207 protein-coding genes, 1 tRNA gene, 3 pseudogenes and 1 riboswitch (2 of these 212 running past the window's edge) are annotated in these 224,816 nt (G+C 67.7%); of the genes and pseudogenes, 107 read left to right on the top strand and 104 right to left on the bottom strand.

Going from position 1 to position 224,816, the window contains the following annotated elements; genetic code table 11:
- From QFZ47_RS13750 to QFZ47_RS13635, 24 genes and pseudogenes are all read right to left on the bottom strand, one after another.
- Positions 1-1,581: the 5' portion of a type VI secretion system Vgr family protein gene (locus tag QFZ47_RS13750; RefSeq protein ID WP_307656159.1), read on the bottom strand. It extends 747 nt beyond the left edge of the window; the window shows 1,581 of its 2,328 coding nt (coding positions 1-1,581); its start codon is at positions 1,579-1,581; its stop codon lies beyond the left edge, outside the window.
- Between the two features lie 30 nt (positions 1,582-1,611).
- A complete protein-coding gene (locus tag QFZ47_RS13745; RefSeq protein ID WP_307656158.1) occupies positions 1,612-3,948 on the bottom strand; it encodes a type VI secretion system Vgr family protein in 2,337 nt (778 codons plus the stop codon).
- 29 nt (positions 3,949-3,977) lie between these two features.
- Entirely contained in the window at positions 3,978-6,707 is a 2,730-nt protein-coding gene (gene tssH / locus QFZ47_RS13740) for a type VI secretion system ATPase TssH (RefSeq protein WP_307656157.1), read from the bottom strand.
- Positions 6,704-7,849 carry a type VI secretion system baseplate subunit TssG gene (gene tssG, locus QFZ47_RS13735; RefSeq protein ID WP_307656156.1) on the bottom strand — a complete coding sequence of 382 codons (1,146 nt, stop codon included), beginning with the start codon at positions 7,847-7,849 and terminating at the stop codon, positions 6,704-6,706. Before tssG ends, tssH begins: the two co-directional genes overlap by 4 nt.
- A 126-nt stretch (positions 7,850-7,975) precedes the next feature.
- Positions 7,976-9,847 (bottom strand): type VI secretion system baseplate subunit TssF, encoded by a 1,872-nt coding sequence (tssF, locus tag QFZ47_RS13730; RefSeq protein ID WP_307656155.1) that lies wholly within the window; start codon positions 9,845-9,847, stop codon positions 7,976-7,978.
- A 79-nt stretch (positions 9,848-9,926) separates the two neighbouring features.
- Positions 9,927-10,454 (bottom strand): type VI secretion system baseplate subunit TssE, encoded by a 528-nt coding sequence (gene tssE, locus QFZ47_RS13725; RefSeq protein ID WP_307658937.1) that lies wholly within the window; start codon positions 10,452-10,454, stop codon positions 9,927-9,929.
- A gap of 29 nt (positions 10,455-10,483) precedes the next feature.
- A complete protein-coding gene (locus tag QFZ47_RS13720; RefSeq protein WP_307656154.1) occupies positions 10,484-11,350 on the bottom strand; it encodes a type VI secretion system accessory protein TagJ in 867 nt (288 codons plus the stop codon).
- A 107-nt stretch (positions 11,351-11,457) separates the two neighbouring features.
- Entirely contained in the window at positions 11,458-11,940 is a 483-nt protein-coding gene (locus tag QFZ47_RS13715; RefSeq protein ID WP_215245743.1) for an Hcp family type VI secretion system effector, read from the bottom strand.
- Between the two features lie 49 nt (positions 11,941-11,989).
- Positions 11,990-13,498: a type VI secretion system contractile sheath large subunit gene (gene tssC / locus QFZ47_RS13710; RefSeq protein WP_307656153.1), complete on the bottom strand. Its 1,509-nt coding sequence runs from the start codon at positions 13,496-13,498 to the stop codon at positions 11,990-11,992.
- A gap of 18 nt (positions 13,499-13,516) precedes the next feature.
- Positions 13,517-14,089: a type VI secretion system contractile sheath small subunit gene (tssB, locus tag QFZ47_RS13705; RefSeq protein ID WP_307656152.1), complete on the bottom strand. Its 573-nt coding sequence runs from the start codon at positions 14,087-14,089 to the stop codon at positions 13,517-13,519.
- Positions 14,090-14,168: 79 nt separating this feature from the next.
- Entirely contained in the window at positions 14,169-15,260 is a 1,092-nt protein-coding gene (gene tssA, locus QFZ47_RS13700) for a type VI secretion system protein TssA (RefSeq protein WP_307658936.1), read from the bottom strand.
- A 131-nt stretch (positions 15,261-15,391) separates the two neighbouring features.
- Positions 15,392-16,579 (bottom strand): fumarylacetoacetate hydrolase family protein, encoded by a 1,188-nt coding sequence (locus QFZ47_RS13695; protein ID WP_307656151.1) that lies wholly within the window; start codon positions 16,577-16,579, stop codon positions 15,392-15,394.
- 112 nt (positions 16,580-16,691) lie between these two features.
- Positions 16,692-20,483, bottom strand: a complete 3,792-nt coding sequence (locus QFZ47_RS13690; protein ID WP_307656150.1) for a molybdopterin cofactor-binding domain-containing protein — start codon at positions 20,481-20,483, stop codon at positions 16,692-16,694.
- A gap of 133 nt (positions 20,484-20,616) precedes the next feature.
- A complete protein-coding gene (locus tag QFZ47_RS13685; protein ID WP_307656149.1) occupies positions 20,617-21,120 on the bottom strand; it encodes a (2Fe-2S)-binding protein in 504 nt (167 codons plus the stop codon).
- Positions 21,098-22,258 carry an ABC transporter substrate-binding protein gene (locus tag QFZ47_RS13680; RefSeq protein ID WP_307656148.1) on the bottom strand — a complete coding sequence of 387 codons (1,161 nt, stop codon included), beginning with the start codon at positions 22,256-22,258 and terminating at the stop codon, positions 21,098-21,100. The genes QFZ47_RS13685 and QFZ47_RS13680 overlap by 23 nt, the downstream gene beginning before the upstream one ends.
- A 61-nt stretch (positions 22,259-22,319) precedes the next feature.
- A complete protein-coding gene (pncA, locus tag QFZ47_RS13675) occupies positions 22,320-23,045 on the bottom strand; it encodes a bifunctional nicotinamidase/pyrazinamidase (protein ID WP_307656147.1) in 726 nt (241 codons plus the stop codon).
- A gap of 34 nt (positions 23,046-23,079) precedes the next feature.
- Entirely contained in the window at positions 23,080-23,814 is a 735-nt protein-coding gene (locus QFZ47_RS13670; RefSeq protein ID WP_307656146.1) for an ABC transporter ATP-binding protein, read from the bottom strand.
- The gene (locus QFZ47_RS13665; protein ID WP_124961368.1) at positions 23,811-24,614 is read right to left on the bottom strand and encodes an ABC transporter ATP-binding protein; all 804 of its coding nucleotides are present in this window, start codon (positions 24,612-24,614) and stop codon (positions 23,811-23,813) included. Before QFZ47_RS13665 ends, QFZ47_RS13670 begins: the two co-directional genes overlap by 4 nt.
- A gap of 674 nt (positions 24,615-25,288) precedes the next feature.
- Positions 25,289-27,218 (bottom strand): annotated as a pseudogene (locus tag QFZ47_RS13660) (ABC transporter permease).
- A 28-nt stretch (positions 27,219-27,246) separates the two neighbouring features.
- A complete protein-coding gene (locus QFZ47_RS13655; RefSeq protein ID WP_012745347.1) occupies positions 27,247-28,452 on the bottom strand; it encodes an ABC transporter substrate-binding protein in 1,206 nt (401 codons plus the stop codon).
- 67 nt (positions 28,453-28,519) lie between these two features.
- On the bottom strand, positions 28,520-29,104 hold the full coding sequence (locus QFZ47_RS13650) for an amino acid synthesis family protein (protein WP_307656145.1): 585 nt from the start codon (positions 29,102-29,104) through the stop codon (positions 28,520-28,522).
- A 37-nt stretch (positions 29,105-29,141) separates the two neighbouring features.
- Positions 29,142-29,783 (bottom strand): amino acid synthesis family protein, encoded by a 642-nt coding sequence (locus QFZ47_RS13645; RefSeq protein WP_307656144.1) that lies wholly within the window; start codon positions 29,781-29,783, stop codon positions 29,142-29,144.
- Between the two features lie 22 nt (positions 29,784-29,805).
- The gene (locus QFZ47_RS13640; RefSeq protein ID WP_307656143.1) at positions 29,806-30,708 is read right to left on the bottom strand and encodes a UPF0280 family protein; all 903 of its coding nucleotides are present in this window, start codon (positions 30,706-30,708) and stop codon (positions 29,806-29,808) included.
- Positions 30,709-30,711: 3 nt separating this feature from the next.
- Entirely contained in the window at positions 30,712-32,328 is a 1,617-nt protein-coding gene (locus tag QFZ47_RS13635) for a 6-hydroxynicotinate reductase (protein WP_307656142.1), read from the bottom strand.
- A 314-nt stretch (positions 32,329-32,642) separates the two neighbouring features.
- Here QFZ47_RS13635 and QFZ47_RS13630 point away from each other — a divergent pair, with 314 nt between their 5' ends.
- The 3 genes from QFZ47_RS13630 to QFZ47_RS13620 are packed head-to-tail and all read left to right on the top strand — an operon-like array spanning position 32,643 to position 35,434.
- Entirely contained in the window at positions 32,643-33,416 is a 774-nt protein-coding gene (locus tag QFZ47_RS13630; protein ID WP_307656141.1) for a ferredoxin--NADP reductase, read from the top strand.
- A gap of 19 nt (positions 33,417-33,435) precedes the next feature.
- Complete coding sequence (locus QFZ47_RS13625) at positions 33,436-34,230, top strand: TetR/AcrR family transcriptional regulator (protein ID WP_307656140.1); 795 nt, start codon at positions 33,436-33,438, stop codon at positions 34,228-34,230.
- A gap of 4 nt (positions 34,231-34,234) precedes the next feature.
- Positions 34,235-35,434, top strand: a complete 1,200-nt coding sequence (locus QFZ47_RS13620) for an amidohydrolase family protein (RefSeq protein ID WP_307656139.1) — start codon at positions 34,235-34,237, stop codon at positions 35,432-35,434.
- Between the two features lie 85 nt (positions 35,435-35,519).
- Here the strand turns inward: QFZ47_RS13620 and QFZ47_RS13615 are convergent, their stop codons facing one another.
- The 5 genes from QFZ47_RS13615 to QFZ47_RS13595 form a co-directional block, all read right to left on the bottom strand.
- A complete protein-coding gene (locus QFZ47_RS13615) occupies positions 35,520-35,909 on the bottom strand; it encodes a GtrA family protein (RefSeq protein WP_307656138.1) in 390 nt (129 codons plus the stop codon).
- A complete protein-coding gene (locus tag QFZ47_RS13610; RefSeq protein WP_307656137.1) occupies positions 35,906-36,883 on the bottom strand; it encodes a glycosyltransferase family 2 protein in 978 nt (325 codons plus the stop codon). The genes QFZ47_RS13615 and QFZ47_RS13610 overlap by 4 nt, the downstream gene beginning before the upstream one ends.
- Positions 36,880-38,685 (bottom strand): ArnT family glycosyltransferase, encoded by a 1,806-nt coding sequence (locus QFZ47_RS13605; RefSeq protein WP_307656136.1) that lies wholly within the window; start codon positions 38,683-38,685, stop codon positions 36,880-36,882. The genes QFZ47_RS13610 and QFZ47_RS13605 overlap by 4 nt, the downstream gene beginning before the upstream one ends.
- A gap of 52 nt (positions 38,686-38,737) precedes the next feature.
- Positions 38,738-41,452 (bottom strand): methionine synthase, encoded by a 2,715-nt coding sequence (metH, locus tag QFZ47_RS13600; RefSeq protein WP_307658935.1) that lies wholly within the window; start codon positions 41,450-41,452, stop codon positions 38,738-38,740.
- Between the two features lie 59 nt (positions 41,453-41,511).
- A riboswitch (S-adenosyl-L-homocysteine riboswitch) is annotated at positions 41,512-41,616 on the bottom strand.
- A 48-nt stretch (positions 41,617-41,664) separates the two neighbouring features.
- A complete protein-coding gene (locus QFZ47_RS13595) occupies positions 41,665-42,123 on the bottom strand; it encodes a PACE efflux transporter (RefSeq protein ID WP_307656135.1) in 459 nt (152 codons plus the stop codon).
- A gap of 89 nt (positions 42,124-42,212) precedes the next feature.
- Between QFZ47_RS13595 and QFZ47_RS13590 the strand changes: the two genes are divergently transcribed.
- Complete coding sequence (locus tag QFZ47_RS13590; protein ID WP_307656134.1) at positions 42,213-43,139, top strand: LysR family transcriptional regulator; 927 nt, start codon at positions 42,213-42,215, stop codon at positions 43,137-43,139.
- A gap of 26 nt (positions 43,140-43,165) precedes the next feature.
- On the opposite strand, the gene QFZ47_RS13585 is transcribed toward QFZ47_RS13590, so the two are convergent.
- The 17 genes from QFZ47_RS13585 to QFZ47_RS13505 form a co-directional block, all read right to left on the bottom strand.
- Positions 43,166-43,942: an SH3 domain-containing protein gene (locus QFZ47_RS13585; protein WP_307656133.1), complete on the bottom strand. Its 777-nt coding sequence runs from the start codon at positions 43,940-43,942 to the stop codon at positions 43,166-43,168.
- A gap of 75 nt (positions 43,943-44,017) precedes the next feature.
- Positions 44,018-45,067 (bottom strand): homocysteine S-methyltransferase family protein, encoded by a 1,050-nt coding sequence (locus tag QFZ47_RS13580; RefSeq protein WP_307656132.1) that lies wholly within the window; start codon positions 45,065-45,067, stop codon positions 44,018-44,020.
- Between the two features lie 48 nt (positions 45,068-45,115).
- A complete protein-coding gene (gene hutG / locus QFZ47_RS13575) occupies positions 45,116-45,931 on the bottom strand; it encodes an N-formylglutamate deformylase (RefSeq protein WP_307656131.1) in 816 nt (271 codons plus the stop codon).
- Between the two features lie 5 nt (positions 45,932-45,936).
- Complete coding sequence (locus QFZ47_RS13570; protein ID WP_307656130.1) at positions 45,937-47,322, bottom strand: formimidoylglutamate deiminase; 1,386 nt, start codon at positions 47,320-47,322, stop codon at positions 45,937-45,939.
- Positions 47,319-48,569: an imidazolonepropionase gene (hutI, locus tag QFZ47_RS13565; RefSeq protein WP_307656129.1), complete on the bottom strand. Its 1,251-nt coding sequence runs from the start codon at positions 48,567-48,569 to the stop codon at positions 47,319-47,321. The genes QFZ47_RS13570 and hutI overlap by 4 nt, the downstream gene beginning before the upstream one ends.
- Positions 48,570-48,592: 23 nt before the next feature.
- A complete protein-coding gene (locus QFZ47_RS13560; protein ID WP_307656128.1) occupies positions 48,593-49,168 on the bottom strand; it encodes a HutD/Ves family protein in 576 nt (191 codons plus the stop codon).
- Positions 49,169-49,313: 145 nt separating this feature from the next.
- Positions 49,314-49,982 carry an amino acid ABC transporter permease gene (locus QFZ47_RS13555; RefSeq protein ID WP_307656127.1) on the bottom strand — a complete coding sequence of 223 codons (669 nt, stop codon included), beginning with the start codon at positions 49,980-49,982 and terminating at the stop codon, positions 49,314-49,316.
- Positions 49,983-49,989: 7 nt separating this feature from the next.
- Positions 49,990-50,742 (bottom strand): transporter substrate-binding domain-containing protein, encoded by a 753-nt coding sequence (locus QFZ47_RS13550; protein WP_307656126.1) that lies wholly within the window; start codon positions 50,740-50,742, stop codon positions 49,990-49,992.
- Between the two features lie 91 nt (positions 50,743-50,833).
- Positions 50,834-51,805 (bottom strand): Bug family tripartite tricarboxylate transporter substrate binding protein, encoded by a 972-nt coding sequence (locus tag QFZ47_RS13545; protein ID WP_307656125.1) that lies wholly within the window; start codon positions 51,803-51,805, stop codon positions 50,834-50,836.
- Complete coding sequence (locus tag QFZ47_RS13540; RefSeq protein ID WP_307656124.1) at positions 51,805-52,611, bottom strand: phosphate/phosphite/phosphonate ABC transporter substrate-binding protein; 807 nt, start codon at positions 52,609-52,611, stop codon at positions 51,805-51,807. The genes QFZ47_RS13545 and QFZ47_RS13540 overlap by 1 nt, the downstream gene beginning before the upstream one ends.
- Before the next feature lie 22 nt (positions 52,612-52,633).
- A complete protein-coding gene (locus tag QFZ47_RS13535) occupies positions 52,634-53,656 on the bottom strand; it encodes an ornithine cyclodeaminase family protein (RefSeq protein ID WP_307656123.1) in 1,023 nt (340 codons plus the stop codon).
- A 4-nt stretch (positions 53,657-53,660) separates the two neighbouring features.
- Positions 53,661-55,394 carry a urocanate hydratase gene (gene hutU, locus QFZ47_RS13530; RefSeq protein ID WP_307656122.1) on the bottom strand — a complete coding sequence of 578 codons (1,734 nt, stop codon included), beginning with the start codon at positions 55,392-55,394 and terminating at the stop codon, positions 53,661-53,663.
- A 30-nt stretch (positions 55,395-55,424) separates the two neighbouring features.
- On the bottom strand, positions 55,425-56,981 hold the full coding sequence (gene hutH / locus QFZ47_RS13525) for a histidine ammonia-lyase (protein ID WP_307656121.1): 1,557 nt from the start codon (positions 56,979-56,981) through the stop codon (positions 55,425-55,427).
- A gap of 59 nt (positions 56,982-57,040) precedes the next feature.
- Positions 57,041-57,778 (bottom strand): histidine utilization transcriptional repressor HutC, encoded by a 738-nt coding sequence (hutC, locus tag QFZ47_RS13520; protein ID WP_307656120.1) that lies wholly within the window; start codon positions 57,776-57,778, stop codon positions 57,041-57,043.
- Positions 57,779-58,132: 354 nt separating this feature from the next.
- Complete coding sequence (locus QFZ47_RS13515) at positions 58,133-58,915, bottom strand: ABC transporter ATP-binding protein (RefSeq protein WP_307656119.1); 783 nt, start codon at positions 58,913-58,915, stop codon at positions 58,133-58,135.
- Entirely contained in the window at positions 58,915-59,793 is an 879-nt protein-coding gene (locus QFZ47_RS13510; protein WP_307656118.1) for an ABC transporter permease, read from the bottom strand. The genes QFZ47_RS13515 and QFZ47_RS13510 overlap by 1 nt, the downstream gene beginning before the upstream one ends.
- Entirely contained in the window at positions 59,774-60,742 is a 969-nt protein-coding gene (locus QFZ47_RS13505) for an ABC transporter substrate-binding protein (protein WP_307656117.1), read from the bottom strand. Before QFZ47_RS13505 ends, QFZ47_RS13510 begins: the two co-directional genes overlap by 20 nt.
- 293 nt (positions 60,743-61,035) lie before the next feature.
- On the opposite strand from QFZ47_RS13505, the gene recQ reads away from it, so the two are divergent.
- Entirely contained in the window at positions 61,036-62,940 is a 1,905-nt protein-coding gene (gene recQ / locus QFZ47_RS13500) for a DNA helicase RecQ (RefSeq protein WP_307656116.1), read from the top strand.
- An 18-nt stretch (positions 62,941-62,958) separates the two neighbouring features.
- Here recQ and QFZ47_RS13495 read toward each other — a convergent pair whose 3' ends face one another.
- From QFZ47_RS13495 to QFZ47_RS13485, 3 genes are all read right to left on the bottom strand, one after another.
- Positions 62,959-64,152, bottom strand: coding sequence for a nucleoside hydrolase (locus QFZ47_RS13495; RefSeq protein ID WP_307656115.1), 1,194 nt, complete (start codon positions 64,150-64,152; stop codon positions 62,959-62,961).
- A gap of 143 nt (positions 64,153-64,295) precedes the next feature.
- Positions 64,296-65,930, bottom strand: a complete 1,635-nt coding sequence (locus QFZ47_RS13490) for a S41 family peptidase (RefSeq protein ID WP_307656114.1) — start codon at positions 65,928-65,930, stop codon at positions 64,296-64,298.
- A gap of 82 nt (positions 65,931-66,012) precedes the next feature.
- The gene (locus QFZ47_RS13485; RefSeq protein ID WP_307656113.1) at positions 66,013-68,340 is read right to left on the bottom strand and encodes an ATP-binding protein; all 2,328 of its coding nucleotides are present in this window, start codon (positions 68,338-68,340) and stop codon (positions 66,013-66,015) included.
- A 116-nt stretch (positions 68,341-68,456) separates the two neighbouring features.
- Here QFZ47_RS13485 and QFZ47_RS13480 point away from each other — a divergent pair, with 116 nt between their 5' ends.
- The 3 genes from QFZ47_RS13480 (at position 68,457) to QFZ47_RS13470 (ending at position 71,917) form a co-directional block, all read left to right on the top strand.
- On the top strand, positions 68,457-69,662 hold the full coding sequence (locus tag QFZ47_RS13480) for a threonine ammonia-lyase (RefSeq protein WP_307656112.1): 1,206 nt from the start codon (positions 68,457-68,459) through the stop codon (positions 69,660-69,662).
- Positions 69,663-69,753: 91 nt separating this feature from the next.
- Positions 69,754-69,906 carry a hypothetical protein gene (locus QFZ47_RS13475; RefSeq protein ID WP_307656111.1) on the top strand — a complete coding sequence of 51 codons (153 nt, stop codon included), beginning with the start codon at positions 69,754-69,756 and terminating at the stop codon, positions 69,904-69,906.
- Between the two features lie 148 nt (positions 69,907-70,054).
- A complete protein-coding gene (locus QFZ47_RS13470) occupies positions 70,055-71,917 on the top strand; it encodes a phosphoenolpyruvate carboxykinase (GTP) (RefSeq protein ID WP_307656110.1) in 1,863 nt (620 codons plus the stop codon).
- Positions 71,918-72,016: 99 nt separating this feature from the next.
- Here the strand turns inward: QFZ47_RS13470 and QFZ47_RS13465 are convergent, their stop codons facing one another.
- A complete protein-coding gene (locus QFZ47_RS13465) occupies positions 72,017-72,565 on the bottom strand; it encodes a hypothetical protein (protein WP_307656109.1) in 549 nt (182 codons plus the stop codon).
- Positions 72,566-72,672: 107 nt separating this feature from the next.
- Between QFZ47_RS13465 and QFZ47_RS13460 the strand changes: the two genes are divergently transcribed.
- Complete coding sequence (locus tag QFZ47_RS13460) at positions 72,673-73,653, top strand: LysR family transcriptional regulator (protein WP_307656108.1); 981 nt, start codon at positions 72,673-72,675, stop codon at positions 73,651-73,653.
- Between the two features lie 9 nt (positions 73,654-73,662).
- Here the strand turns inward: QFZ47_RS13460 and QFZ47_RS13455 are convergent, their stop codons facing one another.
- Positions 73,663-73,836 carry a hypothetical protein gene (locus QFZ47_RS13455; RefSeq protein ID WP_307656107.1) on the bottom strand — a complete coding sequence of 58 codons (174 nt, stop codon included), beginning with the start codon at positions 73,834-73,836 and terminating at the stop codon, positions 73,663-73,665.
- Between the two features lie 125 nt (positions 73,837-73,961).
- Here QFZ47_RS13455 and QFZ47_RS13450 point away from each other — a divergent pair, with 125 nt between their 5' ends.
- Positions 73,962-74,768 (top strand): metallophosphoesterase, encoded by an 807-nt coding sequence (locus QFZ47_RS13450; protein WP_307656106.1) that lies wholly within the window; start codon positions 73,962-73,964, stop codon positions 74,766-74,768.
- A 7-nt stretch (positions 74,769-74,775) separates the two neighbouring features.
- On the opposite strand, the gene QFZ47_RS13445 is transcribed toward QFZ47_RS13450, so the two are convergent.
- Positions 74,776-76,359: a phospholipase D family protein gene (locus tag QFZ47_RS13445; RefSeq protein WP_307656105.1), complete on the bottom strand. Its 1,584-nt coding sequence runs from the start codon at positions 76,357-76,359 to the stop codon at positions 74,776-74,778.
- A gap of 74 nt (positions 76,360-76,433) precedes the next feature.
- On the opposite strand from QFZ47_RS13445, the gene QFZ47_RS13440 reads away from it, so the two are divergent.
- Complete coding sequence (locus QFZ47_RS13440; RefSeq protein WP_307656104.1) at positions 76,434-77,663, top strand: spore maturation protein; 1,230 nt, start codon at positions 76,434-76,436, stop codon at positions 77,661-77,663.
- Here the strand turns inward: QFZ47_RS13440 and QFZ47_RS13435 are convergent.
- Positions 77,645-79,666: an alkyl/aryl-sulfatase gene (locus QFZ47_RS13435; RefSeq protein WP_307656103.1), complete on the bottom strand. Its 2,022-nt coding sequence runs from the start codon at positions 79,664-79,666 to the stop codon at positions 77,645-77,647. The genes QFZ47_RS13440 and QFZ47_RS13435 overlap by 19 nt on opposite strands.
- 109 nt (positions 79,667-79,775) lie before the next feature.
- On the opposite strand from QFZ47_RS13435, the gene QFZ47_RS13430 reads away from it, so the two are divergent.
- The 3 genes from QFZ47_RS13430 to QFZ47_RS13420 are packed head-to-tail and all read left to right on the top strand — an operon-like array spanning position 79,776 to position 81,744.
- Positions 79,776-80,687, top strand: coding sequence for a LysR family transcriptional regulator (locus tag QFZ47_RS13430; protein ID WP_307656102.1), 912 nt, complete (start codon positions 79,776-79,778; stop codon positions 80,685-80,687).
- A gap of 41 nt (positions 80,688-80,728) precedes the next feature.
- The gene (locus QFZ47_RS13425) at positions 80,729-81,238 is read left to right on the top strand and encodes a flavin reductase family protein (protein WP_307656101.1); all 510 of its coding nucleotides are present in this window, start codon (positions 80,729-80,731) and stop codon (positions 81,236-81,238) included.
- Entirely contained in the window at positions 81,235-81,744 is a 510-nt protein-coding gene (locus QFZ47_RS13420) for a BON domain-containing protein (RefSeq protein WP_307656100.1), read from the top strand. The genes QFZ47_RS13425 and QFZ47_RS13420 overlap by 4 nt, the downstream gene beginning before the upstream one ends.
- Positions 81,745-81,802: 58 nt before the next feature.
- Here QFZ47_RS13420 and QFZ47_RS13415 read toward each other — a convergent pair whose 3' ends face one another.
- A complete protein-coding gene (locus tag QFZ47_RS13415; protein ID WP_307656099.1) occupies positions 81,803-82,141 on the bottom strand; it encodes a DMT family transporter in 339 nt (112 codons plus the stop codon).
- A gap of 194 nt (positions 82,142-82,335) precedes the next feature.
- Between QFZ47_RS13415 and QFZ47_RS13410 the strand changes: the two genes are divergently transcribed.
- The 4 genes from QFZ47_RS13410 (at position 82,336) to QFZ47_RS13395 (ending at position 85,930) form a co-directional block, all read left to right on the top strand.
- Positions 82,336-83,235 carry a DMT family transporter gene (locus QFZ47_RS13410; RefSeq protein WP_307656098.1) on the top strand — a complete coding sequence of 300 codons (900 nt, stop codon included), beginning with the start codon at positions 82,336-82,338 and terminating at the stop codon, positions 83,233-83,235.
- On the top strand, positions 83,232-84,170 hold the full coding sequence (locus tag QFZ47_RS13405; protein WP_307656097.1) for a glutaminase: 939 nt from the start codon (positions 83,232-83,234) through the stop codon (positions 84,168-84,170). The genes QFZ47_RS13410 and QFZ47_RS13405 overlap by 4 nt, the downstream gene beginning before the upstream one ends.
- 60 nt (positions 84,171-84,230) lie before the next feature.
- Entirely contained in the window at positions 84,231-84,731 is a 501-nt protein-coding gene (locus tag QFZ47_RS13400) for a hypothetical protein (RefSeq protein ID WP_307656096.1), read from the top strand.
- A gap of 164 nt (positions 84,732-84,895) precedes the next feature.
- Positions 84,896-85,930 (top strand): aliphatic amidase, encoded by a 1,035-nt coding sequence (locus tag QFZ47_RS13395; protein WP_307656095.1) that lies wholly within the window; start codon positions 84,896-84,898, stop codon positions 85,928-85,930.
- 2 nt (positions 85,931-85,932) lie between these two features.
- Here the strand turns inward: QFZ47_RS13395 and QFZ47_RS13390 are convergent, their stop codons facing one another.
- On the bottom strand, positions 85,933-86,823 hold the full coding sequence (locus QFZ47_RS13390; RefSeq protein WP_307656094.1) for a LysR family transcriptional regulator: 891 nt from the start codon (positions 86,821-86,823) through the stop codon (positions 85,933-85,935).
- Between the two features lie 90 nt (positions 86,824-86,913).
- On the opposite strand from QFZ47_RS13390, the gene QFZ47_RS13385 reads away from it, so the two are divergent.
- Together QFZ47_RS13385 and QFZ47_RS13380 are read left to right on the top strand one after the other, a co-directional pair.
- On the top strand, positions 86,914-87,108 hold the full coding sequence (locus tag QFZ47_RS13385) for a YjiS-like domain-containing protein (protein WP_307656093.1): 195 nt from the start codon (positions 86,914-86,916) through the stop codon (positions 87,106-87,108).
- Between the two features lie 58 nt (positions 87,109-87,166).
- A complete protein-coding gene (locus tag QFZ47_RS13380) occupies positions 87,167-88,846 on the top strand; it encodes a hypothetical protein (RefSeq protein ID WP_307656092.1) in 1,680 nt (559 codons plus the stop codon).
- 16 nt (positions 88,847-88,862) lie between these two features.
- Here the strand turns inward: QFZ47_RS13380 and QFZ47_RS13375 are convergent, their stop codons facing one another.
- Positions 88,863-89,894, bottom strand: a complete 1,032-nt coding sequence (locus QFZ47_RS13375; protein ID WP_307656091.1) for a LacI family DNA-binding transcriptional regulator — start codon at positions 89,892-89,894, stop codon at positions 88,863-88,865.
- Positions 89,895-90,033: 139 nt separating this feature from the next.
- Between QFZ47_RS13375 and QFZ47_RS13370 the strand changes: the two genes are divergently transcribed.
- The 7 genes from QFZ47_RS13370 to QFZ47_RS13340 all read left to right on the top strand — a co-directional run bounded on the left by QFZ47_RS13370 (position 90,034) and on the right by QFZ47_RS13340 (position 97,061).
- Positions 90,034-90,900, top strand: coding sequence for a dioxygenase family protein (locus QFZ47_RS13370; protein ID WP_307656090.1), 867 nt, complete (start codon positions 90,034-90,036; stop codon positions 90,898-90,900).
- 17 nt (positions 90,901-90,917) lie between these two features.
- Entirely contained in the window at positions 90,918-91,682 is a 765-nt protein-coding gene (locus tag QFZ47_RS13365; RefSeq protein WP_307656089.1) for an SDR family NAD(P)-dependent oxidoreductase, read from the top strand.
- Positions 91,679-92,569 carry a beta-keto acid cleavage family enzyme gene (locus tag QFZ47_RS13360; protein ID WP_307656088.1) on the top strand — a complete coding sequence of 297 codons (891 nt, stop codon included), beginning with the start codon at positions 91,679-91,681 and terminating at the stop codon, positions 92,567-92,569. The genes QFZ47_RS13365 and QFZ47_RS13360 overlap by 4 nt, the downstream gene beginning before the upstream one ends.
- Positions 92,570-92,946: 377 nt before the next feature.
- Positions 92,947-93,954 (top strand): quinone oxidoreductase family protein, encoded by a 1,008-nt coding sequence (locus QFZ47_RS13355; RefSeq protein WP_307656087.1) that lies wholly within the window; start codon positions 92,947-92,949, stop codon positions 93,952-93,954.
- 25 nt (positions 93,955-93,979) lie between these two features.
- The gene (locus QFZ47_RS13350; RefSeq protein ID WP_307656086.1) at positions 93,980-94,339 is read left to right on the top strand and encodes a cupin domain-containing protein; all 360 of its coding nucleotides are present in this window, start codon (positions 93,980-93,982) and stop codon (positions 94,337-94,339) included.
- Positions 94,340-94,392: 53 nt separating this feature from the next.
- A complete protein-coding gene (locus QFZ47_RS13345) occupies positions 94,393-95,385 on the top strand; it encodes a tripartite tricarboxylate transporter substrate binding protein (protein ID WP_307656085.1) in 993 nt (330 codons plus the stop codon).
- Between the two features lie 2 nt (positions 95,386-95,387).
- Positions 95,388-97,061 carry an amidohydrolase gene (locus QFZ47_RS13340; protein ID WP_307656084.1) on the top strand — a complete coding sequence of 558 codons (1,674 nt, stop codon included), beginning with the start codon at positions 95,388-95,390 and terminating at the stop codon, positions 97,059-97,061.
- Here QFZ47_RS13340 and QFZ47_RS13335 read toward each other — a convergent pair.
- A complete protein-coding gene (locus QFZ47_RS13335; protein ID WP_307656082.1) occupies positions 97,007-97,636 on the bottom strand; it encodes a uracil-DNA glycosylase family protein in 630 nt (209 codons plus the stop codon). The genes QFZ47_RS13340 and QFZ47_RS13335 overlap by 55 nt on opposite strands.
- Positions 97,637-97,652: 16 nt before the next feature.
- Positions 97,653-98,483 (bottom strand): isocitrate lyase/PEP mutase family protein, encoded by an 831-nt coding sequence (locus QFZ47_RS13330; RefSeq protein WP_307656081.1) that lies wholly within the window; start codon positions 98,481-98,483, stop codon positions 97,653-97,655.
- A gap of 99 nt (positions 98,484-98,582) precedes the next feature.
- On the opposite strand from QFZ47_RS13330, the gene QFZ47_RS13325 reads away from it, so the two are divergent.
- Positions 98,583-99,041 carry a hypothetical protein gene (locus QFZ47_RS13325; RefSeq protein WP_307656080.1) on the top strand — a complete coding sequence of 153 codons (459 nt, stop codon included), beginning with the start codon at positions 98,583-98,585 and terminating at the stop codon, positions 99,039-99,041.
- On the opposite strand, the gene QFZ47_RS13320 is transcribed toward QFZ47_RS13325, so the two are convergent.
- From QFZ47_RS13320 to QFZ47_RS13310, 3 genes are read right to left on the bottom strand one after another with little or no spacing between them, the layout of a single operon-like run.
- Positions 99,038-99,475 carry a VOC family protein gene (locus tag QFZ47_RS13320; RefSeq protein ID WP_307656079.1) on the bottom strand — a complete coding sequence of 146 codons (438 nt, stop codon included), beginning with the start codon at positions 99,473-99,475 and terminating at the stop codon, positions 99,038-99,040. The genes QFZ47_RS13325 and QFZ47_RS13320 overlap by 4 nt on opposite strands.
- A 23-nt stretch (positions 99,476-99,498) precedes the next feature.
- A complete protein-coding gene (locus tag QFZ47_RS13315; RefSeq protein ID WP_307656078.1) occupies positions 99,499-100,734 on the bottom strand; it encodes a CaiB/BaiF CoA transferase family protein in 1,236 nt (411 codons plus the stop codon).
- 5 nt (positions 100,735-100,739) lie between these two features.
- Positions 100,740-101,939, bottom strand: coding sequence for an acyl-CoA dehydrogenase (locus QFZ47_RS13310; protein WP_124464046.1), 1,200 nt, complete (start codon positions 101,937-101,939; stop codon positions 100,740-100,742).
- Between the two features lie 186 nt (positions 101,940-102,125).
- Between QFZ47_RS13310 and QFZ47_RS13305 the strand changes: the two genes are divergently transcribed.
- Positions 102,126-103,046, top strand: coding sequence for a LysR substrate-binding domain-containing protein (locus QFZ47_RS13305; protein WP_307656077.1), 921 nt, complete (start codon positions 102,126-102,128; stop codon positions 103,044-103,046).
- Positions 103,047-103,071: 25 nt separating this feature from the next.
- Positions 103,072-103,476, top strand: a complete 405-nt coding sequence (locus QFZ47_RS13300) for a phage holin family protein (RefSeq protein WP_307656076.1) — start codon at positions 103,072-103,074, stop codon at positions 103,474-103,476.
- Between the two features lie 29 nt (positions 103,477-103,505).
- On the opposite strand, the gene QFZ47_RS13295 is transcribed toward QFZ47_RS13300, so the two are convergent.
- Complete coding sequence (locus QFZ47_RS13295; RefSeq protein ID WP_307656075.1) at positions 103,506-104,231, bottom strand: maleate cis-trans isomerase family protein; 726 nt, start codon at positions 104,229-104,231, stop codon at positions 103,506-103,508.
- 136 nt (positions 104,232-104,367) lie between these two features.
- Between QFZ47_RS13295 and QFZ47_RS13290 the strand changes: the two genes are divergently transcribed.
- The 9 genes from QFZ47_RS13290 (at position 104,368) to QFZ47_RS13250 (ending at position 114,635) form a co-directional block, all read left to right on the top strand.
- Positions 104,368-105,201 (top strand): IclR family transcriptional regulator, encoded by an 834-nt coding sequence (locus QFZ47_RS13290; protein ID WP_307656074.1) that lies wholly within the window; start codon positions 104,368-104,370, stop codon positions 105,199-105,201.
- 175 nt (positions 105,202-105,376) lie between these two features.
- A complete protein-coding gene (locus QFZ47_RS13285; RefSeq protein ID WP_307656073.1) occupies positions 105,377-106,453 on the top strand; it encodes a TRAP transporter substrate-binding protein in 1,077 nt (358 codons plus the stop codon).
- 105 nt (positions 106,454-106,558) lie between these two features.
- Positions 106,559-107,137: a TRAP transporter small permease subunit gene (locus tag QFZ47_RS13280; RefSeq protein WP_307656072.1), complete on the top strand. Its 579-nt coding sequence runs from the start codon at positions 106,559-106,561 to the stop codon at positions 107,135-107,137.
- Positions 107,134-108,426, top strand: coding sequence for a TRAP transporter large permease (locus tag QFZ47_RS13275; protein WP_307656071.1), 1,293 nt, complete (start codon positions 107,134-107,136; stop codon positions 108,424-108,426). Before QFZ47_RS13280 ends, QFZ47_RS13275 begins: the two co-directional genes overlap by 4 nt.
- Before the next feature lie 43 nt (positions 108,427-108,469).
- Entirely contained in the window at positions 108,470-109,510 is a 1,041-nt protein-coding gene (locus QFZ47_RS13270; RefSeq protein ID WP_307656070.1) for a TRAP transporter substrate-binding protein, read from the top strand.
- Positions 109,511-109,517: 7 nt separating this feature from the next.
- A complete protein-coding gene (locus QFZ47_RS13265) occupies positions 109,518-110,906 on the top strand; it encodes an amidase (RefSeq protein ID WP_307656069.1) in 1,389 nt (462 codons plus the stop codon).
- Complete coding sequence (locus QFZ47_RS13260; RefSeq protein WP_307656068.1) at positions 110,903-111,679, top strand: 2-keto-4-pentenoate hydratase; 777 nt, start codon at positions 110,903-110,905, stop codon at positions 111,677-111,679. Before QFZ47_RS13265 ends, QFZ47_RS13260 begins: the two co-directional genes overlap by 4 nt.
- An 84-nt stretch (positions 111,680-111,763) precedes the next feature.
- Positions 111,764-112,492 (top strand): 2OG-Fe(II) oxygenase, encoded by a 729-nt coding sequence (locus QFZ47_RS13255; protein WP_307656067.1) that lies wholly within the window; start codon positions 111,764-111,766, stop codon positions 112,490-112,492.
- A 190-nt stretch (positions 112,493-112,682) separates the two neighbouring features.
- Complete coding sequence (locus QFZ47_RS13250) at positions 112,683-114,635, top strand: adenylate/guanylate cyclase domain-containing protein (RefSeq protein ID WP_307656066.1); 1,953 nt, start codon at positions 112,683-112,685, stop codon at positions 114,633-114,635.
- Here the strand turns inward: QFZ47_RS13250 and QFZ47_RS13245 are convergent.
- The gene (locus QFZ47_RS13245; RefSeq protein WP_307656065.1) at positions 114,614-116,650 is read right to left on the bottom strand and encodes an acetoacetate--CoA ligase; all 2,037 of its coding nucleotides are present in this window, start codon (positions 116,648-116,650) and stop codon (positions 114,614-114,616) included. The two genes, QFZ47_RS13250 and QFZ47_RS13245, sit on opposite strands and share 22 nt — an antisense overlap.
- Positions 116,651-116,749: 99 nt before the next feature.
- Here QFZ47_RS13245 and QFZ47_RS13240 point away from each other — a divergent pair, with 99 nt between their 5' ends.
- Genes QFZ47_RS13240 through fahA form a run of 7 tightly spaced genes read left to right on the top strand, consistent with a single transcriptional unit; the run spans position 116,750 to position 122,960 of the window.
- Positions 116,750-117,478, top strand: a complete 729-nt coding sequence (locus tag QFZ47_RS13240) for a TetR/AcrR family transcriptional regulator (protein WP_307656064.1) — start codon at positions 116,750-116,752, stop codon at positions 117,476-117,478.
- On the top strand, positions 117,475-118,419 hold the full coding sequence (locus QFZ47_RS13235; RefSeq protein WP_307656063.1) for an ABC transporter substrate-binding protein: 945 nt from the start codon (positions 117,475-117,477) through the stop codon (positions 118,417-118,419). The genes QFZ47_RS13240 and QFZ47_RS13235 overlap by 4 nt, the downstream gene beginning before the upstream one ends.
- Entirely contained in the window at positions 118,416-119,198 is a 783-nt protein-coding gene (locus tag QFZ47_RS13230) for an ABC transporter ATP-binding protein (RefSeq protein ID WP_307656062.1), read from the top strand. The genes QFZ47_RS13235 and QFZ47_RS13230 overlap by 4 nt, the downstream gene beginning before the upstream one ends.
- Complete coding sequence (locus QFZ47_RS13225) at positions 119,191-119,961, top strand: ABC transporter permease (protein WP_307656061.1); 771 nt, start codon at positions 119,191-119,193, stop codon at positions 119,959-119,961. The genes QFZ47_RS13230 and QFZ47_RS13225 overlap by 8 nt, the downstream gene beginning before the upstream one ends.
- Positions 119,958-120,764 carry an ABC transporter permease gene (locus QFZ47_RS13220; protein ID WP_307656060.1) on the top strand — a complete coding sequence of 269 codons (807 nt, stop codon included), beginning with the start codon at positions 119,958-119,960 and terminating at the stop codon, positions 120,762-120,764. The genes QFZ47_RS13225 and QFZ47_RS13220 overlap by 4 nt, the downstream gene beginning before the upstream one ends.
- Positions 120,765-120,811: 47 nt before the next feature.
- Positions 120,812-121,618, top strand: a complete 807-nt coding sequence (locus QFZ47_RS13215) for a cyclase family protein (protein ID WP_307656059.1) — start codon at positions 120,812-120,814, stop codon at positions 121,616-121,618.
- A gap of 19 nt (positions 121,619-121,637) precedes the next feature.
- Positions 121,638-122,960 (top strand): fumarylacetoacetase, encoded by a 1,323-nt coding sequence (gene fahA / locus QFZ47_RS13210; RefSeq protein WP_307656058.1) that lies wholly within the window; start codon positions 121,638-121,640, stop codon positions 122,958-122,960.
- A 57-nt stretch (positions 122,961-123,017) separates the two neighbouring features.
- Here the strand turns inward: fahA and QFZ47_RS13205 are convergent.
- The 3 genes from QFZ47_RS13205 to QFZ47_RS13195 form a co-directional block, all read right to left on the bottom strand.
- Positions 123,018-123,093 (bottom strand) — tRNA-Gly (locus QFZ47_RS13205).
- 109 nt (positions 123,094-123,202) lie between these two features.
- The gene (locus QFZ47_RS13200) at positions 123,203-124,114 is read right to left on the bottom strand and encodes an NAD(P)/FAD-dependent oxidoreductase (RefSeq protein ID WP_307656057.1); all 912 of its coding nucleotides are present in this window, start codon (positions 124,112-124,114) and stop codon (positions 123,203-123,205) included.
- Complete coding sequence (locus tag QFZ47_RS13195) at positions 124,104-124,565, bottom strand: RrF2 family transcriptional regulator (RefSeq protein WP_307656056.1); 462 nt, start codon at positions 124,563-124,565, stop codon at positions 124,104-124,106. The genes QFZ47_RS13200 and QFZ47_RS13195 overlap by 11 nt, the downstream gene beginning before the upstream one ends.
- 286 nt (positions 124,566-124,851) lie before the next feature.
- On the opposite strand from QFZ47_RS13195, the gene QFZ47_RS13190 reads away from it, so the two are divergent.
- Positions 124,852-125,391: an adhesin gene (locus QFZ47_RS13190; protein ID WP_307656055.1), complete on the top strand. Its 540-nt coding sequence runs from the start codon at positions 124,852-124,854 to the stop codon at positions 125,389-125,391.
- Between the two features lie 56 nt (positions 125,392-125,447).
- Here QFZ47_RS13190 and QFZ47_RS13185 read toward each other — a convergent pair whose 3' ends face one another.
- The 5 genes from QFZ47_RS13185 to QFZ47_RS13165 all read right to left on the bottom strand — a co-directional run bounded on the left by QFZ47_RS13185 (position 125,448) and on the right by QFZ47_RS13165 (position 131,799).
- The gene (locus QFZ47_RS13185; protein WP_307656054.1) at positions 125,448-125,888 is read right to left on the bottom strand and encodes a MaoC family dehydratase; all 441 of its coding nucleotides are present in this window, start codon (positions 125,886-125,888) and stop codon (positions 125,448-125,450) included.
- 10 nt (positions 125,889-125,898) lie between these two features.
- On the bottom strand, positions 125,899-127,188 hold the full coding sequence (gene boxA / locus QFZ47_RS13180; RefSeq protein WP_307656053.1) for a benzoyl-CoA 2,3-epoxidase subunit BoxA: 1,290 nt from the start codon (positions 127,186-127,188) through the stop codon (positions 125,899-125,901).
- Between the two features lie 123 nt (positions 127,189-127,311).
- Positions 127,312-128,739, bottom strand: coding sequence for a benzoyl-CoA 2,3-epoxidase subunit BoxB (gene boxB / locus QFZ47_RS13175; RefSeq protein ID WP_307656052.1), 1,428 nt, complete (start codon positions 128,737-128,739; stop codon positions 127,312-127,314).
- A 37-nt stretch (positions 128,740-128,776) separates the two neighbouring features.
- A complete protein-coding gene (boxC, locus tag QFZ47_RS13170) occupies positions 128,777-130,453 on the bottom strand; it encodes a 2,3-epoxybenzoyl-CoA dihydrolase (protein ID WP_307656051.1) in 1,677 nt (558 codons plus the stop codon).
- Between the two features lie 392 nt (positions 130,454-130,845).
- Positions 130,846-131,799, bottom strand: a complete 954-nt coding sequence (locus tag QFZ47_RS13165) for a helix-turn-helix transcriptional regulator (protein ID WP_307656050.1) — start codon at positions 131,797-131,799, stop codon at positions 130,846-130,848.
- Positions 131,800-132,000: 201 nt separating this feature from the next.
- Between QFZ47_RS13165 and QFZ47_RS13160 the strand changes: the two genes are divergently transcribed.
- The 9 genes from QFZ47_RS13160 (at position 132,001) to QFZ47_RS13120 (ending at position 141,384) form a co-directional block, all read left to right on the top strand.
- Positions 132,001-132,474 carry a 4-hydroxylaminobenzoate lyase gene (locus QFZ47_RS13160; RefSeq protein WP_307656049.1) on the top strand — a complete coding sequence of 158 codons (474 nt, stop codon included), beginning with the start codon at positions 132,001-132,003 and terminating at the stop codon, positions 132,472-132,474.
- Positions 132,471-134,021, top strand: a complete 1,551-nt coding sequence (locus tag QFZ47_RS13155) for a 3,4-dehydroadipyl-CoA semialdehyde dehydrogenase (protein ID WP_307656048.1) — start codon at positions 132,471-132,473, stop codon at positions 134,019-134,021. The genes QFZ47_RS13160 and QFZ47_RS13155 overlap by 4 nt, the downstream gene beginning before the upstream one ends.
- Positions 134,022-134,056: 35 nt before the next feature.
- Entirely contained in the window at positions 134,057-135,604 is a 1,548-nt protein-coding gene (locus QFZ47_RS13150; protein WP_307656047.1) for a benzoate-CoA ligase family protein, read from the top strand.
- Positions 135,605-135,740: 136 nt separating this feature from the next.
- Complete coding sequence (locus tag QFZ47_RS13145; protein WP_307656046.1) at positions 135,741-136,547, top strand: alpha/beta fold hydrolase; 807 nt, start codon at positions 135,741-135,743, stop codon at positions 136,545-136,547.
- Entirely contained in the window at positions 136,544-137,716 is a 1,173-nt protein-coding gene (locus QFZ47_RS13140; RefSeq protein ID WP_307656045.1) for an ABC transporter substrate-binding protein, read from the top strand. Before QFZ47_RS13145 ends, QFZ47_RS13140 begins: the two co-directional genes overlap by 4 nt.
- Positions 137,717-137,874: 158 nt before the next feature.
- The gene (locus QFZ47_RS13135; protein WP_307656044.1) at positions 137,875-138,747 is read left to right on the top strand and encodes a branched-chain amino acid ABC transporter permease; all 873 of its coding nucleotides are present in this window, start codon (positions 137,875-137,877) and stop codon (positions 138,745-138,747) included.
- A complete protein-coding gene (locus tag QFZ47_RS13130) occupies positions 138,744-139,718 on the top strand; it encodes a branched-chain amino acid ABC transporter permease (protein ID WP_307656043.1) in 975 nt (324 codons plus the stop codon). The genes QFZ47_RS13135 and QFZ47_RS13130 overlap by 4 nt, the downstream gene beginning before the upstream one ends.
- Positions 139,719-139,848: 130 nt before the next feature.
- Positions 139,849-140,595, top strand: a complete 747-nt coding sequence (locus QFZ47_RS13125) for an ABC transporter ATP-binding protein (protein WP_307656042.1) — start codon at positions 139,849-139,851, stop codon at positions 140,593-140,595.
- Between the two features lie 87 nt (positions 140,596-140,682).
- Positions 140,683-141,384, top strand: a complete 702-nt coding sequence (locus QFZ47_RS13120; RefSeq protein ID WP_307656041.1) for an ABC transporter ATP-binding protein — start codon at positions 140,683-140,685, stop codon at positions 141,382-141,384.
- A 13-nt stretch (positions 141,385-141,397) separates the two neighbouring features.
- Here the strand turns inward: QFZ47_RS13120 and QFZ47_RS13115 are convergent, their stop codons facing one another.
- Complete coding sequence (locus QFZ47_RS13115) at positions 141,398-142,105, bottom strand: Crp/Fnr family transcriptional regulator (RefSeq protein ID WP_307656040.1); 708 nt, start codon at positions 142,103-142,105, stop codon at positions 141,398-141,400.
- Positions 142,106-142,237: 132 nt separating this feature from the next.
- Between QFZ47_RS13115 and QFZ47_RS13110 the strand changes: the two genes are divergently transcribed.
- Genes QFZ47_RS13110 through QFZ47_RS13095 form a run of 4 tightly spaced genes read left to right on the top strand, consistent with a single transcriptional unit; the run spans position 142,238 to position 146,972 of the window.
- Positions 142,238-143,161, top strand: a complete 924-nt coding sequence (locus tag QFZ47_RS13110) for a beta-keto acid cleavage family enzyme (RefSeq protein ID WP_307656039.1) — start codon at positions 142,238-142,240, stop codon at positions 143,159-143,161.
- 23 nt (positions 143,162-143,184) lie between these two features.
- The gene (locus tag QFZ47_RS13105; protein WP_307656038.1) at positions 143,185-144,177 is read left to right on the top strand and encodes a Bug family tripartite tricarboxylate transporter substrate binding protein; all 993 of its coding nucleotides are present in this window, start codon (positions 143,185-143,187) and stop codon (positions 144,175-144,177) included.
- A 10-nt stretch (positions 144,178-144,187) separates the two neighbouring features.
- The gene (locus QFZ47_RS13100) at positions 144,188-145,138 is read left to right on the top strand and encodes a 3-hydroxyacyl-CoA dehydrogenase NAD-binding domain-containing protein (RefSeq protein WP_307656037.1); all 951 of its coding nucleotides are present in this window, start codon (positions 144,188-144,190) and stop codon (positions 145,136-145,138) included.
- A gap of 16 nt (positions 145,139-145,154) precedes the next feature.
- The gene (locus tag QFZ47_RS13095) at positions 145,155-146,972 is read left to right on the top strand and encodes a feruloyl-CoA synthase (protein WP_307656036.1); all 1,818 of its coding nucleotides are present in this window, start codon (positions 145,155-145,157) and stop codon (positions 146,970-146,972) included.
- A 24-nt stretch (positions 146,973-146,996) separates the two neighbouring features.
- Here QFZ47_RS13095 and QFZ47_RS13090 read toward each other — a convergent pair whose 3' ends face one another.
- Positions 146,997-147,914, bottom strand: a complete 918-nt coding sequence (locus QFZ47_RS13090; RefSeq protein ID WP_307656035.1) for a LysR family transcriptional regulator — start codon at positions 147,912-147,914, stop codon at positions 146,997-146,999.
- Positions 147,915-148,054: 140 nt separating this feature from the next.
- Between QFZ47_RS13090 and QFZ47_RS13085 the strand changes: the two genes are divergently transcribed.
- From QFZ47_RS13085 to QFZ47_RS13075, 3 genes are read left to right on the top strand one after another with little or no spacing between them, the layout of a single operon-like run.
- Complete coding sequence (locus tag QFZ47_RS13085; RefSeq protein ID WP_307656034.1) at positions 148,055-149,422, top strand: MFS transporter; 1,368 nt, start codon at positions 148,055-148,057, stop codon at positions 149,420-149,422.
- A 26-nt stretch (positions 149,423-149,448) separates the two neighbouring features.
- Positions 149,449-149,943: a GAF domain-containing protein gene (locus QFZ47_RS13080; RefSeq protein WP_307656033.1), complete on the top strand. Its 495-nt coding sequence runs from the start codon at positions 149,449-149,451 to the stop codon at positions 149,941-149,943.
- Positions 149,940-151,187 carry a metal-dependent hydrolase family protein gene (locus QFZ47_RS13075; RefSeq protein WP_307656032.1) on the top strand — a complete coding sequence of 416 codons (1,248 nt, stop codon included), beginning with the start codon at positions 149,940-149,942 and terminating at the stop codon, positions 151,185-151,187. The genes QFZ47_RS13080 and QFZ47_RS13075 overlap by 4 nt, the downstream gene beginning before the upstream one ends.
- Before the next feature lie 25 nt (positions 151,188-151,212).
- Here QFZ47_RS13075 and QFZ47_RS13070 read toward each other — a convergent pair whose 3' ends face one another.
- Positions 151,213-152,547: an AsmA family protein gene (locus QFZ47_RS13070; RefSeq protein WP_307656031.1), complete on the bottom strand. Its 1,335-nt coding sequence runs from the start codon at positions 152,545-152,547 to the stop codon at positions 151,213-151,215.
- Between the two features lie 83 nt (positions 152,548-152,630).
- Here QFZ47_RS13070 and QFZ47_RS13065 point away from each other — a divergent pair, with 83 nt between their 5' ends.
- From QFZ47_RS13065 to minE, 5 genes are all read left to right on the top strand, one after another.
- Positions 152,631-153,053: a hotdog fold thioesterase gene (locus QFZ47_RS13065; protein ID WP_307656030.1), complete on the top strand. Its 423-nt coding sequence runs from the start codon at positions 152,631-152,633 to the stop codon at positions 153,051-153,053.
- An 88-nt stretch (positions 153,054-153,141) separates the two neighbouring features.
- On the top strand, positions 153,142-154,428 hold the full coding sequence (locus QFZ47_RS13060) for a solute carrier family 23 protein (protein WP_307656029.1): 1,287 nt from the start codon (positions 153,142-153,144) through the stop codon (positions 154,426-154,428).
- A gap of 121 nt (positions 154,429-154,549) precedes the next feature.
- Positions 154,550-155,323, top strand: coding sequence for a septum site-determining protein MinC (gene minC, locus QFZ47_RS13055; protein ID WP_307656028.1), 774 nt, complete (start codon positions 154,550-154,552; stop codon positions 155,321-155,323).
- Between the two features lie 55 nt (positions 155,324-155,378).
- Positions 155,379-156,194: a septum site-determining protein MinD gene (gene minD, locus QFZ47_RS13050; protein WP_055807861.1), complete on the top strand. Its 816-nt coding sequence runs from the start codon at positions 155,379-155,381 to the stop codon at positions 156,192-156,194.
- 3 nt (positions 156,195-156,197) lie between these two features.
- Positions 156,198-156,476 carry a cell division topological specificity factor MinE gene (gene minE / locus QFZ47_RS13045; RefSeq protein ID WP_307656027.1) on the top strand — a complete coding sequence of 93 codons (279 nt, stop codon included), beginning with the start codon at positions 156,198-156,200 and terminating at the stop codon, positions 156,474-156,476.
- A 52-nt stretch (positions 156,477-156,528) separates the two neighbouring features.
- Here the strand turns inward: minE and QFZ47_RS13040 are convergent, their stop codons facing one another.
- Both QFZ47_RS13040 and QFZ47_RS13035 read right to left on the bottom strand, forming a co-directional pair.
- Positions 156,529-157,446: an alpha/beta fold hydrolase gene (locus tag QFZ47_RS13040; protein ID WP_307656026.1), complete on the bottom strand. Its 918-nt coding sequence runs from the start codon at positions 157,444-157,446 to the stop codon at positions 156,529-156,531.
- A 207-nt stretch (positions 157,447-157,653) separates the two neighbouring features.
- Positions 157,654-158,256, bottom strand: coding sequence for a TetR/AcrR family transcriptional regulator (locus tag QFZ47_RS13035; protein WP_307656025.1), 603 nt, complete (start codon positions 158,254-158,256; stop codon positions 157,654-157,656).
- Between the two features lie 182 nt (positions 158,257-158,438).
- Between QFZ47_RS13035 and QFZ47_RS13030 the strand changes: the two genes are divergently transcribed.
- Positions 158,439-159,383, top strand: coding sequence for a CysB family HTH-type transcriptional regulator (locus tag QFZ47_RS13030; protein WP_307656024.1), 945 nt, complete (start codon positions 158,439-158,441; stop codon positions 159,381-159,383).
- 114 nt (positions 159,384-159,497) lie between these two features.
- Positions 159,498-159,767, top strand: coding sequence for a hypothetical protein (locus QFZ47_RS13025; RefSeq protein WP_307656023.1), 270 nt, complete (start codon positions 159,498-159,500; stop codon positions 159,765-159,767).
- Positions 159,768-159,860: 93 nt separating this feature from the next.
- Here QFZ47_RS13025 and QFZ47_RS13020 read toward each other — a convergent pair whose 3' ends face one another.
- Positions 159,861-160,301, bottom strand: coding sequence for an RcnB family protein (locus tag QFZ47_RS13020; RefSeq protein ID WP_307656022.1), 441 nt, complete (start codon positions 160,299-160,301; stop codon positions 159,861-159,863).
- Positions 160,302-160,435: 134 nt separating this feature from the next.
- Between QFZ47_RS13020 and QFZ47_RS13015 the strand changes: the two genes are divergently transcribed.
- Both QFZ47_RS13015 and QFZ47_RS13010 read left to right on the top strand, forming a co-directional pair.
- The gene (locus QFZ47_RS13015) at positions 160,436-160,663 is read left to right on the top strand and encodes a hypothetical protein (RefSeq protein WP_307656021.1); all 228 of its coding nucleotides are present in this window, start codon (positions 160,436-160,438) and stop codon (positions 160,661-160,663) included.
- 55 nt (positions 160,664-160,718) lie between these two features.
- Entirely contained in the window at positions 160,719-161,357 is a 639-nt protein-coding gene (locus QFZ47_RS13010) for a GDSL-type esterase/lipase family protein (RefSeq protein ID WP_307656020.1), read from the top strand.
- Between the two features lie 9 nt (positions 161,358-161,366).
- On the opposite strand, the gene QFZ47_RS13005 is transcribed toward QFZ47_RS13010, so the two are convergent.
- The 4 genes from QFZ47_RS13005 to QFZ47_RS12990 form a co-directional block, all read right to left on the bottom strand.
- The gene (locus tag QFZ47_RS13005) at positions 161,367-161,885 is read right to left on the bottom strand and encodes a class IV adenylate cyclase (RefSeq protein ID WP_307656019.1); all 519 of its coding nucleotides are present in this window, start codon (positions 161,883-161,885) and stop codon (positions 161,367-161,369) included.
- Positions 161,886-162,252: 367 nt separating this feature from the next.
- Complete coding sequence (locus tag QFZ47_RS13000) at positions 162,253-162,618, bottom strand: hypothetical protein (protein WP_307656018.1); 366 nt, start codon at positions 162,616-162,618, stop codon at positions 162,253-162,255.
- Positions 162,615-163,223, bottom strand: coding sequence for a cob(I)yrinic acid a,c-diamide adenosyltransferase (locus QFZ47_RS12995; RefSeq protein ID WP_307656017.1), 609 nt, complete (start codon positions 163,221-163,223; stop codon positions 162,615-162,617). Before QFZ47_RS12995 ends, QFZ47_RS13000 begins: the two co-directional genes overlap by 4 nt.
- A 13-nt stretch (positions 163,224-163,236) precedes the next feature.
- A complete protein-coding gene (locus QFZ47_RS12990) occupies positions 163,237-163,743 on the bottom strand; it encodes a DinB family protein (protein ID WP_307656016.1) in 507 nt (168 codons plus the stop codon).
- Between the two features lie 87 nt (positions 163,744-163,830).
- Between QFZ47_RS12990 and QFZ47_RS12985 the strand changes: the two genes are divergently transcribed.
- Positions 163,831-165,255 (top strand): FAD-binding oxidoreductase, encoded by a 1,425-nt coding sequence (locus QFZ47_RS12985; RefSeq protein ID WP_307656015.1) that lies wholly within the window; start codon positions 163,831-163,833, stop codon positions 165,253-165,255.
- 80 nt (positions 165,256-165,335) lie between these two features.
- Here QFZ47_RS12985 and QFZ47_RS12980 read toward each other — a convergent pair whose 3' ends face one another.
- The 8 genes from QFZ47_RS12980 to QFZ47_RS12945 all read right to left on the bottom strand — a co-directional run bounded on the left by QFZ47_RS12980 (position 165,336) and on the right by QFZ47_RS12945 (position 172,712).
- Positions 165,336-166,235, bottom strand: coding sequence for a CsgG/HfaB family protein (locus QFZ47_RS12980; protein ID WP_307656014.1), 900 nt, complete (start codon positions 166,233-166,235; stop codon positions 165,336-165,338).
- A gap of 114 nt (positions 166,236-166,349) precedes the next feature.
- Positions 166,350-167,297, bottom strand: a complete 948-nt coding sequence (locus QFZ47_RS12975) for a ParB/RepB/Spo0J family partition protein (protein WP_307656013.1) — start codon at positions 167,295-167,297, stop codon at positions 166,350-166,352.
- Entirely contained in the window at positions 167,297-167,842 is a 546-nt protein-coding gene (locus tag QFZ47_RS12970) for an RBBP9/YdeN family alpha/beta hydrolase (RefSeq protein ID WP_307656012.1), read from the bottom strand. The genes QFZ47_RS12975 and QFZ47_RS12970 overlap by 1 nt, the downstream gene beginning before the upstream one ends.
- Positions 167,843-167,881: 39 nt before the next feature.
- The gene (locus QFZ47_RS12965; protein ID WP_307656011.1) at positions 167,882-168,793 is read right to left on the bottom strand and encodes a ParA family protein; all 912 of its coding nucleotides are present in this window, start codon (positions 168,791-168,793) and stop codon (positions 167,882-167,884) included.
- A gap of 7 nt (positions 168,794-168,800) precedes the next feature.
- Complete coding sequence (locus QFZ47_RS12960) at positions 168,801-169,415, bottom strand: LysE family transporter (protein ID WP_307656010.1); 615 nt, start codon at positions 169,413-169,415, stop codon at positions 168,801-168,803.
- A 115-nt stretch (positions 169,416-169,530) separates the two neighbouring features.
- Complete coding sequence (gene rsmG, locus QFZ47_RS12955; RefSeq protein ID WP_307656009.1) at positions 169,531-170,172, bottom strand: 16S rRNA (guanine(527)-N(7))-methyltransferase RsmG; 642 nt, start codon at positions 170,170-170,172, stop codon at positions 169,531-169,533.
- A 64-nt stretch (positions 170,173-170,236) separates the two neighbouring features.
- Entirely contained in the window at positions 170,237-172,195 is a 1,959-nt protein-coding gene (gene mnmG / locus QFZ47_RS12950; RefSeq protein WP_307656008.1) for a tRNA uridine-5-carboxymethylaminomethyl(34) synthesis enzyme MnmG, read from the bottom strand.
- A 331-nt stretch (positions 172,196-172,526) separates the two neighbouring features.
- The gene (locus QFZ47_RS12945; RefSeq protein ID WP_307656007.1) at positions 172,527-172,712 is read right to left on the bottom strand and encodes a DUF1328 family protein; all 186 of its coding nucleotides are present in this window, start codon (positions 172,710-172,712) and stop codon (positions 172,527-172,529) included.
- A 190-nt stretch (positions 172,713-172,902) separates the two neighbouring features.
- On the opposite strand from QFZ47_RS12945, the gene gstA reads away from it, so the two are divergent.
- The 4 genes from gstA to QFZ47_RS12925 all read left to right on the top strand — a co-directional run bounded on the left by gstA (position 172,903) and on the right by QFZ47_RS12925 (position 175,374).
- On the top strand, positions 172,903-173,511 hold the full coding sequence (gstA, locus tag QFZ47_RS12940) for a glutathione transferase GstA (RefSeq protein ID WP_307656006.1): 609 nt from the start codon (positions 172,903-172,905) through the stop codon (positions 173,509-173,511).
- Positions 173,512-173,656: 145 nt separating this feature from the next.
- A complete protein-coding gene (locus QFZ47_RS12935) occupies positions 173,657-174,760 on the top strand; it encodes an alkene reductase (protein ID WP_307656005.1) in 1,104 nt (367 codons plus the stop codon).
- 66 nt (positions 174,761-174,826) lie between these two features.
- Positions 174,827-175,057 (top strand): RidA family protein, encoded by a 231-nt coding sequence (locus QFZ47_RS12930; RefSeq protein WP_307656004.1) that lies wholly within the window; start codon positions 174,827-174,829, stop codon positions 175,055-175,057.
- Positions 175,054-175,374, top strand: a complete 321-nt coding sequence (locus QFZ47_RS12925; protein ID WP_307656003.1) for a hypothetical protein — start codon at positions 175,054-175,056, stop codon at positions 175,372-175,374. Before QFZ47_RS12930 ends, QFZ47_RS12925 begins: the two co-directional genes overlap by 4 nt.
- 13 nt (positions 175,375-175,387) lie before the next feature.
- On the opposite strand, the gene QFZ47_RS12920 is transcribed toward QFZ47_RS12925, so the two are convergent.
- The gene (locus QFZ47_RS12920; RefSeq protein ID WP_307656002.1) at positions 175,388-176,839 is read right to left on the bottom strand and encodes a sensor histidine kinase; all 1,452 of its coding nucleotides are present in this window, start codon (positions 176,837-176,839) and stop codon (positions 175,388-175,390) included.
- Complete coding sequence (locus QFZ47_RS12915) at positions 176,836-177,525, bottom strand: response regulator transcription factor (RefSeq protein ID WP_307656001.1); 690 nt, start codon at positions 177,523-177,525, stop codon at positions 176,836-176,838. The genes QFZ47_RS12920 and QFZ47_RS12915 overlap by 4 nt, the downstream gene beginning before the upstream one ends.
- Before the next feature lie 142 nt (positions 177,526-177,667).
- Between QFZ47_RS12915 and QFZ47_RS12910 the strand changes: the two genes are divergently transcribed.
- The 4 genes from QFZ47_RS12910 to QFZ47_RS12895 all read left to right on the top strand — a co-directional run bounded on the left by QFZ47_RS12910 (position 177,668) and on the right by QFZ47_RS12895 (position 180,652).
- Positions 177,668-178,546, top strand: a complete 879-nt coding sequence (locus QFZ47_RS12910) for an alpha/beta hydrolase (protein WP_307656000.1) — start codon at positions 177,668-177,670, stop codon at positions 178,544-178,546.
- Between the two features lie 20 nt (positions 178,547-178,566).
- On the top strand, positions 178,567-178,872 hold the full coding sequence (locus tag QFZ47_RS12905; RefSeq protein ID WP_307655999.1) for an acyl carrier protein: 306 nt from the start codon (positions 178,567-178,569) through the stop codon (positions 178,870-178,872).
- The gene (locus tag QFZ47_RS12900; protein ID WP_307655998.1) at positions 178,869-180,107 is read left to right on the top strand and encodes a beta-ketoacyl-[acyl-carrier-protein] synthase family protein; all 1,239 of its coding nucleotides are present in this window, start codon (positions 178,869-178,871) and stop codon (positions 180,105-180,107) included. The genes QFZ47_RS12905 and QFZ47_RS12900 overlap by 4 nt, the downstream gene beginning before the upstream one ends.
- 62 nt (positions 180,108-180,169) lie before the next feature.
- A complete protein-coding gene (locus tag QFZ47_RS12895; RefSeq protein ID WP_307655997.1) occupies positions 180,170-180,652 on the top strand; it encodes a GNAT family N-acetyltransferase in 483 nt (160 codons plus the stop codon).
- Positions 180,653-180,668: 16 nt separating this feature from the next.
- Here QFZ47_RS12895 and QFZ47_RS12890 read toward each other — a convergent pair whose 3' ends face one another.
- Complete coding sequence (locus QFZ47_RS12890; protein ID WP_307655996.1) at positions 180,669-182,879, bottom strand: heavy metal translocating P-type ATPase; 2,211 nt, start codon at positions 182,877-182,879, stop codon at positions 180,669-180,671.
- Positions 182,880-183,115: 236 nt separating this feature from the next.
- Between QFZ47_RS12890 and QFZ47_RS12885 the strand changes: the two genes are divergently transcribed.
- Both QFZ47_RS12885 and cueR read left to right on the top strand, forming a co-directional pair.
- Positions 183,116-183,310: a heavy-metal-associated domain-containing protein gene (locus QFZ47_RS12885; protein WP_307655995.1), complete on the top strand. Its 195-nt coding sequence runs from the start codon at positions 183,116-183,118 to the stop codon at positions 183,308-183,310.
- A complete protein-coding gene (gene cueR, locus QFZ47_RS12880; RefSeq protein WP_307655994.1) occupies positions 183,307-183,711 on the top strand; it encodes a Cu(I)-responsive transcriptional regulator in 405 nt (134 codons plus the stop codon). The genes QFZ47_RS12885 and cueR overlap by 4 nt, the downstream gene beginning before the upstream one ends.
- 132 nt (positions 183,712-183,843) lie before the next feature.
- On the opposite strand, the gene QFZ47_RS12875 is transcribed toward cueR, so the two are convergent.
- Complete coding sequence (locus tag QFZ47_RS12875; RefSeq protein ID WP_307655993.1) at positions 183,844-184,791, bottom strand: YcjF family protein; 948 nt, start codon at positions 184,789-184,791, stop codon at positions 183,844-183,846.
- A gap of 567 nt (positions 184,792-185,358) precedes the next feature.
- On the opposite strand from QFZ47_RS12875, the gene creB reads away from it, so the two are divergent.
- Together creB and creC are read left to right on the top strand one after the other, a co-directional pair.
- Complete coding sequence (gene creB / locus QFZ47_RS12870; protein WP_307655992.1) at positions 185,359-186,144, top strand: two-component system response regulator CreB; 786 nt, start codon at positions 185,359-185,361, stop codon at positions 186,142-186,144.
- Positions 186,141-187,580, top strand: coding sequence for a two-component system sensor histidine kinase CreC (creC, locus tag QFZ47_RS12865; RefSeq protein ID WP_307655991.1), 1,440 nt, complete (start codon positions 186,141-186,143; stop codon positions 187,578-187,580). Before creB ends, creC begins: the two co-directional genes overlap by 4 nt.
- A gap of 9 nt (positions 187,581-187,589) precedes the next feature.
- On the opposite strand, the gene QFZ47_RS12860 is transcribed toward creC, so the two are convergent.
- The 3 genes from QFZ47_RS12860 to creD form a co-directional block, all read right to left on the bottom strand.
- Positions 187,590-188,195, bottom strand: a complete 606-nt coding sequence (locus tag QFZ47_RS12860; RefSeq protein WP_307655990.1) for a hypothetical protein — start codon at positions 188,193-188,195, stop codon at positions 187,590-187,592.
- 82 nt (positions 188,196-188,277) lie between these two features.
- Positions 188,278-190,683, bottom strand: coding sequence for a penicillin-binding protein 1A (locus QFZ47_RS12855; protein WP_307655989.1), 2,406 nt, complete (start codon positions 190,681-190,683; stop codon positions 188,278-188,280).
- 48 nt (positions 190,684-190,731) lie between these two features.
- Positions 190,732-192,213, bottom strand: a complete 1,482-nt coding sequence (gene creD / locus QFZ47_RS12850; RefSeq protein ID WP_307655988.1) for a cell envelope integrity protein CreD — start codon at positions 192,211-192,213, stop codon at positions 190,732-190,734.
- A 209-nt stretch (positions 192,214-192,422) separates the two neighbouring features.
- Between creD and QFZ47_RS12845 the strand changes: the two genes are divergently transcribed.
- The 8 genes from QFZ47_RS12845 to QFZ47_RS12810 all read left to right on the top strand — a co-directional run bounded on the left by QFZ47_RS12845 (position 192,423) and on the right by QFZ47_RS12810 (position 200,888).
- Positions 192,423-194,492: a VIT and vWA domain-containing protein gene (locus QFZ47_RS12845; protein ID WP_307655987.1), complete on the top strand. Its 2,070-nt coding sequence runs from the start codon at positions 192,423-192,425 to the stop codon at positions 194,490-194,492.
- A gap of 18 nt (positions 194,493-194,510) precedes the next feature.
- Positions 194,511-195,440, top strand: a complete 930-nt coding sequence (gene xrtQa / locus QFZ47_RS12840; protein ID WP_307655986.1) for an exosortase Q — start codon at positions 194,511-194,513, stop codon at positions 195,438-195,440.
- Positions 195,421-195,990 (top strand): exosortase Q subunit 2, encoded by a 570-nt coding sequence (xrtQb, locus tag QFZ47_RS12835; RefSeq protein ID WP_307655985.1) that lies wholly within the window; start codon positions 195,421-195,423, stop codon positions 195,988-195,990. Before xrtQa ends, xrtQb begins: the two co-directional genes overlap by 20 nt.
- A gap of 10 nt (positions 195,991-196,000) precedes the next feature.
- Entirely contained in the window at positions 196,001-197,275 is a 1,275-nt protein-coding gene (locus tag QFZ47_RS12830) for a biosynthetic peptidoglycan transglycosylase (RefSeq protein WP_307655984.1), read from the top strand.
- Entirely contained in the window at positions 197,272-198,024 is a 753-nt protein-coding gene (locus QFZ47_RS12825) for a GNAT family N-acetyltransferase (RefSeq protein ID WP_307655983.1), read from the top strand. The genes QFZ47_RS12830 and QFZ47_RS12825 overlap by 4 nt, the downstream gene beginning before the upstream one ends.
- Positions 198,025-198,103: 79 nt before the next feature.
- The gene (locus QFZ47_RS12820; protein WP_307655982.1) at positions 198,104-199,003 is read left to right on the top strand and encodes a pirin family protein; all 900 of its coding nucleotides are present in this window, start codon (positions 198,104-198,106) and stop codon (positions 199,001-199,003) included.
- 74 nt (positions 199,004-199,077) lie between these two features.
- A complete protein-coding gene (locus tag QFZ47_RS12815) occupies positions 199,078-200,169 on the top strand; it encodes a flavodoxin family protein (protein ID WP_307655981.1) in 1,092 nt (363 codons plus the stop codon).
- A 152-nt stretch (positions 200,170-200,321) separates the two neighbouring features.
- Positions 200,322-200,888 (top strand): Spy/CpxP family protein refolding chaperone, encoded by a 567-nt coding sequence (locus QFZ47_RS12810; RefSeq protein ID WP_307655980.1) that lies wholly within the window; start codon positions 200,322-200,324, stop codon positions 200,886-200,888.
- An 82-nt stretch (positions 200,889-200,970) separates the two neighbouring features.
- Here QFZ47_RS12810 and QFZ47_RS12805 read toward each other — a convergent pair whose 3' ends face one another.
- Positions 200,971-201,399, bottom strand: coding sequence for a serine/threonine protein kinase (locus QFZ47_RS12805; RefSeq protein WP_307655979.1), 429 nt, complete (start codon positions 201,397-201,399; stop codon positions 200,971-200,973).
- A 213-nt stretch (positions 201,400-201,612) separates the two neighbouring features.
- Between QFZ47_RS12805 and QFZ47_RS12800 the strand changes: the two genes are divergently transcribed.
- The 3 genes from QFZ47_RS12800 to QFZ47_RS12790 all read left to right on the top strand — a co-directional run bounded on the left by QFZ47_RS12800 (position 201,613) and on the right by QFZ47_RS12790 (position 204,732).
- The gene (locus QFZ47_RS12800; protein WP_307655978.1) at positions 201,613-202,398 is read left to right on the top strand and encodes an endonuclease/exonuclease/phosphatase family protein; all 786 of its coding nucleotides are present in this window, start codon (positions 201,613-201,615) and stop codon (positions 202,396-202,398) included.
- Positions 202,399-202,430: 32 nt separating this feature from the next.
- Entirely contained in the window at positions 202,431-203,699 is a 1,269-nt protein-coding gene (gene clsB, locus QFZ47_RS12795; protein ID WP_307655977.1) for a cardiolipin synthase ClsB, read from the top strand.
- Positions 203,700-203,760: 61 nt separating this feature from the next.
- Positions 203,761-204,732 carry a lysylphosphatidylglycerol synthase domain-containing protein gene (locus QFZ47_RS12790; protein WP_307655976.1) on the top strand — a complete coding sequence of 324 codons (972 nt, stop codon included), beginning with the start codon at positions 203,761-203,763 and terminating at the stop codon, positions 204,730-204,732.
- Here QFZ47_RS12790 and QFZ47_RS12785 read toward each other — a convergent pair.
- Positions 204,729-205,304 (bottom strand): acyloxyacyl hydrolase, encoded by a 576-nt coding sequence (locus tag QFZ47_RS12785; RefSeq protein ID WP_307655975.1) that lies wholly within the window; start codon positions 205,302-205,304, stop codon positions 204,729-204,731. The two genes, QFZ47_RS12790 and QFZ47_RS12785, sit on opposite strands and share 4 nt — an antisense overlap.
- A 202-nt stretch (positions 205,305-205,506) precedes the next feature.
- Between QFZ47_RS12785 and QFZ47_RS12780 the strand changes: the two genes are divergently transcribed.
- Positions 205,507-206,004, top strand: a complete 498-nt coding sequence (locus tag QFZ47_RS12780; protein WP_307655974.1) for a polyhydroxyalkanoate granule-associated phasin — start codon at positions 205,507-205,509, stop codon at positions 206,002-206,004.
- A 13-nt stretch (positions 206,005-206,017) separates the two neighbouring features.
- Here QFZ47_RS12780 and QFZ47_RS12775 read toward each other — a convergent pair whose 3' ends face one another.
- The 3 genes from QFZ47_RS12775 to QFZ47_RS12765 all read right to left on the bottom strand — a co-directional run bounded on the left by QFZ47_RS12775 (position 206,018) and on the right by QFZ47_RS12765 (position 208,541).
- On the bottom strand, positions 206,018-207,265 hold the full coding sequence (locus QFZ47_RS12775; RefSeq protein WP_307655973.1) for a metallophosphoesterase: 1,248 nt from the start codon (positions 207,263-207,265) through the stop codon (positions 206,018-206,020).
- A 133-nt stretch (positions 207,266-207,398) separates the two neighbouring features.
- On the bottom strand, positions 207,399-207,887 hold the full coding sequence (locus QFZ47_RS12770; RefSeq protein ID WP_307655972.1) for a hypothetical protein: 489 nt from the start codon (positions 207,885-207,887) through the stop codon (positions 207,399-207,401).
- A 141-nt stretch (positions 207,888-208,028) separates the two neighbouring features.
- On the bottom strand, positions 208,029-208,541 hold the full coding sequence (locus QFZ47_RS12765) for a hypothetical protein (RefSeq protein ID WP_307655971.1): 513 nt from the start codon (positions 208,539-208,541) through the stop codon (positions 208,029-208,031).
- A 298-nt stretch (positions 208,542-208,839) separates the two neighbouring features.
- On the opposite strand from QFZ47_RS12765, the gene QFZ47_RS12760 reads away from it, so the two are divergent.
- The 5 genes and pseudogenes from QFZ47_RS12760 to QFZ47_RS12740 all read left to right on the top strand — a co-directional run bounded on the left by QFZ47_RS12760 (position 208,840) and on the right by QFZ47_RS12740 (position 215,458).
- The gene (locus QFZ47_RS12760) at positions 208,840-209,118 is read left to right on the top strand and encodes a hypothetical protein (protein WP_307655970.1); all 279 of its coding nucleotides are present in this window, start codon (positions 208,840-208,842) and stop codon (positions 209,116-209,118) included.
- A gap of 81 nt (positions 209,119-209,199) precedes the next feature.
- A complete protein-coding gene (locus tag QFZ47_RS12755; RefSeq protein WP_307655969.1) occupies positions 209,200-209,871 on the top strand; it encodes a hypothetical protein in 672 nt (223 codons plus the stop codon).
- Between the two features lie 986 nt (positions 209,872-210,857).
- Positions 210,858-210,941, top strand: a pseudogene (locus QFZ47_RS28890) (ESPR domain-containing protein); the annotation flags it as partial.
- 138 nt (positions 210,942-211,079) lie between these two features.
- Positions 211,080-214,835 (top strand): autotransporter outer membrane beta-barrel domain-containing protein, encoded by a 3,756-nt coding sequence (locus QFZ47_RS12745; RefSeq protein ID WP_307655967.1) that lies wholly within the window; start codon positions 211,080-211,082, stop codon positions 214,833-214,835.
- A 38-nt stretch (positions 214,836-214,873) separates the two neighbouring features.
- Positions 214,874-215,458, top strand: a complete 585-nt coding sequence (locus QFZ47_RS12740; protein ID WP_307655966.1) for an OmpA family protein — start codon at positions 214,874-214,876, stop codon at positions 215,456-215,458.
- 154 nt (positions 215,459-215,612) lie between these two features.
- Here QFZ47_RS12740 and gyrB read toward each other — a convergent pair.
- From gyrB to dnaA, 3 genes and pseudogenes are all read right to left on the bottom strand, one after another.
- A pseudogene (gyrB, locus tag QFZ47_RS12735) lies at positions 215,613-218,238 on the bottom strand (DNA topoisomerase (ATP-hydrolyzing) subunit B).
- Positions 218,239-218,372: 134 nt separating this feature from the next.
- A complete protein-coding gene (gene dnaN / locus QFZ47_RS12730) occupies positions 218,373-219,479 on the bottom strand; it encodes a DNA polymerase III subunit beta (protein ID WP_124960362.1) in 1,107 nt (368 codons plus the stop codon).
- 87 nt (positions 219,480-219,566) lie between these two features.
- Positions 219,567-220,946, bottom strand: a complete 1,380-nt coding sequence (gene dnaA, locus QFZ47_RS12725) for a chromosomal replication initiator protein DnaA (RefSeq protein ID WP_124459781.1) — start codon at positions 220,944-220,946, stop codon at positions 219,567-219,569.
- 287 nt (positions 220,947-221,233) lie between these two features.
- Between dnaA and rpmH the strand changes: the two genes are divergently transcribed.
- The 5 genes from rpmH to mnmE form a co-directional block, all read left to right on the top strand.
- Positions 221,234-221,368, top strand: a complete 135-nt coding sequence (gene rpmH, locus QFZ47_RS12720; protein ID WP_007834827.1) for a 50S ribosomal protein L34 — start codon at positions 221,234-221,236, stop codon at positions 221,366-221,368.
- 101 nt (positions 221,369-221,469) lie between these two features.
- Positions 221,470-221,880, top strand: a complete 411-nt coding sequence (locus QFZ47_RS12715) for a ribonuclease P protein component (protein WP_307655965.1) — start codon at positions 221,470-221,472, stop codon at positions 221,878-221,880.
- On the top strand, positions 221,877-222,164 hold the full coding sequence (gene yidD / locus QFZ47_RS12710) for a membrane protein insertion efficiency factor YidD (RefSeq protein WP_307655964.1): 288 nt from the start codon (positions 221,877-221,879) through the stop codon (positions 222,162-222,164). The genes QFZ47_RS12715 and yidD overlap by 4 nt, the downstream gene beginning before the upstream one ends.
- Positions 222,161-223,849 (top strand): membrane protein insertase YidC, encoded by a 1,689-nt coding sequence (gene yidC, locus QFZ47_RS12705; RefSeq protein WP_307655963.1) that lies wholly within the window; start codon positions 222,161-222,163, stop codon positions 223,847-223,849. Before yidD ends, yidC begins: the two co-directional genes overlap by 4 nt.
- 74 nt (positions 223,850-223,923) lie before the next feature.
- Positions 223,924-224,816: the 5' portion of a tRNA uridine-5-carboxymethylaminomethyl(34) synthesis GTPase MnmE gene (gene mnmE / locus QFZ47_RS12700; protein ID WP_307655962.1), read on the top strand. Its footprint extends 526 nt past the window's final position; 893 of the gene's 1,419 nt are visible here — the first part of the coding sequence; the start codon lies at positions 223,924-223,926; its stop codon lies off the right edge, out of view.

Below are 224,816 nucleotides of genomic sequence, written 5' to 3'. Positions count from 1 at the left end.
CGACTCGTGACCCTTGATCAGCGTGGTGCGCGTCCTGTTCGTCGTGTGCGTCTCGTCGCCCTCCACCTCCACGTCGAGGTTGCGCTGCGCGTGCACCAATATCTGCTCGGCCCCCATCCTGTCCTCGAACACGAAGGCATTGGCCGTGGCCTCCGAGCCGCCCTTGGATGACCGCGTGACGATCCCGCTCTTGGTCGCCTCGCCCGGCAAGGCAAACGGCGGCATCTGGTCGGCGTTGTACACGCGCCCCACGATCACCGGCCGGTCGGGCCTGCCGCCGATGAAGTCGACGATCACCTCCTGCCCGATGCGCGGCGTGAACACGCCTCCGAAGCGCTCTCCCGCCCAGATCTGCGACACCCGCACGAAGCGCGAGCTGTTCTCGTTGCGCTGGCCGTAGCGGTCCCAGTGGAACTGCACCTTCACGCGGCCGTACTGGTCGGTCCAGATCTCCTCGCCCTCAGGACCGACAACCGTCGCCGTCTGCGGGCCGCTGGTGCGCGGCGGGGGCGTGTGGCGCGGCGCCCTGAAGGCCAGCGCGGTGGGCTGCACCACGAAGTCGAAGTTGTATTCGCCGTCCTCCGCGCCCGTCGCATAGCCGCCTTCGCGCAGCGAATACGACACGGCCACGGCCAGGTACTCCTGGTTGTCGTCCGAGCGCGGCGAGTTGCGCATGGTGAACTTGTAGCCCGGCGCCATGCCGCGCACGGTCGCCTGGCCCGCGCTTCGCTGCGCCAGGGCCTGTGCCTCTTCCAGCCGCACGCGCGCGTAGTGCTCGCCGTCACCGGCAGCGGGGTAGTCACCCAGCCACTCGTACATCTCGTAGCTGGCGTTGTCGCCGCCCAGCGGCTGGCTGCGCACGTTCATCAGGTCACCCTTGGGCGTGGTGAAGTTGAAGTCGTCCACGGTGTAGCGGCCCGAGCGAAGCTCTTCGCTGGGCTGCCAGTCGCGGATGACTTCCATGTCTTGGCTGATGTCGCGGTCGGCCGCGAAGTAGTCGATGGTCTCGTAGCCGGGTATCGGATCGTGCGCGCCGATGTCGTCGGCCAGCACCAGCGTGTGCTGGTTCTGCTCGTGCTTGAAGTAGTAGTAGATGCCTTCGAGCTCCATCAGGCGGCTCACGAAGGCGAAGTCGCTCTCGTTGTACTGCACGCAGTATTCCCAGCACCGGTAGGTGCCGCCGAGCTGCTTCTCGAAGGCAAAGCCGTAGTCGCCGAACACTTCTTCCAGGATCTCGACGACGGTCTTGTCCTGGAAGATCTTGTTGTCGCTCGAGCGCGTGAGGTACCACAGCCACGGCCGTACGGTGGCCCGGTACACGGTGTGGCGCGAGGTGCCGCCTTCGCGGCCCGCCATCGAGAAGCGAACCACCTGGCCATTGAGGAAACGCGGCTCTCCCGCTGTCTGGATCTCCAGCGACAGCGGCTTGCCCAGCACCGACTTCAGATCGATCGATGCGCTCGCGCTCAGCAGGTCGACTTCGAACTCGAACGGCTGAGACAAGCCCTCCGTTCCGTTCATCGAGCGGAACATCAACCGGTCGTCGCCCAGCGGTGTGTGCGCCTTTACGACTCTGTGCATGAAGCAAGTCTCCTATTGTTTTTTTCTGACTCAAGGGGCTCTGAGGAAGAACGCGCCTCTCGCCTCCTTGACCTTGAACTTCAGGAGCTTCGAGACCACGATTCCCAGATCGCCTATTGCCACATTTTTTTTGACCCGATTCTCGTTGTCGTTCAGCAGCGCGAGATTGATGAACACGCCGTTGATCGAGGTGAAGGTCGATGCGGTCAGCATCACCTTCAAGCCGTAGAAATCGAAGGCGAGCGGCGTCCAGGCGGTTGCCTTGGCCCAGGTCGCGGCGAAATTGGTCCAGCGCCAGTGGCCGTGGTCTTCGGTGTTGACTGTCTGCTTCGGCGTGTTGTAGACGACCGCCTTTGCGGTGAGCGTGTAGCTGCTGGTGTTGAGCGTGTAATTGGTGGCGTTGTGGTCGATGGTCGGCGCATGCACTGTCTTCGGCCCTGCGACGAAAGTGGTGTCGGGGCCGAGCACCAGCTTGGTATCGATCGCGTTGATGATCTCGATGCGCCCACCGCCGACGATGCGGATGTCGGCGCCGCTCACCAGGCGCACCACACTGCCGTTCACGGTCAGCGTGACGTTGCCGTTGACGGTTTCATCGATGCCCCCGTTGACGAAGCGCGTCTCGCCGCCGCTGATCGTCTCGATCGCCCCGCCCGTGATCGTGCGCTCCTCGCCCTCCGTCACCGTCTCCGTCGCACCGCCCGTCACCGTGCGCTCCTCGCCGCCATCGATGGTCTCCACCGCCCCGCCCGTGATGTGCCGCTCTTCCCCCGTCTCGTAGGTGGCCGACTCGTGACCCTTGATCAGCGTGGTGCGCGTCCTGTTCGTCGTGTGCGTCTCGTCGCCCTCCACCTCCACGTCGAGGTTGCGCTGCGCATGCACCAATATCTGCTCGGCGCCCATCCTGTCCTCGAACACGAAGGCATTGGCCGTGGCCTCCGAGCCGCCCTTGGATGACCGCGTGACGATCCCGCTCTTGGTCGCCTCGCCCGGCAAGGCAAACGGCGGCATCTGGTCGGCGTTGTACACGCGCCCCACGATCACCGGCCGGTCGGGCCTGCCGCCGATGAAGTCGACGATCACCTCCTGCCCGATGCGCGGCGTGAACACGCCTCCGAAGCGCTCTCCCGCCCAGATCTGCGACACCCGCACAAAGCGCGAGCTGTTCTCGTTGCGCTGGCCGTACCGGTCCCAGTGGAACTGCACCTTCACGCGGCCGTACTGGTCGGTCCAGATTTCCTCGCCCTCGGGGCCGACAACCGTCGCCGTCTGCGGGCCGCTGGTGCGCGGCGGGGGCGTGTGGCGCGGCGCCCTGAAGGCCAGCGCGGTGGGCTGCACCACGAAGTCGAAGTTGTATTCGCCGTCCTCCGCGCCCGTCGCATAGCCGCCTTCGCGCAGCGAATACGACACGGCCACGGCCAGGTACTCCTGGTTGTCGTCCGAGCGCGGCGAGTTGCGCATGGTGAACTTGTAGCCCGGCGCCATGCCGCGCACGGTCGCCTGGCCCGCGCTTCGCTGCGCCAGGGCCTGTGCCTCTTCCAGCCGCACGCGCGCGTAGTGCTCGCCGTCACCGGCAGCGGGGTAGTCACCCAGCCACTCGTACATCTCGTAGCTGGCGTTGTCGCCGCCCAGCGGCTGGCTGCGCACGTTCATCAGGTCACCCTTGGGCGTGGTGAAGTTGAAGTCGTCCACGGTGTAGCGGCCCGAGCGAAGCTCTTCGCTGGGCTGCCAGTCGCGGATGACTTCCATGTCTTGGCTGATGTCGCGGTCGGCCGCGAAGTAGTCGATGGTCTCGTAGCCGGGTATCGGATCGTGCGCGCCGATGTCGTCGGCCAGCACCAGCGTGTGCTGGTTCTGCTCGTGCTTGAAGTAGTAGTAGATGCCTTCGAGCTCCATCAGGCGGCTCACGAAGGCGAAGTCGCTCTCGTTGTACTGCACGCAGTATTCCCAGCACCGGTAGGTGCCGCCGAGCTGCTTCTCGAAGGCAAAGCCGTAGTCGCCGAACACTTCTTCCAGGATCTCGACGACGGTCTTGTCCTGGAAGATCTTGTTGTCGCTCGAGCGCGTGAGGTACCACAGCCACGGCCGTACGGTGGCCCGGTACACGGTGTGGCGCGAGGTGCCGCCTTCGCGGCCCGCCATCGAGAAGCGAACCACCTGGCCATTGAGGAAACGCGGCTCACCCGCTGTCTGGATCTCCAGCGACAGCGGCTTGCCCAGTACCGACTTCAGATCGATCGATGCGCTCGCGCTCAGCAGGTCGACTTCGAACTCGAACAGCTGCGACAGACCCTCCGTTCCGCTCATCGAGCGGAACATCAGCTGCGCATCACCCAGCGGTGTGTGCGCCTTTACGACTCTCGCCATGCAGTTTGTCTCCTTGCATTCTTGTCTTCTTACGCTTCGGAAAATTCGTACTGGAAGTCGTCGCCCGCTGCGGACAGCCGCACGCCGGCGAGCTTGCGCGCGCTGACCGTGGCACCGATGACTTCTTCGCTCAAGCGCGGAAGGATGGTGTGCGTGAGGATCGCATCGATCATCCGTCCACCCGACTCGATGGCCGTGCACCGGCGCGCCACCAGTTCGACAGCGCTGTCGTCGTAGTCCAGCGCAATGCCGTGGTTCGCATCGAGGCGGGCGGCAATGCGGTCGAGCTGGAGGCGAATGATGCGATGCAATGCGTCGGCTTGCAACGGGTAATAAGGCACTACAACCAGCCGGCCCAGCAGCGCCGGCGCGAACACCTTGAGCAGCGGTTCGCGCAATGCGGCCGCCAAGGGCTCGGGGTCGGGGCGCAGGGTCGGGTCTTCGCACAGCTGCATGACCAGGTCGGTGCCGACGTTGGAGGTCATGATGATCACGGTGTTGCGGAAGTCGATGTGGCGGCCCTCGCCGTCTTCCATCCAGCCCTTGTCGAACACCTGGAAGAAGATCTCGTGCACGTCGGGGTGGGCCTTCTCGATCTCGTCGAGCAGCACCACGCTGTAGGGACGCCGGCGCACGGCCTCGGTCAGCACGCCGCCTTCGCCATAGCCCACGTAGCCCGGCGGCGCGCCCTTGAGCGTGGAGACGGTGTGCGACTCCTGGAACTCGCTCATGTTGATGGTGACGAGGTTCTGCTCGCCGCCGTACAACGCTTCGGACAGCGCGAGCGCGGTCTCGGTCTTGCCCACGCCCGAAGGGCCGCAGAGCAGAAACACGCCCACCGGCTTGTTCGGATTGTCGAGCCGCGCACGCGCGGTGCGGATGCGCCGCGAGATGGTCTCCAGCGCATCGGGCTGGGCCACCACGCGGGCCGAGAGAATTTCGCCGAGGCGCAGCACCGACTGCGCATCGTCGCGCACCATGCGGCCGATCGGAATGCCGGTCCAGTCGGCCACCACGGTGGCAATGGCCTGCGCGTCGACGGCGGCCAGGATGAGCGGGGATTCGCCCTGCAGCTGCACCAGCCTGTCCTGCGCCTGGTCGAGTTCGGCGCGGATCTCTTCGGGTGTTCTCTCGGGTTCGGGCGGGGCGGCCTCGGCGTCCACCGGAGCTTCTTCATCCGGCGCGTCGCCCTGCTCTTGCGCCTCGGCCTGCACGGGCACCGCCGCGGGCGACAGCAGCTTGCGCAGCGCCACGATGCGCTCGACGAGCACGCTTTCTTCCACGCGACGCTGCTCGAGCAGGCCGAGCTCGGCCCGCGCCGCGGCCACGTGTGCCGCAATGTCCTCCACGCGCTGGTGCTCGCCGACGCCGATTGCCGCCTCGCGCCCCGCAATGCCCGACTCGATGCCCAGCACCTCGATGCGGCGCTGCAGGTCTTCGATCGCGGCGGGCAGCGCATGCTGGCTCAGGGCCACGCGCGCGCAGGCCGTGTCGAGCAGGCTCACGGCCTTGTCGGGCAGCTGGCGCGCGGGAATGTAGCGGTGCGACAGGCTCACGGCCGCTTCGAGCGCGGCATCGAGAATGAGCACGCCGTGGTGCTTCTCCAGCTCGGCCGAAATGCCGCGCAGCATGATCACGGCCTTGGACTCGCTGGGCTCGTGCACCTGGATGGTCTGGAAGCGCCGCGTGAGCGCCGGGTCCTTCTCGATGTACTTCTTGTACTCGGACCACGTGGTAGCGCCGATGGTGCGCAGCCGTCCGCGCGCGAGCGCCGGCTTCAGCAGGTTGGCCGCATCGCCGGTGCCGGCCGTGCCGCCCGCGCCAACCAGTGTGTGCACCTCGTCGACGAACAGCACGATGGGCCTGGGACTGTTCTCGACTTCGTCGATCACCTGGCGCAGCCGCTGCTCGAACTCGCCCTTCACGCCCGCGCCGGCCTGCAGCAGTGTGGGGTCGAGCACCCACAGCGACACGTCCTTGAGCGACGGCGGCACGTCGCCCGCCGCGAGCCGCGAGGCCAGCCCCTCGACCACCGCCGTCTTGCCCACGCCGGCTTCGCCCGTGAGCAGCGGATTGTTCTGCCGCCGGCGCATGAGGATGTCGATGATCTGGCGGATCTCGTCGTCGCGGCCGTAGACCGGATCGAGCTCGCCCGCGCGCGCCTTGGCCGTCAGGTCGCTCGCGTACTTGGCGAGCGCCGAGCCGCCCGCGGCAGCGCCGTCTCCTTGGTGGGAAGCCGCTGCGGAGGCAGGCCCTGGCGCGGCCGCAGCGTCGAAGTCGTCCTCGGGCGAGCCTTCGGTCCATGCGGGAAGCTGAGCGATGAGAACATCGGGCACGATCTTGTCGAACTCGCGCGAGATGCCCGAGAGCACCTGCCGCAGTCCCGGCGTCTTGACGATGCCCGCGAGCAGGTAGGCGCCGCGGATCGAGCCGGCCTCGAAGCGCAGGCTCGCATAGACCCAGGCGCGCTCGACGGCGTTGTCGACGTGCTCCGAAATGTCGCTGATCGACGTGGCGCCGTGCGGCAGGCGGTCGAGCGCGCGCACCAGGTCCTGCTCGACCGCATCGAGGTTGAGGCCCGCGCGCTTGACGATGCGCAGCAGGTCGCTGTCCTGCAGTTGCAGTATCTGGTGCAGCCAGTGCACCAGCTCCACGTAGGCATTGCCGCGCAGCTTGGCGAACGCGGTGGCGGTCTCCAATGCCTTGTAGAGCATCGGATTCAGCTTGGAGAAAAGGGAGACGCGGCGGATATCGGTCATAAGGCCAGGGAAGAAGCTTCGGCCGCCACGGAAGCAGCCGATGCGGAACGGGAATACAGGGCTTCGGGCTGGAACAGCATGTCGCCGGCGTCGGTGGGCGCGAGGCGCGTGCCGAGCCAGCTGCCCCAGCCCAGGCGCTGGTCGCCGCCCAGCTGCATGCCGAGGGCTTCCTGCTTCCTGAGCACGAGCCGCAGCTCCCAGGCAAACTCGATGCCCACGTACTGGCGCACCCAGTCGACCACCTGCTGCAGGCGCTTGCTGCCCGGCAGGAAGTCGCGGAACTCGCTTTGCGACAGGGGTCCGAGTTCAAGCCTGAACTTGCCCTGCGCATCGCGCACCGCCAAACCGATGGTGGCGCCGGCGCCCAGTTTCTGGTTGCGCCCGGAGCTTCCGATGCGGCTCAGCTCCCGCTCGTCGAGCATCACCCAGTCGCTCACGAACTCCTCGATGCGCACCGGCACATCGAAGTACAGCCGGAGGATCTGAATCAGGCCCTCGGGGTTGCGCGTCTGGCGCACGAGGTGCCCGGCCATGAAGGTGCGCGCATGGTCGGCGATGCGGTCGCGTTCCTTGAGCCCCGGCTGCCCCATGTTCATGAGGCTCGCCACGTAGTCGACGAAGCGGTGGCCGTCCGGGCGGTCCAGGCTGTTGACCGACTGCGCATCGGCCCAGGCCCGGTAGAACAGCAGGATGAGCCGGTGATGGAACAGGTCGGCGAAGGCGCTGAGCGTGTTGTCGCTGTGGTGGCGCTTGCGTTCGCGCGCGTACTCGGTCAGGTGCAGCGGCAGCGGCCCGTTGGGGCCGAACAGGCCGAAGCCGTAGATCGAGATGCGCGGCGGGCCGTCGCCGTCGACATCGACGCCAGAGACGTTCGACGGCGCAAAGGCCATCGAAGGCTCCTGGCCCAGCCGCAACGGCTCGTCGAGCGGGCGCGGCGCCCGGCCCAGCAGCGGATGGCTGCCCTGCGCATCGAGGCGGCGCAGCAGCATGAACAGGTCGTGCTCGAAAGGCTGGTCGACCAGGCCGGCCCACAGGACCGGATCGGCTTCGGGCGTGCCGCGACGCGTGCGTGCCGCGGCATGCTCGGGCGCGATCGGCGGCGCCTGCTGCGAATCGTCGGCGAGATCGGCTGTTGTGCTCATAGGGCAACCTCCGCGCTACGCGCTGCGGTGCGAGCCCCCTTCGGAGCGGCCGGGCGGGGGCTCATCAGGCAACCTCCGCGCTACGCGCTGCGGTATTCGCCTTGGGAACGGCCCGGCGGCTCATGCTCATACCGCGGGCCGCCGTCCGATGCGCGGTGTCCAGCGCGCGATCTCGCCGCGCTGCAGGCTGGAGAGCGCGAACTCGGTGAACGCATTGAGCGACACGTGCCGGCTGAAGAACTGTTCCAGCACGGCGCCGAAAAGATAAGGGCTCGCGCCCGAGAAGGCCACTTCGTCGATCTTCAGCGCAATTTCCACCCCGCGTCCGAAGACGATCGGCCCCGGCTCGGGCAGGCGGCGGAACACCGGCGCCAGCGCCATCGAGCGCACGCCCTGGATCTGGCGGCGCACCGCGGGGTCGGCCAGGTTGCCGTAAAGGTCGAGCATCTCGCGCAGTGCGGCCGCGCCCTGCGCGGCGTCGATGTCGGTCAGGCTCAGGTAGTTGAGGCCCAGATGGCTGATCAGGCGCCAGGTCAGCGCGCCTTCCGCCAGCGCGGGATAGGGCCGCGACGGCCCGCGCACGATGCGGATGCCGCGCACCGGCGCCGACACGCGCAGCGAGAAGTCCGACTCCAGCCCGGTCGGCAGCAGCAGCGGCAGGTCGCGGTTGGTGCACAGCGCGTCGATCGTGATGTGCCGCAGGCTGTGCGGAAAGGGCGCGTCGTGCTGGTCGACGAGCGACACGTACACCTCGCTGCCGGTGTAGCTGGTGCGCGTGCCTTGCGCGCGTGCGCGGTCGGACACCAGGCGCGGCTCGCGGCGCAGCGAGAAGTACGCACCGAAGTCGCCGTCGTCGGCGGCGAACGAGCCCAGGAAGGGCCTGAACTCGCGCTCTTCCGAGCCGCTCGCCATGTGGCCCGTGACGCGTTCCACCGTGAATATCTCGAAGTCGCGCGGACGCGTGCGGTCGATCACCGCATGGTGTTCGTGCTGTCCGGGCCCGACCGGAATGCGGTCGCTGCGCCGCGGCACCAGGTTGATGATGGGCGTGCAGAACAGCGAGAAGTGCCTGGCGTCGACCAGCCGCTCCAGGTCGGCATCGGCACGGTCGAGCAGGATCACGATTTCCATCGTGGTACCGCCAATGGCCGCGGCCGCCGCGCGCAGGTTCTTCACGCTGAAGAACAGGTAGCGGTCGGGAAAAGCGAAGTACTCGTGCAGCAGCCGGTAGCCCTGGAACGAGCGCGCGTCGTAGGGCAGCAGCGCCTGCTCGGGGTCGAAGCCCTCGTGGCGAATGGCTTCGTCGCCAAGCGGAACGATCCGTGCCTTGCCGCCCGCGCCGCCCCGGCATACCGCGCCGACGCTGTGGTGCACCGCCAGCTCGAGCACGCGCAGCGCGTGCAGCTCCGCGCCCGAGAGAAAGAACTCGAGCCGGTCGATCGGCAACTCGGCGAAGGTGGTGCCGCCCACCGCTTCGAGCTTGATGGTGATCGCGCTCTTCGCGCGCTGGGCGACCGCGGGCATCGCATGCGCGATTTCCGCCGGCACGGGGCCGATGCCCGCATCCGCGACCCTGATGGGCCACAGCGTGACCTCATGGCCGGTGCGGAATTCGCAGGCCGTCTGCTCGCCCTTGATCATGCGCCCGCGCATGATCGTGTGGCGCGGCAGTTCGTAGCCGGCCTTCAGCGAGCCCTCGTTGAGGTTGCCGTCGATCTGCACCACGGCCATGGCGGGCAGCGGCGCGAGGAAGTTGGGGTACACCACCTCGAGCAGCCGTTGCGAGAAGCGCGGAAACTCCGCATCCATCTTGAGCTGGATGCGCGCCGTGAGAAAGCTGAAGCCCTCGAGCAGGCGCTCCACGTAGGGATCGCTGACCTCGATGCCGCGCATGCCCAGCCGCCCGGCGATCTTCGGATAGCGCTGCGCGAACTCGGCACCGAGCTCGTGCATGTAGGTGAGTTCGCGGTTGTAGTAGTCCAGCAGCCGTGCGTCCATCAGCGGGGCCCGCCTTCTTCTTGTTCCCTCTCCCTGTGGGAGAGGGAGCCATGCGGGGAAAGCACTTCGCGCATCGGCATCAGAGCCCTCCCGTCGGCCGCAGGACCATGTGGCCGCTCTCGAGGTCGAGCTCGGAGCGCAGGATGAATTCGATCGGGTAGGGCACCGACCACAGCGTGCCGCGGATCTCGAGCGCGAGCAGGTTGTGGTGCTCGAGGTCGGTGGCATCGGTGACACAGCGCACGTCGATGCTGTCCTTCATGATGCGCGGCTCGAAGTCGATGATCGCGGCGCGGATGGCGGCCTCGACGTCGGCGAAGTCGACTTCCGACATGCGCCCGCCGGCCCAGCCGCGCACGCCGTAGTTCACGACCGAGCGCCGCGCGCGTGGCATGGCGTTGATGGTGTGGTCCGCGCCGAAATTGGTGGTGTTGAGCAGCCACTGCAGATCGCGCAGCACCGAATCGCGCAGCAGCTTGCCGCTCATGAGGAACGCACCCGCGCGCTCCTGGCGGCTTTGCGGCTGCTTGTCGGTCAGGCGGTCGAGCAGCACCGGCTGCAGGCGGTCGCGTGCAACGCTTTCTTGCTGGTCGCCATCGGACTCCAGGGCCGAACGGCTGGCTGGCAGGACGGAACTCACTGCGCGGCACTCTCTGCAGGCGCGAACTCGACCAGGCGGATGTCAAGCAGCGAATGGTCGCCGGCTTCGCTGATCAGCGTGCGCTGGCCCACGCCGGCGTACTGCTCTTCGCCGGCCAGCGGCAGCCAGTCGGTACGGCGGCCCAGGGTTGTTTCGTCGTCCAGCGCATCGAGCGCGCCGGGATAGCGCACCGGCACCAGGCCGTTGAGCCCGCGCCCGTCGTGCAGCACGATCTCGGCCGGCGCCCAGAGCAGGTCGACCAGGTGCTGCGGACGGGAGAACTGGAGGCGCCGCACCGCCGGCAGCGGCAGCCACGCATAGCCCGAAGGCGTGAGGAGTTCGAGCACGGCGCCAATGCGCACGTCGCCATCGCAAAGCCAAGCGAACTCGCTGGTTTCCACGGGCTCGCCGTCGATGGCCTGCACGGTGCGCGCGTCCGAACGGTCGACGCAGCTCAGCGTGCCCTGCAGCGCGGGCGCATCCTGCCGCGCGGCTTCGCGCAGTTCGGCCGCTTCCGCGGCCTGCTCGAACGGCAGCGCCGCGGCGGCCATCAGCGCCGCGACCCAGTCGGCCTCGCCGGCAATGACGGCCGGCGCACGGCCGCCGTTCCAGAATTCGGTTCGATGCCGCTCGGCGGCCAGCGCCATTGCGCAGGTGGCGCTGGCGGGAGCGAAGGAAGGATCGATCTTCGCGGCCAGCTTGAGCTGGTCTTCAGCCCGCTGCCACTCGCCCCGCAGCGCAAGAAAGTGGCACAGGGCAAGCCGCAGGCCGGCATTCTGTGGACTCGCGCGAATCTGCCGCTGTACCCATTCGGTGTGTTCGGCCACGGAGCGCTCGCCCAGCACTGCAAACCCATCGCCCATGAAACTTCCTCATTGACTCGCGCACGGCCCGAGGGCCGTCGCCATATATCTGCAGGCGACCGGCCCGCGGCATGCGCGGGCCGGTCGGAAACAAGCAAAAGGGGAAATCAGGATTCCCGGTTTTCCTTGATGTTCCAGGCCAGCACGGTTTCGGCGCCCTTGCCGCCCTTGTCGGTCTGCTCCCAGTACTGCTGCTTCACCTTGGCCGCCTGGAATGCGAACTGCACCAGCACCGCATCGCCGCTCTGCTCGGCCGTGTACTGCACCGAGGTGACCAGCACTTCCTCCAGCGTGACGCGCGTGTATTCGATCTGCGAGCCACCCGCCTTGCACAGCGACACTTCGACCTTGCTCAGGTGCTTGCCGCTCGCGCAGTTCTTCATCACCGACGGCGCCGCCTTGTCGATGCGCGCGAGCACCTGCAGGTCGTTGAAGCTCGCCTTGCCCACACCGCCCCCGCCGCCGCTGACCATGTTTCCAGGCTGCGTTGCTCCCCATGCGAACGACTTGATATCCGTCCAGTCCTTGTGGTTCGAGTCCTTGGATTCGCCGTTCGCGCCCTCGACGCGCATGAACATGTCTACTGCCATGATTAACCCCCAAAGTTATATATATGCCCGATTGCGGGACACCGTTGAACTAGCTGCTGTCCTTCTTGTTGGATGGCAGCTTCGAAACCAGCCGCAATGACACCGTCAGCCCTTCGAGCTGATAGTGCGGCCGGAGAAAAAACTTGGCGGCGTAGTAGCCAGGGTTGTCCTCGATGGCTTCCACCTGGACTTCGGCCGCCGCCAGCGGCTTCATTGCCTTCGTGTCCTGCGACGACGTGCCGGGGCTGCCGTCCACGTAGTTCATGATCCAGTCGTTGAGCCAGCGCTCCATGTCCTCGCGCTCGCGGAACGAACCGATCTTGTCGCGCACGATGCACTTGAGGTAGTGCGCGAAGCGGCAGCATGCGAACAGGTAGGGCAGGCGCGCCGCCAGGTTGGCATTGGCCGTGGCGTCCGCGTCGTGGTACTCGGCCGGCAGCTGCAGCGACTGCGCGCCGATGAAGGCCGCAAAGTCGGAGTTCTTGCGGTGCACCAGCGGCATGAAGCCGTTCTTGGCGAGCTCGGCCTCGCGCCGGTCGCTGATGGCGATTTCGGTGGGGCACTTCATGTCCACGCCGCCATCGTCCGTCGGGAAGGTGTGGGTAGGCAGGTTCTCGACCGCACCGCCCGACTCCACGCCGCGGATGGACGTGCACCAGCCGTACTGCTTGAACGAGCGATTGATGTTCACACCCATCGCATAGGCCGAGTTGGCCCAGGTGTAGCGGTTGTGCAGGGCCGAATCGGTTTCTTCCTCGAACTCGAACTCGTCGACCGGATTGGTGCGCGCGCCATAGGGCAGGCGCGCCAGGAAGCGCGGCATGGCCAGGCCGATGTAGCGCGCATCTTCCGACTCGCGCAGCGAACGCCATGCGGTGTGCTCGGTGTTCTGGAAGATCTTGGTCAGGTCGCGCGGGTTCGACAGTTCCTGCCACGAGTCCATCTGCATCACCGTGGGCGATGCGCCGGCAATGAAGGGGCAGTGCGCGGCCGCGGCGATCTTGGCCATTTCTCCCAACATCTCGACATCGGGCGGGCTGTGGTCGAAATGGAAGTCGCCGATCAGCGCGCCGAAGGGCTCGCCGCCGAACTGGCCGTACTCGTGCTCGTAGATCTTCTTGAACAGCGGGCTCTGGTCCCAGCCGATGCCCTTGTGGCGCTTGAGCGAGCGCGCCACTTCGCGCTTGGAGGCGCACATCACGCGGATCTTGAGCTGCTCGTCGGTCTCGGTGTTGTTGACCAGGTAGTGCAGGCCGCGCCATGCGCCTTCGAGCTGCTGGAAGTCTTCGTGATGCAGGATCTGGTTGATCTGCTCGGAGAGCTTGCGGTCGATCTCGGTGATGATCGCCTGCACGGTGCGGTAGGCGTCGTTCGAGATGGTGACGGTGCTTTCGAGCGCCTGCACCGCCAGCGTCTTGACGGCACTCTGCACCGCCTCGCGCGCCTGGTCGGTCTTGGGCTTGAACTCGCGCTGCAGCAGGTCGGAGAACTCGTTGGGCTCGAGCGCTTCGATGGTGGCGGACTGTCCGCGCGCTGTCTGTTTGGGTGCGGTGCTCATGATGGAGATCCTGTCGGCTTACTCGGAAGGGGTGGTGCCGGGGGCGCCCGACTTTTCGTTCGCTGCTTCCACCGCCTTGGCCACGGCGGGATTGGGCGCGGATGCCAGCGACTTGAGCAGCTCCGGGTTCTGCAGCGCCTGCGCAATCAGTTGCTCGGCGCCGTTCTTGCCATCCATGTAGGACAGCAGGTTGGAAAGCTCGGTGCGTGCTTCCAGCAAGTGCTGCAGCGCGCCCACCTGGCGGGCAATGCGCGCGGGCGAGAAGTCGTCCATGCTGTCGAAGGTGATGTCGACATTCATCTGCCCATCGCCTGTGAGGGTGTTGGGCACCTGGAAGGCCACGCGCGGCTTGATGGCCTTCATGCGGTCGTCGAAGTTGTCGATGTCCACCGCCATGAAGTCGCGCTCCGCGAGGTCGGGCATCGGGTCGACCTGCTTGCCCGCGAGATCGGCGATCACGCCCATCACGAAGGGCAGCTGGATCTTGCGTTCGCTGCCGTAGATCTCGACGTCGTACTCGATCTGCACGCGCGGCGCGCGGTTGCGCGCGATGAACTTCTGACCACTGTTTCTGACACGGTTGTCTGCCATAAGCTTCCTCTTGAATCTCAATGCGTATTCGTATGGGTCGAGCCCCGCGGGCCTGTTTCCGGGTTCTTGCGCCGGCCGTTCATTCCGCTGCCGACCCGCCGCTCAGCGAGCGGCCGGCCAGGCTTTCCATCTTCTGCAGGCCCTCGGGCATGAGCTCTTCGATGATCTGGAAAAAGTTGAGGTCCAGCAGCCTTTGCGCTCTGCGGATGAGCATGGGTGCCGGATGGCTGGGCTCCGTACGTTCCATGTACTGGCACGCCTTTTCCAACAGGACCTGCACATCATCACGATTCGATATTTCAATATCTTGAATGCTTGCCGCGCGTGGGCCGGAGGCGCCGTTTGCCACGCCCTCGGCGCCCTGCGCGGAAGGGGCGGCCTGCGCCGATCCATTCCCTTGCGCGGCTGCCTGCAGTGCTTCGGCCGGCGCCGGCTGGGCCTGCTCGGGCAGCAGCTGGACCACGGTTCGAAGCGAGCGCTCGAGCCGGGAAAAATCAGGCGCCCAGCTTTGCCCCAAGGCCCGCTCCGAAGTCTCTCGAATGCGCCGCAGCAGTTCCAGCGCCGCATGCAATGCCATCACCGCAGGCGCCGCCTTCTCCTGCGCGCGGCGCGCCACCTCCCGCAGCCGGCCGATGCCGCCCGGGTAGTCGATCTGGTCGGCCTTGCTCGAGTCGAGCAGGGCCTCGACCTGCCGCAGGCTCATCGACGCGCCGGCATCCTCGAGCAGACGCGCATCGCGCACGCTGCGCCCGAGTCCCTCGGCTTCGGCCAATGCAGCCAGCGCATTCATGCGCGGCAGCGGGTCTTCGAAATCGCCATCGACAACGCGCGGATGCACGTCGTTCCAGAACTTTTGCAGGATGCCGTCCACCACGCGCAAGCCATCGACGTAGCCCGGCAATCCTCGGCTCTCGGTCCATGCCAGCGTCAGCAGAACCAGCACGCGCACGTCGAGCGTGCGTTGGCACAGCTGCTTGGCAATGCGCTCGACACGGGCCCAGTCGGGCGGCTCGGCCGGTATGATGGTCGAGCCGAACTGCTGCTCCCGCTTTCCGGTTGCAGCTTGCTGCAACGCCATGAAATCAGGGTCGTATTCGAGGTCTTCACCGCACGGAAGCGGGCCTTCAACAGGCGACTGCAGTAGTTCGATCTCGCTCGGCGGCAACCCCATCTCCCGTGTTAACCATTTCAAGACCGGCAATCTTGAGGGGAACGCGAGGCGCGGTCAACAGCAACAGATTGCTACGTGCAGCCTATGAATCACAAAGGAGTACAACTCCTTTTAAACCGTAGAAGGAACGCTTACAGCAGTCCGCGCGCAGCCAGATTCCGCATCAGCGCACTTAACCCGAAAGTCCACCGCGGCGCCTGGTCCGAATGGACCACGCGGTTCACGAGGGCGCCGAGTTCCGGCGCGGCGATGCGCACGCGATCGCCGACGACGTGGGTGAATCCTTGCCCAGGACCATGACGGTCTTGTGTCGGTGCGAACATGGTGCCCAAGAACAACATGAAGCCATCAGGATAGTCGTGGTGCGCGCCGACGGCCTGCGAGACGAGGTCGAGCGGATCGCGGCTGATCTTCGCGAGCGAGCTCGAGCCTTCGAGCGTGAAGCCTTCAGGGCCCGTGACTTCGAGCGCCACCGTGATGCGGCGCACGTCGTCGATGCCGAAGTGCGCATCGAACAGGCGGATGAAAGGGCCGATCGCGCAGGAGGCGTTGTTGTCCTTGGCCTTGCCGAGCAGCAGCGCGCTGCGGCCCTCGAAGTCGCGCAGGTTGACGTCGTTGCCGAGCGCGGCGCCCAGCGTTTCGCCGCGGCTGTTGACCGCGAGCACGACCTCGGGCTCGGGGTTGTTCCACACCGATGCGGCATGGATGCCCACGTCGGCGCCCGTGCCCACGGCCGAGAGCACCGGCGCCTTGGTGAAGATCTCCGCATCGGGCCCGATGCCGACCTCGAGGTACTGCGACCACGCGCCCTGTGAGATCAGCACTTCCTTGACCTTCGCGGCCTCGGCCGAGCCCGGCACGATGCCCGCGAGGTTGTCGCCGAGCACGCCGCTGAGTGCGGCGCGCGTGGCCTCGGCGCGCGATGCATCGCCGCGTGCCTGCTCTTCGATCACGCGCTCGAGCAGGCTTTCGACGAAGGTCACGCCGCTGGCCTTGATGGCCTGCAGGTCGCAAGGTGCGAGCAGCCAGGGCTTGGCTTCGTCGCGCGCGCTGGCGTCGCTGTTGGCGATGGCCTCGGCCAGCGAGGCGATGCGCGGAGCCTGGCCGGCGCGCAGTGCGCGCTGCACCGCATCGCAGGGCGGCTCCTTCGCCTCGAGCAGGTCGCTCATCGTGGGCGCGAGCCGCGAGAGATCGTGCAGCCCGTCCCCTTGCACGGCCACGAGTACGGGGCCCACGCCGGGCTGCCAGATGCGGCCGACGAGCGTGGCGCGCTCGGCGTCGCGGGGAAGGCTGGCGGCGGTGGAAAGATTCAGGGGCATGTTGTCTCCGGAGGCACTTCGGCACTTGGTTGGGGTTCTTGAACCGGACATTCTGAATGAATGTGTTCCCTGCCGCAGCGCAAGCGGAAAGCAGGACGACGCGGAACGCTGCCTACTCGGCGCCGTGGCCGCGCGCGGCGCGCACGCGTGCCACTTCGGCCGGCAGGTTCTTCCAGGCCGGCTCCTGCGGTGCGAAGCGCGCGCGCATGTAGCCCGCGAGCTCGGCGATCTGCCGGTCGTCGAGCGCGTCGCGGAAGGCCGGCATGAAGCCGATGTCGCGGCTCGCAGGCTCGCGCACGCCGTCGAGGATGGTGCGCAGCAGATTGTCGGGCCGCGCGCTCGTGAGATTGCCGTTGAGCGCGAGCGGCGTGTTCACGCCAAGCAGCGTGGGGCCGTCGCCGTCGTGGTGGCACGACGCGCAGGCGCTGTCGAACATGCGCTGCGCGGGACCGAGCAACCGGCCCTGCGTGCGTGCCGCGTTGTCGACCACCTGCTGCGCCACGGCCTGCGGATCGGCCGCGGGCGCCGGATTGAACGAGGCGAGGTAGGTGGCCATCGCGCGCACGTCGGCATCGGGCACCTGCGCGAGTTCGCGCACCACCTCGGCCATCGGGCCGCCCGCCATGCCATGGCGCTGCGTGTGGCCCTGGCGCAGGTACCGATAGAGCTCGTCGGCATCCCATGGCACCGCGGCTTTCGAGCGCTGCGTGAGAGCGGGAGCCTCCCAGCCATCGACCATCGCGCCCGAGAGGAAAGCGCTGCCGCCCTGCTCCGCACCGAGCGCGTTGCGCGGCGTGTGGCAGGCGCCGCAATGGCCCAGGCCGTTGACGAGGTAGGCGCCGCGGTTCCATTCCGCGCTTTGCGCGGCGACGGGCTGCAGCGGCGCAGGGTCATGGAAGAGCGCGTTCCAACCGGCCATGAGCGGCCGCATGCTGAACGGAAACTTCAGTTCGGCCTTCGGCGTCTCGGCGCGCACCGCGGGCATCGACATGAAGTACGCATAGAGCGCCTGCAGGTCGTCGTCGCTGGTCTTGGCGAATGCGGTGTACGGAAAGGCCGGGTACAGATGGTGGCCGTCGCGCGAGACGCCTTCGCGCATCGCGCGCTGGAACGCGCTGAACGACCAGCGGCCCAGGCCGGTGTCGGCATCGGGCGTGAGGTTGGTGGTGTAGAGCGTGCCGAAGGGCGTCTGCATCGCGCGGCCGCCGGCGTTGGGTGCGCCGCCCGGTGCGGTGTGGCACACGGCGCAGTCGCCGAGCGCGGCGAGCACGCGGCCGCGCTCGATGGTGGCCTCGCTGTACACCGGGGCGCTGAGCGAAACCGGGGCGATGGCGGAGCGCCAGCCGAGCAGGCCGGCGATGAGGCCGATGCCGCCGATGAAGAGGGCGGCGCCGGTGGCCATGAGGCCCTTTCGCGCTGGCCACGGCGCATCGGTCGTGCTCCTTCCCCTCCCGGGGGAAGGTTGGGATGGGGGCACGGCAGCGTCACCATTCAAGCGCCGCTCGCCCCCACCCCCGCCCTCCCCCGGAAGGGGAGGGAGCAAACCCCGGTTCAACGCCGCCAGCACTTTCTCCGGCGTGAACGGCGGCTCGCGAAACCGCACCCCTGTCGCATCGAAGATCGCATTCGCAATCGCCGCCGTTCCCGGCACCGACGACGACTCGCCCGCGCCCAGCGACGGTTCGCCGGGCCGCGGCATGTGCATGACCTCGATCACCGGCACGTCGCGGAAGTTGATGATCGGGTAGCTGCCCCATTCGCGGCTCGCGACCACGCCCGAGGGCAGCACGCCGGGCAGCAGCTGCGCACCAGCCGTTGCGGCAGCGCCCTGCTGCGGCGCGAACTGCACCTCTTCCATGAGCGCGCGGCTCGTGGTCTGGATCACGTTGCCGTGCACCTGGTGCTCGACGCCCGCGGGGTTGACCAGCAGCCCCGCGTCGTGCCCCACCACCACGCGGCGCACGTGCACCTCGCCGGTCCTGCGGTTGACCTCGACGTCGGCCACCCATGCGGCCCATGCGGCACCGAAGCCGGGCCACTTGCTGTGGATGTAGCGCGCATAGGCAAAGCCCTGGCCGAAGAGGATGTCGCCGCCCTTGCCCAGTCCGCCGTCGGCATCCTCCTGCGGCCCGGTGCGCATGCGCCAGCCGGCCTTCTGCGCGGTGGCCTGCACCAGCTCGACGGCGCGCGGATCGTCCAGGTGGCGCAGGCGGAACTGCACCGGGTCGACGCCGGCCGCGGTGGCCAGTTCGTCGATGTACGACTCGTGCGCGAAGGAGCTCGGCAGCGCCGACACGCCGCGCAGCCACGAGGCGCGCACGATCGGCGCCATGTCGTTGACCTTCACGCGCAGGTTGTCGACGCTGTAGGGCGGACGCGCCGTGCGGTCGCCCATCTCGAAGGCCTGTGCGACCGGCTCGATGGTGCGCGTGAGCAGCAGCGCGAGCGTGGGGGCGCCGTTCGATGGATATGAAGTTTCGAAGTCGTAGGCGGCGATGCGGCCGTCGGCCATCAGGCCGCCATCCACTTCCATGAGCTGCGCGGCACCCTTGGGCTCCCAGGCATGCTCCTGTTCGCGCGTGAGCTGCACGCGCACCGGCGCGCCCACGGCGCGCGCGAGCAGCGCCGCATCGGCCGCCACGTCGTCGGCGCCGTTGCGGCCGTAGCAGCCCGCGGCTTCCATGCGGATGACGTCGACCTGCACGTCGTCCACGTCCATGAGCTTGGCGAGATCGGCGCGCAGCACATGCGGGTTCTGCGAGCCGGTCCACACGCGGAGAGTGATGCCCCCACGCTTCCCCACTGCGTGTGGGTCGCTGCCGCCGTCCGGCTGCCACTCTGCCAGCGCGCACGACGGCCCGATGGACGCGTGCATCTGGTAGGGCCACACGTAGGTGCGATGCATCGGCTGCGCGGCCGCGGCGATCGCGCCATCGACATCGCCTTCATCGACCAGCAGGCGCTGCATCGACGGGTTGTCGCGCAGGGCCTGCGCGAGGTCCGATAGGTCGGGCATGCCGGGCCAGGGCTTCCAGCTGACGCGCAGTTCGCGCAGCGCCTGCTCGGCGTGCTCTTCGCGCTCGGCCACGATGCCGACGAAGTCGCGGATCACGACCACCGCGCGAATGCCGGGAATGTGCGCAATCGACGATTCGTCCACCGACTCGAGCGTGTTGCCGATGAAGTCGCCGTGGTCCGCACCCGCATACGGCGGGCGCACCACGCGGCCGTGCAGCATGCCGGGCACGCGCATGTCGTGCACGAACACCAGGTCGCCCGCGAGCTTGGCGGGAATGTCGACGCGGGCCTGGCGCGTGCCGACGATGCGGTAGTCGGCCGGGTCCTTGGGCTCTGCGGCGGGATCGAGCCGCAGCACGGTGCGCTGTCCCGCCATCAAGTCGGCGTAGCTGATGCGGCGGTCCGGCGCCTCGGCCACGCGCACGACGCCGTTGCGCACCTGCAGCGCGTCGGCGGCCACGCCGAGCCGCTCGGCCGCGCGCGCGAGGAGCCATGCGCGCGCCTGTGCCGCAGCCAGGCGCAGCGGCTGCGCATGGATCTGGATCGAGGCGCTCGCGATGGTCGCGCCCTGGTTGGGCGCGCGCGCGGTGTCGCCGAGCATCATGCGCACGCAAGGCATGCCAAGGTCGAGTTCCTCGGCCACGATCTGCGCGAGCGCGGTCTGGATGCCGGTGCCGAGGTCGACGTGGCCGTTGAGCGCCGAGGCGCTGCCGTCGTCCCACACGGCGAGCAGGATCTCGTCGCCTTCGATCGGATTGCCCGCCACGGCCGCGGGCTGGCCATTGGTGGGCGCCAGCGCGGGCGGCGTCTCGCGCACGACCAGCAGCACGCCGTCGGCTGAGAGAAAGTCTGCGCGGGTCCGCGGCAGATCGGCGCGACGCGTCATGGTTCTTGCTCCCTCTCCCTCTGGGAGAGGGTTGGGGTGAGGGCAGGCGGCGGTGGCAAAGGCCGTGCTTGTGCAAGGGCCGATGCCCTCACCCTGGCCCTCTCCCGGAGGGAGAGGGGACAAGACGGACCGTTCATGAGTTCACCGCCTCGCGCATGCGCAACGCCGCCCGCTGCACCGCATCCAGTATTTCAATATGCGTCCCGCACCGGCACAGGTTGCCCGAGAGTTCGCTGCGGATGCGCGCCTCGCTCGCCTGCGGATCGCGCGCGAGCAGCGCCGCGGCCTGCATGACCATGCCGTTCAGGCAGTAGCCGCACTGCGCGGCCTGCGCGTCTTCGAATGCCGCTTGCACCGGATGCCAGCGATCATGCGAGCCCAGCCCTTCGAGCGTGGTGATGGCGCGGCCCGCCACGCCATGCGCGGGAATCACGCAGGCACGCGCCGCCACGCCGTCGACATGCACCGTGCAGGCCCCGCACTGGCCCAGGCCGCAGCCATATTTGGGCCCGTTCAGGCCGAGGTCGTTGCGCAGCAGGTGCAGCAGCGTGGCCTCGCGCGGCACGCCCGCGATCGAACAGGCCCTGCCGTTGACCTGCAGGTGCAGCAGCGGCTCAGCGCCGCAACTGGCCGTCACGGGTGTACATCTCCAGGTCCACGAAGGTCGAGCCGTTGTGGTTCTTCGCGCTGTACTCGACCGGGAATTCGCCGAAGCGCGTATTGCCGATGCTTTCGAGCCCGGCGATGAAGCTGTCGCGCGTGGGCGTCTTGCCCGCGCGGCGCAAGCCTTCGACCATCACGCGCGATGCGATGTAGCCCTCGAGCGTGGTGTAGCTGTCGATCTTCTCGCCGAACTCGGCGCGGTCGCGCTGGTAGTCGGCCACGATGGGCACGCGCAACGCCTCCGGCGGCGGCACGATGCTGGCGGTGACCAGCCCCGCAAGCTTGCCCTCGAGGCGCTTGGCCGAACCCGCCGCATCGGTGATGCCGACCGACAGCGTGTAGAGCGGGGCAGCCCCGCCGTTCGCACGGTAGTCGCGGATGAAGACCTCGGCCATGCGGCCCGCCATGATCATCACGACTGCACCGGGCTTGGCCTCGGCCAGGCTGGCGACCACCTGCTTCGCGTCTTCGGCGGCAATCGCGAGCGGCAGCGTCTTCACGACCTGCACCTTGTAGTCGGCAGCCAGCTGCTCGCAGGTGGCGAGGTTCGATTTGCCGAAGGCGCTGTCCTGGTAGACCACCGCGATCGACGAGAGGCTGATGGTCGAGAGATGGCTGATGATCTTGCGCAGCTCGAGGTCGTAGCCCGCGCGCACGTGGAACAGCAGGCGGTTGACCTTGGTGCGGAACGAGCTGGTGCCCACCAGCGGCGCGAACATGGGCACGCCCGCCTTCTCGGCCAGCGGCATCGCGGCCGCGAGGTTGCCCGTGGCGACGAAGCCCGCAAGCGCGAAGACCTTGTCCTCGTCGATCAGCTTCGCGGTATTGGCGGCCGTCTTCGCAGGATCGTAGGCATCGTCGTAGGTGACGAGTTCGAGCTTGCGGCCGTTCACGCCGCCCGACTTGTTGACCCGGTCGAAGTACAGCTTGATGCCCGCGCGGTAGTCGATGCCGAAGTCCTTGGCCGGCCCGCTGAACACGGCCGATTGGCCGATGCGGATGAGGCCGTCGGTCACGCCGTTGTCCGCGCGCGCGGAACGAAGAAGGCCGGGGCCCAGTGCCAGGGCTGCGCCGCCCGCCACGAGGGCGCGCCTTGAAATCGGAATCGTCATGCGTTGTCGAGCTCGTTGTTGTCGTTGTTGCCGGGCGGGGGTGAATGCGGCGCGGGTTTGCTCAGGCCGCCTGGATATCGGCCGACTGGATGCGCTTGACGCCCTTGGAAGCCATCTGCTTCCATGCGGCGGCGAGCGAGCCGTTCAGGTCGATGCCGCGCGTTGCGTCCTCGATCACGTAGGCGTCGAAGCCCGCCTTGCGCGCATCCATCGCCGTCCAAGCCACGCAGAAGTCGGTGGCCAGGCCCGTGACGAACACGGTCTTGATGCCGCGCGCCTTCAGGTAGCCGGCCAGGCCCGTGGCCGTCTTGTGGTCGGCTTCCTCGAAGGCCGAGTAGCTGTCCATCTCCTTGTGGAAGCCCTTGCGGATGATGAGCTGCGCGGTCGGCACCTTCAGGTCCTTGCCGAGTGCGGAATCTTCGGTGCCCTGCACGCAGTGGTCGGGCCACAGCACCTGCGTGCCGTAGCTGAGCTTGGTCGTCTCGAAGGGCTTCTTGCCCGAATAGGTGCTTGCGAAGGACGCATGGCCCGCGGTGTGCCAGTCCTGCGTGACGACGATGTTCTCGAACGCCGGCGCCAGGGCATTGATGACCGGGATCACCTCGTTGCCGCCCTTTACCGCGAGCGTGCCGCCGTCGAGAAAACAGTTCTGCACGTCGACCACGATCAGCGCGGCCTTGCTGCCGGGCTTGATCTTGCCGGCCGCGAAGGCACGGAGGCCGAAGCTGCCGAGGCCGCTCATGAGCCCGAGGGCGCCGGCGGACTTCAGGACGATTCTGCGATGCATGGTGTGGACTCCGGTGGGGTGGTTGGAAAAAGAATCAGACGCTGAGATAGGCCCGGCGCACCTCTTCGTTGGCCGCGAGCTCTGCCATGGTGGCGTGGTAGCGGATCTGGCCCTTCTCGAGCACATAGGCGCGGTCGGACACCAGTTCGGCGAAGTGCATGTTCTGCTCCGACAGCAGGATGCTCACGCCCTGCGCCTTGAGTTCCAGGATCATGTTGGCCATCTGCTCGACGATCACCGGCGCCACGCCCTCGGAGGGCTCGTCGAGCAGCACCAGGTAAGGGTTGCCCATGAGCGTGCGCGCCACGGTGAGCATCTGCTGCTCGCCGCCGCTCATGCGGCCGCCCGGGCGGTCGGGCATTTCGCCCAGGTTGGGAAAGAGCTTGAACAGCCGCTCGGGCGTCCACAGCGGCGCCTCGCTGCCGTCGCTCCAGCGCCGCCCGGCCTGCTTGCCAACCTCGAGGTTCTCCATCACCGTGAGGTCGGTGAACACGCGGCGGTCTTCGGGCACGAAGCCGAGGCCGAGCTTCGCCGCGTGATGAGGCTCGCTCTTCGAGATGTCGTGGCCGAGGAAGCTGACGTTGCCCTTGCGCTTGGCGAGCATGCCGATCAGCGCCTTGAGCGTGGTCGACTTGCCGGCGCCATTGCGGCCCATGAGCGCGACGACCTCGCCGCGCCGCACTTCAAGATCGACGTCGTACAGGATCTGTGCGGCGCCGTACCAGGCGCACAGCGAGTTTGCCTTCAACAATGTTTCGTGCGTGCTCATCCGATGGCTCCCACTGCCGCGTTCACTTCGGCGGCTTTCTCCGCAATCTTCTCGAATGTCTTGCCGCTGCCGAAGTACACCTCCTGCACCTTCGGATGGTCGCGGATCTCGAGCGGCTTGCCCTGCGCGATCAGGCGGCCGCGGGCCAGCACGATCATGCGGTCGGCGTACGCGAACACCACGTCCATGCTGTGCTCGGTGAACAGCACGGCCAGGCCGCGCTGGACCACCAGCTCCTTGGTCAGCGCCATGAGCGAGTTGCGCTCCTTCGGCGCCATGCCGGCGGTGGGCTCGTCCATCAGCAGCAGCTTGGGCGCATTGGCCATCGCGATCGCAAGCTCCACGCGCTTGACGTCGCCGTAGGCCAGCTCGCTGCAGGGCCGGTCGGCCTGCGCCTTCATGCCGACCTGGTCGAGCAGCGCGAGCGCCTCGTCGCGCTTGTGGTCCGCCGCGCGGCGCCACATCGAGAACAGCTTGCCGTCGTGCGAGAGCATGGCCATCTGCACGTTCTCGGCGACGGTGAGCGATGCAAAGGTTTCGGCGATCTGGAAGGTGCGGCCCACGCCCTTGCGCCAGATCTCTCGCGGCTTCTGGCCCACGAGCTCATGCCCGTCGAACACGATCGAACCCTGGTCGGCCTTGAGCTGGCCGTTCACCATGTTGAAGGTGGTGGACTTGCCAGCGCCGTTCGGGCCGATGAGGGCCAGCAGCTCGCCGGCCTTGAGCTCGAAGCTGATGCCGTCGACGGCTTTGACGCCGCCGAAGGATTTGCCCAGGTTGTCTACTTTGAGGAGGGTCATTTGGCTTTACTCCCTCTCTCTGTGGGAGAGGGTTCGTGGCTTTTTGTTGCTGCCGGGCGGTTGCTTCCCGAGGCCGGGTCTCGCCCCGGCGGGCGACCTACTTTTCTTTGCTTCGCCAAAGAAACGTAGGCAAAAGAAAGGCGACCCCACTGTCTGCGACCCCTTCGCTGCGCTACGGGGCAACCTGCGGTGCTCGCGTTTCGCGGGGTCCGCAGAACTCGCTTCGCTCAAACAGCTGCGGCCCTGATCCGCGAAACGCTCCGCTCCTCGGCGCATACAGAGGGGATTGGATACCGAACGGGCCTTTGCTTCGCTCGGCCACCAAGCCACCGCGGCGCTGCGCGCCGCGGTGGTTGAGATTGGCTGCTGGCTGTTGGAGTTGGGGCCGAGCGAAGCGAAGGCTGCCCGCTCCCACCCCTTCTGTATGCGCCGAGGAGCGCAGATGGAGGCGGGATCAGGGCCGCAGCTGTTTGAGCGAAGCGAGTTCTGCGGACCCCCGCCGGAATCGAGCACCGCAGGTTGCCCGCAGCGAAGCGGAGGGACGCAGACAGTAGGGTCGCCTTTTCTTTGCTTACTTTCTTTTGGCGAAGCAAAAGAAAGTAAGTCCGCCGCCGGGCGGATATCCCGGCCTCGGAAAAAAAGAAAACCTCTGAACGATGAAAGACAACCGCCCCTCACGTCCGCGTCTCCTTCAAAGCAGCAACATCTACTTCCGAACGGCGCCGCCCCCGCAGCAAGCGATCGCTCAACTGCTTCGCAAACCCAGCAATCCCCTGCGGAAACAGCAGCACCAACAGCAGGATGATCGCCCCCAGCGTAGCCCGCCAATAGTCCGTATTGCGCGCCACCGTGTCATGCAGCCAGCTGAAAGTGACAGCCCCCACCACCGGCCCCGCCAACGTCTGAATACCGCCAAGCAGCACCATCACCAGCCCATCCACCGACTTGTCCACGCTCAGGCTCTCAGGCGAAATGCTGCCCTTCGAAAACGCATAGAGCGACCCGGCCAGCCCGGCCGCCGCCCCCGCGATGACAAAAGCGGTCCATTGCATGCGCTTGACGTCGATGCCGATCGCATCGGCCCGCAGTACCGAATCGCGCCCCGCGCGCAGCGCATAGCCGAACGGCGAGAACAGCACGCGGCGCAGCATCAGGATGCCCGCGGCCACCAGCACCAGCGTGAGCCAGTAGTAAGTGCGCTTGTCCGACAGCCACTCCGAAGGCCAGACGCCGGTGAGCCCGTTGCTGCCGCCGGTGAACGAATCCCACTGGTAGACCACGGCCCAGGTGATCTGCGCGAACGCCAGCGTGAGCATCGCCAGGTACACGCCCGAAAGCCGCACCGCGAACCAGCCGTAGACGAAAGCGCCGATGGCGGCGACCAGCGGCGCGACGATGAGCGCGAGCTCCATCGGCATGCCGCTAGTGCGCACCAGCAGCGCGGCGCCGTAAGCACCCAGGCCGAAGTAGGCCGCATGGCCGAACGAGTGCATGCCGGCAGGGCCCATGATGAAGTGCAGGCTGGCCGCGAACAGCGCCGCAATCAGCAGGTCGATCATCAGCACCGTGGTGTAGGGCGAGTCGGCGGTGAGCAGCGGCATCGCCATGAGCGCCAGGCCGAGCGCGGCGACGAGCCACAGGTAGCCCTTGCTTGCGCGCCGCAGCGGCTCTTCCTGCATGCCCACGTAGCGGCTGGGCGCCTGCGGGCGGCCGAGCAGGCCCCAGGGGCGCCACACCAGCACGATGGCCATCACGATGAAGTCGACCACCAGCGTGAGCTTGGAGAACGACACGCTGTAGCCGAAGATCTCGACCACGCCGAGCCAGATGCAGACCGCCTTGATTTCGGACAGCAGCAGCGCCGCCACGTACGCGCCGGGAATCGAGCCCATGCCGCCCACCACCACCACCACGAAGGCCGCGCCAATGGTGTTGAGGTCCATTGCGAGCGTGGCCGGCTCGCGCGGCAGCTGCAGCGCGCCGCCCAGCGCCGCGAGCGTGGCGCCGAGCGCGAACACGGCCGTGAACAGCCAGGCCTGGTTCACGCCCAGCGCGCTGACCATCTCGCGGTCTTGCGTGGCGGCGCGCACCAGCGTGCCCCAGCGCGTGCGCGTGAGCAGCAGCCACATGAGGCCGAGCACCACGGGGCCGACGACGATCAGGAACAGGTCGTAGGTCGGAAACTGCCGGCCCAGGATGTCGACCGAGCCCGACAGGCCCGGCGCGCGCGGGCCGAGCAATTCGTCCGGCCCCCAGACATAGAGCACCGCATCCTTGATGACGAGCACCAGCGCAAAGGTGGCCAGCAGCTGGAACAGCTCGGGCGACTTGTAGATGCGGCGCAGCAGCACCATCTCGATCAGCGCGCCGATCACGCCCCACCGCAAGCGCGGCAATCAGCACCGCCGGCCAGAAGCCGAGCGTGCCGAGCTTGTCCACCAATGTGTAGGCAAGGTAGATGCCCACCATGAAGAAGGAGCCATGCGCAAAATTGACGATGCGCGTGACGCCGAAGATCAACGAAAGGCCGGCCCCCACGAGGAACAGCGACGAAGCCGACGACAGCCCGGTGAGGAACTGAAGCAGCAGGGACGAGAGGCTCATGGGTGCAAGCGTTCCGGAAAGAGAAAGGTCAGTCCGCGGCGCGGGACTTCTTGACGTCGGCGGCGCTCGGCTGGAACTTGGCGCCGTCGAAATACGTGTAGTCGACCATCACGCCCTTGCCGTTCTCGTTCTTGGTCTTGCCGACGAAGGCGCCCATCGTGGATTGATGGTCTTCGGCGCGGTAGCTGATCTTGCCGAACGGCGTGTCGACCTGCAGGCCCTTGAAGGCGGCCACGAGCTTCGGCGTCTCGGTGCTCTTGGCCTTGTCGATGCCGGCCGCCACCGACTTGATCATGCTGTAGCCCACCACCGAACCGAGGCGCGGGTAGTCCTTGTACTTGGCGTGGTACGCGAGGAAGAAGGCCTTGTGCTCGGGCGTCTGGATGCCGTACCAGGGATAGCCGGTCACGATCCAGCCGTTGGGCGTTTCGTCCTTGAGCGGGTCGAGGTACTCGGGCTCGCCGGTCAAGACGCTCACCACCGTGCGGTCCTTGAACAGGCCACGGGTATTGCCTTCGCGCACGAACTTGGAAAGGTCGGCGCCGAACAGCACGTTGAAGACCGCATCGGGCTTGGCATCGGCCAGCGCCTGCACCACGGCACCCGCATCGACCTTGCCGAGCGGCGGCGCCTGTTCGGCAACGAACTCGACATCGGGCTGCGCGGCCTTCAGCAGCGTCTTGAACGCAGCCACGGCCGACTGGCCGTATTCGTAGTTGGGGTACACGACGGCCCAGCGCTTCTTCTTGAGCTTGGCCGCTTCGGGCACCAGCATCGCGGCCTGCATGTAGGTGCCGGGGCGCAGGCGGAAGGTGTATTCGTTGCCGCCCTGCCAGGTCATCTTGTCGGTCAGCGGCTCGCCGGCCAGGAAGAAGATTTTCTTCTGCTTGGCGAAGTCGGCCACGGCCAGGCCGGTGTTCGACAGGAAGGTGCCGGTGAGCACGTCGATCTTCTCGCGCGCGACCAGCTCCTCGGCCACGCGCACCGCATCGCCGGGGTTGGCGTTGTCGTCGCGCGTGATGAGCTCCACCTTGCGGCCGTTGACGCCGCCCTTGGCGTTGATCTCTTCCACGGCCAGTTCCATGCCCTTCTTGTAGGGCTCGAGGAAGGCGGGCTGGGCCTTGTAGCTGTTGACCTCGCCGATCTTGATCACGCCCTGGGCATGGGCAGGAACGAGGGCGGTGGCCAGCGTGGCAACGGCTGCGGCGCTGAAGACGTGACGCAATGGGTTCATGGGGAAACTCCTGGGGATCGAAAGAGAGAGAAAAATAGAAACGACGTGGAAATGGAGACGCGTGGCTTCAGCGCAGCCCGTCTTCACCCTTGATTTCGCTGGCCTGCAGCCCGCCGATGCGCGGCAGCGGCCGGCCGCTGTCGGTGACGGCAACGGCCACCACGATCTCGTTGGCGCGCGGCGCGTCGGACACGCGGGCCTCGATGGCGTCGAAGTGGCTGCGCACGAAGGCCGCATCCTTGTGGCCGAGCGGCACGTCGATGGCTGTGCCGAGCGTGCCGCGCTTCTTGGCCGAGGGCACGAGCGCCGCGCCCTTTTCCACGGCCACGCGCAGCGGCGCGCCGAGCTTGGGATGCAGGATGGCGGCCGCATGCTCGAGCTCGCCGTTCTCGCCGACGATCGCGGCCTTGCCGTAGCTCTGCGCCTGGCCGGGCTCGATGCCGAGCGCCTTCACGGCCTTCTGGCCCAGCAGCGCGCCGAGCTCTTCGCCGATGGCGATCAGCTCGTCGAGGTTCTCGCTGTAGCGCCCCGCGTAGGGGTTCTCGATCACCGCGATGGCCACGGCGCGGCGCGTGGGCGGCGCGATGTCCTGGCCCATTTCCTTGCGGGTTTCGTCGACCTGGATGACGAGCTTGCGGATATTGGAAGTCATGTCTTGTGTTCCTTCTTCGTGTCTCTTGTTCATCAGGTCAGCGCAGGCCGTCCCATTTGCTGATGTCCTTGGCGAGCAGGCCGCCCACGCGTGCATGCACGCGGTAGCCGGTGCTCATTGCAAGGATGAAGACGATCTCGTCGGCCGCCGGCGCGCCGGGCACGCGCACCTCGATGGCATCGAACTGGCCGCGCACATAGCTGGCGTTGATGTTGGTGAGCGGCACGTCGAGCGCAGCGCCGGGCGGGCCGACCTTCTTGGTCGAGGGCACGATGGAGAGCGCGTTGCCGGGCTGGCCGGTTTTTTCTTCGGCCTTGCCCGCGGTGTAGGCCGCGCGGTCGCCCTTCCAGCCGAGCAGCTCGCGCATGGCGTAGCCGCCGGGCACGTGCCAGAGCGCGCCGTGCTCGAGCTCGCCGGCGGCGCCCACGATGGCGCCCTTGCCGTAGGTGGCGATCTGCTCGAGCGGCACGTCCATGGCGGCGTGCAGCCGGTGCGCCATGTCGACGCCCACGGGATCGAGCAGCGCCATCATCGGCAGGATGTCGGGCTCGTAGCGGCCCGCGAACGGATTGGTCAGCACCGCGCCGATGGCGCCGCGCACCAGCGGCGTTGCGGCGCGCGGCCCGAACTCGTGGTGGATGTGCTCGACATGGGTGAAGACGCGGCGTATATCGATCATGAAAAAAGAACCTTGCTTTTCGTTAAGCAAATACTGAACCAACTGCTTTCGGCACCCCTGTTTGCAGCGGCTTCGAGCATAAGGGCTCAACAAGGCGAAACTGCCCCTGGCAAACGAGCAGAGCAGCCCAGACAAGCCCCCCTTTTTGCAGCACCTTCGCGCACACGGCGCCGGTATCGAGCGCGCTTTGCACCTGCGCGGGCGCCAGCGGCGGCACATCGACGGTGACGAGGGTGTCGCCCAGGTCGCTATCGTCCTTGCATTCGCTGGCGGGGCGCCGCCCGATGGCGGCATCGTCCACGTCGACGGCATTGGCAATCACGGTGGCGGCGGCATCGGCCTGTGCCGCGGTGGCGGCCAGAACGGTCACGCTGTCGGCAATGCCCAGCGAGAAGCTGCGTCCGCGCCAGCCGCTGGTGGCCACGCCGCGCACCGGCTGCCCGGCGCTGATCTCGAACTGGCCGTCGGTGGTGAGCACACTGGTGTCGCGCCAGTCGAAGCGCGCGAGGTCGGCAAACACGCCCACGCGCGCCGACTGGCCCGGCGCGAGGTGCAGCGCGATGTCGCCGCCGTTGTTGATCCAGGCGCGCTCGATGCCGGGGCGGTCGTAGAACGCGATCAGCTCCTGCGCCACCGAGCCGGCCACGGCCGCCATCGGCGTGATGAACATCGGCGAGAACGCGGCGCAGGCGTCCCACATGCGCTGCCCGACAACGCCGCGCGGGCGCATCCTGTCGATCACGGGCAGGCGCAGCAGCGGCAGCTCGCGCACCAGCTCGTCGAGCACATGGCCGAAGCGCGCCCACGCGGCATCGTGGGCGGCGGCGACGGCGTACGGATCGCCGTGCGCCTCGGCCACGATGTCGATCGGGCCGTGGTTGAAGTGCCAGCGGTTCTTGTCGAGTGCGCTGCGTTGGGCAGTCATGGCTCAGCCCAGCATGGGGGTGTGGCCGAGCGGCCACGGGTTCGCATCGTCCATGACGAGCCACTGGCGCGCCAGCGGTGCGCCGTCTTCCTGCCACGCGCCGCGCGCGAGCGCCTGCTCGAGCGGGAAGATGTGCTCCATGTGGCCGCCGAGCGCTTCGTAGTCGGCCTGCCGCATGCTGAACTCGATGGGCGCCACGATGGCCGGCGTGGGCACCGTGCCAAAGCTGTTGTCGGGCATGCGCATGACGTCGGCCATCACGGTGATGCCGCCACCGGGCCACACATAGGCCGGCGCGCCGCCGCAGGTCACGTTGACCAGCGCGCGCTTGATGGCGCGCGTCAGCAGCACAGGGTTTTCGGTGACGCCGGCGCGCAGGGACCCGCCCGCACCACCGAGGAACAGCACGGTGCACAGCGATGGTTCGCAGTTCTCGCCGATGCGCTCGACGATGCGGCGCACTTCGGGCGGCATCGGCTGTTCGACCGGCTTGAGCGCCTCGTCGAGCACGTACCACTGCGCATGCTCGCCGGTGGTCGATGTCATCAACAGGCGCAGGCCCGGCCGCGCCACGCCCTCTTCCCAGCCCTCGATGATCGAGAGCGGATCGGCAATGTCGGTGCCGCCCCAGCCGTTGCCCGGGTTCGCCACCTGGAAGTAGCGCCCCGGCGTGGACTTGCGTCCCAGCATCTGGATGCCCGAAGGCGCCATGTCGAGGCAGCGCCCGGCCTGGTGCTCGGTGAGCACGCCGGTGATGTGGTCGTCCACCACCACCACCTCGTCGGCCACGCCCGCGAACTGGCGCGCGAAGATGCCCACGGCCGCCGAGCCGCAGCCCACGCGCATGCGCTGCTCTTCGACCCCGTTGACGATGGGCGCCCTGCCCGCCTGGATGACGAGCGTGGAGCCGCCGTCGATGGTGCACTCGACGGCCTTCTTGTTGCCCAGGAGCTGCATCAGCTCGGCCGTCATGCGGCCTTCCTTCTTGCTGCCACCGGTGAGGTGGTGCACGCCGCCCAGGGACAGCATCTGCGAGCCGTACTCGGCCGTGGTGACATGGCCCACGACCTCGCCGCGGTAGCGCACGTTGGCCTGCTCGGAGCCGAGGAAGCGGTCGGTGTCGATCTTCACCTTGAAGCTGCAATAGCTGAAGATGCCTTCGGTGACGACGGTGACCATGTCGACGCCCTGGGCCTTGGAAGCCACGATGAAGGGCGCGGGCTTGTAGTCGGGGTAGGTGGTGGACGAGCCCACGCCAGTCACGAAGACTTCGTCGGCGTGCAGCAGGTCGCCGTTCCAGTCGGGCGCGCCTCCTTCCACCTTGTCGGCGGCGGGGCGGTCGAAGGGGACCAGCGTGGGCGCCTCGCTCGCGATCTCGCGGCGCAGCAGCACGACGGGGTCGACGCGCACCAGCACGCCTTCCCTGTTCGCATAGCGGTCGCAGGCGCCGGTGCGGCCGTCGGAGATCTGGCACAGCACCGGGCAGGCGTTGCACTCGACCTTGGCCGTGCTCATCTTCTCGTTGCGCGGCGGGGCCTTGCCGAATCCGCCGGCGCCGGCTTCGGCGACCACCGGCATGTCCATGCCGGGGAGGCCATCTGTCTTGGTGTGTTCTGTCATCGGGGCGATCTCGTGGGCGTGTGTGTGGGGCAATACCGTTCGGCGGGGGTTGCAACAAACGTGCCGTCTGCCCGCTTGTGCGCCGCCTTCCGTTTGTGTAGCATTCCCTACACTTTCATGTTGCGTTCACTACATTCACGGTCAATGTAGCAAACGGGCCCGATGCTTGCAATGGTGTTTTCTCGCGGTGTTCATCGGGGTTTTTCCGACCAACGACAATGGAGGGTTCGCAGCCGGCCACGGCACGCACGCCCCACAAGCGTGCACCTCGGCCCCGCCACCTTCCACTGTTTCAACCAACTCTTGAGTTCCGTATGAGTGCTTTCAGCGAAGAACGCGTCCTGAGCGTCCACCACTGGACCGACCGCCTGTTCACCTTCACCACCACGCGCGACCCGGCGCTGCGCTTCTCGAACGGTCATTTCACGATGATCGGCCTGAAGGTCAACAACAAGCCCCTGCTGCGCGCCTACAGCATCGTGAGCCCGAACTACGAGGAGCATCTCGAGTTCCTGAGCATCAAGGTGGAAGAGGGCCCGCTGACCTCGAAGCTGCAGCACATCCAGGTGGGCGACACCGTTATCGTGGGGCGCAAGCCCACCGGCACGCTGCTGATCGACTACACGCTGCCGGGCAAGCGCCTGTACCTGTTCGGCACGGGCACGGGCCTCGCACCGTTCATGAGCATCATCCGCGACCCGGACACCTACGAGAAGTTCGAGCAGGTCATCCTGGTGCACGGCGTGCGCCAGGTCGACGAGCTGGCCTACCACGACCTTGTGATCGACCACCTGCCCAAGCACGAGTTCCTGGGCGAGATGGTGGCCAAGCAGCTGCTCTACTACCCAACGGTCACGCGCGAGGAGTTCCGCAATCAGGGCCGCATCACCGACCTGATCGAGAGCAACAAGCTCACCGACGACCTCGACCTGCCCGCGATCAACCCGGTGGAAGACCGCGTGATGCTGTGCGGCAGCCCGGGCCTCCTGGTGGACCTGAAGCACATCCTGGAGAAGCGCGGCTTCAAGGAAGGCAATACCTCGACACCCGGCGACTTCGTGGTCGAACGCGCCTTCGCTGAAAAATAGGCGGGACGCCGCGCGCACGATGGCCGACAGCCGCACCGCCACCAAGCCCAAGCCCCAGCGCCGCACCGGCGTGCGCGAGGCCGCGGCGCAGGCCACGCGCGACAGCATCCTGAAGTCGGCGACCAAGGTGTTCGCCAGGTACGGCTACGACGGCGGCAGCGTGGAGAAAATCTCCAAGGCCGCCAAGTCGTACGACCGGATGATCTACTACTACTTCGGCAGCAAGGAAGGCCTGTTCATCGCGGTGCTCGAAGGCATCTACAAGCGCATGGACGATGCCGAGGCCGCCATTGCGCTCGACGCGAGCCGGCCCGTGGAGGCGCTCACCGAAGTCATCCGCTTCGTGCTGGGCTACTACCGCAAGAACCCCGAGTTCGTGACGCTGCTGAACACCGAGAACCTGCACAAGGGCCGGCACATTTCGAAGTCGCTGCGGGCGCGCGAATACTCGTCGCGGGCGGTGGCGATCATTGCCGAGATCCTCGCCAGCGGCGCGGCCCAGGGCCTGTTCCGCAAGGGCCTGATCGCGCGCGACATCTACCTGCTGATCGCGTCCACCGGCTATTTCTACACCTCCAACCGGCACACGCTCACGGCCTTCCTCGGCGAACCGCTGGAGTCGCCCGAGGCGATCACGCACTGGGAAGACTTCGTGATCGAGACCGTGCTGCGCACCGTGCGTGCGGACGAAGCGCAGGACAACAACAACATCCCACCCCACGACGAGGTAAAAATGACCCCCATCGCTCACGTTCGTTCGCGGCCCCCCAAGGGGGCGCAAGCCTCCCTTGGGGCGGCCCGGCGGGAGGCTTGACTCCATGGCAGAAATCGCAGCCGGCGCAAAGTCGGGCAAGGTCGTCATCAAGAACATAGGGCTCTTGCTCTCGGGCGACATCGACAAGCCCATCCTGGACGCCGACACCATCGTGGTGAACGACGGCCTGATCGCCCAGGTCGGCAAGGAAAAGGACTGCGACCTCGAAGGCGCGCAGACCGTCATCGACGCGAAGAAGACCTGTGTGGCGCCGGGCCTGATCGACAGCCACGTGCATCCGGTGTTCGGCGACTGGACGCCGCGCCAGGGCCAGATCGGCTGGATCGACTCCACCATGCACGGCGGCGTGACCACCATGATTTCCGCGGGCGAGGTGCACCTGCCGGGCCGGCCCAAGGACATCGTCGGATTGAAGGCCCTGGCCATCACCGCGCAGCGCGCCTTCGACAACTTCCGCCCCGGCGGCGTGAAGGTGCTGGCCGGCGCGCCGGTGATCGAGAAGGGCATGGTCGAGAGCGACTTCAAGGAACTCGCCGACGCGGGCGTGGGCCTGCTCGGCGAAGTGGGCCTGGGCTCGGTCAAAGCCGGCTACGAGGCCAAGGAGATGGTCGCCTGGGCGCGCAAGTACGGCATCCAGAGCACCATCCACACAGGCGGGCCGTCGATCCCGGGCTCGGGCCTGATCGACAAGGACGTGGTGCTGGAGGCCGACGCCGACATCATCGGCCACATCAACGGCGGCCACACCTCGCTGCCCGAGGCGCATGTGTGCGAGCTGTGCGAGAAGAGTTCGCGCGCGATCGAGATCGTGCACAACGGCAACGAGCGCGTCGCCATCGCGGCGGCCAAGGCGGCACTCGAACTCAAGTGCCCGCACCGCGTGATCCTCGGCACCGACGGGCCCGCGGGCTCGGGCGTGCAGCCGCTGGGCATCCTGCGCATGGTGGCGATGCTGTCGTCCATTGCGAACATTCCGGCCGAGCTGGTGTTCTGCTTTGCCACGGGCAACACGGCGAAGATCCGCAAGCTCAACTGCGGGCTGATCGAAGTGGGCCGCGACGCCGACTTCGTCTTCATGGACCGTGCACAGCATTCGCCGGCACCGGGCCTGCTCGAGAGCGTGCAGCTCGGCGACATCCCGGGCGTGGGCATGGTGGTGATCGACGGCATCGTGCGCTGCGGCCGCAGCCGCAACACGCCGCCGGCCACCGAGATTCCGGTCGTGGTGTCGAGCGCGCACTGAGCGATATCCCTCTTGTCCCCTCTCCCCCTGGGAGAGGGCCAGGGTGAGGGCAGCGGCGCAGATGCAACGCCGGACTCCTCTGCGTCTACCGCGCCTTGAACACCAGGTAGCGCGCCGACAGGAAGTTCACGGCCAGTCCCGCGCAGCTGCCCAGCGCCACGCCGGCCGCGGGCGCCCAGGCACCCGAAGCCCAGTGCAGCACGAGCACATAGGCGCCGTAGTTGACGACGGCGCCGCCCAGCATGGTGACCAGATAGCCGAGGTACTCGCGCAGCACGGAGGCATTGGCGTCTCGGGCTTTGAAGGTGTAGCGCCGGTTCAATGCCCAGGTGGCCGTTGCGGCCGCCAGGAAGGACAGCACCCGCGCGCCGTACCAGCCCAGCAGCGGCGCCACCAGGTACAGCACGGCCACGTCGACCACGAAGCCGATCGCGCCCACCACGGCGAACGACAGGAACTGCCGGCCGAGCTTCATCGCGCGGCGGCGCCGTGGCGCACGCCGGGAATCGCCAGGTAGCGCAGGCGCTTGGCCTCGCGGCGGCCGAGCCTGATGGCGTGCATCACGACGCCGCACACCATCGACAGCATGGCGGCCAGCATGGCGCCCGTCGCCAGCACCGCCGTGGGCAGCCGGGGCACCAGGCCGGTGTGCAGGTAGGTGATGAGCAGCGGAATGACCAGCACGATCGCGCCCACCGCCAGCAACGCCGCAAGGATCGAGAAGAACTGCAGCGGCCGCTCGCTGATGAACAGCTTGCAGATGGTCTTCAGGATGCGCCAGCCGTCGCGGTAGGTCGAGAGCTTGCTGTGCGAGCCCTCGGGCCGCGTGCTGTAGACAGTGTCGAGCTCGGCATGGGGCATGCGCAGTTCGAGCGCATGCACCGTGAGCTCGGTCTCGATCTCGAAGCCCTGCGAGAGTGCCGGAAACGACTTGGCATAGCGGCGCGAGAACACGCGGTAGCCCGAGAGCATGTCGGTCAGGCCGCCGCCGAAGAGCTGCGCCACGGCCCCGGTGAGCAGCCGGTTGCCGAAGCGGTGGCCGGCGCGGTAGGTGAGCGCGCTCTGCCCGTCGTCGACGCGGCAGCCGACCACCATGTCGAGGTTGCCCGCCACCAGCGCATCCACCAGCCGCGGTGCGCTGGCCACGTCGTAGGTGGCGTCTCCGTCGACCGTCACGTACACGTCGGCCTCGACGTCGGCGAACATGCGCCGCACCACATTGCCCTTGCCGGGTGCGGCCACGTGCGTCACCAGGGCACCGCTGGCGCGCGCGATGGCGGCCGTGTCGTCGGTCGAGTTGTTGTCGAAGACGTGGATCTCGGCCTCGGGTAGCGCCGCGCGGAATTGCGCGACCACCTGCGCGATCGACAGCGCCTCGTTGTAGCAGGGGATCACCGCCGCGATGCGTAGCGGGGCGCGGGCTGCGGCGGATGGGTTGTCGTCGGTCATGGTGCGGTCGAAAGAATGCGGTAGACCCGGCCGCCGTCTTTTTCGTACAGCAGGGCGAAATGCTCGTCGAAGCCGGGCCGGGTGGCCAGCGTGGGCACCATCGACGCCGGCATGACGATGGCCGTGAATCCCTTGGCGGCCAGCTTGCGCGCCATGTCGCCCGGAAGCAGCAGCAGGAAATCGCGGTAGCGCCAGGGGCCGAGCGTGTCGCCCCAGATCGGATTGGGGCCGTAGTAGATCGCCTCGTTGAGCGCGATCTGGTAGACGCGCCCGTTGGCATGCTGGCGCAGGTAGTCCATGGCGGCATAGCCAGGCACATGCTGGCGCAGGAAGGCTTCGCGGGTTTCGGGCGTGGGCGAGATCATCGCGACCTTGACAGCGGTCTGTCGCAGCGACACCGCGGCCAGCGCGGCCACGAGCAGCACGACGATCCAGTCGCCGGCAAGGCCCAGGCGGCCGGCAGGTGCCGCGGCCACCGGCGCGGCCACGGCCCCGGCCGGCCCGCCCCTGGCCCCGAACGCGCGGCGCAGGCCCGCGGCCATCCCGCCGAACAGCACCTGCCAGCCGATGGCCGCCATCAGCGCGAGCAGCGGAAACGAGGCCGTGAGGTAGCGCGGATAGCGCGAGGTCAGAAGCCACACGGCCACGGAATAGAAGCAGAACCAGCCCGCGGCGCGCAGCGCGGCCGAGCGCTTCCACAGCAGGCTGAACGGCGCCAGGAACACGGCCCAGATCAGCGCGTTGGGGCGCGCCGCATGGTCGCGCACGTCGGCCACCTGCTGCACATAGTCGGCCGGGATCCAGTCGGTGAAACCGAACACGCGCGCACCAATCGGGTTGAACGGATCGCCGGTCATGACCGCGTTGCGTGCATACCAGTAGATGCACGGAATCAAGAAGCAAAGCAGCGCCAGCGCCCACGCCTTGGGCCGGCGCTCGTGCCAGACAACGAACAGCGCCACCAGCGGCAGGAAGGTGAGGGCCTGGTATTTCGAACCCGCGGCCACGCCCAGGCAGAACGCCGCCAGACCGAGCCAGCGCGTGCCGCCCTGCACCGGCTGCGATTCGCGCCACCACCACAGCGCCACGCAGGCGCTCAGCACGAAGAGCGCCACGCCCATGTCGATCAGCGCATTCGAATAGTCGCCGATGCCGACCCAGATGGCCGCGCCGATGCAGGCCGTGAGCCGGTTCGCGTGCTGGATGCCGAGGCGATAGACCATCACCGCCGAAAGCGCGCCGGCCAGCGCATTGAGAAAGTGCGGCAGCACGTCGTCGCCCACTTGCAGCGCGGCGGCATAGAGCAGGTTGTAGTTGTACGGGAACCAGGGGTAGCGCAGCCACTCGTGGATGCCCAGGGAGCCCTGTTGCGCCACCTGCCGGGCATAGGGCAGGTGGTACATCAGTTCGTCGAAGGCGGCGGGCGGCGCGAGCGGCGCGACCAGCGCCGGCAGCGCCACCAAGGCCAGCGCGATGGCGGCGATTCTTTCGGCGCGGGTCCACGGTGCACGGGGGGCGCGAAGCGCCCGCAGCTCGCGCCACCAGGGCCGCAGCTGCAGCGCGGCCGCCAGCACGCCGGCGGCGATCAGCGCCACGGTGGCTTCTTTCTTGAACGCGCCGAAGATCGCCAAGGCCTGGAAGGCGCAGATGAACAGGCCCACGCCCAGGGCCGCGGCCATGGCCGCTTCGAGCCAGGCGTCCCGGCGCGGCGGCGGCGCGAGGCGCGCCAGCAGCGCGCGCCCGAAACCCCAGCAGCCAAGGACAAAGACCGCCAGTGCCGCGTAGTGCGCGGCTGCAAACATCAGCTTCTGAATAACAACTCCCGGTGCCGGTCGGCCGTGCCGGCCGGCAGGTTCAAAGGTTCGGCGCCAGCAGGCGCTCGAGGTCGGATTCGCTCTCCTTGCGCCGCGCCGCCTGGTCCTGCAATTGGTCGCGCCCGATCTTGCCGACATTGAAGTACGTCGACTCGGGATGGCTCAGGTAGAAGCCGCTCACGCTGGCGGCGGGCATCATAGCGAGGCTTTCGGTCAGCGTCATGCCAATGTCCGCGCAACCCAGAAGGTCGAACATCGGGCGCTTCACGCTGTGGTCGGGGCAGGCCGGGTAGCCGGGCGCGGGGCGGATGCCGTGGTATTTCTCGGCGATCATGTCCTCGTTGCTGAGGCCCTCGTCGGGCGCATAGCCCCAGAGGTCGGTGCGCGCGCGGTGGTGCAGCGATTCGGCAAAGGCCTCGGCCAAGCGGTCGGCCAGGGCCTTGAGCATGATGGCGGAGTAGTCGTCGAGGTCGTCGATGAAGTATTTCTCCTTCTTCTCGACACCCAGGCCCGCCGTCACCGCGAACACGCCCACGTAGTCTTTCAGGCCGCTGTCCTTCGGCGCGACGAAGTCGGCCAGGCAGCGGCTCGGGCGCATCACGCCCTCGATCACCTGCTTCTCGGTCTGCTGGCGCATGCCGTACCAGGTGAGCGCGACTTCGCTGCGCGTCTCGTCGGTGTAGAGCTCGATGTCGTCGTCGTTCACGGTGTTGGCGGGCCAGAAGCCCACCACGCCGCTCGCGCTGAGCCAGCGGCCCTCGATCAGGCGCTTGAGCATGCGCTGGCCGTCGGCATACACGCGCACGGCCTCGGTGCCGACGATCTCGTCCTTCAGGATGGCGGGGAACGGACCGGCCAGGTCCCAGGTCTGGAAGAACGGGCCCCAGTCGATGTACTTGGCGAGCTCGGTCAGGTCGAAGTTCTTGAACAGGCGCCGGCCGATGAACTTGGGCACGGGCGGCGTGTAGCCGGACCAGTCGAGCGGCGTCTTGTTGGCGCGCGCCTTGGCCAGCGGCCACATCGGCACCTGCTTCTTGTTGGCATGCTGCGTGCGCACCTTCTCGTAGTCGGCGTTGATCTCGTCGATGTACGCGGTGGCCTGGTCGGACAGCAGGCTCTGCGCCACGCTCACGCTGCGCGAGGCATCGGGCACGTAGACCACCGGCCCTTCGTAGTGCGGCGCAATCTTGACGGCGGTGTGCACGCGGCTGGTGGTTGCGCCGCCGATCAGAAGCGGAATCTTCTTGATGCGGAAGTGGTCGTCCTTCTGCATCTCGCCGGCCACGTACTGCATTTCTTCCAGGCTCGGCGTGATGAGGCCCGAGAGGCCCACGATGTCCGCGCCCTCGACCTTCGCCCTGGCCAGGATCTCGTGGCACGGGACCATCACGCCCATGTTCACCACTTCGAAGTTGTTGCACTGGAGCACGACGGTGACGATGTTCTTGCCGATGTCGTGCACGTCGCCCTTCACGGTGGCGATGATGATCTTGCCCTTGGTGCGCACGTCGCGGCCCGCGGCCTCGTCCTGGCGCTTTTCTTCCTCGATGTAGGGAATGAGGTGGGCCACGGCCGACTTCATCACGCGCGCCGACTTCACCACCTGCGGCAGGAACATCTTGCCCTGGCCGAACAGGTCGCCCACGATGTTCATGCCGTCCATCAGCGGCCCTTCGATCACGTGCAGCGGACGGCCGCCCTTGGCGAGGATCTGCTGGTAGGCCTCTTCGGTGTCTTCGACGATGAAGTCGGTGATGCCGTGCACCATCGCGTGCGAGAGGCGCTGGTTGACGTGCACGGGGTGCTCCGGCGTGCCGCGCCATTCGAGCTTCTTGCTGTCGTCCTTGGCGCCGCTCTTGGCGGTTTCGGCCACTTCGACGAGGCGCTCGCCCGCGTCGGGCCGCCGGTTGAGCACCACGTCTTCCACGCGCTCGCGCAGCGTCGGCTCCAGGTCGTCGTACACGCCCACCATGCCGGCGTTGACGATGCCCATGTCCATGCCGGCCTGGATCGCGTGGTACAGGAACACGGTGTGGATGGCTTCGCGCACCGGGTCGTTGCCGCGGAAGCTGAAGCTCACGTTGCTCACGCCGCCCGACACCTTGGCGCCCGGCAGGTTCTCTTTGATCCAGCGCACGGCGTTGATGAAGTCGACCGCGTAGTTGTCATGCTCCTCGATGCCGGTGGCAATCGCGAAGATGTTGGGGTCGAAGATGATGTCCTCGGGCGGAAAGCCCACCTCGTCCACCAGGATGCGGTAGGCGCGTTCGCAGATCTCGATCTTGCGCTGGTAGGTGTCGGCCTGGCCCTTCTCGTCGAAGGCCATCACCACCGCGGCGGCGCCGTAGCGCCTCACGAGCTTGGCCTCGTGCTTGAACTTGTCGACCCCCTCCTTCATCGAGATGGAGTTGACGATGCCCTTGCCCTGGATGCAGCGCAGGCCGGCCTCGATCACTTCCCACTTCGAGCTGTCGACCATCACCGGCACGCGCGCGATGTCGGGCTCGCTCGCAATCAGGTTCAGGAAGCGGACCATCGCAGCCTTGCTGTCGAGCATGGCCTCGTCCATGTTGATGTCGATCACCTGCGCGCCGTTCTCGACCTGCTGGCGCGCCACGGCCAGGGCCTCTTCGAACTGGCCGTTCAGGATCATCCGCGCGAAGGCCTTGGAGCCGGTGACGTTGGTGCGCTCGCCGATGTTGACGAACAGCGACCCGGCGTCGATGGCCACCGGCTCGAGGCCGGACAGCTTCATCGGGGGGACGGAGGGCGTGGGAACATCGCTCATGGGGGCTCACCTGTGCAGGAAAAAACGTCAGGTGAGCGTCGTTTGCGGCTGCGCCCCGGCCGGCGGGGCGCCTTCCAAGCCTGACGGCGGGCCTCTTGATGCGGGCCGCCGCTGCAACGCTCCTTGGAAGGGAGCGCAATTTTACCGGCTGCGGCAAGGGCCGCGGCCGCGAAGGGCGTTCAGGCCCCCTGCCCGGCCGCCGCGGCGGTGGCCCTGGCGGGCGCGGCCGACGCCGGCAGCCCGAACACCCGGTCGAATCCCCAGTTGAAGACGAAGGTGTAGACCAGGAAGAACACCACCAGGCCCAGGTCCATCACCAGCGCCTGCCAGAGCGTCACGCCCAGGCCCCAGGCGAACAGCGGCACCAGCACCGCGATCAGCCCGCCCTCGAAGCCGACGGCATGCGCCATGCGCCGGCGCAGGCTGCGCCCGCGCACCGCCTGGCGCGACTCCCAGCGCTCGAACAGGGCATTGAAGACCAGGTTCCAGATCACCGCGATGACCGAGGCGGCCACCGCCAGCACGCCCGAGTGGCCGAGCCCGGCGTCCGTCATCAGCGCCAGGCCGGTACTGGCGGCCACGATGGCGATCCCTTCGTAAAGGGTGATGTAGACGACGCGGCGCTGGAATCCCTGCATGACTTTTCCTCTGGCAATGAAGGCAATGGCTGGACTTTATGTGCTTGCTGCTGATATAAAAAGTCAACTTATTTCAGTTTTATTGATAGATGAGCTTCTCGAGCGACAACGTCGAAGTCTTCCTGGCCGTGATCGACCACGGCTCCTTTTCGGCCGCGGCGCGCGCGCTGCGCAAGGTGCCCTCGGCCGTCAGCATGGCCATTGCCAACCTCGAGGCCGAGCTGGCCCTGCCGCTGTTCGACCGCAGCGGCCGCGAGCCGCAGCCGACCGCCGCCGCCCGCTCGCTGGAGCCGCAGGCGCGCCTCCTGGCGGCCCAGCTGAAGCAGCTGCAGGTGCAGGCCCTGGCGCTCACGCAGGGCCTCGAAAACCGCCTCACGCTGGCCATTGCGCCCGAACTGCTGGCCGCGCCCTGGAGCGGGCCGCTGGCCGCACTGGCCGAGGAATATCCGCTGCTGCAGGTCGAAGTGCTGGCCGCGCCGCAGGCCGACGCGCTGGCGCTGCTGCACAGCGGCCGCGCGCAGCTGGCGCTGGTGTTCGAGCGCCCGAGCCTCGACGGGCGGGAAGGCTTTCAGGAAGTCGGCAGCGACACCATGGTGGCCGTGATGGCGCCCGGCCACCCGGTGCTGCTGGCGGCCGGCGGCGAGCGGCTGCGCGAAGAGCACCTCACGAACACCCGGCAGATCGTCGTGGCAGGGCGCGACCTGGCCACCAGCGATCCGCGCTTCGTGTTCGCGCGCCACGTCTGGCGCACCGACAACGCGCTGGCCGCGCTGAGCCTGATCACGGCCGGTCTCGGCTGGGGCTGGCTGCCGCGCAACTTCGCCAAGCCGCACGTCGCCGCGGGCGCGCTGGTCGAGATTCCGTTCGAGAACCTCAGCAACGGGCTCGACCTGTGGGTCGACGTGGTGTGGTCGCGCGAGCGGCCGCTGGGGCTGGGGGCGCAGCGCTTCGTGGCGCTGATTGCGCGCGACCGGCAGGCCGCGGCGGGTATTTCTGCGGCGGATGCGCGGGGCTGATCAGGGACCGGACCTGTTGGCAGACCCTAATCGCGGTGGCCGTGCCCGCCGCCCTTGCCGCCGCCTCCCCCATGGCCGCCACCCTTGCCGCCGCCTTCACCGCCGCCGGGCCGGCCGCCGCCCTGATGCGCTTTCGGTGTGCCGGGCAAGGGCCCGGGCCGGAAAGCCGGCTGGGGCCGCGGCGGCTTGAAGCCGGGGTCCGCCGGCGGGCGGAAGCCCGGGCCCGGCTGCGGTGGGCGGACGCCCAGCCCCGGCTGTGGACGGTGGCCCGGCCCGGGGTGCGGACGCACGCCGGGCACCGGCGCGGGCTTGAAACCCGGGCCCGGCCAGGGCTTGGGCTGCCAGGCCGGCCGCACCGGCGGCGGGGGACGCCAGCCGGGCATCGGCGGCGGCGGTGGCCGGCTGCCCCACCAGCGACGCTCGCCGTACCAGGGCCGGTCGCGGTAGTAGTCGGCCCAGTAGCTGCCGATCACGAAGCTCACGATGGGTACGCCGATCACCGCCGCGTAGGTGGCCAGCGGCACGCGCTGCTCCTGGTAGGCGTAGTCGAGGCTCCTGGCCCAGACCCAGCCGCGCCCGCCGTCGGGCAGCACCACGTCGCACCAGCTGTAGCCGCCGGTGCAGCCGATCACGTCGAGCGGCTGGCCCGGCCCGAGCCGCGCCACCAGCGGATAGTCGCCCGAGGGCCCGGCCCGCAGGTTGACCGCGCCGCGCGTGAAGGCCTGCTGCGCCGCGGCCGCCAGCGGAAAGAACAGGGCCATGGCGCCGATGCCGATCGAGCGCATCGAGAGTTTGTTGTTCATGATCAGGCTTCCTTTGCGCCGCCAGCCTAGGCGGCGGCCCGGATGCCGTCAATCAGCCGAGGGCGCAAGCGCCAGTCACGCGGCTTCGCGGTAGAAGCCGGCGTTGTTGTTCAATAGCCGGCCTGCGATCGGCGCCACGGCACGGCCGATGGCCGCGATGTGGTCCGGCGTGGTGCCGCAGCAGCCGCCCACGATGTTGACCAGCCCCTCGGCCGCGAACTCGTGCAGCAGCCGCGAGGTGACGTCGGGCGTCTCGTCGAAGCCGGTCTCGCTCATCGGGTTGGGCAGGCCGGCGTTCGGATAGCAGCTGATGAAGGTGTCGCCCGCCACCTTGGCCAGTTCCTGGATGTAGGGGCGCATCAGCGCCGCGCCGAGCGCGCAGTTGAGCCCCACGGCCAGCGGCTGCGCATGGCGCACGCTGTGCCAGAACGCGGTCACGGTCTGGCCGCTGAGGATGCGGCCCGAGGCGTCGGTCACGGTGCCGCTGATGATCAGCGGCAGGCGCTGGCCGCTGTTGTCGAAATACTCGTCGACCGCGAACAGCGCGGCCTTGGCGTTGAGCGTGTCGAAGATGGTCTCGACCAGGATCACGTCCGAACCGCCCTCGACCAGTGCCTCGACCTGCTCGTAGTAGGCCGCGCGCAGCTGCTCGAAGTCGACGTTGCGCGCGCCGGGATCGTTCACGTCGGGGCTGATGCTCGCGGTCTTGGGCGTCGGGCCCAGGGCGCCGGCCACGAAGCGCGGCTTGTCCGGGGTGTTGAACTTGTCGCAGGCCGCGCGCGCGAGCTTGGCCGATTCGAGGTTCATCTCGCGCGCGAGGTGCGCCATCCTGTAGTCCTCCTGCGCGATGGTGGTCGCGCCGAAGGTGTTGGTCTCGATCAGGTCGGCGCCGGCCGCGAGGTAGCCCTCGTGGATGTCGCGGATCACGTCGGGCCGCGTCAGCGAGAGCAGCTCGTTGTTGCCCTTCACGTCGCGCTCGAAGTCCTTGAAGCGCTCGCCCCGGTACTGTTCTTCGGTGAGCTTGAAGCGCTGGATCATCGTGCCCATTGCGCCATCGAGGATGGCGATGCGCTTTTCGAGGATGCCGGCCAAGGCCTGGCCGCGGGTATAGACGAGGGGCTTCATAACTTCCGATTGTAGGAAGCGAGACTGTCCCTGGCCGCCGTCGGTGCTTTAGCGGCTTTCGACGAACGCCAGCACCGCCTCGATCATGCGCCGCACATGCGGCTGCACGCCGGCCGCCACGTCGGGCAGGTAGTCGAAGGGCAGCTTCTCCTGCATGTAGCTCGATTGCGTCATCTCCAGCTGCACCGCGTGCACGCCGGCGGCGGGGTTGCCGTACTGGCGCGTGATGTAGCCGCCCGTGAAGCGGCCGTTGAGCACGCCGGTGTAGCCGGTGGCCGATTCGGCGATGCCCAGCAGCGTGGCGGCCAGCGCCGGGTCGCAGCTCGTGCCCTTGCTGGTGCCCAGGTTCAGGTCGGGCAGCTTGCCCTCGAAGAAGCGCGGCAGCACCGAGCGGATCGAGTGCGCGTCCCACAGCGCGATGGTGCCGTGCGCGGCCTTCAGGCGGTCGAGCTCGGCCTGCAGCTGCTGGTGATAGGGCTGCCAGATGGCATCGCGGCGCGCGGCGATTTCATCGTCGTCCGGCAGGTCGGCGGCGGAGGCGTAGACCGGCGTGTCGTCGAAGGTGTCGACCGGGCACAGGCCGGTGACGCTCTGGCCCGGATAGAGGCTGGCGCCATCCGGCGGACGGTTCAGGTCGACCACATAGCGCGAATGCGTGGCAACGAGCACCGAGGCGCCGAGCGCATCGGCGAAGTCGTAGAGCCGCTCGAGGTGCCAGTCGGTGTCGGGCACCTGGCGCGCCTCGTCGGTCAGGCGGACGGCGAGCGCGGGCGGCACATGGGTGCCGACATGCGGCATGGAGATCAGCAAGGGACGCGTGCCCTGGCGAAAGCGGAAGGCGGGTTCGGTGGTGGTGAAGCTCATGGGGCTCAATTTTCCAGAAGAAGAAGCTGGCTGCGCGCCGCGACGAATGCGGCGGCGGCCTCGTCGTGCAGGGCATGGCGGCCGGCCGCGACGCGCGGCTGGCCCGACACCCAGACGGTGTCGATGGCCGAGGTGCGGTGGCTCGCAAAGACATGCGACGACAGCATGTCGGGCGCTGGCAGGCCTTGCAGCGCGATGTGTGCGGCATCGAGCACGACGAAGTCGGCCTGCTGTCCCACGGCCAGGCCGCCGATGGGCCGGCCCGAGGCCTGCGCGCCGCCGCGCACCGCATCGAGCGTGAGCGCGGTGGCCACGTGCGGCTGCGCCGCACTCGCGCCGACGTTGCGCTGCCGCCAGGCCAGGCGCTGGCTGTATTCGAGCATCAGCAGTTCTTCCGCGGCATTGACCGTGGCATGGCTGTCGGAGCCCAGGCCCCAGGCGCCGCCATGGTGGCGCCATGCGGAAAAGTCGAAGATGCCGTCGCCGAGGTTGGCCTCGGTGGTCGGACACAGGCCGGCCACTGCGCCGCTCTTCGCGCCGCGCTCGTATTCGGCCGCATCCATGTGCGTGGCATGCACCAGGCACCAGCGCGCATCGACCGGCGCATGGTCGAGCAGCCACGCCACCGGACGCTGGCCGCTCCAGGCCACGCAGTCGTCAACTTCCTTGGTCTGCTCGGCGATGTGGATGTGGATGGGCGCGCTCGGGTCGATGGCATCGAGGCCAGCCACGGCTTCGCGCAGCGCATCGGGCGGCACGGCGCGCAGCGAATGCGGCGCAAGCCCGAGCCGCGCGCCTTGCGCGTCGCAGGCGGGCTTCAGCGTGTCGAGCAGGCGCAGCATCGAATCGGTCGAGCGGATGAAGCGGCGCTGCCCTTCGTTGGGCGGCAGGCCGCCGAAGCCGCTGGCCTGGTAGAGCACGGGCAGCAGCGTGAAGCCGATGCCCGTCTTCTTCGCGGCGCGCAGCAATGCGAGGCTCAGCGTCGCATCGTCGGCATAGGGGCGGCCATCGGCATCGTGGTGCACGTACTGGAACTCGCACACACTGGTGTAGCCCGCTTCGAGCATCTCGGCATAGAGCCAGGTCGCGATGGCCTCCATGTGCTGCGGCCCGAGGCGCGCGGCGAAGCGGTACATCAGCGTGCGCCAGCTCCAGAAGCTGTCCTGCTGCTGGGCGCGGTATTCGGTGAGCCCCGCGAAGGCGCGCTGGAAGGCGTGCGAATGCAGGTTGGGCATGCCGGGGATCACGGGGCCGTTCGCCACCGGCGCGCCCGCTGTCCGCTGGGCGGCGGACTGCACCTGCGTGAGTTGGCCGGCATCGTTCCACGACAGCAGCACGTTCTTCGCCCATCCGCCGGGCAGCAGCGCATCGGCCGCGAACAGCGCGTTCATCGGGCAGCCTCCACGGCGATGCGGCCTTGCCGCACGACGCTGCGCACCGGACGCTGGCCGAACCAGTAGGCGAGCTCGGCCGCATCGCGCAGGTTCCAGAGCACGAAGTTGGCGGGCATGCCTTCGGCGATCACACCGTGCGTTTTTTGCAGGCCCAGCGCGCGCGCCGCATGCACGGTGACGCCGGCCAGCGCCTCGGGCACGGTCAGGCGGAACAGCGTGCAGGCCATGTTCATCATCAACAGCAGGCTCAGCGCAGGCGAGGTGCCGGGGTTGTGGTCGGTCGACACGGCCATCGGCACGCCGGCGGTGCGCAGCGCCTCGATGGGCGGCAGCTGCGTGTCGCGCAGCGTGTAGTAGGCGCCGGGCAGCAGCACCGCCACGCTGCCCGACCGGTGCATCGCCTCGATGCCTTCGGCCGACAAGTGCTCGACGTGGTCGCACGACAGCGCGCCGTAGCGCGCGGCGAGCGCGGCGCCGCCCATGTCGGAGAGCTGCTCGGCATGCAGCTTGACCGGCAGGCCCAGCGCCTTCGCGGCCTGGAACACCTGCTCGGTTTCCGCAAGCGAAAAGGCGATGCGTTCGCAGAACACGTCCACCGCATCGACCAGCCCTTCGGCCGCGAGCGCGGGCAGCATCTCGTTGCAGACGAGATCGATGTAGTCGCCGCTGCGGCCCGCATATTCGGGCGGCAGCGCGTGCGCGCCGAGGAAGGTGGTGCGCACCGTGACGCCGTAGGCCTCGCCCAGGCGCCGTGCCACGCGCAGCTGCTTGCGTTCGTGCTCGAGCGCAAGGCCGTAGCCCGACTTGATCTCGATGGCGCAGACGCCGTCGGCCAGCAGCTGTTCGAGCCGCGGCGCGGCCTGCGCGAAGAGCGCTTCTTCATCGGCCTCGCGCGTGGCGCGCACCGACGCGACGATGCCGCCGCCGGCCTTCGCCACTTCTTCGTAGCTGGCGCCCGCGAGCCGCATCGCGAATTCGTTGGCGCGCTGGCCGCCGTAGACCAGGTGCGTGTGGCAATCGACGAGGCCGGGCGTGACGAGCGCGCCGCCGCCATCGTGCGGCGGCAGGCCTGCGAATCCGGCCGGCAGGGCGCTGCGTGCGCCGGCCCAGCGGACAGTGCCGTCGGTCACCGCGATCGCGGCTTCGGTATCGGCGTCCAGGGCGGCGCCGGGCGCGGCACCGGGCGCCAGGCGCAGGCCGGTCCAGAGGCCGTCGGCTGACGGGAACGAGCTTGGGTATTTCATGTCTTGTCTCGTGTTTGCACAGCTTACGCCGGCACGATGCGAACCGCAGCGAGCCGCGCGCCTTCGCCCTCGGGCTCGGCCTGCCATGCCTGCGCGCTGTCGGTCCAGTACAGCCCATCGCCTTCGCGGCAGGGCTCGCAGTTCAGGCGCCATGCACCGCGGAGCGCGAGCAGCACACCGTGCGGCGCGGCCTCGCTGGTCGATGCGTGGTCCAGCACCCGCACATCGGCGCGCCACTGTCCATGGCGCGTCATGATGTTGAAGTCGTTCGATGCTGCGCCGCCGAGCAGCGCGCAGTCGATCGCATCGTCGCCGCTGAACGCGAACGGCCGGTGCGGCACGTCGAGCCGGTGCTCGATGCGTCCGTCGTGCGTGAACAGCCGCACGCCGTCGCCTTCGAGCAGCATGATGCTGCGGTCCACGCCAGCGAACACCGAGAACGGCCCGGCCGCCGCGATCGTCGCGATGCTTGCGCGCCAGCCGAAGCTGTCGAGCCCCGCGCCCTGCGGCCAGCTGACGATTTCCTGCGTGGTGCCGCCGCCGTTCTTCCATGGCATGGCCGGGAGAGAACTGCGAGAGAAGCGCTGTACGTTGTTCATGACCGGTCCTCTTGCTCCTTCCCCTTCCGGGGGAAGGCCGGGATGGGGGCCGCGCCCAACGAGCGCCGCGCAAAGGGTGAGGCCGTCGTGCCCCCACCCCAGCCCTCCCCCGGGAAGGAAGGGAGAAATGCGAATGCAGCGCCACTCATCGGATCAACCCGCCTTGCCGCAGCTTCTGCTCGAAGTGCCGGAGAACCAGCGTCATCGTGCCCGTGAGCACGAAGTACACGAACGCGATGGCCAGGTAGACCTCCAGCGAGCGGTATGACACGCTGATGATCTTCTGCCCCTCGTGCATCACGTCGTGAATCGTCAGCAGCGACACCAGCGCCGAGTTCTTGATGAGCGCGATGAACTCGTTGCCCAGCGGCGGGATCATGCGCACCACCGCCTGCGGCAGCACGATCTCGCGCATCGCCGTGCCGGGTGTCATGCCCAGCGACTGCGCCGCCATCGTCTGACCCTTGTCGATCGACTGGATCGCGCCGCGCACGATCTCCGACACGTACGCACCCGAGTACACGCCCAGCCCCAGCACGCCGCACAAAAAGGCCGGCAGCAGGATGCCGAAGTGCGGCAAACCGAAGAACAGGATGAACAGCTGCACCAGCAGCGGCGTGCCGCGGATGGCCGCGACGTACGCCGTGCAAACGCCGTAGAGCCAGCGCCGCTTCGGGTTGAGCCGGCCGATGCCCACCAGCAGGCCCAGCACGCAGCCGAGCGCCAACGCGCAGGCGGTGATCTCCACCGTGACCAGCGCGCCGCGCAGCAGGTCGGGCCAGCCCTGCCAGACCGGCGAGAAGTCGAAATCCATAGTCCGCTTACTTGGCGTTGGCGCTGAACCATTTCTTCACGATCTGTTCGTAGGTGCCGTCGGCCTTGAGCTTCTCGATCGCACCGTTCACGGCCTTGGTGAGCTCGGGCGTGTCCTTGCGGATGGCCATGCCGTATTCCTCGGTGGTGATCTGCTCGGGCAGCACCTTGAGGCCGCCTCGCGTGCGCACATACTGGTAGGCCGCGGGCTTGCCGGTCACCGCGGCGTCGGCGCGGCCGATGTCCACGAGGTTGAACATCTCCTGGTTCTTCTCGACTTCCATCAGCTGCACCTGCGGGAATTTCTCCTTGGTATAGGCCACCGACTTGGTGCCCACCTGCACGCTGACCTTCTTGCCGTTGATGTCGGCCGGCGTCTTGATGGCCGTGTTGCCGTCCTTCACCATCACCACGAGGCCGCCCGCGTAGTAGGGCATGGTGAAGTCGACGACCTTCTTGCGCTCGTCGGTGATGTAGATGGCCGACACGGCCATGTCGAAGCGCTTGGAGATCAGGCCTGGCACGAGGCCCTTGAAGTCGATGTCGATCCATTCGATCTTGCGGCCCAGCGTCTTGCCGATGGCCTCGACCAGTTCCACATCGAAGCCCGTGCGCTTGCCGTTCTCCACGTATTCCATCGGCGGAAAGGTGGCGTCGGTGGCCACGCGCAGCGGCTCGCCCTGCGCTTGCGCGGTGGTGACGAAGCCGAAGAAGGCGAGGCTGGAGAGTGCGGCGGCAACGAGGGTGCGGCGGGTGTTCATGTGAAGGCTTCCGTGGGTTTGAAAAATGAAAGAAAAAAAGTGCAGCGACGGCTATTGCAGCGCGCGAGATGCGCGCCGCGGTGACCTCGGCTCACTCCGGCTTGATGTTCCTTTTTCGGATCACGGCCGACCAGCGCGCGCTTTCGCTCTGGATGTTCGCGGCGATGTCCTGCGGCTTGCCGGTGCCGGGCTCGAGGCCCAGGCCCGCGAACTTCTCCTTCATCTCGGGCTTGGCCAGCACGCGCGCCGTTTCCGCGTTGAGGCGGTCGACGATGGCCTTCGGCGTGCCGGCCGGCGCCATCAGCGCATACCAGGAGATGGCTTCGAAACCGGGCAGGCCCTGTTCGGCAACGGTGGGCAGTTCCGGCATCGCGGCCGAGCGCTTGAGGCTCGCGAGGCCGATCGCCCGCAGCTTGCCGCTCTTGACGAAAGGCAGCACGGCCGAGAGCGAGCCGAACATCATCGTGACCTGCCCGCCCACCACATCGTTGAGCGCCGGGCCGATGCCCTTGTACGGCACGTGGATCAGCTGCACGTCGCCGTCGAGCGCCATCAGTTCGCCGGCCAGGTGCGCCTGGCTGCCGGCGCCGGGCGAGGCGAAGCTCAGCGTGCCGGGCTTCTGCCTGGCGAGCGCGAGCAGTTCCTTCACCGAGCTGGCCGGCACGGATGCATGGACGACCAGCACGTTCTCGACCACCGCGAGCATGGCGACCGGCTGCAGCTCCGACACCTTGTAGGGCAGCGACGGAAAGAGGCTCGGGTTCACCGCGACATTGCCGACCGGCACGATGCCGAGCGTGTAGCCGTCGGGCGCGGCCTTGGCGATCTGCGCCACGCCGATGTTGCCCGCGGCGCCGACCTTGTTGTCGATGATGAAGGGCTGGCCCAGCGTGTCGACCAGCTCCTGGCCGAGGATGCGGGCCACCGCATCGGCCGGACCGCCGGGCGCGAACGGCACGACGACGTGGATGGGTTTCTCGGGATAGGCCTGCGCATGCGCGGGCCATGGCGCGGCGCAAAGCAACAGGGGCAACAGGACGGCCGCACGGCGGTTGATCGACATCAGAGTTCCTCGAAAGGGGGAATGGAACGAAGGGAGATCGCCGCAAGAACGTCGTAGTCCGCAGGATCGGGCGAGACGAAACCTGCAAGCAACAACCGTTCCGTCACGGCCGCGAGTTCGGGCGCGCGGGTGGCTTCCTGCAATGCGCTGCGAATGCGCGCGAGCTCGCCGGGCGTGAGCGGCGCCGTCGCGACGAGCGGCGGGATCGGCATGGCCTCGGTGCTGTCGACGATGCGCACCTTCTGCGCGAGCGCCGGCTCGTTGCGCCGCAGCAGGTCGTGGTAGTAGCTGTCGAGCGGGCCCACGTCGATGCGGCCTTCGACGAGGGCCTCGATCACGCCGCGCGCATGGATGAGGCCGCCGACGGCACCGCGGTAAAGACGCGTGCCGCGCGCCGCGCGATACGGTGCGAGATGGTTGCGCAACGCCACGCCGCCCGACATCGAGTCGGCCAGCGTGTAGCCCACGATGCCGCCGAAGGTGTCCGCCAGCGTTTCGAAGGCCGAGCCGGTGCGCACCACGATGTCGGTGAAGTACACCGGCCGGCCGCCATAGCGCGCGGGCGAAGGCAGCGGCGCGGCCACCAGCGTGGGGCGCGGCGCGCGCTGCGAGAACGGCAGGCCGCACATCATCGCGAGCCCGAGATCGTCGCGCGCCCACAGCGCCGAGAGCGGCGCGGGCGCGTCGTAGTCGATCACGTCCCACGCGAGGCCCGCGCGCGCCAGCGCCCACGCGAGAAGCTGCTTCCAGTTGGCGCGCACCGAGGCGGTGGCCGAGTACATGCGCGCGTTGGCGACGGGTGTCATCGCAGTGGCTCGGATGCGCCGGTCAACGGAAGCGCAGTTGCTGGCCGAGCCCCATCTTCTTCGCCTTCGCGAGCATCGCCGCGCCAAGCGCGATGTCCGACAGCGAGAGGCCGCGATGCCAGAACAGGTTGGTCTCTTCGTCGCTCTCGCGCCCGGGCTTCAGGCCCGCGACGATCTGTCCGAGCTCGGCGTGCAGCGTCTTTTCCGACAGCCGGCCGCTGTCGACGTGCGCGCGCAGTGCACCGAAGGGGCCGGCCTTGGCCTGGCCCCAGTCGTCCATCACCATCTTGTCCATGATGTCGGTCAGCGACAGCTCGACCGCGCTCATGGTGCCGTACGGAATGACGCAGGCGCCCTTCTTGATCCACTCGGTCTTGAGCACCGGCTCCGGCTTCTCGAGGCGCGAGGCCTCGACCACGATGTCGGCGCCGCGCACGCACGATTCCCAGTCCTCGGTCACGACGATCTTCTTGCCGAGGTCGCGCTCCAGCCTGGCGGCGAAGGCGTTGCGGCTCTCGGGCCGGCGCGAGTGCACGCGGATCTCGTCGAAGTCGAAGATCGAGTCGAGCAGGCGCACGTTCCAGTACGAGGTGCCGCGCGCGCCGATGTGGCCGAGGATCTTCGAATTCTTGCGTGCGAGATGCTTGGCGCCGATGGCCGTGATCGCGCCGGTGCGCATGTCGGTGATGTCGGAGGCATCGACGATGGCCACCGGTACGCCGGTCTTCGGATCGAACAGGTTCAGCAGCGCGAGTTCGGACGGCAGGCCGACCTGGTAGTTGCGATAGAAGTCGCCCACCACCTTCACGCCGGCCACGCCGAGCGGACGGATGTAGCCGCGCAGCACGTTGAAGTGGCCCGGGTAGTCCTTCTCGGGCACCAGGTGCATGCGCGGCTCGATGGTGGTCTCGCCGCGGCCCTGGGCAAGCAGGCCCTCTTCGACGGCCGCGACGATCTCGGCATCGGTCATCGCGAGCGCCTGCACGTCGAGGTGGTTCAGGTAGTGCAGGTAGATGGGTTCGGATTTCGTTTCGGCGGCAGACATCGCATCAGCCTTTCTTGATCATCGGCAGATTGAGGCCCTGCTTCTTGGCGGTGGCCACGGCAATGTCGTAGCCCGCATCCGCATGGCGCATCACGCCGGTGGCCGGGTCGTTCCAGAGCACGCGTTCGATGCGCTTGGCCGCGGCGTCGGTGCCGTCGCACACGATCACCACGCCCGAGTGCTGCGAGTAGCCCATGCCGACGCCGCCGCCGTGGTGCAGGCTGACCCAGGTGGCGCCGCCGGCGGTGTTGAGCAGCGCGTTGAGCAGCGGCCAGTCGGAGACGGCATCGGTGCCGTCCTTCATGCTTTCGGTTTCGCGATTCGGACTGGCGACCGAGCCGGTGTCGAGGTGGTCGCGGCCGATGACGATGGGCGCCTTGAGTTCGCCGCTCTTCACCATCTCGTTGAAGGCCAGGCCCGCGATGTGGCGCTCGCCGAGGCCAAGCCAGCAGATGCGCGCGGGCAGCCCTTGGAACTCTATGCGCTCGCGCGCCATGTCGAGCCAGCGATGCGTGTGGGTGTTCTCGGGGAACAGCTCCTTGATCTTGGCATCGGTCTTGTAGATGTCTTCCGGGTCGCCCGAAAGCGCGACCCAGCGGAACGGGCCCTTGCCTTCGCAGAACAGCGGGCGGATGTACGCCGGCACGAAGCCCGGGAAGTCGAAGGCGTTCTGCACGCCTTCGTCGAACGCGACCTGGCGGATGTTGTTGCCGTAGTCGACCGTGGGAATGCCCATGGCCTGGAAGTCGAGCATGGCCTGCACGTGCACGGCGCAGGACTTTGCGGCGGCTTTCTTGAGCGCATCGTGTTGCGAGGCGTCCTTCATCGCGGCCTGCCATTGCGGCACGGTCCAGCCCGAAGGCAGGTAGCCGTTGATGAGGTCGTGCGCGGAGGTCTGGTCGGTCACGAGGTCGGGCTTGATGCCGCCGGCCTTCGCGCGCTTCACGAGCTCGGGCAGGATGTCGGCCGCATTGCCGAGCAGCGCGATCGACACGGCCTCCTTCGCATCGCAATGCTTCTGGATGAGTTCGAGCGCATGGTCGATGTCGCGCGCCTGCTTGTCGACGTAGCGCGTGCGCAGGCGGAAGTCGATGCTGGTCTGCTGGCACTCGATGTTGAGCGACACCGCGCCCGCGAGCGTGGCCGCGAGCGGCTGCGCACCGCCCATGCCGCCCAGGCCGGCCGTGAGGATCCACTTGCCCGCGAGGCTGTTGTCGTAGTGCTGGCGGCCGGCTTCGACAAAGGTCTCGAAGGTGCCCTGCACGATGCCCTGGCTGCCGATGTAGATCCAGCTGCCAGCCGTCATCTGGCCGTACATGAAGAGGCCCTGGCGGTCAAGCTCGTTGAAGTGCTCCCAATTGGCCCACTTGGGCACGAGGTTCGAATTGGCAAGCAGAACGCGCGGTGCGTTCTCGTGCGTCTTGAACACGCCGACCGGCTTGCCCGACTGGATGAGCAGCGTCTCGTCGTCGTTCAGCTCCTTCAGCGACGCGAGGATCTGGTCATAGCAGGCCCAGTTGCGCGCCGCGCGGCCGATGCCGCCGTACACCACGAGGTCTTGCGGACGCTCGGCCACCTCGGCGTCGAGGTTGTTCTGCAGCATGCGGAACGGCGCTTCGGTGAGCCAGCTCTTGCAGTTGAGCGTGCTGCCGCGCGGGGCGCGGATCACGCGCGTCGGATCGTGGCGCGGGTCGGTGGCATCGGGCGTCTGAAGGGCGAATTTTTCGGGAGCGTTCATGGCGGGTTCTCCTAATCGGTAGAGCGGTTCTTACGACGAGTGACTGGGCAGGATGTTCAGTAGCGCGGCCGGCAGCTCGGCCTTCAGCGCCCACTGGCGCATGGCTTCGATGTCGGGCGCGAGGTAGCGGTCGCGTTCGAGGAAGGCGACCTTCTGGCGGATGGCGGCGAACTCCGCCTCCACCAGCGGCGAGCTCTTGAGCCCGCGTTTGAGTTCGATGCCTTGCGCAGCGGCCATCGCCTCGATGCCGACGACGACCGCCGTGTTGTTGACCATGTCGCCGAGCCGGCGCGCCGCGAAGGTGGCCATCGAGACGTGGTCTTCCTGGTTGGCCGAGGTCGGCAGGCTGTCGACGCTCGCGGGATGCGCGAGCGACTTGTTCTCCGACGCCAGCGCGGCGGCCGTGACCTGCGCGATCATGAAGCCCGAATTCAGGCCGCCGTCTCGCACCAGGAACGGCGGCAGGCCCGAGAGACCCGTGTCGAGCAAGAGCGCGATGCGGCGCTCGGCAATGGCGCCCACTTCGCTCACGGCCAGCGCGATGATGTCGGCCGCAAAGGCCACCGGCTCGGCGTGGAAGTTGCCACCCGAGATCACTTCGCCGGTGTCGCAGAACACCAGCGGGTTGTCCGATGCGGCATTGGCTTCGATCACCAGCACGCGCGCGGCATGCGCGAGGTTGTCGAGGCAGGCGCCCATCACCTGCGGAATGCAGCGCACCGAATACGGATCCTGCACGCGGCCGCAGTCGGCGTGCGAGGGCGCGATCTCGCTGCCTTCGAGCAGCGTGCGCACGGCGCCCGCCACCGCGATCTGCCCCGGCTGGCCGCGCGCGGCATGGATGCGCGCGTCGAAAGGCTTGATCGAGCCCTGGATGGCTTCGAGCGAGAGCGCACCCGACATCAAGGCCGAAGCGAACACGTCTTCCGCGCCGAACAGGCCGGCGAGCGCGAGCGCGGTCGACACCTGGGTGCCGTTGAGCAGCGCCAGGCCTTCTTTGGGACCGAGCACGAAGGGTTCGAGACCAACGAGGCACATGGCCTCGGCGCCGCTGACCACCGCGCCGTCGGCCGTGGTCGCCTCGCCCTCGCCGATCAGCACGCAGGCCATGTGCGCAAGCGGCGCGAGGTCGCCCGAGGCGCCCACCGAGCCCTTGCACGGAATGCGCGGCATGACCCCCGCATTGAACAGCGCCAGCAGCGCATCGACCAGCGCCGGCCGCACGCCCGAATGGCCGCGCGCCAGGCTCACGGCCTTGGTCGCGAGCACCATGCGCACCACCGGCGCGGCCAGCGGCTCGCCCGTGCCCACGCTGTGCGAGAGCACGAGGTTGCGCTGCAGCTCGGCCAGGTGGTCGTTGCCGATGCGCGTGCTCGCGAGCTTGCCGAAGCCGGTGTTGATGCCGTAGACCACCTGGTCGTTGTCGACGATGTGGCGCACCGCCGCTTCGGCGCGCGCCATGCCCTCCTGCACCGAAGGGTCGAGCGCCAGCCGCACACCGCCGGCCTGGATGCGGCGCAGCATGGCGAGGTCCACCTTGCCGGGCGTGAGGGTCAGGGTGGTGGCGGTGTGATTGCTTCTTGGCATGTGAACCTGTCTATACAAGTGGTTGCGAGAGAAAACCTTCGGTTTCCGTGACGAAAAAATCAACCGAAGCTGGGGTTGCCGTCGGCTCGGAAGCGGCTGCCCAGGCTGTAGCGCGACGCCGGATGCAGGCAGCGCACCCAGGTGACCGGCGTGTTGCGCGTCCAGGTGCGGCGCGTGAGCAGCAGGCAGGGGTCGGTGGGTTCCATCGCGAGCCGGCCCGCCTGCTCGGCGGTGGGCAGCACGGCATCGACGACGTGCTCGATCTGGTCGAAGGGCACGTTGCGCACCAGGTACTCGCTGGGCGGCACGGCGGCGAAGTCCTGCTCGAGGAAATCGGGCACGACCAGCGGATTGACGTAGCGCTCCTCGAGCTGCACCGGCGTGTCGTTCTCCAGGTGCAGGCAGACGCTGTGGAACACCGAGGTGCCCGCGCGCATGTCGAGCCAGGCGGCGACGTCGGGCGAGGCGGACAGGCGTTCCACCGCGAGCATCTCGCAGCGGTAGTCGTGCCCGCGCTGGCGGATCTCGCTCGCGATGTTGGCGATCTGCAGCAGCGTGGACTGCGGCTTGTTCTCGGCCACGAAGCTGCCCACGCCGGCCACGCGCACGATGCGGCCCTGCTCCATGAGCTCGCGCAGCGCGCGGTTCACCGTCATGCGCGAGATGCCGAACTGCGTGACCAGCTCGCTCTCGGACGGCAGGCGATGCCCGGCCGGCCAGGTGCCGTCCTGGATCCGGCGGGAGATGTGATCCTTGACTTGCGCATAGAGCGCGAGAGACGGCAGGTCGCGTTTCATGCGCTTCTTTCCATCTGCTGTTCTTGGCGCTGTGGTTCTTGGCGCTCTCGTTCAGGGCGCGTGCACAGGCCACCGGGTACTCCCCTCCGCGAATGTCCCCCGGCTTCGCCTCCTCCTTTATTTCGCTGCGGGGAGCACCCGATGCCCTGTGCACCAGGGCACGCTCGTGGTGTACCGCCGATCAACCACCCCTCTGCGCAACGCTTCCGTCGATGGGGTGCCTTGCGCAGCGAAATCAAGGGGGAGGCCGCAGGCCGGAGGACATTCGCTTCGCCGCGTACCCCGTCGGCGGGAGCGCGCCCTGAACAGTGCGGCAAACGCACGACACGAAGAACAAAAGAGCAAGGTTCCATCCTAGTGCTCCGCAGCCGCCATCGACTCCGCGCGAATCTCTTCCGTCAGCCGCGCCTTGATTTCCATGAACTCCGGCGAGGTCTTGATGGTGTAGCTGCGCGGATGCGGAAAGTCGACCGCGATCTCGGTCTTGATGCGGCCCGGCCGTGCGCTGAACACCGCCACGCGGTTGGCCATGAAGATCGCCTCGTCGATGTCGTGCGTGACGAACAGCACCGTCTTGCGTGCCGACTCCCAGATGCCGAGCAAGAGTTCCTGCATCAGCACGCGGGTCTGGTTGTCGAGCGCGCCGAAGGGCTCGTCGAGCAGCAGCATCTTGGGGTCGTTGGCGAGCGCGCGCGCAATCGCGGTGCGCTGCTGCATGCCGCCCGAGAGCTGCTTCGGAAAATGGTGCTCGAAGCCGCGCAAGCCCACCTTTGCGATGAAGAACTCGCTGCGCTCCTTCTGGTCGGCTTCGCTCATGCCGCGCTCGCGCAGGCCGAAGCGGATGTTCTGCGCCACCGTGAGCCACGGAAAGAGCGTGTAGCTCTGGAACACCACGCCGCGGTCGGCGCCCGGGCCTTCGATGCGCTCGCCATCGAGCAGCACCTGCCCGGTGGTCGGAAAGTCGAGCCCCGCGACGATACGCAGCAGCGTCGACTTGCCGCAGCCCGAGGGGCCGAGGATGGTGACGAAGTCGTTCTCGCGCACCTCGAAGTCGATGGGCAGCAGCGCCTGCGTGCGCTGACCCTTGGTGCCGGTGAAGACGCGCGATACGCCCTGGATGGAAAGTTGATCGTTCATCAGAGTGCAGCCCAGGCGAACATGCGGCGGTTGAGCGCCTTGAAAGCGAAGTCGGACACCAGCCCGATCACGCCGATCACGATGATCCCGAAGATGATCTGCCCGGTGTTCAGCAAGGCCTGGCTGTCGGTGATCATGTGGCCGATGCCCGACGAGGAGCCGATGAGTTCCGCCACGATCACGTAGGTCCAGGCCCAGCCGAGCACCAGGCGCAGCGTCTCGGCAATGCCCGGGGCGGCACCCGGAATGAGCACCCGCGCCACGATGCCGCGGCTCTTCGCGCCCAGCGTGTAGGCGGCCTCGACCAGGTCGCGCCGCGCGCCGCCCACGGTCACGGCCACCATCAGCACGATCTGGAAGAACGAGCCGATGAAGATCACCAGCAGCTTCTGCATTTCGCCCAGGCCCGCCCACAGGATGAGCAGCGGAATGAAGGCGGACGCCGGCAGGTAGCGGCAGAACGAGACAAAAGGCTCGAAGAAAGCTTCCACGGCCTTCCAGGTGCCCATGGCAATGCCCAGCGGCACCGCCAGCACGGCGGCCAGCAGGAAGCCGCCGAACACGCGCCACACGGTCATGCCCACGTCGCCGATGAAGCCGAACTCGGCGAACAGCATCCAGCCTTCCTTCAGCATGGTGACGGGGCTGGCCAGGAAGGTCGGCGGCACGAAGCCGCCGAGCGTGGCAATGGACCACACGAGCACGAAGGCCACGAAGAAGCCGAGGCCGAGCAGCGCGCGGGCGCGCCCGCCGATGGGTTCGAGCGGCGCGAGCGACCGGCGCCGCGCGGGCGCGGCGGCCTGGGGGGTTGCGGCCGATGCAGGCGCCGCCGCGCGCGGCGGCACCTGCGGCAGGGCCTTACTTGACGAAGCTTGCATCGAAGGTGGCTGCGTAGTCTTCAGGCGCCTTGCGGATCACGCCGGCCTCCAGCAGGATGGGCGTGGCTTCCTTCATGAAGCTGGTGAGTTCGCCCGCGAAGAATTTCTGGTTCGCCGCCTTGTCCTGCCAGCGCAGGTAGGCCGACGACTTGGCGAACTGCTCGCCGCTCTGCTTCACGGCCGAGCCCATGAGCTCGTTGGCCTTGGCCGGGTCGGTCTTGATCATGTCGAGCGCCTCGAAGTACGACTGCGTGAGCGCCTGCGCAGCCTTGGCGTTGGCCTTGAGCCAGGTGGGCGCGCAGCCCACGGTGTCCATCACCATCGGGTAGTCGAGCGTGGTGGCCAGGATCTTGCCGGCGGCGGGGTTGGCGCGCACGGTCGACAGGTAGGGCTCGTAGGTCATGGCGGCGTCGTTCTGGCCGGCCACGAAGGCTTGCGCCGCGGGCTGGGGCTCGAGCGAGACCACCTTCACGTCCTTCAGCGTCATGCCGTTCTTGTTGAGCATCCAGGCCAGGCCGAAATAGGGCGCGGTGCCGGGTGCGCTCACGCCGATGGTCTTGCCCTTGAGGTCGGCGAAGCTCTTCACGTCGTTGCGCACGGCGAGGCCGTCGGCGCCATAGGACTTGTCCATCTGGAAGATCTGCACGATGGGCACGCCGTTGGCGTTCCAGGCCACGTGCGTTTCCACCGTGGTGGCCGCGCACTGGATCGCGCCCGCGGCCAGCGCGAGGTGGCGGTCCTTCTGCGGGATCATCTTGAGTTCGACGTCCAGGCCGTTCTTCTTGAAGATGCCGGCCTTGTCGGCCAGCGAGAGCGGCGCAAAGCCGGTCCAGCCGGACATGCCGAGCGCAATCCTGGTTTCCTGCGCGGCGGCCGTCTGGGCCATGCCCGCTGCACATGCACCTGCTGCTAGCAGCGAAGCGAATTTCACAACTACCGTCTTGACCATGGGTACTCCTGGGTCTGTTTTCTGGGGATAAGGCTCGGCAATGCGCCCCCGATCACGGGCTGCGCGCGCCTCGCATTGTTGCCAAGCGCCCCAACTTGTATATACAGGATAACCCGAGAGAGCCGTTTTGGTGCATTCTTTCAGCAAGAACGCACCAGATCGCTGTCTATACAGGAGAGGCGGCGGGACGGGTCTCACGATTGCAAACCTCGTGCCACAGTCATATCGATGCCGCTGGGGGACAATCGGCGCCTTCCCTCTTCGCCCACCTCCACCCTTCGCATCCGCTGCCTGTGTCCTCGCTCGCTCCCCTCCCCCTCGACGCCCCCGGCAGCAGCAGCGCACCCGCCGACATCCTTCACGAAGTCTTCGGCTATTCGCAGTTCCGCGGAGCCCAGCAGGACATCGTCGAGCACGTGGTGGGCGGCGGCGACGCGCTGGTGCTGATGCCCACGGGCGGCGGCAAGTCGCTGTGCTACCAGATCCCGGCCATTGCGCGGCAGCGCGCGGGGCGCGGTGTCTCGGTGGTGGTGTCGCCGCTGATCGCGCTGATGCACGACCAGGTCGGCGCGCTGCACGAGGCCGGGGTGAACGCGGCCTTCCTGAATTCCACGCTCGACTGGGAGCAGACGCAGGACGTGGAGCGCCGCATGCTGCGCGGCGAGATCACGCTGCTGTATGCGGCGCCCGAGCGCGTGAACACGCCGCGCTTTCTCTCGCAGCTCGACTCGCTGAAGGAGCGCGGCAAGCTCTCGCTGTTCGCGATCGACGAGGCGCATTGCGTGAGCCAGTGGGGCCACGACTTCCGCCCCGAGTACCGCGCGCTCACGGTGCTGCACGAGCGCTATCCGGGCGTGCCGCGCATCGCGCTCACGGCCACCGCCGATGCGCTCACGCGCGCCGACATCGTCGAGCGGCTGCAGCTCGAGGAGGCGCGCCAGTTCGTCTCCAGCTTCGACCGGCCGAACATCCGCTACACCATCGTCGAGAAGAAGGACGCGACCACGCAGCTGCTGCGCTTCATCGAGCGCGAGCACGAAGGCGATGCGGGCGTGGTCTATTGCCAGTCGCGCAAGCGCGTGGAAGACGTGGCCGTGATGCTGCAGGGCGCCGGCATCAACGCGCTGCCCTACCACGCGGGCCTGGACGCGGCGGTGCGCCAGAGGCACCAGGACCGGTTCCTGCGCGAAGAGGGCGTGGTGATGGTCGCGACCATCGCCTTCGGCATGGGCATCGACAAGCCCGACGTGCGCTTTGTGGGCCACCTCGACATGCCCAAGAACATCGAGGGCTACTACCAGGAAACCGGCCGCGCGGGCCGCGACGGCGCGCCGGCCGATGCCTGGATGACCTACGGCCTGCAGGACGTGGTGAACCAGCGCCGCATGATCGACGAAAGCCCCGCGGGCGAAGAATTCAAGCAGGTGATGCGCGGCAAGCTCGATGCGCTGCTCTCGCTGGCCGAGGCGAGCGACTGCCGCCGCGTGCGACTGCTGGGCTACTTCGGCGAGAAGAGCACGCCCTGCGGCAACTGCGACAACTGCCTGAACCCTCCGCAGGTGTGGGACGGCACCGATGCCGCGCGCAAGCTGCTCTCCACCATCTACCGCGTGCAGCAGCTCAGTGGCATCAGCTTTGGCGCGGGCCACATCATGGACATTCTGCGCGGCAAGGAAACCGAGAAGGTCAAGCAGTTCGGGCATGAGCGCATCAGCACCTTCGGCATCGGCGCGGAGTTCAGCGAAGTGCAGCTGCGCGGCGTGCTACGGCAGCTCATCGCCACGGGCGCGCTGGCCGTCGATGCGGAAGCCTTCAACACCCTGAAGCTCACGGAAGGCTCGCGCGCGGTGCTCAAGGGCGAAGCGAACGTGACGCTGCGCGAGTCGGTCTCGTCGCCGGCCGCGCGCGGCGGCAGCAAGCCCCGGCGCGAGAAAGCGGCGCGCGGCGCCCCGTCTCCGGCGGCCGCGGCACTCGATGCCGACGGCCAGAAGCGCTTCGAGGCGCTCAAGGCCTGGCGCGCCGAAGTGGCGCGCGAGCACAACCTGCCGGCCTACGTGATCTTCCACGATGCCACGCTGGCGGCAATTTCCGAACGCGCGCCCGCGACGCTGGAAGACCTGCAGGGCATCAGCGGCATCGGCACCAAGAAGCTCGAGGCCTATGGCGCCGAGGTGCTGCGCGTCTGCAGCGCGTTCTAGCTGGGCTCGCCCCCAGTCTCAGTTGGAGGACGGTAGCGCAACCGGCACCGGCCGCGTGAGCAGGTCGACATAGAGCTCGAAGAAGCGCGCGTTGTCGAACTTCTTCACCACCGTCATCTTCTGCAGCGCCGGCCCCGCAGGCTGCGAGGCATAGCCGACGGAGCGGCCGTTGTCGGCGGCACCGGGGTTGGCGACCACGTCGACGAAGCGCTCCACCGTCTGCGTGGCATAGGCCGGATCGAGGAGATAGGCGAGCGTGAGCGTGTCCCAGATGTTCTGCGTGTAGGCCGGGTTGTTCTCGAAGCCGTTGGTGCCGCTGAAGCCGTAGCCGTTGAGCTTGCGGAACACCTCGGTCACGGCGGTCGGCTTGGCCGGATGCGCGATGCGCTCGTAGATCGGCTTGGTCAGGAACACGGTGTCGGTCACGTCCAGCGGCACCACCACCTGCGGGATCGGCAGCCGCACCACGAACTGCGCGGCCTCGGGGTCGAACCACCAGTTGAACTCGGCGTACCGAGTGGTGTTGCCCGGCACGTCGACCGCGCCGCCCATGTAGATGATCTTCTTGATCAGCGGCACGATCTCGGGGTTCTGCTTGACCGCGAGCGCGATGTTGGTGAGCGGGCCGATGGCCAGGATGGTGATCTCGTTGGGGTTGGCCTTCACGGTGTCGACGATGAAGTCGACCGCGCTCCTGGGCTGCAGCACCGTGTGGGTGGCAAAGCCGTCGGGCGAGGGCTTCAGGTCGGCATCGGTCTTGGGTTCGGGCGAGCTCCAGGCGCCCAGGTAGCCGTCGCCTCCCGAACCGGCCGCCATCTCGGCCTCGATGGTCGCGTAATCGTGGTTGAGCGCGCGGTTCGCGCCCGCGTAGATGCCGATGCGGTCGCCCACGCCCAGACGCTCGACCGACATCAGCGCGTCGGCCACGCCCTGCTTGAGCCACTGGTTGCCCGACACCACGCTGATGCCCATGACCTGCACCTTGCCCTGGGCCTGCAGCTGCGCGGCCATCACGCCGAGCTGGCCGTCGTCGCTCATGGTGTTGTAGTCGCTGTCGATGATGATCTTCTGGGCCGGAGGCGGCGCAGCGCCGAAGCCCGGTGCAAGCCCGATGCCGCCGTTGCCGCCGCCGCCACCACCACCGCAGGCCGAGAGCGCCGTGGCGAGCAAGGCCGCCGCCATCCACCTGCGTCGCTGAATCCGAATCGTCATTCCGGCTCCTTTTTGAGTGCCTTTGCCATGTAGAACGAAATGCCAAACGTTTGCGCAAACGTTTGGCAGCACTCTAAAGGGCCTGCCACGGGCGTGGCAAAGCGCAAGGTTTCAAGGAGTAACCGCGGCGGCGGCGAAACGGATCAGCCCGGCGAGGGCGCGGCTTCGAGCAGGCGCATTTCGCGCAGCGGCGAGCGATGGAGCAGATAGGGCTGCTCGTCATCGGCCGTCCCGGATTTCTCGAGCCCCGGCTGGGCCTTGGCCGACGCCGAAACGGGGCAGGCGCCGCCGTTGCGCATGGCCAGCGCAGCCGCCAGCCGCGCCTCGGCCGGATCGCCAAGCTGGTGGCCGAAATCGTCGGCGACGGCGCAGTCGGGCGCGAATCCGTCGCCGTAGTCGCCGAAGTTCTTGTTGTTGACGCCCTGGAACTGGATCGCGAAATAGCTGGTGCCGCAGTTGTCCTGCGGAGAAAAGCCATAGGGCTTGCCGCAGGTGGTGCCGCCCACCAGGTTGACCTTGACGTCGATGCCGCGCAGGCCGTTGACGACCGCCTCGCTGGCCGAGCAGGTGTCGCGGCTGGCCAGCACCGTGACTTGCGAGAGGCCGAGCCTTGGCAGCGTGGCACCCGTGCGGCTGGTGCCGAAGAAGGTATAGATGGTCTGCGCCGGCGTCAGGTGGAACGGGTTCTTGTCGTTGAAGGCCAGGCGCTCGAACACCTTGCCCGAAGTCGTGGCCGACGAAGACACCATGGAGGCGAGCCGGTTGGCGATGTTGAGTTGGCCGCCGCCGTTGTAGCGCATGTCGAGCACGAGGTCCTGCACGCCGTCCTGCTTGAATTGGTTGAAGGCGTTGACGAGCTGCGATTCGGAGGTCGTGATGTGGTCGTTGAAGAGCAGGTAGCCCACGCGGCCGCTGCCGGTGTCGATCGTCTTCACGTTCTGCACCGGCGTGTGCGTGATCTTCGCGGCTGCCAGCGTGAGGGGCGCCTGCCGGACGCCGTCCACCTCGAACACGAAGGTGTGCGATTCGCCCTCCGTCTGCGGCGAGATCGCGCGATTGATCGCGTCGACATTCTCGGTGCCGGTGCTGCTGACGGCATTGACGCCATCGACTTCGACGATCTTCGCGCCCCGCTGGAGGCCTGCGTTCGTGGCGGGCGAATTCGGCTCGACAAAGGCGATGCGCATGTTGCGCGGCGGAGCACTGCGCACGACGGCAATCTCCATGCCGTAGCCCGGCGCCACGCCATTCTCCGAGAGCTGCCGATAGCGCTCGGTGTCGTACACGTAGTGAAAGCGGTCCTTGGCGCGGCCCGAGGCCGTGAGGAGCGGACTCTTGAGCACGCTGAAGTAGGCCACTGGCGTGGCGTAGTCGGCGGCCTTGAGGGTGGTGGGCACCTCGCCGTACCAGAGGTAGGTTTCGTCGATCCAGCCGCGCACCCAGCGCTTCTCGTCGGTCAGCGTGCCGGACTTGTCGGGATAGGCCGCTCCTGTCGCGGGGTTGACGCCGGCGCGCGGCGCGGCGCACAGACCGGCCACGGTGGACGAGGCAAGAATGGCATCGTCGTCGCCACCGCCATCGCCGCCGCTGGTGGGCGGCGGCGTGGTGGTGGACGGCGCGACGATCGGAAACCCGGCGCCTCCGCCCCCTCCTCCGCCTCCTCCGCCCCCACCGCCACAGCCGGCCAGCGCGCAGACGACGCCGGCCAATGCGAATGCGGCCGCAGCCGATGCGGTGAAGCACGGCATCTCCCGCGCGTGTCGATTGCCCAAGCTCATCGAGCCCTCCTCGTGTCCGCAGCGGCGGACGGTTTTTTCTTGTCTGCCGCGTTTCCGCGGCTTGTTGCTTGCTTGCGTGCTACTACTGCATGAAGCCGATGCTGCGCGACTCGCGCACTTCGGGCTTGATGCGATGCTCGGCCTCGAGCTGGTCGAGGAATTCGGCGGCCGAGAATTCGACCGCGAGAATGTCCGTCTGCCGCTTCACGGCCGCGAAATCCCCCGGGCACAGCTGGTGCAATTGCGCCAGGCGGGCCTTGGCCTCCGTGGTCAGCAGCGCGGCATCGCCCGCCAGCGCCTCGGTCACGAACATGCGCTCGCGCTGCGGCGCGGTGAGCGGCATGAACTTGATCTTGAAGGTGAAGCGCCGAAGCGCCGCCTGGTCGAGCCGGTCGAGCAGGTTGGTGGTGCAGATGAAGACGCCGTTGAAGCGCTCCATGCCCTGCAGCATCTCGTTGACCTCGGTCACTTCGTAGGTGCGCTGCGCGCCGCGCCGGTCCTGCAGGAAGCTGTCGGCCTCGTCGAGCAGCAGCACGGCCTTTTCGGCTTCGGCTTCCCTGAACATGGCGGCCATGTTCTGCTCGGTCTCGCCGACGTACTTGCTCATGAGGTCGCTGGCCTGCTTGATGATCAGCGGCCGGCCGATGGCCTTGGCGATGTGCTCGGCCAGCGCGGTCTTGCCGGTGCCGGGCGCGCCGTAGAAGCACAGCGTGCCGTGGCCGCGTGCCTTGATCGCCGCCACGATGCGCGGGATCTCGAAGCGGGTCTCGACGTTGAGCATGTCGAGGTCGTAGGTGGTGACGCTGCGCCGCTCGCCCAGGCCGGTGTCGAGCGTGCCGAGCGCGAGGTCGGCGTTCTTGAGCTGGCGCTCGATCAGCGCCTCCATCGACGCGCCGTCTTCCGTCTGCGCCAGCCCCGCGAAGCGCACGGCGGTGCGGATCTGCGCGGGCGTGAGGCCCTTGCGCTCGGCCAGCTTGGCGGTGAAGGCCTCGGACACGACGATGCCTTCGAGCGTTTTCTTCACCAGCTGCTCGCGCGCGCCGGGCGGCGGCGACTTGAGCTCCAGGTGATAGGCGAAGCGGCGCCGGAACGCCGGGTCGATCTGCTCGATGCGGTTGGTGACCCAGAGCGTGGGCACCGGGTTGGCCTCGAGGATCTGGTTGACCCAGGCCTTGCCGCTCACGCTGCCGCTGGTGGGCGCCGGAATCTGCTCGGCGCGCGCCATGAACTGCGCGGCCTCGGTGCTGATGGGCGGGAACACGTCCTCGACCTCGTCGAACAGCAGCGCGGCCTGCGCGCTGCCCTTGAGGAACACCTGCGCGATCTGCAGCGAGCGGTAGCGGTCGCGGCCACTGAGCGAGTTGCCGTCGCGGTCGGCGTATTCGACCTCGAACAGCTCCAGCCCCGCGGCCTGCGCCACCACCTTGGCGAGCTCGGTCTTGCCGGTGCCGGGCGGCCCGTAGAGCAGCACGTTGACGCCGGGCTCCTTGCGCGCCACCGCCGCGCGCAGCAGCGTGACGAGCATCTGCGCGTCTTCCTCGACGAAGGAGAAGTCGTGCGTGGTAAGCGCGCTCTTGGCCGAGGGCCGCGTGAACACGGCCATCAGTTCGTTGTGGTCGCGGTATTCGCGCATCAGCACCGGCGGCAGCTTCTCGCTGACCTTCATGAGGTCGGCCAGGTCGGTGATGTTGTGCTCTGAAATCAGGTTCTCGACCAGGCCGATGCGCTCCAGCCGCGAGCCCGCGCGCAAGGCCTCGCCCACCTCGGTGGCGTTGACGCCCGCGATGTCGGCAATGGCCGCATAGGCCTCGGGCGCGTTGTTGACCTTGAACTCGACCAGCAGCGAACGCAGGTCGCGCTGGTAGCGCGCCAGCGTGCCGTAGAGCAGCAGCGCGCGCTCGGCCTTGTTGAGCTGCAGGAGGCCCGCGAGCGCGTCGATGTTCTTCTCGACCAGCGTCGACTGCTTGCGCAGCGCATGCGTGAGCCAGTCGCGCGTGACGGCCAGCACCGAGAGCAGGTCCTTGGGGTAGTCCTTGGCGTATTCGTCGAGGTAGAAGAACAGCGTGCCTTCCTCGTAGGGCCCGCGCCACACGCCGTGCCGCTCGAGCAGCGTGCGGCCGTCGAAATTCTCGACGCCCTTCCAGGCCTCGTTGCCGGCGCAGCGCCGGCCGAGGAACTCGCGCAGCCGCAGCAGCACCGCCACTGGCCACACCAGGTGGCGCCCGGTGAGCGAGAGCAGGCCGTTGATGTCGCGGCGCACATTGAAGCGCGGCCCCTGCTTGGCGGCCAGCGTGAGCACGAAGTGCGAACACATCAGTTCGAGCACCGGCGCACCCTTGAGCCCGGGCGACGGCAATGCCTGCCCGCGTACTGCAGCAGCCACTACATCGACACCCGCACGCTTGACCATCAGACAACCTCCGGACGAGGAACTTCCTGGGGCGACCTTAACGCAGACTTTTGGCTTCGGGAAGACGCGGAAGCGGTAAAAACCCTGATGCTGCGATTCCAGCCACAATGCCCGCCATGGTCGGAATCGAAGAAATCCGGCGCGCCGCTGCGCGTCTCGAGGGTCAGGTGCTCAACACGCCCTGCGTCGAATCGCGCACGCTCTCCGAGATCGTGGGCGCGCAGGTCTACCTGAAGTTCGAGAATCTGCAGTTCACATCCTCGTTCAAGGAGCGCGGGGCGTGCAACAAGCTGGTCGATCTCCTGGAAGGCAAGGAAACAACGCGAGGCGTCGTGGCCATGTCGGCCGGCAATCATGCCCAGGGCGTGGCCTACCACGCGCAGCGGCTCGGCCTGCGCGCACTCGTCGTGATGCCGCGCTTCACGCCCGGCGTGAAGATCGAGCGCACGCGCGGCTTCGGGGCCGAGGTGGTGCTGCACGGCGACACGCTCGATGCGGCGCGCGCGCATGCGCTGGAACTGGCCGAACGCGAAGGGCTGACCTTCGTCCACCCCTACGACGACGAAGCCATCATCGCGGGCCAGGGCACCGTGGCGCTCGAAATGCTCGACGCGGTGCCCGACCTCGACACGCTGGTGGTGTCGGTCGGCGGCGGCGGGCTGATTGCCGGCATGGCGATTGCGGCGCGCGACCGCAGGCCCGGCATCGAGATCATCGGCGTGCAGACCACGCGCTTCCCCGGCATGGTGAATGCCGTCAAGGGCACGCAGCACCTGCAGGGCAAGAGCACCATCGCCGAAGGCATCGCGGTCGGCACGCCGGGCGTGCTGACGCGGGAGATCATCGCCGGCCATGTCGACGACCTGCTGCTGGTCGACGAAGGCGACATCGAGCAAGCGGTGCTGATGCTGCTTGAAATCGAAAAGACGCTGGTCGAGGGCGCGGGCGCGGCCGGCCTGGCGGCGCTGATCCGCCATCCAGGGCGCTTCAAGGGCAAGCGCGTGGGCTTGGTGCTTTCAGGCGGCAACATCGACCCGCTGCTGCTGGCGGCCATCATCGAGCGCGGCATGGTGCGGGCCGGCCGGCTGGCGCGCGTACGGGTGAGCGCGCGCGATGTGCCGGGCTCGTTGGCCCAGATCACGGCCACTGTGGCGGAAGCGGGCGCTAACGTCGATGAAGTCCATCACCAAAGAGCGTTTACCATGCTGGCAGCCCAGAACGTCGACATCGAGCTGGTGCTGCAGACCCGCGGACGGGCGCACCTGGCCAGCGTGCTGGGCGCGCTGCACGACGCCGGCTTCGAGGCGGAAGAACAGCACTGAGAAGGGGGCTCGCAACCCCCTAGACCGGGCCGCCGGGGGCCGCCGGTAAAATGGCCGCAGTTTTTCGTATTTGCGTATTCGAGGTAATTCAATGTCCAACCCCACTCCCGTCGAGCCCCGCCACGCCGCCGCCGTTGAAAAAGACGCCGTCGAATCGATCGTGCACCTGATGCCGCTCGTGCTGCCGCTGGCCGGCGGCGTGCTGATGCTGCTGCTGGCATCCATCGCCGTCTACTTGGCCTGACAGCCGTTTGCGTCTTCGTCCGCGGGCTTTGCGGCCCGCGTTGACGCAGTCTCCCGAAGCGAAAACGTTTTCTCAAACGGACCTCCGCGCCACCTCCGGCGCGGCGTCCCGTTCGGAAAGACGATTTTTTCAACTTAGGAGATTTCCGATGAACGCACCCACGATGCAGGGCCTCGCCATTCAGGCACCCTCATACGTCAAGAACGCAAAACTGGTGGCCTGGGTGGCCGACATGGCCGCGCTTTGCAAACCCGAGGCCATTCACTGGTGCGACGGCAGCAAGGAAGAGTACGACCGCCTGTGCCAGCAACTGGTCGACGCGGGCACCTTCAGGAAGCTCAATCCGGCCAAGCGCCCCAATTCCTTCCTCGCGCTGTCCGACCCGAGCGACGTCGCGCGCGTCGAAGACCGCACCTTCATCTGCTCCGAGCAGAAGGACAACGCCGGCCCCACCAACAACTGGATGGCCCCGGCCGAAATGCGCGCCACGCTGCAGCCGCTGTTCGACGGCTGCATGAAGGGCCGCACGATGTACGTGGTGCCCTTCAGCATGGGCCCGCTGGGCTCGCCCATTGCCCACATCGGCATCGAACTCTCCGACTCACCCTATGTGGCGGTCAACATGCGCATCATGACCCGCATGGGCAAGGCCGTGTACGAGGTGCTCGGCGCCGATGGCGACTTCGTGCCCTGCGTGCACACCGTGGGTGCGCCGCTCGAAGCCGGCAAGAAGGACGTGGCCTGGCCCTGCAACAAGACCAAGTACATCGTCCACTACCCCGAAACGCGCGAAATCTGGAGCTACGGCTCGGGCTACGGCGGCAACGCGCTGCTGGGCAAGAAGTGCTTCGCGCTGCGCATCGCGTCGAACATGGGCCGTGACGAAGGCTGGCTGGCCGAGCACATGCTCATCCTGGGCGTGACGAATCCCGAAGGCAAGAAATACCACGTGGCCGCCGCCTTCCCGAGCGCCTGCGGCAAGACCAACTTCTCGATGCTGGTGCCGCCGGCCGGCTTCGAAGGCTGGAAGGTCAGCACCATCGGCGACGACATCGCCTGGATCAAGCCCGGCAAGGACGGCCGCCTGCACGCCATCAACCCCGAGGCCGGCTATTTCGGCGTGGCGCCCGGCACCAACATGCTGACCAACCCGAACTGCATGGACAGCCTGGACCACGACGTGATCTTCACCAACGTGGCGCTCACCGACGACGGCGACGTGTGGTGGGAGGGCATGGAGCAGGACACCGGCTCGCTGCCCGCGCACCTGATCGACTGGCAGGGCAGGGACTGGACGCCGCAGATCGCCAGGGAAACCGGCGCCAAGGCCGCGCACCCGAATTCGCGCTTCACCGTGGCCGCCACCAACAACCCGGCGCTCGACGACGCCTGGGACGACCCGAAGGGCGTGGCCATCGACGCCTTCATCTTCGGCGGCCGCCGCTCGACCACCGTGCCGCTGGTGACCGAGGCCCGCAACTGGGTCGAAGGCGTCTACATGGCCGCCACCATGGGCTCCGAAACCACCGCCGCGGCCGCCGGCCAGCAGGGCGTGGTGCGCCGCGACCCGTTCGCGATGCTGCCGTTCATGGGCTACAACATGAGCGACTACTTCCAGCACTGGCTCGACCTGGGCAAGAAGCTGGAAGCCTCGGGTGCCAGGCTGCCGAAGATCTACACCACCAACTGGTTCCGCAAGGGCGCCGACGGCAAGTTCGTCTGGCCCGGTTACGGCGAGAACATGCGCGTTCTCAAGTGGATGATCGACCGGGTCGAAGGCAAGGCCGAAGGGGCAGAGCACATCACCGGCGTGAGCCCGCGCTACGAGGACCTGAACTGGAACGGCCTGGACTTCAGCGCCGAGCAGTTCGCCACCGTCACCAGCATCGACAAGGCCGCCTGGCAGGCCGAGCTGAAGCTGCACGCCGAGCTGTTCCAGCAGCTGGCGCACCACCTGCCGAAGGAGCTGCCGGAAACCAAGGCCGCCATCGAGCAGCGCCTGGCGGCCTGACGCCCGGCCATGGCCTGTGTGCGGCTTGTCCGCACACGCAAAAAAGCCGCCCGGGAGGGCGGCTTTTTTATTGAGCGACTGGCGGCTGGCGCCGATCGATCAGTAGTAGCGCGAGCTGTTCATGCGGCGCATGGCTTCGTAGATCGTCGGCATGCGCATTTCGCTGGAGCGTGCGGCCACGCGGGCCAGTGCGTCCACCTTGGCAGCAGTGGCGACCGAAACCTTGCCTTCGGACTGCTCGCGCCAGGTGGCGGCTTGCAGCTCCTGCATCACGCGCGGGTCGTTCTTCGCGGTTTCCAGGAAGCGGGCGTCGGCGCGGGCCGAAGCACGGCGCTGGGCAGCGGCATTCCAGGCACCGGCCACGTGGGCCAAGGGGGCGCGCAGCGAGCCGGCAAACAACGCGACGATGCCGAAAGCGGCGCCGCAGAGCACGGTCCAGGCGGCGAGCAGCGCGCCTTCGTCCCAGTTGGAAACGAGCTTGTCGGCCACCACCAGCACCGCCGCAACCACGGCGACAATCAGCAGGGCGATCAGCGGACGCGAACCGTTCGCGCCGGCGCGAGCGGCCTTGATCTGGCCGAACAGGACCTCGGCGCGCTGGACGCCGGGGTGGACAGTGGGTTGGTCAACGTGGACAAAGCTGGTCATGATGAATCCCTCCAAGGGATGAATGGCTGGTGCCGATGGGGAGATATTAGGGTTTGCCCTAGTGTTTTGCCACTTTATCTTTCTGATGTTTATCATTCACATCACTGATGGACGTCAACTTCCGCACATTCGATCTCAACCTGCTGCGCGTCTTCGACGAAGTGATGGCGGAGCGCAACCTCACGCGCGCCGCGCGCAACCTGTCGATCACCCAGCCCGCCGTGAGCAATGCGCTGCGCCGCCTGCGCGAGGTGCTCGGCGACGAGCTGGTGCGCCGGTCCGGCGCGGGCGTGGAGCCCACGCCGCGCGCGCTGGCGCTCTGGCCCACGGTGCGCGATGCGCTGCGGCAGCTGCAGCACACGCTGGCGCCGGGCGAGTTCGATGCATCGACCGCGGACACCACCTTCCTGCTGGCCATGGCCGACGCCACCGCCGCCGAACTCATTCCGGGGCTGGTTCAAATCGTGGAGAAGGAAGCGCCCGCTATCTCGCTGCGCGTTCTGCCGCTTACGACACGCGATCCGCGGCGGATGCTCGAGCAGGAAGAAGTCGACATGGCGATCGGCTACTTTCCGGCCGTGATCGCCAGCCTCGCGGCGCGCGGGCAGTCCGGCGTGGGAGTGGCCTTCGAGAGCCAGCGGCTCTACCTGGGCCAGTATGTGTGCGTGATGCGGCGCGGCCATCCGCTGGCTAACGCGCCGCTCACGCTGGACGACTATTGCGCCGCGCGGCACCTGCTCGTGAGCTTTTCAGGGCGCCCCTACGGCTTCATCGACCAGACGCTGGGCGCGCTGGGGCGCGAGCGGCGCATCGTGGTGACCGTGAACCAGTTCTTCACGGCCGGGCGCGTGGTCGCGAACTCGGACCTGCTGACGGTGCTGCCGCGCCATTTCGTGACCGTGACCGGCATCGACGACCAGCTGGTGCTGCGCGACCTGCCGTTCGACCAGCCGATGGTGCACGTCGACGCCATCTGGCATCGGCGCGCGCAGCACGGGCATGCGCACGAATGGCTGCGCACCGCGCTGCTGCGCTCCGCTGCGGCGGCTTTTGCGGATTCGGTCCTCGGGCAGAAGGTGCCCGGATGACCGGCGTCTTCAGCGGATGACAGAGAGCCAGGCGCTGGCGGCCATGCGCAGTTCCTGCGCGTGATGGGCGCCGCGGCCGGCGCGGACATCGGCGCTTTCCATCAGCGCGGCGGCATGGCTGGCCGGGGCATTGGCATCGGAAGAACGGAAGAAACGGGCCACTTGGGCAATGAGGCTGAACATGACAGTGCGCTGCTTTTGGCTGCGCTGGAGTGGTTGATGTTCTAAGAATAGGGGTTATCCCTAATATTGAAAGCCCCACTTCATGCGCTTTATGCATGGGCTGATTCCCCTAGACTGAGCAGACGATGAAGCTGCAACTGCTTTCCGACCTGCACCTGGAGTCCCACCCCCGCTTCCAGGCCGAGCCCGCGCCGGGCGCCGACATGCTGGTGCTGGCGGGCGACATCGGCTCCTACCAGGAAGGCTCGCGCCTGACCGACCCCGACTTCGGCCTGGGCCGTTTTTCGCCCCGCAATGGCTGGCCAGTGCCGGTGATGTACGTGCCGGGCAACCACGAATACGACAACACCGACTTCGACCAGACCCACGAGCGCCTGCGCGCGTTGTGCCAGGAGCTCGACATCCTCTGGCTCGAGCGGGAGACCGCGGTCATCGACGGCATCCGCTTTGTCGGCACCACGCTCTGGGCCGACTTCGACGCGCTGGTGGAACCCACCGACGGCTTGGCGGATGCGCTCAAGAAGCGCGGCAAGGCGATGCGCGCGGCCGACTTCTATCTTGAGAAAGCCGCCACGGTGCGCCATGGCCAGCCCTTCATGGCGGGCGCCATGCGCGAGCAGGGCCTGGCGTGCCAGGCCTGGCTCGAACAGGCGCTGGCCGAGCCTTTCGACGGCACCACGGTCGCCATCACGCACTTCGCGCCCAGCCTTGCCAGCGCCGATCCGCGCTACGGCCTCACGCCCGGCACGGCCGGCTTCTGCAATTCGCTCGATGCGCTGCTGCCCCGCGCCAGGCTGTGGCTGCACGGCCACCTGCACTGCCCCTCCGACTACGTGAAGAACGGCTGCCGCGTGGTGGCCAACCCGCTCGGCTACAAGGGCAAGGGCGAACAGGAGGGCTTTCGCCCGGACCTGCTGATCGAGGTGCCCTGAGGGCGCGCTACAGCAGCTCTTCGCCCACGATCGGCAGCAGCAGCCAGTTCTTGAAGCGCAGCCAGAGAAACTCGCCGGGCTCGTCCTCGTGGACGATGTCGCCGCCGGCATCGTCGTATTCCAGCCATTGCACGCGGCGGCCGTCGGGCGCGAGCCGCAGCCGGTAGCCCAGGCTCACGCGCTCCCCGCTCATGAGCTTTTCGTAGTCGGCCACGAGCGCCGGGCTGTCGATCACGAGGCCCATTTCGGTGTTCACCGCAGCCGAGCGGCGATCGAGGTTCATCGAGCCGATGAAAAAGCGCTGGTCATCGATCACCGCGAGCTTGGCGTGCAGCCGGCTGATCGACTGGCCGAAATTGCCGAAGCGCCTCGAGCGAGCGGTGAGCATGGGCGCAATCTCGTAGATGGTGACGCCGATCTTCAGCATGTCGGCGCGGTAGCGTTCGTAGCCGGCATAGGCCAGCGGTTCGTCGGTGGCGCCGAGCGAGTTGGTCACCACGGTGATGCGCCCGCCGCGGTCGATGGCCTGCTTCATCATCGCCATGCCGCGCGCGCCGGGAATGAAGTACGGCGAGCCGATCTTGACTTCGCGCTTCGCCGAAGTGATGACGCCGAGTGCGCCCTCGGTCACGCTGCCCTCGTAGGCCGCCTCCGGCTTGCGCGTGATCTTCGCGGGGTCGTCCACGAACAGCGTGAAGGACGCCCCATGCAGCTCGAGCCTGCCGGTGGCGAGCTGCTCGCCCACCGGCGAATGGTCCAGCACGTCGCGCGGGCGTATCGGCACATCGGGCTGGGCCGCGCTGGCAATGGCATCGAAGCGCTTCTGCGCCTCTTCCACCGTCATGCGCAGCGGCGCGATGCGCTCGATGGGCCAGGCATGCTCGCTGTTCCAGTAGCGGTCGAAGCCTTCGGACATCCGGCGCACCACCGGCCCGCAGGAGAACACGTCCATGTCGATGAAGTTCGCCGCCGTGCCGCGCATGAAGTATTCGTTGGCGATGTTGCGGCCGCCCGAGACGGCAAAGCTGTTGTCGGCCACCATCAGCTTGTTGTGCATGCGGTGGTTGATGCGGCCGAACTCCGCGAACGAGAACAGGAGCCGCATGGCGAACGAATCGGCCCGCGAAGGCAGCGGATTGAACAGCCGCACCTCGACGTTCGGAAAGGCCGCGAAAGTGCCGAACACCTCGTCCTCGCCGGCCGTGTAGAGATCGTCTACCAGAAGGCGCACCCGCACGCCGCGCGCCGCCGCGTCGCGCAGTTCGCGCAGCAGCAGCAGGCCGACGTCGTCGTTCTGGATCAGGTAGTACTGCACGTCGAGCGACTTCTCGGCATGCCGTGCGAGCGAGATGCGGGCATCGAAGGCAAAGGCGGCTTCCGGCAGCAGCCGAAAACCCGACAGCCCCGCGGGGCCGACAGGCGCGCCCTGCGCCGCGAGCCGGCCGAGCCCGGTGTCCGCCACATCGGTGATCGCCGCCGCCACCGGGCTTGGCTGCGGCGGCGGCAGGCTCGCGCAGCCCGCCAGCCACGCGCAGCCCACGGCGGCCCACATCAGGACCGCGAGTCTGCGAATGAGCGGCGAGGCTGCCATGGCCCGCACTGTAGCTCGCGGCAGGCGCGAGCGGAGCCCTATGATCGCGCTCACAAAAAAGGGAAAGAACGCGCGTGCTCAACGGCTTGTGGCTGGGTTTCTTCGGAATGGCGATGCTGGCGGCGCTCGGGCGCTGGCTGGTGGGCGGCGATGCGGCGGTCTTCGCGGCGATCGTCGAAAGCCTGTTCGCGATGGCGCGGCTTGCGGTCGAGGTGATGGTGCTGCTGTTTGGCACGCTCACGCTGTGGCTCGGCTTCCTGCGCATCGCGGAGGCGGCGGGGCTGGTCGGCTGGCTGGCGCGCGTGCTCGGCCCGCTCTTCAGGCGGCTCATGCCGGGCGTGCCCGCGGGCCATCCGGCGCTGGGCCTCATCACGATGAACTTCGCGGCCAATGCGCTGGGGCTCGACAACGCGGCCACGCCCATCGGCCTGAAGGCCATGCGCGAACTGCAGCGGCTCAACCCCGACCCGGTCACGGCCACCAACGCGCAGATCCTGTTCCTGGTGCTCAACGCGTCTTCGCTCACGCTGCTGCCCGTGACGATCTTCATGTACCGCGCGCAGCAGGGCGCGAGCGATCCGACGATGGTGTTCCTGCCGATTTTGCTGGCCACCAGCGCATCGACGCTCGTGGGCCTGCTCTCGGCGGCGGTGGCGCAGCGCCTGCGGCTGTGGGACCCGGTGGTGCTGGCCTACCTGGTGCCGGGCGCGCTGCTGCTGGGCGGCTTCATGGCGCTGCTGGGCACGCTCTCGGCGGCGGCCATTGCGTCGCTCTCCTCGCTCATGGGCAATCTCGCGCTGTTCGGCGTGATCATCGTGTTCCTGCTGGCCGGCGCGATCCGGCGCATCAAGGTGTACGAATGTTTTATCGAGGGCGCGAAGGAAGGCTTCGACATCGCGAAGAACCTGCTGCCCTACCTGGTCGCGATGCTGTGCGCGGTCGGCGTGCTGCGCGCGTCGGGGGCGCTGGACTTCGTGCTCGGCGGCCTGCGCTGGCTGGTGAGCGCGGGCGGCTGGGATGCGCGCTTTGTCGACGCCATGCCCACCGCGCTGGTCAAGCCCTTCTCGGGCAGCGCGGCGCGCGCGATGCTGATCGAGACCATGAAGAGCCAGGGCGTGGACAGCTTCCCCGCCCTCGTGGCCGCCACCATCCAGGGCAGCACCGAAACCACCTTCTACGTGCTGGCGGTGTACTTCGGCGCGGTCGGCATCCAGCGCGCGCGGCATGCGGTGGCCTGCGCGCTGCTGGCCGAGCTGGCGGGGGTGGTGGCGGCGATTGCGGTGTGCTACTGGTTCTTTGGCTGAGCCTGGGCTGCCTGGGATAGGGCGGCTTGCTTGCGCGGCTCGACCACGGGAAACATCGGCTCGAAGGTGTCGAGCATCGACAGCAGCTCGCCGAGCTTCGCGCGGTTGCCCTCGATCTTCACCAGCCCCGACTGAACCGCCTCGGGAAACGTCGTCTGCTTCAGCGTGACCGCATCGAGCGTCGCGCGGCTCAGCGTCACGGTGGCATCCGCCCCGCTCGCCTGCAGGCCCGCCACATGCGTGAGCGCCGAGTTCTCTAGCGTCAGCACGAACTTCTGGTTCGAATCGGTGAAGTTCCAATTGATGACCATCGCCTTGCCCTCGGCCTTGGCGGCATCGAGCCGCACGCCGAGGAAGTCGAAGAACAGGTCGTTGCTGACCGCCTTGAGCGTGTCGGCGTTCGAGCTGCTGCCGCCGGGGATCTTCGGCACGCCGTTGCGCAGCTCCATCGCGCCCACCAGGTAGGCGCTGCGCCAGGTGCCGGCCTCCGACTGGTAGCCGAGCTGCTCGAGCGCATCGGCGCCGAGTTCGCGTGCCGCACGATTGGCGGGATCGGCGTAGACGACCTGGCTCATCGCGCTCGCGACCCAGCGGAACTCGCCCTGCCTGAAGTCTTCGCGGGCGCGAGCGATCACGGCGTCGGCACCGCCCATGTATTCGATCGTCTTCTTCGCATGATCCACCGGCGGCAGCGGATTCAGGTTGGCCGGGTTGGCGTCGTACCAGCCCAGGTACTTCTGGTACACGGCCTTGGCGTTGTGCCGCAGCGTGCCGTAGTAGCCGCGCGCGGACCATTCCTGCTCCAGGCTCGCGGGCATGCGCAGCGTCTCGGCGATGTCGGCCGCGGTGTACCCATGGTTGAGCAGGCGCAGCGACTGGTCGTTGATGAACTTGTACATGTCGCGCTGCTTCTTCAGCAGGTCGACGATGCGATCGCGGCCGGTGGTGGGCCAGTGGTGCTGGGCAATCAGCACGTCTGTCTTCTCGCCGAAGGCCACGCGCGCCTGGTCGATGTACCTGGCCCACAGGTTGCCGTCGCGCACCTCGGCGCCGCGGATCGTATAGAGGTTGTGCATGTTGTGCGTCACGTCCTCCGCCATGTTGAGCACACGGAACTGCGGCAGGTACATGAGCATTTCCGACGGCGCCTCCGAGCCCGGCACCAGCTGGAACACGATCTCCACGCCATCGATGGTGCGCTGCTCCGTGGTCTTCTCGATGGTCGACGTGGGCGCGATCAGCGTGATGGTGCCGCGCGCGAGCGCCTTGCCCAGGCCGGTATCGACCTGCCCGCGCACACCGGGCGGCAGCAGCGTGCCGAACTGGTACTGCGAGCGCCGGCTCATCGCGTTGCCCGCGAGGATGTTCTCCGCCACCGCGGTTTCCATGAAACCCGAGGGTGCAATGACCTGCACCTTGCCGGCAGCCACGTCGTCTTCGCTGACCACGCCCTTCACGCCACCGAAGTGGTCGGCGTGCCCGTGCGTGTAGATCACCGTGCCGACAGGCTTCTTTGGCCGGTGCTGGTGGTACAGCGCGAGCGCGGCGCGCGCGGTCTCCGCCGTGAGCGGCGGATCGATGACGATCAGCGAGTTGCCGCCCTCGACGATGGTCATGTTCGCGATGTCGAAGCCGCGCACCTGGTAGACGCGGTCGGTCACCTTGAACAGGCCGTGAATGGCATTGAGCTGCGCCTGCCGCCAAAGGCTCGGGTTGACCGTGTCGGCCGCTTCGTTCGCCTTGAGGAAGTCATAGGGCTTCATGCTCCAGGCCGGGCGCGGGCCGGCGCCTGGCACGAGCGCATCGGGCACCGTGCCGATGAAGCCGCGCATCGCGTCCTCGAAGTCCTGCCGGTTGGCGAAGGGCAGCGCCTTTGCCATGGCGGCATTGGCCTTCAGCGTGGCGGGTTCGGGCGCCTTGGGCGCGACCTGCGCGAAGACCGGCGCGCTGCCGAGCGTGCAAGCCAGTGCGACGAGGACGACGGGGAAAGAAAAAACGTGCATCGGTGTCTCTTTGTCTTTGGTGAAAAGCAGGAACAGCGAGCGATTCTCCGAACCACTCGAAGCATTGGCAAATGCAAAATATGAGCTCTCTTTTTAACCAGAACGCAAAATGCAGCTGCGCCAGCTCCAGCATCTCGTTGCGCTCGCCGAGCAGGGCAGCTTCGGCCGCGCCGCGCAGGCCGTGCACCTGTCTCAGCCTGCGCTCTCGCGCAGCATCGACACCCTCGAAGACAGCCTGCAGGCGCGCCTGGTCGACCGCGCCTACGGCACCGTGCGTTTCACGCAGGCAGGCGATCTCGTGCTCGCGCGCGCTCGCGAGCTCCTCGCGGATGCGCAGCAGATCCAGCGCGACGTGCTGCAGCTCGAAGGCCTCGCCATCGGCAGCCTTGCCGTGGGTTTCGGCCCCTTCGCTGCCAGCACGCTCGGCCGCATGGCCCTGTCGCTGATGGCGCAGCGCCATCCGCAACTGCTCATGCGCATGGAAGTGGCCGACACCGCCACGCTCTGCGAGCGCCTGCACCGGCGGCAGCTGGACCTGTTCATCGCCGACACCCGCGACCTGAAGAAGCAGCCCGGCCTGAAGCTCGCGCGCCTGCCCGACCTGCCGGTCTCGTTCTTCGTGCAGCCCAGGCACCCGCTGCGCCGCCTGAAGCAGGTGACGCTGGAAAAGGCCATGGACTATCCGATGGCCGGCCCAAACCTGCCCGCCGAAGTGGCCGCGCATTTCGACCGCCAGACTCGGCGCAACGACCGCGGCGTTTTCAACGTGACCTGCGACGACGCCGGCACCCTTCGCCACCTGGCCCTGACCGCCAATGCGGTGATCCTCGCGCCGCATGCGCCGGCCCTGAACACCGATACGAGCGCCCTCGCGCCCTTGCCGGTCGTCGGTTTTGCAGGCATGCAGACGCACTACAGCCTGGTGACGCTTGCGGGCCGCACGCCCTCGGCCGCGGCCACCGTCTATACCCGGCTCGCGACAGAGTTGATGCGCCCGCACAAGCAGCCCACCGTGCGCTGAGCCAAAATGGTCTTCCTGCCGACCACCGCCCAGCCTTTTACGTGACCACTCCCCGCCGGGCCAAGCCCCCCACCTTTTCGCCCGACGAGTTCCGCGAAGCGCTCGGCATGTTCGCCACCGGCGTGACCATCGTCACCGCGCGCTCGGCCGACGGCACACTGGTCGGACTCACGGCCAACTCGTTCAATTCGGTGTCGCTCGCGCCGCCGCTGGTGCTGTGGAGCCTGGCGCGCGCGGCGGGCTCGATGCCGGCGCTCAGCACCGGGTCGCACTACGCCATCAACATCCTGGCCGCCAACCAGAAAGCTCTGGCCGAGCGCTTCGCCACCAAGAACATCGACCGCTGGGCCGACGTGGCCTTCACCGAAGGCCTTGGCGGCGCGCCGGTGCTGGCCGGTGCGGCGGCGAGCTTCGAATGCTTCAACCGCAGCCGCTACGACGAAGGCGACCACGTGATCTTCGTCGGCGAGGTGGAGCGCTGCACGCACAACGCCGGCGCCTCGCCGCTGCTGTTCCACGGCGGGCGCTTCTACACGGAACATCCCTTGTGAGCCGCGCCGCCGCGTTCATGTGCGTGTTGCTGCTGCCGTTGGCCGCGCAGACCGCCATGGCGCAGGACGCAACAGCGACACCGCTCAAGCAGAACTGGTTCGACGATCCGTTCTTCCAGCTCTCCGCTGGCCTCCCCGCCTGCGCCATGCCCGAAGGCCCGTTCTACACCGCCGAGGAGCGCCGCGCCCAGACCCATTCGAGGCTTGAGCGCGGCACCAGCTGCTGGCTTGCCGGCAAATGCACCGACAGCAACGCCTACCGCTACGACAAGCCGCTCGCGCCCAAGGTGCGCGCCGCGTTGCTGGCCGTACCGGGCGTGCAGAAGGCCAGCGTGTGGGTGACGATCCAACGGCGCTGGATTTACCTGCAGGGCTGCGTGCCCTCGGCCGCACTGGCCAGAAAACTCGAACGCGCCGCGCGCGCGGTGCCCGATGTGGAAACCGTGGTGCCCGACCTGATGGTCGGCACGCGGGGGAAGCCGCCGTATCCCGTGGCCGGCCGGTGAGGTCCGTTGAAACGCGACGCATCCATCGCCCGCGCAGCCGCGTCCCGATCGGCATGCATCAGGACTGGTGCGTTTCGAGGTTGAGCACGACAACGCCGATGACGATCATGGCTACTCCGGCAATCCGCGGGAGCGTCGTCGATTCGTCGAGCCAGAGAATGCCGAACGCCGCCGTCAACGCGGTTCCGCTGCCCGCCCATACCGCGTAGGCCAACCCGATTTCCAGGTGCCTGACGGCGATCGACATGAGCCAGATTGCCGCCGCATAGCAGACCCCGACCACCAGCGACGGTGTGAGGCGCGTGAATCCATCTGCATGGCGAAGCGCGATCGTTCCTGCAACCTCTGCCGCAATGCTGGCTGCAAGCAGCAGCCAGGAGAAGGTCTGTAAACCCATGGGATACCTCTCGGACTCCGCACCTGTACCGGATGCAGAGCAACGAGAAGAAGGAGCGGTACCCGAAACGAATGACGAATGCTAACGGAGGCGGCAGTGCGTCGACCTGCGCAGTCCAACACCTCACGCGCTACGATCATCGATCCTGGGCTTTGTTGCCGCATGCAAGACCGAAGCCCATCGACGAGACCCGAATGATCCAGCGCAAGACCCACCTCGACTCCCTCGCCATCGGCCTTCTGATCGCATGCTGCGCGTTCTGGGGGCTGCAGCAGATTCTCATCAAGACCACCGTCACCGAAGTGCCGCCGCTCTGGCAGGCCACGGTGCGCATGGTGGGCGCCGTGGTGCTGCTGTGGCTCTGGTGCGTGTGGCGCCGCGTGCCGCTGTTCGAGCGCGACGGCACGCTGCCGGGCGGCCTGCTCGTGGGCCTGCTGTTCGCGGGCGAGTTCGCCTGCATCTACCTGGGCCTGCAGCACACCTCGGCCTCCAGGCTCACTGTGTTTCTCTACACCGCGCCGTTCTGGGTCTCGCTGCTGCTGCCGCGCTGGGTGCCGGCCGAGCGCCTGCGTGGCCTGCAGTGGCTGGGGCTGGGCATTGCCTTTGCGGCGGTGCTGTTCGCGTTTAGCGAAGGCTTCGGGCGCTCGGGCTCGGGCCAGCTGCTCGGTGATGCCATGGCGATCGTGGGCGGCATGCTCTGGGGCCTGACCACGCTGGCGCTGCGCACCACGCGGCTCGCCACCGCGAGCGCCGAGAAGGCCCTGTTCTACCAGGTGGCCGTGACCGCGGCCGTGTGCCCGCTGCTGTCGCTGGCGCTCGGCGAAAGCTGGGGCTTCTCGTATTCGGCCTGGGCATGGACCTCGATCGGCCTGCAGACCGTGATCGGCGCCTTCGCGAGCTATCTCACCTGGATGTGGCTGCTGCGGCACTATCCCGCCACGCAGATGTCGTCGTTCAGCTTTCTGACGCCGCTGTTCGCGCTGGTGTTCGGCGTGGTGCTGCTCGGCGAACCGCTCACGCTGCAGCTGATGCTGGCCCTGGCCGGTGTGGGCCTGGGCATCGTGATGGTCAACCGGCGAAAGGCGCGGCCATGAAAGCCACGGACTTCCAGCCGGTGCTCGACGACATCGTCGCCACCCTGCGGCCGCTGCTGGGCACCGCCGGCACGGTGGCCAGCTACATCCCGGCGCTGGCCTGCGTCGATGCGCGCCAGCTCGGCATTGCGCTGCGCACCTGCGACGGCACCGAGGCTTTCGCCGGCGATGCCGAAACGCCGTTCTCGATCCAGAGCGTGTCGAAGCTCTTCACACTGACGCTGGCCATGCAGCGCATGGGCGACGCGCTGTGGGAGCGCATCGGCCGCGAGCCTTCGGGCAATCCCTTCAACTCGCTGGTACAGCTGGAGAACGAGCACGGCAAGCCGCGCAATCCGTTCATCAATGCGGGCGCCATCGCCGTGGCCGACCGCCTCGTGAGCCAGGCGCTGCAGGCCGGCGGCAGCGCCAAGGCCGACATCCTTGCGCTGATGGGCAGCCTGTGCGGCGAGCCGATCGCGTTCGACGACGAGGTCGCGCGCTCCGAAGCCGCCACCGGCTTTCGCAACATCGCGCTCGCCAACTTCATGAAGAGCTTCGGCAAGATCGACAACGATGTGGCCGTGGTGCTCGACACCTACTTTCACCAGTGCGCATTGCGCATGAGCTGCCGCCAGCTGGCGCGCGCGGCAGCCTTCCTGTGCCGCGACGGCGCGCATCCGATCGACGGCCAGGCCGAGGTGACCGGCGAGCGGCAGACGCGCCGCATCAATGCGCTGATGCTCACCTGCGGCACCTACGACGCCGCGGGCGACGTGGCGTTTTCGATCGGCCTGCCCTGCAAGAGCGGCGTGGGCGGCGGCATCGTGGCCGTGGTGCCCGACCGGCTCACGCTGTGCGTCTGGTCGCCCGCGCTGGACGCCACGGGCAATTCGCTGCTCGGGATGAAGGCGCTCGAACTGTTCGTCGCGCGGACCGGGCTGTCGGTCTTCTGAGCGGCGCGTGCGGCTCGCGGGCGCAGGCGAGAATGGGCTCGCACGAACCCGAGCATCCGAATGACCGAAGCTACAGACCCCACAGATTCCGACAACCTCCCCCTGCAGGAACCCCGCCTCTGGCGCGACGGCCAATGGACCGCCCGCGTCATCAAGAACGAGGAAGACGACGGCTGGGCCGTCGAGATGACGCGCCACGGCGACCCCGAACCGGCGCTGGTCGGCCCCTGGACCATGGGCCGCGACAAGAAGAACCCGAAGCCGCTCGACGGGCCCGCCTTCTCCACGCTGGTGAAGACCGCCGCCGAAGTGATTCGCCGCCACGAGCAGCAGCTGCACGCCACGCTCAACAAGAGCGTGACCGTCACGGCGCAGAGCGGCCAGCGCATTCGCGTGTCGCTCGCCATCGTGCCCGACGAGGACAGCCCCTCCGCCACGCTCGCGGCGCACGACGATGCCGACGACTCGGAACTTGCCAGCGTCAACGTCTCGCCTGCCTTCAGGCTCACGGCGAGCAGCGCCACCGCCTGGATCGAATCCGGCTACGCGCGGCCCCGCTGAGCGCGCTTTTGCAATCAGCGAAATGACGTATGTGCAGCCCGCGCTGAGTTGAGAACAATCGGCTTCGACGACACGAACCCGCTGCACCAGAGACAAGCCCGAATCGGTTGAACACCGGTTCGGGCTTTTTTGTTTTTTCTCAACCACCCTCCAGGAGCAGCGTCATGAGACATGGTGATATTTCGAGCAGCAGCGATTGCGTGGGCGTCGCGGTCGTCAACTACAAGATGCCCCGCCTGCACACCAAGGCCGAGGTGCTCGACAACGCCCGCAAGATCGGCGAGATGCTGGTCGGCATGAAGAAAGGTCTGCCGGGCATGGACCTGGTGATCTTTCCCGAATATTCCACCCACGGGATCATGTACGACGCGAAGGAGATGTACGACACCGCCGCCACCGTGCCCGGCGAGGAAACGGCAATCTTCGCGGACGCCTGCCGCCGCGCCAACGTGTGGGGCGTGTTCTCGCTGACCGGCGAGCGCCATGAGGCGCACCCGGACAAGGCGCCCTACAACACGCTGATCCTCATGGACAACCAGGGCGAGATCGTCCAGAAGTACCGCAAGATCATGCCGTGGGTGCCCATCGAGGGCTGGTACCCGGGCGACCGCACCTACGTCAGCGACGGTCCCAAGGGCATGAAGATCAGCCTCATCGTCTGCGACGACGGCAACTACCCCGAGATCTGGCGCGACTGCGCGATGCGCGGCGCCGAGCTCATCATCCGCTGCCAGGGCTACATGTACCCGGCCAAGGAGCAGCAGATCCTGGTGTCCAAGGCCATGGCCTTCATGAACAACACCTACGTGGCGGTGGCCAATGCGGCGGGCTTCGACGGCGTGTACTCGTACTTCGGGCATTCGGCCCTCATCGGCTTCGACGGCCGCACGCTCGGCGAATGCGGCGAGGAGGAAATGGGCATCAACTACGCCGAACTTTCCATGGGCCTGATCCGCGACGCGCGCAGGAACGGCCAGTCGCAGAACCACCTGTTCAAGCTGATGCACCGCGGCTACACCGGCATCATCCATTCGGGCGACGGCGACAAGGGCGTGGCGGCCTGTCCGTTCGACTTCTACAAGCAGTGGATCAACGATCCCGAGGGCGCGCGCGAGAAGGTGGAGTCGTTCACGCGCAGCACCATCGGCACGGCGGAATGCCCGATCGAGGGGCTTCCGAACGAAGCTGCCCAGCGCTGAAATCAGAGCTGCCGAAACGCCGTCAGCACCTGCAGCACGCTGTGCGTGGCGCCGTCGAGCATGGCGCGCTGGCGGTGCGCAATACCGAGGCGGCGCGTGAGCCTGGGCGTGATCGGCAGGATCTGCATGCGCTCGTTCAGCGCCGCATCGGTGGTCTGCTGCAGCGGCAGCAGCGCGGCGCCATAGCCGGCCGCCACCAGGCTGCGGATCGCGGCGTCGTAGTTGAGCTCGATGCGCGCTCGCGGCGCGAAGCCGGCCGCCGCGAACCATTCCATCGAGAGCCGGTACATGTGGGTGGTGGCGTCGTTGAAGATCAGCGGCTGCGCCGCGAGCCAGGCCGGTGTGACGCGCTTCGGTGCCTTCCAGCGCTGCGGCACGAAAGCCATCATGGCCTGGTCGCGCCAGGGCGTGACGACGATGTCGCGCAGCGGCGGTTGCGGCACCGCGACCAGCCCGATGTCGAGCGTGCCGGCGGCCAGCCGCGCCATCGCCTCGTACGAGCCGAGGATGCTGACCTCCACGTCGATGCCTGAATGCCGTTCGCCCAGCGCTTCGAGCACCTGCGGCAGCAGGTCGACCACCACGCCGGTGGAGGTGCCGAGCCGCACACGGCCGGTGCGGCCTTCGGCCTGGCGCTTGACGGCTTCGACGGCATCGTCGGTGTCGCGCAGCAGCTTGCGTCCGCGCTCCACCAGCGCCGCGCCGGCCGCCGTGGGCGTGACGCGGCGATTGCCGCGCACCACCAGCTGCGCGCCCAGCCGCGATTCGAGTTCGCTGATGTGCAGGCTCACCGTGGGCTGCGCGAGGTGCAGCGCCTTGGCCGCCGCCGAGAAGGTGCCCAGATCGGCAATGGCAATGAGCGTGCGGAGTTGGTCGAGGTTGAGCTGTCGCATCAGGAATTCTGATTGAAAGTGTCAGGAATCTCAACTTCCACAATAGCATGCGTCGCCGCAAGATGAGCGCTCCCCCACAAGGAGCCCATCGTGACAGCGCCGACGCACTCGCCCTTTCATCAACGCCTGATGCATGCCCTGCGCGGTTGGCGCCGCCGTGCCGCGGAGCGCCGCCGCAGCCGCGCGGACTCGCAGCACCTGGCCGGCATGAGCGACCACGAACTGCGGGACCTGGGCATCGGGCGCAGCGAGGTGGCCGGGCTGCTCGGTCGGCATCGCTACTGACCGGATCGGATCGCAGGTCCCTCGGGGTCCGCGCCCGATTTGAGGTTCAATCCGGGGCGTGCCCAAAACCGCCGCTCCCACCCCGCTTTCCATCGAACTCACCTCGCCGCAATCGGTCAACGGCCAGCGCGCGGCGTTCCAGTCGCTCTGGCTGCTCGCACGCATGAAGCACGCGCACGATGCCGAAGGCGGCCTCGTGCGGCTGGCCGACCTGCGCGGCGAAGTCTCTGACGCGAGCACGCTGCGCATGGTCGTGAGCCGCGCGTTCCGCGACTTCAAGGCCTGGAACGTCGAGGTCGGCTGGGGCGAGGACACGCAGCGCGAGCCGCGCTTCCTGAACGCAGAGCGGCGCAGCCAGGGGCCGTTCTGGTTGCCGCCCGCCGAAGCCCGACGGGTGCGCATGCTGGTGGGCGGCCGCACGGCGACGGCCGCCGAGGTGGCTTCCTTCCTGGGGCTGCGCTCGCGCAGGGCCCACGCGGCCGAGCCCGGCTCGCGGCCGCCCGATGCGGTGCATCTGCAGGACGCCGCGTTCTGGAAACAGCTGGTCGCCTCGCAGCAGGCGGCGCGGCAAGGCCGGCTCATGGCGCCGGTGGCGGGCGGCGGCGCGGCCGGGTCGCCGGCCAGTGCGCTGGAGTCGATCCGCCTTGCCGGCACGCTGGCCGCCACCGATTTCCAGCGCGCGCTGGTCACGCTCAACGAGGCCATGCTGTGGCGCCGGCTCGGCGACAACGAGCAGGCGCGCCGTCGGCTGCAGGCGCTCAAGAAGCAGCGCCTCGCCCATCATGTGGCAGGCAACGACTACCTGGGCGCGATGGAGTGCATCGTCTCGGCCTGGTGCGCCTACACCGCACGCGACCTGCCGCTCGCGCAGTCGCTGCTGGGCGGCATGGCGAACGATGCGGCGCGCAGCCTGGTGCTGCGGCACCACCCCGACGTGCGCTTCGAGTGGTGCAACCTGTGGGCGCTGGTGTGCCGCTCGCGCGCGCTGGGGCTCTCCGCCGACGACAAGCCGGCGGCCGCGGCGCTCGCCGAAGAGTCGCTGCAGCGTTTTGGTGAAGCATTGGCCGCGGCCTTCGAATCGCATTCCTTCGACGCGGCACAGCACGTGGCCGCCAACATGGGCATGGCCGCGTGGCTGTTCGACCGCGTGGGCCTGTCCGACCTGCCGGCGCTCGCGCATGACGGACATGCCGACACCACGCGCCGCGCCGTGCAGTGGATCGCCTTCAGCGAATGGCTCTGCGGCCACACCGACGGCCAGGGCCGCTCGGCCTGGAACGCGATCTACCTGATGCGCATCGCGCGCGGCCACTGCCGGCCCGAAGAGCAGCCCACGCTTGCGCAGTTCCGCGCGCAGAAGCCGCTCGATCCGGCGGCGATCTCGCAGCTCGCCGGGCCGCTCGCCGACGCCTTCGACGCCGCGCATTGGCCGGCACGCTGGGTCGAGGTGGCGCAGGCGCGACTGGCCGACCACCAGGCGGGCCGGCGGCGCTACCCCGGCCTGCAGCATTGCAGCCTGCTGTTCGAGCACGCCTGGTATGCGGCGCACGCGGGCGAGCTGAAGGCGGCCGAGCAGTCGCTGGCTTTGCTGCGTGAAACCCTGCCGCAGCTGGTGCCGAGCGACCGCGCCTATTTCACCGAGTCGTGGAACGACACGCTGCCGGCCGAGCTGGTGCTCGAAGCGAAGCCGCCGCGGCGGCCGGCGGCGCGCAAGAAGGCCGTGCGCCGATCCGGCTAGGGCCGGGAGGCCCTGGTCAGCGCGCGGCCGGCGCACCGGTCGACTTGCGCACCACCAACTCGGGCCGCAGCACCACGGTCGATGCCGACATCGCGCGGCCATCGATCTCCTCGAACAGCATCTCGGCCGCGCGCCAGCCGAGTTCGCGGTGCGGCAGGCGGATGGTGGTGAGCGGCGGATCGACCATGTCGACCAGCGGCATGTCGTTGTGGCCGGTGACCGAGATGTCCTTCGGCACGCGCAGGCCGGCCTGGCGCAGCGCGTCGTAGGCGCCCAGCGCCACGAGGTCGTTGCAGCACACCACGGCCTGCGGGGCGGGACCGGCTTCGAGCATCTGCTGCATGGCCAACGCACCGGCCTCGCGGCTGTAGCTCGCGCACTCGACCACGCGGAACGGCTTCATGCGGTGGTCGCGCAGCGCCTGCTCCACGCCCAGGCGACGGCCTACGCCGGTGGGGATGTTCTGCGGCCCCGCGAGGTGCGCAATGCGCTTGTGGCCCAGGCCCACGAGGTGGTCGACCGCGAGCTTCATCGCGAGCCGGTCGTCGCTCACCACGGCCGGCAAGCGGCCGGTTTCGTCGGCGCGGTTGACCAGCACCGCCGTCATGCCGGCCTTGGCGACGAAATCGACCAGCGGATCGTCGCGCGTGGCGGTGGCCAGGATCACGCCATCGACGCGCTGGGCCAGCATGCGTTCGAGCACAGGCCGCGCGAGCGCAGGGTCGACCACGTTGGTGACGAACACGAAGTAGCCGCGCGCCGCCGCGCTGGCCTCGATGCCCTGCAGGATCGGCGGGAACACCGCGTTGGTGATGTCGGGCACCAGCACGCCGATGGTGTGCGTGCGGCCCGTGCGCAGGGCCGAGGCCGCGCGGTTGGGCCGGTAGCCCAGGCGCTGCGCGGCCTCTTCCACCACGCGCAGCACCTCGTCGCTGATCAGCGAGCGCTTCTCGGGGCTGAGCGCGCGCGACACGGTCGACACATGCACGCCGGCGGCGCGTGCGACGTCGCGGATGGTCACGGGAGAAGAAGGCGGGCGGGTGCTCATGGGCTGATTTGCTGCAAACGATTGTTGCCGGACTGGATGCCCGGAATGGCTTCCCGGCATTCCCGGGTCGGCCAACGGGGTTATTTTACTTTCCGGTGATCTGGACTAAGATCGTGCAAACGATTGCACAAGACCCCCCATGAACATCGCCACTTCCCCCGACTCGGTGCTGGGCTTCGCACTCGAAGCCATGGCGCGCACACCCGATCCGCGGCTGCGCACCGTGATGAACGCACTCACGCGCCACCTGCATGCCTTCGTCCAGGAGGTGAAGCTGAGCGAGGAAGAGTTCGAGGAGGCGCTCGAATTCATCGTCGCCATCGGCCAGGCCACGGGCGAAAAGAAGAACGAGGTGGTGCTGGCGGCCGACATCCTTGGCGTGTCCACCGTGGTGGCGCTGCAGAACAACCAGGACCCGCACGGCGAATCGCCGGCCGCGCTGCTCGGCCCGTTCTGGCGCGCGAATTCGCCGGCCTGCGCGGCGGGCGACAACATCGCACGCTCGGGCACGCCGGGCCTTCCGCTCGCGGTGACGGGCACGGTGCGCGACGCGCGGGGTGAACCGATCGAAGGCGCCACGGTCGACGTGTGGCAGGCCTCGCCCATCGGCCTGTACGAAAACCAGGACCCGGCGCAGGAAGACATGAACCTGCGCGGCCGCTTCACGACCGATGCCGAGGGCCGTTTTCATTTCCGCAGCGTGCGGCCGGCCGGCTACCCCGTGCCGACCGACGGGCCCTGCGGCGTGCTGCTGCGCGCGCAGCAGCGCCACCCCAACCGGCCCGCGCACCTGCACTTCATGGTGAGCAAGCCGGGCCACAAGGTGCTGATCACGCAGGTGTTTGCCGATGACGACGACAACCTGGAAAGCGACCCGACCTTCGGCGTGACGCGGCGGTTGATCGGCTGCTTCGCGCTGGCGCCCGATGGCAAGAGCGCCACGCTGCAGTACGACTTCGAGCTCGAGCCCGGCGAGATGAAGTTCCCGCGTCCCCCTATCCCCTGAACCCACTCTTCAATCCCATGAGCTTCGATCCTGTTTCCCGACTCGACGGCAAGGTGGCCGTCATCACCGGCGGCCTTGGCGCCATCGGCTATGCCACGGCGGTGCGTCTTGCCGCACTCGGCGCCACCTGCGTGCTCCTGCACCGCAAGGGCGACGATGCGGCTGCCCGCGCGGCCGCCCTGCCCTCTGCCCATGGACAGCGCCACGCGGCGATCCGCGCCGACATCGTCGACACGCCAAGCCTGCAGGCCGCGGCCGCCGAGGTGAAGGCCACGCACGGGCGCTGCGACATCCTGGTCAACAGCGCGGGGCACACGCAGCCCGTTCCCGCCGGCGACCTCGATGCCTTGACCGACGAGCTCATCGACGAACTGCTGCGCGCCAACTTCCGCGGCGTGTTCGCGACCATCCGCGCCTTCGCGCCAATGCTGAAGGACGGCGGCGACGGGCTCATCGCCAACATCTCGTCGATCGCGGGCTTCACCGGCGTGGGCAGCAATCTCGCGTACGTGGCGGCCAAGGCCGGGCTCGACGTGGTGGGCGATGCGCTCGCCAAGGCGCTGGCGCCGGCGGTGCGGGTGGTGTCGGTGTCGCCGGGCGCGGTCGAATCGGGCTTCGTGCCGGGCCGCGGCGCGGAGTTTGCCAACAAGATGGCGAGCACCACGCCGCTCGGGCGCATCGGCAAACCCGACGACGTGGCCGCCACGGTCGAGGCGCTCGCGACGACGATGCGCTTCGTCACCGGCACGCGCATCGTGGTCGATGGAGGGCGCCACCTGTGAGCACCGCCAAGACCCTCATCACCTGCGCCGTCACGGGCAATCTCGTGAAGCCCGAGCAGACGCCGCACCTGCCGATCACGCCGGTGCAGATCGCCGACGAATGCCTGGCCGCAGCGGAGGCCGGCGCTGCGCAGGTGCACATCCATGTGCGCCATCCCGAGACCGGCAAGCCGTCGATGGAGGTCGAGCTCTACCGCGAGGTGGTCGACCGCATCCGCCGCGGCAACCGCGAACTGGTCATCAACCTCACGACTGGGCCAGGCGGGCGCTTCATTCCCAGCGAAGACGACCCGAAGATCGCCGCGCCCGGCACCACGCTGCTGCCACCCGAGAAGCGCGTGGAGCACATCGCGCTCATCAAGCCCGATGTGTGCTCGCTCGACCTCAACACCATGAACTCCGGCCCCGACGTGGTGATGAACACGCCGAGGAACGTGCGCCGCATGGCCAAGGTGATCCGCGAGGCGGGCGTGAAGCCCGAGCTGGAGATCTTCGATTCCGGCGACATCAACCTCGCGCTCGACCTGATCGCCGACGGCACGCTCGACGGCCCCGGGATGTGGACCTTCGTTCTCGGCGTGAAGTACGGCTTCGCGCCCACGCCCGAGACGCTGCTCTACGCCCGCAACATGCTGCCGCGCGGCGCGTTCTGGAGCGCCTTCGGCATCGGACGCATGGAGTTCCCGATCGTCGCGCAGGCCTGGCTGCTGGGCGGCCACGTGCGCGTGGGCATGGAAGACAACATCTACCTGGAGAAGGGCGTGCTGGCCGAGAGCAATGCGCAACTGGTGGCGAAGGCGCGCGACATCCTGTTGAGCCTGGGCGGCGAGGTTGCCAATCCTCGTGAGGCGCGCGCCATGCTGGGCTTGCCTGGTGCGGGGAGCTAGGAGATGACAACCTGCATTTCTGTTTGTCGTCGCGTTGTGTTTAAGGCCGGTCATTCAGGGCGCGATCCCGCCGACGGGGTACCTTGCTCCGCGAATGTCCTCCGGCCTGCGGCCTCCCCCTTTATTTCGCTGCGCAAGGCACCCCATCGACGGGAGCGTTGGTCAGAGCGGTTGTTGATCAGCGGTACACCAACAGCGTACCCTGGTGCACAGGGCATCGGGTGCTCCCCGCAGCGAAATCAAGGAGGAGCCCGAAGGGCGGGGGACATTCGCGGAGGGGAGTACCCGGTGCCCTGTGCACGCGCCCTGAACAGCAGCACCCTGAACAGCAGCGCCCCGAAGAAAAGCAAACCCAAACACGCGGTGGAGCAACCGAGATGAGCATCGCCGCCATGCACACGACCCACACCTCCCGCGCACTGCGCGTGAACGAGAAGGCCGCCAACCTCGACGCGCTGCAACTCGAAGCCGCGCCGCAGCCCCAACCCACAGCGCCTCCCGGCCATGCCGTGGTGCAAGTCGCCGCCGCCGCAGTGAACCCGAGCGACGTGAAAGCAACGCTGGGCCTCATGCCGCAGGCCGTGTGGCCGCGCACGCCGGGCCGCGACTTCGCGGGTACCGTGGTCAGCGGTCCCGGCGAATGGATCGGCCGCGAGGTCTATGGCTCGGGCGGCGACATCGGCATCACGCGCGACGGCTCGCATGCGCGCTATCTCGTGCTGCCCGAAGCCGCACTGCGCGCCAAGCCCCAGGGCATCTCGATGGACGAGGCCGGCGCGGTGGGCGTGCCCTTCGTCACCGCGTACGAAGGCTTTCGCCGCAGCGGCATGCCGCAGGCCGGGCAGACCGTGCTGGTGCTCGGCGCCAACGGTAAGGTCGGGCAGGCGGCGGTGCAGCTGGCCTCGCAGGCCGGTGCGCGCGTGATCGCGGTGCAGCGTCGCGCAGGGCCCTTCGAGGGATTCGCGAGCGGTCCGGTCGACGTGATCGATGCACGCCACCATGCCGACGTGGGTGCGCAGGTGCGCGAGCTCACCGGCGGGCGCGGCGCGAACATCGTCTACAACACCGTGGGCAGCGCCTACTTCGAGGCCGCCAACAAGGCCATGGCCAAGGGCGCGGCGCAGATCTTCATCGCCACGCATGAGCGTGCCGTGCCCTTCGACATCTTCGCGTTCTACCGCGGAATGCACACCTTCGTGGGCATCGACTCGCTCGCGATGGACTGCGTGGCCTCCACCGCGCAGCTCGACGCGATGCGCGAGGGCTTCGAGCGCGGCACGCTCAAGCCTTTTCCCGTGGCGCGGCACTTCACGCTCGACCAAGCCATGGACGCCTACCGGCTCGTGCTCTCGGGCGGCACCGACCGCGTCGTGCTGCGTCCCTGATGAACAGCAACCAAGGAACACCGCCATGCATGTGACCCGTTTCAGCGAAGCGCCACACTACGAGGCGCCCAATCATTTCGACATGCGCTGCCTGCGCCTGCAGGGCAAGGAGGCCGGGCCTTCGACGCAGATGTGGATGGGCATGAGCCAGATCCTGCCGGGCGGCCACACCGGGCTCGACGGCTCGCCGATGGAAAAGCTCTACCTCGTGCTCGAAGGCCAGCTCCACGTGGTCGGCGAGCTCGACGGCGCGCACGAGGAAGACGTGCTCGGCCCCTACGACAGCTGCCGCTTCGCGCCCGGCGAAAAGCGGCAACTGGAGAACCGGGGCAACCGCCCCGTGCTGGTGGCGCTGGTGATGCCGAACGCACCGCCAACCGCCTAGGCTCTCTTCAGTCATTCATCGCTCACCCCAATAAATCAACGGAGACAAGACGCATGAACAAGACATTCCCCTGGAGCCGCCGGCAGGCGCTCACGATGGCCGCGGCACTCGCGGCCATCGGCACGCTCGGTGGCGCCCATGCGCAAGGCGCATGGCCCGGCACGCAGCCGATCAAGCTCGTGGTTCCGTTCACGGCAGGCAGCGGCACCGACATCGTCGCGCGGCTCGTGGCCGAGAAGCTCGGGCCCGCGCTGGGCACCAGCGTGGTGGTGGACAACAAGCCCGGCGCCGGCGGCACGCTGGGTGCGGCCATCACGGCCAAGGCGCCGGCCGACGGCTACACGCTGCTGGTGCATTCGGCCGGGCACCTCGTGAACCCGTGGATCTACAAGGGCCTGTCGTACGACACCATCAAGGACTTCACCGGCATCACGCCAATGGCGAGCCTGCCCAACGTGCTGGTCACCGCGCCTTCGCACTTCGCGAACGTGCCGGACCTGGTCGCGAAGGCCAAGGCCAAGCCGGGCGGCCTCAACTACGGCTCCGCGGGCAACGGCTCGGCCACGCACATGAATGCCGAGGTGTTCCGCCTCGCGGCCGGGCTCGATGCGCAGCACGTGCCCTTCCGCGGCACACCCGAGGCGATGACCGAGGTGATGGCCGGGCGCGTCGACTGGTTCTTCGCGCCGATGGTCTCGGCCCTGCCGCTCATCAAGAGCGGCAAGCTGCAGGCGCTGGCCGTGGGCACGGCCAAGCGCTCGCCGGCGCTGCCCGAGGCGCCCACCACGGTGGAAGCCGGCGTGCCGGGTTCCGAGTACCTGTTCTGGGTCGGGCTCTTCGCACCCGCGAAGACGCCGCAGCCGGTGGTCGACCGGCTGCAGGCCGAGGTCGCGAAGATCATGGCCTCGCCCGAGCTCAAGGAACGCCTCGACAAGCTCGGCGCCGAGCCCTTCACGATGCCGTCGGCGCAGTTCAACAAGTTCATTGCCGATGAAACCGGCAAGGCGCAGCAGGTGGTCAAGGCAGCCAGCATCAAGGTGGACTGAGCATGCTGCGCACACTGCTCACGGCGGCCGCGATGGCTGCACTGCTGCTGCCGCCTGCAACGCAGGCGCAGCCGGCCGACCTGATCGTCACCAACGCGAAGATCACCACGCTCGACGCGGCCGCCACCACTGCACAGGCGCTGGCCGTGCGCGACGGCCGCATCGTCGCGGTCGGCCATGCCGCGCAGGTGCGCGCGCTCTCGGGTCCGATCACGCGCACGGTGGATGCCGGAGGCCGCACCGTGATTCCGGGCCTCATCGATTCGCACATGCATGCGGTGCGCGCGGCGCTGAGCTATTCGACCGAGGTCAACTGGATCGGCGCCGGCAGCATCGGCGAAGCCATGGACCGCATCCGCGCCGCGGCCGCGCGTGCGCGGCCCGGCGGCTGGCTGATCGTGGCCGGCGGCTGGACCGAGCAGCAGTTCGCCGAGCGCCGCCGCCCCACCGTGGCCGAGCTGCAGGAGGCCGCGCCCGGCCATCCGGTGTACGTGCAGCTGTTCTATGAAGCGGTGGTGATGACGCCCAAGGCGCTTGAAGCGCTCGGCGTTCCGGCGGGCACGCTGCCGGCCGGCATGAAGCCCGCGGCGGACGGTGCGCTGGGCTGGATGACGGGCGACATCGTCGGCATCTCGGCCCTGTTCGACAAGCTGCCCAAGCCGACCTACGACGACAACCTGGCCGGCACGCGCGCCTTCTTCCGCGAGCTGAACCGCCTGGGCATCACCGGCCTCGTGGACCCGGGCGGCTTCAGCATTGCGCCTTCACAGTACGCAGCGCTGTTCGAGCTGTGGCGCGAGAAGGCGCTGACGCTGCGCGTGGCCTACAGCGTGTTCGCGCAGAAGCCGGGCGCCGAACTGCAGGAGTTTCGCGAGCTGACGCAGATGCTGCCGATGGGCTTTGGCGACGAGATGCTCAAGTTCAACGGCCTCGGCGAACGCGTGACGCTCGCGATGTACAACAACAATTTTCCCGATGCGGCCGCGAAGGAGAAGTTCTACGATCTCATCAAGTGGGCGGCGATGCGCAAGCTCGCCGTCACCATCCACTGGCAGGAGAACGGCTCGGTCGACCACCTGCTCGGGCTCTACGAGAAGCTCAACGCCGAAGTACCGATCAAGGAGCTGCGCTGGTCGATCGCGCACCTGGACGACGCCTCGCCCGAGACGCTCGCGCGCATGAAGGCGCTGGGCATCGGCTGGACGATGCAGGACGCGATGTACTTCCAGGGCGACCGCGCGCTCGCCACGCGCGGCGACGCGGCGCGCCGCATGCCACCCATCGGCACCGCATTGCGCACCGGCGTGAACGTGGGCGCGGGCACCGATGCGCATCGCGTGGCTTCGTACAACCCCTTCGTCGCGCTGCAGTGGATGCTCGACGGCAGGACGGTGAGCGGCAAGGCCATGCGCGGCGCCGACGAGACACCCACGCGCGAGCAGGCGCTGCGGCTCTACACGGCGGGCAGCGCGTGGTTCAGCTTCGATGAAGGCAAGCGCGGCACGCTCGAAGTCGGCAAGCTCGCGGACTTCGCGATTCTCGACCAGGACTTCTTCACCGTGCCGGTGGAGCGCATCGGCAAGACGATGTCGCTGATGACGGTGGTGGGCGGGCGCGTGGTCTATGCCGCGCGGCCCTTCGATGGGGCGGGCACCTCGGTCGCCGTGGCGCCATAGGGCGGTGCGAGCGCCTGCCGCACGCGTTCGCGCAGCACCGGCAGCACCTCGCTTTCGAACCACGGATGGTGCTTGAACCAGCCCGTGTTGCGCGGCGACGGATGCGGCAGCGGAATGAAGCGCGGCGCGTAGTCCGCAAAGGCCGCCACGGTTTCAGTGACGCCGGCCTTGCGCGCCGCGCCCAGGAAGTGGCGCTGCGCGTACTGGCCGATCAGCAGCGTGAGCTCGACCTGATTCATCTGCGCAAGCAGGCGCGCATGCCAGAGCTCGGCGCACTCCTTGCGCGGCGGCAGGTCGCCGCTGCGGCCGCGGCCCGGATAGCAATAGCCCATCGGCATGATCGCGACCTGCGCGGCGTCGTAGAACAGCTCGCGGTCGATGCCGAGCCAGCGGCGCAATTGCTCGCCGCTCTTGTCGTCCCATGGCAGGCCGGTGACGTGCACCGTCAGGCTCGGCGCCTGGCCGACGATCAGCAGGCGTGCGCTGGCGCTGGCCTGCACCACGGGCCGCGGGCCCAGCGGCAGCTGCGCGGCGCAGGCGGTGCAGCTGCGGATGTCCGCCAGCAGCGCGTCCATGGCGCCGGCACGCGCGCTATTCGGAGAACCGACCGAAGAACCCATTGAGATCGGCCCCCGAGGCCGCGCCTTCGAAGCCGTCGAAACGCCCCTTTTCGGCCAGCGCCCGCGCGGCACGGTCGAAGCCACCCCAGGCCGCGCGGGCAAGCGCACCGCCCACGCTGACGCGCCGCACGCCGAGCGCGGCGATGTCCTGCATCGTGAGTTCGCTGGGCCAGCCGATCAGCAGGTTGACCGGCTTGGGCGCCACCGCGGCGACCACGGCCACGATCTGCTCGCGCGTGCGGATGCCCGGTGCGTAGAGGCAGTCGGCGCCCGCCTCGGCGTAGGCCTTGAGGCGGGCGATGGCGTCGTCGAGGTCAGGGCGGCCGACGAAGAAGTTCTCGGCGCGGCCCACCAGCAGCGTGTCGCCACCGGCCGCGTCGATGGCGCTGCGGGCCGCACGCAACCGTTCGACCGCCACGCCGATCGCGAACAGCGGGTTCGCCGCATCGCCGGTCGAATCCTCGATCGACAGGCCCGCCACGCCGGTCTCGACCGCCAGGCGCACGCTTTCCGCGACGCCTTGGGCATCGGCCGCGAAGCCGTTCTCGAAGTCGGCGTTCACGGGCAGGTCGGTGGCCGTGACGATGTCGCGCAGATGGGCCAGCACGGTGTCGCGCGATTGCGCGCCGTCGGCCAAGCCCTGCGACCAGGCATGGCCCGAGCTCGTGGTGGCCAGCGCCTTGAACCCAAGGCCCTGTAGGTAGCGCGCGCTGCCCGTGTCCCAGGGGTTGGGAATGGCGAAGCAGCCCTGTTCGTGAAGGGCGCGGAAGTCGGCGCGTTTCTGGGCGACGGTGCGGGTCATGGAAGCCTCATCTTTCTTTCTTGCGTGCGAAGCATGAGGTTTTAACGCAAGGAGGCGGGCATTGCGCGAGCACAGCTTTCGGTGTTCTGATCGGCCCCCATGTCCTATGCCATCCTGCTCTTCATCCATCTCCTTGCCGCCGCCTTCTGGGTCGGCGGCATGGCCACCCTGCACTTTGCGGTGCGCCCCGCCGCCGTCGCCACGCTGGAGCCGCCGCTGCGCCTGCGCACGATGGCCGCGGCGCTGCGGCGCTTCTTCGTCGGCGTGGACGCGGCCCTCACGCTGCTGTTCGTGACCGGCGTGGCGATGATCCTGCTCGCGGGCGGCTTTCGCGCGGTGCACTGGCGCATCGAGGCGATGATGGGCATCGCGATCGTGATGGCCGGAATCTATTCGTACATCCGCGCCTCGGTGTTCAGGGCGATGCGCCGCGCGGTGGAAGAAAGCGCATGGCCCGTGGCGGCCGGGCGGCTCGACATGGTTCGCAAGCTCGTGAGCCTGAACCTCGCGCTCGGCGTGGCGGTGTTCGGCGTGGCGATCCTGGGGCGCGCCGGCTAGAAGCTGGCGCCTGCCGGCCCTTTCAGCTCGACGCCGTTGCAGTCGGGGTCGGCGATGTAGATCGAAGGCCCGTTGCCCTCGGCGCCGAAGTTGTTCTGCACCTCGCCATGCACCGGCACGCCGTGCCGGGCCATCAGCGCGCGGATGGCCGCCTCGTCGAAGGGCTCGATGCGCAGGCAGAAGTGATCGACGTTGCGGCCCTCCTTGCCCGCAAGCGCGCCGCCCTGCTTGCCGAGCGGACCGTTGTGCGAGACGAGATCGATGAGGCTCGAGCCGGCGCGCAGGTGCACGAGCCCCAGGTCATCGCGGCGCTTCTCGAGCTGGCAGCCCAGCACGTCGCGGTAGAAGGCGATCGACCGCTCGATGTCCTTCACGCGCAGCACGAGATGGTCGATGCGCAGCACCGAGAACGGCAATTGCATCGATTCGGTCATGGCCGCCGTCCTTTTCTCTCTCTTCAGACCACGCCGGCCGCGCGCAGCGCGTCGAAGCGCGCGCCATCGATGCCGAACTCCGCCAGCACCTCGCGCGTGTGCTGCCCGAGCGCCGGCGGCGCATGGCGCAGCACGGGCGGCGTGGCGGTGAGGCGCAGCGGGCTCGCGACGCCGGTGATGCTTGCGATGCCGTCCCCCGCATCGCGCGGCAGCGTGACCGCGAGGCCGCGCGACTTGACCTGCGCATCGTCGAAGGCCTGCGCGATGTCGTTGATCGGGCCGCAGGGCACGGCCTTGTCTTCGAGCAGCGCGACCCAGTCGGCCGTGCTGCGGGTGCGCGTGAGCTCTTCCATCATCGGAATGAGCACGCCGCGGTGCTTCACGCGCAGCGTGTTGCTGGCAAAGCGCGCATCGGCGGACCATTCCGCGTGGCCGGCCGCTTCACAGAAGCGCGCGAACTGGCCGTTGTTGCCGATGGCCAGCAGCATCGAACCATCGAGCGTCGGAAAGTCCTGGTAGGGCGCGAGGCTCGGGTGCGTGTTGCCCTGGCGCTGCGGCGCATGCCCGGTGTTGAGGAAGGCGCTCGCCTGGTTGGCGAGGATCGCCATGCCCACGTCGAGCAGCGCCATGTCGATGTGCTGGCCTTCGCCGGTGCGGTCGCGCACCTGCAGCGCGGCGAGGATGGCGGTGCTCGCATAGACGCCGGTGAACAGGTCGGTGAGCGCCACGCCCACGCGCAGCGGGCCGCCGCCGGGCACGTCGTCGGGGCGGCCGGTGATGCTCATCATGCCGGTCATGGCCTGGATCATCAGGTCGTAGCCCGCGCGCTCGGCATACGGGCCGTCGTGGCCGAAGCCGGTCACGCTGCAGTAGACGAGGCGCGGGTTGGCCGCGCGCAGGGTCTCTTGATCGAGACCGTACTGCTTCAGGCCGCCGGTCTTGAAGTTCTCCACCACGATGTCGGCCTGCGCCGCCATCTGCTTGAGCAGCGCCTGCCCGTCGGGCGCGGCCATGTCGACGGTGACCGAGCGCTTGTTGCGGTTGCAGGCGGTGAAGTAGCTGGCCTGGTCGGAGTCGTTGCCGTTCGCGTCCTTGATGAACGGCGGCCCCCAGGTGCGCGTGTCGTCGCCGACACCGGGGCGCTCGATCTTGATGACGTCCGCGCCCAGGTCCGCGAGGATCTGCGTGCACCACGGGCCCGCGAGCACGCGGGACAGATCGAGGACCTTGATGCCATCGAGTGCTGCGGGCTTGGTCATGCGTTTCAGTTGGCGAAAGCCGCGATGCCGGTGATGGCACGGCCCAGGATGAGGGCGTGGATGTCGTGCGTGCCTTCGTAGGTGTTGACCACCTCGAGGTTCACCAGGTGGCGCGCCACGCCGAACTCGTCGCTGATGCCGTTGCCGCCCATCATGTCGCGCGCCAGGCGGGCGATGTCCAGGGCCTTGCCGCAGTTGTTGCGCTTCATGATCGAGGTGATCTCGACCGACGCGGTGCCCTCGTCCTTCATGCGGCCCAGGCGCAGGCTGCCCTGCAGGCCCAGCGTGATCTCGGTCTGCATGTCGGCCAGCTTCTTCTGGATCAGCTGGTTGGCGGCGAGCGGGCGGCCGAACTGCTTGCGGTCCAGCGTGTACTGGCGGGCGCGGTGCCAGCAGTCTTCGGCGGCGCCGAGCGCGCCCCACGAGATGCCATAGCGCGCGCTGTTCAGGCAGGTGAACGGGCCCTTCAGGCCCTGCACTTCGGGGAACGCGTTTTCCTCGGGGCAGAACACGCCGTCCATCACGATTTCGCCGGTGATGCTGGCGCGCAGGCCGACCTTGCCGTGGATCGCGGGGGCCGAGAGGCCTTTCATGCCCTTCTCGAGCACGAAGCCGCGGATCGGGCCCACGGTGCCGCTTTCGCTGACTTCCTTGGCCCAGACCACGAACACGTCGGCGATGGGCGAGTTGCTGATCCACATCTTGGCGCCGGAAAGCGAATAGCCGCCCGGCACCTTCTTGGCGCGCGTGACCATGCTGCCGGGGTCGGAACCGTGGTCGGGTTCGGTCAGGCCGAAGCAGCCGATCCATTCGCCGGTGGCGAGCTTGGGCAGGTACTTCTGCTTCTGCGCCTCGGTGCCGAATTCGAAGATCGGCACCATCACCAGCGAGCTCTGCACGCTGGCCATCGAACGGTAGCCCGAGTCGACGCGCTCGACTTCGCGCGCGATCAGGCCGTAAGCCACGTAGTTGAGGCCGGGGCCGCCGTACTGCTCGGGAATGGTGGGGCCAAGCAGGCCGAGCGCGCCCATTTCACGAAAGATGGCGGGGTCGGTCTCGCCGCTGCGAAAGCCCTCGATGACGCGGGGCGCGAGGCGCTCCTGGCAGTAGGCATTGGCCGCGTCGCGGATCATGCGTTCTTCGTCGGTCAGCTGCTGGTCGAGAAGAAGGGGATCGTCCCAGTGGAATTGCGCTTTGGCGGCCATGTGCTTGTCTCCGGAAGAGGGGAAAGGGAAAAGAGGGAGGGGAATGGGTCGATCCTAGCCATGCAGAGGGCCGGGCGCAAACGATGAATCCTCACCCAGATATGCGCCCTGCGCACATCTTGAACCCATGCGGCGAGAGGTTTCCATTGGCGACGGCGTCCTCCCAGTCATACACTACCGGCATACATGCGCCGCAAGATCCCGCCCCTGCAGACCCTCGTGTGCTTCGACGCCGCCGCGCGCCACGAGAGCTACACGCGCGCCGCGCAGGAACTCGCGCTCACGCAGAGCGCGGTGTCGCGCCAGATCGGCACGCTCGAAGCCTTCCTGGGCGTGGCGCTGTTCCGCCGCACGCGCCATGGCGTGGCGCTCACCGCGAGCGGCGCGGCCTATGCGCGCCAGATCACCAAGCGGCTCGAAGCCATGGAGCGCGACACGCTCGACGCCATGGCGCACCAGGGCGAAGGCGGCTCGCTCTCGCTGGCGGCGGTGCCCACCTTTGCCACGCGCTGGCTGATGCCGCGGCTGAAGGGCTTCGCGGCGCTGCAGCCCGACGTGGTGGTGCACATCGAGACGCGCACGCGGCCCTTTCTGTTTGCCGATGCGGAGTTCGATGCGGCGCTGTATGCCGGCACGCCCGCGCAGGTCGAGAACTGGGCCGGCACGCACGCGCTCATGCTGATGCACGAGGACGTGGTGCCGGTGTGCAGCCCGTCGCTGCTGCAGTCGAACGGACGCAAGGGCAAGCCGGTGTCGCCGGCGGCCATCGCGCAGATGCCGCTGCTGCAGCAGAGCACGCGGCCCGACGGCTGGCGCCAATGGTTCGACGCACAGCAGGTCGATGCGCCCAATGCGCGCGGCGGGCCGCGCTACGAGCTGTTCTCCATCCTGGCCGCGGCTGCATCGAACGGCCTGGGCGTGGCGCTGATGCCCACGATGCTGGTGGCCGACGAACTCGCGCGCGGCGAACTGGTGGTGGCCTGCGCGCGGCCGCTGTCGGGCGAGCGCAACTACTACCTCGTGACGCCCGAGCGCGCCGACCAGCGGCCGCTGTTGAAGTTCTTCAGCGACTGGCTGCTGGCCGAGGCAAGGCGCAGCGCCGTCTAAGACGGTGCCGATATGATCGGTCTGCATGCTGAACAACCTCGCTCCCTTTCTCGTGCACTGGGCCATCACCGCGCTGTCGCTGTGGGTGGCCAGCCTGATCTTTCGCGGCATCAAGTTCGAGAACACGTCCGCACTCGTGATCTCGGCCCTGCTGCTGGGCCTGGCCAATGCCATCGTCAAACCGCTCCTGATCGTGCTCACGCTGCCGCTGACGCTGTTGACGCTCGGCCTCTTTTTGCTGGTGATCAACGCGCTGATGATCATGCTGGTGGCCGCGCTGGTGCGCGGGTTCAAGCTCTCGGGCTTCTGGACCGCGTTCTTCGCAAGCATCTTCATCTCGCTGCTGAGCATCGCGATCGACTCGCTGGTGAACAGCGGCGACCCCGCGACCACCATCCAGATGCCGACGGGCAGCGGCAAGTGGCTGTAGGCCCCCAAGCCGGGGCCTGAGCGGGCCCATCACCGCCAGCCGAACAGCGCGCCCCAGCCGCGCACCTGCGCCGGATCGGCCCCCACGGCGCGCAGCTGGCCCCAGACGGTGGTGCTCACGGTGTCGAGCAGCGCAATCCCGGTTTCGGCCTCGAACGCCTCGGCCAGGGGCGCGGCGTGCAGGTTGGTGCAGAAGGTGGTGATGGCCTCGGGCCGCCCGGCCGCCACCTCGCGCATCGATGCCATCAGCTGCGCAGGCTCGACCAGCGCGAAGTCGTGGTTCACGCGGATGCCCAGGTGGCGCTCGGCCACCACCTCGATGCCGAGCGCGCGGTAGTTGTCGACGATGCGCTGCTGCACGTCGGCGGTGTAGGGCGTCACCAGCCCGAGCCGCTTCACGCCGCGCAGCGCCAGCAGTTCGTTGAGCGCCAGCACGGCGGTGGTGGCGGCGATGCCGGTTCGCTCGCGGATGCGCTCGACCAGGCGCCGATCGGCATCGAAGCCCAGCCAGCCCGACGAGGTGCCGCTCCAGGCGATCACGTCGACCCGCGCATCGGCCAGCAGTTCGGCGGCCGCAAGGATCTTGCTGTCGTCGAACTGGCCCAGGCCCTCGGCCGAGAGCGAGATCTCCGTCACCCTGAAGCGCGAGAAATGGGCGCTGCAGCCCGGCACGCAGGCGGCCAGGGTGCTGGTCAGCGGCTCCAGCGCGGTGTTGGACGATGGCGTGAGCACGCCAAGGCGAAAGGGGCGCGTCATGGGCTTCCTTTGTGTGCGGAGGGCCGGCATCAGCGCAATCAGTTCCTCCAGGCCTCTTGATTGTCAATGATCATGTCGACAATATTCAACGTCCCGGCCGGCCGCGGGGTGGCGTGCAACTTGCAAGGATTTCGTCATGACGGACAGCAGCTCCCCCCGCTCCTCCTCCAAGGCCGCCGGCAAGGTCACGCGCATCGACCGCGACGGCGACGGCACCGTGCAGTCGCTCACGCGGGCGATGCAGCTGCTCGAACTGCTGGCCGACGACGACGAGGGCTACCGCCTGGTCGACATCGCGGCGCGCAGCGGCCTGTCGTCGTCCACCGCGCACCGCCTGCTCACCACGCTGGAGCAGCGCCAGTTCGTCCAGTTCGACCGCGAAACCAGCCTCTGGTATGTGGGCGTGCGCTGCTTCTCGGTGGGCGCGGCCTTCGGGCGCCGGCGGCGCATCGCGCACCTGGCGCTGCCGGTGATGCGGCGGCTGCGCGACAGCTCGGGCGAAAGCATCAACCTGGGCATTGCCGACCTGGGCGACATCGTGTTCGTCACGCAGGTGGAAAGCCGCGAGCTGATGCGCGCCATCGGCAAGCCGGGCTTTCGCGCACCGCTGCACGGCACGGCCATGGGGCAGGCCATCCTGGCCGCCATGGCCGAGGACGACGTGCTGCAGTACCTGCGCACCTACGGCCTGCCCAAGCTCACGCCCAACACCATTGCGCGCGCGTCGCGGCTGCACGAAACCCTGGGCGAGGTGCGCCGGGCGGGCTATGCGGTGGACGACGAGCAGAACGCCGTGGGCCTGCGCTGCATTGCCGCCGCCATCCGCGACGAGCACGGCCAGCCCTTCGGCGCGATCTCGCTCGTGGGCCCGACGCAGCGCATCAAGGCAGCCGACTTCGCGCAGCTGGGCGCCACGGTGCGCAGCGCCGCCGACGAGATCACCGCGGCCTACGGCGGGCGCCTGAAGTAGCCGCCGGCCCCGCTTCTTCCACCGGCGCGCAGCGCCAAGTGCTTGATCTGCAATGATTTTTTTCGCCGTTCCCGGTGCGCGGAAAACTCCGCGCGCGTGCCTTGCGGCGCGGTTCAATGGCCTTCTCCATTGCCGCCTTGCCGATCCGCCCACCTTTGCCCTCCCAGGAGAAATCATGCCGATGCGCCCTCTTGCCAAGCCCTTTTCAAAACCGTTCGCCGCGGCCTTCGTGCTCGCGCTGGCCACGCTGCTCGCCCTTCCCATCGCCCAGGCGCAGGACCGCATCAAGCTGAAGGCCATCGGCCAGCCGCTGGCCACCGGGCTGATCCAGAAGAACAAGGAGCAGCCCTTCTTCGAGAACTTCGCCGCCCGCACCGGCCTGCCGATCGATGTGGACTACAAGCCCATCGACACGCTCGGCATCAAGGACACCGAGCAGCTGCGCGTGATGAAGGCGGGCCTGTTCGACATCGTCTCGCTGCGGGTGTCGCAGAACTCGCGCGACGAGCCGACGATCCTCGGCCTCGACCTGGTCGGCGCCGCGCCTGACTACGCCACCGGCCGCAAGGTGGCCAAGGCCTATTTCGACACGGTCGATGCGCGGCTGCAGCAGCAGTTCAACCTGAAGCTGCTCGGCGTGTGGCCCTTCGGCCCGCAGATCCTGTTCTGCAAGAAGCCGATTGCCTCGCTGGCCGACATCAAGGGCATGAAGGTGCGCGTGTACGACCAGAACCTGGCCAAGTTCATCGAGATGGTGGGCGGCACGCCGGTGCCGGTGTCGTTCGCCGACACGCACCAGTCGCTGTCGCTCGGCGTGGTCGACTGCGCCATCACCGGGCCGAGCTCGGCCAACTCGGCCGGCTGGCCCGAAGTCACGACCCACCAGCTGGCCATCGGCTTCCAGATGGCGCTCAATGGCTACGGCATGACGATGAAGTCGTGGAACGCGCTCAAGCCCGACCAGCAGGCCAAGCTCAAGGCGGCCTTCGACGGCCTGACCGAAGAGGTGTGGAAGTACTCCGAGGAGCTGTTCCGCGACGCGCTCAACTGCAACGCCGGCAAGGATCCGTGCACCACCGGCAAGAAGTTCAAGCTGGTCGACGTGCCGGTCACGCCGGCCGACCTCGATCTGGTGCGCAGCGCGGTCGGCAAGGTGTCGCTGCCGGTGTGGGCCGAGGTCTGCGACAAGTCGAACCCGGGCTGTTCCAAGGGCTGGCAGGCCACCGTGGCGCCGGTGCTGGGGCTCAAGTGAGCAGCGCGGCCATGAGCGAGCGGCCGCCGCAGCCCACCCGCCGCGTCGCCTGAAGAAGCGCAGGGCGCGCCGGCCGCGCCGCGGCGGGTCGACTTCAAGACGCGCGTGGAGACGGTGCTGGCCACCCTCTTCGGCGCGATCTTCCTCGGCCTGTCGCTGATCGTGACCGTCGAGACCGCCGCGCGCAAGCTGTTCAACATCTCGCTGCAGGGCGCGGACGAGCTCGGCGGCTATGCACTCGCGGTGGGCTCGACCATTGCCTTCAGCCTGGCGCTCATGGGCCGCAACCATATCCGCGTCGACGTGTTCCACGAGAAGTTTCCGGCCCGCGTGCAGGCGCTGCTGAACTGGATCTCGGCGGTGTCGCTGGCCGCGCTCGCGGTGTTCATCGGCTGGGTGGCATTCAAGGTGATCGGCGACACCATGGCCTACCGCAGCACCGCGCAGACGCCGTGGGCCACGCCGCTGATCATTCCGCAGGGCGTCTGGTATGCGGGGCTGGTGATCTTCGCGCTGGTGGCCTGCGGGCTCGCGCTGCGCGCCACCAGGCTGCTTCTCAGCGGCAACATCGCGGCGCTGAACACCGACTTCCACCCCAAGAGCGCCAAGGAAGAGCTGAAGGAAGAACTCGACGACCTCGCGGTGCGCCAGGCCGCGCTGCCCGGCGAAGGAGACAAGCCATGAACCTGCTCGTCATAGGACTCGCGTTCTTCGCGATGCTCGGCATGATGCTGGTCGGCATGCCGATTGCCGTGTCGATGGCGCTGGTGGGCATCGTCGGCGGCATCGCGGCCTACGGCACACCCTTCATGGACTCGATCGCGCCCGTGATCTGGGGCGTGCAGAACGAGAACCTGCTGACCTCGGTGCCGCTGTTCGTGCTGCTGGGCGAACTGCTGCTGCGCTCGGGCATTGCCGACCGCATGTACATCGCGCTGTCGGCCTGGCTCGGGCGGCTTCCGGGCGGGCTGCTGCATACCAACATCGGCAGCTGCGCGCTGTTCGCGGCCACCTCGGGTTCATCGGTGGCCACCGCCGCCACGGTGGGCACGGTGGCGCTGCCTTCGCTGCACCGGCGCGGCTACTCGATGCGCGCCTCGCTCGGCAGCCTGGCCGCCGGCGGCACGCTGGGCATCCTGATTCCGCCGAGCGTGAACATGATCGTGTACGGCTCCCTCACCAACAACTCGATCGGCAAGCTGTTCATCGCCGGCATCATCCCGGGCCTGCTTTTGACCGGCTTCTTCATGCTCTGGATCGCGGGCTCCAGCCTGGCGAGCGGCAACGCGATGCGCGAGCCCAAGGTGCCGCTGGACCAGCGCATCCGCGCGCTGGTGCACCTGGTGCCGCCGGCGGTGGTGTTCGGCATCGTCATGGGCAGTCTCTACTTCGGCATTGCCACCGCGGCCGAAAGCGCCGCGCTGGGCGTGATTGCGGCGCTGGGCTTCGTGCTGCACTCGGGCAAGCTGAGCTGGGAGCTGATGCGCAACTGCTTCGTCTCGACCGCGCGCGTGAGCGGCATGATCCTGCTGATCGTGGTGGCGGCCTTCGTGCTGAACCTGACGGTGAGCCTCACCGGCGTGGCCGAGGCCATGACCAAGTGGGTCTCGGGCCTGGGCCTGTCGGCCACGGGGCTGATCCTGGCGCTGATGGTGTTCTACCTGGTGCTCGGCATGTTCATGGACGTGCTGTCGATGCAGGTGGCCACCATTCCCATCACCTATCCGATCGCGACCGCGCTGGGCGTCGACCCGATCTGGTTCGGCATCTTCATCGTGCTGATGTGCGAGCTCGGGCTCATCACGCCGCCGGTGGGCATGAACCTGTTCGTGGTGCACGGCATCCGGCCCGACAACGGCGGCATCGAAGATGCGATCTACGGCGCGCTGCCCTATGCGCTGATCATGATCCTGTTCACCCTGCTGCTGCTGGCCGTGCCGCAGCTGGTGACCTGGCTGCCGGGCCACATGTGAGCCCCTTCGTCTGCGATCCCTCCTCCTTCCACCAGCAGAAGCCATGAAGAAACTCAAGCTCGCCCTCGTTGCCGCGGCCGCCCTCGCCCTGGCGCTGCCCGCGCCGGCCCAGAACACGCGGCTGCGCGTGGCGGGCAGCCTGGTGTCCGGCGGCCTCATCCAGCAGAACAGGGAGCAGCCCTTCTTCGAGAACTTCGCGAAGAACACCGGCCTTCCGATCGATGCCGAGTACAAGCCCCTCGACGTGCTCGGCATGAAGGACGCCGACGGCCTGCGCGTGGTCAAGTCGGGGCTGTTCGACATCGTGGCGCTGCGGCTGGCGCAGGTCTCGCGCGACGACCCGTTCCTGCTCGGCCCCGACATCGTCGGCCTCTCGACCGACTACGACACCGCGCGCAAGGTGGTCGATGCCTACCGCGCGCCGCTCGACACGCGGCTGCAGGAACGCCACGGCGCCAAGCTGCTGGGCACCTATCCGTTCGGCCCGCAGATCATGTTCTGCAAGACCCCGATTGCGGGCCTTGCCGACCTCAAGGGCAAGAAGGTGCGCGTGAGCGACCAGTCGCTCGCGCGCTTCATCGAGCGGCTCGACGGCATTCCGGTGGCGCTGGCCTTCACCGAGACGCAGCAGGCGCTGGAGCGCGGCGTGGTCGACTGCGCAATCACCGGGCCGAGCTCCGCCAACTCGGCCGGCTGGCCCGACGTGACCACGCACGTCATGCCGATCGGCTTCCAGATGCACTTCGTCGCCTACGCCATCAACCTGAAGAAGTGGAACGCGCTGCCGCCCGAGCAGCAAGCCAGGATGGCGGCCGCCTTCCAGAAGCTGGAGACCGACACCTGGGCCTATTCGCGCGAGCTGTGGGACGACGCCTCGCGCTGCAACGTGGGGCGCGAGCCGTGCAAGCTCGGCAAGCGCTACGCCATGAAGGAAGTGCCGGTGAAGCCGGCCGACCAGAAGCTGGTGCGCGACGCGGTCGGCGCGGTCTCGCTGCCGCTGTGGGCCGAGGTTTGCGACAAGTCCTACGACAAGTGCTCGGCCACCTGGAAGCAGGTCGTCGCACCGGTGGTGGGCCTCAGGTAAGCGCGCGATGAAGGCACTCTGGCAACTCACGGCGGCCCAGCTCGCCGATGGTTTTCGCGCCGCCGCCTTCACGCCGGAGCAGGCGCTCGCGGCCTGCCTGGCACGCACGGCCGAAGTGAACCCGCGGCTCAATGCGCTGGTCGCGCTCGATGCCGAAGGTGCGGCCGAGGCGGCGGCGCAAAGCACCGCGCGCTGGCGTTCAGGCCGCGCGCTCGGCGCGCTCGATGGCGTGCCAGCCACCATCAAGGACAACCTGCAGGTGCGCGGCCTGCCCACGCACTGGGGCAGCCGCGCGCTGGCCGGCTTCGTCGCCGAGCGCGACGAGCTGCCGGTGGCGCGGCTGCGCGAAGCCGGCGCGGTGATCTTCGGCAAGACCAACGTGCCCGAGTTCACGATGCAGGGCTACACCGGCAACCCGGTCTTCGGCCCGACCGGCAATCCGTGGAACCCGGCGCTCACGCCCGGCGGCTCCTCGGGCGGTGCGGTGGCGCTGGTGGCGGCGGGCGGCTGCCCGGTCGCGCTGGGCACCGATGGCGGCGGCTCCATCCGCCGGCCCGCATCGCATACGAACCTTGTCGGGCTCAAGCCCTCGCGCGGCCGCGTGCGGCGCGGCGACGGGCTGCCGCCGATCTTTCTCGACTTCGAGGTGGTGGGGCCGATGGCGCGCTGCGTGGACGACGTGGCCGCGGTCATGCAGGCGATCGCGCCGCGCACCACCACCGGTGCACCGCATGAAGCGGCCACGCCGCAGCCCGCGCGCATCCTCTACCTGCCGCGCTTCGCGGACCACCCGGTGGACCCGCGCATCGCACGGCTGGTGGATGCCGCGGCCGGCAACCTGGCCGCGCTCGGCCACCAGGTCACGACGCTGCCGCGCTTCGAGCTTGCCGAGGCGGTCAACCAGCGCTGGCCGCTGCTCGCGCAAGTGGGCCTGGCCTGGCTGGTGGACCATCCGCGAGAGCTCTGGCCCCGCCCCTTCGACCCCGCGCTGTTCGGCCCCGCGATGCAGGCCAACACCGAGACCGGCCGCAATGCCTCGGCGCGCGCGCTGTTCGAACTGCTGTTCGAGGCCGAGCGCCTGCGCGGCGAGCTCGCGGGCCTGTTCGAGCAGCACGATTTTTTACTGACGCCCGCGACCGCGGCGCTGCCCTGGCCCGCCGCCGACACGCATCCGCCGCGCATCGACGGGCGCGAGGTCGGCCCGCGCGGCCATGCGGTGTTCGCCGGCTTCGTCAACGCCGTGGGCCTGCCCGCGATCGCACTGCCCTGCGGCTTTGCGGAGGGCCTGCCGGTGGGGCTGCAGCTGGTCGCGCGCGAAGGCGGCGACGACGCGCTGCTGGCGCTGGCCCGCGAATTCGAACGCGCCCATCCGTGGCAGCGCTTTCCCGCCCTGTGACGACGGCAGCGGCGCCGCCGCCCGGGGGCTTGACCCCGGCCGGCGCGGCGCACGCCCTGTACCTCGCGCGGCGCGACGGCCGGCGCGTGCCCTCCGCGCTGCTGCAGCCGGCGAGCCGCGGCGAGGCCTATGCCATACAGGACGCCACCCTGGCGGCGATCGGCCCGGTCGGCGGCTGGAAGGTCAGCGCGCTGGCGCCCGGCCACGAGCCCACCTGCGCGCCGCTGCCGGCCGAGGGGCTGCTGCCCGACGGCGCGCGCCTGCAAGGCCCGGCATGGCGGCTGCGCGGCATCGAGGCCGAGATCGGCTTCCAGCTCGGCACCGACCTGCCGCCGCGCGCCGCGCCCTACACGCTGGCCGACCTGGCACGCGCTGTCGAATCGGTGCTGCCGGTGATCGAGATCGTCGAGACCCGCCTGGCCGACTGGTTCGGCGCCGACGCCCACGCCCAGCTGGCCGACCTGCTGAGCCATGGCGCGCTGGTGCTGGGCCGCCGCCAGCCCTTCGCGCCGGCCTGGTTCGACCTGCGGCGCGCCGAGGCCGCGCTGCACTTCGACGGGCAGACCGTCGCGCACACCGTGGGCGAACATCCCAGCCCCGATGCGGGCGCACTGCTGGTGTGGCTTGCCAATCATTGCGCCGCGCGCGGCGCCGGGCTCAAGGCGGGCCAGATCGTCACGAGCGGCTCGTGCACCGGCATGCTGTTCGCGTCGGCGGGCACGGCCGTGCGCGTCGAGATCGGCGAGCTTGCGACCGTGGTCGTCTCTTTCTGACATTCGTTCACGGGCATCGCTGCGGCCGGAACCCATGTCCGGAAACAGCGAGCGCCGCAGCCTTGCCGGCCGCACACTTTCGGCATGCAGACCTCTCCCGCCACGACCTCCGCCGCCAACATCGCCCGCGCCCTCGACTGGCCCCGCATCGAAACCGAGCTTGCCACGCGCGGCTGCGCGACCACCGGCGTGCTCTTCAGCCCACAGGAGTGCGGCGCACTGGCCGCGCTCTATGACGAGCCCGGCCGTTTCCGCAGCCGCGTGGTGATGCAGCGCCACGGCTTCGGGCAAGGCGAGTACCAGTACTTCGCCAACCCGCTGCCCGCCTCCGTCACGGCATGGCGCAGCGCGCTGTACGAGCGGCTGGCGCCGCTCGCGAACGCATGGGCGGCCGCGATGGGCCAGCCGGCCGACTACCCGGTGGACCACGCCTCGTACCTTGCGCGCTGCCATGCGGCGGGCCAGCTGCGCCCCACGCCGCTGCTGCTGCGCTACGTGGAAGGCGACTACAACTGCCTGCACCAGGACCTGTACGGCGACCTGCAGTTTCCGATGCAGCTCACGGTGCTGCTGAGCCGGCCGGGCGAAGACTTCACGGGCGGCGAATTCGTGCTCACCGAGCAGCGCCCGCGCATGCAGTCGCGCGCCGAGGTGGTGTCGCTCGCGCAGGGCGAGGCGGTGATCTTCGCGGTCAATCAGCGGCCGGTGGCGGGCACGCGCGGCAGTTACCGCGTCACGATGCGGCACGGCGTGAGCCGCGTGCACTCGGGACGGCGGCACACGCTGGGCATCATCTTCCACGACGCGCGCTAGCAAAGCCCCGGAGGCGTGGCGCACGACCGTGCCATGACGCGCGCGGCCCGAAGTCGCGCAAAATCCGCCCTGCACCCCGGGCGCTCGCCAGGATTTCCGACAAAAACGATCGGAGCAGCGAGCGGCCGGATGCGATCCGCGGCCCGACGTGACGGCCGCGGGTGCGTTCGAGTGGTCGACAGGGAGCTGTATGAACAAGAAGAACTCGTCCGGGCCTCCGGATGTGGCGGGAAAGCCGCCTCTCGCCTTTTTTGAATTTTCCGCGGCCGTGGCCCGGCTCACGCGACGCTTCAGGGTCGACGTGAGCACCATCGTGAGTGCCGTCGCGCTGACGCAGTCGCTGCTGCTGGCCACGCTCGGCTACTGGGGCTCGCAGCGGCTGGTGGCGAAAATCGGCGCCTCCGCGCACGCTGCCAACCACCACCGGACCGAGGACAACGTGCTTGCCGTGCTCGCAAAGGCCGAGTCGGCGGTCGGTGCGCTGGCCGGTGCGCCGAGTCTCGGTCCCGCGGGCGAACATGCGCAGCGCACCGCGGAACTCCTTTGGACCCTGCTGCAGCAGTCGCCCGAACTCGACAGCCTCTACGTGGCCGACGAAACGGGCCAGATGCTGATGGCGCTGCGCTACCCCGTGCCGGCCATCCGGCGCATCGCGCGCAGCGCCAGCGCCGGCGCCGGCGAACCCGCCACCGAGACCTGGCAGTACAAGCTGCCGCCCGCGCCCGAGGTCGACGCGCAGCAGCGCTTCGCCACGCAGCGCATCGAGTCCTTCCGCAGCAGCTACGACCCGCGGCTGCAGCGCTGGTACCAGGAGGCCCGCCAGATGCACAGGCCCGTATGGACGGCGCCCTACACCTTCGCCGCAACGCAGGAACTGGGCGTGAGCTATGCATTGCCCGGCAAGCGCCGCGCGGCCGAGGGCAGCCCCCGGCTGCTGGTGGTGGGCGGCGACGTCTCGCTGGGCCGGCTCTCGGAGTTCGTGCGGCTCTTCGCGAGCGGCGGCCGCGGCGACGGCGCGCTGCTGAACACCGGCGGCCAGGTGCTCGCGCGCAGCGACCAACCCGGCGTGCTGCGCCAGCCCGAGCCGCCCACCGGTGTGCTGGGCGCGCTGCACGCCCACCTGCTGGCTAACGGCACGCCGGACGGCGAGGGCGGCGCGGCCTTCTCGTTCGATCACGAAGGGCGCAGCTACCTTGCCCAGGCCTCGCGCATTCCTTCGGCCGGCTGGCAGCTGGTGAGCTGGGTGCCCCAGGACTTCGTGCTGGGCGAGCTGCGGCGCGCCGTGCTGTGGTGGCTGCTGCTGGGCCTGGCCTTGCTCGCGGCGGCGCTGTTCGTGTCGCTGCAGCTGTCCAGGCTGGTCACGTCGCCGGTCGAGAAGCTCTCGCAGATCGCGCGCCGCATCGGCCTGCTGGAACTCGACGACCTGCCGCGCGAGCCGAGCCGCGTGCTGGAGATCCAGCACCTCGACCAGGCGCTGGACGAGTCGGCGCGCAGCCTCAGGGCGTTCAGCAAGTTCGTGCCGGTGGACGTGATCCACCAACTGGTGGCCGACGGGCAGGCGCTGGCGCCCAGCGGATCGCCGCGGCGCGTGACCGTGATGTTCACCGACATCGAGGGCTTCACGCGAATCTCGGAGTCGATGGAAGCCAACGTGCTGGTGCGCATGCTGACCGAATACTTCAACCTGGCGACGGGCGTGCTGGCGCGCTATGGCGGCGTGATCGACAAGTTCATGGGCGACGGCATCATGGTGCTGTGGGGCGCGCCCGCGGACCTGAAGGACGCGGAATACCGCGCCTGCCTGGCCGCGCTGCAGCTGCACATCGAGACGAGCGCGCTCAACCGCAAGTGGCGCGCCGACGGGCTGCCCGAGTTCCGCACGCGCATCGGCATCCACACCGGCGTGGTGATCGCGGGGGTACTGGGCTCGAACGACCGGCTGTCCTACACGGCCCTGGGCGACGTGGTCAACGTGGCGAGCCGCATCGAGGGCATCAACAAGCAGCTGGGCACGCAGACGCTGATCTCGGAGGTCACCTTCGCGGGCCTGAAGGGCCGGCTGCAGACCCGCCGCATCGACGAGCGGGTGGCGCTGCGCGGCCGCCAGACGCGCATGGTGCTCTACGAACTGCTGATGCCCTGAGGGGCTACGGCGCGCCGCGCGGCGAACTCCACGTACCAGCCGAGCGAGCCGGGGTTGGCCATGGCCTCCGGGTTGACCACCTTCTCGAGCGGCTGGCCCAGCAGCAGCTTCTTGATCGGCAGCTCCTGCTTCTTGCCCGAGAGCGTGCGCGGAATTTCGGCCACCTGGAAGATGTCGTTGGGCAGGAAGCGCGGCGAGAGCGAGGTCTTGATCGCGCCGTTGATCTTTGCGCGCATCGCGTCGTCGAGCGCCACGCCGGGGCGCAGCACCACGAACAGCGGCATGTAGCTTTCGCGGCCCAGGTATTCGAGGTCGACCACCATCGAGTCGAGCACTTCGGGCAGGGCCTCCACGGCGCTGTAGATCTCGCTGGTGCCCATGCGCAGGCCCTGGCGGTTGATGGTGGCGTCGCTGCGGCCGTAGATGATGCAGCCGCCGTCCTCGCCGATCTTGATCCAGTCGCCGTGGCGCCAAACCGCAGGTTTTCCATTTCTACCGGGGTAGTCGTGCTCGAAGTAGCTCGAAAGGTAGCGCGCATTGCCTTCGTCGCCCCAGAAGTACAGCGGCATCGATGGAATGGGCCGCGTGCAGACCAGCTCGCCCACTTCGCCGATGACGGGTTGGCCGTTTTCGTTCCAGGCCTCCACCGCGTGGCCGATCTGGCGGCACTGCATCTGGCCGGGCACTTCGGGCAGCTCGCGGTTGCCGCCGACGAAGGCACCGCAAAAATCGGTGCCGCCGGAAATGTTGCACCACCAGACCTCCTTCGAACCCGCGGCGAGGATCTGCTGCGTGCCCCAGCGCTGCACCTCTTCCGACAGCGGCGAACCGGTGCTGCCGAGCGCGCGCACGCGCGACAGGTCGCCGCATTCGGCCGCGACCACGCCGGCCTTCATGCAGTTGGTGAAGTAGGCCGCGCCGGCGCCGAAGAAAGTGATGCGGTGCTTGGCGACGAAGCGCCACAGCACGGCCCAGTCGGGCTTCTCCTTGCTGCCGGCCGGATGGCCGTCGTAGATGACGATCGTCGCGCCGAAAGCCAGGCCCGCGAGCTGGCAGTTCCACATGACCCAGCCGGTCGAGCTGTACCAGTGAAAGCGCTCGTCGAAATTGTTGGCGCCGTAGCTCGCGCCGATGTCGTTGTGCAGGCCGCAGGCATACATCGTCATGATGATGCCGCCCTGCCCGTGCACGATGGGCTTGGGCAGGCCGGTGGTGCCGCTCGAATAGACGATCCAGATCGGATGGTCGAAGGGCAGCCACTCGGGCTCGAAGGCGGCCACCTCGGCATCGCTGCGCGCGATGGCGTGCTGCCAATCGGCATCGGCGGCGAGCTGCTGCGCGGCATGGGGCGTGCGCAGCAACAGCAGCTTCTGCACGCTGGGCAAGGCGCCGCGCAGTTCCTGCACCACGGCACTGCGGTCGATGGGCTTGGCGCCGTAGTGCACGCCGTCGGCGGCGATCAGCAGCCTGGGCTCGATCTGGCGGAAGCGGTCGACCACCGCGGCCGTGCCCATGTCGGGCGCGCACACGCTCCACACCGCGCCGATGCTCGAGCACGCGAGAAACGCGACCATGGTCTCGGGCACGTTGGGCAGGTAGGCGGCCACGCGGTCGCCGCGCTGCACGCCCAAGGACTTGAGCGTGAGCGCCACCGAGGCCACTTGCCGGCGCAGTTCGGGCCACGGCATCTCGCGCACTTCGCCCCGCTCGTTGTCGCTCACGATGGCGGGCATGCCGGCCGCATGCGCCGCGTCGGCATGGCGCAGCACCTCGCGCGCGTAGTTGACCTGCGCGCCCGGAAACCACGTCGCACCGGGCATGCGGTCGTCGGCCAGCACCGCCGTATGCGGCGTGGGCGACACGATGCCCATGTAGTCCCAGATGCTTTGCCAGAAGGCGTCGAGGTCGGTCACGGACCAGCGCCACAGCGCGTCGTAGGTGTCGAACGACAGGCCGCGCTGGTCGCGCAGCCAGTTCTGGTAGAGGCGGATCTGGGGGATGTTGGGGGCGGACATGGGTCGAGCCTAATGCCGCAGTCCGCGCCGTTCAATCGGGTTTGACCTCAGGGTTTGTACGTGTGTTCAACAGTTTTGTACAGATGTTCAATACGCCTCATGAATGCCCGCACCCAACCTGCCAGGCGAAGCGCCCACCGGGCCGCGGCCACTGCAGCCGAAACGGCCCGGCCCGATCGGCGCCACGCCATCCTGCTGGCGGCGGAAAAGCTTTTTGCGCAGCACGGCTACCACGCGGTCACCATCCGCCAGATCGCCGAGGAAGCCGGCGTGCCGCTGGCGCTGGTGGGCTACTACTTCGGCCCGAAGCACGAGCTCTTCCACGCGATCTTCGAGCACTGGAGCCACAGCATCGAGGAACGGCTCGCGGGCCTTCGGGCCGTGAACAACGACCCCGACGACGCGCGCACGCTGCCGCGCATCATCGAGGCCTTCACGGGGCCGGTGCTGGCGCTGCGCGCGAGCGCCGAGGGCGAGTACTACGCGCTGCTGGTGGCGCGCGAGCTCTACCACGCCACCGAGGAAGCCGACCGCGTGCTGCGCGGCTACTTCGATCCGCTGGCCGAGGCCTACATCGACGCGCTGCACGTCGCGCTGCCGCATGCCACGCGCGGGCAGGCCGCCTGGGGCTACCAGTTCTCGCTCGGGGCGCTCTTGCACCACCTGAACGACAGCCGCATCGAGCGGCTCTCGCGCGGCGAGAACCAGCGCAGCGATCCGGCCGTGGCGCCGATGCTCGTGAACTTCATCGTCGGCGGGCTGCGCGCCGCGCTGCCGCGACCCAAGGCCCCGCAGAAGAAAACCACCTCCAGGAGACAAAAGACATGATGAAACGACGCACCCTGCTGTCGGCGCTGGCCGCGGCCTCGGCCGCCGCGGCGCTGCCCTCGCGCGCGCAATCGAACCCGAAGATCGTGTTCGGCTACACGGCCGTGTCCGACTTCGCCTCGGTCTTCGTGGCGGCCGAAGAGGGCTACTTCAAGAAGCGCAATCTCGAAGTCGAACTCAAGTTCATTCCGCTCAACTCCACCATTCCCGCGGCGCTGCAGTCCGACTCGCTGCAGATCGGCGGGCCCACGCCCTCGGTGTTCCTGCAGGCGGTGGACGGCGGGCTCGACCTGGTGCTGGTGGCCGGCGGCGGGCTCACGTCGAAGACGATCACGGGCTTCGGCCTGGTGGCGCGCGCCGGCTCGGGCATCAAGGGGCCGCAGGACTGCGTGGGCAAGAAGATCGGCGTGCCCGGGCTCGGCGCGTTCCTGCACGTGACCTTCCGCGCCTGGCTCAAGGAGAGCGGCGTGGACTACCGCAAGGTCAATTTCGTCGAGGCCTCGTTTCCGCAGCATGCCGACCTGCTGCGCGGCGGCTCGGTCGACGCGGTGGTGTCGGCCGACCCGTTCATGAGCCGCATCACCGAGAGCGGCGCGGGCTATGTGGCCTCGTACTACTCCACCTTCCTGCCGGAGAACAACCAGACCATCGTGCATGCGGCCAAGCGCGAATGGGTGGTGAAGAACCCGGCCGCCGCACGCGCGTTCCGCGAGTCGCTGGTCGAGGCCGCGGCCTTCATGCAGCAGCCGAAGAACGACGCGAAGGTGCGCGCGGCCATCGGCAAGTACATCAAGCTGCCGCCCGAGGTGCTCGCGAAGATCCAGATCTCGCCGCCCGGCGCCACGGTGAGCGAGAAGCAGTTGGGCTACTGGGTCGGGCTCATGAAGGACCAGGACATGCTCAAGACCTCCATCGACGTTGCGAAGCTGATCGCCAAGTGAGCGCTGCCGCCGACTTTCTTCGCTTCGACGGCGTCGCGATCCGGCTCGGCGGGCGCGAGATCCTGTCGCCCACCTCGTTCGACGTGGCGCGCGGCGAGTTCGTCTGCATCGTGGGCCCGAGCGGCTGCGGCAAGACCACGCTGCTGCGCGCGGCCAGCGGCCTGGTGGCGGCGAGCGCCGGCGAAGTGCGGCGCACGGGCGTGAAGATGAGCGAGCCTTCGCGCGAGGTGGCTTTCGTGTTCCAGGACTATGGCCGGGCGCTGCTGCCCTGGCGCACGGTCGAAGGCAACGTGAGCCTGGCGCTCGAAGCGGCCGGCGTGCCCGCGGCCGAGCGTGCGCCACGCATTGCCGAGGTGCTCGGCAAGGTCGGCCTGGCGAAGCACGCGCAGAAGTTTCCGGTGCAGCTTTCGGGCGGCATGCAGCAGCGCGCACAGATTGCCCGCTGCCTGGCGCAGAAGCCAGAGCTGATGATGATGGACGAACCCTTCGGGGCGCTCGACGCGCTCACACGCCAGAGCCTGCAGGACGAGCTCGCGCGGCTGGTGCGCGAGGACGGGCTCACGGTACTGTTCGTCACGCACGATCTCGAAGAGGCCATCTACCTCGGCGACCGCGTGATCGCGCTGCAGGCCAACCCCGGGCCGGGCCGGCCCAGCCTGGCACGGATGATCGACGTGAAGATTCCGCGCCCGCGCGACCAGCTCACGACGAAGGAGCATCCGGAATACCTGCATCTGCGACGCGAACTCTTCGCCTTCATCGAGCAAAGCCATGACTGAACGCCGCCTCCTGCGCTGGCTGCGGCCGTGGGTCTTTCCGGCCCTGCTGGTCGGCGCTTTCGAGTGGTACGCACGACGCGCGGCCGCATTGGGCAGCGATGCGCTCGCCCCGCCGAGCGCGGCGGCCAAGGCCTTCGTGGGCGCGGCGCTCGATGGCTCGCTGTGGCAGGCCACGGGCTTCACGCTGGGCACGGCCGCGCTCGGCTTGCTTCTGGGCGCGGTGCTCGGCGTTGCGCTGGGGCTGGTGCTCGGGCTCTCGCGCCGCGCGGCGCGGCTCGGCTCGCTTTCCATCGAGGTGCTGCGGCCCGTGCCCTCGGTGGCGCTGATTCCGCTCGCGATGCTGAGCTTCGGATTCGGCGTGCGCATGGAGCTGGCCATCGTCGCCTTTGCCACCTTCTGGCCGCTGCTGGTGCTGGTGCAGTCGGCGGTGCAGCAGATCGAACCGCGGCTGCTCGAGGTGAGCCGCGTGCTGGGCCTCTCGGCGCGCGAGCGCGCCTTCAAGATCGTGCTGCCGGCCATCGTGCCGCGGCTGTTCGTCGCGCTGCGGCTCGGCGTGGCGGTGGCGCTGGTGGTGGCCGTCACGGTGGAGATTGCGGCCAATCCCAACGGCATGGGCTACGCGATGATGATTGCGCAGCAGAGCTTCGACCCCGCGCTGATGCTCGCCTGGCTGGGCTGGATCGGCGTGGTGGGCTTTGCGGTCAATGCGGGCATGGTGCTGCTGCAACGCGTGGTCGCTCGGCGCATGGGGGTGCTGCCATGAACGGCAACGATCGCGGCCGCGTTGGCTTCGTCATGAACCGGCTCGGCTCGCTCGCCGTGCTCTCTGCATTGATTGCGCTGTGGTGGATGGCGAGCAACGCGGGCTGGGTGAGCCGCGTGTTCCTGCCGACACCGCAGGCCACCTTCGCAAGCCTGCTCGAAGGCCTCAACCTCACGGGCCCGAACGGCAACGGGGACCACGGCGAGCTGCTCGCCTTCACGCAGGCCACGGTCGGCCGCATGGTGCAGGGCTGGCTGCTGGCCTCGCTGTTCGGCGTGCTGCTGGGCGCGGCCATCGGCGTGTCGCCCGCGGTGCGCGCATGGGTACAGCCGACGCTCGAATTCATTCGCCCGCTGCCCGCCTCGGCGCTGCTGCCGCTCGCGATTTCGATCTTCGGGCTGAACCCCGGCATGGTGCTGTTCGTGGTGGCCTTCGGCGCGATGTGGCCGGTGCTGCTGGCCACTGTGCACGGCTTCGCAGCCGTGGAACCCAGGTTGTCGGAAGTGGCGCGCTGCCTGCAGATGTCGCGCGCGGCCTTCGTTTGGAAGATGGGCCTGCCCAACGCCATGCCCGACATCCTGGCCGGCATGCGGCTCGCGCTGACCATTGCACTGATCGTCGCGGTGGTGGGCGAAATGATTGCTTCGCAGAGCGGACTGGGCCAGGCCATTCTTCTCGCGGCGCGCGCGTTTCGCGCCAGCGATCTTTTCGCCGGCATCGCGCTGCTCGGGCTGATCGGCTTCGCGAGTAACGCGCTGTTGGCCCTTGCCGAAAAGCGGCTGCTGCGCTGGCAGCAGCCCTGAACGCTGCACGCCCCCATCAACACCAACACCCCACAAGGAGCCCCGCCATGCCACGCAAGTTCGTCGACCTCTCGATTTTTCTGGAAAACGATGTGCTCTCCGATCCGCCGGCCTTCGCGCCGAAGATCCAATACTTCACGCACGAGCAGACCTACGAGCAGATCGAGCCCTTCTTTCCGGGCCTCAAGAAAGAAGACCTGCCCGATGGCGAAGGCTGGGCCGTGGAGCTGGTGCAGCTTTCCACGCACAACGGCACGCACCTCGACGCGCCCTACCACTTCCACTCCACCATGGACAAGGCGCTGGGCGAGAAGAAGCCCGCCATCGCGATCCACGAGGTGCCGCTCGAATGGTGCTTCCAGCCCGGCGTGAAGCTCGACTTCCGCCACTTCGCCGATGGCTACGTGGTCACGGCAGCGGACGTCGAGGCCGAGCTCAAGCGCATCGGCCACACGCTGAGCCCGCTCGAGATCGTGGTGGTGAACACGCGCGCGGGCTCGCGCTACGGCCATCCCGATTACGTAGCGGCCGGTGCGGGCATGGGCTACGAAGCCACCATGTACCTGCTGGAGCGCGGCGTGCGCCTCACGGGCACCGATGCCTGGAGCTGGGATGCGCCCTTCGTGCACACCGCGAAGAAGTATGGCGAGACGCACGACGCCTCGCTGATCTGGGAAGGCCACAAGGCCGGCCGCGACATCGGCTACTGCCACATCGAGAAGCTGCACAACCTCGAGGCGCTGCCGCCCACGGGCTTTTTCATCAGCTGCTTTCCGCACAAGATCCGCGGCGCATCGGCCGGCTGGACGCGCGCGGTGGCGATCTTCGACGATGCGCTGATGGCGTCGGTCTGAAACGCGACAGGCCCAGGCAATGATTGCTCTGAACCACACGCACGACGCCGGCACCAGGAGTTGGGTCGGCACAGCCAACACCGCGGGCACCGACTTTTCGATCCAGAACCTGCCCTACGCAGTGTTCCGCCGCACGGGCAGCCCGCAGCCGTTTCGCGGCGGCGTGGCCATTGGCGACCAGGTGGTCGACATGGCCGCGCTCTGTGCGCGCCAGCTGCTCGACGGACTCGCGCTCGATGCGGCCCGTGCCGCCGCGCTGCCGGCGCTGAACGATTTCTTCGCGCTCGGCGGCGCCGCCTGGCGCGCGCTGCGCCACGCGCTGTTCGCATTGCTGGGCGATGACGCACCGGCCGCCACGGTGCAGGCCGTGCGCGAATGCCTGGTGCCGCAGGCCGAGGTCGAATACACGGTGCCCGCGCGCATCGGCGACTACACCGACTTCTACACCTCCATCGACCATGCGCTGAACATCAGCCGCCTGATGAACCCCGAGGGCGACGTGACGCCCAACTTCCGCTGGATTCCGACGGCCTACCACGGACGCGTGTCGACCATCGGCATCAGCGGCCAGCGCTTTCATCGCCCGATGGGGCAGACCATGGCGCCGGGCGCCAGGGCGCCCACGTACCACGCCTGCGCACGGCTCGACTACGAGCTGGAGTTGGGTGTGTGGATCGGCGAAGGCAATGCGGCCGGCGAGCCGATTCCGCTCGAACGCGCGGAAGAGCACATCTTCGGCATCTGCCTGCTCAACGACTGGTCGGCGCGCGACATCCAGTTCTGGGAGATGGCGCCGCTCGGGCCCTTTCTCGCGAAAAACTTCGCGACCACGATTTCGCCGTGGATCGTGACGATGGAGGCGCTCGCACCCTATCGCCAGACCTGGACGCGGCCGGCGAACGAGCCCCAGCCGCTCGGCTATCTCGAAAGCCCGGCGAACCGCGAAAGCGGCGCGATCGACATCCGCCTGGAGGTCTGGCTCGAAAGCGAGAAGGCGCGCCACGACGGAAGCGGGCCTTCGCGCCTGTCGCGCACGAGCTTCAGGCACCAGTACTGGAGCGTGGCGCAGATGGTGGCGCACCACACGGTGGGCGGCTGCAGCCTGAACCCGGGCGACCTGTTCGGCAGCGGCACCATCTCGGGACCGGGGCCGGGCGAAGCCGGCGCGATCATCGAGCTGACGCGCGCCGCGCAAAGCCCCGTCACGCTGGCCAATGGCGAGCAGCGCGGTTTCCTGGAAGACGGCGATGCGGTGCTGCTGCGCGGCTGGTGCGAGAAGCCGGGCCATGCGCGCATCGGCTTCGGCGAAAGCCGCGGGACGGTGCTGCCCGCGAAGGGCTGATATACCCCGTGCCCCAAAAGAAAAGGCCACCGGTGAGGTGGCCTTTTGCATGAAATGTGGAGCGGGAAAAGAGTCTCGAACTCTCGACCTCAACCTTGGCAAGGTTGCGCTCTACCAACTGAGCTATTCCCGCATTTCAGGGCTCGAATTATAGAGCGATTTCGGGGGTGTTTTTCGAGGCCGTTCATTTCGGCGCGTTTTGCGGCGTGTGCGGCCCCATTCCGGTCATCGCGGCGACGAGATCACGCGCCGAACACCGAGGCCCTGTGCAGCGACGTGCCCGCCATCACGCCGTCGGCGGAGGCGAGCGTCGCGTTGTGGAACATCATGGCCGCATCGCCCGCGGCGAACACGCCCGGCACGGTGGTCATCTTCATCGCATCGGTGCGGATGACCGGACCGAACGGGCCTTCGTCGAATGCGCAGCCGAGCTGCTCGGCGAGCGGACTGCCCATGCGCGTGCGAGGCACGAGAAACATCGCGTCGAGCGGCACGCGCCGGCCGTCTTCGAGGAAGACGCTCGAGAGATCCCGCGGCGTCGGCCCCTCCAGCGCGGCGATGCGGCCGGGCTCGATGGCCACGCCGCGCGCCAGCAGCTTCGCGCGCGCTTCGTCGTCCACCGTGTTGTTGCCGTTCAGGAAGAGCGTGGCCGGGCCCCACTCGGCGATCAGCATCGCGTGGTCCGGCGGATGCGGGCTCTCGATCAGGATGCCCAGCCGCCGGCCGCTGAATTCATAGCCGTGGCAGTAGGGGCAGTGCAGCACGCTGGTGCCCCAGCGTTCGGACACGCCCGCAATGTCCGCAGGAAAGCCATCCTGGACGCCGAAAGCCAGCACGAGCCTGCTGGCCGATACCCGCTGCTCGCCATGGCCCAGCGACGCGACGAAACCGTTCGCGCCATCGGCATGGGCCGCCACGACGCTGCCCTCGATATGGGTGACGTTGGGGTACGCCAGCACCTTGGCGCTCGCATCGGCAATCATCTTCAGCGGCGGCGTGCCGTCCTGGCCGAAGAAGCCGTGCGAGGCCGCGGCGAAGCGGTTGCGCGGCGCGCCCGCATCGACGATGCAGACCGTTTTTCGCGCGCGCGCAAGCTGCAGGGCAGCGGAAAGGCCGGCAAAGCTGCCGCCCACGACCAGAGCATCATAGTGCATGTTCGATGTCCTTGTGAGTGAAGCCGCCGCCCGTCATGCGGCGATGAAAGTCCCTGGAAAGATCGGCCAGCGTGATGCTGTTGAAACGCTCGAGCAGCAGGGCCTCGGCCTCCCGGCAGGCGCCGTCGAGCGCCGCGTTCACGGCCTGCTCGACGATGCAGCCCGGGCTCTCGGTGCGGTTGCCCATGGCCAGCAGCGCCGGAGACCCGACCGCGTTGTGGATGTCGCCCAGCGTCACCGCGGCCAGCGGGCACGACAGCACCCAGCCGCCGCCATGGCCCTTGGCCGAGCTCACGAAGCCGGCCTGGCGCAGACCCGACATGAGCCGGCGCACGACGACGGGATTGGTGTGCATGGCCACGGCCAGCGATTCGGAAGTGGCGGGCCCCTCCATCTCGGCCATGTGCAGCAGCACGTGGAGAACGCCTGAAAGCTTGCTGTCTCGTTTCATGCAACATTATTAGTTGCATGAAAGGCCAGGCATCCGGGCAGATCGCCTTTGACCCTGCCGCTGAAAAGGTTGCCTGGCCTCCCGCCGCTCTGATTCCGATCCGCTCGCAGGCAAGAAGGAGGCGCCGCCTAACGCATCACCCCCCATTTCGGACGACGGAGCCGTCCCACACGCGCCGGCGGCTGCCTCGCACACGGCGACATGTGCGCAGGTGGTCACGGTAGCAACCGAACTGGCCGCAAAGCCGGTTCTTGCCAGTGACATTCAATGAAAGGACCAGTCACCCATGAAGCAGCAACAACACAAATCCATCTTCGTCGGCGCCTTGCTCGCAGGCCTTCTTGCCATGAGCGGCTTCGCACAGGCACAAGGCGTGGGGGTCGGCGTCGGCGTGAATGCCGATGTCAATACGTCGGGCAGCGCGAACGCCACGCAACGCCAAGGTGCCGCGGGCACCGGCGCGGCCGCGCAAACGCGGGCTGAAGGAGGTGCCGCCACCGGTGCCGGCGTGCAACCGGTCGAAGTCCCCGGCAAGGCCGCAGGCGGCCTGGGCAATACCTTGGGCGGCGTGGTCGGCGGCGCGACGGGCGCGGTCGGTGGTGCCACCGGCGCAGTCGGCGGTGCGACCAGCGCAGTGGGCGGCGCCACCAATGCCGCGAGCGGCGCAGCCGGCAACGTGACCGGCGCGACGAATGTCGTGGGCGACACGGTGGGCGGCGCGGCCGGCGCTGCGGGCTCGGCCGGCGGCGCAGTGAAGCCTTCGGGCGCGCGCGCCAAGGCCAGCGGCAAGGCCCAGGGGTCCGGCGCGGTCGACGTCAAGAAATAAGCACTTCGCTCAGGGAAAGAAGCCCGCGGCGCACGAGCACCGCGGGCTTTTTTTTCTTAACTTGCGTCCAGCCTGAACAGGCTCGTCACTTCCACATCGAGCACCATCAGTTCGCGCTGGTTGAAGAGCCGCCAGCGCCAGCGCAGGATGCCGAGCGTGGGCCGCTTCTCGGAGTGCCGTGCCTCGATGACATCGGCCACGAGCCGCAAGGCATCGCCGGGCCGCACCGGGTGAGGCCAGCGCACATGCTCGAGCCCCGGCGAGGCAAAAGACTCCGAGCCTTCGAGCGCGGCATCGACCACGAGCCGCATCGCGATCGAGCAGGTGTGCCAGCCGCTCGCGATCAGCCCGCCGAATGCGCTGTTGGCCGCGGCCGCCGCATCGGTATGAAACCACTGCGGATCGTAGGCCTGCGCGAATCCGATGAGTTCCGCTTCGGAGACGACATAGGGCCCGGCCTCGATGACCTGGCCGGGGTGGAAGTCGGCGAACTTCATTCGCCGCAGCTTAGTATGTTTCGAGGTGCAAACGGCCTTCGCGCTTGAGTGCGGCGCCGACCGTGTCCCAGTCGAGGCCCGCTTCCTTGGCCACATCGCGCAGCGCGAGCACCACGCCCTCTTCCATACTCTTGAGTCCGCACACGTAGAAGTGGCTCGCGCCGTCCTTCAGCAGTGCGGCCAGGTCGGCGGCGCGTTCGCGCATGAGGTCTTGCACGTAGCGCTTGGGTTGACCCGGCGTGCGCGAGAACGCGAGGTTGATGTCGATGAAGTCCTTGGGCAGCGACTGCAGCGGACCGAAGTACGGCAGCTCCTGCTGGGTGCGCGCGCCGAAGAACAGCATGAGCTTGCCGCCTTCGAACTTGCCGCTCTTGCGCAGCCGGCGGCGCCATTCGGTCATGGCGCGCATCGGCGCGCTACCGGTGCCGGTGCAGATCATCACGATGTGCGACCTGGGATGGTTCGGCATCAGGAACGAGGAACCGAAGGGCCCCACCACCTGCACCGTGTCGCCGACCTTGAGGTCGCAGACGTAGTTGGAGCACACGCCGCGCACCGGGTCGCCCTGGTGGTCTTCGGTCACGCGCTTCACGGTGAGCGACACGTTGTTGTAGCCGGGCCGCTCGCCGTTGCGCGGGCTGGCCACCGAGTACTGGCGCGCATGGTGGCGTTTGCCGATGGCGTCGACGCCGGGCGGCACGATGCCGATCGACTGGCCTTCGAGCACCGGGAACGGCACCGCGCCGAAGTCGAGCACGATGTGATGCGTCTCGCTGTCGAAGCCGGCCTCGGTGCAGTTGAAGTTGCCCACCACGGTGGCGGTGGTCGGCGCCTTCGGCGCAAAGAGGTTGGTGTAGGCGTGCGCGGCCGACCAGGGCGGCACGCTGGCGCCGTACTGAGCCGAATTGAAGACCGGCTCGGTGGAATCGACCGCGGCCTGCGCCGGGGTCTGCGAAGGTGCGGCGGCCACCGCGGCTTCATCGCCGGCTTCGGCGGAAACGCCCGCGGCCTCGAGCTCCTCGGGCGTGAGTTCGGCGGGCAGCGACTCCCAGGTGAGTTGCTCTTCGATGGAGTACGCGCGCACCAGCGGCATCGTGCGCCAGTTGTCGATCGAACCCGTGGGGCACGGCGAGATGCAGGCCATGCAGCCATTGCAGATGTCGGCGCGCACGACGTAGTTGTTGTCGTCGTGCGTGATCGCGTTGACGGGGCAGGTGGCCTCGCAGGTGTTGCAGCGGATGCAGATCTCGGGGTCGATCAGGTGCTGCTTGATGACTCCGGCTTCAACGGCCATGTCCATGTTTTTTCTCCTTTCCCTCGCCCCTTGGGGAGAGGGTCAGGGTGAGGGGGCGGCAGCTTGTCGTGGGGACGCCGCCTACCCTCACCCCTGCCCTCTCCCCGAGGGGAGAGGGAGCCATACCCATCAACCGAAACGCACGTACTCGAAATCGACCGGCTGGCGGTTGATGCCCATCACCGGCGGCGAGATCCAGCCCGCGAACTTGCCCGGCTCGACCACACGTCCCATCAACGATGCCACGAAAGCGAAGTCTTCGGTGCTCGGCAGCCATTCGTTTTTCTTCGCGGCCCATTCGACCTCGTTCACCACGCGGCCTTCGGGCGACATCTTGATGCCGGCGAGCGCACCGATCTGGCGGTTGAAGGCCTTGTGCGGCACGGTCAGCCGGGTCGGGATGCCGGCCTTCTCGAGCACCTTGTTCCAGCGGCCCACGCCGGCCACCGAGTCCTTGATGAAGTCGTCGCGCAGCACTTCGTTGAGCGCGTTGAGCATCGGCACGTCTTTTTCGACGAGCTGGCCGTCCTTCACCTCGAGCACCTTGTAGGTCTGGCCCTTGAGCACGTGGTCGTCGCCTCGCTTGCCTTCCTCGTAGCGGCCCTTCAGGCCCGAGCTGTAGAAGATGGCGGCATTGCTCGACTGGTCGGCGCCGAACAGGTCGATGGTCACGCTGTAGTGGAAGTTCAGGTAGCGCTGGATCGTGGGGAGGTCGATGGCGCCGGCCGCGCGCACCTTCTGCGCGTCGTCGGTCTTGAGCTCGTTCATCACCTGCGCGGTGCGCGCCAGCACGCGCGAGACGCCGCTCTCGCCCACGAACATGTGATGCGCTTCCTCGGTCAGCATGAACTTGGTGGTGCGCGCGAGCGGATCGAAGGCGCTCTCGGCCAGCGCGGCCAGCTGGAACTTGCCGTCGCGGTCGGTGAAGTAGGTGAACATGAAGAACGCGAGCCAGTCGGGCGTCTTCTCGTTGAAGGCGCCCAGGATGCGCGGGTTGTTGGCATCGCCCGAGGTGCGCTGCAGCAGCGCATCGGCCTCTTCGCGGCCGTCGCGGCCGAAGTGCTTTTGCAGCAGGTAGACCATCGCCCACAGGTGGCGGCCTTCCTCGACATTGATCTGGAACAGGTTGCGCAGGTCGTACATGCTGGGCGCGGTCAGGCCCAGGTGGCGCTGCTGCTCGACCGAGGCGGGCTCGGTGTCGCCCTGCGTCACGATGATGCGGCGCAGGTTGGCGCGGTGTTCGCCGGGCACGTCCTGCCAGGCCTTCTCGCCCTTGTGGTCGCCGAAGTGGATCTCGCGGTTGGCATCGCCCGGATTCAGAAAGATGCCCCAGCGGTAGTCGCGCATCTTCACGTGGCCGAACTGGGCCCAGCCCTGCGGATCGACGCTCACCGCCGTGCGCAGGTAGACCTCGTGGTTGGTCGAACCGTCGGGGCCCACGTCGTCCCACCAGTTGATGAAGTTGGGCTGCCAGCCTTCGAGCGCGCGCTGCAGCGTGCGGTCTTCGCCGAGGTTGACGTTGTTGGGGATCTTCTCGCTGTAGTTGATCGTGCTCATGGCTGTTCCTTGGGTTGTGCGGACTGACGCTTCTTCTTCAGACGCGGTTCAAATCAAAGCCGGCCTTTTCACCAGTGCCGTAGACCTTGAGCGCGCCCTTTTCGCCGACGGCGTTGGGGCGGTTGAAGATCCAGTTCTGCCAGGCGGTGAGCCGGCCGAAGATGCGGGTGGCCATGTTCTCCTTGCTCGCGAAGCGCAGGTTGGCTTCGAGGCCGGTGAGCGCGTCGGGCGACATGGCGGCGCGCTCCTCGATGGCGATGCGGATCTCGTCCCCCCAGTCGATGTCGTCGGGCGCGGCGGTGACGAGGCCGAGCTTGAGCGCCTCGTCGGCGTCCAGCGGCTTGCCGGCCGCGGCGCGCGCGGCGTCCAGCGGCGCGGCCTCTTCGTAGAAGCGGCGCTGCAGGCGGCTCTGGTCGTTCACCATCGGGAAGAAGCCGAAGTTGAATTCGTTGAGCACGAGCTTCGGTGCGCGCGCGGCGTCGTCGGGCAGCGCGAGCATATAAGTGCGGTCGGCCGCAAAGGCCAGTTCGGCCAGCGTGCCGGCAAAGCACGAGCCGGCCTCGACCAGCGCGAACAGGCTGCGCGACGACACGTCCAGCCGCGCCAGCGTGCGGCGCAGCGCGCCGATGGTTTCGCGCACCAGCCAGTGGTCCTTGTGGGCCAGCATCACGGCGTCCGAGGCGAGCACGGCTTGCGCGTCGCCTTCGGTCTTGAGCAGCCAGGTGCCGATGTCGAGCTCGTTGGTGCGCAGGTTGAGGATCGCGTCGTCGAGCTCGCGGCACACGGCGAGCGGCCACCAGGCGGCGCCCGCGGCTTCGATGGCGGCGATGTCGGCCGGCTGCGTGCCGGTGGGCGCCTTGACGGTGAAGGTGGCGGTGCGCTTGCTGCGGTCGATCTTCACGTCGACGTGCGAATAGGCGATGCCGTCGGCGCTGTCGGTGCGCTCGAGGCGTGTCAGCGCCACGCCCTTGCCGCCGGCCGGGCGGTCGCTCATGGCGGCGAGTTGCGCGGCACGTTCCTGCACGGCGGCCGCGAACTGCGCGGGCTTGGCCACGGCATCGACCAGGCGCCAGTCGACCGCGCGCTGGCCGCGCACGCCTTCGACGCTGGTGCAGAAGATGTCGGCGAGGTCATGGCGCACGTGGCGCTTGTCGGTCACGCGGGTCAGGCCGCCGGTGCCGGGCAGCACGCCGAGCAGCGGCACTTCGGGCAGCGACACGGCCGAGGAGCGGTCGTCCACCAGCAGGATCTCGTCGCAGGCCAGCGCCAGCTCGTAGCCACCGCCGGCACAAGCGCCGTTCACCGCGGCGAGGAACTTCAGGCCCGAGTGCTTCGACGAATCCTCGATGCCGTTGCGCGTCTCGTTGGTGAACTTGCAGAAGTTCACCTTCCAGGCGTGGCTCGACACGCCCAGCATGAAGATGTTGGCGCCCGAGCAGAAGATGCGGTCCTTGCCGCTGGTGACGATCACGCTGCGCACTTCGGGGTGCTCGAAGCGCACGCGGTTGAGCGCATCGTTGAGCTCGACGTCCACGCCCAGGTCGTAGCTGTTGAGCTTGAGCTTGTAGCCGGGGCGGATGCCGCCGTCTTCCGCGATGTCGAGCACGAGGCGCGCGATGGCGCCGTCGAAGCTCAGCGACCAGTGGCGGTACTGGGCAGGCTCGGTGCGGTAGTCGACGCGCGGCGGCGCCTGGAGCGTGGTGGTGTCGGTCATGCGGAAGTCTCCTGTGGGGCTGTGTTCGGAAACCGTGAACAGGAAAGATAGTGCACTTTCTTGCTCCGATGACATGCATCATGCTGCATGCAAACAGGCAAGTCAATGCCTGTTGTGCTTTTTTTCAGATTCGGGGCGCGTGCACAGGGCACCGGGTACTCCCCTCCGCGAATGTCCCCCGCCTTCGGCTCCTCCTTTATTTCGCTGCGGGGAGCACCCGATGCCCTGTGCACCTGGGCACGCTGCTGGTGTATCGCTGATCAACGACTGCTCTGAAGACGATCCCGCTGATGGGGTGCCTTGCGCAGCGAAATCAAGGAGGAGGCCGCAGGCCGGGGGACATTCGCTTCGCCGCGTACCCCGTCGGCGGGAGCGCGCCCTGAACACTCAGCTCAAGCGCCCAGCCCCATCGATTGGCGGGCCACGGCGCGCAGCGCCTGGAAGCTCTGCGCCAGCGTCTTGCCGCTGGTGTCCACCGAAAGATCGGCCTTCGAATAGAAGGCGGCGCGGCCGTTCAGGATGCGGCGCAGGTCCTCCATGGCTTCCTTGCTGGCCGCCATCGGGCGGGTGTCGCCCTGCGCGGCCACGCGGCCCATGTGCTCCTCGGGCGCGGCCTGCAGCCACACGGTGGTGCAGTGCGCGAGCAACTCGTTGAAGGTGGCCGGGTCCGAGACGATGCCGCCCGGCGTGGCAATGACCACTTCGCTGTAGATCTGGATGGTTTCCTCGAGCGCGCGGCGCTCGTAGCGGCGGTAGGCGTTGGTGCCGTAGAGGTCGTGGATCTCGCGCACGCTGCAGCCCGCGAGCTTCTCGATGTCGCGGCTCAGCTCCACGAAGGGCAGGTCCAGATCGTCGGCCAGCATCTGCCCGAGGGTCGACTTGCCCGCGCCGCGCAGGCCCACGAGCGCGATGCGCCGGTGGCGCGCCGGGTCGACCGAGGCCGTGCCCAGCAGTTCACCGACCGCCACGCGCACGCGGCGCAGGTCGGCCTCGCTGCGGTTCTCGAGCAGCTCGCGGATCAGCAGCCATTCGGGCGAGCTGGTGGTCACGTCGCCGACCAGCTCGGCCAGCGAGCAGTGCAGCGCGCCGGCCACCTGCTGCAGCACAAGGATCGACGCGTTGCCGATGCCATATTCGAGATTGGCGAGGTGCCGCTCCGACACGTCCGCCGCAATGGCCACCGCCTTGCGCGTGAGGCCGCGCTGCGCGCGCAGGTTGCGCACGCGCTCGCCCAATGCCGCCAGCAAGGGGTTCCTGGCGGCCTCCCCGGCCGGCGCTGCTGTGTTGCTGGCGGGGTTGCCAGCGGGCGCGGTGGCCAGCGCCGCCGCGTCTACGTGCTCGTTCATGCATGTCCTCGTTCTTGGCCGGGATTGTGCGCGCTCAGGGTAAACACCATGGATGCACTATATTGCTTGACACTCATTGTCTCGGTGCTTATTGTTCGACCACAAGCAAGATACTGCACGCGCGGGATTCTTGCAAGGTAGTTCAAAAGTTCGCTGCGGTATCCAACCTGCCAGCCAGCCTCCAAAAAAGGAAGCCCGCCAATGTCCAGCAAGGAAGCATTTCACCAATTGATCGCCGGCCTGGCCGCCGAAATCGCCGGCCGGCCGCTCGACGAACAACTCGACCGGTGGCTCAACGCCACGCATGGCGCGGGCAGCGCGCGCTTCGAGGCGCTGCGCCAGGCCTGCATCGGCGGCGTGGCCGAAGGCTGGCTCTGCGAGCGCGAAGGCGGCGGCATCCGCTATGGCCGTGTCTTCAAGGCCGAGGACGCGCTGCACCGCTTCTCGGTCGACGTGGTCGACATGCAGGACATCGCGGGACCGCACCACACGCATCCGAACGGCGAGATCGACCTGATCATGCCGCTCGAGGGCAGCCCCGGCGCCACCTTCGACGGCCAGCCCGCGGGCTGGTGCGTCTACGGGCCCGGCACTGCGCACCGGCCGACGGTGGCGAATGGCCGCGCACTCGTTCTCTATCTGTTGCCCGAAGGGCAGATCAAGTTCACCCCATGACCGAACTCCTCCCCAACCACGTCGCCGGCCGCTGGCAAGGCGGATCGGGCGCCGGCACGCCGCTTTTCGATCCGGTGCTGGGCACCGAGCTCGTGCGCGTCGACGCTACCGGCCTCGACCTGCCGGCCGCCTTTGCCTTTGCGCGCGAACAGGGCAGCAGCGCACTGCGTGCCCTCACCTACCGCCAGCGCGCCGGCCTGCTCGGCGCCATCGTGAAGGTGTTGCAAGCCAACCGCGATGCGTACTACGAGATCGCCACCGCGAACTCGGGCACCGTGAAGAACGACTCGGCCGTCGACATCGACGGCGCGATCTTCACGCTTGGCCAGTACGCGAAGTGGGGCGACACGCTCGGCGATGTGCGCGCGCTGCGCGACGGCGATGCGGCCCGGCTCGGCAAGGAGCCGGTGTTCCAGTCGCAGCATCTGCAGCTGCCGACGCACGGTGTCGCGCTGTTCATCAATGCCTTCAACTTTCCTTCATGGGGGCTGTGGGAGAAGGCCGCGCCGGCGCTGCTCTCGGGCGTGCCGGTGATCGTGAAACCCGCCACGGCCACCGCCTGGCTCACGCAGCGCATGGTCAAGGACGTGGTCGATGCGGGCGTGCTGCCCGCGGGCGCGCTCTCGGTCGTCTGCGGCAGCTCGGTGGGCTTGATGGATGCGCTGCAGCCCTTCGACGTGGTCTCCTTCACCGGTTCCGCCGAGACGGCGGCGCTGATCCGCTCGCACCCGGCCGTGGCCGAACGATCGGTGCGCGTGAACATCGAGGCCGACAGCCTCAACAGCGCCCTGCTGCTGCCAGGCGCCGCGGCCGGCAGCGAGGCCTTCAACCTGCTGGTGCGCGAAGTGGTGCGCGAGATGACGGTGAAGTCGGGCCAGAAGTGCACCGCAATCCGGCGCATCCTGGTGCCGGCCGAGCTCTACGACGCCGCGGCCGAAGCCATCGGCGCCAAGCTCGCGGGCATCACCGTCGGCAACCCACGCAACGAGAGCGTGCGCATGGGTTCGCTCGTGAACCGGGCACAGATGAAGGCCGTGAGCGAAGGCCTGCAAGCGCTGTCCGCGCAGACCACCGTGCTGTACGACGGCCGCAACACGCCGCTGATCGATGCCGAACCGGCCGTGGCCGCCTGCATCGGCCCGGTGCTGCTGGGTGCGCGCGATGCCGATGCGGCGCAGCGCGTGCACGACGTGGAAGTGTTCGGGCCCGTCGCCACGCTGCTGCCGTATCGCGATTTTGCGCACGGCATTGCGCTGGCGCACCGCGGCCAGGGCTCGCTCGTCACCTCTTTGTATGGCAGCGACGATGCCGCGCTGGCACGGGCCGCGCTCGCCGTCGCGCCGAGCCACGGCCGCGTGCACGTGATCACGCCAGAGGTGGCACAGGCCCACACCGGCCACGGCAACGTGATGCCGATGTCGCTGCACGGCGGCCCCGGCCGCGCGGGCGGCGGCGCCGAGCTCGGCGGACTGCGCGCGCTCGACTTCTATCACCGCCGCAGCGCGGTGCAGGCGAGTCCCGGCGTGCTCGCCCACCTCGGCCTCTAGAGAAAAGAAAAGCACAGGCCCCACGGAGACACACGATGAGCCCACCCGCACGATTCAATTTCGCCGAGCACCTGTTCGCGCTGAACCGCGGCCGCGCCGAGCGCACCGCCTACATCGACGACCGCGGCACGCTCGCCTATGGCCAGCTCGAGGACCGCGCGCGCCGCCTGGCCGCCGCGCTCAAGGCCGCCGGCGTGCGGCGCGAAGAGCGCGTGCTGTTGCTGATGCTCGACAGCAGCGACTGGCCCGTGAGTTTTCTGGGCTGCCTCTATGCCGGCGTCGTTCCCGTCGCCGTCAACACGCTGCTCACGCCCGAGGACTACGCCTACATGCTCGACCACAGCCGCGCGCAGGCCGCGCTGGTGTCGGGCGCGCTGCTGCCCACGCTGCAGGAGGCGATGGCCCGTGGCGCGCATGAAGTGCACACGCTGATCGTCTCGCAGCCGGTGGGCGCGCTGCCCGAGGGCGCGCAGGAATTCGAAGCCGCGCTCGCCGCTGCCGCGCCGATGGCAGCGCCCGCGGCCACGGCCTCCGACGACCCCGGCTTCTGGCTGTACTCCTCCGGCTCCACCGGCAAGCCCAAGGGCACGGTCCACACGCACGCCAACCTGTGGTGGACGGCCGAGCTCTACGGCAAGCCGGTGCTCGGGCTCACCGAGAACGATGTGTGCTTCTCGGCCGCCAAGATGTACTTCGCGTACGGCCTGGGCAATGCGCTGACCTTTCCGCTGTCGGTCGGCGCGACCGTGGTGCTGATGGCCGAACGGCCGACGCCCGACGCGACCTTCCGCCGCTGGGTGGAGCACAAACCCACGGTGTTCTTTGGCGCGCCCACCGGCTTTGCCGGCATGCTCGCCTCGCCGAAGCTGCCGGCGCGCGAAGCCGTGGCCCTGCGCATGTGTTCTTCCGCCGGCGAGGCGCTGCCCGGCGAGATCGCGCAGCGCTTCAAGGCGCACTTCGGCTGCGAGATCATCGACGGCATCGGCTCGACCGAGATGCTGCACATCTTCATCTCCAACCGCCCCGGCGACGTGCGCTACGGCACCACGGGCAAGCCGGTGGAAGGCTACGAGGTCGAGCTGCGCGGCGAGGACGGCCGCCTGGTGCCCGATGGCGAAGTGGGCGACCTCTTTATCCGCGGCCCGAGCGCGGCGCTGATGTACTGGTGCAACCGCGAGAAGTCGCGCGAGACCTTCCAGGGCGGATGGACCAAAAGCGGCGACAAGTACACGCGCGATGCCGACGGCTACTACACCTATGCCGGGCGCAGCGACGACATGCTGAAGGTCAGCGGCATCTATGTATCGCCGTTCGAGGTGGAAGCCACGCTGATGCAGCACCCCGCGGTGCTCGAGGCCGCGGTGATCGGCAAGGAAGACGCGGACGGGCTGACCAAGACCAAGGCCTTTGTCGTGCTGAAGGACGGCCAGTCGGTCAGCGACGAGGAGCTGAAGGCTTTCGTGAAGGAGCGGCTCGCGCCGTACAAGTACCCGCGCTTCCTGGAATTCGTGCAGGAGCTGCCGAAGACGGCGACGGGGAAGATCCAGCGGTTCAGGCTGCGTGAGCGGGAGAAGCAGGCATGAGGATCCCCTTGCCTTTCTCCCTCCCCTCCCGGGGGAGGGTTGGGGTGGGGGCAGGTGGCCTTTGCATATGCACAGCTCTTGCCAGCGCCGCGAGCCCCCATCCCGGCCTTCCCCCAAAGGGGGAAGGAGCAACACCATGAGCACAACCGACTTCGCCACCATCTCCTGGCGCGGCCGCGCCGTGCAGATCGAGTGCCAGTGGATTTCCCCCGAGCGCACCGATGCCCCGCTCATCGTCTTTCTCCACGAAGGCCTCGGCTCCATCGCCATGTGGAAGGACTTCCCCGCGCAAGTCTGCAGCGCCGCCAACGCCCGCGGCCTCGTGTTCTCGCGCCCCGGCTATGGCCGCTCCACGCCGCGCGCCGACAACGAGATCTGGGACGTCGACTTCATGCACCGCCAGGCGCACGAAGTGCTGCCCGCGCTCTTCACCGCGCTGAAGCTCGACGCTGAAAAGCCCTGGCTCTTCGGCCACAGCGATGGCGGCTCGATCTCGCTGCTTTATGCCTCGCGCTTCCCCGACCGCGTCGAAGGCCTGGTGGTGCTCGCTCCGCACATCTTCGTGGAAGACGTGACCGTCGCGAACATCGAACAGGCGCGCACAGCGTACCTCTCCACCGACTTGCCGAAAAAGCTCGGCCGCTACCACGACAGCGCCGATTCGGCCTTCTGGGGCTGGAACCGCATCTGGCTGCATCCGCCCTTCCGCGCGTGGAACATCGAGGCCGAGCTCGACACCATCCGCTGCCCGGTGCTTGCCATGCAGGGCATCGACGACGAGTACGGCACGCTCGCGCAGATCCGCGGCATCACGGCGCGTGTGCCGGGTTGCGAACTGGTGGAGATCCCCGAATGCGGGCATTCCCCGCATCGCGATCAGCCGGATCGTGTCATCGTCGCGGCCACTTCTTTCATTACCAAAAACAGGAGACAGACACCATGACCATCCGCACCGCACGCCTGGCCCTCACGGCCATCGCCTTCGCTGCCCTCGCGTCGGCTGCCGGCGCCCAGGGTTCGGCCAAACTCAAGGTCGGCCTGATGCTGCCCTACAGCGGCACCTACACCGCTTTGGGCGTGGCCATCGAAAACGGCTTCAAGCTCTACGTCGACGAACACGGCGGCAAGCTCGCCGGCCGCGAGATCGAATACTTCAAGGTCGACGACGAGTCCGACCCCGCCAAGGCCACCGACAACGTCAACAAGCTCATCAAGCGCGACAACGTCGATGTGATCGTGGGCACCGTGCACTCCGGCGTCGCGATGGCCATGGCCAAGGCCGCGAAGGAAAGCGGCACCGTGCTGATCGTGCCCAACGCCGGCGCCGACGCCGTGACCGGCCCGATGTGCGCCCCCAACATCTTCCGCAGTTCGTTCTCGAACTGGCAGCCGGCCTTCGCGATGGGCGAAGTGGCGGCCAAGCAGCAGGGCAAGAAGAAGGCGATGACCATCACCTGGAAGTACGCGGCCGGCGACGAGTCGGTCAACGGCTTCAAGGAAGGCTTCGAGAAGAACGGCGGCAAGGTCGACAAGCAGCTCACGCTGCCGTTTCCCAACGTGGAGTTCCAGGCGCTCCTGACCGAGATCGCGGCGGCCAAGCCCGATGCGGTGTACGCCTTCTTCGCGGGTGGCGGCGCGGTGAAGTTCGTCAAGGACTACCAGGCGGCCGGCCTCAACAAGACGATTCCGCTGTATGGCCCGGGCTTTTTGACCGACGGCACGCTCGATGCGCAGGGCGACTCCGCGCAGGGGATGCTGACCACGCTGCACTATGCCGACGGCCTCAACACCGCGCGCGACAACGCCTTCCGCGTCGGCTACGCCAAGGCTTTCAAGCTGCAGCCCGACGTGTATGCCGTGCAGGGCTACGACGCGGCGCAGATGCTGGGCGTGGGCCTGGCCGCCACCAAGGGCGACATCGGCAAGAAGGCCGAGTTCACGGCCGCCATCGAGAAGGCCAAGATCGACAGCCCGCGCGGCACGTTCACGATGAGCAAGTCGCACAACCCGGTGCAGGACATCTACCTGCGCAAGGTGGAAGGCAAGGAGAACAAGCTGGTGAGCATCGCGATCAAGGGCCTGACGGACCCGGCGCGTGGATGCAGGATGTGATCGACCCACCCCCGTCCCTCGCTCACTTCGTGTAGCTCGACTCCCCCCTCGAGGGGGCGACACCAGCGGCCCGGCAAAGCCGGATCCGCGGTGTCTCACGAACAATCGCAGGCGCCTGGCGCCTGCTCCTTTCACGGTCTAACCGGGATGATCTCAACGTGGATTTCGGCACCTTCCTTGTCCAGTGCCTGAACTCGGTTCAGTACGGACTTCTTCTCTTCCTGGTGGCCTCGGGGCTCACGCTGATCTTCGGGATCATGGGCGTGATCAACCTTGCGCACGGCAGCTTCTACATGATTGGCGCCTACATGGCGTTCGCGCTCGCGCCGCTGTTCGGCGACCAGTTCCTCTTGATGCTGGTGGCTGGCGTGGTGCTGGCGGCCATCTTCGGCTACCTGCTCGAATGGGCCTTCTTCAGCTACCTCTACCAGCGCGACCACCTGCAGCAGGTGCTGATGACCTACGGGCTCATCCTGGTGTTCGAGGAGCTGCGCTCCATTCTCGTGGGCAACGACGTGCATGGCGTGAAGGTGCCGGCCTGGCTCGACGGCAGCTTTGCGCTGGGCAGCGTCATGAGCTATCCGTGGTACCGGCTCTTCGCTTCGGCCGCATGCATCGTGCTGGCAGTGGCGCTGTACTGGGTGGTCAACCGCACGCGGCTGGGCATGATGATCCGCGCCGGCGCGAGCAACCGCGACATGGTGCGGGGCCTGGGCATCGACGTGAAGCGGCTCTACCGCATCGTGTTCGCGGCCGGCGTGGCGCTCGCGGCGCTGGCCGGGATGATTGCCGCGCCGATGTCCTCGGTGTATCCCAACATGGGCGCGAGCGTGCTCATCATCTGCTTCGTGCTGGTGGTGATCGGCGGCATCGGCTCGATCACGGGCGCGCTCGTGGCCTCGCTGCTGGTGGGCTTCGTCGACACTTTCGGCAAGGTGTTCTTCGCGGACCTGAGCGGCATCGGCATCTACCTCTTGATGGCCATCGTGCTGATCTGGAAGCCCGAAGGGCTGATGGGGAGGCGGCCATGACCCAAGCCAACACTTCTTCCATGCGGCGCGGCGCGTTCATCGTGCCGGTGGTCTGCGCCATTGCCATCGGCGTGCTGGGCCCGTTGATGGGCAACTACGTCTCGGACTTCGTCGTCAAGGTGATGATCCTGTCGATCTTCGCGCTGAGCCTCGAACTGCTGGTCGGCATGACCGGGCTCGTGAGCCTGGGCCATGCGGCGTTCTACGGCATCGGCGCCTACGTCACGGTGCTGGCCTCGGGCAGCGAGGGCGGTAACCTCGCGCTGCTGCTGCCGGCGGCCATGGGCGCGGCGGCGCTCTATGCATTGTTCGTGGGCGCCCTGAGCCTGCGCACGCGCGGCGTGTACTTCATCATGGTGACGCTGGCCTTCGCGCAGATGGCCTTCTTCGTGTTCCACGACACCAAGGTGGGCGGCGGCAGCGACGGCATCTACATGTATGTGCGGCCGGCCATCGGCAAGCTCGACATGGAGAACCGCATGGTGCTGTTCTACGTGGTGCTCGCATCGCTGGTGTTCACCTACGGCCTCTTGGCACTGGTGCGCCGCTCGCGCTTCGGCGCAGCGCTGGCGGGCATCCGCGTGAACGAACAGCGCATGCGCGCGGCGGGCTTTGCGGTGTACGGCTACAAGCTCGCGGCCTTCGTGCTGGCGGGGGCGCTCGCAGGTCTTGCAGGTTTTCTTCTGGCCTCGCGCGACGGCGTGGTCAACCCCGAGCTGATGGCCTGGCACAACTCGGGCGAGGTGCTGCTGATGGTGATCCTCGGCGGCCTGGGCCATCTGCGCGGCGCGGTCATCGGCGCCATTGCGTTCACGCTGCTGAAGGAAATCTTCTCGACGCATGCGGTGATGGGGCCGCTTGCGGACCACTGGCAGCTGACATTGGGCATCGCGATCATCGTTTTCGTGGCCTTGCTGCCCAAGGGGCTGATCGGGCTCGCGAAGCGGCTCTCGCCGAAGGGGGCCGCATGACCTGCTCTCGCCTTCTGTCTTTCTCCCTCCCCTCCCGGGGGAGGGCCGGGGTGGGGGCACGCGGCGCCACCACCGCGCGCTCTGCCCGCCCCCATCCCCACCTTCCCCCGGAAGGGGAAGGAGCCAAGCCATGAACGCACTGCTTTCCGTCGAAGGCCTCACGCGCCGCTTCGGCGGCCTCACCGCCGTCAATGCCGTCACGCTCGACCTGCGCATCGGCGAAGTGCATGCCGTGATCGGCACCAACGGCGCGGGCAAGTCGACACTGATCAACATGCTCTCGGGCGAGATCGAGGCTTCCGAAGGCCGCATCGCGCTCGACGGCGTCGACATCACGCGCCGCGCCCAGTCGCGCCGCGCGCGCGACGGCGTGGGCCGCAGCTACCAGCGCACCACCATCTTTCCGGAGTTCAGCGTGCACGAGAACTGCCGGCTGGCCGCGCAGGCCGCCACCGCGAAGCCATGGGCGCTCTGGCAGTCGTCGCAGCGCTGCGCCACCAGCAATGCCTCAGCCGATGCGGCGCTGGAAGCCGCCGGCCTCGCGCATGAAGCGCAGCGCATCGCCGGCACCATGAGCCACGGCGCGCAGCGCCAGCTCGAAGTGGCGATGTGCCTCGCAACCCACCCGCGCGTGCTGCTGCTCGACGAGCCGCTCGCCGGCATGGGCGCGGAGGAAACCGACCGCATGCTGACCCTGCTCGCGCGGCTGAAATCGACCCATGCGATCCTGCTGGTGGAGCACGACATGGATGCGGTGTTCCGCATTGCCGACCGCATCACGGTGATGGTGAACGGCACGGTCATCGCCACGGGCGACCCGGCCTCGATCCGCGAGAACCCCGAAGTGCGCACGGCCTACCTCGGAGAGGATCATTGATGCCCCCACGCTCATCACTTCGTGTATTCGCTGCCCCCCGAGGGGGCGCTAGCCTCCCTAGGGGCGGCCCGTCGGGAGACCACTGACATGCTCACCGTCCGCGACCTCAACACCTATTACGGCAACAGCCACATCCTGCGCGGCGTGCATGCCGGCATTCCAGCCGCCACCTCGGTCGGTCTGCTTGGGCGCAACGGCATGGGCAAGACCACGCTGATCCGCAGCATGATGGGCTATGTGCGCCCCGCATCTGGCGAGGTGCAGGTCGACGGCCGCACCGTTACCGGCTGGCCGCCCGAGAAGATGGCGCGCCTCGGCATCGGCTACGTACCCGAAGGCCGCGGCATTTTCCCGAACCTCTCGGTGCGCGAGAACCTCGTGATGAGCGAGCGCGCAGGCATCGACGGCCGGCGCGCCTGGACCTTCGACCGCGTGATGGCCACCTTTCCGCGCCTGGGCGAGCGGCTCTCGCACGGCGGCCAGCAGCTCTCGGGCGGCGAGCAGCAGATGCTTTCGATCGGCCGCGCGCTCATGACCAACCCGCGCCTGCTGATCCTCGACGAGGCCACTGAAGGCCTGGCACCGCTGATCGTGGCCGAGATCTGGCGCGTGATCGGCGAGATCCGCGCGACCGGTATCGCCACCTTGATCGTCGACCGCGACTACCGCAAGGTGCTCGCCCACACCGACCTCGCGGTGGTGATGGAGAAGGGGCAGATCGTGCGGCACGGGGCCTCGGCCGATCTGCTGGCAGAGCCGCAGGCGCTGGAGGAATTGCTCGGGGTGTGAAGGAGCGTCGACGCTATTCGATGAAGCGCCGCAGTCCTTCGAGATCGATCACGGTGATGCCGCCGTATTCAATGCGAAGAAATCCCGCTTCCTTCAGCCGGTTCAGCGCCGCATTGCAGCGCTGGCGCGACACGCCGGAAAGATTGGCGATCTCTTCCTGCGAGGTCTGCAGATGCAGCTCGCTGCCCGGATACAGCCACGGATGGAACAGCCCCGCCAGCGCACGGGCCACCTGGCCGTCGGCGTCGAGCAGCCGGTGCGCCGCGTAGTTGCCCATGAACCAGTGCAGCCGCTCGTTGAGCTGCTGCAACAGGAAATGATCGAAGCCGCGCTGCGTGCGGTGCAGCCACTCGAAAGTCTCCAGCGGCAATTGGGCCACGCGGCTGGGCCGCAGCGCAATGACGTCGGCCGAGCGCGGAGCGCCACGCAGCAGCGTGCCTTCGCCGAACCAGCTGCCGACCGACAGCCCGCCGAAGGTGACCGAACGGCCGTCGCTCGAGGTGGTCGACCACTTGAGCAAGCCTTCGAGCGTGCCGTACCAGTGCAACGGCGTATCGCCGCGCCGGCACAGCGCGGCGCCGGCCGCGACTTCGACCTCGCGGATTTCGTCGAGCACGCGCTCGCGCGCCGCTTCGTCGAGCAGCGGAAACCAGGCCGAGTGCTGCAGCAGCTGAGGAATGGTCAGCGATGCCGCCTTGATGGCCGGCTTCGTCGTGGGCATGAAATGAAAGCTCCTGAAGGCGCGGGTGCGTAAACCCTGAGCCTAAATGTCGTCGCGATGACTGAGTGTGCCTGCGCCGCCAAAAATAATACCCGCGCCCCTCATGAAAGAAGACACCAGGAGACCCGGAGCATGTCGTCGAAGCGCAAAGTGATCGTGACCATCGCCCCCACCGGCGGCATGGCGCACAAGTCGCAGAACCCCCACCTTCCCACCCAGCCCGACGAGATCGCGGCCGACGTGCTGCGCTGCTGGAACGCCGGCGCGAGCGTGGCCGCCATCCATGCGCGCCGCCCCGACGACGGTGCCACCTGCAACGCCGATGTGTACCGCGACATCAACACGCGCATCCGCGCGGCTGGTTGCGACATCGTCATCAACAACTCCACCGGCGGCGGCGTGCATGGCGACATGGTGAAGCCGCTGGCCGGCGAGCGCTGGGAAATCGCATGGGAAGAGCGCATCAAGGGCATGGATGCCGGTGCCGAGATGTGCACGCTGGACGCGACCACGCTCAACCTGAGCTTCGAGGGCCGGCAGATCCTGATGGACACGCCCATCACCCGCGGCCGCGAACTCGCGGCCGGCATGAAGGCGCGCGGCATCAAGCCCGAGTGGGAGGTGTTCAGCCCCACGCACATCTTGCAGGACACGGCCACGCTGATCGAGGAGGGCCATGACGACGAGCCCTACTTCATCAACCTCGTGATGAACGTGCACCGCAACTTCCAGAACGCGATGCCGTATTCGCCGCGCTTCCTGCAGATGATGGTCGACACCTTGCCCAAGGGAAGCATCTTCGGCGTGAGCGGCATCGGCCCCTCGCAGCTCGAGGCCAACGTGGCGGCGCTGCTGCTGGGCGGCCATGCGCGCGTGGGGCTGGAAGACAACCTCTACTTCCGCCATGGCGAGCTCGCCACCAACGTGCAGCTGACCGAACGCATCGTGCGCGTCATCCATGAGCTCGACATGGATGTGGCCACGCCGGCCGAAGCAAGGCAGATGATGGGGCTGCCTCGCAGAGGCGGCCCGCGCCCCGAATTCGCGCCGCGCTGATGAAGAAACCAAGGAGACATTCCATGAACACCCGCCGCCATTTCCTCCACACGTTGGGCGCAGCCACTGCGCTGGGCGCCCTCTCGCCGCTGGCCGCGCTGGCCCAGGCGTTCGAGCAGGTCAAGATCTACTACGGCTTTCCGGCCGGTAGCGCCGGCGACAGCGTGGCACGCCGCGTGGGCGAAAAGCTCGCGGGCTCGGCCTATTCCCGCAACATGGCCGTGGTCGAGAACAAGCCGGGCGCGGGGGGCCGCATCGCGCTGGAAACCCTCAAGAGCGCGCCGGCCGACGGCAGCGTGCTGGCGCTGTCGCCGTTCTCGTGCACCTCGATCTACCCGCACATCTACAGCAAGCTCAGCTACGACCCCAGCAAGGATTTCGTGCCGGTGTCGATTGCCGCGGTCATGCACCACGGCCTCGCGGTCGGCCCGCTGGTGCCGCCCGAGGTGCGCACCGTGAAAGACTTTCTCGCCTGGGCCAAGGCCAACCCGAACCAGGCCAGCTACGGCTCGCCGGCGGCCGGCTCGACGCCGCACTTCATCGGCGCACTGCTGGGCCTTAACAACGGGGTCGATCTCAAGCACGTGCCCTACCGCGGCTCCATCCCGGGCGTGACCGACGTGGTGGGCGGGCAGATCGCCGCCATGGTCACGCCCAGCGGCGACTTCATTCCCAACCACAAGGCCGGCAAGCTGCGGCTGCTCGCCACCTCGGGCAAGGCGCGCTCGCCGTTCTCGCCCGAGGTGCCGACCTTTGCCGAGCAGGGCTTCGCGGAGCTGACCACCGAGGAGTGGTTCGGCTTCTACGCACCGGCCCGGACGCCCGCGAGCGTGGTGGCCACGGCCAATGCGGCGATCAACGCAGCCATCAAGGAAAAGGTGGTGACCGACAGCCTGGCCGTGGTCGGCCTGATCGCGCAGGGCTCCACGGCCGAGGAGATGGCGCGCTCGCAGCGGGCGGAGGCCGAGCGCTGGGGCCCGCTGGTCAAGAAGATCGGCTTCACGGCGGATTCCTGAGGCGAAGCAGATGGAACCGATTGCCATTACACGTGTCGCGGTGGTTGCCACCGGCGTCATCGGCGCCAGCTGGGCCGCCTTCTTCCTCGCGCGCGGCCTCGACGTGGAGGCCACCGACCCTTCGCCCGATGCCGAGGCGCGGCTGCGCGCGGCCGTGGCGGCGCACTGGCCCACGCTGGAACGCTTCGGCCTGGCAGCGGGTGCCTCGGCCGGGCGGCTGCGCTTCCACGCGCGGCTCGAGGACGCGGTGGCGCAGGCCGACTTCGTCCAGGAGAGCGGCCCCGAGCGGCTGGATTTCAAGATCGACCTGTTCCGGCGCATGGACGAAGCCGCGCCGGCGCATGCCATCCTGGCGTCGAGCTCCTCGGGGCTTGCCATCAGCGCGGTTCAGGCCGAATGCCGGCACCCGGAGCGCGTGGTGCTGGGCCATCCCTTCAACCCGCCGCACCTGATCCCGTTGGTGGAGGTGGTCGGCGGCGAGCGCACCTCGGACCAGACCATCGAGCGCACCATGGCCTTCTATGCCGCTGTCGGCAAGCGGCCGATCCATGTGAAGCGCGAGGTCAAGGGCCATATCGCGAACCGGCTGCAGGCCGCGCTCTGGCGCGAGGCCTTCCACCTGGTCAACGAGGGCGTGGCGAGCGTGGCCGACATCGACACCGCCATTGCGCACGGCCCCGGCCTGCGCTGGGCGGTGATGGGGCCGTTCATGAACCTGCACCTCTCGGGCGGCGCGGGCGGCATCGAACATGTGCTCGCGCACCTGGGCGGGCCGATCGAGGATTGGTGGAAGGACCTGGGCGCGCCGGCGATGACGGCAGAGCTGAAGCAGAAGGTGGCCGAGGGCGTGGCCGAGGAACTGGGCGCGCGGCGCGTGGCCGAGCTCGAGGCCGCCCGCGACATCCTGCTGTTGGACCTGATTCGCGCCAAAGCCGACACCGGCAGACTCGATCAGGAATGACTGCCCCCGGGCTTATATGACAGACAACGACTTCCTCCTCGACCCCAGCCAGATCGCCCCGCCGCGCACGCTGCGCATCGACTTCGACGACGGCTCCTTCGCGCTGCGCTCGCCGATGGCGCTCAAGCCCTATGCGCGCTGCATCGGCGAATGGCTGGAGCGCTGGGCGCGCGAAACGCCCGAGGCGCTGGCCTTCGCGGAACGCGACGACAGCGGCGAAGGCTGGCGCAAGCTCGACTACCGCGCGCTGCGCGAGGCCGTGGGTGCGGTGGCGCAGGCGCTGCTCGACCTGGAGCTGCCGGCCGAAAAGCCCATCGTGATCCTCTCGGACAACGCGATCGACCACGCGGTGCTGATGCTCGCGGCCATGCACATCGGGCGCACCGCATGCTCGCTGTCGAGTGCGTATTCGCGCATGGCCAAGGACCCGTCGCGGCTGCACGGCATGCTGCAGGCGCTGCAACCCGCATTGATCTACGCCTCGGACGCCAAGATTTACGGCGGCGCGCTTGCGGGCTGCGGCGTCGAGGCGTTCACCGTGTTCAGCCGCCATGCAGATGCGCATGCCGGCGCCCTGCCCTTCGCGCAACTGCTGCAGGCGAGCGAGACGCCGGCCGTGATGCAGGCCTACGAGGCCATCCTGCCCGACACCCATGCCAAGTACCTGCTGACCTCGGGCTCCACCGGCAAGCCCAAGGTGGTGATCAACACGCACCGCATGCTCTGCGCCAACCAGCAGATGATGGCGCAGACCTGGCGATTCCTGAACAAGGAAACACCCGTGCTGGTCGACTGGCTGCCCTGGAGCCACACCTTCGGCGGCAACCACAACCTGCACATGGTGCTCGCCCATGGCGGTGCGCTCTACATCGACGAGGGCCGGCCCGCGCCGGGCCTGATCGAGAAGACCGTGCGCAACCTGCGCGAGGTGAAGCCCACGCTGCTGTTCAACGTGCCGCGCGGCTTCGACATGCTGCTGCCCTTTCTCGAAGCCGACGAGGCGCTCGCGCGCGAGGTGTTCTCGCGCCTGCGGCTGGCCTTCTATGCGGCCGCGGCGCTCGCGCCCTCGACCTGGCAGCGGCTCGAAGCCGTGGCGCAGCGCGTGCGGCCCGAGCGGCCGCTGTGGCTCACCACCTCATGGGGCGCCACGGAGACTTCACCGGCCATCACCTCCGCGCACTGGAAGCTCGATGGCGCGGGCTGCATCGGCGCGCCGCTGCCGGGGCTCGAACTCAAGTTCGTGCCCAATGGCCAGAAGCTCGAGATGCGCGTCAAGGGCGTCTCGGTGTTTCCGGGCTACCGCCATGCGCCGCGCGAAACGGCCGAGGCTTTCGATGAAGAGGGCTACTACCGCATCGGCGATGCCGGCTTCCTTGCCGACCCCACCGAGCCCTCGCAAGGCGTGATCTTCAACGGCCGCGTGGCCGAGGACTTCAAGCTCTCGAGCGGCACCTGGGTTTCGGTGGGCACGCTGCGCGTGAAGCTGGTGTCGATGCTGGCGCCGCTCGTGCAGGACGTGGTGCTCACGGGCCATGACCGCGACGAGATCGGCATGCTGGTGTTCGCGGGCCCGCAGGCCGCCTCGCTCGCGCCGCAGACGCTGGCCGAGCGGATCGGCGAGGTGCTGCGCACGCTGCAGGCCGAAGGCGCGGGTTCCTCGCAATGCCCCACGCGCGCGCTGGTGCTCGCCGAACCGCCGAACCTGGACGCGGGCGAAATCACCGACAAGGGCTACATCAACCAGCGCGCGGTGCTCACGCGCCGCGCGGCCGAGGTGGCGCGGCTGCATGCCGGTGCGCACCACGACCTGCAGATCATCCGCCTGCGCGACTGATCGGCCCGCCGCGGTCTCACGAGTTCAGGAAGGCTGCTCGAACTGCGCCAGCAGCATGTTCTTGAGCCACTGGTGCAGCGCCGAGGTCTCGTGCCGCTGGTGCCAGAACAGCTCGATGACGCGCGGCGGCGCGTCGAGCGGCACGGGCATCCGGCGCAGCCCGGCCAGGCGCGTGGGCTCGAAGCGCCCGGACCACGGCAGCACCGCGATCAGGTCGGAACGGCGCACCACCTCATAGGCCGCGTGGTAGTGGTTCACCGTGGCGACCAGGTTGCGCTGCAATCCGCGGCTGTGCAGGAAGAGGTCGTAGGTCGGCATGGTCTTGCCGACCAGGCTCACGTCGACATGGCGCGCGGCCAGGAATTTCTTCAGCGGGATCTTGTCCGCGCGCGCCAGCGGATGGCCCGTGCGCAGCACGCACACGAAGTCGGGCGACCACAGCGCCCTCGACTTGAGGAAGGCCGGCCGCTGCACTTCCTCGTTGTAGACGCTGATCGCGAAGTCGGCCTTGTTGTCCGCCAGCACCTTGTCGAAGTCGACCAGCGTGTTGGGGATGGCGTGGATCTGCATCGACGGCGCGGCCTTGCTCAGCGTGGCGGCCAACCGGGGCACCACGATGCTCGACACGTAGTCCGACATCGCGATGCTGAGGCTCGCGGTGCTGCGCAGGGCGTCGAAGCGCTCTCCTTCCAGCGTGCCGCGGATCGCATGCAGCGACTGCGAAAGCGGCTCCCACAGGTCGATGGCGCGCCGCGTGGGGTTGACGCCCGCGCCGCTGCGCACGAACAGCGGATCGTCGAAGGTTTCGCGCAGGCGGCGCAGCGCATTGCTGACCGTGGGCTGGGTGAGCGACAGCTTGCGGGCGGCGCGCGTGACGTTGCCTTCGGTCATGAGGGCCTCGAACACCTTCAGCAGGTTGAGGTCGGCGGAGCGGTAGTTCATTCAGTCGGCCGTCCAATCATTCATGTGCTCTATAAACACAATTACCAGTATAAATTTGTCGTTATATCCCGCCGATCCTACGATCGGGCGCGTCGTCCATGCCGCGTTCCTGATCGAAACCCGTCGTCGAGGTAAACCACATGACCATGCTGTCGGCTCGCATCGAGCGCCTGCCCTTCTCCGGCTTCCACCGCCGGCTGCTGCTGATGGGAGGCCTCGGCTACACCTTCGACGCGATGGACGCCGCGGTGATCGCCTTCGTGCTGCCGGTACTGCGCACCGACTGGGGCCTGAGCAGCGTGCAGATCGGCGTGCTGGCCAGCGCGAACTTCATCGGCTTCTTCTTCGGCGCGCTGGTGGCCGGTGCCTGCGGCGACCTGATCGGGCGGCGCAAGGTGATGATGTCGGCGCTGGCGATCTACTGCGTGGCGTCGCTGTTCAGCGGCATGGTCAACGACTGGACGCTCTTCCTCGCGCTGCGCATCGTGGCCGGCTTCGGCGCCGGGGCCGAGAGCGCGATCATCGCGCCCTACCTGTCGGAGTTCGTGGCGCGCCGCTACCGGGGCACCTTCACGGGTGCGCTGGCCGGCTTCTTCTCGTTCGGCTTCGTGGCCGCGGCCCTGCTGGGCTACTTCATCGTGCCGGCGCATCCGCAGGGCTGGCGCATCGTCATCTTCATCACGGCGCTGCCCGTGGTGCTCTTGCTGTGGTGGCGCCGGGCGCTGCCGGAATCGCCGCGCTGGCTCGAAAGCCAGGGGCGGCTGGGCGAGGCGGACGCGATCATGGATGCGATGGAAGCCGACCACGTGCGAGGCGGCCACGCCCTCCCCGTGCTCAACGCCCAGGACGTGGCCGCGCCGCCGCCCAGCGCGAGCCGCGGCAAGCTGCTGAAGAACTACGCGACGCTGGTGTCCGGCAAGCTCATCCGCATCAGCAGCATGACCTGGCTGATGTGGCTGTCGATCACCTTCAGCTACTACTCGTTCTTCACCTGGATTCCGAGCCTGCTGATCCAGAACGGCATGACGATCACCAAGAGCTTCGGCTATTCGCTGGTGATCTACATCGCGCAGATTCCGGGCTACTTTTCAGCCGCATGGCTCAACGAGCGCATCGGCCGCCAGGCCACCATCGTGAGCTACATGCTGCTGGGCGGCGCCTCGGCGCTGGGGCTGGCGTTCACCCACAGCGACGGGCAGATCATGCTGGCCGGCGTGCTGCTTTCGTTCTTCATGAACGGCACTTACGCGGGCGTCTATGCCTACACGCCCGAGGTGTTCCCGACCCAGGTGCGCGCCACCGGCTCCGGCCTGGCGTCGGCCATCGGCCGCATCGGCGGTATCACCGCGCCGATCCTGGTCGGCTTCGTCTATCCGTCGCTGGGCTTTGCGGGCGTGTTCGGCATGACGACGGGGGTGCTGCTGCTGGGTGCGGCGGCCGTCACGTTCATGGGCATTCCGACGCGCGGCCGCTCGCTCGAAGACATTGCGGCGAGCGAACTTTCCTGAACCGTTCATCCATGTTGCAAAGCTCCTTGACCGAATCACTCTGCGCCGTGGCGCAGGCCCATGCCGACACGCAGCAGCCGCAAGCCACCTTCGACGCGCTCGACAAGGCGGTGGCCGCGACCATCGGCCATCGCCTGTTCACCATCCTGGTCCACCACCGCGCAGAGCGCGAGTCGGAGCGCGTGTACACCAACATGCGCGAGGCCTACCCGGTGGGCGGGCGCAAGCCGATCACCGATTCGCCCTGGATGCAGCAGGTGATGCAGCGCGGCCTGCCCTACATCGGCCGCAATGCCGAAGACCTGCGCGACGTGTTCTACGACCACGAGCTCATCGTGTCGCTGGGCTGCCGCAGCGTGCTGAACATTCCGCTGCGCTGGCGCGGCGAGACGCTGGGCACGCTCAACATGCTGCACGAGGAAAACTGGTACGGCACCCGGCACATCGAACTCGCGCGCCTGTTCGCGCAGCTCGCGGTGCCGGCCGTGCTGTCCCCGGACACCAGGGAGACCATGGCATGACGAACACGGTACTTTTCAGGAACGCCCACCTGCTCGATCCGCTGCGCGGCGAGCTGCTGGAAGGCCACGACGTGCTGGTCGAAGAAGGCGTGGTGCGCGAAGTCTCCGACAAGCCGCTCCAGAGCCAGGCCGCGCGGGTCATCGACGTGAAGGGCAAGACCCTGATGCCCGGCCTGATCGACCTGCACGTGCATGTGATCGCGGTGGAGCTCAACCTCGCGCGGCAGGTGCACATGCCCAATGTGCTCATCACGCTGCGCAGCGTGCCGATGCTGCGCGGCATGCTGCGCCGCGGGTTCACCACGGTGCGCGATGCGGGCGGCGCGGGCTTCGCGTTCAAGCAGGCGGTGGAGTCCGGCCTGGCGCAAGGGCCGCGCCTCTTCGTCTCCGGGCGCGCGCTGAGCCAGACCGGCGGGCATGGCGACATGCGGGCGCGCTCCGACTTCCTCGACCCCGCTGCGAGCTGCCCGACCTGCGTGCGCGTCGGCGCGCTGGCGCGCGTGGTCGATGGCGTCGACGCGGTGCGCAGGGCCGTGCGCGAAGAACTGCAGATGGGCGCGGACCAGATCAAGATCATGGCCTCCGGCGGCGTGGCCTCGCCGACCGACCCGGTGGGCGCCTTCGGCTACAGCGAGGACGAGATCCGCGCCATCGTGCAGGAGGCCGAGGCGCGCGGCACCTACGTGCTGGCGCACGCCTACACCGCAGCAGCCATTGCGCGGGCCGTGCGCTGCGGCGTGCGCACCATCGAGCACGGCAACCTCGTCGATGCGCCCACGGCGGCGCTGATGGCGCAGAGCGGTGCCTACGTGGTGCCGACGCTGGTCACCTACGACGCGCTGGCCAACGAGGGCGAGCGCCTAGGCCTGCCGAAGGAAAGCGTGGCCAAGGTGGCCGACGTGCGCGAGGCCGGCCTGCGCTCGCTGGAGATCTACAAGGCGGCGGGCGTGAAGATGGGCTTCGGCTCCGACCTGCTGGGCGAATCGCAGCGGCTGCAGAGCGACGAGTTCCGCCTGCGCGCCGAGGTGCTGTCGCCGGCCGAAGCCATTGCGAGCGCCACCGTGGTCGGCGCCGAGGTGCTGGGCATGCCCGACCGCCTGGGCCGCCTGGTGCCGGGCGCGCTGGCCGACATCCTGGTGGTCGATGGCAACCCGCTGCGCGATGTGTCCTGCCTGCTCGGGCAGGGCGAGCGCATTCCGCTGGTCATGAAGGAAGGCGTGGTCCAGTTCAACGAGCTGGAATAGCAAGCAGCGGCACCCCAGCCCCGCCTCAGGGCGACGCCCGCGCCCCCTGGCGGGGTGCCGGCTTTTTCCTCTTCGCCGGCTCTTCCGCGCCGAAGAGCTTTTCCAACTGCTGCCCCGCCCGCGCGCCGAGGGCCGTGCCCACGCCGGGCAGCAGCGCGGTGCCGACCGCGGCGCCGGCCAGCGCGCCGCCGGTCAGCGACACCTCGGGCTCGCTCATCGTCCCGCCGATCTTGAGCGGCATGCCGACCACGCCGTCGACCAGGTCCACCGCCATCTCGCCGTCCAGCTTGCGATTGAAGAGCCGCAGGTGGCCGCTGGCCGTGAGCATGCCCGAGCGCGCCTTGAGCCCGGTGTAGCGCATCACGACGCCGTCGTCGGTGCCCTGCGTGTCGAGAACGCCGGTGAGCTCCTCGAGCGGCGTGGTGCCGCCACGGCTGATGCCCGCGGTGGTCACGGCCTTGGCCAGGTCCAGCCGCGTGAGCGTGGCGGGCTGGACCGAGAAGGCGGTGCGGGTGCGCAAGTTGCGCATCAGCGCGCCCACCTCGCCGGCCTCGGCCACCAGCGTGGATCGGCCAGAGAACCTGCCGGCCACGGCGCTGCGCCGGCCGAAGGCCTGCACCATGCCCTCGATGTCCACCTGCCGCGGCTCGAGCTCGGCCGACACGCGCAGCAGGTCGTCCGGCAAGGCCTCGAACCAGGTCACGCCGTTCGCCGTGCCGCCGCCCACGTCGATGCGGGTGCGCCAGCGGTCCTGGCCGGCGGCGCGGTCCAGGCGCAGCCGTGCGGGCGGCGACGCGCCGGCGCGCTCGATGCGCAGCTGGCGCGGACGCCAGCCGGCATCGAAGGTGATTTCTCCGTCGTAGGCCAGCGCGACGCCGCGCCGGTCGATCCAGCTCAGGTCGCGCCAGCGCAGCTTTTCGAGCGGAACGGGCGCCAGCGTCCAGGGCACGGGCAGCGCGACGATGTGGCCGCCCTCCTTCGGCTTGGGGCCCTTGCCGCGGAACGCGCGCACCGCGTCGCGCGGCAGCACCAGGCTTTCGATCTCGACCTCGTCGATGGCGATGACCCGGCGCAGCAGCTCCCGCAGCTTGAGCTGGACCGTGATGCGGCGCAGCGTGACGGGGCGCGGCTGGTCGGTGGCCACGTCGGACAGCACCAGCACGGGGCTGGGCCACAGCGCCCAGTGCGCGCCGCCGATCCGCAGGCCCACGCCGAAGCGCTTCTCGAAACCTTCGGCAATGCGCGCGGCCACTTCCTCGTCGCTTGGCAAGCGGGAGGCCGCCACCCACACCAGCGCGCCGGTGCCCAGCAGCAGGACCGCGGCAATGCCAATGAGCCAACGGCGGACAGGGCGTTTCATCCGGCCAACTTAGCACGCAAAGGCGACTGCCGTTGTCAGCCCCCGTCGCTATAGTTTCCCAAACCCTGCACCGGAGAAACCGAATGCGTATCTGGAAAAAAGAAATCTCGGTCGAGGCACTGACCCGCAACCACATCGGCACCGCCGTGTCCACGCTGGGCATGGAATTCCTGGAGGTGGGGGACGACTTCATCCGCGCCCGCGTGCCGGTGGACGAGCGCACGCGCCAGCCCTACGGCATCCTGCACGGCGGCGTGTCGGTGGTGCTGGCCGAAACCTTGGGCTCCTGCGGCGCGCACTACTCGGCCCCCGAAGGCGACCGGGCCGTGGGGCTGGACATCAACGCCAACCACATCCGCTCCGCGAGCAGCGGCTGGGTCACGGGCACCGCGCGGCCGGTGCACCGCGGGCGCACCACGCAGGTGTGGCAAATCGACATGACCAACGACGCAGGCGAATTGACCTGCGTCTCACGCATCACAATGGCGGTGCTGCCGCCGCGCTAGCGAAGACAAGAAAACCCGCCCGGCACACGGGCGGCAGCGGGCCGAGAGAAGCCCCCCAGGAACATAACTACCGAGGAGATAACCACTCATGAGCAACCTGTTCAGCTGGCGCGAAGTCGCCGCCACCGAGGGCCGCGTGGTCGCGCCCGACGAACGCCTGCCCTGGCTGCAGACCGGCGCGATGGGCGTGCAGCACGTGATCGCGATGTTCGGCGCCACGGTGCTGGCGCCCATCCTCATGGGCTTCAACCCCAACATCGCCATTCTGATGAGCGGCATCGGCACGCTGATCTTCTTCCTGGTGACCGGCGGCAAGGTGCCCAGCTACCTGGGCTCGAGCTTCGCGTTCATCGGCGTGGTGATCGCGGCCAGCGGCTATGCGGGCAAGGGGGCCAACGCCAACATCGCGGTGGCGCTGGGCGGCATCGTGGCCTGCGGGGTGGTCTACATCCTGATCGGCGCGCTGGTGCAGGCCATCGGCACCGGCTGGATCGAGCGCTTCATGCCGCCGGTGGTCACGGGCGCGGTGGTGGCGGTGATCGGGCTCAACCTGGCGGGCGTACCGATCAAGAACATGGCGGCCAGCAATTTCGATTCGTGGATGCAGGCCGTCACCTTTCTCTGCGTGGGGCTGGTGGCGGTGTTCACGCGCGGCATGCTGCAGCGGTTGCTGATCCTGGTCGGGCTGATCCTGGCCACGCTGGTCTATGCGGCGCTGACCAACGGCATGGGCCTTGGCAAGCCGGTGGACCTGGGCGGTATCGCCAACGCGGCCTGGTTAGGCATGCCGACCTTCACCGCGCCGGTGTTCACCACCAATGCCATGCTGCTGATCGCGCCCGTGGCGATCATCCTGGTGGCCGAGAACCTGGGCCACCTGAAGGCGGTCACGGCCATGACCGGCCGCAACCTCGATCCGTACATCGGCCGCGCCTTCATCGGCGACGGCATTGCCACCGTGGTGAGCGGCGCCTCGGGCGGCACCGGCGTGACCACCTATGCCGAGAACATCGGTGTGATGGCGGCCACGCGCATCTACTCGACGGCGGTGTTCGTGGTGGCCGCGCTCATTGCGCTGGTGCTGGGCTTCAGTCCCAAGTTCGGCGCGCTGATCCAGGCGATTCCGCTGCCGGTGATGGGCGGCGTGAGCATCGTGGTGTTCGGCCTCATCGCCATTGCGGGCGCCAAGATCTGGGTCGACAACAAGGTCGACTTCTCGCAGAACAAGAACCTGATCGTGGCGGCCATCACGCTGATCATCGGCACCGGCGACTTCACGCTGAAGTTCGGCGATTTCGCGCTCGGCGGCATCGGAACCGCGACTTTCGGCGCGATCATTCTTTACGCACTGCTCGGCAGATCGCGCAACGCCTGAGCCTTTTAAAAGTGAAACCTCGTGCAATAAATGTTCTGTGGGGTGATTGAAGCGGGGGCCGGTCACTGGCCGGAAGCCCGCGCCCGTTAGACTTCAACGCTTTTCGCACCGACGTTTTCCAATGGCCGATGTCTCCGCCGCGCGCACCAAGGCGGTTTTCGAATTCAAGAGCGCCACGCTGCCGCTGATTGCAGTGATCCTCAAGACGGCCGATCTGGCCGTGCTGGCCGAGGCCCTCGACGCTCAGCTGGCCGACTCGCCCGATTTCTTCGAGCAGGAGCCGGTGGTCATCGACCTCTCGCAGCTGCAGCCGGACGAAGAGGGCGGCGAGGAACCCGCCGAGCTCGACTTCGCGGCGCTGCGCGGCCTGCTGGCGCGCCACCAGACGCAGCCCATTGCGGTGCGCGGGGGCAACGACGCCCAGAATGCGGCGGCCCGCGCGGCCGGCCTGTCGCTCACGGCCATGCCGGCGGCGCCCGCGCCGCGCTCCCCGGCACCGCCGGCCGCTTCGCCGGCGCACGCCAGCGAAGCGCCGCAGATCGTGCGCGAAGTGCCGGTGCCGGCCAACGGCACCCTGCTGATCGACAAGCCGCTGCGGTCGGGCCAGCAGGTCTACGCCCGCGGCGGCGACGTGGTGGTGACCGCGGTGGTGAGCTTCGGCGCCGAGGTCATTGCCGACGGCAACGTGCACGTCTACGCGCCGCTGCGGGGCAAGGCCATTGCCGGCGCGCGCGGCAACACCGAGGCGCGCATCTTCTCGACCTGCATGGAAGCGCAGCTCGTGGCCATCGCGGGCATTTATCGCACCAATGAAGTGCCGCTGCCGGACCCGGTGCTCGGCAAGCCGGCCCAGATACGCCTCGATGGCAAGAAGCTAGTGATCGACGCGATCTGATGTGCCGCGGCGCATCCGACAACCAACAACCAAATCGAAACAAGAAGGAATGGCCATGGCCAAAATTGTGGTGGTGACCTCAGGCAAGGGCGGCGTCGGCAAGACCACGACGAGCGCCAGCTTCGCGTCGGGCCTCGCGCTCGCGGGCAAGAAGACGGCGGTGATCGACTTCGACGTGGGCCTGCGCAACCTCGACCTCATCATGGGTTGCGAACGCCGCGTGGTGTACGACCTGATCAACGTGATCCAGGGCGAGGCCAACTTGAGCCAGGCGCTGATCAAGGACAAGCAGTGCGACAACCTGTTCGTGCTCGCGGCCTCGCAGACGCGCGACAAGGAAGCGCTCACGCAGGAAGGCGTGGAAAAGGTGTTGACCGACCTCGCCGCCATGGACTTCGACTACATCGTCTGCGATTCGCCCGCGGGCATCGAGACCGGCGCGATGATGGCCATGCACTTTGCCGACGAAGCACTGGTGGTGACCAACCCCGAGGTATCCTCGGTGCGCGACTCCGACCGCATCCTGGGCATGCTCAGCAGCAAGACCAAGCGGGCGAAGGAAGGCGGCGACCCCATCAAGGAGCACCTGCTGATCACCCGCTACAACCCCAACCGCGTGGCCGGCGGCCAGATGCTCTCGCTGGAAGACATCCAGGACATCCTGCGCATCAAGCTGATCGGCGTCATTCCCGAGTCGGAAAGCGTGCTGCAGGCGTCGAACCAGGGCGTGCCGGCCATCCACGACAAGGAAACCGACGTGGCCAAGGCCTACAGCGACGTGGTGGCGCGCTTCCTGGGCGAAGACAAGCCGATGCGCTTCGTCGACGCCGAAAAACCGGGCTTCTTCAAGCGAATTTTCGGAGGCAAGTAGGCCATGTCCTTTTTCTCGTTCCTGCTCGGCGAAAAGAAGAAGACGGCCAGCGTCGCCAAGGAGCGGCTGCAGATCATCCTCGCGCACGAGCGGTCCAGCCTCAGCGGCAAGAAACGCCCCGACTACCTGCCCGACCTGCAGCGCGAGCTGATGGCGGTGATCTCGAAATACGTGAAGATCAATGCCGAGGACATCAAGGTCCACCTGGAAAAGCAGGACGACCTGGAAGTGCTCGACATCAAGATCGAACTGCCCGACCCGACGCCCTCGCCGGCGCGCTGAAGAAAAAACGACGCGCGGCGGGTGGCACTGCCCGCCCGCGCTCGCCCGCCGCTCAGGGCTGCGCCACGAAGCGCACCACCTGCCGGACCACGTCCTCCTCCTTGAGGATGCGGCGGTGCCCCAGCCCCTGAGTGGCCACCAGCTGCGCCCCCTCGATGGCATCGCGGTACGCCTCGGCATCGGCAAAACGGTTCACGCGGTCGTCGCGGTCATGCACGATCAGCGTCGGCTGCGCGATGCGCGGACCGACGGCCACCGGTTCGAGCTGCGCCATCAGGATGCCTTCGCGCGCCTCGAACAGCCGCTGCATGGCCAGGCGCGTCGCCTCGCTGAGGCCGAAGGTGTGCGCGAAGTAGCGCGTGAATTCGCGCGCTGAAGCGGGCGGCGCGAGCAGCACCATCCGTTCTGCACTCAAGCCCCGGGCGGCAGCCAATGCGAGCCCGTTGGCACCCATCGAATGGGCGACCACCGCGCGCAGCGCATGGCCGTCGGCCGCCAGCCTTGCAACGACATACGCGATGGCGCGGGCGAACTGTGGCGAATTGCTCATCGTGCCCGCGCTGCGGCCATGGGCCGGCAGCTCGAGCAGCACAGGCCGCAGGCCCGCATCGGCCAGCGCCTGCGCCAGCGCCAGCATCTGCCCCGCATGCCCGCCCCAGCCATGCACCAGCAGCACGATGGGCGCGGATTCCGCGCCGGAATCCTGCGCAGCGAGGTGATAGATGCCGAGGCTTGCGTTCTCGAAGGCCCAGCCTTCGCGCCGCCAGCCGGTGCCGGGGCCCTGGCCGCGGTAGAGCCACTTGGGCGGCAGCGGCGTGCCGAACACCCGGTAGGCGGCGCGCACACCCAGCGCGGGCCAGAAGCGCTGCGAGGTGGTCAGGCCGAAGCGCAATGTGCGCATCAGGCGGCCCGGACGGTAGTAGTTCGACTGGGCGGCATGCGTGGCCGCGGAGGTGGTGGTGCTCGTCATTCAATGGGCTCCCGCGTTCAGTACCAGACCCAGTCCTCGTTGCTGCGCGGCAGGCTGCGCAGCGCATCGCGGACCGCTTCGGCGCCGATGGCGCCCACGTAGACGACAAGACAGAGGGTGATGATCAGCATGGTGTTTCTCCTTTTTATCGCACGATCGTGCGAAATCAAGACAAGATGAACGAACGAAACCTGCCTGTGCCGTGGCTCAGGCGCGGTAGCTGGAAAGAAGCCGCTGCCAGGTCTGCATGGCGCGGTCGGCGGCCTGGGGGTCGCGCAGGAAGCGCGCGTCGTGCAGCAGGCCCATGACGAGGCCATTGAGTTCGCTGACCACCTGCGCGGCATCGGTGTCGGGCCGCAGCTCGCCGGTTTCCACGGCCTGCAACACCGTGCGTCGCAGTGCGGCACGCCAGCGCGTGATTTCGTCGAACAGCAGGTCGCGCAGCTCGCCTTCGCGGTCGTCGTATTCGAACGCGCCCGCCATGTAGATGCAGCCGGTTTCGGCCTCGATGTCGCGGGTGCGGGCGATCCAGCGCCCGACGATGTCGTTGAGCCGCGCAAGGCCCTTGGGCTTTTGCATCGCCGGCACGAACACGTCGGCCAGGAAGCGGCGGCCGTACTCCTCGATCACCGCCTTCTGCAGCGCCTCGCGCGAGCCCACGCGGGAGAACACCCCGCTCTTGGAAAGCGCCAGGCGGCTGGCCACGGCCTGCAGCGTGATGGCTTCCAACCCTTCGGCCAGGGCGAGATCGATGGCCGCGCCGACGATGGCGGCGCGGGTGAGTTCGCTTTTCTGGGTCTTGGCGTCCATGCGCCTCATTTTAGCACAGTCGTGCGAAATTGCAATTCGCTCGCAGCCCCACCGGCAGAAGATCGGTACAGATGATTTGCTCATGTGAAACCAACAAACGCATCGTTCCCCGCATAAGCACTTCTGCCGAGAATCGCCGCTCGGCCCGGTCCGGGCCCCCTTCCTCCGATCTTTCGCGCCAGATGAACTTCCAACAACTGCGCTCGGTACGCGAGGCCGTTCGTTGCGGCTTCAACCTGACCGAAGTCGCCCATGCCCTTCATACCTCCCAGCCGGGCGTGAGCCGGCAGATCCGCGAGCTGGAGGAAGAGCTCGGCATCGAACTTTTCGTGCGCGCCGGCAAGCGGCTCACCGGGCTCACCGAACCGGGTGGCCATGTGCTGCCGATCATCGAGCGCATGCTGATGGAGAGCAGCAACCTGCGGCATGCGGGGCAAGAGTTCGTGGCGCAGCAGAGCGGCCTGCTGTCGGTGGCCGCCACGCATTCGCAGGCGCGCTACGCGATGCCGGTGGCGGTACAGGAATTCCGCGCGCAATTTCCCAACGTGAAGCTGCATCTGCACCAGGGCTCGCCCAAGCAGATCGCGCAGATGCTGATCGACGGCGAGGCCGACGTGGGCATTGCCACCGAGGCGCTGGGCGACTATCCCCAGCTGGTGGCCCTGCCCTGCTATCGCTGGACGCATTCGGTCATCGTGCCGCCGGGCCATGCGCTGCTCGATGCGCCGCTGACGCTCGAGGCGCTCACGCGCTATCCGCTGATCACCTACGACACCGGCTTCACCGGGCGCTCGCGCATCGACGAGGCCTTTGCACAGCGCGGGCTCGCACCCAACATCGTGCTGGCCGCGATGGACGCCGACGTGATCAAGACCTACGTGCAACTGGGCATGGGCGTGGGCATCGTGGCCGGCGTGGCGTACGAGACGGAGCGCGACACGCAATTGCGCGCGCTCGATGCGGGCCGGCTCTTCGGCATCAACATGACCAAGCTCGCGGTGCGGCGCGGCAACTACCTGCGCAAGTACGTCCATGCGTTCATCGAATCGTTCGCGCCCACCTTGACCCGGGCGGTGGTCGAGAAGGCGCTGGGCGATGAAGCGAAGGGCTCGCACTACGAAATCTAGGCCTCGCGCAACCTATTCAACGCTTGCCGCAACAGGTTTGTAAAAGATGCGTGCGGCTTTACACAGCGGGCGTACATTCGGGTTAATTCCTTGGCTTCCCGGAACGGATCAGCAATGGCATCGACCCCGCAGCAGCAACAGAAAACAAGGGCCGCCCTGAAGGCCGCCAGCGCCGACGCCGCCGCTGAACGGCGCGAGCGCCTGAGACGGGCGCTCCCCGCCACGGTGGAACTGCTGCAGAGCCGGCAGGCGGACCGCATCGACGACAGCGACATCGAGGCCTACGTGAGCCTGAACTGGCTCGAATGGCATGGCGGCGGCTTGCGGCTCACCATCACCGGGCGCAATGTCTGCGCCCAGTCGCTGCCCACCGTGGCAGCCTGAGAAGCTCGCCGCTTCAAAAACAAAAGGCCGCCGCAGGAAAAAACCTGCGGCGGCCTTGAAGCTCGGCGCGCAGCGGGCCGCGCGCTTGGCTCCTTATTGGCTTCCGACGATGATCTGCGCGATCACGCCGGACGCAATGGCCGCGAGCACGTAGTCGCCGCCCACGCCCACCCACTGGTAGCCGCGCGGCGGCTGCTGCAGGCGGTAGGCACGCCAGTCGTTCACCACGTAATTGCGGCCGCGGTATTCGTTGGGCACGCGTCCGCCGCGGCGCCACTCGGCGTGCGGCTGGGGGTAGCCGGCGCGGTCGAACTGCCGGCCTGGCCGATAGTCCTGGCGGCCGTAGCGGTCGCCGCGGCGGTCGTCGTGCCGGTCGAAGCGGCGGTCCTGTTGTTCGTAGCGGCCGTTGCCTTGATCGTTGCCGCGGTCATGGCCGCGGTCGTGGCCCCGGTCCTGTGCGAAGGCGCTTCCCGCTGCCATGCACATCGCGAGCGCCGCAGCAGCGACGGCCATGCTCTTTGAATTGATGATCATCTGGAACTCCTTCGTGTTGATGACGGGTCCATTGTCAGCGGCGCTTGTGTCTGCCTCGCGCGCATCAGGTCGCGGTCAGGTGAAATCAGGTAAGTGCTGGTATCGGGGCGGCGTGTTGTCCGACCGTGGCGACAATGGGCCTGCAAACCATTCAAGGCGTGGAGGCGCCATCCATCAACATGCGTGACAAGATCATTGGCGCCATCGGCATCGTGTGGGGCGGGGGCATGCTCCTGAGGTGGTTCATGTCGGGCCCGCCTGCTGGAATCGGCGGCTATCAAGGCGGCCAGACCGCGGTTGCTTTGCTGGGCGCCGTCATGCTGGTTGCCGGCCTGTACCGCTTCTTCAAACGTCCTGACTGAGCGAAGGCGCAAGCACACGCTTCCTGTGCCGATTGCCTTTAAGCTCGCGCGCAGCATGAAGCGACGACACCTCCTCCACCTGCTCGCCGGCGTGCCCGCGGCCGCCCTCGTGGCCGCCTGCGGCAAGCGCAAACCCTCCGCCGCCGCGCTGAAATCCGATGCCCGCGTGCTGGCGCTGGGCGACAGCCTGACCTTCGGCTACGGCGCACCGCCCGAAGCCGCCTGGCCCGTGAAACTGGGCGAGCTCACGGGCTGGCAGATCGAGAACGCGGGCCTCAATGGCGACACCTCGGCCGGGGCGCTGGAGCGCCTGCCTTCGCTGCTGGCCGCGGGCAGCTACGACGCGGTCCTGATCGGCATCGGCGGCAACGACATGCTGCGTGGCGTCTCGCCCGCGGCCACGCGCGACAATCTCGCGGCCCTTGTCAGCCAGGCGCGCGCACACACGCCCCACGTCGCGCTGCTGGCCACGCCCTCGCCCGACGCGATGCGCGCGGCTGTCGGTTCGCTCAGCGACGCGCTGTTCTACGAGGAGGTTGCGAAGTCGGGGCAGGCGCTGCTCGTCGCCAATGTGTATTCGAGCGTGCTGTCGGACGCATCGCTGCGCTCCGACCGCATCCATGCCAATGCCGAGGGCTATGCGCGGGTCGCGCAGCAGCTCGCCGACCAACCCAAGGCCGCGGGCTGGCGCTGACGATGAGGCTCAGGCGGCTCGCAGCAAATCGACGTAAGCGCCCTGCACGAGCTGGTCGGATGCAATGCCCAGCTGCGCCATGAGCGCATGCGCCTCGGCCATGCCGGCCTCGGCGGACTCGCCCTCTTTCAGCACCGCCTCGAGTTCGAGAAATTCGCCGAGGCCCTCCACGCGGTCGAGGTGCACGCGCGTGCGGCCCACGATGAACAGCCGGCGCTGCTTGCGCACGCGGCCAGCCTGGCCCCAGGCAAGCGTGAGCGATTCGCGCAAGGTGTCGGGCGTGGTGGTGGGCGAGATCAGGTAGAACGATTCCTTCGGACCGCTGCTGTTCGCGCGGCGATAGAAGATCAGCTCGGCACGGTCGGGCGCGAAGGTGCGCAGCTTGAGGCGGTCGGCGCTGTTGTCGCAGCGAAAGAACGTGTCTTCCTGCGCGATTTCGAACGGGCCTGAATCGGCGAGCTCTGCGGCAATGAGCGCCACGCGTTCCACGCTGTCGATGCGGGCCTTGATTTCTATGTTTCTTGCCATCTTGGTCTGTGGTTTCGCCGTGTGTTGTGGGTCGCTTGTGTTCGGGCGCTCTTGTTCAGGGCGCGTGCACAGGCCACCGGGTGCTCCCCTCCGCGAATGTCCCCCGGCCTGCGGCCTCCTCCTTGATTTCGCTGCGGGCAGCACCCGATGCCCTGTGCACCTGGACACGCTGTGGGTGTACCGCTGATCAACGACCGCTCTGCATAACGATCCCGCTGATGGGGTGCCTTGCGCAGCGAAATAAAGGAGGAGCCCGAAGGGCGGGGGACATTCGCGGAGCAAGGTACCCCGTCGGCGGGATCGCGCCCCGAACAGCAGCGCCTCACGAACAACGCAAAAAACCGAAGCCGGTCCCGCCGTGACTCGCTCAGGGCGCGTTGCCCTGCGGCCCCACAGGCGGCGGCGCGGTGCGGCCGCTGGAACCGGGGGCCAGCTTGCGCCCGAAGGACTCGCCTACCCTGCGCACGGGCCGGCTGGCTTTTTCCGAAACATTGTTGACGCCGCGCCGCGTCGCGTCCTCGGCGCGGTCGATGCCGCGGCCGGCGGCATTGGTGCCGCGCTGCACGTTGTTCACAACCTTGCTGTCACGCGGCGGCGGCTTGAGCGTGTGCGCGGGCTGCGCCTTGGGTGGGTTGTCGGAGCTCTGCGCGTGAACGGCAACAGCAGACAGCAGCAGGAGCGCCGTGCTGCCCGCGGCCAGCGTGAATGCATGGGTGAACGTCTTCTTCGTCATGATGGGCTTCCTTCTTCGTCGTTGGGCTCGGCGGCGTCTGCCGCCGCTGCCGTGCGCGCCATGCGTTCGCTCTTCCAGTAAACATCATCGCCGCCGTTCATCCGGTTGAGCACGCGCGCGAGCACGAAGAGCAGGTCGCTGAGCCGGTTGAGATACTGGCGCAGTGCGTCGTTGAGTTCGGCCGTCGCGCCGAGCGCCACCACGGCGCGTTCGGCCCGGCGTGCCACCGTGCGGCACACGTGCGCCTGCGAGGCTGCGCGCGTGCCCGCGGGCAGGATGAATTCGGCCAGGCGCGGCAAGGCGGCGTTGTGCTCGGCCAGCGCGTTGTCCAGCTGCAGCAGCGCATCGGCCTTCAACAGCGTGTAGCCCGGCATCGAAAGCTCGCCGCCCAGATTGAAGAGCTGGTGCTGCACGTCGACCAGCAGCTCGCGCACGGGCTCCGGCATGGGCTCGCACAGCAGCAGGCCGATCTGCGAGTTGAGCTCGTCCACGTCGCCCATGGCGTGCACGCGCAGGTGGTCCTTGGGCACGCGGGTGTTGTCGCCAAGGCCGGTGGTGCCGTCGTCGCCGGTGCGGGTGGCGATCTGCGAGAGTCGGTTGCCCATGGGTGTTCCTGGTTTATGCGGCGATGGCGGCCTTCGACGCGTCGATCTTGCCGGCCAGCCATTGCAGACCCGCCAGATGCTGCTGGTCGTGGCTGCAGAGGTAGTGAATGAGGCTGCGCATCGTGAGCGGTCCATACCCTTCGAACACGGCCGTGCGCGCAAGTTGCACGTCCGTCAGGTTCGAGACGATGTCCATGGTCCGGCCGCGCGCGATGCGGAATTCAGCCAGCACCCTTGGCGCGTCGGCCATGCCATAGGCGCGCGCAATGGCCAGCGGCTCGCTGTCGATCGAGGCAAGCGTCGGGTGGCTTTCTTCGAGCGTGCGGCGAAAGCGCACGTGGTAGCCCTCGACCTCGATGTCGCGCACATGGCAGAGCTGTTCGATGGCCGTGAAAGCCTCGCTGGGCACGCCCTCCCACGAGGTTGGCGCCCAATGCCGGAAGGCATCGGGAATGGCCGCATAGTGGGCTTCGAGCTGCGAAGGGAATGCGGCGAGCGCAGCGAGGGTCGTGGGGTTCATGGCTTTTTCCGAAGCGCATTATGGTGCCCGCTCCGTAAAATGGCCGAACAGAGCCCCCGCCCCCCTTTCACCCCCAGGAGACGCCCGATGAACGCCCCGACCCAAACTTCGCACCTGCTGCCGGAGCTTCATCTGCGCGATGTGCCCGACAGCCTGATCGACGGGTTGAAAGCGCGCTTCGGCAGCAACTGTTCCACGGCCATGGCCGTGCGCACGCAGCATGGCCGCGACGAGTCCTCGTTCGACGCGCCGCCCCCTTCGGCCGTGGTGTTTGCCGAAAGCACGCAGGACGTGGCCGACGCTGTGAAGCTCGCGGGCGCGCACAGCGTGCCGGTCATTCCCTTCGGCGTGGGCTCGTCGCTCGAAGGCCACCTGCTGGCGGTGCAAGGCGGCATCAGCATCGATGTATCGCGCATGAACCGCGTGCTGTCGGTCAACGCCGACGACCTCACGGTCACGGTGCAGCCAGGCGTCACGCGCAAGCAGCTCAACGACGAAATCAAGAGCACGGGCTTGTTCTTCCCGATCGACCCGGGCGCGGACGCCTCCATCGGCGGCATGACCGCCACGCGCGCGAGCGGCACGAACGCCGTGCGCTACGGCACCATGCGCGAGAACGTGCTGGCGCTCGAAGTGGTCACCGCCAGCGGCGAGGTCATCCGCACCGGCACGCGCGCGAAGAAATCTTCCGCCGGCTACGACCTCACGCGCCTCATGGTGGGCAGCGAAGGCACGCTGGGCGTGGTCACCGAAGTCACGCTGCGCATCTATCCGCTGCCCGAGGCGGTGTCGGCCGCGATCTGCTCGTTCCCGAGCATCGAGGCGGCAGTGCGCACCACCATCGAGACCATCCAACTCGGCGTGCCGATCGCGCGCGTGGAGCTGATCGACGTGAACACGGTGCGCATGGTGAATACGTATGCCAAGCTCAACCTGCGCGAAGAGCCGATGCTGCTGATGGAATTCCACGGCTCGCCGGCCGGCGTGAAAGAGCAGGCCGAGACGGTGCAGGAACTGGCGAGCGGCCACGGCGGCAACGCCTTCGAATGGGCCAGCACGCCGGAAGAGCGCACGCGCCTGTGGACCGCGCGGCACAACGCCTACTTTGCGGCCGTGCAGTCGCGCCCCGGCTGCCGCGTGATCTCGACCGACACCTGCGTGCCCATTTCGCGCCTGGCCGACTGCCTGCTCGACTCCGTGGCCGAGGCCGATGCCAGCGGCATCCCCTACTTCCTGGTCGGCCACGTGGGCGACGGCAATTTCCACTTCGGCTACCTGCTCGACCCGAACATTCCCGAAGAGCGCGTGAAGGCCGAGGCGCTGAACCACGCACTCGTGAGCCGCGCACTGGCGCTCGAAGGCACCTGCACCGGCGAGCACGGCGTGGGGCTGCACAAGATGGACTTCCTGGTGACGGAAGCGGGCGTGGGCGCGATCGACATGATGCGCACGATCAAGCGCGCGCTCGATCCGAAGAACATCATGAACCCTGGGAAGATCTTCGCGCTTTGATCCGTTCAGGAAGGCGCCCATGAAAAAGCCCGGCGGCTCGCGAGAGCCCCGGGCTTTTTTGCCGTTGAGTGCGCCTTGTCTTACTTGCGGCGGCGTGCGGGTGCCGGCTGCTCGGCCGGCACATAGGTCTGCGACGGTGCAGCGCCGCCATCCACGCCCAGGCGGCCACCGCCGCCGAGGCCCTGGCCGCGCACCGTCTGCGCCTTGTAGCTGCGCAGCGAACGGACCATCTGGTTGAAGGCGTCCATGAAGGCTGCGGCAATCACCTTGCCCTGCGCCGTGTTGGTGTAGCCACCCAGGCCGCCACCGGCACTGCGGCCGGCCAGGGCACCGAAGGCGCCGAAATCGGTCTTGGAGGCGCTGCCTTCGGAGGCCGCGACCTGCACGCCCGAGCGGTTGTCGATGAGCGTCAGCAGTGCGCTGGCTTCCTTGGTCTGCATGCTCCCGCCGACGGCCGCCAGGGCGCGGCCCCGGCCGCCACCCACCAAGCCGCCCAGCGCACCGCCGATGCCGCCGGCATCGCTGTTGCTGAACACGATCTCGGGCGACAGGCCGTAATCGGAAGCCACCATCTGGCCGCGGCCGAAGTTGCTGCCGCCGCGCATTTCGCCCGACTGCATGAGCGCGCGCTCGCGCGTCATGGCGTTCATGCCGGCCGCGCCGCGCTCCACCACGACGAAGCAGTTCGACTGCTGCACCAGCAAACGCAGCAGGTTGGCCGTGGGCGGCAGGCGGTATTCGCCGGTGAGGATGGTGTACCAGCCGGAATTCACGTTCTCGATCAGCGAGACGGTGCCCAGCGGCGATTCGCAGCGCTCGAGCTGGCTGCTTTCACCGGCGGTGGCAGAACCCGCGGCGCTGCCGGTGGCCATGGTCTTGGCCGACTGGCTGCCCATCTGCATATCGGTGGTCGCGCAACCGGCCAGCAGCAGCGCGCCCGCAGCCACGGCCGCGGCAGGAAACCTTGTCGTGAACTTCATGGTGAACTCCCTCTCCTCTTGTCGAGATCTGATGTTGAAAACGTCAGCGGCGAGGATACGCGTAAAAGATTGCAAGAATCAATCAAGCGAAGGGCCGGGCAAGCGGCCTGGCGGCTATGCCGTTCGGCGGATGCGTTCGATCAGTCCGTTGAGTGCCTCGATGGAGCCGAAGTGGATGGCCAGCTCTCCGCTTTCCTCCACCTTGCCGCCGCGCTTGCTGCGCTTCTTGATGCGGACCTCGACCTCGGCGGTCAGCAGGTCGGCCAGTTCTTCTTCCACGCGCTGCAGATCGCGCGACTTCTCGCCGTCATTGCTGCGGCGCGACGGCGTGAGAGTGAACTCGGCCGCGAGCCTTTTCACCAGCGCTTCGGCCTCGCGCACCGACATCTTCTTGGCGGCGATCTGGTTGGCGGCGGTGATCTGCGTGCCGCGGTCCAGCGAGAGCAGCGCGCGCGCATGGCCCATGTCGATGTCGCCCGCCATCAGCATCTGCTGCGCCGGCTCGGCCAGGTTCAGCAGGCGCAGCAGGTTGCTTGCCGCGCTGCGCGACCGTCCCACGGCCTGTGCGGCTGCTTCGTGAGTGAGCCCAAACTCTGAGACCAGGCGTTGCAGGCCCTGGGCTTCTTCGAGCGGATTGAGGTCTTCGCGCTGGATATTCTCGATCAGCGACATGGCCGCCGCGGCCTCGTTGGGCACATCGCGCACCAGCACCGGCACGCGGTCCAGGCCTGCAAGCTTGGCGGCGCGGAAGCGGCGCTCGCCCGCGATGATTTCGTATTCGGCGTTCTTGGCGGCGGCCGACTGCGCGTCGAGCCGGCGCACCAGGATCGGCTGCATGATGCCCTGCGCCTTGATGCTTTCGGCCAGCTCGTACAGCGCGCCTTCGTCCATGCGGGTGCGCGGCTGGTAGACGCCGGCCACCATCTCCTCGAGCATCAGCGTGTTGGGATTCTGCGCAGCGGCGCCCTCTTCCGTTCCAGCGTGGTCGGCGGCCGGCGCGGCCGTCGGGCCGAGCAACGCTTCGAGGCCGCGTCCCAGGCCCTTGGGTTTCTTGGTCGCCATCAGTGCTTGTCTTTCGAGATTTCGTTCAACAGTTGCCGGCCCCGGGGCCAGTCGCCCAGGCCGGATTCGGCGTTCAGGTGGCCACCCACGCCTGCGTCGACAAAGCGCGCACCCCAATCGGCCGCCATCTGTCTTGAGCGCGCGGCATCGCAATAGGGATCGTCGTTGGCGGCAATCAGCACCGAGGGAAACGGCAGCGGCTTGCGCACGATCGGCGCCCACCCCGGAATGAGCTGGCGCAGGTCGTCGCGCTCGACGTCACCGGGCGCGACCAGAAGCGCACCCAGCACCTTGTGCGTGTTGCGTGAATGCGCGGCCCAGGCCGCGACGAGGATGCATCCCAGGCTGTGCGCCGCCAGAACCACGGGGCCCGGCGCTGCGAGCACCTCTTCCTCGAGCCGCGCGGACCAGTCGCCGCGCAGCGGCCGCATCCAGTCATGCTGCTCGACGCGGTGGTCGCCGTAGATCGACTCCCAGCGAGTTTGCCAATGGCCAAGATCGCTGTTCTGCCAGCCCGGCAGCAGGAGGATGCGGGAAATTGTCATGAGGTACGAAGTTGATGGCGCAAGGTCCGCGGCGGACCGTCAAAGGCTTTTTTCGCTGGTGGGGCCGGCCGCTGGTGACAGCACGTCCTCGGGAATGACCAGGTTGGGCGGCGCGACCGGCCCGACCGGCGCAATGGGGGGCGCAACGGCACCGGATGCGAACGCGCTGGCGGGCGGCAGCTTCTCGACCAGTTCCCTGGCAAAGGCAACGAAGGCCTGGCTGCCGCGGGCGGCCGGATCGAACACCACGCCCGGCAGGCCATAGCTCGGCGCTTCGGCCAACCGCACGTTGCGCGGAATCACGGTGTCGAACACCTTGTCGCCGAAATGGGACTTGAGTTGCTCGCTGACCTGCTGCTGCAGCGTGATGCGCGGATCGAACATCACGCGCAGCAGGCCGATGATCTGCAGGTTCTTGTTGAGATTGGCATGCACCTGCTTGATGGTGTTGACCAGGTCGGTCAGCCCTTCGAGCGCGAAGTACTCGCACTGCATCGGCACGATCACGCCATGGGCGGCGCACAGGCCATTGAGCGTGAGCAGGCTCAGGCTCGGCGGGCAGTCGATCAGCACGAAGTCGTACTCGGCGCCCACCGCCGCGAGTGCCGTGCGCAGGCGCTTTTCGCGGCGGTCGAGCGCCACCATTTCGACTTCGGCCCCGGCCAGTTCGCGATTGGCGCCCAGCACGTCGTAGCCGCAGCCGTTCTCCACCAGCTTGTCGGCCTTGACGCGCGCCTCGGCCACGGAAGCCGACTCGAGCAACACGTCATACACCGTGAGCTCCAGCTGGCGCTTGTCGATGCCCGAACCCATGGTGGCATTGCCCTGGGGATCGAGGTCGATCATCAGCACCCGCTGGCCCACCTTGGCCAGTCCGGCGGCAAGGTTGACGGTGGTGGTGGTCTTGCCGACGCCGCCCTTTTGATTGGCAATGCAGAAAATCTTGGCCATATGAGGATCAGCGGGAAATGGCGAGCTTGATGCCGAAGGCAATCAAAAAGACGCCCGCGAGCTTTTCGAGCGTGCCCGAGATGCGCGGATTGGCGCGGATGCGCTCGGCCAGAAAGTGCGTGAGCAGCGTCGAAGTCAGGCCGTAGAGGAAGGTCAGCACGGCAATCGTCACCGCCATGGCGCCGAAAGTGGCCAGGCCCTGGTGGCGAGCGGGGTCGACGAACAGCGGGAAAAAAGCCATGTAGAACACAATGGCCTTCGGGTTCAGCAAGGTGATCGCGAGCGCTTGGCGCAGGAAGTGGCTGGGGCGGATGTTGAGGATGGGTGCCGCGCCGGGCTTAGCCAGCAGCATCTTGGCGCCCAGCCATGCCAGGTAGGCCGCGCCCAGCCACTGCACGGCCTTGAATGCTGCCGGATAGGCGGCCAGCACGGCCGCCACGCCCGCCACTGCGGCCCACATCAGGAACTGGTCGCCGATGATCACACCGAATGTTGCTGCCAGCCCGCCTCGGATTCCGCCTTTGCCGGTCGAAGTGATCAACGCGAGGTTGCCCGGACCGGGAATCAGGAGAAAGAGGACGATGGCGGCGACGAATGCGCCGTAATCAGCAATGCCGAACATGGGATTTGCCTCGAAGAAGAGAGCCAGGGGGAGGCATCGAGTCTAAGCGAGGCCGGCCTCGTGCAGACCGTCGGGCATCGGCTTTCACCGGCGCCGCGGCTTCTTTTTTGACGTTTCAGGCGGCTTCTTTGCGCGCCCAGATGATGCAGCGCTCGGCGTCCAGGCCGGGAACAGTCAATTGTTCCACGTGAAACACTGCGATACCCTGGGGCAAGACAGCGAGTTCATCGGTGGGCACTTTGCCCTTCATGGCCAGCCAGACACCGCCCGGTGCAAGCAGGTGCTGCGACCCGTTGAAGAAATCAGGCAGCGAAGCGAAAGCTCGGGAGCTGATGACTTCATAGCTGCCCGTCAGGGATTCGACGCGTGCGTGCAGGCCGCGCAGATTGGGCAGTTCGAGCTCGGCAGCCACCTGTTGGACGAAGGCTGCCTTCTTGGCGACGGCATCGAGGCAGCTCACTTCAAGGTCTGGCCGCATGATGGCGATCACGACACCCGGCAGGCCGCCCCCGGACCCGACATCGAGCAGCCTGCCCTTCCCCGCCCATTCGCGCTGCAGCGGCGCCACCGCTGCCAGGCTGTCGAGCAGATGGTGCGTCAGCACGCTGGCCGGATCGCGCAGCGCCGTGAGGTTGTAGACCTTGTTCCACTTGAGCATCAGCGTGCCATAGGCCAGCAACCGCTCCGCTTGCTGATCGGACAAGGCCGTGCCCAGGGCTGCCGCGCCTTGGCGCAGCGTGTCGATGGGCGCGGTCATTGGTGCACCCTTGGCGCTGCACGCCTTCCCGCCAAGCAGGAGCGAGCTTGCCTCCGCATGGCGCTCATTGGATGGGCCGCGATTCTTCGGCGGTTTCCGTGGCAGCGTCGCGGTTGAATGCCTTGTGGCCGCCTTTTCGCAGATGGATCATCAGCAGCGAGATTGCGGCAGGGGTGACGCCGGAGATCCGTGACGCCAGGCCCAGCGTCTCTGGCCGGTGCTTGTCGAGCTTCTGGCGAACCTCGAAGCTCAGCGCCTTGACTTGGCTGTAGTCGAAGTCGGCGGGCAGGCGCAGGTTCTCGAAATGCGCGGCACGCTCCACTTCGTCGTGCTGGCGTTCGATGTAGCCGGAGTACTTGGCCGAGATTTCGATCTGCTCGATTTCGGTTTCACTGAGCGCCGACGTTGTGCTGTACTTCCCACCGTCCAGCGACATCAGCGTTTGGTAGTTCACATCCGGCCGGCGCAGGAGGTCGGCCAGGTTGTACTCGTGCTCGATGGCCTTGCCAAGCACACGCTCCGACTCGGTCGCCGGCAGGTTGCGCGGGTTCACCCAGATCGACTTGAGTCGTTGTGTTTCACGTGAAACAGTGTCGCGCTTGCGGCTGAATGCATCCCAGCGTGCATCGTCCACCAAGCCCAGCTTGCGCCCTGCTTCGGTCAGGCGCATGTCGGCGTTGTCCTCGCGCAGCTGCAGCCGGAATTCGGCCCGGCTGGTGAACATTCGGTAGGGCTCGGTCACGCCCTTGGTGATCAGGTCGTCGACCAGCACGCCCAGGTAGGCCTCGTCGCGGCGCGGCAGCCAGGTTTCCTCGCCACGGCACTGGAGTGCAGCGTTGATGCCGGCAAACAGACCCTGGGCCGCGGCCTCTTCGTAGCCGGTGGTGCCGTTGATCTGCCCGGCAAAGAACAGGCCCTTGATCGACCGGGTTTCGAAGCTGCTCTTGAGTTCGCGCGGATCGAAATAGTCGTACTCGATGGCATAGCCCGGCCGCAGGATGTGTGCGTTCTCCAGCCCGGGCATCGAGCGCACGAGCTGGTACTGGATGTCGAACGGCAGGCTGGTCGAGATCCCGTTCGGGTAGTACTCGTTGGTCGTCAGGCCTTCGGGCTCAAGAAAGATCTGGTGGCTTTCCTTGTCGGCAAAGCGGTTGATCTTGTCTTCGACGCTCGGGCAATAGCGCGGCCCCACGCCGTCGATCTTGCCCGTGAACATCGGGCTGCGGTCGAAGCCCGAGCGAATGATGTCATGCGTGCGCGCGTTGGTGTGGGTGATCCAGCACGGCATCTGCTGCGGATGCATCTCGGCCTTGCCCATGAAGCTGAACACCGGCATCGGCCCTGCCCCGCCCGGCATGCCGTCGCCCGGCTGTTCGGTGCACTTCGAAAAATCGATGCTCCGGCCGTCGAGACGCGGAGGCGTACCGGTCTTCAGGCGCCCCTGCGGCAGCTTCAATTCCTTGAGCCGCGCCGACAGGCTGATGGCCGGCGGATCGCCTGCGCGCCCGGCCTGGTAGTTGTCGAGGCCCACATGAATGCGGCCGTCCAGAAAAGTCCCGGCGGTGAGCACCACGGTCCGCGCGCGAAAGGCGATGCCGACCTGCGTGACGGCGCCGACCACGCGGTCGCCCTCCACCATCAGGTCATCGACCGCCTGTTGGAACAGGCTCAGGTTGGGCTGGTTCTCCAGGCGATGGCGGATCGCCGCCTTGTACAGCACGCGATCGGCCTGCGCGCGCGTGGCGCGCACGGCCGGACCCTTGCTCGAGTTGAGAATTCGAAACTGGATGCCCGCTTCGTCGGTGGCAATCGCCATGGCGCCGCCCAACGCATCGACCTCTTTCACGAGGTGGCCCTTGCCGATTCCGCCGATCGAGGGGTTGCAGCTCATCTGCCCCAGCGTCTCGATGTTGTGGGAGAGCAGCAGCGTCTTGGCGCCCATGCGGGCAGCCGCAAGCGCGGCCTCGGTGCCAGCGTGGCCACCGCCGACGACGATTACGTCGAATTCTTCGGGATAGAGCATTTGAAAGAGGGGCGCGCTGCTGACGCGTGCGCTGCGCAAAGGGGCACCGATTTTAATCGGGGGTGCCGGTTTGCGCCCGAAATGCGGACATTAGGGTCAATGCGCCCACATCATCTCGAGCTGACGGTCAATCCCTCTTCTGCATTGAATAGTTTGCTATTAAATTAATAGCAAATGTGCGCACGTCAGGCGTGCCGCCGGCGCGACCGATGTTCAGGAAGCTGCCAATGCGTTTGCGTGACGAGCAGCACGCGCACCACGCGATGGGCCGGGCTCTGCAGCAGCAGGCCGAGCGGCCGCGGCCGAGGCCAGACGGATACCGGGCGGTGCATCAATCGATGGCCTTTTTCGCGGCGCCAATCCCCAGTGCCGCCAGCACCACGAACAGCACTGCCAGGACCAGGAACAGCCCGAACAGCAGCTTCGCAATACCCGCTGCGCCCGCGGCAATGCCGCCGAAACCAAGCACGGCGGCCACCAACGAGATCACGGCAAAAATGATTGCGTACTTCAACATCTGAAACTCCTTGCAGCGGGGCTTCACCCACTGTGCGCAGGGGAGCTTAGAAACCCGCCCTGGCCGGCCCGATAGTCGACCCGCGCGAGCGGCCGTAGGACAAACGCGCAGCCCACAAACCCGCTAGCATGCCCCTCGGTCCATGGATCGATTTCCGCTATCCATATCCCTACATTGGAGATTTCTTCGCATGAAGCTGTATTACTCGCCCGGTGCCTGCTCCCTTTCGCCCCACATCGCGCTGCGCGAGGCAGGCATTGCCTTCGAACCGGTGCTGGCCAGCACCAAGACCCACAAGCTGCAGGACGGCACCGACTACTACGGCATCAACCCGCTGGGCTACGTGCCCATGCTCGAGCTCGACGACGGCACCCGCCTGCGCGAAGGCCCGGCCATCGTGCAGTACATCGCCGACATGGCACCCACCAAGAACCTTGCGCCAGCCGCCGGCACGCTGCAGCGCTATCGCCTGCAGGAGTGGCTGACCTTTATCGGCACCGAGATGCACAAGGGCTACAGCCCGCTGTTCAACCCGAACATGCCCGAAGAAGCCAAGACCATCTTCAAGAGCAAGCTCAAGTCGCGCTATGAATGGCTCGATGGCCAGCTGGCCGACAAGCCCTACCTGATGGGCGACCAGTTCAGCGTGGCCGACGGCTACCTGTTCACCGTCACCAACTGGGCCAAGTCCACGGGCGTCGACATCTCGGACTTCTCCAACCTCCAGGCCTGGCACGCGCGCGTGGCCGCCCGTCCGGCTGTTCAGGACGCAATGAAGGCCGAAGGCCTCCTGAAGTAAGAAGAAGCCCGAGGAAGACGGCAAGAGCTGAGCTGCCAGGCAACCGGCCGTGAACGCCTAGCAGCAAACGGACAACCGTGCGGCAGCGGGTTTGACTGCGCAGGTTTAGCCTCGCCGCTCCTGTTCCACTCTTTGCGTCTTCGCCATGCCCTCCCTTTTCGATCCCGTACAGGCCGGTGACCTGCAGCTTGCCAACCGCGTCGTGATGGCGCCGCTCACGCGCAACCGCTCGCCCAATGCAATTCCCCAGGACATTGCGGCGACCTATTACGCGCAGCGCGCCTCGGCCGGGCTGCTCATCACCGAAGCCACGGCCATCAGCCACCAGGGCCAGGGCTATGCCGACGTGCCGGGCCTCTACGGCACCGAGCAGCTCGATGCCTGGAAGCGCGTGACCGATGCGGTGCATGCCCGGGGCGGCAAGATCGTGGTGCAGCTGTGGCACGTGGGCCGCGTTTCGCACACCGAACTGCAGCCCGGCGGCGGCAAGCCTGTCGCGCCCTCGGCCATCACCGCCAGGACCAAGACCGTGCTCATCAAGGACGGCGTGCCGACCTTCGTCGAAACCTCCGAGCCGCGCGCGCTCGACGCCGAAGAACTGCCCGGCATCGTCCACGCCTATGCGGCCGCCGCGCGCAATGCGGTGGAAAGCGCCGGCTTTGACGGCGTGGAACTGCATGGCGCCAACGGCTACCTGCTCGACCAGTTCCTGAAGGACGGCAGCAACAAGCGCAGCGACGACTACGGCGGCAGCATCGAGAACCGCGCCCGCCTGCTGCTGGAAGCCACCCGCGCCGTGGTCGACGCGGTCGGCGGCGGCAAAACCGGCATCCGCCTGTCGCCGGTCACGCCGGCCAACGACGCGCACGACGCCGATCCGCAGCCACTCTTCACCTACGTGGTGAAGCAGCTCGCCCCGCTCGGCCTGGCCTACATCCACATCATCGAAGGCGCCACCGGCGGCCCGCGCGAGATCGAGGACCGTCCCTTCGACTACGAAGCGCTCAAGGCCGCCTACCGCCAGGCCGGCGGCAAGGGCGCATGGATGGTCAACAACGGCTACGACAAGCCGCTGGCGGACCAAGCCGTCAAGGAAGGCGACGACCTCGTGGCGTTCGGCAAGCCCTTCATCGCCAACCCCGACCTGGTGCGCCGCCTGCGCGAGAACGCACCGCTCAACGAAGTCGACAAGGCCACGATGTACGGCGGCGGCACCAAGGGCTACACGGACTATCCCGCGCTGGACTGAGTTCGCAGCGCACGCAGGCCATGGCAAGATGCGGCCGCGCATCAGCCTGCACCGGAGAGAAACGCCATGGCCCGCATCGAACAGCGACTCGCAACCCTCGGCCTTGTGCTGCCGCCGCGGGTCGCGCCGCCGCCCGGCGTGGTACTGCCCTTCGACTTCGTGCGCCTCGTCGGGCGCCGCGCCATCGTGTCGGGGCACGGCCCGCTGAATGCCGATGGCAGCATTGCCAAGCCGCTCGGCAAGCCGGGCCGCGAGCTGACGGTCGAGATCGAAGGCGAAGTGGAGTTCGGCACGTGAGCCACGACGCCGCATGGACTCTCCGCCGCGCCGGCGCGAACGACGCGGCATCCGTTGGCGCCTGCGCCGCCGAGGCCTTTCGCCACTACATTCCGCGCCTCGGCCTCACGCCGATTCCAATGACCAGGGACTACGGCGCGGCCATCGCGAATGCGCAGGTCTGGGTCGCCACGCAGCAGGGCGAGACCGAGAAGATGACCGAGAACCGCGCGCTCTACGAGCGCATCGGCTATGTCGAATACAAGCGCCTCGCATTCGAAACGCGCACCCGCGTGTTCCTTCGCAAGCAGCTGAAGGCTGCGGACGTGATCCGATGAGCGCCGCGCCCGGTCATCCGCGCCGCGTCGAAGCCGCGCCGCCCGAATCGGCAGCCGCCATCGGACCCATCGGACGGATCTCCGCGAAGGTCACGCTCACCCGCAGTCCCGCGGGCTCGGCCGCATCGAGCCGCAGTTCGGCGCCCAGCAGTTCCGCATAGCGCGCCACGATCGACAGCCCCAGGCCCGAGCCCTGCCCCAGCTTCTGGCCCGCAGGGCCCTGCGCCCAGCGCTGCATCAGGTCGCGCTGCGCTTCCAGCGGAATGCCGGGGCCGTCGTCGATCACGCTCAGGGTGCGGCCCGCCAGCTCGACGGTGATGGTGCGTCCGCCGTAGCGCAGCGCGTTGTCGATCAGGTTGTCGAGAATGCCTTCGACCAGTGCTTCGTTCGCCAGCACCGTCACGCGCTCGTCGAGGCCGCGCGCACCCAGGTCGACGCCGTGCGTGTCGGCGCGGGCCAGGTGCCGCAGCACCGTCTGCTCGGCCAGCAGGTCGAGCCGCACCGGTTCGCGCGCCAGGCCGGTGCGCGCCTCGTCGGCGAGCGCGAGCGCCAGCAGCTGGTCGATCAGGTGGCTCGCGCGGGCCTGGCGTTCGGCCACGCGCGCGAGCTGCTCGCGCCACACGGTGGAATCGTGCTGCGCCAGCCCGTATTCGGCCAGTGCGCGGATGCCCGCCAGCGGCGTGCGCAGCTCGTGCGCCACGTTGCCCACGAATTCGCGCTGCGCACGCACGCTCTGGTTCAGGCGGTCGAACAGCGCATTGACCGCATTGCCCAGGCGCTGCACTTCGCGCGAGGTGCGGACCACCGCGACCGGCGAGAGGTCGTACACATCGCGGCGGTCCAGCGCCTGCTGGAGTTCGCCGAGCGGGCGCAGATCGCTGCGAATGCCATGCCAGAGCCATACGGCCAGCAATATCAGCAGCAGCACCTGTGGTGCCAGCGCATAGCCGAGCAGCCGCTGCACCAGCGCCGCGCGGCTCAATGTGGTCTGCGCGATCACCACCCGGTAGGGCATCGGCGCGCCGGGCTCGGTGACGGGCTCGAGCACCACGGCGCGCAGCACCTTGCCGTCGAAGTTGACGTCCGAGAAGCGGTAGCGCGCATCGCCCGTGGGCAGCGGCGCATTCAGGCCCGGCTGCCCCGAGATCAGCGTGCCGTCGAGCCGCTGCACCGCGAAATAGATCTTGTCGACCTGGTCGAACAGCACCGTCGCCACTTCGCGCGGCGTGAGCAAGAGCTCGATGCCGCGCTCGCCCGCCTGCACGTTGGCCGAGAGCGCATAGGCATCGTCGAGCATGGCGCGGTCGAAGGCCTGCTCGGAAAAATAATTGGCAATGACCAGCGCGATCACCGCGCCCACCATCCACGTGAGCGCCAGCGGCACCAGCACGTTGCGCAGCACGCGCCGCGTGAGCGAAGGCGCTGCCTTCGGTGGCCCAGGCGCGTCCGGCGGCGTGCGGCTCACACTTCGGCTTCGAGCAGGTAGCCGATGCCGCGCAGCGTGCGGATGCTCGCGCCCGAACCGGCCAGCTTCTTGCGCAGCCGGGAGATGAAGGCCTCCAGCGCGTTGTCGCCCAGCGATTCGTCGAAGCTCGAGAGCTTGTCGGACAGCGCCCGCTTGCTCACCGTGCGGCCCGGCGGGCTCATCAGCTCCCACAGCACTTCGAACTCGCGCGCCGGCAGGTCGAGCGGCCCGCTTGCAGTGGAAAAGCGGCGCGCCTTGCGGTCGAGCTTGAGCTGGCCCAGCAGCACGATGTCTTCGGTGCCCTTGGCCCGCCGCACCAGTGCGCGCAGCCGCGCCTCCACTTCGGCCAGGTCGAAGGGCTTGCCGAGGTAGTCGTCGGCGCCGGCATCGAGGCCCGCGATGCGCTCCTCGGTGCGGCCGCGCGCCGTCAGCACCAGCACCGGCGTGCGGTCGCCGCGGGCACGCGCCTGGCGCAAGGCGTTGAGGCCGCTCGCCAGGCCGCTGGTCGGGCTTGCCGTAGCCGGCAGGTTCAGGTCGAGCAGCACCGCATCGAAGGGCTGCACGCGCCAGAGGTGGTCGGCGTCCTCGACGTTGGTCGACACGTCGACCCGATGGCCGGCATCCGCGAGGCTGCGCAGCATCACGTCGCGCAGCACGGCATCGTCTTCGACAAGCAGGATTCGCATGGTGTGTGTGTTGGTTTGAAGTGCCTATTCTTGCGCGGGGAAGGGTCAGCGGCCGGTCAGCACACCCCGGCGATAAACACGCCATGAGCATACGACAGCAACCTGCGGCGCGGGTCTCTTTCCAGGCCTTCGCGACAACGCGATGAGCGCCCGCGATCCCTCCGATCTTCTGAGCGTGGTGCACCCCGCGGTGCGGCGCACGGCCGTCGTGCTGCTGCACGGTTTATGCAGCACACCTGACGAGCTCCTGACCGTGCAGTCGGCCTTGCGCACCAGCGGGTATTCGGTGCATCCGATGCGTGTCGACGGCTACTCCTTCGATGCCGCTGCGCCAGTGCAGCAGGTCCTGCCCTACGAACGCTGGATCGACGCCATCGCGGCGCGGGTCGAAGCGCTGCGCACAGAGCACGAGCGCGTGATGCTGGTGGGCATCTCGGCCGGCTCGTCGCTTGCGCTCGGCGCGGCCATCCGCTGCGGCAGCGCCGTCGATGCGCTGGTGCTGATGTCGACCACGCTGCGCTTCGATGGCTGGGCCGTGCCGCGAACGCAACTGCTGCTGCCGCTGGCCTTCTACACGCCGCTCGGACGGTTCTGGCAATACCGCGAGCGCGCGCCCTACGGCGTGAAGAACGAACGCGTGCGTGCCTGGATCGAGCGCGAGCTGCGCCATCGCAAGGTGTCGAGCGCCGGCAGCGCGGTGATCGGCGTGGGCCACCTGCGCGAGCACGACCGGCTGATCCGCCATGTGAAGCGCAACCTCCATCGCGTGCAATGCGGCAGCGTGCTCGCGCTGCATGCGCGCGAGGACGAAGTGGCCAGCGTGGCCAACCTCGGCATCCTGGCGCGCGGGCTTCGCTGCCGCTCCTTCCGAAGCGTGGTGCTCGCCAACAGCTATCACATGATCACGATCGACAACGACCGCCACCAGGTGGTGCGCGAAACCTCTGCCTTCGCCGATGCCGTGGCCCATGGCACGCCCGACGCCATCGACGCCCTGTCCGCGCGCTCCCTTGCCGCCTGACGCCTGAAAGAAAGCACGCCATGCCCTCTTCCTCTTCTTCCTCCTCCCTGGCTTCGCCCGTCTTCAACAGCATCGCGGCCATCCTGGTGAACCAGTTCGATGTGGCGCGCGACGCCATCGCGCCCGATGTGGCCCTGTCCGGGCTCGGCCTCGATTCGCTTTCGCTGATGGAATTCGTGTTCGCGGTGGAAGACGCCTTCCATCTGCGCCTGCCCGAAGACCGGCTCGATCCGCGCGAGGCCGGCATCACGCTCGGCCACCTGTGCGAGGCGATCGAGGCCCAGATCGACTGCAAGCTCGATTCGCCGATGGCTGCGCAGGCGTGAGCGGCGCGCGCATTCACGTCACCGGCATCGGCTTCGTCACGCCACTGGGCAGCACCGTCGAATCGTTCGACGATGCGCTCTTCAACGGCCGTTCCGCGGTGCGCGCGCGAGCGCTCGAGATCAAAGGCCTTGATCCGATCGAACTTGCCGTGGCCGACTGCGATTTCGACGCGGCCGCCGTGCGCAGCAATTCGCGCCTGCCGCTCGATCGAGGCACCGCCATGGCGCTCGCGGCCGCGCGCGATGCCGCCGCGCAGGCGGGCCTGGAGGCCGGCAGCATCGACCCCGAGCGCCTGGGCATCTTCTGGGGCAGCGGGCTGGCCGGCGCCGGGACCTTCGACGACACCACCCGAGCGCTTTACGGCGAACAGCGCCGCATGCGGCCCACGACCGTGCTCACCGTGATGCCCAACGCGGCGGTGGCAGAGCTCGCACTGCAGTTCGGCGCACAGGGCGCAGCCATTGCGTACGCCTGCGCCTGCGCCTCCTCGGCCGTGGCCATCGGCGAGGCGATGCGCGCCATTCGGGGCGGCTGGATCGACGCGGCCATCGTCGGCGGACACGAGGCCATGCTCACGCCGGGCGTGATGGCCAGTTGGCATGCGATGCGCGTGACGGCACCGCCGCCGCCCGGTGCGCCCGGCAGCGCCTGCCGGCCGTTCTCGAGTGACCGCGCGGGCTTCGCGCTCGGCGAAGGCGCGGCTGCGCTGGTGCTCGAATCCGAGGCGCATGCCAATGCGCGAGGCGCCATTCATGCCTCTTCGCTCTTTCTTGCGGGCTACGCCACCAATTGCGACGCCACGCACATCACCAACCCCGACACGGCCGGCCAGGTGCGCGCCATGCGTGCGGCGCTGCGCGATGCAGGCATCGAGGCCCCGTACGTCGGCCACATCAACGCGCACGGCACCGCCACCACGGCAGGCGATGCGGCCGAAGCGGCGTCCATCCGCGAAGTGTTCGGGCGTGCCACGCCCGTAAGCGCCACCAAGGCCATCCACGGCCATGCGCTGGGCGGCGGCGGCGCCATCGAGCTCGTGGCGGCGCTGCGAACGCTGGCCCACGGGATGCTTCCGCCGACAGCCAACCTGCGGGTGCCCGATGCGGCCTTCGATCTGGACTTCGTGTGCGGCGAGCCGCGCGAAGCGCGCAACCTGCACTACGTGCTTTCCAATTCGTTCGCGTTCGGAGGCACCAACGCCGTGCTGGTCGCGGGCCGCGCCATGGACCGCTGAAGAACGCAGCGAGGGACTGGGTATGCTGGCGCCTTCGTCGCATCCGCAGAAAACCCGTCACCATGCGCAGGCTCGCCACGCCCCAGGACCTCGAAGCGGTCTTCTCCATCTACATGCACGAGCGGGTGGTGCCCTTCCTGGGCTACGACCCGATGTCGCTCGATGAATTCCGCGCCATCTACAAGGAACTGGTCGACAGCCGCAGCTTCTATATCTATGAAGTCGATGGCCGGGTCGCGGGCTTCTACCGCGCGACGCGCTACCCCGGTCGCGTGCGGCACGTGGCCTGCTTCGGCACGCTCGCGGTCGATCCGTCGCTGCATGGCAAGGGCATCGCGCAGGCCATGGTGAGCGATGCCATCGCGAGGCTCAAGCCCGAAGGCGTCAAGCGCATCGAGCTCTACGCCGAAAGCGACAACGCGCCGGGCCTGCGCTTCTACGAGAAGCTGGGCTTCCAATACGAAGGCACCTTGCGCAAGTTCTACAAGCGCGCCGGCGAGGCCGACTACATTGACGACCACCTGCTGGCGCTGCTGATCGACTGAGCCCGCCCGGCAAGGCTCAGGGCTTCCAGCGCCGCAGCAGCAGCGCATTGGCCATCACGCTGACGCTCGACAGCGCCATCGCCGCACCCGCCACCACCGGACTCAACAGCCCGAAGGCGGCCAGCGGAATGCCGGCCACGTTGTAGGCAAAGGCCCAGAACAGGTTCTGCCGGATCTTGGCCACCGTGCGTGCCGAGAGCTCGAGCGCCTCGGCCACGAGCGCGAGGTCGCCGCGCATCAGCGTGATGCCCGCCGCTTCCATCGCCACGTCGGTGCCGCCACCCGCAGGCGCCATGGCAATGCCGACGTCGGCCGCAGCCAGTGCGGGCGCGTCGTTGGCACCATCGCCGATCATCGCGACCACCTGGCCATTCTTCTTCAAGGCGCTGACCTGCGCCGCCTTGTCGGCGGGCAGCACTTCGGCGCGCACGTCCTCAGCGGCAATGCCGAGCCGCGCCGCCATCGCCTGCGCGGCGCGCAGGTTGTCGCCCGAGATCATCACCACGCGCAGGCCGCGTGCATGCAGCGTGCGGATCGCCTGCGCGGCCTCGGGCTTGGGCTCGTCGGCAAAGGCCAGCAGCGCCTGCACCTGGGCAGCGCCCGCCGCGTCGAAGCGCAGCAATGCGGACACGGTGGCACCCTGGGCGTGCAGGCGCTCGACCTGCGCGGCATCGGGCACAACGCCGAGTTCCGCGCACCAGCGCAGGCTCGCAATCGCCCAGGATTCGCCATTCACCAAACCGCGCACGCCGCGGCCCGGCATCGCCTGCATCGCACTCAAGGGCGGCGGCTGCATGCCGCGCCCCGCGGCAGCCGCCATCACGGCGCGCGCCAGCGGATGCTCGCTGCCGCCTTGCAGGCTCGCAGCCGTGGCAAGCAATTCGGCTTCATCGCGGCCGCCTGCCACGGACACGAGCGCCGTGAGCACCGGTCGGCCCACGGTCAGCGTGCCGGTCTTGTCGAAGGCCACGGTGCCGACACGGTGCGCAAGCTCCAATGCACGCGCATCCTTGATGAGAATGCCGCGGCGCGCCGCCACGCCGGTGCCGGCCATCACGGCGACCGGCGTCGCGAGGCCGAGCGCACAAGGGCACGCAATGACCAGCACCGCCACCGCGTGGATCATGGCAACCTCGATGCCAGCGCCCGCGAGCAGCCAACCCGCCAGCGTGGCCAGCGCAATCGCCAGCACCACCGGCACGAACACGGCCGCGACCTGGTCCACCAGCCGCTGGATCGGCGCCTTGGCGGCCTGCGCATCCTCGACCAGGCGGATGATGCGCGCCAGCACGCTCTCGGCGCCGACCGCGCTCACCTCGACCACCATGCGGCCGTCGCCGTTGACCGCACCACCCGTCAGCGCATCGCCGGGCCCCTTCGGCACCGGCAGCGGCTCGCCCGTGAGCATCGATTCGTCGACCTCCGACTGCCCCTCGATCACGCGCGCATCGGCCGGCACGCGTTCGCCCGGGCGCACCGCGAGCCGGTCGCCCAGCATCACCTCGGCCAGCGGCACGTCGCTTTCGCCGCGCGAGCCCACCAGGTGCGCCGTTTCGGGCCGCAGCTGCTGCAGCGCACGGATGGCCGAGGTGGCCTGCCGCTTGGCGCGCGCCTCCAGCCACTTGCCGAGCAGCACCAGCGTGATCACCACGGCCGAGGCCTCGAAATAGAGATGCGGCACGGCGCCATGCTCCGCGTGCGCGCCCGTGGCCGCACGCCACCAGAGCCAGAGCGACAAGCCGAACGCCGCGCTGGTGCCGAGCGCCACCAGCAGATCCATGTTGCCGGTGCCTGCCCTCGCGGCATGCCAGCCCGCACGGTAGAAGCGCGCGCCGAGCCAGAACTGCACCGGCGTCGCCAGCAGCAGCTGCAGCCAGGGCGGCGGCATCCAGTCCTGCCCGAAGGGTTGGCCGAGCATCGGCGCCAAGAGCGGTATCGACAGCAGCAGCCCGATACCCACGGGCCCGAAGCCATGCCAGGGCGACAGCGCAGCCGCCTCGTCGGCCGCGCTGCTTGCCGCGCGCGGTTCGTAGCCGGCGGTACGCACGGCGCGACGCAGGCGAGCGTCCATGTCTTCGCCACCAGCAGCCGTCACCACGCGCGCCGATTCGGTGGCCAGATTCACGCTGACATCCTGCACGCCCGGCACGTTCTTGAGCGCACGCTCCACGCGCATCACGCAGGAGGCGCAGGTCATGCCGCCGACAGAAAGATCCAGGGTGCTCATTGGTGCACCCTTGGCGCTGCGCGCCTTCCCGCCAAGCGGGAGCGAGCTTGCTTGGGGCGGCCCGGCGCGGCGCTCATGAGTTGATGTGGGTTGTGCAGCAGATTTTCCATGCCCCGAGGCTAAAGTCTCACATCATGGCAAGGTCAAGCCGCAATGCGCAGTGTCCCTGTGCTGGACATTGACATCGTGAGAAGGTTAAAACTGGCGGCTTATTTCATTCAACAGGAGTAAGAACGATGAGCCAGAAATTCCAGGTCTCGGGCATGAGCTGCGGCCACTGCGTGAGCGCGGTGCAGAACGCGGTGCAGACGGTGGACCCCGAAGCGCAGGTCACGGTGGATCTTGAAACCGGCCATGTCGATGTGCTGAGCGCGCAGCCGCGCCAGGACATCGTCGCGGCGATCGAGAACGCCGGCTACACGGTTCAATGAGCGGCTTCGGCACCGTCTCCATCGGCGAGGCCGCGCGCCTCTCTGGCGTTTCGGCGCGCATGGTGCGGCACTATGAAGGCCTGGGCCTGCTGCCCGCGGTGGCGCGCACCGAAAGCGGCTATCGGCAATATGGCGATGCCGACATCCACACGCTGCGCTTCATCAAGCGTTCGCGCGATCTCGGTTTCTCGATGGAGGAAATCGCCGAGCTCGTGGGCCTGTGGCACAACCGCCGCCGTGCGAGTGCCAGCGTGAAGCGCATTGCGCAAAAGCACCTGGGCGAACTGGAGCAGCGCATTGCCGACATGCAGTCGATGCGCAGCACGCTCGCGCACCTGGTGCACTGCTGTCACGGGGATGCGCGCCCCGACTGCCCCATCCTCGACGACCTCGCGAAGTAGGTTCTCCCCCAGGCTTCGCGCACTTCGTGTCGCTACGCCCTCCCCCTCGCCGGGGGCAACACCGGTGGCCCGGCGAAGCCGGTTCCACGGTGTTCCTGGAAAAGGGATCAGGTCCCTCTGACAAGCAAAGGATCAGGCTCCTCTGACCAGGGACAGCACTTTTCCGGCATTCAGGGTGCGGGCCTTTTCCTGGATGGCCGGCAGGTACTGGGTCTGCAGGCTCTTGCCTTCTTGCACCACGCCCGAGAAAGTGTCCTTGAGCATTTGCGCGGAGAGTGTGCGGCCGCCGGCGTAGTAGCGCTTGGCCACGTGCCCCAGCGCGTAGGTCGAGGCGAAACTCATGCCCGAGCTCACCGCCTGGTTGCCGAGGCCGCGCAGCAAACCACCGCCCACCTTTCCGAGCAGGCCACCGAGCAGCTTGCGCCCGGCCTGCTCCAAATACTGCGAAGTCAGGCCCACGCCGACCGTGGCCAGGAAATCCTTCACGTGGCCGCTGTCGAGCTCGTAGCCGTAGGCCTTGCCGATGCGATAGACCAGCTTCATCTGCAACGGAATGATCGCCATGGTCGAGAGCGTTTCGGGCAGCAGCTCGAGCGCGCCATTGAGGATGGACGCGTCGAGGATCGACTTGTCGAGTTCGGCGCTGTCGGGCGACAGCCCGGGGACGGGCGCCGCTGTGGCAACCGCGCCGGTGGCCGCCACGGGAACCGCCGCCGCAATGTCCTCCGCCTGCTGCGAGAACTGGGCCGCCGAGGCATCGAGCCCCAGCGAGGTGCGCACGTCCGCCAGGAACATGCGCTCGGCCTCGGACTGCGCGCCGTCCGCATCGCACACGCACACCGCCATCTCGTAGGCCAGCTGCTTCGATTCCGTGCTCTCGAGCTCGCCCGCGACCGAAGCCAGCGAGACGCGCTTCATCAGGACGTCCTGGTAGAGCGTGGGCAGGTTCACGCCGTCGGCCTGCGAAAGGCCTTCGGCAATGCGTTTGATCTCGGCGCGTTCGCGCTCGTGTTTCTCGCCATCGACAAAGGCGGCCAGCAGGCTGAGGGCCACGATGGCCCTGGTTTCGGAAGGTGTCACGTTCGAAATTCCATGGGTTGAGGACAAAGTTCGTTGGGCATACCGCCCAAAAGGTTCCGCCGCGGGTTCTCCCCACAAAGCTTGGGCAACTCTGTGGATAACACTCGCACTTCCTTGTAAGAAGAAGCCAAGTCCTTGATCTGAAAGGGAAATCTACAGTCTGCCCAAATAAGAGGCAATGAATTTCTCGCGCCGAAAAACGCCTTTGGCAGGTTTTCCGGACCGTGTCAAAGGACAACTCTGGGGAGATTTCCGGCACAAGCAGGGCGTTATCCACAGGGCGGGCGCTTCCAGCAATGTTGTTCCTTTTGACGCGACAGCACGGAAGCGCAGCTGCGCACAGTGACGCAGGTGTGACAAGTGCATGTCACGCAAGGGAAAAAGTGCCATGTCCACAGACAGGTGCTGCCCTTATCTACTACTACTAATTTGAATAAGAAGAATAAGAAATAGAAACGGAGACAACGCCTCGCCCAAAAAAAAGGCCGCGAACGGCCGCGCCGTGTTCGCGGCGCCACGCATCAAAACCGGCCCCGCCGATCGGCGCGCCGTCGCTAACATCCGGGGATGAGTTTCAAACCGCGCATCCTGATCGCCGAAGACGAATCGGGCATTGCCGACACCCTCCAGTACGTGCTGAAGAGCGATGGCTTCACGCCGGTCTGGTGTGCGACGGCCGAGGACGCCATCGCGCAGTTCGCACAGGAGCCGCCGGCGCTGGCGATCCTGGACGTGGGCCTGCCCGACCTCAACGGTTTCGAGCTGTTCAAGCGCCTGCGCGCGCTGAACCAGGCACAGGGCGGCGCCGAGGTGCCGATGCTGTTTCTGACCGCGAGAAGCGATGAGATCGATCGCGTGGTGGGACTGGAACTCGGCGCCGACGACTACATCGCCAAGCCCTTTTCTCCGCGCGAACTGGTGGCGCGGGTGCGCACCATCCTGCGGCGCAGCGCACGAGCGGCCCCTGGAGCGCCCGCGGGGCCGGGCAATGGGGTACCCCCTCGAATTCCGGATGCAGTGCCTCCAGCGGCCGCCCAGGCCCCCGCAATGCCGTTTGCACTGGACAACGAGCGCATGCAGATCCGCTACTACGGACGCCTGCTTGAGCTGTCGCGCTACGAATACGGGCTGCTGCGGCTCTTGGTACAGCGCCCGGGACGCGTCTTCACGCGCGACGAACTGCTGCAGCTGGTCTGGGACGACGCGAGCGACAGCTTCGACCGCACGGTCGACGCGCACGTGAAAACCCTGCGCGCCAAGCTCAAGGCCGTGGCGCCCGAGGTGGAACCGATCCGCACGCTGCGCGGCACGGGCTATGCGCTGAACGAAGAACTGCCCCTCAGCGCGCCGTGAGCAGGCGCACGCGGATATTCATCGGGATTCTGCTGATCTACACGGCGGGCATCGCGTTCCTGCTGTACCGCGTGGTCTCGGACATCGATCCGCGCTACCGCGAATCGGCCGAGGAATCGCTGGTCGAGACCTCGCAGCTCATGGCCAGCCTGGTCGAGCAGGATGTGATCGCGGGCGCCATCAACACCGCGCGGCTCGAGCCGCTGTTCCGCACGGTCTATGCGCGCGAGTTCTCCGCGCAGATCTACAACCTGCACAAGAACCGCGTCGAGCTGCGCGTGTACGTCACCGACCGCAGCGGCCGGGTGGTGTTCGACTCGCTCGGCAGGCACCTGGGCGCCGACTACTCGCTGTGGAGCGACGTGAGCCGCACGCTCGCCGGCCTGTACGGCGCACGCACCTCGCGAGACGTCGATGGCGATCCGCGCACCTCGGTGATGTACGTGGGCGCGCCGATCCGCTGGAACAACGAGATCGTCGGTATGGTCAGCGTCGGCAAACCGGTGCAGAGCTTCGGCCAGTTCGTGGAAGACGCGCGCGCCCGCACGCTGTGGGTGGGTGTGGGCTCGGGGCTCGCGCTGCTGCTGCTGGCGGTGATTGTCTCGGTCTGGCTGGTGCGGCCTTTCGGGCTGATCTCGGACTACTGGGCCTGGGTGCGCACGCAGCGCACGCTGAGCGTTTCTCGCATGGCGCGGCGCGCCGTGGATGCGGTGCGCACCGGCTTCAGCGAGATGCGCGATGCGCTGACGGGCCGCAACTACGTGGCCGACTACGTGCAGACCTTCACGCACGAAGTGAAGAGCCCGCTGTCGGCGATCCGCGGCGCAGCCGAGCTGTTGCAGGAACCGTCGATGCCGCATGCCGAGCGCGAGCGCTTCCTGAAGAACATCGAACGCGAAACGCAGCGCATCCAGGAAATCGTCGACCGCATGATGGAGCTCACCGCGCTGGAAACCCGCCACGGGCTCGACCGCACGGAGCCCGTGGCGCTGGCTTCGCTGATCGAGGACATCGCCATCAGCGCGCAGCCTGCGGCGGCCAAGCGCAACATCGGCGTGCGCGTGAACATCCGCGCCGAAGCCCACACCGAGGGCGACCCGTTCCTGCTGCGCCGCGCCATCAGCAACCTGCTCGACAACGCCATCGATTTTTCACCGCCGGACAGCGAGGTGCTGCTGACGCTGGAGACCACCTCGAAACTGGCGCGCGTGAGCGTGCGCGACCATGGCCCGGGCATTCCGGACTACGCACAGGAAAAGGTCTTCCAGAAGTTCTATTCGCTGGCGCGGCCGCACAGCCAGAAGAAGAGCACGGGGCTCGGGCTGGCCTTCGTGAAGGAGATTGCCGCGCTGCACCGCGGGCGCATCGAGCTCGGCAATGCGGCGCGAGGCGGCGCGGTGGCCACGCTCACGCTGCCGCTGCTGCCACACCATTGAACGAAGGGATCACTGGCCCGTGAGCGCCGCGTAGGCCCGCCGCGTTGCGGGGCTCACGGCCTCGAGCAATTGCTCGTACGAGGTCTTGTGCCGCGCCAGCATGCGCGCCGACGCCACCGTCTTCGACTTGCAGTACCAGTGGCAGGTGTGCTGCATCAGGAACAGCTCGGCCGACATGGTGAAGGCCTTGGCCTTCGGCGAGCGGCCCGCTTCGTTGCGCATGACCTCGGCAATGCCGCGCGCGTGGATGGTCAGCGCTTCGCGCAGATCGAAGGTGGCGGCCGGAAACAGCTTGTGCGCGAACGGAATGGCCACGGGCAGCTTGCTCACGCGCGCGTCCGCCGCGTCGACGCGGGCAAACTCGGCCGCGAAGCTGTCGAACTGGGCCGAGAGCTTTTCCTCGGTGGAGTCGAGCAGGCTCCAGATCTGCTGGCGCCGCGCGGCGTCGTCCTCGCCCAGGCAGCGCAGGTAGCCCTCGGTGAGCGTTTCCATCAGTCTTTCAATCTGGTATCGGCCCAGATGGCTGCCAAGCAGCGCGATGCGGTGGCGCTGGTCCCTGGACTTGAGGATGTAGGCGCCGACGACGATCAATGTCGCCAGGGTGAGAATTTCCATGGGAAGAAGCGTGGGAAGGTGAAGCGGGAAAAGGTCGCACCGAGTGTAGAGACTCGGTACGGCGCCTTCCTTTCTGCAGGCCTCAGCGGAAGAACTCGAGGATGCGGTTGCGCTCTTCCGGCTGCGGCGGCGGGCCGAGCGGCGGCGGGGCGGCCGGCGGCACGCCCGAGAGTTCTTCGGCCGGCGCTGGCGGCGCCTCGCTCTCCACGCCCAGGCTCGCCACGCTGTGGCCCGGCGTGAAGTCGTCGAAGTACCACTCGCCGTCGACGTTGACGACGCCCGGCGGCTCGGGAATCTTGCTCACCGGCACGCCCTTGAGGGCCGCCTGCATGTAGCCGATCCAGATCGGCAGGCTCAGGCTGCCGCCGGTTTCGCCGCGCACACCCAGCTGGCGCGGCGTGTCGTAGCCGATCCATGCAATGCCCACGGTGGTGGGCTGGAAGCCCGCGAACCAGGTGTCGAAGGAGTCGTTGGTGGTGCCGGTCTTGCCGAACAGGTCGTCGCGCTTGAGCGCCTGGTAGGCGCGCGCGGCGGTGCCGCCCTTCACCACGCTCTGCAGCAGCGAATCCATGATGAAGGCGTTGCGCTGGGGAATGGCCCGGCGGCTTTCGTCGAGCACCGGCGGTTCGGTCTCGAGCAGCACCTTGTCGCGCAGGTCGGTGATGCGCGTGACCAGGTATGGGTTGACCTTGTAGCCGCCGTTGGCGAACACCGAGTAGGCGGTGGCCATCTGCATCGGCGTGACCGAGCCGGCACCCAGCGCCATCGGCAGGTAGGCCGGATGCTTGTCCTTGTCGAAGCCGAACCGCGTGATCCACTCCTGCGCATACGGCGCGCCGATGGACTGCAGCAGGCGCACCGTCACCAGGTTCTTCGACTTCATCAACGCGGTGCGCAGCGGCATCGGCCCCTCGAAGCCGCCGTCGAAGTTCTTCGGCTCCCAGGGCTGGCCGCCGGGCGTGCCCGGCTCGAAGTACAGCGGCGCATCGTTGACGATGGTGGCCGGCGTGAAGCCCTTCTCGAGCGCGGCCGAGTAGATGAAGGGCTTGAAGCTCGAACCCGGCTGGCGCCAGGCCTGCGTGACGTGGTTGAACTTGTTCTTGCCGAAATCGAAGCCGCCCACCAGCGACTTGATGGCGCCGGTGCGCGGATCCATGCCGATGAAGGCGCCCTCCACTTCGGGCAGCTGCGTGATTTCCCAAGTGTTCTTCGGCGTCCGGGCCACGCGGATCACCGCGCCGCGGCGGATCTTGATGTGGGGCGGCGCCTTCGCCGCGAGCCCCGATTGCGCGGGCCTGAGGCCTTCGCCGCTGATCTGCACGGTTTCGCCGTTCGCGCGCACCGCGTTGATTTCCTTGCTGCTGGCCTCCAGCACCACGGCGGCCATCAGGTCGCCGTTGTCGGGGTGCTCGGCCAGCGCATCGTCCACCGCCTCGTCGACTTCCTTGGGCTCGTCTGGCAGATCGACGAAGCGCTCGGGCCCGCGATAGGGCTGGCGCCGCTCGTAGTCCATGATGCCCTTGCGCAGCGACCTGTAGGCCGCCGTCTGGTCGGCCGCGACCAGCGAGGTGTAGACCTTCATGCCGCTGGTGTAGATGCTGTCGCCGTACTGCGCGTACATCATCTGGCGCACCGTCTCGGCCACGTATTCCGCATGCAGCCGCTCCGGGTCGGCGGCATCGCGCAGATGCAGTTCCTCCTTCTTGGCCTCGGCCGCCTGCTCGGCGGTGATGAAGCCGGTTTCGTGCATGCGGTCGATCACGTAGAGCTGCCGTGCGCGGGCGCGCCGCGGATTGGCCACAGGGTTGTTCGCACCGGGCGCCTTGGGCAGGCCGGCCAGCATGGCGGCTTCGGCCATGGTGACGTTCTGCAGCGGCTTGCCGAAATACGCTTCGGACGCGGCGGCAAAGCCATAGGCGCGATTGCCCAGGTAGATCTGGTTCAGGTAGATCTCCAGGATCTGGTCCTTGGTGAGCTGCTGCTCGAGCCGCAGGGCCAGCAATATCTCGTAGGCCTTGCGGCTCAGCGTGCGTTCGGAACTCAGGTAGACATTGCGCGCCACCTGCATCGTGATGGTCGAGGCGCCCTGCTTGCGGCCGCCCTTCAGGCTGGCCACGGCCGCGCGCACGAAGCCCTTGTAGTCGACGCCGCCGTGGTCGTAGAAGCGCGCGTCTTCCACGGCCAGCACCGCGTCCTTCATGACCTTGGGAATGCTGGCAAAGGGCGTGAGCATGCGGCGCTCTTCGCCGAACTCGCCGATGAGCGTGCCTTCGACCGAATACACGCGCAGCGGCAGCTTGGGCCGGTAGTCGGCCAGTTCGGAAATGTCGGGCAGCCGGGGATAGATGGCGGCCACCGCGACGACAGCGGCCACCAGCAGCACCAGCGCGCCGGAGCCTGCCACGATGGCGCTCCATCGCGCCACACGCCGCAGCCGCATCGAACGCTGCGAGCGCGCCGGCCCGGTGGAGGGAGAAGAATCGTCCATGAAGATCAATCGCAAATAAGTAAGGAAAAAAACAGTCCGTAGCGTCGGTTACACGGACGCGGCCGCTTCAGGTAAGACCGGCTCGGGCGTTCGGGGGTTCCCGGCCGACAGTGCATACCAGTCGACCTTGCGGGTGGCGAGCATCAGCACCGCCAGCATGCCGAATGTCAGCAGGGCGCCGAGCAGCAGGGCATTGCTTTCCGATGCCAGCAGGCCGTAGAGCGCGCCATAGAGTACCGCGACATAGGCCCCGAAGCCCGCCCCGCGTTTCCAGCTTTGCAAGACCGCGCTGAAATAGATGCCGAGCAGCAGCACGCTCGCGCCGGCCGCGCCGGCATAGGCCAGCCAGAAGGCCAGCTTCTCGGACAGGGCCAGCAGCAGCAGGAAGAACAGCGCGATCGAAAGGCCGACCAGCCCGTATTGCACCGGGTGCATGCGCTGCCTGCGGAACAGCTCGAACATGAAGGCCGCCATGATCACCAGGCCGATGAAGAGCGCGCCGTACTTGCCGGCGCGCGTGCTCATCGAATACACGTTGACCGGCTGCGCGAGCGACACGTCGAAGGTCTGCAGCGGGCCGAGGTTGCGTTGCGCACGGTGGGTTGCGACGACGGCTGCCGCTGTGGTGGCGTCGGCGGCATCGCCGCGGCCCGACAGTCCGGCGCGCACCTGCTCGCGTGCGGAAGTCACGAGCGAGGACACGCGCCAGTGTGCATCGAAGCCCCGCGGCGTCACTTCGCGCTGCGTGGCGAGAAAGCGGCCGCCGAAACTCGGATGCGCCCAGGGCGAGCGCAGGTGGGCGGTGGTCTCGTCGCCAATCGGCACCATCGAGAGCGTGTCCTGCCCGACCAGGCCGAGCTTCATCTCGAAGGGCAGCGGCGCCTTCGCCTCCCATGCGGCGAGCGCGGCGCCGGTGAGCGGTGCGTGGATGCCATCGGCCAGCGGGGCATCGTCCGCCAGGCCAGGCACGCGCTGCCTGAAACGCAAGACCTCGCCATTCATTGCGATGGACGGCGAACCGTCGAGCCCGCGCAGGTCGCTCACACCGAAGACGATGAAGGGTGCCTTCAATTCGATGCGCGAATCGGTTTCGCTGTGCGCCACGGACTTGGTATCGAGGGCCGCAAAGCCGCCGCCGAGCGTGGCGCTGAGCGTATAGAACGGAATCCTGAAGATGCCCCGATAGCGCTCGTGCGGCGCCATCGAACCTTCGATGTGCAGCTTGTCGGGAAACACCACGTGGGTCATTTCCTTGCTGCGCGCCTCCTGGCCGATCACCTGGCCTTGCGCATTGCGCAGCGGCTCCGTCCAGCGCTCCGTGTAGGGCACCAGCAGCAGCGGCCCCACCACCGTCTGCGGGCCCGCATAGGTGGCGGCAAGCTCCTCGGCCGCTTCGCGCTGGCTGTGGCCGCGCTCGCGGTTGATCGAATTGATCTCGGCCAGCGGAATGCACAGCAGGAGCGTGAGCATCAGCAGCCCGGCCACCTTGACCAGCATCGAACCCTGCAGGGCCTTCAGCAACTGGAACATGTTCTTTTCTCCTCTTCGATGACGAAGCCGCGATGCTCGCTGCGCGATCCGAAGGCCGTGTGAAGCGTGGCCGCCGGCGGACTTCACACAGGCTTCACACAACGCGGCATCCGGTGGCCGGACTTCAAGCAGCCTTCCAACTTCCTTCTCGCGCGGTGCCGACAGTTGCGGCTGTGCAAGTTCGCACGGACACCAACACCCACACCGCCATGGATGCCCACACCTCCACCCGTCCCGGCCGCTGGCTCTGGCTCGCCACCGTGAGCCTGGCCACCGCGGGCTTCGTCGCGCTCAGCCTCAACCCCGTGCATGCCGAGGAAGCACCCGGCCCGCGGCTGAAGACCGAGAGCCCGTACTTCTTCGTGAAGAGCGACGATCCCTCGGTCGACCGCCTGCCGCTCAAGGCCACCGAGGTGGCGGTGAAGATCTCGGGCGTCATTGCCGACGTGACCGTCACGCAGACCTACCGCAACGAGGGCCAGCGCGCCATCGAGGCCAAGTACGTGTTCCCCGGCTCGACCAAGGCCGCCGTCAGCGGCCTCAACGTGCGCCTGGCCGATCGCCTGATCACCGCGCAGATCCGCGAGAAGCAGCAGGCGCAGATCGAATACGACACGGCGAAGAAGGAAGGCAAGACCGCCGCGCTGCTCGAGCAGCACCTGCCCAACGTGTTCCAGATGAACGTCGCCAACATCCTGCCGGGCGATGACGTGAAGGTGGAGCTGCGCTATACCGAACTGCTGGTGCCGCAGTCGGGCAACTACGCGTTCGTGTTTCCCACCGTGGTGGGCCCGCGCTACAACAGCCCGCAGTCGGAGAACGCCCAGGCCCAGTGGGTGGCGCAGCCCACGCTGCGCGCGGGCGTGGCGCCGAACACCAGCTTCAGGCTCAAGGCCAGCATCGATACACCCATGGGGCTGAAGGAGGTGCGCTCGTCGTCCCACACGGTCGAGGTGAAGAAGAGCGACGAAGACCGGCATGCCGACATCGTGCTCGCGGCCGACGGCCGCCCCGCCGACAACCGCGACTTCGTGCTCGACTACCGCCTTGCAGGCGAAAAGATCGAATCGGGCCTGATGCTCTACAAGGGGCAAGGGGAGAACGCCGAGAACTTCTTCCTCGCCATGGTCGAGCCGCCCAAGGCCGTGGCCGCCAGTGCCATTTCGCCGCGCGACTACATCTTCGTGGTCGACATCTCGGGGTCGATGCACGGCTTTCCGCTCGACACCGCCAAGACGGTGCTCGAGCGGCTGATCGGCGGCCTCAGGCCGAGCGACACCTTCAACGTGCTGCTGTTCTCGGGCAGCAACAAGATGCTCTCGCCCAGGTCGGTGCCGGCCACGCGCGCCAACATCGAGCAGGCGCTGGCCACCATCCAGAACTACAGCGGCAGCGGCAGCACCGAGCTGATTCCCGCGCTCAAGCGCGTCTACGCCGAACCGAAGGAAGAGAAGGTCTCGCGCACCGTGGTGCTGGTGACCGACGGCTACGTGACGGTCGAACGCGAGGCTTTCGAACTGGTGCGCAAGAACCTCTCGAAGGCCAATGTGTTCGCCTTCGGCATCGGTTCGTCGGTGAACCGCAGCCTGATGGAAGGCATTGCGCGCGCCGGCATGGGCGAGCCCTTCATCATCACCGACCCGATCCAGGCGCCAGAGCAGGCTGCGCGCTTCCGCCGCATGGTGGAGTCGCCGGTGCTCACCAATGTGAAGCTCACTTTCGGCGGGCTCGACGTGTACGACGTAGAGCCGCAGGCGCTGCCCGACGTGCTGGGCGAACGCCCGGTGATCGTGTTCGGCAAGTGGCGCGCGGATGCGGAAGGAAAAGCCAAGGGCCGCGTCATCGTCGAAGGCCGGGGCGCCAACGGCCCGTACCGCCAGGAACTGCGCATCGATCCGCAACTGCGCCAGGACACCGCCGCGCTGCGCACGCTGTGGGCGCGCCACCGCATCCAGAGCCTGAGCGACCAGGAAACGCTCGAGGGCGGCGCCGCCTTCAAGGAGCGCATCACCGAGCTCGGCCTGAAGTACAGCCTGTTGACGCAGTACACCAGCTTCATTGCCGTGGACAAGCTGGTGCGCAACCCCGCGCCGCAGAACAGCGTGGGCGTGAACCAGCCATTGCCGCTGCCGCAGGGCGTGAGCGAGCTCGCACTCGGCGCTGAAGTGCCGAGCACGCCGGAGCCCGAAACGCTGGGCGCCATTGCCGTGGTGCTGTCGATGCTCGCGATGCTGCGCCGCCGCGCGCGCCGCAACGATCCGCGCCGCTTCACGGCCTGAGCCAAGGGACGAAGAAAAATGTCACTGGCCGCACTCGCCCATCGCCATCCGCGCATCGTGGATTGGGGCATCCACATCGACCGCGCACCGGCCGCCGGCTGGCTCGCACTGCAATTCGCCGCGCTCGCGCCGACCTGGGCCTGGATGGTCCGGCGCCTGCGCGACGGCTCCGACGATCCGCTGGGCCTGCTGGCGCTGGCTGCCTTGGCCGCGCTGGCCTGGCACTGCCGGCGCGAACTGCGGGCCGCGCCGCGGCTGGGCTGGCTGGCACTGGCGGGCGCCGGCACCGTGCTCGCGACCTTGCTGCGCACCGGGCTCGGCGTCCTGCCTGCGCTGCCGCCGCTCGCGGCGGGCCTGGTGGCCGTGCTGGCGCTGGCGTGCGGCCTGCTGGCCTTCCTGCCGCGGCGCGTGGCCGCGCTGCCGGTGGCCGGCCTGGCGGTGCTCGCGCTGCCGCTGCTGTCGTCGCTGCAGTTCTATGCGGGCTATCCGCTGCGCGTGGTCACGGCCGAGGCGAGCCGCTGGCTGCTGGCGCCGGGCTTCCGCGTGGCGCGCGAAGGCAGCAGCCTCGTGGTCGATGGCCGGCTGGTGATCGTCGATGCGCCATGCTCGGGCGTGCAGATGGTGTGGCTCGGCTACTTCACGGCTTGCGCCGTGGCGCTCTGGGCCCGCCGCACGGATCGAGGCTTCCTGCGCCGGCTGCCGATGGTTGGTCTCCTGGTGCTGGCCGGCAACATCCTGCGCAACAGCGTGCTGATTGCATTCGAAGGCGCGGGCCATCCGCTGGCGCCCTGGGCGCACAACCTGCTCGGGCTGCTGGTGCTGGCCGTTGTGTGCGGCAGCATCGCCCGCCTGATGGTGCCGGCGCGCACCCTGCCCGCGTTCGCCGACCAGCCCATTCCGGGTCTGATCACCGCGCAGGGAGGCCGCCATGTCGACACGGTTCTTTGAAGTCTTTTTCGCTAACCACTTCATCAACCGCATCGGCCACAAGACGGTCTTTGCGCTCGTGATGCTGCTGTGCATGCTGTGGTCGACCGCTGCGGCGCTGCGCGCGCCGCCCGAACCCTCGATGGCCGCGGCCTCGCATGAATGGCCCAGCCAGTGGGACGGCGTTCCACTGCGGCCGCTGGCGCTCGGGGACGTCGAACAGCGCTTTGCCGATCGCTTTCCGGGCGCCATCGGCCGCATGACCGACGGCACGCAGACCATCGTGCTTCGCGCGGTGAACACTCCCACGCGCATGCTGCATCCGGCCGCCGACTGCTATCGCGCGCTGGGCTTTCGCATCGAACAGGCGCGTCTCGAACGCGATGCGCAGCAGCGGCTGTGGCGCTGTTTTGTTGCGCAACGGCACAGCGAGCAAAAGATCCATGTCTGCGAGCGCATCGTCGATGCCGAAGGCACGGCTTTCACCGACACTTCAGCCTGGTACTGGGCGGCGGCCAGTGGACGCTCGAGCGGTCCGTGGCAAGCTGTGACGGTGGCGAGGCCGATGTGATGAGAGTTTTGTGAAACAGTTTCTGCGATTCGTGATCTACGGGCTGCTGGCCCTTGTCGTGACAACCTGTGTTGCTATCTTCCTGATAGTAAAACTGGTGCTTGCGCCGGCAGCGGGTGAATGGAGCACCACGGTCGAGGCCGGCCCGCTGCGCGTGGCAGTGGGCGTGCCCACGGCGGTGCGCCTGGCCACCTCGTCGTGGTTCGCGCCGCGGCTCGACGGACATTCGTTCGACAGCCGGTTCGGCACCCTGCAGTTCGCCTGGAAGGAAGCAGCAGGCGTGCTCGAAGTGCGCTGTTCGCCCTGCAGCGCCGAAGTTCCGGCGCTCGGCACGCAGCCGATCGTGTTCGAGGGCCTGGTCGCCACCGTGAAACGGGACGGCAACACGCTGGCCGGCACCATCGAAGCCACGCCCCGCAGTGCCGATGCCGCGGCCGTGCTCCAGGGCCAGTGGGAAGGACACCTGCCGCCCAAGGGCAGGGGCCTGCAGCTCAGCGCCGACATCAAGGACGCGCCGATTGCCCGCTGGTATGCGGTGCTCGCGCCCAACCTGCCCGAACTGCAGCGCGCGCGCATCGGCGGCACGCTGGCGTTGCGCGGGCAAGTCGCGCTGCCCGAGGCCACGTTCGCGCTGCAACCCACCGTGAGCCAGTTCACCGTCGAGGGCCTGGGCACCGAAGCCATGCTCGGCGCGCGCACCAGCTGCGGCGCAGCCTCGAAGCTGGCCAACGACAGCTGGCTGGCGCGCGCCGTCATCGCGGCCGAAGACCAGCGCTTTTTCACCCACGCCGGCTACGACCTGGCGGAGATCGTCGCTTCGATCGACAACAACCAGAAGGATGGCCAGCCCAAGCGCGGCGGCAGCACGCTGACGCAGCAGCTCGCCAAGATGCTGGTGACCGGCAGCGACCGCACGGCAGAACGCAAGCTGCGCGAGCTGCTCTACGCGGTGGAAATGGAACAGACCCTGGGCAAGGCGCGCATCCTGCAGCTCTACCTGGACAACGCGCCATGGGGCGGCAATCTCTGTGGTGCCGAAGCCGCGGCCCGGCGCTATTTCAAGCGGTCCGCGCGCAGCCTGGAGCCCGCGCAGGCGGTCTGGCTCGCGTCCATGCTGCACAAACCGCAGGCGGTGCTCGAGCAATGGCGGCGCGACGGGCAGATCGACCCCAACCGCACCAAGTGGGTCGCCGAGAGCGTGCGCGGCATCAGCCGCAACCAGCGCGAGGTGCTGCTCAAGAGCGTTGCGGCCGCCCGATTCACAGCACCGGAGGCGGCCCCATGAACGAGGTTGAAGCCATCGAGCGCGCCACCGTGGCCGCCGTTTCGCCGCTTGCCGTCGAAGAGCTCGACGGCTGGCTGCTCCCTTTCGACGACGGCACCGTCAAGCGCGCCAGGTCGGCCGTTCCGCTGCATCGCGACCCTGTCGGTAGCGGCACGATCGACCGCATCGAGGACCGCTACGACAGCCGCCAGTTCGTGCCCGCGTTCCGCCTCGCCGACGAGCCCTGCTTCGCGGCGCTGCAGTCCGAACTGGAGCAGCGGCACTACGTCGCGGACTCGCCGACCTGCGTGCAGATCGGCTCCGCCAGGCGCATGCGCGAGGTGGCGGCGGCCGGTGCCGCGCCGGCCGACGTCGATCCTGCACCCGACGGCGCCTGGGCCGCCCTGTTTCTAGGCGAAGGCTTCGATCCCGTGGACGGCGCCCATCGCGTGCGGGCGCTGTCGCGCGCCCAGGACTCGCTCTATGCCAGCGTGCGCGAGGGCCGCCGAACCGTCGCCGCGGGCGCCATGGCCTTCGGCCACGGATGGGCCAGCGTGCACGGCATGCGAACCGAGCAGTCGCAGCGCGGCCGGGGCCTGGCCGGACGCGTGCTGGCGGGCCTCGCGCGGGCGGCGCTCGAGCGCGGCTTCGAGCGCGTGTTCCTGCAGGTCGATGCGCAGAATCCGGCCGCCCATGCGCTCTACCGGCGCGCCGGTTTTTCGACGCAGTGGCAGTACCGCTACTGGCAGCGCCAGCAGTGGCCGCGCTGAAGGCGCACCGAGGCGCCGAGGCGGATTCCGCAATCCCTACCGGGTGGCGCGGTCGGGCCGTTAGTGCCACCATGGCTGCATGAAGAATGCAAACCACCACGCCAACCACCCGACCGATCCCGTGGCCACGCCGCGTGGCATCGACCACATCGTGGCCGGCGTTTCCACCAGCGATGGCGACGGCGTCAAACTCACCCGCGTGCTGCAGCAGCCGCTGCAAAAAAGGCTCGACCCCTACCTGATGCTCGACGCCTTCGGCAGCGACAACCCGGGCGACTACATCGGCGGCTTTCCCAACCATCCGCACCGCGGTTTCGAAACGGTGACCTACATGATCGCGGGCCGCATGCGGCATCGCGACAGCGCAGGCCACGAAGGGCTGCTGCAGAACGGCGGCGTGCAATGGATGACGGCTGGCCGCGGACTCATCCACAGCGAACTGCCGGAGCAGGAAGACGGCCTGATGGAAGGCTTTCAGCTCTGGCTCAACCTGCCGGCCAGGGACAAGATGCGCGAGCCCTGGTATCGCGACATCCAGAGCGAGGAAATTCCGGAATACACCACCGCCGCGGGCGTGCACGTGCGCGTGATCGCCGGTGCGAGCCATGGCATCGAGGGCGCGGTGCGGCGCGAGCACACCGAGCCGCTGTACCTCGACATCACGCTGCCGCCCGGCGCGGAGTTCGCCCAGCCCCTGCCGGACGACCACAACGCGCTGGTGTATGCGTACCGCGAATCGGTGTGGATCGCGGGCAGCGAGGTGCCGACGCGCCGCATGGCCATTCTTGCGAACGACCCCGGCAGCGACGGCGTGGTGCTGCGCGCGGGCGCCACCAACCACAGCCCGGCGCGCGCATTGCTGATCGCCGGCAAGCCGCTGCACGAGCCGATCGCGCAGTACGGTCCTTTCGTGATGAATACAGAGGAGCAGGTGAAGCAGGCCGTGCAAGACTTCCAGGACGGCAAGTTCGGCGAGTGATGTAGTCGCAGGCCTACCGAAAATCGGCATTGCCCGCAGGTCACGGGCGGGCGCATGGCGCATAGATTGGCCCCATGCCCCGCCGCACGATCAAAGCCCCCCAGGTCCGCAAGGGACAGGCGCCCGAGACCTTGAAGCGCGACCGGTTCCACGAGCGCTTCATGCAATCCTTCCAGGACCCCGCCTTCCGGGCCGAAAAAGATGCGCTGCAGCGCATCGAGCTCATCGCATGGGAGGCCTACGAGCAAGGCCGCAAGGCGCCTGTCACACGCAAGGCCGGCCCCGGCCATGCCGACCCCGACTACGAACTCTCCGTCGACTGGCTCGAAGCCCGGGCGCGCATCGACGCGGCGCAGGCCGCATGGGGCCAGGCGCAGACGAAGTCGCGCGTGCTGCTGGTCAATGGCTCGCCGCGCAACGACGGCACCTGCCCTGGCGAAATCTCCAAAACCTGGCGGCTGGTGCAGCTCGCGCGCGAAGTGCTCGATGGCTGCGGCATCGAGGCCGACGTGCTCGACCTGAGCCTGCTCGCCTCCGACTACGGGCGCCACATCCATCCCTGCAAGGGCTGCGTGTCCACCGCCATGCCGCTGTGCCACTGGCCCTGCAGCTGCTACCCGAACCATGCAATGGGCCAGACCGGCGACTGGATGAACGAGATCTACGAGCGCTGGGTCGCGGCGCACGGCGTGATCCTGTTCACGCCCACGCACTGGTACCAGTCCGCCAGCCCGCTCAAGCTCATGGCCGACCGGCTGGTGTGCGCCGACGGCGGCAATCCCGACCCCACCAGCACCCACGGCAAGAAGCCCGACGAAGCCAAGGCCCTCGAACTCGAGGGCTGGGGCTATCCCAAGCACCTGAGCGGCCGCGTCTACGGCGTGGTGGTGCACGGCGACGCCGCCGGCGTCGAGAGCGTGCGCCGCAACCTGTCGGACTGGCTCGACTGGATGGGCCTGGTCGATGCGGGCGCGCAGGCCCGGCTCGACCGCTACATCGGCTACTACGAGCCCTATGCCACCAGCCACGACAGCCTCGATGCCGACGAAGACGTGCAGGAAGAAGTACGCAACGTGGCCCGCGCCGTGGCCCTTGCGGTCGGCGAACTGCGCGCGGGCAGGCTGCAGTCGCCCGACCGCGGATTGAAGCCCCCGAGGCTCAAGTGAGCCGCGCTGCGGGCGGCGCCGGGTCGGCGTTTTCATTCATGATTCTTTACGCACGCTCACTTCCGGCTCACCTGGGGGATACAGAGGTCTTCCACACTTCGTCCCACCTGCTGCCCCTTGGCGGCGGGCTTCTTCGAAAGGAAGCACTTTTCATGATCTCTCTTCGCCAACGCATCGTCTGGGCCAGCCTTCTGGGTTCGGCCGCCCTCGCCTCTTCGGGCGCCTTTGCACAGACCCCGGCGGCGCCCGCCACTTCTTCCACGCCTTCTGCCGCCGTCGCGCAGGCTGACGCCGGCGCACCCAAGGCGCAGCACAAGCGCATGGACCCGGCCCAGCGCATGGAGCGCATGCAGGCGCATCGCGCCAAGCGCCTTGCCGCGCTGAAGGAAAAGCTCAAACTGAACGCCGGACAGGAAAGCGCATGGACCACCTTCGCTGCCGCCAGCCAGCCGCCAGCCGGGGCCCGCCCGCAGCGCATGGACCGTGCGGAATTCGCCAAGCTCACCACGCCCGAGCGCCTGGAGCGCATGCAGGCCCGCCAGGCCGAGCGCAGTGCCAGGTTCGCCAAGCGCGCCGAAGCCACCAAGGCCTTCTATGCCGCGCTGACACCCGAACAGCAGAAGACCTTCGACGCGGAAACGGTGCATGCCGGCATGCACGGCCACCGCGGCCATCATGGCCCTCACGGCGAGGCCGCCACGGCCCCTGCCAAGAGCTGACCCGCAGAGCGCCCGAGCCGGCGCACACAATGAAAAGCCCGCGATGCCTCGAGCACCGCGGGCTTTTTCCGTCCACCGGCGCTTATTGAGGCGTACCGGTCTTTTCGGTCGGATTCGTGGGCACGTCCGGCCGTTCGCCCCGCTGGCCGAACTGGGGCTTGGGCTTGCGGGCCATCTGGCTCACCTCGGCGCGCGACATCTCGCCGGTGGGTTGCGGCATGGCATTCGGCTGCGCGTTTACCGTGGTGCTGGCCTCGCCCTTGGGCACCAGGTTGTTGGTGTTGTTGCGGTTGTGGGCGCGCGCCTCGGCCTTCACGGCTTCGCGCGAAGCCGGCATGCTCGCATCGGGGCGCTGCGGCGGGTTGGGCACGCCGACGGGGGTCTGCGTGCTGGCTTGGCCGCCCACGGCCGGGTCCGGCTGGGCGGGTATCGACGTGGCCTGCGCCATGGCGGCGCCGGCCGCGGCCATCAGGCCGGCCAGCGCCGTGGCGTGAAGGATTGCGTGCTTCATGGTGCGTTCCTTTAAAAAATGATGTGATGAAGAAAGACCGCCGGCTTGTTTCCTGCGGCCTGAAAAATCACCGTAGGAGGCCTCCGATGCGGGATGTGTCGGGGTGCGGCAGGCCTGCCTGTAGGAGCCGGCCGTCCCGTCGCGAAAGGCGGTGAAGAAGGTGGCGCGTTCCTACAGGCGCGCCGTTCGCGGCAACGTACAACCGCAAGACCGATGTCTTCCTCCTCGCCGATTCCACTTGCCGTCGCGGCGCCGACCTCGCTCAAGGTCATGACGGTGAACACCCACAAGGGCTTCACCGCGCTCAACCGCAAGTTCATCCTTCCGGAACTGCGCGATGCGGTGCGCACCGTGGGGGCCGACGTGGTGTTCCTGCAGGAGGTGCTCGGCACCCATTCGCGCCATTCGCGCCGGGTCAACAACTGGCCCGAGGCGCCGCACTACGAATTCCTTGCCGACACCATGTGGCCGCAGTTCGCCTATGGGCGCAACGCCGTGTACCCCCGGGGCCACCACGGCAATGCGGTGTTGTCCAAGTTTCCGATCGTGCATTTCCGCAACCACGACGTGTCGGTGGCCGGGCCCGAAAAGCGCGGCCTGCTCCATTGCGTGCTGCGCCTGCCGGGCCGCACGGTCGACGTCCATGCGATCTGCGCGCATCTCGGCCTGGCCGAGGCGCACCGGCAGCAGCAGCTGGAACTGCTGTTGCACATCGTGCGCGACGAGGTGCCGGCCGATGCGCCGCTGGTCGTCGCGGGCGACTTCAACGACTGGCGCGGCCGTGCGCACCAGGTGCTGGAGGAAGGCGCCGGCCTGCGCGAGGTTTTCGTGCATGCGAACGGCTCGGCCGCCAAGACCTTTCCGGCGCGCTTTCCGCTGCTGTCGCTCGACCGCATCTATGTTCGCAACGCGGGCGTGCACGCGCCCGTGGTGCTGCCGCGCAAGCCCTGGTCGCATCTGTCGGACCACGCGCCGCTGGTTGCGAACATCGACCTTTGAAGCGGCCACGTCCATGACCTGCGGTGAACGCCATGGATAACGTCGGCCGGTGGGTGGGCGGCAACCGCATCGCGCTGCTCGAGAACGGCGAGGAGTTCTTCACGCGCGTGTTCGACGCGATTCGCCAGGCCCGGCGCGAAGTCATCATCGAGACCTTCATCCTGTTCGAGGACAAGGTGGGCCTCGCGCTGCAGGCCGCCATGCGTTCGGCGGCCCAGCGCGGCGTGAAGATCGACCTGATGGTCGACGGCTTCGGCTCGCCGGATCTCTCGCGCGAATTCATCGCAGGGCTGAGCGGCGTGGGCGTGAGGGTGCGAGTGTTCGATCCGGCGCATCGCATCCTCGGCCAGCGGCTGAACGTGTTTCGCCGGATGCACCGCAAGATCGTGGTGGTCGATGGAGAACTCGCGTTCGTGGGCGGCCTCAACTATTCGGCCGACCACCTGCTGGACTACGGACCCAAGGCCAAGCAGGACTATGCGGTGGAACTGCACGGCCCGGTCGTGGCGCAGATCCACCAGTTCGTGCTGCGTGCCATTGCGCTCGGCGACAAGGGGCCGCGCTGGTTTCGCCGCCGGCTCCGGCAGGCGCCGCCTGCCGACCGGGAGGCCGTCGGCGATGTGGAGGCCGTGCTCATCACGCGCGACAACCGCCGCCACACCGGCGACATCGAACGCGAATACCTGGCCGCGATCCGCGCCGCACGCAAGCGCATCGTGATTGCCAATGCGTATTTCTTTCCCGGCTACAGGCTCATCAAGGAGCTGCGCCGTGCCGCCCGGCGCGGCGTGGATGTGCGGCTCATCCTGCAGGGCGAGCCCGACATGCCGATCGTCAAGACGGCCGCGACCATGCTCTACCACCACCTGCTGCATGCGGGCGTGCGCATCTACGAATACTGCGACCGCCCGCTGCATGCCAAGGTCGCGCTGATGGACGACGAGTGGACCACGGTCGGTTCGAGCAATCTCGATCCGCTGAGCCTGTCGCTCAACCTGGAGGCCAATGTGTTCGCGCGCGACAAGGCCTTCAACCAACTGCTGTGGGAACGCATGGACACGCTCATGCGCGAGAGCTGCCAGCAGATCGGCGTGGCCGACCTGGAGAGCGGATGGAGCGGCTGGCGGCTGGTGCGCAGCTTCTTCATCTTCCACTTCCTGCGCTGGTATCCGTCATGGCTGGGCTGGCTGCCGCGGCAGGTGCCGCGCCTCACCCTGGCCGAGGCCACCGAGCTTGCAGAGAAGCGCGAAAAGCGCGAAGGCACCGGCGACAACGGGGCCGCGCCGACGGAAGCGGCATGAGCCCCCGCCCGGCCGCTCCGAAGGGGGCTCGCACCGCAGCGCGCAGCGCGGAGGTCACCCGGTGAACACCCGGACCGCCCGCCTCGCGCACCGGCCCTGGTGGCCCTGGCTGCGTCGCATCGCGGTCTGGGCCTTCTTCGGCCTGATTGCCTGGCTGCTCGTGAGCCAGGCGCGCGCCATCGACTGGCAGGAGGTGTTCGACGCCATGCGCGCACTGCCCGCGGCCACGCTGTGGCTGGGCGGCGCGCTGGCCGCCACCAGCTTTGCGATCTACAGCACCTACGACCTGCTGGGCCGCCATCTCACGCGCCACCCGCTCGGCGCCCGCACCGTCATGGGCGTGACCTTCATCAGCTACGCCTTCAACCTCAATCTCGGTTCGCTGGTGGGCGGCGTGGCGTTCCGCTACCGGCTCTATTCGCGCCTGGGCCTCCCTAACGGCACCATCACGCGCGTGCTCGGCTTCAGCATGCTGACCAACTGGCTCGGCTACCTGGTGGTGGCGGGGGTGGCCTTCTGCTTCTGGCCGCTGGCGCTGCCGGCCGAATGGAAGATTGGCAACGGGGGCCTGCGCATCCTGGGCGCGGTGTTGCTGCTGCTGGCCGCGGCCTACTTCGTGCTGTGCGCGCTGGCCAGCGGGCACGTCTTCCGGCTGCGCCACTATCCGTTCAAGGTGCCGTCCCTTCGAATGGCCTCGCTCCAACTGGCCATGTCGTGTCTGAACTGGTCGCTGATCGGCGGCGTGATCTGGGTCCTGCTGCAGGGCGAAGTGGCCTATCACGCGGTGCTCGCGGTGCTGCTGGTGGCCGCGGTGGCGGGCGTGGTCACCCACGTGCCGGCCGGCCTTGGCGTGCTGGAGGCGGTGTTCCTTGCGCTGCTCTCGCACGAAGTGCCGCAAGGCCGGCTGCTGGGCGTGCTGCTGGTCTACCGGGGGCTCTACTACCTCTTGCCGCTGGGTGTGGCCACCGTGGCCTATTTCGCCACTGAACTGCGTGCGCGGCGCTGGCGGCACGCGACGGCGTCGAAACGCTAGAAGTGATAGGTGTAGCGCACGCGGACAAAGTTTTCGCCCGGATTCGGCTTCTTGATGCCCGCGTTCGAGAAATGCTGCAGCCGCAGCGTCAGTTCGTGCTTGCCGTCCTCGCCGAAGCTGCGTCCCAGGCCCAGCACTTCGGTGAACTGGAACGCGGTGCTGAAGCTGCGATCGGGCGTCCTGTAGAGGTGGTCCATCACCGTGCCGCCCACGCCGCCTTCGGCAAACCACGGCGAACTGCCGCCGTCGAAGCGGTAGCGCCAAGTGTAGATCGCGCCGATCTGCGTGTAGTTGCGCGAACTGCTGCCCAAAGCCGGCGCATGCCATTGGCTCGCGAACAGATCCCAGTAGGAAGTGAGCGCGCCTTCATGCACCGGCTGGCGCGGCGACCACGGCAGCGTCATGCCCACCGTGGCCGAATCGGTGCCGCCCTTGTCGCCGTGCGGCGCATGGCCGCCCTCGAGATAAAAACCGCGTGCACTGTCTTCGAATGCATGAGCCTGTGCGCCCAGCAGGCACAGGACGCCTGCGAACACGGCGGCCCCGAGGGACGCGGACCTGTGTGCTTTCATGATGTGGTTGTTGTCTGCAAATAATGAAAGAAAAGAAAAGAAATAATTACTTTCCGCGGCCGTCCGCGCCTTTGGCCGCGGCTATTGCCACGTCGAAAAGTAGGACTTGTTCAACAAAATTGCAGAGTCGATTTTGTTGCGGTGCAGCAATTCATGCGGCTCGGGCCTATAGTGGGGTTCATCCGTCCTCATAAATCGCACCATGCCGTCCCTCACCTCTGTCGCCCGCCTGTCCAACCCGCTGATGCTGTGGGTGGATGTGGCCCTCAAGACCCAGGAGATGCTGCTGTCCTCCGGGTCCGTGATCCAGATGCGCACCGAGCGCATGGCCAAGGCGGGGCTCGCGCCCAGCGCGGCCGATCTCGCGGAGTTCCAGCTCATGGGCGATGAAAAACTCGCCGCTGCCAGCGAATCGGGCGTGGCCATGGTCAGGCAATGGCACAGCAGCCACGTCTCGCTGGCGAGCCGCGCCCTTCAACAATGGCTTTTGAGCGCCGGGGCCTTTCTGTCGATGGCCGGCAGCGTCACCCCCGCGCAGGCCGCGGAGCGCAGCGATGCCTTCGTTCAGGCCACGGCCCGGGCCGCGGGCACGGCCAGCCGGCTTTCGGGCACGGCGGTGCGCATTGCACGCGACGGACTGAAGCCGATCCACGCCGCAGCCACCTCGAACGCCCGCCGGCTGGCCGAGTTGCGCGGCTGACCGGGCGGGCGCGTCAGCCGCGCGCCATGACCAGCGTCAGCAGCGTGATCTCGGACGGCGCGCCGAAGCGCTTGGGCGGCCCCCAATAGCCCGTGCCGCGGCTCACGTAGATCCACATGTCGTGCAGCCGGTGCAGCCCGGCGGTGAAGGGCTGCTGCATCGGCACGAACAGATTCCACGGAAAGAACTGGCCGCCGTGCGTGTGGCCCGACAGCTGCAACTGGTAGCCGGCCTGGGCCGCCAGCATTGCGCTGCGCGGCTGATGCGCCAGCAGCACCCGCGTGTGCACCAGCGGCGGCGCATCGAACAGCGCCAGGTGCGGGTCGCTGGCGTGCGCGGCATCGAAATGGCCGGCAGTGAAATCGGTCACGCCCGCCAGCACCAGCTGGCTTTCGAACAGCTCTTCGTCGTTCTGCGCGCCGCGCACGTTGCGCGTCTGCAGCACCACATGCTCGTTGAGCAGCACCTTCAGCCCCAGCCTGCGCAGCTCGTCGATCCATGCATGCGCGCCGGCGTAGTACTCGTGATTGCCCGTCACCACGAAAGTACCGTGGCGCGCCCGCAGCCCGGCCAGCGGCGCAATGTGCTCGCGCAGCTCGGCCACGCTGCCGTCCACCAGGTCGCCGGTGATCGCGATGGCATCGGCGCCGAGCCGGTTCACCGCATCGACGATGCGCTGGATGTAGGCGCTGCGGATGGTCGGGCCGACGTGGATATCGCTGAGCTGCGCGATCGTGAAGCCCTCGAGCGCCGCGGGCAGCCCATGGATCGGAACCTCCACGCGCTTCACGTCCGCGGTGCGGCGGGCATTGAGAAAACCCACCGCCGACACCAGCGTGGCCAGCACCAGCACGGCCATCGCACTCCATGGCAGCACGGCATGCCAGGGCACCGGAGCGCCGAACAGCACGCTCGCGAGCCAGGCGAGCAGCAGGCCCGCGTCGCGCAGCAGCGTCGACACGAACAACGAGGAGAACCATCCCATGCTGATCAGGCCCGTCCATTGGAGCAACTCGCCCGCCGAGGCGCCGCGCTCCGAGCGGCGCGAGACAAAGGGCAGCGGAATCGTGACGGCCGAGATGGCGAGCGCGGCCAGCGCGAGCGGCCAGGCCGGCGTGAGCATGGCCAGCGCGGGAAGCAGGCGCAGCGCGATGTAGGCATGCAGGAGCGCGGTGAGCACGCTCAGGGAACGTATCGGCATGGGGGCAATGGGAATGGGCGTTGCCCGGGATACGGCATCTGCAAGGCGCATGCCGCGCATTCAAGGCGGCTTGCGATCGATCGCTCGCTATTTTTTCTATAGCGCGAGGCTTCCGGATAGCGGGGTGCCGCGAGCGGCTTGGGCGAGAAAGCCGCAGGCCCGGCACCCCGCCGCCGGGACCCTGGCTCGAAGCCTACTGCACCGTCCGCGTGCCGGCCGAAGCCATGTCGGTGCCCGCCGGCCACATGAATGCCGCCCGTGCGGGCGCTCCCGGCATCACCTGCAGCGTTTGCTTGAGCGTATTTCCACGCAAGCGAGCTTCCACTTCATAGGTGCCGGGGTCGAGCCGCGCCACCATGAACGGGCCGGCCGACTCCACGTTGTCGAGCAGCACGGTGCCGTGGCTGTCGCGCACCGTCACGCGGACGTCGGATGCGAACTCGGCGCCCTTGTGGTCCTTGATCGCGAATTCGAAGGTGGCGGGCCAGCGCGGCGCCACCGTCTCCATCAGTTTGGCTTCGTCGCTGCCGATGCCGCCGCTCATGTATTCGATGCCGTGCGTCATGCGGATCGGCGGATTGACCGTCGCATGCGCCGAAGAGGAAAGCGCCGCGAGAAGAACGGCGCCGCACAGCATGGCGGCCGCCAGGGGCCGCGTCTGCGATGAAATCCGGGGGATCATGGTCCGAGTCCTTTCTTTCTTCCTTGCTTGCTTGTCTGCGTGGCCGGGAAAAGGCCACGGCGCCACTGTGCGGCGCACGGCTTAGGCAAGGCTTAACGGAAAGGGCAAGGCCCGGCCGAGGCCGGGGAAAGAAAGGAAAGCTCAGCGCGCCGCGGAGGTCTGCGCGAGCGCTTGCGGCGCCGGCGGCAGCACCGAGGCCATGTCGAAGTTCGACGGCCACATGAACACGGCCCGGGCCGGCATGCCCGCAATCACCGTCAGCGTCTGCGTGATCGTCAAGCCGCCGAGCGTGACGTTCACGTCGTAGGCGCCGGGATCCAGCCGCGCGAGCATGTAGGGGCCCTGCGACTGCGCTTCCATCACGGGCCGGCCCGTGTACTTCTCGCGCACCTGGACCGCGGCGCGCATCGGGAAACTGCCGCCCTGCGCGCTGTCGTTGATGCCGAACTCGATGGTGGCCGCCCAGCGCGGCGACACCATCTGCATGAAGGCGGCCTCGGCCTTGTTCGTGCCGCCGCACATGTATTCGACGCCCTGCGCCACCTGGATGGGCGGGTTCGAGAATGCATGGGCCGATGTCATCGCCCCGAAGAATGCTGCAGTGCCGCCCAGTACCAATGCAGCCATCGGCTGCCGCAGACGCATAAGGTTCATTGCTTCGATGTCCTCGATCATGGGTGACGTGAAATCCGTCGAGGATTTTGCTTAGCAAGAGTCGGGCTAGATATAGCGTTTACGAGGAACGATCCTCGCGAAGAGGGTGAATGCTATTGTTTTAATAGCTGATGACGCCTGTGTGACGGGCGCCCGAGCCCCTTCAGCCGCACCTTCTTATGAAAACCCTGAGAGGCCGCGCTGTGGGCCCGATTCGACGCGGTGCACGTCACCGGCGCCTACAGCGGTGCACCGCATCGCTGGTTATGAAGAAGTTCGTACAGGAAAGGAGCTTTCAATGACCATCGGATCCAGGATCGAAGCCATCAAGGAGAAGGACGCCCGGCGACCCGGTTTTCCGGGTGAACACCTCGCTGTGCTGGGCACGGGTGTCCTGCTGCTGCTGACGGCAGGGCGCAGCCGCTCGCTGGGACGCCGCCTGCTGGCGGGTGCCGCCGGCGGTGCGCTGGTCGGCCGCGCGGCGAGTGGGACCGGCGGGCTGGCACGCGTTGCGCGGATGATGCAGGGCGACCGGGGTGGTGGTAGAAGCGGCGTCCGCGTCCATCGGTCGATCTGAGCCGGAGGCTCTGAATGGCCGGCCGAGCATCGGCCCCCTTCGTTGGCTCAGCAGGCCGCGAAGCGGGGATACTCGGCCTTCATGAATCCCGACCATCGCGATCCGCTGCACGACAGCCGCAACGCGATGACGGCATGGGAACGCAGCCTGCGCCCGGCGCGGGAGCGACATTGGGCGATGTGGATCGCGCTGTCGGTCCTGCTTCTGTTCGGGCTCTATCAAGGCGCTGAATGGCTGTTGGCGCAGCGGATCACGCCCCTGCCCAAGCCACCGTCCGTCATCCCCTCCGCACCGGTTACGCCGCCCTCGGCCCGGCGCACTGCGCCACCTTCCGCCGCCGAGTTGCCGGGCGACTCCGCTGCGCCAGGCTTCTTCGACGAGGTCGCCAAATGCATGAGCGCTTCGGGCAAGGCGGCGTATTCGGACGGTCCCTGCCCGGCAGGCTCGACCGCCACGACGGTTCGCCTGCGGCGCGACCAGAATCTGGCAGACGGAATGAGCGTCGAAGCGCGAGAAGCATCGACCCGGAACAACGCAGCCCTTGCCGCGCAGCAACAGCAGTCGCATGAGTGGCATGTGGAGCGCGATGTTGTCGGCAGCAGCGCGCAGGCAGCCGGCTGCAGCGGGCTCGATGCGCACGTCAAATGGCTCGATACGATGGCGCGGCAGCCGCAAGCGGCTTCTACGCAAGATTGGCTGCGCAACGAGAGACAGCAGACGCGTGATCAGCGGTTCAGGCTCGGCTGCCGCTGAGCTGCTGTCGTTCGAATCCGATCAGCCTGGGCTTTTCGTCGTCGCGCGTTTGCGAGCACATTCCAACGCTCCAAATAACGCCGTAAAGAGGCTCCGCGATAACTTTCGCTGACGCCAGCAGGCTGCCCTGAGGCAATTGCTGCTTGCTCCGACTGCCAATGACGAGGATTTTCGAAAAAAATAGGCGGAGGTGGCACCTTTGTGTTGCAGCAATGCGCACCCCCCGCAGGCGTACTTGGCCGAAGAAGATTTACTCCGGCGGCGTTCAACCATGGCAACCAGCTCCCGGCCGACTACAACTTTGTTCCGCGATTGCCTTCAATCACCGTTCCTACCGCCATTCACTACGGTGCGGTGATATTTGGCGTTTTGGCGATGATGAGAAATTGGCAAAGAACATTCCCGGTGCCACGGTGAAGTATTTCACCAGCAGCGACCCGCCGAGCTGAGCCTGCCAAACGATTCGGCAGGCATGGAACGTGATTCACCTTCCTTCCCTGCCGGCCGTTTTCTTTGCCCCGCGGGGCGCTCACTTTCGTGCCATCGCCTCGGCAAATTGCAAATTGTCTTTCAAACATTCGGAATTTCTGTCAGCCAGCGCGACTTACTACTTTTGTGCACGTTTATACATTCGAATATTCATCATTTTGACTACGAAGTGTTAACTAAGTTGTTAATTCATTGCGACAGCGCCTTTAGAACCGCCTCCCCGCATGCCGCCCATCTGTCCGTGTTTCCCAATGCAGCGCGGGACTCACAGGCCAAGGCCCCACTTTGGAGGGCCGTGAAAAATTTCCTTATGAAAATCCTCTTCAACAAAGAATGTAATCAAAAGATGAAATTTGTGAACTAGTGCCTTCGGGTATTCGATCCTTGCCAATAGTCTCCACGGCTGCCGCATAAGACGGCGTACCACAGCAGTGGGTTGCCGGAAATGGTTTCCGATTGACCGCATCGCTTGGGTTTTTTGGAGCGAGGGTCAGAAGATGAACAGGTCATTTCGAAGCATTTGGAATGAGGCGCTCGGCGCCTGGGTGGCGGCCAGCGAGGTTTGCACCGCGCGCGGCAAGAAGTCTTCAAGCGCCACGCTCGGCGCGGTTGTCTTGGCCACGGCGGCGTTCGGCGGCACATCGTCCGCTTGGGCGGTCAACGAGTGCGGTGCTGTCGTTTCAGGCGGAACTGTGACGTGCCAGGGTGATGGAACGCCAGTGGGAGACGCGAACCCGAACACCACCGGCATTGCGTATGGCACCGACAACATCAAAGTCATCGTGGACGGCACCGCGGCGCCCTTCACCATCTCTACGACAACCTCCCATGCTATTTATACGACCGGTAGCGGTGCAGGCGATCAACAGATTGAAGTCAATGGCCCTGTCACGATCAATGTGACCGCTCCTGCGGGCAACACTGGGGCCAGTCCTTTTTGGGCTGCGCTGGCCGAAACGAAAGCCGGGGCCGGTAACGGGAATGCGAGCGTCGTCATCAATGGTGCGCAGATCACCACCGTCGGCGAATACGCTCCTGGCGCCACCGCAGTCGCCTACGGTAACGGCAACGCGACCTCGATCCTCAACAGCGGCTCCATCTCCACCACCGGCCAGCAAGGTTCCTCTGTGGCTCTGTATGCCGACACGCGCGGCACCGGCACGGCGACGGTCACGGTGAACGGCGGCTCGATCAGTACAGGCACCAGTCCGGCAAACGGGTCGCACGCTGCTTATGCGCTGGCGCGCGGCAATGGCGATGCTGTGGCCACCATGACGGGCGGTACTATCACCACACAGGCCTTGAATAACTCGGTCGTTGTGGCCCAGACACTCGGTTCCGGCACGGCTTTCGCCACCATTTCTGGCGGCACAGCGACGACGAACGGCGCCAGCTCGACCGTCGTCGCAGTCGGTTCAGGGTCCGGCGCCGCGATTGCCAGCCAGACGGGGGGGACGGTGATCGCCAATGGAACGGGCGGCGTCGGGCTGGCCGCGTTGGCCGTCGGCACGGGCGCCGCGACCGCGTCGATGACGGGTGGCAGCATCGCGACCCAGGGCAGCAACGGCTACGGAATCTGGGCCGCTGTCCTGACCCCGGCCAGCACGGCCGCGGCAACGGCGACCATGGATGCCGCAGCGTCGACGGTCACCACCGCAGGGGATTCTGCCTTCGGCATCTACGCAGAGAACACGGGCGTGGGCGCGGCCACTGCCACGCTATCGAACGGCAGCATTCTCACCGGAGGTCACGCCGCGTCAGGCATTCGAGCCAGGTCCAACAATGTCAACAGTGTCGGTTCGACGACGCTGACGATGACGGGTGGAACCGTCGCGAGCACCGGTGACGACACCTTCGCCGGCTATGCCCTGACCGATGGTCTCGGCCCTGTGACAGTTTTAATGAGCGGTGGAAGCATCACGACGAGTGGCAAGGTATCCAACGGCCTTGTCGGCTCCATCGAGAACGCGGCCAATAGCTCCGACGTCAAAGTCACGATGACGGATGGCCAGATTGTCTCGTCGGGCAACTTCTCTGGTGGTCTCAGGACCAGCACCTCTGGGTTGGGCAATACGACGGCGGCGATAACGGGCGGCGCCATCAGTACAAGCGGTAATGGCACCAACTCCTTTGGTGTTCAAAGCTTTGTCGTCAACGCGGCGAGCACAGGTACGGCTGCCGTGGTCTTGCAGGGCGGCTCCGTGACCACGACAGGCAGCGACGCACCGGGCATCGCAGCCCGCAGCTTGGGTTCGGGACTTTCAGCGCTGCAGATGAGCGGCGGGACTGTGACCACCACCGGCGCCAATGCCGACGGCCTCTGGGCCTCCAGCAGCGGCGGCACCTACGATGTCGACGTCACCGGCGGCACCGTAACCAGCGGATCGGGCCTGGCCGCGGCCATCCATACCACGGCTGCCGGCGGTGGCACCATCGACATCGGCACGGCGGCGACGGTCAACGGCGCGGCCTCCGGCATTGCCATCCGCGACGGCGACCTCAACAAGAATGGCATCGACGAGACCGGCGGCAATGCCGTCGTCACCACCGCCGGCACAGTGACCGGCGATGCCATCCTGGGCTTGGGCAACGACAGCCTCGCGCTCACCGGCGGCAGCTTCACCGGCAACATCTACGGCGATGACCGCGTGGCCAGCGCCGGTGACGGCAACGACAACTTCACCTGGACAGGCGGCACTCTGTCAGGCGGCTTCTACGGCCAGAACGGCTCCGACACCGCGCTGGTGTCCGCCGCCGGCTACAACGGCAGCCAGATCCTGGACGGCGGCGACGACGTCTCGGCCGCCGACGGCTGGGTCGACAAGCTCACCCTGCAGGGCGTCACCGCCACCGCCGGTGGCGCGCAGCTGGCCAACTGGGAAACCATCACGCTCGACAACACCCGCCTCACGCTCGCCGGCGCTCCGCTGGTGGTTGGCGCCGGTGCCGACGCCAGCGGTGCTCCCATGGGCCTGTTCATCCAGCCGACCAGCAGCGTGTTCATGGGCCAGCCGGCCTTCACCCTCACCGGCGACGTGCACAACGCCGGCCTGGTCGACCTGCGCAGCGCCGCCGGCACGCCCGGCAATGTGCTCACGGTCAACGGCAACTACGCCGGCACCAACGGTCTGGTGAGGATCAATACGGCATTGGGCAACGACGCCAGCGCCACCGACAAGCTGGTGGTCAACGGCAACACCAGCGGCACCACCCGCGTGCTCGTGGCCAATGCCGGCGGCGCCGGCGCCGCCACTGTCAACGGCATCCAGGTGGTCCAGGTCGCCGGCACCTCCTCGGAGGGCAACTTCACCCTGGCCGCCCCGGTGCAGGCCGGCGCCTACGAATACGGCCTGCATCGCGGCGGCCGCACCGACGGCGATGCCAACAGCTTCTACCTGAGCAGCGTCTACAACACGCCCGTTCCGGTGCCCGGCGCCCCGAGCCCGACGCCCCTTCCGGTCCCCGCCCCCGAGGTGCTGCGCCCCGCCGTGGCCGGCTACGTGATGGGCCAGGTCGCGACCCAGGAGCTGGGCCTGGGCCTGTTGGGCACGCTGCACCAGCGCGTGGGCGAGCAGCAGACCTTCAAGTGGGACCACTGCGGCTGCGACGACAAGGCGCCCGCCGACCAGATGTGGATGCGCCTGCATGCGCAGCGCCTGGACCTGGACGGCAAGCGCCAGTTCGGCTTCGAGCAGGAGATGCAGTACCTGCAGCTCGGCAAGGACCTGGCGGTGCGCTACAGCGGCGACGCCGGCGACAAGTCGCGCAGCCACACCGGCATCAGCGTGGGCTACGGGCGCACCAGCACGAACTTCAGCGACCGCCGCCGCGGCGAGGCGGGCATGGGCTACGACACCGGCAAGATGAAGGGCCAGATGGCCACGCTCGGCGCGTACCACACGCGCTACGCCGACAACGGCAGCTACCTGGACCTGGTCGGCCAGCTGCATGCGGTGCAGAACAAGTACACCGACAAGTACGGCGGCGAGGGCACGCAAAAGGGCACCGGCGCGGGCCTGAGCGCCGAGGTGGGCCGCCCCTGGCAGATCGGCGAGAGCCAGTGGCTGATCGAGCCGCAGGCGCAGCTGAGCTACCAGGTCACGCGCTACCGGGGCTTCGCGGACAACATCTCCTCGGTGGACGGCTTCACCAGCCAGAGCCTGCGCGGGCGCCTGGGCGCGCGGCTGTCCTGGAACGACAAGGCCGAGCGCGGCGACAAGCTCACGCGCACCAACACCTTCTACGTGACGGCCAATGTGCTGCACGAGTTCAAGGACCCGAAGGCCGTGACCATCGGCAACACCACGGTGAGCGAGGCATGGGCCAAGCAGACCTGGGCCGAGCTGGGTGTGGGGGCGCAGCTGCCGTTGAGCAGGATGGCCTACCTGTACGGCGGGGTGCAGTACCAGCGCTCGCTCAGCGGCACGAGCCGCGAGGGCGTCTCGGGGCAGCTGGGCGTGCGGGTGGCGTGGTGAGCGCCGCCGGATCACAGACAACGCCAAGGAAAGAACACATGCAAACGAAGAACACATCGAAACTGCTGGCGCTCGGCGCCACGGCTCTCGCCACCCTCGTCCTCGCAGGCTGCGGCAGCCTGCACGACGAGCGCTACAACTGGTGCCAGGGGCAGAACTGCGCGCTCACGCCGGTGGTGACGCCGGCGCCTGCCCCCAACCCGGCTCCGGTGCCTGCGCAACCGACGACGCGGCGGGTGAACCTGAGCGCCGACACGCTGTTCAAGTTCGACCGATCCAGTGCGACGGACATGCTGCCGCAGGGTCGCGCCGAGCTCGATACGCTCGCCCGTGCGTTGCAAAGCCAGGAGATGCAGGTGCAGAGCCTGACAATCACGGGCCATACGGATCGGCTGGGGGGCGAGGCCTACAACGAGCGGCTGGCGCAGCAGCGCGCCAACACCGTGCGCGACTACCTGAAGGCCGCGGGCGTGCGCGCGCCGATGGAGGTGCGCTCGATGGGCGAGCGCGAGCCGGTGACGCGCGACTGCCAGGGCTTGCAGCGCTCGCCGCACCTGGTGGCCTGCCTGCAGCCGGACCGCCGCGTGGTCGTGGACATCTTGGGGCAGGCACAGGGGAAGTGAGCACGCAGGCCTGAGCAGCACCGGCCCGCAAAGCGGCGGGTCAAGCTGCTCGGGGACCTGAAAAAATAAAAAAAAGCGCCCAGCAATGCTGAGGCGCTTTTTTTTAATTGTCTGACACGGTCTTCACTTCCCGTGTCATCGGCGAGATCGCTTATTACACGTCGATATTCGCCGCCCGCAGCGCGTTCTGCTCGATGAACTCGCGCCGCGGCTCCACCTCGTCGCCCATCAGCATCGTGAACACGCGGTCGGCTTCAATGGCGTCGTCGATCTGCACGCGCAGCAGGCGGCGCACGGTCGGGTCCATGGTGGTTTCCCACAGCTGGGCGGGGTTCATTTCGCCCAGGCCCTTGTAGCGCTGGCGCGAAGTGGCGTTCTCGGCCTGGCCGATCAGCCACTTCATCGCGATGCGGAAGTCGGCCACCTTTTCTTCCTTGGCGCGTTCGCCTTCGCCGCGGCGGACGGTGGCGCCCTCGCTGCTCAAGAGGTTGCGGAAGGTGTTGGCGGCTTCGGCGAGCGCGGCGTAGTCGGCGCCGTGCACGAAGTCCTGCGTGAGCACGCTGCTCTTGATGTTGCCGTGGTGGCGGCGGCTGATGCGCAAGAGCGGCTTGTCGGTGCGGGCGTCGAACTCGCTGCTCACCTCGGCCGGTACGCCGGTGGTGTTGAGCTCGCGCAGCTTGGCCTGCAGCGCCACGGCCGAGGCTTCGGCCGCGGGCGTGGTGTCGAGGTCGAGCGCCACGCCGTCGGCAATGGCGCGCAGGGCTTCGGCATCCATGAAGTTGCGCAGCCGCGCGATCACGGCCTCGGCCAGCTGGTGCTTGCGCGCGAGCTCGGCCAGGGTGTCGCCGGCGAGGGTGGTCGAGTTCGGGCCGCCGGTCTCGATGCTCGCATCCTTCAGCGCCACCTTGAGCAGGAAGGCATCCAGCGCAGGGCCGTCCTTCAGGTACTGCTCTTCCTTGCCGACCTTCACCTTGTACAGCGGCGGCTGCGCGATGTAGATATGGCCGCGCTCGACCAGCTCCGGCATCTGCCCGGTAGAAGAAGGTGAGCAGCAGCGTGCGGATGTGGGCGCCGTCGACGTCGGCGTCGGTCATGATGATGATGCGGTGGTAGCGCAGCTTGGCGACGTTGAAGTCGTCGGCGCCGCCGCCCGCGCTGGTGGCGCCCGCGCGGCCGATGCCGGTGCCCAGCGCCGTGATCATCGTGAGGATTTCGTTGCTGGTGAGCAGCTTCTCGTAGCGCGCCTTTTCCACGTTCAGGATCTTGCCGCGCAGCGGCAGGATGGCCTGGAACTTCCGGTCGCGGCCCTGCTTGGCGGAACCGCCGGCGGAGTCGCCCTCCACCAGGTAGACCTCGCACAGCGCGGGGTCCTTTTCCTGGCAGTCGGCCAGCTTGCCGGGCAGGCCCATGCCGTCGAGCACGCCCTTGCGGCGCGTCATTTCGCGCGCCTTGCGGGCGGCTTCGCGGGCACGGGCGGCTTCGACGATCTTGCCGCAGATGATCTTGGCGTCGTTCGGGCGCTCCTGCAGGTAATCGGTCAGGAGGCGGCCGACGATGTCTTCCACCGGCGCGCGCACTTCGCTGGACACCAGCTTGTCCTTGGTCTGGCTCGAGAACTTGGGCTCGGGCACCTTCACGCTCAGCACGCAGCACAGGCCTTCGCGCATGTCGTCGCCGGTGACTTCGACCTTCGCCTTCTTGGCGAACTCGTTTTCTTCGATGTACTTGTTGATGACGCGGGTCATCGCGGCGCGCAGGCCCGTGAGGTGGGTGCCGCCGTCACGCTGCGGAATGTTGTTGGTGAAGCACAGCACCTGCTCGTTGTAGCCGCTGTTCCACTGCATCGCCACTTCGACGCCGATGTGCGTGCCCGGGATGCCGCCGTAGGTGTCGGCCGGCTTTTCGCCAGCGGCATAGAACGAGTTCGGATGCAGGACGGTCTTGCCCTTGTTGATGAACTCCACGAAGCCGCGCACGCCGCCGGTGCCCGAGAAGTCGTCTTCCTTGCCGGTGCGTTCGTCGAGCAGGCGGATGCGCACACCGTTGTTCAGGAAGCTCAGCTCGCGCAGGCGCTTGCTCAGGATTTCGTAATGGAAATCGGCGTTTTCCTTGAAGATCTCGGTGTCGGGCAGGAAGTGCACCTCGGTGCCGCGCTTGTCGGTGTCACCGATGATCTTCATCGGCGAGACCTCGAAGCCGTTCACGGTCTCGAGCAAACGGTTCTGCACGAAGCCGCGGCTGAACTCGAGCTCGTGGATCTTGCCTTCGCGGCGCACGATGAGGCGCAGCTTCACGCTCAGCGCGTTCACGCAGCTCACGCCCACGCCGTGCAGGCCACCCGACACCTTGTAGCTGTTCTGGTTGAACTTGCCGCCGGCATGCAGCTCGGTGAGCGCGATTTCAGCGGCCGAACGCTTGGGCTCGTGCTTGTCGTCCATCTTCACGCCGGTGGGAATGCCGCGGCCGTTGTCGGTGACGGAAATCGAGTTGTCGCTGTGGATGGTGACGACGATGTCGTCGCAGTGGCCGGCCAACGCCTCGTCGATGGAGTTGTCGACCACTTCGAACACCAGGTGGTGCAGGCCCGTGCCGTCGGAGGTATCGCCGATGTACATGCCAGGGCGCTTGCGCACCGCCTCGAGCCCTTCGAGGATCGTGATCGAGCCTTCGCCGTAGCTGGTGTCGGCGGGCGTGATCTCGATCGGCACCGCACTCTCGATCTCGGGCGTGTAGACCGGCTCGGTGTGGGGTACTTCGGGCTTGTTTTCTTCGGCACTCATTCGGATATTCCTCTATCGCTCACGGCATTCACGTGATTTTTCGGGCTCTCAAAAGCTCATTTCGCCGCCTCTTGAAAGCGCAAACCCGCGGAGGGCCGCGGGCTGTCTGCGCAAGGCGCTGTGTTTTCTGTCTTCTAGATTCGCATCGGCATCACGACATACTTGAAGGATGCGTTCTCGGGGATGGTCAACAGGGCCGAGCTGTTGGAGTCGGCCAGGTCCAGCTTGACCATGTCCTGGCCCATGTTGGACAGCGCGTCGATCAGGTAGGTCACGTTGAAGCCGATCTCGATGGCGTCGCCGCCGTAGTCGATGTCCAGCTCGTCCTGCGCCTCTTCCTGCTCGGCGTTGTTCGATGCGATGCGCAGCGTGCCGGGCTCGATGTTCAGGCGCACGCCCTTGAACTTTTCGCTCGTCAGGATGGCGGTGCGCTGCAGGCTGGCCAAAAGCGGCGCGCGGCCCAGCGTGACGCTGTTCTTGTGGTTCTTGGGAATCACGCGGTTGTAGTCGGGGAACTTGCCCTCGACCAGCTTGGTGACGAACTCCATGCCGCCGAAGCTGAACTTGGCCTGGTTGTTCGCAAACTGCATCTCGATGGCGCCTTCGGCGTCCGACAAGAGGCGCTGCATCTCGAGCACGGTCTTGCGCGGAAGAATGACTTCCTGGCGCGGCACTTCGACGTCGAGCGTGGCCGACGAGAACGCCAACCGGTGGCCGTCGGTGGCCACCAGGCTCAGCTGCTTGCCCTCGGCCACGAACAGGATGCCGTTCAGGTAATAGCGGATGTCGTGCACGGCCATCGCAAACGAAACCTGCGAGAGCAGGTCCTTCAGCGTCTTTTGCGGCACGCTGAACACGGGGCCGAAGTTGGCGGCCTCCTGCACCAGCGGAAAGTCCTCGGCCGGCAGCGACTGCAGCGTGAAGCGGCTCTTGCCGCCCTTGAGCACCAGCTTGCTGGCGCTCGATTCGAGGCTAACGGTCTGGTCGGCCGGCATGGTGCGCAGGATGTCGATCAGCTTGCGCGCGCCGATGGTGGTGGTGAAGTTGCCTTCATCGCCGCCGAGTTCGGCCGTGGTGCGGATCTGGATCTCGAGGTCGCTGGTGGTCAGCTGCAGCTGGCCGCCGGTCTTGCGGATCAGCACGTTGGCCAGGATCGGCAAGGTGTGACGCCGCTCGACGATGCCCGCCACCGATTGCAGCGCGGCGAGGACCTTGTCCTGGGTTGCCTTCAAAACGATCATGTCTTCTTCCTCTTCTCTTATCTCTTTGAATCCGCCAGTGAGACGCCATTCTCCGCTGTTGCGAGGGGCATTTTGGATGACATGCGATCAGCCCTTAAGCGTCTGCTCGAGGACGTGCAGCTGCTGGTTGAGCTCGGTGAGCTGCTGGCGCTCGCCCGAGATCTTGCGCACCGCGTGCAGCACCGTCGTGTGATCGCGCCCGCCGAACAGCTCGCCGATTTCGGGCAGGCTCTTCTGCGTGAGCTCCTTGGCCAGGTACATCGCGATCTGCCGCGGCCGCGCAATGCTGGCCGGGCGCTTCTTGCTGTACATGTCGGCGACCTTGATCTTGTAATAGTCGGCCACCGTCTTCTGGATATTCTCGACCGAGATCTGCCGATTCTGGATCGACAGCAGGTCGCGCAGCGCCTCGCGCGCCAGGGCGATCGAGATTTCCTTCTGGTTGAAGCGCGAGTAGGCCAGGATCTTGCGCAGCGCGCCTTCGAGCTCGCGCACGTTGGAGCGCACGTTCTTGGCGACGAAGAAGGCCACTTCCTCGGGCATCTCGGCCGATTCGGCGCGGGCCTTGTTGATCAGGATGGCCACGCGCATTTCGAGCTCGGGCGGTTCGATGGCCACCGTGAGGCCCGAATCGAAGCGCGACACCAGGCGCTCGTGGATGTCGGCCAGGCCCTTCGGATAGGTGTCGCTGGTCATCACGATGTGCGACTTCTTGGCCAGCAGGGCCTCGAACGCATTGAAGAATTCTTCCTGCGTGCGGTCTTTATTGGCGAAGAACTGCACATCGTCGATCAGCAGCAGATCGAGCGAGTGGTAGCGCTCCTTGAACTCGTCGAAGGTCTTGCGCTGATAGGCCTTGACCACATCCGAGACGAACTGCTCGGCATGGATGTAGAGAACTTTGGAATCCGGGCGGTCGGCCAGGAGCCGATTGCCCACCGCGTGCATCAGGTGGGTCTTGCCCAGGCCGACGCCGCCGTAGATGAAAAGCGGGTTGTACAGATGGCCCGGCATGCCGGCCACGTGCATGGCGGCGGCGCGCGCCATGCGGTTGGCCGTGCCCTCCACCAGCGTGTCGAAAGTGAGGCCCGAATTCAGCCGGTTCTTGAAGCCGGCGGCGGCCGGCTCCTCGCCCGGGCCGGCCACGTCGCGCGGCACGTCGGTTTCAGCCAGCACGGCAACCGGGGCAGAACGCACGGGTGCTTCTCGCGGAGCAAGCGCTAACTCAACGGCCACAGGCTGGCCGTACATCTTCTCGGCCATGGCGGCAATCTTGCCGGCGTACTGGGCCCGGATCCAGTCGAGCTTGAAGCGGTTGGCAACGAACACCGTCATGCGCGACAGGTCGTCCGCGACCTGCGCTGTCAGGGGCTTGATCCAGGTGTTGAACTGCTGCTCCGACAGCTCCTGCGCGAGCTGGTCGACGCAGGCCTGCCAGAGGCTTTCGCCGATGCCGTCAGTGGACATGGGCGCTTGGAAAGATGGTGAAACCCTCGGGCATTATTTGGTATAGGTATTGTGGATATTCTCTGCTGAAGGCGCTCGGCATTCTAACTTGTCAAAGCCTTATCCACACGCTGCCGGCGGCGGCGAAAGGCCCGCAAATCCAGTCGAAGATTGTTCGGGGGCCGAATGTTTGCGATAATTGCGGGTTTCCCTGAAAACCTCATTGCGTCTTTCGGGGGCTCATCCGAAACACGCTCTCCGGCGCCCGCGGCTTTTTCGCCTGCGGAAACAGGGAATCAGGAACCATCATGAAACGCACATACCAAGCATCCAAAGTCCGCCGCGCCCGTACCCACGGCTTTCTGGTCCGCATGAAGACCCGCGGCGGCCGTGCCGTCATCAACGCACGCCGCGCCAAGGGCCGCAAGCGCCTGGCCGTCTGACGGCAGTCCGCCTGCCGTTGCCCGCCGCCGATCCGCCAGCGCCAGTTCCTGCAGCCAGCGCTCCTGGTCCGACCAGCAACGACGGACGCGGCCCGGCTTCCATGCAGCGGCTCAAGACCCGCGCGCAATTCCAGGCCGTCCTCGCAGGTGCCACCGTGGCGCGCACTGCTCATTTCGCATTGCACCGCTGTGCGCTCGATCTTTCGTCGAGTGCGGCACCGCTGTTCGCGTCCGACGATGTCTGGCTGGGCGCCATGGTGCCCAAGCGCTGGGCGCGCCGCGCGGTCACGCGCAACGCCATCAAACGCCAGATCTATACCGTGAGCGCCGCGCCCGGCGCCGGCTTGCCGCGTGCCGCGCACGTGGTGCGGCTGCGCGCGGGTTTCGACCGCAAGGAATTCGTGAGCGCCTCTTCGGACAAGCTCAAGGGCGCCGTTCGTGCCGAACTCCAGCAACTGCTGGCGCGCGCCGCGCGCGCGCCGTCGCCCTCTTCTTCTTCCTCTTCCCCATGAAACGCCTGCTGATCGGCCTCGTGAAGGGCTACCGCCTGCTGCTGAGCCCCTGGCTCGGCCAGTCGTGCCGTTTCACGCCGACCTGCTCCGTGTATTCGATCGAGGCGCTCGAGGTGCACGGCGCGCTCAAGGGCAGCTACCTCACCCTGCACCGCATCGCGCGCTGCCAGCCCTGGTGCCAGGGCGGGCACGATCCGGTTCCACCGAAATCACGGCGTCGCACTGACAAGTCAGGCTCGCTGTTTTCGTCTCTTCTCTCCTCCGACAAGAAGTCTTCGTCATGAACGATATCCGCCGCACGATCCTGTGGGTGATTTTTGGTTTCTCGCTGGTGCTGCTGTGGGACCAATGGCAGGTCTTCAACGGCAACAAGCCGACCTTCCTGCCGTCGAGCAAGCCGGCCGCCGTGGCCTCCGCCCCGGCAGGCACCGCGCCGGCCGCCGGCAGCAATGGCGTGCCAACCGCATCCGCCGGCAGCGCGGGCGCCGTGCCCACGCAGGCCGCGGCCGCCGCGCCGCGCGAGCAGGTCAACGTGACCACCGACCTGTTCAAGGCGGTGATCGACAGCGAAGGCGCCACGGTCAACTACCTCGAACTGCTCAAGTACGACGAAGCCGACCGCACCAAGCACGTGGTGCTGTTCGAGAACGCCTCCCCGGCCACCCGCTACGTGGCGCAGACCGGCCTGCTGAACCCCGTCGACTCCGGCGACCGATTCCCCAACCACCTGACGCCGATGGCGCCGAAGGCCGGTCCGCGCGAAATGGCCTCGGGCCAGAATACGCTGGAGGTGAGCTTCGAAAGCGCGCCCGTCGGCGGCCTGAAGTACGTCAAGACCTACGTGTTCAACCGCGGCGACTACACCATCGGCGTGCGCCACGAGGTCGTCAACGTGAGCGACCAGCCGCGCGATGCACAGCTCTACATGCAGCTGCTGCGCCATGGCACGGTGGCCGCCGGCACCATGTTCGGCACCAACACCTTCACCGGTCCGGCCGCATACACCAACGAGAAGAAGTTCCACAAGCTCGACTTCAAGGACATTGCCAAGGGCAAGATCGAGCCGCCGCCGCCCGCCAATGACGGCTGGATTGCGATGGTGCAGCACTACTTCGTGTCGGCCTGGCTGCTCAAGGGCGACCCGGCCAGCGAACAGCTCAGGCGCGAATTCCGCGTGAAGGACCTGGGCGACAACCTCTACACCGTCGCCATGGTGGCCACGCTGCCGAAGATCGCCCCGGGCCAGACCCAGGTGATCAACAGCGCGCTGTTCGCGGGCCCGGAAGAAGAAAAGAAGCTCGAAGCCATCGCACCGGGCCTCGACCTGGTCAAGGACTACGGCATCTTCGCGATCATCTCCAAGCCGCTGTACTGGCTGCTGAACCAGCTGCACGGCATCCTGGGCAACTGGGGCTGGGCCATCGTGGCGCTGGTGGTGCTGCTGAAGGCGGCCTTCTACTGGCTCAACGCCAAGGCCTACGCGAGCATGGCCAAGATGAAGGCCATCAACCCGAAGATCATGGAAATGCGCGAGCGGCTGAAGGACAAGCCGCAGGAAATGCAGCAGGAAATGATGCGGATCTACAAGACCGAGAAGGTCAATCCGATGGGCGGCTGCTTCCCGATCGTGATCCAGATCCCGGTGTTCATCGCGCTCTACTGGGTGCTGCTGTCGTCGGTCGAAATGCGCCACGCGCCGTGGATCGGCTGGATCACCGACCTGTCGGCACCGGACCCCTGGTACATCCTGCCGGTCGTGATGACGCTCACTTCGCTGTTCCAGACCTGGCTCAACCCGACGCCGCCCGATCCGATGCAGGCCAAGCTGATGTGGATCATGCCGCTCGCGTTCAGCGTGATGTTCATCTTCTTCCCGGCCGGCCTGGTGCTGTACTGGATCACCAACAACGTGCTGTCGATCGCGCAGCAGTGGTTCATCAACAAGCGGCTGGGCGTGCTGGGCAAGTAGGCCGCCACCCGCAGATCTCCAGCAAAGGGCCGCCTCCGCGGCCCTTTGCTTTTTGCTGAAAGAATCGCACTTCCATGACCTTCGCCCGCACCACCGATCCCATCGTCGCCATCGCCACCGCTTCGGGTCGCGGGGCGGTGGGCATCGTGCGGGTGTCGGGCGCCCGGCTCTCGCCGCTGATCGACGCGCTCTGCGGCCGGCCGCTGAGGCCGCGGGAAGCCACCTACCTTCCCTTCCGCGACGCGGCCGCAGAGCCGGTCGACCATGGCCTGGCCATCCACTTTCCCTCGCCCCATTCGTTCACCGGCGAGGACGTGCTCGAACTGCAGGCCCACGGCGGAACGGTCGTGCTGCAGCTCCTGCTGGCGCGCTGCCTCGAGGCCGCCGCCGAGCCCGATCCGGTCACCGGCCGGCCGCGCTTGCCGGGCCTGCGCGTGGCCGAGCCGGGCGAGTTCAGCCAGCGCGCCTTTCTCAACGGCAAGATCGACCTCGCCCAGGCCGAGGCCATTGCCGATCTGATCGACGCCAGCACCGAGGCGGCCGCGCGCAGCGCCGGGCGCTCGCTTTCGGGTGCCTTTTCGCGCGAGATCCACGCGCTGCGCGACGCGCTGATCCATCTGCGCATGCTGGTCGAGGCGACGCTCGACTTTCCGGAGGAGGAAATCGACTTTCTCCAAAAAGCCGATGCGGCCGGGCAACTGGTGAAGCTGCAGGAGCAGCTGGCAGCGGTGCAGCAGCGCGCGAAGCAGGGCGCGCTGCTGCGCGAAGGCATCAAGGTGGTCATCGCGGGCCAGCCCAATGCGGGCAAGAGTTCGCTGCTCAACGCGCTGGCCGGTGCCGAGCTGGCCATCGTGAGCGCGGTGGCGGGCACCACGCGCGACGTGGTGTCGCAGACCATCCAGATCCACGGCGTGCCGCTGCATGTGGTGGACACGGCCGGCCTGCGCGACAGCAGCGACGAAGTCGA

Source organism: Variovorax paradoxus, from assembly GCF_030815975.1.
GTDB classification, from domain to species: Bacteria; Pseudomonadota; Gammaproteobacteria; order Burkholderiales; family Burkholderiaceae_C; genus Variovorax; species Variovorax paradoxus_N.
Note: the sequence above shows the minus strand (reverse complement) of the source record. Positions and strands in the feature narration are given on the sequence as shown.

Bases quoted from the DNA above. Each gene is read 5' to 3' on its own strand.
- QFZ47_RS13745 (WP_307656158.1), bottom strand. From the start codon at position 3,948: ATGGCGAGAGTCGTAAAGGCGCACACACCGCTGGGTGATGCGCAGCTG.
- tssH (WP_307656157.1), bottom strand. From the start codon at position 6,707: ATGACCGATATCCGCCGCGTCTCCCTTTTCTCCAAGCTGAATCCGATG.
- tssG (WP_307656156.1), bottom strand. From the start codon at position 7,849: ATGAGCACAACAGCCGATCTCGCCGACGATTCGCAGCAGGCGCCGCCG.
- tssF (WP_307656155.1), bottom strand. From the start codon at position 9,847: ATGGACGCACGGCTGCTGGACTACTACAACCGCGAACTCACCTACATG.
- QFZ47_RS13720 (WP_307656154.1), bottom strand. From the start codon at position 11,350: ATGGGCGATGGGTTTGCAGTGCTGGGCGAGCGCTCCGTGGCCGAACAC.
- QFZ47_RS13715 (WP_215245743.1), bottom strand. From the start codon at position 11,940: ATGGCAGTAGACATGTTCATGCGCGTCGAGGGCGCGAACGGCGAATCC.
- tssC (WP_307656153.1), bottom strand. From the start codon at position 13,498: ATGAGCACCGCACCCAAACAGACAGCGCGCGGACAGTCCGCCACCATC.
- tssB (WP_307656152.1), bottom strand. From the start codon at position 14,089: ATGGCAGACAACCGTGTCAGAAACAGTGGTCAGAAGTTCATCGCGCGC.
- tssA (WP_307658936.1), bottom strand. From the start codon at position 15,260: ATGGGGTTGCCGCCGAGCGAGATCGAACTACTGCAGTCGCCTGTTGAA.
- QFZ47_RS13695 (WP_307656151.1), bottom strand. From the start codon at position 16,579: ATGCCCCTGAATCTTTCCACCGCCGCCAGCCTTCCCCGCGACGCCGAG.
- QFZ47_RS13690 (WP_307656150.1), bottom strand. From the start codon at position 20,483: ATGACGCGTCGCGCCGATCTGCCGCGGACCCGCGCAGACTTTCTCTCA.
- QFZ47_RS13680 (WP_307656148.1), bottom strand. From the start codon at position 22,258: ATGACGATTCCGATTTCAAGGCGCGCCCTCGTGGCGGGCGGCGCAGCC.
- pncA (WP_307656147.1), bottom strand. From the start codon at position 23,045: ATGCATCGCAGAATCGTCCTGAAGTCCGCCGGCGCCCTCGGGCTCATG.
- QFZ47_RS13670 (WP_307656146.1), bottom strand. From the start codon at position 23,814: ATGAGCACGCACGAAACATTGTTGAAGGCAAACTCGCTGTGCGCCTGG.
- QFZ47_RS13665 (WP_124961368.1), bottom strand. From the start codon at position 24,614: ATGACCCTCCTCAAAGTAGACAACCTGGGCAAATCCTTCGGCGGCGTC.
- QFZ47_RS13655 (WP_012745347.1), bottom strand. From the start codon at position 28,452: ATGAACCCATTGCGTCACGTCTTCAGCGCCGCAGCCGTTGCCACGCTG.
- QFZ47_RS13650 (WP_307656145.1), bottom strand. From the start codon at position 29,104: ATGACTTCCAATATCCGCAAGCTCGTCATCCAGGTCGACGAAACCCGC.
- QFZ47_RS13645 (WP_307656144.1), bottom strand. From the start codon at position 29,783: ATGATCGATATACGCCGCGTCTTCACCCATGTCGAGCACATCCACCAC.
- QFZ47_RS13640 (WP_307656143.1), bottom strand. From the start codon at position 30,708: ATGACTGCCCAACGCAGCGCACTCGACAAGAACCGCTGGCACTTCAAC.
- QFZ47_RS13635 (WP_307656142.1), bottom strand. From the start codon at position 32,328: ATGACAGAACACACCAAGACAGATGGCCTCCCCGGCATGGACATGCCG.
- QFZ47_RS13630 (WP_307656141.1), top strand. From the start codon at position 32,643: ATGAGTGCTTTCAGCGAAGAACGCGTCCTGAGCGTCCACCACTGGACC.
- QFZ47_RS13625 (WP_307656140.1), top strand. From the start codon at position 33,436: ATGGCCGACAGCCGCACCGCCACCAAGCCCAAGCCCCAGCGCCGCACC.
- QFZ47_RS13620 (WP_307656139.1), top strand. From the start codon at position 34,235: ATGGCAGAAATCGCAGCCGGCGCAAAGTCGGGCAAGGTCGTCATCAAG.
- QFZ47_RS13615 (WP_307656138.1), bottom strand. From the start codon at position 35,909: ATGAAGCTCGGCCGGCAGTTCCTGTCGTTCGCCGTGGTGGGCGCGATC.
- QFZ47_RS13610 (WP_307656137.1), bottom strand. From the start codon at position 36,883: ATGACCGACGACAACCCATCCGCCGCAGCCCGCGCCCCGCTACGCATC.
- QFZ47_RS13605 (WP_307656136.1), bottom strand. From the start codon at position 38,685: ATGTTTGCAGCCGCGCACTACGCGGCACTGGCGGTCTTTGTCCTTGGC.
- metH (WP_307658935.1), bottom strand. From the start codon at position 41,452: ATGAAGCTGTCCGGCCTCGAGCCGGTGGCCATCGACGCCGGGTCGCTG.
- QFZ47_RS13595 (WP_307656135.1), bottom strand. From the start codon at position 42,123: ATGCAGGGATTCCAGCGCCGCGTCGTCTACATCACCCTTTACGAAGGG.
- QFZ47_RS13590 (WP_307656134.1), top strand. From the start codon at position 42,213: ATGAGCTTCTCGAGCGACAACGTCGAAGTCTTCCTGGCCGTGATCGAC.
- QFZ47_RS13585 (WP_307656133.1), bottom strand. From the start codon at position 43,942: ATGAACAACAAACTCTCGATGCGCTCGATCGGCATCGGCGCCATGGCC.
- QFZ47_RS13580 (WP_307656132.1), bottom strand. From the start codon at position 45,067: ATGAAGCCCCTCGTCTATACCCGCGGCCAGGCCTTGGCCGGCATCCTC.
- hutG (WP_307656131.1), bottom strand. From the start codon at position 45,931: ATGAGCTTCACCACCACCGAACCCGCCTTCCGCTTTCGCCAGGGCACG.
- QFZ47_RS13570 (WP_307656130.1), bottom strand. From the start codon at position 47,322: ATGAACGCGCTGTTCGCGGCCGATGCGCTGCTGCCCGGCGGATGGGCG.
- hutI (WP_307656129.1), bottom strand. From the start codon at position 48,569: ATGAAATACCCAAGCTCGTTCCCGTCAGCCGACGGCCTCTGGACCGGC.
- QFZ47_RS13560 (WP_307656128.1), bottom strand. From the start codon at position 49,168: ATGAACAACGTACAGCGCTTCTCTCGCAGTTCTCTCCCGGCCATGCCA.
- QFZ47_RS13555 (WP_307656127.1), bottom strand. From the start codon at position 49,982: ATGGATTTCGACTTCTCGCCGGTCTGGCAGGGCTGGCCCGACCTGCTG.
- QFZ47_RS13550 (WP_307656126.1), bottom strand. From the start codon at position 50,742: ATGAACACCCGCCGCACCCTCGTTGCCGCCGCACTCTCCAGCCTCGCC.
- QFZ47_RS13545 (WP_307656125.1), bottom strand. From the start codon at position 51,805: ATGTCGATCAACCGCCGTGCGGCCGTCCTGTTGCCCCTGTTGCTTTGC.
- QFZ47_RS13540 (WP_307656124.1), bottom strand. From the start codon at position 52,611: ATGACACCCGTCGCCAACGCGCGCATGTACTCGGCCACCGCCTCGGTG.
- QFZ47_RS13535 (WP_307656123.1), bottom strand. From the start codon at position 53,656: ATGTCTGCCGCCGAAACGAAATCCGAACCCATCTACCTGCACTACCTG.
- hutU (WP_307656122.1), bottom strand. From the start codon at position 55,394: ATGAACGCTCCCGAAAAATTCGCCCTTCAGACGCCCGATGCCACCGAC.
- hutH (WP_307656121.1), bottom strand. From the start codon at position 56,981: ATGCCAAGAAGCAATCACACCGCCACCACCCTGACCCTCACGCCCGGC.
- hutC (WP_307656120.1), bottom strand. From the start codon at position 57,778: ATGAAACGCGACCTGCCGTCTCTCGCGCTCTATGCGCAAGTCAAGGAT.
- QFZ47_RS13515 (WP_307656119.1), bottom strand. From the start codon at position 58,915: ATGAACGATCAACTTTCCATCCAGGGCGTATCGCGCGTCTTCACCGGC.
- QFZ47_RS13510 (WP_307656118.1), bottom strand. From the start codon at position 59,793: ATGCAAGCTTCGTCAAGTAAGGCCCTGCCGCAGGTGCCGCCGCGCGCG.
- QFZ47_RS13505 (WP_307656117.1), bottom strand. From the start codon at position 60,742: ATGGTCAAGACGGTAGTTGTGAAATTCGCTTCGCTGCTAGCAGCAGGT.
- QFZ47_RS13495 (WP_307656115.1), bottom strand. From the start codon at position 64,152: ATGACGATTCGGATTCAGCGACGCAGGTGGATGGCGGCGGCCTTGCTC.
- QFZ47_RS13490 (WP_307656114.1), bottom strand. From the start codon at position 65,930: ATGAGCTTGGGCAATCGACACGCGCGGGAGATGCCGTGCTTCACCGCA.
- QFZ47_RS13485 (WP_307656113.1), bottom strand. From the start codon at position 68,340: ATGGTCAAGCGTGCGGGTGTCGATGTAGTGGCTGCTGCAGTACGCGGG.
- QFZ47_RS13480 (WP_307656112.1), top strand. From the start codon at position 68,457: ATGGTCGGAATCGAAGAAATCCGGCGCGCCGCTGCGCGTCTCGAGGGT.
- QFZ47_RS13475 (WP_307656111.1), top strand. From the start codon at position 69,754: ATGTCCAACCCCACTCCCGTCGAGCCCCGCCACGCCGCCGCCGTTGAA.
- QFZ47_RS13470 (WP_307656110.1), top strand. From the start codon at position 70,055: ATGAACGCACCCACGATGCAGGGCCTCGCCATTCAGGCACCCTCATAC.
- QFZ47_RS13465 (WP_307656109.1), bottom strand. From the start codon at position 72,565: ATGACCAGCTTTGTCCACGTTGACCAACCCACTGTCCACCCCGGCGTC.
- QFZ47_RS13460 (WP_307656108.1), top strand. From the start codon at position 72,673: ATGGACGTCAACTTCCGCACATTCGATCTCAACCTGCTGCGCGTCTTC.
- QFZ47_RS13455 (WP_307656107.1), bottom strand. From the start codon at position 73,836: ATGTTCAGCCTCATTGCCCAAGTGGCCCGTTTCTTCCGTTCTTCCGAT.
- QFZ47_RS13450 (WP_307656106.1), top strand. From the start codon at position 73,962: ATGAAGCTGCAACTGCTTTCCGACCTGCACCTGGAGTCCCACCCCCGC.
- QFZ47_RS13445 (WP_307656105.1), bottom strand. From the start codon at position 76,359: ATGGCAGCCTCGCCGCTCATTCGCAGACTCGCGGTCCTGATGTGGGCC.
- QFZ47_RS13435 (WP_307656103.1), bottom strand. From the start codon at position 79,666: ATGCACGTTTTTTCTTTCCCCGTCGTCCTCGTCGCACTGGCTTGCACG.
- QFZ47_RS13430 (WP_307656102.1), top strand. From the start codon at position 79,776: ATGCAGCTGCGCCAGCTCCAGCATCTCGTTGCGCTCGCCGAGCAGGGC.
- QFZ47_RS13415 (WP_307656099.1), bottom strand. From the start codon at position 82,141: ATGGGTTTACAGACCTTCTCCTGGCTGCTGCTTGCAGCCAGCATTGCG.
- QFZ47_RS13410 (WP_307656098.1), top strand. From the start codon at position 82,336: ATGATCCAGCGCAAGACCCACCTCGACTCCCTCGCCATCGGCCTTCTG.
- QFZ47_RS13405 (WP_307656097.1), top strand. From the start codon at position 83,232: ATGAAAGCCACGGACTTCCAGCCGGTGCTCGACGACATCGTCGCCACC.
- QFZ47_RS13400 (WP_307656096.1), top strand. From the start codon at position 84,231: ATGACCGAAGCTACAGACCCCACAGATTCCGACAACCTCCCCCTGCAG.
- QFZ47_RS13395 (WP_307656095.1), top strand. From the start codon at position 84,896: ATGAGACATGGTGATATTTCGAGCAGCAGCGATTGCGTGGGCGTCGCG.
- QFZ47_RS13390 (WP_307656094.1), bottom strand. From the start codon at position 86,823: ATGCGACAGCTCAACCTCGACCAACTCCGCACGCTCATTGCCATTGCC.
- QFZ47_RS13375 (WP_307656091.1), bottom strand. From the start codon at position 89,894: ATGAGCACCCGCCCGCCTTCTTCTCCCGTGACCATCCGCGACGTCGCA.
- QFZ47_RS13370 (WP_307656090.1), top strand. From the start codon at position 90,034: ATGAACATCGCCACTTCCCCCGACTCGGTGCTGGGCTTCGCACTCGAA.
- QFZ47_RS13365 (WP_307656089.1), top strand. From the start codon at position 90,918: ATGAGCTTCGATCCTGTTTCCCGACTCGACGGCAAGGTGGCCGTCATC.
- QFZ47_RS13355 (WP_307656087.1), top strand. From the start codon at position 92,947: ATGAGCATCGCCGCCATGCACACGACCCACACCTCCCGCGCACTGCGC.
- QFZ47_RS13350 (WP_307656086.1), top strand. From the start codon at position 93,980: ATGCATGTGACCCGTTTCAGCGAAGCGCCACACTACGAGGCGCCCAAT.
- QFZ47_RS13345 (WP_307656085.1), top strand. From the start codon at position 94,393: ATGAACAAGACATTCCCCTGGAGCCGCCGGCAGGCGCTCACGATGGCC.
- QFZ47_RS13340 (WP_307656084.1), top strand. From the start codon at position 95,388: ATGCTGCGCACACTGCTCACGGCGGCCGCGATGGCTGCACTGCTGCTG.
- QFZ47_RS13335 (WP_307656082.1), bottom strand. From the start codon at position 97,636: ATGGACGCGCTGCTGGCGGACATCCGCAGCTGCACCGCCTGCGCCGCG.
- QFZ47_RS13330 (WP_307656081.1), bottom strand. From the start codon at position 98,483: ATGACCCGCACCGTCGCCCAGAAACGCGCCGACTTCCGCGCCCTTCAC.
- QFZ47_RS13325 (WP_307656080.1), top strand. From the start codon at position 98,583: ATGTCCTATGCCATCCTGCTCTTCATCCATCTCCTTGCCGCCGCCTTC.
- QFZ47_RS13320 (WP_307656079.1), bottom strand. From the start codon at position 99,475: ATGACCGAATCGATGCAATTGCCGTTCTCGGTGCTGCGCATCGACCAT.
- QFZ47_RS13315 (WP_307656078.1), bottom strand. From the start codon at position 100,734: ATGACCAAGCCCGCAGCACTCGATGGCATCAAGGTCCTCGATCTGTCC.
- QFZ47_RS13310 (WP_124464046.1), bottom strand. From the start codon at position 101,939: ATGGCCGCCAAAGCGCAATTCCACTGGGACGATCCCCTTCTTCTCGAC.
- QFZ47_RS13305 (WP_307656077.1), top strand. From the start codon at position 102,126: ATGCGCCGCAAGATCCCGCCCCTGCAGACCCTCGTGTGCTTCGACGCC.
- QFZ47_RS13300 (WP_307656076.1), top strand. From the start codon at position 103,072: ATGCTGAACAACCTCGCTCCCTTTCTCGTGCACTGGGCCATCACCGCG.
- QFZ47_RS13295 (WP_307656075.1), bottom strand. From the start codon at position 104,231: ATGACGCGCCCCTTTCGCCTTGGCGTGCTCACGCCATCGTCCAACACC.
- QFZ47_RS13290 (WP_307656074.1), top strand. From the start codon at position 104,368: ATGACGGACAGCAGCTCCCCCCGCTCCTCCTCCAAGGCCGCCGGCAAG.
- QFZ47_RS13285 (WP_307656073.1), top strand. From the start codon at position 105,377: ATGCCGATGCGCCCTCTTGCCAAGCCCTTTTCAAAACCGTTCGCCGCG.
- QFZ47_RS13275 (WP_307656071.1), top strand. From the start codon at position 107,134: ATGAACCTGCTCGTCATAGGACTCGCGTTCTTCGCGATGCTCGGCATG.
- QFZ47_RS13270 (WP_307656070.1), top strand. From the start codon at position 108,470: ATGAAGAAACTCAAGCTCGCCCTCGTTGCCGCGGCCGCCCTCGCCCTG.
- QFZ47_RS13265 (WP_307656069.1), top strand. From the start codon at position 109,518: ATGAAGGCACTCTGGCAACTCACGGCGGCCCAGCTCGCCGATGGTTTT.
- QFZ47_RS13255 (WP_307656067.1), top strand. From the start codon at position 111,764: ATGCAGACCTCTCCCGCCACGACCTCCGCCGCCAACATCGCCCGCGCC.
- QFZ47_RS13250 (WP_307656066.1), top strand. From the start codon at position 112,683: ATGAACAAGAAGAACTCGTCCGGGCCTCCGGATGTGGCGGGAAAGCCG.
- QFZ47_RS13245 (WP_307656065.1), bottom strand. From the start codon at position 116,650: ATGTCCGCCCCCAACATCCCCCAGATCCGCCTCTACCAGAACTGGCTG.
- QFZ47_RS13240 (WP_307656064.1), top strand. From the start codon at position 116,750: ATGAATGCCCGCACCCAACCTGCCAGGCGAAGCGCCCACCGGGCCGCG.
- QFZ47_RS13235 (WP_307656063.1), top strand. From the start codon at position 117,475: ATGATGAAACGACGCACCCTGCTGTCGGCGCTGGCCGCGGCCTCGGCC.
- QFZ47_RS13225 (WP_307656061.1), top strand. From the start codon at position 119,191: ATGACTGAACGCCGCCTCCTGCGCTGGCTGCGGCCGTGGGTCTTTCCG.
- QFZ47_RS13220 (WP_307656060.1), top strand. From the start codon at position 119,958: ATGAACGGCAACGATCGCGGCCGCGTTGGCTTCGTCATGAACCGGCTC.
- QFZ47_RS13215 (WP_307656059.1), top strand. From the start codon at position 120,812: ATGCCACGCAAGTTCGTCGACCTCTCGATTTTTCTGGAAAACGATGTG.
- fahA (WP_307656058.1), top strand. From the start codon at position 121,638: ATGATTGCTCTGAACCACACGCACGACGCCGGCACCAGGAGTTGGGTC.
- QFZ47_RS13200 (WP_307656057.1), bottom strand. From the start codon at position 124,114: ATGCACTATGATGCTCTGGTCGTGGGCGGCAGCTTTGCCGGCCTTTCC.
- QFZ47_RS13195 (WP_307656056.1), bottom strand. From the start codon at position 124,565: ATGAAACGAGACAGCAAGCTTTCAGGCGTTCTCCACGTGCTGCTGCAC.
- QFZ47_RS13190 (WP_307656055.1), top strand. From the start codon at position 124,852: ATGAAGCAGCAACAACACAAATCCATCTTCGTCGGCGCCTTGCTCGCA.
- QFZ47_RS13185 (WP_307656054.1), bottom strand. From the start codon at position 125,888: ATGAAGTTCGCCGACTTCCACCCCGGCCAGGTCATCGAGGCCGGGCCC.
- boxA (WP_307656053.1), bottom strand. From the start codon at position 127,188: ATGGACATGGCCGTTGAAGCCGGAGTCATCAAGCAGCACCTGATCGAC.
- boxB (WP_307656052.1), bottom strand. From the start codon at position 128,739: ATGAGCACGATCAACTACAGCGAGAAGATCCCCAACAACGTCAACCTC.
- boxC (WP_307656051.1), bottom strand. From the start codon at position 130,453: ATGACCGACACCACCACGCTCCAGGCGCCGCCGCGCGTCGACTACCGC.
- QFZ47_RS13165 (WP_307656050.1), bottom strand. From the start codon at position 131,799: ATGAACGAGCACGTAGACGCGGCGGCGCTGGCCACCGCGCCCGCTGGC.
- QFZ47_RS13160 (WP_307656049.1), top strand. From the start codon at position 132,001: ATGTCCAGCAAGGAAGCATTTCACCAATTGATCGCCGGCCTGGCCGCC.
- QFZ47_RS13155 (WP_307656048.1), top strand. From the start codon at position 132,471: ATGACCGAACTCCTCCCCAACCACGTCGCCGGCCGCTGGCAAGGCGGA.
- QFZ47_RS13150 (WP_307656047.1), top strand. From the start codon at position 134,057: ATGAGCCCACCCGCACGATTCAATTTCGCCGAGCACCTGTTCGCGCTG.
- QFZ47_RS13145 (WP_307656046.1), top strand. From the start codon at position 135,741: ATGAGCACAACCGACTTCGCCACCATCTCCTGGCGCGGCCGCGCCGTG.
- QFZ47_RS13140 (WP_307656045.1), top strand. From the start codon at position 136,544: ATGACCATCCGCACCGCACGCCTGGCCCTCACGGCCATCGCCTTCGCT.
- QFZ47_RS13130 (WP_307656043.1), top strand. From the start codon at position 138,744: ATGACCCAAGCCAACACTTCTTCCATGCGGCGCGGCGCGTTCATCGTG.
- QFZ47_RS13125 (WP_307656042.1), top strand. From the start codon at position 139,849: ATGAACGCACTGCTTTCCGTCGAAGGCCTCACGCGCCGCTTCGGCGGC.
- QFZ47_RS13120 (WP_307656041.1), top strand. From the start codon at position 140,683: ATGCTCACCGTCCGCGACCTCAACACCTATTACGGCAACAGCCACATC.
- QFZ47_RS13115 (WP_307656040.1), bottom strand. From the start codon at position 142,105: ATGCCCACGACGAAGCCGGCCATCAAGGCGGCATCGCTGACCATTCCT.
- QFZ47_RS13110 (WP_307656039.1), top strand. From the start codon at position 142,238: ATGTCGTCGAAGCGCAAAGTGATCGTGACCATCGCCCCCACCGGCGGC.
- QFZ47_RS13105 (WP_307656038.1), top strand. From the start codon at position 143,185: ATGAACACCCGCCGCCATTTCCTCCACACGTTGGGCGCAGCCACTGCG.
- QFZ47_RS13100 (WP_307656037.1), top strand. From the start codon at position 144,188: ATGGAACCGATTGCCATTACACGTGTCGCGGTGGTTGCCACCGGCGTC.
- QFZ47_RS13095 (WP_307656036.1), top strand. From the start codon at position 145,155: ATGACAGACAACGACTTCCTCCTCGACCCCAGCCAGATCGCCCCGCCG.
- QFZ47_RS13090 (WP_307656035.1), bottom strand. From the start codon at position 147,914: ATGAACTACCGCTCCGCCGACCTCAACCTGCTGAAGGTGTTCGAGGCC.
- QFZ47_RS13085 (WP_307656034.1), top strand. From the start codon at position 148,055: ATGACCATGCTGTCGGCTCGCATCGAGCGCCTGCCCTTCTCCGGCTTC.
- QFZ47_RS13075 (WP_307656032.1), top strand. From the start codon at position 149,940: ATGACGAACACGGTACTTTTCAGGAACGCCCACCTGCTCGATCCGCTG.
- QFZ47_RS13070 (WP_307656031.1), bottom strand. From the start codon at position 152,547: ATGAAACGCCCTGTCCGCCGTTGGCTCATTGGCATTGCCGCGGTCCTG.
- QFZ47_RS13065 (WP_307656030.1), top strand. From the start codon at position 152,631: ATGCGTATCTGGAAAAAAGAAATCTCGGTCGAGGCACTGACCCGCAAC.
- QFZ47_RS13060 (WP_307656029.1), top strand. From the start codon at position 153,142: ATGAGCAACCTGTTCAGCTGGCGCGAAGTCGCCGCCACCGAGGGCCGC.
- minC (WP_307656028.1), top strand. From the start codon at position 154,550: ATGGCCGATGTCTCCGCCGCGCGCACCAAGGCGGTTTTCGAATTCAAG.
- minD (WP_055807861.1), top strand. From the start codon at position 155,379: ATGGCCAAAATTGTGGTGGTGACCTCAGGCAAGGGCGGCGTCGGCAAG.
- minE (WP_307656027.1), top strand. From the start codon at position 156,198: ATGTCCTTTTTCTCGTTCCTGCTCGGCGAAAAGAAGAAGACGGCCAGC.
- QFZ47_RS13040 (WP_307656026.1), bottom strand. From the start codon at position 157,446: ATGACGAGCACCACCACCTCCGCGGCCACGCATGCCGCCCAGTCGAAC.
- QFZ47_RS13035 (WP_307656025.1), bottom strand. From the start codon at position 158,256: ATGGACGCCAAGACCCAGAAAAGCGAACTCACCCGCGCCGCCATCGTC.
- QFZ47_RS13030 (WP_307656024.1), top strand. From the start codon at position 158,439: ATGAACTTCCAACAACTGCGCTCGGTACGCGAGGCCGTTCGTTGCGGC.
- QFZ47_RS13025 (WP_307656023.1), top strand. From the start codon at position 159,498: ATGGCATCGACCCCGCAGCAGCAACAGAAAACAAGGGCCGCCCTGAAG.
- QFZ47_RS13020 (WP_307656022.1), bottom strand. From the start codon at position 160,301: ATGATCATCAATTCAAAGAGCATGGCCGTCGCTGCTGCGGCGCTCGCG.
- QFZ47_RS13015 (WP_307656021.1), top strand. From the start codon at position 160,436: ATGGGCCTGCAAACCATTCAAGGCGTGGAGGCGCCATCCATCAACATG.
- QFZ47_RS13010 (WP_307656020.1), top strand. From the start codon at position 160,719: ATGAAGCGACGACACCTCCTCCACCTGCTCGCCGGCGTGCCCGCGGCC.
- QFZ47_RS13005 (WP_307656019.1), bottom strand. From the start codon at position 161,885: ATGGCAAGAAACATAGAAATCAAGGCCCGCATCGACAGCGTGGAACGC.
- QFZ47_RS13000 (WP_307656018.1), bottom strand. From the start codon at position 162,618: ATGACGAAGAAGACGTTCACCCATGCATTCACGCTGGCCGCGGGCAGC.
- QFZ47_RS12995 (WP_307656017.1), bottom strand. From the start codon at position 163,223: ATGGGCAACCGACTCTCGCAGATCGCCACCCGCACCGGCGACGACGGC.
- QFZ47_RS12990 (WP_307656016.1), bottom strand. From the start codon at position 163,743: ATGAACCCCACGACCCTCGCTGCGCTCGCCGCATTCCCTTCGCAGCTC.
- QFZ47_RS12985 (WP_307656015.1), top strand. From the start codon at position 163,831: ATGAACGCCCCGACCCAAACTTCGCACCTGCTGCCGGAGCTTCATCTG.
- QFZ47_RS12980 (WP_307656014.1), bottom strand. From the start codon at position 166,235: ATGAAGTTCACGACAAGGTTTCCTGCCGCGGCCGTGGCTGCGGGCGCG.
- QFZ47_RS12975 (WP_307656013.1), bottom strand. From the start codon at position 167,297: ATGGCGACCAAGAAACCCAAGGGCCTGGGACGCGGCCTCGAAGCGTTG.
- QFZ47_RS12970 (WP_307656012.1), bottom strand. From the start codon at position 167,842: ATGACAATTTCCCGCATCCTCCTGCTGCCGGGCTGGCAGAACAGCGAT.
- QFZ47_RS12965 (WP_307656011.1), bottom strand. From the start codon at position 168,793: ATGGCCAAGATTTTCTGCATTGCCAATCAAAAGGGCGGCGTCGGCAAG.
- QFZ47_RS12960 (WP_307656010.1), bottom strand. From the start codon at position 169,415: ATGTTCGGCATTGCTGATTACGGCGCATTCGTCGCCGCCATCGTCCTC.
- rsmG (WP_307656009.1), bottom strand. From the start codon at position 170,172: ATGACCGCGCCCATCGACACGCTGCGCCAAGGCGCGGCAGCCCTGGGC.
- mnmG (WP_307656008.1), bottom strand. From the start codon at position 172,195: ATGCTCTATCCCGAAGAATTCGACGTAATCGTCGTCGGCGGTGGCCAC.
- QFZ47_RS12945 (WP_307656007.1), bottom strand. From the start codon at position 172,712: ATGTTGAAGTACGCAATCATTTTTGCCGTGATCTCGTTGGTGGCCGCC.
- gstA (WP_307656006.1), top strand. From the start codon at position 172,903: ATGAAGCTGTATTACTCGCCCGGTGCCTGCTCCCTTTCGCCCCACATC.
- QFZ47_RS12935 (WP_307656005.1), top strand. From the start codon at position 173,657: ATGCCCTCCCTTTTCGATCCCGTACAGGCCGGTGACCTGCAGCTTGCC.
- QFZ47_RS12930 (WP_307656004.1), top strand. From the start codon at position 174,827: ATGGCCCGCATCGAACAGCGACTCGCAACCCTCGGCCTTGTGCTGCCG.
- QFZ47_RS12915 (WP_307656001.1), bottom strand. From the start codon at position 177,525: ATGCGAATCCTGCTTGTCGAAGACGATGCCGTGCTGCGCGACGTGATG.
- QFZ47_RS12910 (WP_307656000.1), top strand. From the start codon at position 177,668: ATGAGCGCCCGCGATCCCTCCGATCTTCTGAGCGTGGTGCACCCCGCG.
- QFZ47_RS12905 (WP_307655999.1), top strand. From the start codon at position 178,567: ATGCCCTCTTCCTCTTCTTCCTCCTCCCTGGCTTCGCCCGTCTTCAAC.
- QFZ47_RS12895 (WP_307655997.1), top strand. From the start codon at position 180,170: ATGCGCAGGCTCGCCACGCCCCAGGACCTCGAAGCGGTCTTCTCCATC.
- QFZ47_RS12890 (WP_307655996.1), bottom strand. From the start codon at position 182,879: ATGAGCACCCTGGATCTTTCTGTCGGCGGCATGACCTGCGCCTCCTGC.
- QFZ47_RS12885 (WP_307655995.1), top strand. From the start codon at position 183,116: ATGAGCCAGAAATTCCAGGTCTCGGGCATGAGCTGCGGCCACTGCGTG.
- cueR (WP_307655994.1), top strand. From the start codon at position 183,307: ATGAGCGGCTTCGGCACCGTCTCCATCGGCGAGGCCGCGCGCCTCTCT.
- creB (WP_307655992.1), top strand. From the start codon at position 185,359: ATGAGTTTCAAACCGCGCATCCTGATCGCCGAAGACGAATCGGGCATT.
- QFZ47_RS12860 (WP_307655990.1), bottom strand. From the start codon at position 188,195: ATGGAAATTCTCACCCTGGCGACATTGATCGTCGTCGGCGCCTACATC.
- QFZ47_RS12855 (WP_307655989.1), bottom strand. From the start codon at position 190,683: ATGGACGATTCTTCTCCCTCCACCGGGCCGGCGCGCTCGCAGCGTTCG.
- creD (WP_307655988.1), bottom strand. From the start codon at position 192,213: ATGTTCCAGTTGCTGAAGGCCCTGCAGGGTTCGATGCTGGTCAAGGTG.
- QFZ47_RS12845 (WP_307655987.1), top strand. From the start codon at position 192,423: ATGGATGCCCACACCTCCACCCGTCCCGGCCGCTGGCTCTGGCTCGCC.
- xrtQa (WP_307655986.1), top strand. From the start codon at position 194,511: ATGTCACTGGCCGCACTCGCCCATCGCCATCCGCGCATCGTGGATTGG.
- xrtQb (WP_307655985.1), top strand. From the start codon at position 195,421: ATGTCGACACGGTTCTTTGAAGTCTTTTTCGCTAACCACTTCATCAAC.
- QFZ47_RS12825 (WP_307655983.1), top strand. From the start codon at position 197,272: ATGAACGAGGTTGAAGCCATCGAGCGCGCCACCGTGGCCGCCGTTTCG.
- QFZ47_RS12820 (WP_307655982.1), top strand. From the start codon at position 198,104: ATGAAGAATGCAAACCACCACGCCAACCACCCGACCGATCCCGTGGCC.
- QFZ47_RS12815 (WP_307655981.1), top strand. From the start codon at position 199,078: ATGCCCCGCCGCACGATCAAAGCCCCCCAGGTCCGCAAGGGACAGGCG.
- QFZ47_RS12810 (WP_307655980.1), top strand. From the start codon at position 200,322: ATGATCTCTCTTCGCCAACGCATCGTCTGGGCCAGCCTTCTGGGTTCG.
- QFZ47_RS12805 (WP_307655979.1), bottom strand. From the start codon at position 201,399: ATGAAGCACGCAATCCTTCACGCCACGGCGCTGGCCGGCCTGATGGCC.
- QFZ47_RS12800 (WP_307655978.1), top strand. From the start codon at position 201,613: ATGTCTTCCTCCTCGCCGATTCCACTTGCCGTCGCGGCGCCGACCTCG.
- clsB (WP_307655977.1), top strand. From the start codon at position 202,431: ATGGATAACGTCGGCCGGTGGGTGGGCGGCAACCGCATCGCGCTGCTC.
- QFZ47_RS12785 (WP_307655975.1), bottom strand. From the start codon at position 205,304: ATGAAAGCACACAGGTCCGCGTCCCTCGGGGCCGCCGTGTTCGCAGGC.
- QFZ47_RS12780 (WP_307655974.1), top strand. From the start codon at position 205,507: ATGCCGTCCCTCACCTCTGTCGCCCGCCTGTCCAACCCGCTGATGCTG.
- QFZ47_RS12775 (WP_307655973.1), bottom strand. From the start codon at position 207,265: ATGCGCGGCATGCGCCTTGCAGATGCCGTATCCCGGGCAACGCCCATT.
- QFZ47_RS12770 (WP_307655972.1), bottom strand. From the start codon at position 207,887: ATGATCCCCCGGATTTCATCGCAGACGCGGCCCCTGGCGGCCGCCATG.
- QFZ47_RS12765 (WP_307655971.1), bottom strand. From the start codon at position 208,541: ATGAACCTTATGCGTCTGCGGCAGCCGATGGCTGCATTGGTACTGGGC.
- QFZ47_RS12760 (WP_307655970.1), top strand. From the start codon at position 208,840: ATGACCATCGGATCCAGGATCGAAGCCATCAAGGAGAAGGACGCCCGG.
- QFZ47_RS12755 (WP_307655969.1), top strand. From the start codon at position 209,200: ATGAATCCCGACCATCGCGATCCGCTGCACGACAGCCGCAACGCGATG.
- QFZ47_RS12740 (WP_307655966.1), top strand. From the start codon at position 214,874: ATGCAAACGAAGAACACATCGAAACTGCTGGCGCTCGGCGCCACGGCT.
- dnaN (WP_124960362.1), bottom strand. From the start codon at position 219,479: ATGATCGTTTTGAAGGCAACCCAGGACAAGGTCCTCGCCGCGCTGCAA.
- dnaA (WP_124459781.1), bottom strand. From the start codon at position 220,946: ATGTCCACTGACGGCATCGGCGAAAGCCTCTGGCAGGCCTGCGTCGAC.
- rpmH (WP_007834827.1), top strand. From the start codon at position 221,234: ATGAAACGCACATACCAAGCATCCAAAGTCCGCCGCGCCCGTACCCAC.
- QFZ47_RS12715 (WP_307655965.1), top strand. From the start codon at position 221,470: ATGCAGCGGCTCAAGACCCGCGCGCAATTCCAGGCCGTCCTCGCAGGT.
- yidD (WP_307655964.1), top strand. From the start codon at position 221,877: ATGAAACGCCTGCTGATCGGCCTCGTGAAGGGCTACCGCCTGCTGCTG.
- yidC (WP_307655963.1), top strand. From the start codon at position 222,161: ATGAACGATATCCGCCGCACGATCCTGTGGGTGATTTTTGGTTTCTCG.